This is a genomic window from Pseudomonas sp. AC172, from assembly GCF_979258595.1.
Window position 1 is genome coordinate 906,994 of the sequence record NZ_OZ409868.1, and the last position, 230,686, is coordinate 1,137,679.

General features: G+C 59.9%; 183 protein-coding genes, 10 tRNA genes, 1 other RNA gene and 1 pseudogene (1 of these 195 cut by a window edge). 113 read left to right on the forward strand and 82 right to left on the reverse strand.

From position 1 onward, the window contains the following. The 6 genes from nirD to ACZ0A4_RS04285 all read right to left on the reverse strand — a co-directional run. A protein-coding gene (nirD, locus tag ACZ0A4_RS04260) for a nitrite reductase small subunit NirD (protein WP_016985592.1) crosses the window boundary here: on the reverse strand, window positions 1-120 show its 5' end (the start). The gene continues 198 nt to the left of window position 1, outside the view; 120 of the gene's 318 nt are visible here — the first part of the coding sequence; the start codon lies at window positions 118-120; the stop codon falls past the left edge of the window. Further along, complete coding sequence (nirB, locus tag ACZ0A4_RS04265; protein ID WP_463573193.1) at window positions 117-2,570, reverse strand: nitrite reductase large subunit NirB; 2,454 nt, start codon at window positions 2,568-2,570, stop codon at window positions 117-119. Before nirB ends, nirD begins: the two co-directional genes overlap by 4 nt. 421 nt (window positions 2,571-2,991) lie before the next feature. Beyond that, the gene (locus ACZ0A4_RS04270; protein WP_463573195.1) at window positions 2,992-4,650 is read right to left on the reverse strand and encodes a protein kinase domain-containing protein; all 1,659 of its coding nucleotides are present in this window, start codon (window positions 4,648-4,650) and stop codon (window positions 2,992-2,994) included. Window positions 4,651-4,657: 7 nt separating this feature from the next. Next, window positions 4,658-5,869: a nitrate/nitrite transporter gene (locus ACZ0A4_RS04275; protein WP_463573197.1), complete on the reverse strand. Its 1,212-nt coding sequence runs from the start codon at window positions 5,867-5,869 to the stop codon at window positions 4,658-4,660. A gap of 431 nt (window positions 5,870-6,300) precedes the next feature. Further along, window positions 6,301-6,876 (reverse strand): ANTAR domain-containing response regulator, encoded by a 576-nt coding sequence (locus tag ACZ0A4_RS04280; RefSeq protein ID WP_007916390.1) that lies wholly within the window; start codon window positions 6,874-6,876, stop codon window positions 6,301-6,303. Window positions 6,877-6,891: 15 nt separating this feature from the next. Further along, window positions 6,892-8,103: a CmpA/NrtA family ABC transporter substrate-binding protein gene (locus tag ACZ0A4_RS04285; RefSeq protein ID WP_463573198.1), complete on the reverse strand. Its 1,212-nt coding sequence runs from the start codon at window positions 8,101-8,103 to the stop codon at window positions 6,892-6,894. A 221-nt stretch (window positions 8,104-8,324) separates the two neighbouring features. Here ACZ0A4_RS04285 and ACZ0A4_RS04290 point away from each other — a divergent pair, with 221 nt between their 5' ends. Next, a complete protein-coding gene (locus ACZ0A4_RS04290) occupies window positions 8,325-9,344 on the forward strand; it encodes a quinone-dependent dihydroorotate dehydrogenase (RefSeq protein WP_463573199.1) in 1,020 nt (339 codons plus the stop codon). 254 nt (window positions 9,345-9,598) lie between these two features. On the opposite strand, the gene rmf is transcribed toward ACZ0A4_RS04290, so the two are convergent. After that, window positions 9,599-9,814 carry a ribosome modulation factor gene (gene rmf, locus ACZ0A4_RS04295; protein WP_003223300.1) on the reverse strand — a complete coding sequence of 72 codons (216 nt, stop codon included), beginning with the start codon at window positions 9,812-9,814 and terminating at the stop codon, window positions 9,599-9,601. Between the two features lie 532 nt (window positions 9,815-10,346). Between rmf and rlmKL the strand changes: the two genes are divergently transcribed. After that, complete coding sequence (rlmKL, locus tag ACZ0A4_RS04300; RefSeq protein ID WP_463573201.1) at window positions 10,347-12,617, forward strand: bifunctional 23S rRNA (guanine(2069)-N(7))-methyltransferase RlmK/23S rRNA (guanine(2445)-N(2))-methyltransferase RlmL; 2,271 nt, start codon at window positions 10,347-10,349, stop codon at window positions 12,615-12,617. A 147-nt stretch (window positions 12,618-12,764) separates the two neighbouring features. Next, entirely contained in the window at window positions 12,765-15,146 is a 2,382-nt protein-coding gene (locus ACZ0A4_RS04305; RefSeq protein ID WP_463573203.1) for a sensor domain-containing diguanylate cyclase, read from the forward strand. A 135-nt stretch (window positions 15,147-15,281) separates the two neighbouring features. On the opposite strand, the gene dacB is transcribed toward ACZ0A4_RS04305, so the two are convergent. After that, window positions 15,282-16,742, reverse strand: coding sequence for a D-alanyl-D-alanine carboxypeptidase/D-alanyl-D-alanine endopeptidase (dacB, locus tag ACZ0A4_RS04310; RefSeq protein ID WP_463573204.1), 1,461 nt, complete (start codon window positions 16,740-16,742; stop codon window positions 15,282-15,284). A gap of 234 nt (window positions 16,743-16,976) precedes the next feature. Here dacB and ACZ0A4_RS04315 point away from each other — a divergent pair, with 234 nt between their 5' ends. Beyond that, the gene (locus ACZ0A4_RS04315) at window positions 16,977-17,321 is read left to right on the forward strand and encodes a YggL family protein (protein ID WP_007916365.1); all 345 of its coding nucleotides are present in this window, start codon (window positions 16,977-16,979) and stop codon (window positions 17,319-17,321) included. A 250-nt stretch (window positions 17,322-17,571) separates the two neighbouring features. Here the strand turns inward: ACZ0A4_RS04315 and ACZ0A4_RS04320 are convergent, their stop codons facing one another. Further along, on the reverse strand, window positions 17,572-18,762 hold the full coding sequence (locus ACZ0A4_RS04320) for a benzoate/H(+) symporter BenE family transporter (protein WP_463573205.1): 1,191 nt from the start codon (window positions 18,760-18,762) through the stop codon (window positions 17,572-17,574). Between the two features lie 340 nt (window positions 18,763-19,102). Here ACZ0A4_RS04320 and ACZ0A4_RS04325 point away from each other — a divergent pair, with 340 nt between their 5' ends. Continuing rightward, a complete protein-coding gene (locus ACZ0A4_RS04325; RefSeq protein ID WP_007918375.1) occupies window positions 19,103-19,867 on the forward strand; it encodes a GntR family transcriptional regulator in 765 nt (254 codons plus the stop codon). A 157-nt stretch (window positions 19,868-20,024) separates the two neighbouring features. Here ACZ0A4_RS04325 and guaD read toward each other — a convergent pair whose 3' ends face one another. The 4 genes from guaD to xdhA form a co-directional block, all read right to left on the reverse strand. Continuing rightward, window positions 20,025-21,329, reverse strand: coding sequence for a guanine deaminase (gene guaD, locus ACZ0A4_RS04330; RefSeq protein ID WP_463573206.1), 1,305 nt, complete (start codon window positions 21,327-21,329; stop codon window positions 20,025-20,027). A 13-nt stretch (window positions 21,330-21,342) separates the two neighbouring features. Then, a complete protein-coding gene (xdhC, locus tag ACZ0A4_RS04335) occupies window positions 21,343-22,200 on the reverse strand; it encodes a xanthine dehydrogenase accessory protein XdhC (RefSeq protein ID WP_034152856.1) in 858 nt (285 codons plus the stop codon). 118 nt (window positions 22,201-22,318) lie between these two features. Continuing rightward, a complete protein-coding gene (gene xdhB, locus ACZ0A4_RS04340; RefSeq protein ID WP_463573207.1) occupies window positions 22,319-24,718 on the reverse strand; it encodes a xanthine dehydrogenase molybdopterin binding subunit in 2,400 nt (799 codons plus the stop codon). After that, entirely contained in the window at window positions 24,711-26,165 is a 1,455-nt protein-coding gene (gene xdhA, locus ACZ0A4_RS04345; RefSeq protein ID WP_463573208.1) for a xanthine dehydrogenase small subunit, read from the reverse strand. The genes xdhB and xdhA overlap by 8 nt, the downstream gene beginning before the upstream one ends. Window positions 26,166-26,433: 268 nt before the next feature. Between xdhA and ACZ0A4_RS04350 the strand changes: the two genes are divergently transcribed. The 6 genes from ACZ0A4_RS04350 (at window position 26,434) to ffs (ending at window position 35,776) form a co-directional block, all read left to right on the forward strand. Continuing rightward, window positions 26,434-27,093, forward strand: a complete 660-nt coding sequence (locus ACZ0A4_RS04350; protein WP_064116903.1) for a GntR family transcriptional regulator — start codon at window positions 26,434-26,436, stop codon at window positions 27,091-27,093. Between the two features lie 2 nt (window positions 27,094-27,095). Continuing rightward, the gene (gene smc, locus ACZ0A4_RS04355) at window positions 27,096-30,584 is read left to right on the forward strand and encodes a chromosome segregation protein SMC (RefSeq protein WP_463573209.1); all 3,489 of its coding nucleotides are present in this window, start codon (window positions 27,096-27,098) and stop codon (window positions 30,582-30,584) included. A gap of 260 nt (window positions 30,585-30,844) precedes the next feature. Next, window positions 30,845-31,708, forward strand: a complete 864-nt coding sequence (zipA, locus tag ACZ0A4_RS04360; protein WP_463573210.1) for a cell division protein ZipA — start codon at window positions 30,845-30,847, stop codon at window positions 31,706-31,708. A gap of 160 nt (window positions 31,709-31,868) precedes the next feature. Then, the gene (gene ligA / locus ACZ0A4_RS04365) at window positions 31,869-34,226 is read left to right on the forward strand and encodes an NAD-dependent DNA ligase LigA (RefSeq protein ID WP_463573211.1); all 2,358 of its coding nucleotides are present in this window, start codon (window positions 31,869-31,871) and stop codon (window positions 34,224-34,226) included. Between the two features lie 155 nt (window positions 34,227-34,381). Then, the gene (locus ACZ0A4_RS04370) at window positions 34,382-35,545 is read left to right on the forward strand and encodes a zinc-binding metallopeptidase family protein (RefSeq protein WP_463573213.1); all 1,164 of its coding nucleotides are present in this window, start codon (window positions 34,382-34,384) and stop codon (window positions 35,543-35,545) included. A 134-nt stretch (window positions 35,546-35,679) separates the two neighbouring features. Further along, an RNA gene (gene ffs, locus ACZ0A4_RS04375) (signal recognition particle sRNA small type) lies at window positions 35,680-35,776 on the forward strand. A 195-nt stretch (window positions 35,777-35,971) separates the two neighbouring features. Here the strand turns inward: ffs and ACZ0A4_RS04380 are convergent. Continuing rightward, window positions 35,972-36,721: a substrate-binding periplasmic protein gene (locus ACZ0A4_RS04380; RefSeq protein ID WP_463573215.1), complete on the reverse strand. Its 750-nt coding sequence runs from the start codon at window positions 36,719-36,721 to the stop codon at window positions 35,972-35,974. A gap of 145 nt (window positions 36,722-36,866) precedes the next feature. Here ACZ0A4_RS04380 and dnaX point away from each other — a divergent pair, with 145 nt between their 5' ends. The 5 genes from dnaX (at window position 36,867) to ACZ0A4_RS04405 (ending at window position 42,684) form a co-directional block, all read left to right on the forward strand. Then, on the forward strand, window positions 36,867-38,969 hold the full coding sequence (dnaX, locus tag ACZ0A4_RS04385; RefSeq protein ID WP_463573217.1) for a DNA polymerase III subunit gamma/tau: 2,103 nt from the start codon (window positions 36,867-36,869) through the stop codon (window positions 38,967-38,969). A gap of 66 nt (window positions 38,970-39,035) precedes the next feature. Then, complete coding sequence (locus ACZ0A4_RS04390) at window positions 39,036-39,374, forward strand: YbaB/EbfC family nucleoid-associated protein (protein ID WP_016984747.1); 339 nt, start codon at window positions 39,036-39,038, stop codon at window positions 39,372-39,374. Between the two features lie 264 nt (window positions 39,375-39,638). Further along, window positions 39,639-40,673, forward strand: a complete 1,035-nt coding sequence (locus tag ACZ0A4_RS04395) for an NADP-dependent oxidoreductase (RefSeq protein WP_463573219.1) — start codon at window positions 39,639-39,641, stop codon at window positions 40,671-40,673. Between the two features lie 66 nt (window positions 40,674-40,739). Further along, window positions 40,740-41,342 carry a recombination mediator RecR gene (gene recR, locus ACZ0A4_RS04400; protein WP_064116893.1) on the forward strand — a complete coding sequence of 201 codons (603 nt, stop codon included), beginning with the start codon at window positions 40,740-40,742 and terminating at the stop codon, window positions 41,340-41,342. A 193-nt stretch (window positions 41,343-41,535) separates the two neighbouring features. Further along, complete coding sequence (locus ACZ0A4_RS04405) at window positions 41,536-42,684, forward strand: acyl-CoA dehydrogenase family protein (protein WP_463573222.1); 1,149 nt, start codon at window positions 41,536-41,538, stop codon at window positions 42,682-42,684. A 113-nt stretch (window positions 42,685-42,797) separates the two neighbouring features. On the opposite strand, the gene ACZ0A4_RS04410 is transcribed toward ACZ0A4_RS04405, so the two are convergent. Then, the gene (locus ACZ0A4_RS04410) at window positions 42,798-43,346 is read right to left on the reverse strand and encodes an adenine phosphoribosyltransferase (RefSeq protein ID WP_007918333.1); all 549 of its coding nucleotides are present in this window, start codon (window positions 43,344-43,346) and stop codon (window positions 42,798-42,800) included. 78 nt (window positions 43,347-43,424) lie between these two features. Continuing rightward, on the reverse strand, window positions 43,425-44,159 hold the full coding sequence (gene fnr, locus ACZ0A4_RS04415) for a fumarate/nitrate reduction transcriptional regulator Fnr (protein ID WP_141129035.1): 735 nt from the start codon (window positions 44,157-44,159) through the stop codon (window positions 43,425-43,427). A 154-nt stretch (window positions 44,160-44,313) separates the two neighbouring features. Here fnr and ACZ0A4_RS04420 point away from each other — a divergent pair, with 154 nt between their 5' ends. Next, window positions 44,314-44,796, forward strand: coding sequence for a hypothetical protein (locus ACZ0A4_RS04420; protein ID WP_463573224.1), 483 nt, complete (start codon window positions 44,314-44,316; stop codon window positions 44,794-44,796). Here ACZ0A4_RS04420 and hemN read toward each other — a convergent pair. From hemN to ccoG, 6 genes are all read right to left on the reverse strand, one after another. Beyond that, the gene (gene hemN, locus ACZ0A4_RS04425; protein WP_463573226.1) at window positions 44,793-46,175 is read right to left on the reverse strand and encodes an oxygen-independent coproporphyrinogen III oxidase; all 1,383 of its coding nucleotides are present in this window, start codon (window positions 46,173-46,175) and stop codon (window positions 44,793-44,795) included. The two genes, ACZ0A4_RS04420 and hemN, sit on opposite strands and share 4 nt — an antisense overlap. Window positions 46,176-46,373: 198 nt before the next feature. Further along, window positions 46,374-47,057, reverse strand: coding sequence for a sulfite exporter TauE/SafE family protein (locus ACZ0A4_RS04430; protein ID WP_016984739.1), 684 nt, complete (start codon window positions 47,055-47,057; stop codon window positions 46,374-46,376). Next, entirely contained in the window at window positions 47,050-47,262 is a 213-nt protein-coding gene (ccoS, locus tag ACZ0A4_RS04435) for a cbb3-type cytochrome oxidase assembly protein CcoS (protein WP_016984738.1), read from the reverse strand. The genes ACZ0A4_RS04430 and ccoS overlap by 8 nt, the downstream gene beginning before the upstream one ends. 24 nt (window positions 47,263-47,286) lie before the next feature. Next, complete coding sequence (locus tag ACZ0A4_RS04440; RefSeq protein WP_463573229.1) at window positions 47,287-49,737, reverse strand: heavy metal translocating P-type ATPase; 2,451 nt, start codon at window positions 49,735-49,737, stop codon at window positions 47,287-47,289. A 192-nt stretch (window positions 49,738-49,929) separates the two neighbouring features. Beyond that, window positions 49,930-50,469: a FixH family protein gene (locus ACZ0A4_RS04445; RefSeq protein WP_463573231.1), complete on the reverse strand. Its 540-nt coding sequence runs from the start codon at window positions 50,467-50,469 to the stop codon at window positions 49,930-49,932. 11 nt (window positions 50,470-50,480) lie between these two features. Further along, complete coding sequence (gene ccoG / locus ACZ0A4_RS04450) at window positions 50,481-51,896, reverse strand: cytochrome c oxidase accessory protein CcoG (protein WP_463573233.1); 1,416 nt, start codon at window positions 51,894-51,896, stop codon at window positions 50,481-50,483. A 499-nt stretch (window positions 51,897-52,395) separates the two neighbouring features. Here ccoG and ACZ0A4_RS04455 point away from each other — a divergent pair. Further along, window positions 52,396-53,102 (forward strand): annotated as a pseudogene (locus ACZ0A4_RS04455) (metallophosphoesterase family protein). Window positions 53,103-53,141: 39 nt separating this feature from the next. Here the strand turns inward: ACZ0A4_RS04455 and ACZ0A4_RS04460 are convergent. The 10 genes from ACZ0A4_RS04460 to ccoN (ACZ0A4_RS04505) form a co-directional block, all read right to left on the reverse strand. Then, window positions 53,142-53,561, reverse strand: a complete 420-nt coding sequence (locus ACZ0A4_RS04460; RefSeq protein ID WP_463573235.1) for a PIN domain-containing protein — start codon at window positions 53,559-53,561, stop codon at window positions 53,142-53,144. Next, window positions 53,561-53,815 (reverse strand): type II toxin-antitoxin system Phd/YefM family antitoxin, encoded by a 255-nt coding sequence (locus tag ACZ0A4_RS04465; protein ID WP_191630901.1) that lies wholly within the window; start codon window positions 53,813-53,815, stop codon window positions 53,561-53,563. The genes ACZ0A4_RS04460 and ACZ0A4_RS04465 overlap by 1 nt, the downstream gene beginning before the upstream one ends. Window positions 53,816-54,336: 521 nt before the next feature. Beyond that, window positions 54,337-55,320 (reverse strand): cytochrome-c oxidase, cbb3-type subunit III, encoded by a 984-nt coding sequence (gene ccoP, locus ACZ0A4_RS04470; RefSeq protein WP_093431872.1) that lies wholly within the window; start codon window positions 55,318-55,320, stop codon window positions 54,337-54,339. Further along, a complete protein-coding gene (locus ACZ0A4_RS04475) occupies window positions 55,317-55,502 on the reverse strand; it encodes a CcoQ/FixQ family Cbb3-type cytochrome c oxidase assembly chaperone (protein WP_003175465.1) in 186 nt (61 codons plus the stop codon). Before ACZ0A4_RS04475 ends, ccoP (ACZ0A4_RS04470) begins: the two co-directional genes overlap by 4 nt. 5 nt (window positions 55,503-55,507) lie before the next feature. Beyond that, window positions 55,508-56,116 carry a cytochrome-c oxidase, cbb3-type subunit II gene (ccoO, locus tag ACZ0A4_RS04480; RefSeq protein ID WP_007917161.1) on the reverse strand — a complete coding sequence of 203 codons (609 nt, stop codon included), beginning with the start codon at window positions 56,114-56,116 and terminating at the stop codon, window positions 55,508-55,510. Next, complete coding sequence (gene ccoN / locus ACZ0A4_RS04485; protein ID WP_463573238.1) at window positions 56,116-57,558, reverse strand: cytochrome-c oxidase, cbb3-type subunit I; 1,443 nt, start codon at window positions 57,556-57,558, stop codon at window positions 56,116-56,118. The genes ccoO (ACZ0A4_RS04480) and ccoN (ACZ0A4_RS04485) overlap by 1 nt, the downstream gene beginning before the upstream one ends. 483 nt (window positions 57,559-58,041) lie before the next feature. Further along, window positions 58,042-58,995, reverse strand: coding sequence for a cytochrome-c oxidase, cbb3-type subunit III (gene ccoP / locus ACZ0A4_RS04490; RefSeq protein WP_463573240.1), 954 nt, complete (start codon window positions 58,993-58,995; stop codon window positions 58,042-58,044). Next, a complete protein-coding gene (locus ACZ0A4_RS04495) occupies window positions 58,992-59,189 on the reverse strand; it encodes a cbb3-type cytochrome oxidase subunit 3 (protein WP_008082033.1) in 198 nt (65 codons plus the stop codon). Before ACZ0A4_RS04495 ends, ccoP (ACZ0A4_RS04490) begins: the two co-directional genes overlap by 4 nt. Window positions 59,190-59,192: 3 nt before the next feature. Continuing rightward, window positions 59,193-59,801 (reverse strand): cytochrome-c oxidase, cbb3-type subunit II, encoded by a 609-nt coding sequence (gene ccoO / locus ACZ0A4_RS04500; protein WP_463573242.1) that lies wholly within the window; start codon window positions 59,799-59,801, stop codon window positions 59,193-59,195. Window positions 59,802-59,811: 10 nt separating this feature from the next. Further along, entirely contained in the window at window positions 59,812-61,236 is a 1,425-nt protein-coding gene (ccoN, locus tag ACZ0A4_RS04505) for a cytochrome-c oxidase, cbb3-type subunit I (protein ID WP_008082029.1), read from the reverse strand. Between the two features lie 95 nt (window positions 61,237-61,331). On the opposite strand from ccoN (ACZ0A4_RS04505), the gene ACZ0A4_RS04510 reads away from it, so the two are divergent. Next, window positions 61,332-62,012, forward strand: coding sequence for an alpha/beta family hydrolase (locus ACZ0A4_RS04510; RefSeq protein WP_463573244.1), 681 nt, complete (start codon window positions 61,332-61,334; stop codon window positions 62,010-62,012). An 837-nt stretch (window positions 62,013-62,849) separates the two neighbouring features. On the opposite strand, the gene ACZ0A4_RS04515 is transcribed toward ACZ0A4_RS04510, so the two are convergent. From ACZ0A4_RS04515 to inhA, 4 genes are all read right to left on the reverse strand, one after another. Continuing rightward, window positions 62,850-63,374 carry a hypothetical protein gene (locus ACZ0A4_RS04515; protein WP_463573246.1) on the reverse strand — a complete coding sequence of 175 codons (525 nt, stop codon included), beginning with the start codon at window positions 63,372-63,374 and terminating at the stop codon, window positions 62,850-62,852. A 204-nt stretch (window positions 63,375-63,578) separates the two neighbouring features. Next, window positions 63,579-65,144, reverse strand: a complete 1,566-nt coding sequence (locus ACZ0A4_RS04520) for a methyl-accepting chemotaxis protein (RefSeq protein WP_463573248.1) — start codon at window positions 65,142-65,144, stop codon at window positions 63,579-63,581. Between the two features lie 102 nt (window positions 65,145-65,246). Continuing rightward, complete coding sequence (locus tag ACZ0A4_RS04525; RefSeq protein WP_463573250.1) at window positions 65,247-66,038, reverse strand: lysostaphin resistance A-like protein; 792 nt, start codon at window positions 66,036-66,038, stop codon at window positions 65,247-65,249. A gap of 252 nt (window positions 66,039-66,290) precedes the next feature. Then, window positions 66,291-66,977, reverse strand: coding sequence for an isonitrile hydratase (inhA, locus tag ACZ0A4_RS04530; RefSeq protein ID WP_463573252.1), 687 nt, complete (start codon window positions 66,975-66,977; stop codon window positions 66,291-66,293). Between the two features lie 89 nt (window positions 66,978-67,066). Here inhA and ACZ0A4_RS04535 point away from each other — a divergent pair, with 89 nt between their 5' ends. Next, window positions 67,067-68,050 (forward strand): GlxA family transcriptional regulator, encoded by a 984-nt coding sequence (locus ACZ0A4_RS04535; protein ID WP_463573254.1) that lies wholly within the window; start codon window positions 67,067-67,069, stop codon window positions 68,048-68,050. On the opposite strand, the gene ACZ0A4_RS04540 is transcribed toward ACZ0A4_RS04535, so the two are convergent. The 5 genes from ACZ0A4_RS04540 to ACZ0A4_RS04560 form a co-directional block, all read right to left on the reverse strand. Next, a complete protein-coding gene (locus tag ACZ0A4_RS04540) occupies window positions 68,019-68,918 on the reverse strand; it encodes an alpha/beta fold hydrolase (RefSeq protein WP_463573256.1) in 900 nt (299 codons plus the stop codon). The two genes, ACZ0A4_RS04535 and ACZ0A4_RS04540, sit on opposite strands and share 32 nt — an antisense overlap. Before the next feature lie 12 nt (window positions 68,919-68,930). Beyond that, a complete protein-coding gene (locus tag ACZ0A4_RS04545) occupies window positions 68,931-69,563 on the reverse strand; it encodes a BRCT domain-containing protein (protein ID WP_463573258.1) in 633 nt (210 codons plus the stop codon). 12 nt (window positions 69,564-69,575) lie between these two features. Beyond that, window positions 69,576-69,965 carry a hypothetical protein gene (locus ACZ0A4_RS04550; protein WP_463573260.1) on the reverse strand — a complete coding sequence of 130 codons (390 nt, stop codon included), beginning with the start codon at window positions 69,963-69,965 and terminating at the stop codon, window positions 69,576-69,578. Between the two features lie 311 nt (window positions 69,966-70,276). After that, the gene (locus ACZ0A4_RS04555; RefSeq protein WP_463573262.1) at window positions 70,277-72,103 is read right to left on the reverse strand and encodes a glycoside hydrolase family 15 protein; all 1,827 of its coding nucleotides are present in this window, start codon (window positions 72,101-72,103) and stop codon (window positions 70,277-70,279) included. Continuing rightward, complete coding sequence (locus ACZ0A4_RS04560; RefSeq protein WP_463573264.1) at window positions 72,096-72,896, reverse strand: glucose 1-dehydrogenase; 801 nt, start codon at window positions 72,894-72,896, stop codon at window positions 72,096-72,098. The genes ACZ0A4_RS04555 and ACZ0A4_RS04560 overlap by 8 nt, the downstream gene beginning before the upstream one ends. A 241-nt stretch (window positions 72,897-73,137) precedes the next feature. Here ACZ0A4_RS04560 and ACZ0A4_RS04565 point away from each other — a divergent pair, with 241 nt between their 5' ends. From ACZ0A4_RS04565 to ACZ0A4_RS04595, 7 genes are all read left to right on the forward strand, one after another. Then, window positions 73,138-74,310: an MFS transporter gene (locus tag ACZ0A4_RS04565; RefSeq protein ID WP_463573266.1), complete on the forward strand. Its 1,173-nt coding sequence runs from the start codon at window positions 73,138-73,140 to the stop codon at window positions 74,308-74,310. 73 nt (window positions 74,311-74,383) lie between these two features. Then, a complete protein-coding gene (locus tag ACZ0A4_RS04570; protein ID WP_141129543.1) occupies window positions 74,384-75,124 on the forward strand; it encodes a thioesterase II family protein in 741 nt (246 codons plus the stop codon). 37 nt (window positions 75,125-75,161) lie between these two features. After that, window positions 75,162-76,145 carry a TauD/TfdA family dioxygenase gene (locus ACZ0A4_RS04575; RefSeq protein ID WP_463573268.1) on the forward strand — a complete coding sequence of 328 codons (984 nt, stop codon included), beginning with the start codon at window positions 75,162-75,164 and terminating at the stop codon, window positions 76,143-76,145. 187 nt (window positions 76,146-76,332) lie between these two features. Continuing rightward, window positions 76,333-79,734 carry an amino acid adenylation domain-containing protein gene (locus ACZ0A4_RS04580; RefSeq protein ID WP_463573270.1) on the forward strand — a complete coding sequence of 1,134 codons (3,402 nt, stop codon included), beginning with the start codon at window positions 76,333-76,335 and terminating at the stop codon, window positions 79,732-79,734. Beyond that, the gene (locus ACZ0A4_RS04585; protein ID WP_463573272.1) at window positions 79,731-87,557 is read left to right on the forward strand and encodes an amino acid adenylation domain-containing protein; all 7,827 of its coding nucleotides are present in this window, start codon (window positions 79,731-79,733) and stop codon (window positions 87,555-87,557) included. The genes ACZ0A4_RS04580 and ACZ0A4_RS04585 overlap by 4 nt, the downstream gene beginning before the upstream one ends. 13 nt (window positions 87,558-87,570) lie before the next feature. After that, window positions 87,571-99,891: a non-ribosomal peptide synthase/polyketide synthase gene (locus tag ACZ0A4_RS04590; RefSeq protein WP_463573274.1), complete on the forward strand. Its 12,321-nt coding sequence runs from the start codon at window positions 87,571-87,573 to the stop codon at window positions 99,889-99,891. Between the two features lie 76 nt (window positions 99,892-99,967). Next, window positions 99,968-100,924 (forward strand): alpha/beta hydrolase, encoded by a 957-nt coding sequence (locus ACZ0A4_RS04595; RefSeq protein WP_463573276.1) that lies wholly within the window; start codon window positions 99,968-99,970, stop codon window positions 100,922-100,924. Between the two features lie 1,181 nt (window positions 100,925-102,105). Here the strand turns inward: ACZ0A4_RS04595 and ACZ0A4_RS04600 are convergent. From ACZ0A4_RS04600 to pvdM, 5 genes are all read right to left on the reverse strand, one after another. Further along, the gene (locus tag ACZ0A4_RS04600; RefSeq protein ID WP_463573278.1) at window positions 102,106-104,586 is read right to left on the reverse strand and encodes a TonB-dependent siderophore receptor; all 2,481 of its coding nucleotides are present in this window, start codon (window positions 104,584-104,586) and stop codon (window positions 102,106-102,108) included. A gap of 114 nt (window positions 104,587-104,700) precedes the next feature. Further along, the gene (locus ACZ0A4_RS04605) at window positions 104,701-106,350 is read right to left on the reverse strand and encodes a cyclic peptide export ABC transporter (protein ID WP_095047693.1); all 1,650 of its coding nucleotides are present in this window, start codon (window positions 106,348-106,350) and stop codon (window positions 104,701-104,703) included. Between the two features lie 109 nt (window positions 106,351-106,459). Beyond that, complete coding sequence (pvdO, locus tag ACZ0A4_RS04610; RefSeq protein ID WP_463573281.1) at window positions 106,460-107,347, reverse strand: dihydropyoverdine dehydrogenase; 888 nt, start codon at window positions 107,345-107,347, stop codon at window positions 106,460-106,462. Between the two features lie 36 nt (window positions 107,348-107,383). Next, the gene (pvdN, locus tag ACZ0A4_RS04615; protein WP_463573283.1) at window positions 107,384-108,670 is read right to left on the reverse strand and encodes a pyoverdine-tailoring periplasmic protein PvdN; all 1,287 of its coding nucleotides are present in this window, start codon (window positions 108,668-108,670) and stop codon (window positions 107,384-107,386) included. After that, window positions 108,667-110,037, reverse strand: coding sequence for a pyoverdine-tailoring dipeptidase-like protein PvdM (gene pvdM, locus ACZ0A4_RS04620; RefSeq protein WP_463573285.1), 1,371 nt, complete (start codon window positions 110,035-110,037; stop codon window positions 108,667-108,669). The genes pvdN and pvdM overlap by 4 nt, the downstream gene beginning before the upstream one ends. Window positions 110,038-110,244: 207 nt before the next feature. On the opposite strand from pvdM, the gene pvdP reads away from it, so the two are divergent. Then, on the forward strand, window positions 110,245-111,870 hold the full coding sequence (gene pvdP, locus ACZ0A4_RS04625) for a pyoverdine maturation tyrosinase PvdP (protein WP_463573287.1): 1,626 nt from the start codon (window positions 110,245-110,247) through the stop codon (window positions 111,868-111,870). 163 nt (window positions 111,871-112,033) lie between these two features. On the opposite strand, the gene ACZ0A4_RS04630 is transcribed toward pvdP, so the two are convergent. From ACZ0A4_RS04630 to ACZ0A4_RS04640, 3 genes are read right to left on the reverse strand one after another with little or no spacing between them, the layout of a single operon-like run. Next, window positions 112,034-113,428, reverse strand: coding sequence for an efflux transporter outer membrane subunit (locus ACZ0A4_RS04630; protein ID WP_463573289.1), 1,395 nt, complete (start codon window positions 113,426-113,428; stop codon window positions 112,034-112,036). A 7-nt stretch (window positions 113,429-113,435) separates the two neighbouring features. After that, window positions 113,436-115,409: a MacB family efflux pump subunit gene (locus tag ACZ0A4_RS04635; protein WP_463573291.1), complete on the reverse strand. Its 1,974-nt coding sequence runs from the start codon at window positions 115,407-115,409 to the stop codon at window positions 113,436-113,438. Then, window positions 115,410-116,573 (reverse strand): efflux RND transporter periplasmic adaptor subunit, encoded by a 1,164-nt coding sequence (locus ACZ0A4_RS04640; RefSeq protein ID WP_463573293.1) that lies wholly within the window; start codon window positions 116,571-116,573, stop codon window positions 115,410-115,412. It abuts the gene before it with no gap. A 322-nt stretch (window positions 116,574-116,895) separates the two neighbouring features. On the opposite strand from ACZ0A4_RS04640, the gene ACZ0A4_RS04645 reads away from it, so the two are divergent. The 7 genes from ACZ0A4_RS04645 to ACZ0A4_RS04675 all read left to right on the forward strand — a co-directional run bounded on the left by ACZ0A4_RS04645 (window position 116,896) and on the right by ACZ0A4_RS04675 (window position 127,618). After that, window positions 116,896-117,378 carry a sigma-70 family RNA polymerase sigma factor gene (locus tag ACZ0A4_RS04645; protein ID WP_042704912.1) on the forward strand — a complete coding sequence of 161 codons (483 nt, stop codon included), beginning with the start codon at window positions 116,896-116,898 and terminating at the stop codon, window positions 117,376-117,378. A gap of 131 nt (window positions 117,379-117,509) precedes the next feature. Further along, complete coding sequence (locus ACZ0A4_RS04650; protein ID WP_463573295.1) at window positions 117,510-118,844, forward strand: lysine N(6)-hydroxylase/L-ornithine N(5)-oxygenase family protein; 1,335 nt, start codon at window positions 117,510-117,512, stop codon at window positions 118,842-118,844. Between the two features lie 593 nt (window positions 118,845-119,437). Then, entirely contained in the window at window positions 119,438-122,137 is a 2,700-nt protein-coding gene (mgtA, locus tag ACZ0A4_RS04655) for a magnesium-translocating P-type ATPase (RefSeq protein WP_463573297.1), read from the forward strand. A gap of 143 nt (window positions 122,138-122,280) precedes the next feature. Then, a complete protein-coding gene (locus tag ACZ0A4_RS04660) occupies window positions 122,281-122,997 on the forward strand; it encodes an MgtC/SapB family protein (protein WP_007913384.1) in 717 nt (238 codons plus the stop codon). Between the two features lie 186 nt (window positions 122,998-123,183). Continuing rightward, window positions 123,184-123,627 (forward strand): chemotaxis protein CheY, encoded by a 444-nt coding sequence (locus tag ACZ0A4_RS04665; RefSeq protein ID WP_463573299.1) that lies wholly within the window; start codon window positions 123,184-123,186, stop codon window positions 123,625-123,627. Between the two features lie 135 nt (window positions 123,628-123,762). Further along, window positions 123,763-124,389 (forward strand): response regulator, encoded by a 627-nt coding sequence (locus tag ACZ0A4_RS04670; protein WP_463573301.1) that lies wholly within the window; start codon window positions 123,763-123,765, stop codon window positions 124,387-124,389. A gap of 10 nt (window positions 124,390-124,399) precedes the next feature. Then, window positions 124,400-127,618, forward strand: coding sequence for a transporter substrate-binding domain-containing protein (locus ACZ0A4_RS04675; protein ID WP_463573303.1), 3,219 nt, complete (start codon window positions 124,400-124,402; stop codon window positions 127,616-127,618). Window positions 127,619-127,629: 11 nt separating this feature from the next. Here ACZ0A4_RS04675 and dkgB read toward each other — a convergent pair whose 3' ends face one another. Further along, window positions 127,630-128,433 (reverse strand): 2,5-didehydrogluconate reductase DkgB, encoded by an 804-nt coding sequence (dkgB, locus tag ACZ0A4_RS04680; RefSeq protein ID WP_463573305.1) that lies wholly within the window; start codon window positions 128,431-128,433, stop codon window positions 127,630-127,632. A gap of 218 nt (window positions 128,434-128,651) precedes the next feature. Next, entirely contained in the window at window positions 128,652-129,560 is a 909-nt protein-coding gene (locus tag ACZ0A4_RS04685; protein WP_463573307.1) for a LysR substrate-binding domain-containing protein, read from the reverse strand. Between the two features lie 105 nt (window positions 129,561-129,665). On the opposite strand from ACZ0A4_RS04685, the gene ACZ0A4_RS04690 reads away from it, so the two are divergent. From ACZ0A4_RS04690 to ACZ0A4_RS04705, 4 genes are all read left to right on the forward strand, one after another. Next, window positions 129,666-130,532 (forward strand): pirin family protein, encoded by an 867-nt coding sequence (locus ACZ0A4_RS04690; RefSeq protein WP_463573309.1) that lies wholly within the window; start codon window positions 129,666-129,668, stop codon window positions 130,530-130,532. Between the two features lie 86 nt (window positions 130,533-130,618). Beyond that, window positions 130,619-131,302, forward strand: a complete 684-nt coding sequence (locus tag ACZ0A4_RS04695) for an isochorismatase family protein (protein WP_463573311.1) — start codon at window positions 130,619-130,621, stop codon at window positions 131,300-131,302. Between the two features lie 57 nt (window positions 131,303-131,359). Continuing rightward, window positions 131,360-131,986: an isochorismate family cysteine hydrolase YcaC gene (gene ycaC / locus ACZ0A4_RS04700; protein ID WP_122661604.1), complete on the forward strand. Its 627-nt coding sequence runs from the start codon at window positions 131,360-131,362 to the stop codon at window positions 131,984-131,986. Window positions 131,987-132,208: 222 nt separating this feature from the next. After that, window positions 132,209-133,651, forward strand: a complete 1,443-nt coding sequence (locus ACZ0A4_RS04705; RefSeq protein ID WP_463573314.1) for a mechanosensitive ion channel domain-containing protein — start codon at window positions 132,209-132,211, stop codon at window positions 133,649-133,651. A gap of 2 nt (window positions 133,652-133,653) precedes the next feature. Here the strand turns inward: ACZ0A4_RS04705 and ACZ0A4_RS04710 are convergent, their stop codons facing one another. Further along, window positions 133,654-134,235, reverse strand: coding sequence for a GNAT family N-acetyltransferase (locus ACZ0A4_RS04710; RefSeq protein ID WP_463573316.1), 582 nt, complete (start codon window positions 134,233-134,235; stop codon window positions 133,654-133,656). A gap of 129 nt (window positions 134,236-134,364) precedes the next feature. On the opposite strand from ACZ0A4_RS04710, the gene xth reads away from it, so the two are divergent. Both xth and ACZ0A4_RS04720 read left to right on the forward strand, forming a co-directional pair. Then, the gene (gene xth, locus ACZ0A4_RS04715; protein WP_463573318.1) at window positions 134,365-135,159 is read left to right on the forward strand and encodes an exodeoxyribonuclease III; all 795 of its coding nucleotides are present in this window, start codon (window positions 134,365-134,367) and stop codon (window positions 135,157-135,159) included. Between the two features lie 101 nt (window positions 135,160-135,260). Further along, window positions 135,261-136,094: an arylamine N-acetyltransferase family protein gene (locus ACZ0A4_RS04720; RefSeq protein WP_463573320.1), complete on the forward strand. Its 834-nt coding sequence runs from the start codon at window positions 135,261-135,263 to the stop codon at window positions 136,092-136,094. On the opposite strand, the gene ACZ0A4_RS04725 is transcribed toward ACZ0A4_RS04720, so the two are convergent. Both ACZ0A4_RS04725 and ACZ0A4_RS04730 read right to left on the reverse strand, forming a co-directional pair. Further along, entirely contained in the window at window positions 136,091-136,417 is a 327-nt protein-coding gene (locus tag ACZ0A4_RS04725; protein WP_463573322.1) for a BrnA antitoxin family protein, read from the reverse strand. The genes ACZ0A4_RS04720 and ACZ0A4_RS04725 overlap by 4 nt on opposite strands. A 3-nt stretch (window positions 136,418-136,420) precedes the next feature. Next, on the reverse strand, window positions 136,421-136,705 hold the full coding sequence (locus ACZ0A4_RS04730; protein ID WP_463573324.1) for a BrnT family toxin: 285 nt from the start codon (window positions 136,703-136,705) through the stop codon (window positions 136,421-136,423). 254 nt (window positions 136,706-136,959) lie between these two features. On the opposite strand from ACZ0A4_RS04730, the gene ACZ0A4_RS04735 reads away from it, so the two are divergent. Next, complete coding sequence (locus tag ACZ0A4_RS04735) at window positions 136,960-138,483, forward strand: nucleobase:cation symporter-2 family protein (RefSeq protein ID WP_103304845.1); 1,524 nt, start codon at window positions 136,960-136,962, stop codon at window positions 138,481-138,483. A gap of 131 nt (window positions 138,484-138,614) precedes the next feature. Here ACZ0A4_RS04735 and ACZ0A4_RS04740 read toward each other — a convergent pair. Next, window positions 138,615-138,690, reverse strand: a tRNA-Asn gene (locus ACZ0A4_RS04740). Window positions 138,691-138,909: 219 nt separating this feature from the next. Here ACZ0A4_RS04740 and ACZ0A4_RS04745 point away from each other — a divergent pair. Continuing rightward, window positions 138,910-139,140, forward strand: coding sequence for a hypothetical protein (locus ACZ0A4_RS04745; RefSeq protein ID WP_463573326.1), 231 nt, complete (start codon window positions 138,910-138,912; stop codon window positions 139,138-139,140). Here the strand turns inward: ACZ0A4_RS04745 and ACZ0A4_RS04750 are convergent. Beyond that, window positions 139,137-139,337, reverse strand: a complete 201-nt coding sequence (locus tag ACZ0A4_RS04750) for a hypothetical protein (protein WP_463557505.1) — start codon at window positions 139,335-139,337, stop codon at window positions 139,137-139,139. The two genes, ACZ0A4_RS04745 and ACZ0A4_RS04750, sit on opposite strands and share 4 nt — an antisense overlap. Before the next feature lie 224 nt (window positions 139,338-139,561). Further along, a complete protein-coding gene (locus ACZ0A4_RS04755) occupies window positions 139,562-140,758 on the reverse strand; it encodes an amino acid aminotransferase (protein WP_463573328.1) in 1,197 nt (398 codons plus the stop codon). Between the two features lie 337 nt (window positions 140,759-141,095). Here ACZ0A4_RS04755 and uvrB point away from each other — a divergent pair, with 337 nt between their 5' ends. After that, entirely contained in the window at window positions 141,096-143,111 is a 2,016-nt protein-coding gene (gene uvrB / locus ACZ0A4_RS04760; protein ID WP_463573330.1) for an excinuclease ABC subunit UvrB, read from the forward strand. A gap of 138 nt (window positions 143,112-143,249) precedes the next feature. On the opposite strand, the gene ACZ0A4_RS04765 is transcribed toward uvrB, so the two are convergent. Both ACZ0A4_RS04765 and ACZ0A4_RS04770 read right to left on the reverse strand, forming a co-directional pair. Further along, on the reverse strand, window positions 143,250-144,800 hold the full coding sequence (locus ACZ0A4_RS04765) for an MDR family MFS transporter (RefSeq protein ID WP_016983543.1): 1,551 nt from the start codon (window positions 144,798-144,800) through the stop codon (window positions 143,250-143,252). Further along, the gene (locus ACZ0A4_RS04770) at window positions 144,790-145,839 is read right to left on the reverse strand and encodes an HlyD family secretion protein (RefSeq protein ID WP_141129440.1); all 1,050 of its coding nucleotides are present in this window, start codon (window positions 145,837-145,839) and stop codon (window positions 144,790-144,792) included. The genes ACZ0A4_RS04765 and ACZ0A4_RS04770 overlap by 11 nt, the downstream gene beginning before the upstream one ends. Before the next feature lie 228 nt (window positions 145,840-146,067). Between ACZ0A4_RS04770 and gltX the strand changes: the two genes are divergently transcribed. From gltX to ACZ0A4_RS04830, 12 genes are all read left to right on the forward strand, one after another. After that, entirely contained in the window at window positions 146,068-147,549 is a 1,482-nt protein-coding gene (gene gltX / locus ACZ0A4_RS04775) for a glutamate--tRNA ligase (protein ID WP_463573333.1), read from the forward strand. A 202-nt stretch (window positions 147,550-147,751) separates the two neighbouring features. Beyond that, window positions 147,752-147,827: transfer RNA gene (locus ACZ0A4_RS04780), tRNA-Ala, on the forward strand. Window positions 147,828-147,906: 79 nt separating this feature from the next. Then, window positions 147,907-147,982: transfer RNA gene (locus tag ACZ0A4_RS04785), tRNA-Glu, on the forward strand. Between the two features lie 53 nt (window positions 147,983-148,035). Then, window positions 148,036-148,111, forward strand: a tRNA-Ala gene (locus ACZ0A4_RS04790). 79 nt (window positions 148,112-148,190) lie between these two features. Beyond that, window positions 148,191-148,266 (forward strand) — tRNA-Glu (locus ACZ0A4_RS04795). 182 nt (window positions 148,267-148,448) lie between these two features. Continuing rightward, entirely contained in the window at window positions 148,449-148,988 is a 540-nt protein-coding gene (locus ACZ0A4_RS04800; protein WP_201227177.1) for a TetR/AcrR family transcriptional regulator, read from the forward strand. 30 nt (window positions 148,989-149,018) lie between these two features. Next, window positions 149,019-149,852: an alpha/beta fold hydrolase gene (locus tag ACZ0A4_RS04805; RefSeq protein ID WP_007913423.1), complete on the forward strand. Its 834-nt coding sequence runs from the start codon at window positions 149,019-149,021 to the stop codon at window positions 149,850-149,852. Between the two features lie 46 nt (window positions 149,853-149,898). After that, the gene (locus tag ACZ0A4_RS04810; protein WP_463573335.1) at window positions 149,899-150,348 is read left to right on the forward strand and encodes an acyl-CoA thioesterase; all 450 of its coding nucleotides are present in this window, start codon (window positions 149,899-149,901) and stop codon (window positions 150,346-150,348) included. Window positions 150,349-150,505: 157 nt separating this feature from the next. After that, window positions 150,506-151,465 (forward strand): tRNA dihydrouridine synthase, encoded by a 960-nt coding sequence (locus ACZ0A4_RS04815; RefSeq protein ID WP_007913426.1) that lies wholly within the window; start codon window positions 150,506-150,508, stop codon window positions 151,463-151,465. Window positions 151,466-151,586: 121 nt separating this feature from the next. Beyond that, complete coding sequence (locus ACZ0A4_RS04820) at window positions 151,587-152,033, forward strand: Hsp20 family protein (RefSeq protein ID WP_141129444.1); 447 nt, start codon at window positions 151,587-151,589, stop codon at window positions 152,031-152,033. Between the two features lie 188 nt (window positions 152,034-152,221). Next, the gene (locus tag ACZ0A4_RS04825) at window positions 152,222-152,917 is read left to right on the forward strand and encodes a DUF1266 domain-containing protein (protein ID WP_463573338.1); all 696 of its coding nucleotides are present in this window, start codon (window positions 152,222-152,224) and stop codon (window positions 152,915-152,917) included. Then, entirely contained in the window at window positions 152,914-155,616 is a 2,703-nt protein-coding gene (locus ACZ0A4_RS04830; protein ID WP_463573339.1) for a DUF805 domain-containing protein, read from the forward strand. The genes ACZ0A4_RS04825 and ACZ0A4_RS04830 overlap by 4 nt, the downstream gene beginning before the upstream one ends. On the opposite strand, the gene ACZ0A4_RS04835 is transcribed toward ACZ0A4_RS04830, so the two are convergent. The 3 genes from ACZ0A4_RS04835 to ACZ0A4_RS04845 form a co-directional block, all read right to left on the reverse strand. Then, the gene (locus tag ACZ0A4_RS04835; RefSeq protein WP_463573340.1) at window positions 155,613-157,304 is read right to left on the reverse strand and encodes an Hsp70 family protein; all 1,692 of its coding nucleotides are present in this window, start codon (window positions 157,302-157,304) and stop codon (window positions 155,613-155,615) included. The genes ACZ0A4_RS04830 and ACZ0A4_RS04835 overlap by 4 nt on opposite strands. Window positions 157,305-157,388: 84 nt before the next feature. Further along, window positions 157,389-160,667, reverse strand: coding sequence for a PAS domain S-box protein (locus ACZ0A4_RS04840; RefSeq protein ID WP_463573342.1), 3,279 nt, complete (start codon window positions 160,665-160,667; stop codon window positions 157,389-157,391). Between the two features lie 74 nt (window positions 160,668-160,741). Continuing rightward, on the reverse strand, window positions 160,742-161,626 hold the full coding sequence (locus tag ACZ0A4_RS04845; protein ID WP_463573343.1) for a LysR family transcriptional regulator: 885 nt from the start codon (window positions 161,624-161,626) through the stop codon (window positions 160,742-160,744). Between the two features lie 140 nt (window positions 161,627-161,766). On the opposite strand from ACZ0A4_RS04845, the gene leuC reads away from it, so the two are divergent. From leuC to ACZ0A4_RS04960, 23 genes are all read left to right on the forward strand, one after another. After that, window positions 161,767-163,185: a 3-isopropylmalate dehydratase large subunit gene (gene leuC / locus ACZ0A4_RS04850; protein WP_463573344.1), complete on the forward strand. Its 1,419-nt coding sequence runs from the start codon at window positions 161,767-161,769 to the stop codon at window positions 163,183-163,185. An 11-nt stretch (window positions 163,186-163,196) separates the two neighbouring features. Continuing rightward, window positions 163,197-163,841, forward strand: a complete 645-nt coding sequence (gene leuD / locus ACZ0A4_RS04855) for a 3-isopropylmalate dehydratase small subunit (RefSeq protein WP_007913445.1) — start codon at window positions 163,197-163,199, stop codon at window positions 163,839-163,841. Window positions 163,842-163,988: 147 nt separating this feature from the next. Further along, window positions 163,989-164,756 (forward strand): class I SAM-dependent methyltransferase, encoded by a 768-nt coding sequence (locus ACZ0A4_RS04860; RefSeq protein WP_463573346.1) that lies wholly within the window; start codon window positions 163,989-163,991, stop codon window positions 164,754-164,756. Window positions 164,757-164,810: 54 nt separating this feature from the next. After that, window positions 164,811-165,893 carry a 3-isopropylmalate dehydrogenase gene (leuB, locus tag ACZ0A4_RS04865; protein WP_463573348.1) on the forward strand — a complete coding sequence of 361 codons (1,083 nt, stop codon included), beginning with the start codon at window positions 164,811-164,813 and terminating at the stop codon, window positions 165,891-165,893. 66 nt (window positions 165,894-165,959) lie between these two features. Beyond that, window positions 165,960-167,072, forward strand: a complete 1,113-nt coding sequence (gene asd / locus ACZ0A4_RS04870; RefSeq protein ID WP_007913448.1) for an aspartate-semialdehyde dehydrogenase — start codon at window positions 165,960-165,962, stop codon at window positions 167,070-167,072. 248 nt (window positions 167,073-167,320) lie between these two features. Then, entirely contained in the window at window positions 167,321-168,331 is a 1,011-nt protein-coding gene (locus ACZ0A4_RS04875) for an aspartate-semialdehyde dehydrogenase (protein WP_463573350.1), read from the forward strand. Between the two features lie 208 nt (window positions 168,332-168,539). Further along, entirely contained in the window at window positions 168,540-171,185 is a 2,646-nt protein-coding gene (locus ACZ0A4_RS04880; protein ID WP_463573351.1) for a motility hub landmark protein FimV, read from the forward strand. Between the two features lie 270 nt (window positions 171,186-171,455). Further along, complete coding sequence (truA, locus tag ACZ0A4_RS04885; RefSeq protein ID WP_171057367.1) at window positions 171,456-172,280, forward strand: tRNA pseudouridine(38-40) synthase TruA; 825 nt, start codon at window positions 171,456-171,458, stop codon at window positions 172,278-172,280. 65 nt (window positions 172,281-172,345) lie between these two features. After that, a complete protein-coding gene (locus ACZ0A4_RS04890) occupies window positions 172,346-172,972 on the forward strand; it encodes a phosphoribosylanthranilate isomerase (protein WP_463573352.1) in 627 nt (208 codons plus the stop codon). A 204-nt stretch (window positions 172,973-173,176) separates the two neighbouring features. Further along, window positions 173,177-174,097, forward strand: a complete 921-nt coding sequence (gene accD, locus ACZ0A4_RS04895) for an acetyl-CoA carboxylase, carboxyltransferase subunit beta (protein ID WP_007913458.1) — start codon at window positions 173,177-173,179, stop codon at window positions 174,095-174,097. Then, the gene (gene folC / locus ACZ0A4_RS04900; protein ID WP_463573354.1) at window positions 174,094-175,401 is read left to right on the forward strand and encodes a bifunctional tetrahydrofolate synthase/dihydrofolate synthase; all 1,308 of its coding nucleotides are present in this window, start codon (window positions 174,094-174,096) and stop codon (window positions 175,399-175,401) included. The genes accD and folC overlap by 4 nt, the downstream gene beginning before the upstream one ends. Beyond that, window positions 175,385-176,035 (forward strand): SPOR domain-containing protein, encoded by a 651-nt coding sequence (locus ACZ0A4_RS04905; RefSeq protein ID WP_463573355.1) that lies wholly within the window; start codon window positions 175,385-175,387, stop codon window positions 176,033-176,035. The genes folC and ACZ0A4_RS04905 overlap by 17 nt, the downstream gene beginning before the upstream one ends. A gap of 98 nt (window positions 176,036-176,133) precedes the next feature. Further along, window positions 176,134-176,694, forward strand: a complete 561-nt coding sequence (locus ACZ0A4_RS04910; protein ID WP_007913461.1) for a CvpA family protein — start codon at window positions 176,134-176,136, stop codon at window positions 176,692-176,694. Between the two features lie 41 nt (window positions 176,695-176,735). After that, window positions 176,736-178,241 (forward strand): amidophosphoribosyltransferase, encoded by a 1,506-nt coding sequence (purF, locus tag ACZ0A4_RS04915; protein WP_007913462.1) that lies wholly within the window; start codon window positions 176,736-176,738, stop codon window positions 178,239-178,241. A 73-nt stretch (window positions 178,242-178,314) separates the two neighbouring features. Continuing rightward, window positions 178,315-179,526 carry an O-succinylhomoserine sulfhydrylase gene (locus tag ACZ0A4_RS04920; protein WP_064116804.1) on the forward strand — a complete coding sequence of 404 codons (1,212 nt, stop codon included), beginning with the start codon at window positions 178,315-178,317 and terminating at the stop codon, window positions 179,524-179,526. Then, window positions 179,523-180,299: an SDR family oxidoreductase gene (locus ACZ0A4_RS04925; RefSeq protein ID WP_463573356.1), complete on the forward strand. Its 777-nt coding sequence runs from the start codon at window positions 179,523-179,525 to the stop codon at window positions 180,297-180,299. The genes ACZ0A4_RS04920 and ACZ0A4_RS04925 overlap by 4 nt, the downstream gene beginning before the upstream one ends. Before the next feature lie 216 nt (window positions 180,300-180,515). Next, window positions 180,516-180,591, forward strand: a tRNA-Val gene (locus ACZ0A4_RS04930). Between the two features lie 55 nt (window positions 180,592-180,646). Continuing rightward, a tRNA-Asp gene (locus ACZ0A4_RS04935) sits at window positions 180,647-180,723 on the forward strand. A gap of 93 nt (window positions 180,724-180,816) precedes the next feature. Beyond that, window positions 180,817-180,893 (forward strand) — tRNA-Asp (locus ACZ0A4_RS04940). 503 nt (window positions 180,894-181,396) lie between these two features. Continuing rightward, window positions 181,397-184,228 (forward strand): xanthine dehydrogenase family protein molybdopterin-binding subunit, encoded by a 2,832-nt coding sequence (locus tag ACZ0A4_RS04945; protein ID WP_463573357.1) that lies wholly within the window; start codon window positions 181,397-181,399, stop codon window positions 184,226-184,228. After that, window positions 184,221-184,760, forward strand: a complete 540-nt coding sequence (locus ACZ0A4_RS04950) for a (2Fe-2S)-binding protein (protein WP_122609025.1) — start codon at window positions 184,221-184,223, stop codon at window positions 184,758-184,760. The genes ACZ0A4_RS04945 and ACZ0A4_RS04950 overlap by 8 nt, the downstream gene beginning before the upstream one ends. A 2-nt stretch (window positions 184,761-184,762) precedes the next feature. After that, complete coding sequence (locus ACZ0A4_RS04955) at window positions 184,763-185,998, forward strand: c-type cytochrome (RefSeq protein ID WP_463573358.1); 1,236 nt, start codon at window positions 184,763-184,765, stop codon at window positions 185,996-185,998. Between the two features lies 1 nt (window position 185,999). Further along, window positions 186,000-186,971 carry an XdhC family protein gene (locus ACZ0A4_RS04960; RefSeq protein ID WP_463573359.1) on the forward strand — a complete coding sequence of 324 codons (972 nt, stop codon included), beginning with the start codon at window positions 186,000-186,002 and terminating at the stop codon, window positions 186,969-186,971. Between the two features lie 44 nt (window positions 186,972-187,015). Here ACZ0A4_RS04960 and ACZ0A4_RS04965 read toward each other — a convergent pair whose 3' ends face one another. Beyond that, a complete protein-coding gene (locus ACZ0A4_RS04965; protein WP_463573360.1) occupies window positions 187,016-188,299 on the reverse strand; it encodes an NAD(P)/FAD-dependent oxidoreductase in 1,284 nt (427 codons plus the stop codon). Between the two features lie 183 nt (window positions 188,300-188,482). On the opposite strand from ACZ0A4_RS04965, the gene ACZ0A4_RS04970 reads away from it, so the two are divergent. Then, window positions 188,483-188,559 (forward strand) — tRNA-Val (locus ACZ0A4_RS04970). A 137-nt stretch (window positions 188,560-188,696) separates the two neighbouring features. Here the strand turns inward: ACZ0A4_RS04970 and ACZ0A4_RS04975 are convergent. The 4 genes from ACZ0A4_RS04975 to ACZ0A4_RS04990 are packed head-to-tail and all read right to left on the reverse strand — an operon-like array spanning window position 188,697 to window position 190,540. Continuing rightward, window positions 188,697-189,008 (reverse strand): hypothetical protein, encoded by a 312-nt coding sequence (locus tag ACZ0A4_RS04975; RefSeq protein ID WP_463573361.1) that lies wholly within the window; start codon window positions 189,006-189,008, stop codon window positions 188,697-188,699. A gap of 36 nt (window positions 189,009-189,044) precedes the next feature. Continuing rightward, window positions 189,045-189,389: a hypothetical protein gene (locus ACZ0A4_RS04980; protein WP_235372473.1), complete on the reverse strand. Its 345-nt coding sequence runs from the start codon at window positions 189,387-189,389 to the stop codon at window positions 189,045-189,047. Then, window positions 189,386-189,997 (reverse strand): lysozyme family protein, encoded by a 612-nt coding sequence (locus ACZ0A4_RS04985; RefSeq protein WP_463573362.1) that lies wholly within the window; start codon window positions 189,995-189,997, stop codon window positions 189,386-189,388. The genes ACZ0A4_RS04980 and ACZ0A4_RS04985 overlap by 4 nt, the downstream gene beginning before the upstream one ends. Window positions 189,998-190,042: 45 nt before the next feature. Continuing rightward, entirely contained in the window at window positions 190,043-190,540 is a 498-nt protein-coding gene (locus ACZ0A4_RS04990) for a PAAR domain-containing protein (protein ID WP_463573363.1), read from the reverse strand. 720 nt (window positions 190,541-191,260) lie between these two features. Here ACZ0A4_RS04990 and ACZ0A4_RS04995 point away from each other — a divergent pair. Continuing rightward, entirely contained in the window at window positions 191,261-191,716 is a 456-nt protein-coding gene (locus ACZ0A4_RS04995) for a DUF2214 family protein (protein ID WP_463573364.1), read from the forward strand. A gap of 214 nt (window positions 191,717-191,930) precedes the next feature. On the opposite strand, the gene csrA is transcribed toward ACZ0A4_RS04995, so the two are convergent. Beyond that, the gene (csrA, locus tag ACZ0A4_RS05000) at window positions 191,931-192,125 is read right to left on the reverse strand and encodes a carbon storage regulator CsrA (protein ID WP_003179932.1); all 195 of its coding nucleotides are present in this window, start codon (window positions 192,123-192,125) and stop codon (window positions 191,931-191,933) included. Window positions 192,126-192,375: 250 nt separating this feature from the next. Between csrA and ACZ0A4_RS05005 the strand changes: the two genes are divergently transcribed. Both ACZ0A4_RS05005 and ACZ0A4_RS05010 read left to right on the forward strand, forming a co-directional pair. Beyond that, on the forward strand, window positions 192,376-192,744 hold the full coding sequence (locus ACZ0A4_RS05005) for an SPOR domain-containing protein (RefSeq protein WP_463573365.1): 369 nt from the start codon (window positions 192,376-192,378) through the stop codon (window positions 192,742-192,744). An 86-nt stretch (window positions 192,745-192,830) separates the two neighbouring features. Beyond that, complete coding sequence (locus ACZ0A4_RS05010) at window positions 192,831-193,742, forward strand: siderophore-interacting protein (protein ID WP_463573366.1); 912 nt, start codon at window positions 192,831-192,833, stop codon at window positions 193,740-193,742. 55 nt (window positions 193,743-193,797) lie between these two features. On the opposite strand, the gene ACZ0A4_RS05015 is transcribed toward ACZ0A4_RS05010, so the two are convergent. The 3 genes from ACZ0A4_RS05015 to ACZ0A4_RS05025 form a co-directional block, all read right to left on the reverse strand. Continuing rightward, on the reverse strand, window positions 193,798-194,487 hold the full coding sequence (locus ACZ0A4_RS05015) for an endonuclease (protein ID WP_034152754.1): 690 nt from the start codon (window positions 194,485-194,487) through the stop codon (window positions 193,798-193,800). Between the two features lie 4 nt (window positions 194,488-194,491). Next, the gene (locus ACZ0A4_RS05020) at window positions 194,492-194,761 is read right to left on the reverse strand and encodes a DUF1654 domain-containing protein (protein ID WP_166219800.1); all 270 of its coding nucleotides are present in this window, start codon (window positions 194,759-194,761) and stop codon (window positions 194,492-194,494) included. Between the two features lie 198 nt (window positions 194,762-194,959). After that, on the reverse strand, window positions 194,960-196,048 hold the full coding sequence (locus ACZ0A4_RS05025) for an asparaginase (protein WP_007913474.1): 1,089 nt from the start codon (window positions 196,046-196,048) through the stop codon (window positions 194,960-194,962). Here ACZ0A4_RS05025 and ACZ0A4_RS05030 point away from each other — a divergent pair. The 9 genes from ACZ0A4_RS05030 (at window position 196,032) to ACZ0A4_RS05070 (ending at window position 204,037) form a co-directional block, all read left to right on the forward strand. Continuing rightward, window positions 196,032-196,211, forward strand: coding sequence for a hypothetical protein (locus ACZ0A4_RS05030; RefSeq protein WP_463573368.1), 180 nt, complete (start codon window positions 196,032-196,034; stop codon window positions 196,209-196,211). The two genes, ACZ0A4_RS05025 and ACZ0A4_RS05030, sit on opposite strands and share 17 nt — an antisense overlap. A 185-nt stretch (window positions 196,212-196,396) precedes the next feature. Then, window positions 196,397-196,846, forward strand: coding sequence for a hypothetical protein (locus tag ACZ0A4_RS05035; protein WP_463573370.1), 450 nt, complete (start codon window positions 196,397-196,399; stop codon window positions 196,844-196,846). 224 nt (window positions 196,847-197,070) lie between these two features. Continuing rightward, window positions 197,071-198,027 carry a sugar ABC transporter substrate-binding protein gene (locus tag ACZ0A4_RS05040; protein ID WP_007913476.1) on the forward strand — a complete coding sequence of 319 codons (957 nt, stop codon included), beginning with the start codon at window positions 197,071-197,073 and terminating at the stop codon, window positions 198,025-198,027. A 56-nt stretch (window positions 198,028-198,083) separates the two neighbouring features. Next, window positions 198,084-199,637, forward strand: coding sequence for a sugar ABC transporter ATP-binding protein (locus ACZ0A4_RS05045; RefSeq protein WP_463573372.1), 1,554 nt, complete (start codon window positions 198,084-198,086; stop codon window positions 199,635-199,637). Then, window positions 199,634-200,611, forward strand: a complete 978-nt coding sequence (locus tag ACZ0A4_RS05050; RefSeq protein ID WP_463573374.1) for an ABC transporter permease — start codon at window positions 199,634-199,636, stop codon at window positions 200,609-200,611. The genes ACZ0A4_RS05045 and ACZ0A4_RS05050 overlap by 4 nt, the downstream gene beginning before the upstream one ends. Before the next feature lie 3 nt (window positions 200,612-200,614). Beyond that, window positions 200,615-201,634, forward strand: coding sequence for a LacI family DNA-binding transcriptional regulator (locus ACZ0A4_RS05055; RefSeq protein WP_141129950.1), 1,020 nt, complete (start codon window positions 200,615-200,617; stop codon window positions 201,632-201,634). Window positions 201,635-201,658: 24 nt separating this feature from the next. Next, a complete protein-coding gene (gene rbsK, locus ACZ0A4_RS05060) occupies window positions 201,659-202,576 on the forward strand; it encodes a ribokinase (protein ID WP_463573376.1) in 918 nt (305 codons plus the stop codon). Beyond that, window positions 202,573-202,977: a D-ribose pyranase gene (gene rbsD, locus ACZ0A4_RS05065; protein ID WP_463573379.1), complete on the forward strand. Its 405-nt coding sequence runs from the start codon at window positions 202,573-202,575 to the stop codon at window positions 202,975-202,977. The genes rbsK and rbsD overlap by 4 nt, the downstream gene beginning before the upstream one ends. Window positions 202,978-203,008: 31 nt before the next feature. Continuing rightward, entirely contained in the window at window positions 203,009-204,037 is a 1,029-nt protein-coding gene (locus ACZ0A4_RS05070) for a nucleoside hydrolase (protein ID WP_463573381.1), read from the forward strand. Between the two features lie 33 nt (window positions 204,038-204,070). Here the strand turns inward: ACZ0A4_RS05070 and ACZ0A4_RS05075 are convergent, their stop codons facing one another. After that, the gene (locus ACZ0A4_RS05075; protein ID WP_141129944.1) at window positions 204,071-204,277 is read right to left on the reverse strand and encodes a hypothetical protein; all 207 of its coding nucleotides are present in this window, start codon (window positions 204,275-204,277) and stop codon (window positions 204,071-204,073) included. A 131-nt stretch (window positions 204,278-204,408) separates the two neighbouring features. On the opposite strand from ACZ0A4_RS05075, the gene ACZ0A4_RS05080 reads away from it, so the two are divergent. Continuing rightward, a complete protein-coding gene (locus ACZ0A4_RS05080; protein ID WP_463573383.1) occupies window positions 204,409-204,714 on the forward strand; it encodes a hypothetical protein in 306 nt (101 codons plus the stop codon). Between the two features lie 169 nt (window positions 204,715-204,883). Beyond that, window positions 204,884-205,201: an I78 family peptidase inhibitor gene (locus ACZ0A4_RS05085; RefSeq protein ID WP_463573384.1), complete on the forward strand. Its 318-nt coding sequence runs from the start codon at window positions 204,884-204,886 to the stop codon at window positions 205,199-205,201. A gap of 72 nt (window positions 205,202-205,273) precedes the next feature. On the opposite strand, the gene ACZ0A4_RS05090 is transcribed toward ACZ0A4_RS05085, so the two are convergent. Further along, entirely contained in the window at window positions 205,274-205,486 is a 213-nt protein-coding gene (locus ACZ0A4_RS05090; protein WP_003179963.1) for a cold-shock protein, read from the reverse strand. A 290-nt stretch (window positions 205,487-205,776) separates the two neighbouring features. Continuing rightward, a complete protein-coding gene (locus ACZ0A4_RS05095) occupies window positions 205,777-206,079 on the reverse strand; it encodes a hypothetical protein (protein ID WP_077571952.1) in 303 nt (100 codons plus the stop codon). Window positions 206,080-206,450: 371 nt separating this feature from the next. On the opposite strand from ACZ0A4_RS05095, the gene thrS reads away from it, so the two are divergent. The 10 genes from thrS (at window position 206,451) to ACZ0A4_RS05145 (ending at window position 214,643) form a co-directional block, all read left to right on the forward strand. Next, a complete protein-coding gene (thrS, locus tag ACZ0A4_RS05100; protein WP_007913488.1) occupies window positions 206,451-208,373 on the forward strand; it encodes a threonine--tRNA ligase in 1,923 nt (640 codons plus the stop codon). Beyond that, window positions 208,373-208,924, forward strand: a complete 552-nt coding sequence (gene infC, locus ACZ0A4_RS05105; RefSeq protein ID WP_170947229.1) for a translation initiation factor IF-3 — start codon at window positions 208,373-208,375, stop codon at window positions 208,922-208,924. Before thrS ends, infC begins: the two co-directional genes overlap by 1 nt. A 60-nt stretch (window positions 208,925-208,984) precedes the next feature. After that, on the forward strand, window positions 208,985-209,179 hold the full coding sequence (gene rpmI / locus ACZ0A4_RS05110) for a 50S ribosomal protein L35 (protein WP_002553160.1): 195 nt from the start codon (window positions 208,985-208,987) through the stop codon (window positions 209,177-209,179). 28 nt (window positions 209,180-209,207) lie between these two features. After that, window positions 209,208-209,564 carry a 50S ribosomal protein L20 gene (gene rplT, locus ACZ0A4_RS05115; protein WP_007913489.1) on the forward strand — a complete coding sequence of 119 codons (357 nt, stop codon included), beginning with the start codon at window positions 209,208-209,210 and terminating at the stop codon, window positions 209,562-209,564. A 109-nt stretch (window positions 209,565-209,673) separates the two neighbouring features. Next, complete coding sequence (gene pheS, locus ACZ0A4_RS05120; protein WP_003226365.1) at window positions 209,674-210,690, forward strand: phenylalanine--tRNA ligase subunit alpha; 1,017 nt, start codon at window positions 209,674-209,676, stop codon at window positions 210,688-210,690. A gap of 26 nt (window positions 210,691-210,716) precedes the next feature. Next, window positions 210,717-213,095 carry a phenylalanine--tRNA ligase subunit beta gene (pheT, locus tag ACZ0A4_RS05125; RefSeq protein ID WP_463573386.1) on the forward strand — a complete coding sequence of 793 codons (2,379 nt, stop codon included), beginning with the start codon at window positions 210,717-210,719 and terminating at the stop codon, window positions 213,093-213,095. Between the two features lie 3 nt (window positions 213,096-213,098). After that, complete coding sequence (gene ihfA, locus ACZ0A4_RS05130; RefSeq protein ID WP_002553164.1) at window positions 213,099-213,401, forward strand: integration host factor subunit alpha; 303 nt, start codon at window positions 213,099-213,101, stop codon at window positions 213,399-213,401. Beyond that, on the forward strand, window positions 213,382-213,738 hold the full coding sequence (locus tag ACZ0A4_RS05135; RefSeq protein ID WP_003179985.1) for a MerR family transcriptional regulator: 357 nt from the start codon (window positions 213,382-213,384) through the stop codon (window positions 213,736-213,738). Before ihfA ends, ACZ0A4_RS05135 begins: the two co-directional genes overlap by 20 nt. Before the next feature lie 89 nt (window positions 213,739-213,827). Beyond that, a tRNA-Pro gene (locus ACZ0A4_RS05140) sits at window positions 213,828-213,904 on the forward strand. 499 nt (window positions 213,905-214,403) lie between these two features. After that, on the forward strand, window positions 214,404-214,643 hold the full coding sequence (locus ACZ0A4_RS05145) for a YceK/YidQ family lipoprotein (RefSeq protein ID WP_463387526.1): 240 nt from the start codon (window positions 214,404-214,406) through the stop codon (window positions 214,641-214,643). A 97-nt stretch (window positions 214,644-214,740) separates the two neighbouring features. Here ACZ0A4_RS05145 and ACZ0A4_RS05150 read toward each other — a convergent pair whose 3' ends face one another. The 3 genes from ACZ0A4_RS05150 to ACZ0A4_RS05160 form a co-directional block, all read right to left on the reverse strand. Continuing rightward, the gene (locus ACZ0A4_RS05150; RefSeq protein ID WP_463573389.1) at window positions 214,741-215,298 is read right to left on the reverse strand and encodes an NADAR family protein; all 558 of its coding nucleotides are present in this window, start codon (window positions 215,296-215,298) and stop codon (window positions 214,741-214,743) included. Between the two features lie 77 nt (window positions 215,299-215,375). After that, window positions 215,376-215,987, reverse strand: coding sequence for a PulJ/GspJ family protein (locus ACZ0A4_RS05155; RefSeq protein WP_463573391.1), 612 nt, complete (start codon window positions 215,985-215,987; stop codon window positions 215,376-215,378). Beyond that, the gene (locus tag ACZ0A4_RS05160) at window positions 215,984-216,445 is read right to left on the reverse strand and encodes a GspH/FimT family pseudopilin (protein WP_463573392.1); all 462 of its coding nucleotides are present in this window, start codon (window positions 216,443-216,445) and stop codon (window positions 215,984-215,986) included. The genes ACZ0A4_RS05155 and ACZ0A4_RS05160 overlap by 4 nt, the downstream gene beginning before the upstream one ends. Window positions 216,446-216,559: 114 nt before the next feature. Between ACZ0A4_RS05160 and ACZ0A4_RS05165 the strand changes: the two genes are divergently transcribed. Next, complete coding sequence (locus tag ACZ0A4_RS05165) at window positions 216,560-216,991, forward strand: type II secretion system protein N (protein ID WP_463573393.1); 432 nt, start codon at window positions 216,560-216,562, stop codon at window positions 216,989-216,991. Window positions 216,992-216,997: 6 nt separating this feature from the next. On the opposite strand, the gene gspI is transcribed toward ACZ0A4_RS05165, so the two are convergent. After that, a complete protein-coding gene (gene gspI, locus ACZ0A4_RS05170; RefSeq protein WP_463573394.1) occupies window positions 216,998-217,381 on the reverse strand; it encodes a type II secretion system minor pseudopilin GspI in 384 nt (127 codons plus the stop codon). 146 nt (window positions 217,382-217,527) lie between these two features. Between gspI and gspG the strand changes: the two genes are divergently transcribed. The 7 genes from gspG to gspF are packed head-to-tail and all read left to right on the forward strand — an operon-like array spanning window position 217,528 to window position 225,659. Further along, window positions 217,528-217,977 (forward strand): type II secretion system major pseudopilin GspG, encoded by a 450-nt coding sequence (gspG, locus tag ACZ0A4_RS05175; RefSeq protein ID WP_016984958.1) that lies wholly within the window; start codon window positions 217,528-217,530, stop codon window positions 217,975-217,977. 8 nt (window positions 217,978-217,985) lie between these two features. Continuing rightward, window positions 217,986-218,972: a type II secretion system minor pseudopilin GspK gene (gene gspK / locus ACZ0A4_RS05180; protein WP_463573395.1), complete on the forward strand. Its 987-nt coding sequence runs from the start codon at window positions 217,986-217,988 to the stop codon at window positions 218,970-218,972. Continuing rightward, window positions 218,969-220,147, forward strand: coding sequence for a type II secretion system protein GspL (gene gspL / locus ACZ0A4_RS05185; protein WP_463573396.1), 1,179 nt, complete (start codon window positions 218,969-218,971; stop codon window positions 220,145-220,147). Before gspK ends, gspL begins: the two co-directional genes overlap by 4 nt. Continuing rightward, window positions 220,140-220,682 carry a type II secretion system protein GspM gene (gene gspM, locus ACZ0A4_RS05190; protein ID WP_463573397.1) on the forward strand — a complete coding sequence of 181 codons (543 nt, stop codon included), beginning with the start codon at window positions 220,140-220,142 and terminating at the stop codon, window positions 220,680-220,682. The genes gspL and gspM overlap by 8 nt, the downstream gene beginning before the upstream one ends. Further along, window positions 220,679-223,045, forward strand: a complete 2,367-nt coding sequence (gspD, locus tag ACZ0A4_RS05195; protein WP_463573398.1) for a type II secretion system secretin GspD — start codon at window positions 220,679-220,681, stop codon at window positions 223,043-223,045. The genes gspM and gspD overlap by 4 nt, the downstream gene beginning before the upstream one ends. Next, window positions 223,042-224,448 carry a type II secretion system ATPase GspE gene (gene gspE, locus ACZ0A4_RS05200; protein WP_463573400.1) on the forward strand — a complete coding sequence of 469 codons (1,407 nt, stop codon included), beginning with the start codon at window positions 223,042-223,044 and terminating at the stop codon, window positions 224,446-224,448. The genes gspD and gspE overlap by 4 nt, the downstream gene beginning before the upstream one ends. Further along, the gene (gene gspF, locus ACZ0A4_RS05205; RefSeq protein WP_463573402.1) at window positions 224,448-225,659 is read left to right on the forward strand and encodes a type II secretion system inner membrane protein GspF; all 1,212 of its coding nucleotides are present in this window, start codon (window positions 224,448-224,450) and stop codon (window positions 225,657-225,659) included. Before gspE ends, gspF begins: the two co-directional genes overlap by 1 nt. A 246-nt stretch (window positions 225,660-225,905) precedes the next feature. Here the strand turns inward: gspF and ACZ0A4_RS05210 are convergent, their stop codons facing one another. Continuing rightward, window positions 225,906-227,048 carry a pectate lyase family protein gene (locus ACZ0A4_RS05210; RefSeq protein ID WP_463573403.1) on the reverse strand — a complete coding sequence of 381 codons (1,143 nt, stop codon included), beginning with the start codon at window positions 227,046-227,048 and terminating at the stop codon, window positions 225,906-225,908. A gap of 199 nt (window positions 227,049-227,247) precedes the next feature. On the opposite strand from ACZ0A4_RS05210, the gene ACZ0A4_RS05215 reads away from it, so the two are divergent. Next, window positions 227,248-228,003 (forward strand): FadR/GntR family transcriptional regulator, encoded by a 756-nt coding sequence (locus ACZ0A4_RS05215; RefSeq protein WP_463573404.1) that lies wholly within the window; start codon window positions 227,248-227,250, stop codon window positions 228,001-228,003. 4 nt (window positions 228,004-228,007) lie between these two features. Here the strand turns inward: ACZ0A4_RS05215 and ACZ0A4_RS05220 are convergent, their stop codons facing one another. The 3 genes from ACZ0A4_RS05220 to ACZ0A4_RS05230 form a co-directional block, all read right to left on the reverse strand. After that, on the reverse strand, window positions 228,008-228,901 hold the full coding sequence (locus tag ACZ0A4_RS05220) for an SMP-30/gluconolactonase/LRE family protein (protein WP_463573405.1): 894 nt from the start codon (window positions 228,899-228,901) through the stop codon (window positions 228,008-228,010). Continuing rightward, the gene (locus ACZ0A4_RS05225) at window positions 228,898-229,740 is read right to left on the reverse strand and encodes an NAD-dependent epimerase/dehydratase family protein (RefSeq protein ID WP_463573406.1); all 843 of its coding nucleotides are present in this window, start codon (window positions 229,738-229,740) and stop codon (window positions 228,898-228,900) included. Before ACZ0A4_RS05225 ends, ACZ0A4_RS05220 begins: the two co-directional genes overlap by 4 nt. 96 nt (window positions 229,741-229,836) lie before the next feature. After that, the gene (locus ACZ0A4_RS05230; RefSeq protein WP_038364761.1) at window positions 229,837-230,562 is read right to left on the reverse strand and encodes an oligogalacturonate-specific porin KdgM family protein; all 726 of its coding nucleotides are present in this window, start codon (window positions 230,560-230,562) and stop codon (window positions 229,837-229,839) included. Window positions 230,563-230,686 lie beyond the last annotated feature (124 nt).

Consider the following 230,686-nt stretch of genomic DNA (forward strand, 5'->3'; position numbering starts at 1 on the left):
GAGGGCGAAAACCTCATCGTCGCTTGTACGAAAAATCGCAATGTCACCTTTCGGCCCGGCAATGATTCGCGAACCGAGGGCATTGATCTCGTCGAGAGCGCAGATATCCAGCCAGTTCATGCCGGCACCTCCAGATTTTTCACGGGAATCACGTCGAATTCTTTCTTCAGTTGCGGCTGCGCCAAGCGTTCTTTCCACGGATCCTGTTCGAACGACAGGGAGAATTGCAGGCGTTCGTTCAGCGCTTTGCGGCGCTCGGGGTCTTCCAGCACGGCTTTCTTGATGTGCTCCATGCCGACCCGTTGCAGGTAGTGCACGGTGCGTTCGAGGTAGAAGGCTTCTTCGCGATACAACTGCAGGAAGGCACCGTTGTATTCGCGCACTTCTTCGGCGGTTTTCAGCTTGACGAAGAATTCGGCAACTTCGGTTTTGATCCCGCCGTTGCCACCGATGTACATCTCCCAACCGGAATCGACGCCGATGATTCCTACATCTTTGATCCCCGCTTCCGAGCAGTTGCGTGGGCATCCGGAGACCGCCAGTTTCACTTTGTGCGGCGACCACATGTTGAACAGGTCGTGCTCAAGCTCGATGCCCAGTTGCGTCGAGTTCTGCGTGCCGAAGCGGCAAAACTCGCTGCCGACGCAGGTCTTCACGGTACGAATGGATTTGCCGTAGGCGTGGCCGGACGGCATGTCGAGATCTTTCCACACGCCGGGCAGATCCTGCTTTTTGATGCCAAGCAAGTCGATGCGCTGCCCGCCCGTGACCTTGACCATCGGCACCTGATACTTGTCAGCCACGTCGGCAATTCGCCGCAGTTCCGACGGATTGGTCACGCCGCCCCACATGCGTGGCACCACGGAATAGGTGCCGTCCTTCTGGATGTTGGCGTGAGCGCGTTCGTTGATCAGGCGCGATTGCGGATCGTCCTTGGCTTCGCCGGGCCAGGTGGAAATCAGGTAATAGTTGAGGGCCGGGCGGCACGTTGCGCAGCCGTTCGGCGTGCGCCAATTGAGGTAACTCAGGGTGCCGGCGATGGTCAGCAGATGTTGTTCGCGAATGGCTTGGCGGATCTGCCCGTGGTTTAGATCGCTGCAGCCGCAGATGGCTTTTTCGCTCTTCGGTTTGACGTCCGCCGCGCCGCCGACGGTGTTGATCAGGATCTGTTCGACCAACCCGGCGCACGAGCCGCAGGAGCTGGCAGCCTTGGTGTGTTTCTTCACCTCATCGACGCTGAACAGGCCGTGTTCCTGAATCGCTTTGACGATAGTGCCTTTGCACACACCGTTGCAGCCGCAGACTTCAGCGGTGTCGGCCATGACCATGGCTTTGTCCTGGCCCTGATGTCCTACATCGCCCAAGGCGTTTTCGCCGAACATCAGGTGATCGCGGATCTCGCCGATGGCGTGATTCTCACGAATCTGTCGGAAATACCAACCGCCATCTGCCGTATCGCCGTACAGACAGGCGCCGACCAGCACGTCATCCTTGATCACCAGTTTTTTGTAAACACCGCCGATGGGGTCGGAGAGGGTGATGGTTTCCGTACCTTCGCCTCCCATGAAGTCGCCAGCAGAAAACAGATCGATGCCGGTTACTTTCAGTTTGGTCGAGGTCACCGAACCCTGATAGCGGGCGAAACCCAACTGCGCGAGGTGGTTGGCGCAGACCTTGGCTTGTTCGAACAGCGGCGCGACCAGACCATAAGCAATGCCGCGATGGCTGGCGCACTCGCCGATGGCGTAGATGCGCGGATCGTAGGTTTGCAGGGTGTCGTTGACCAGGATGCCGCGATTGCACGGGATGCCGGCCTTTTCCGCGAGTTCGGTGTTGGGGCGAATGCCGGCGGCCATCACCACCAGATCGGCAGGGATGATGTCGCCGTTCTTGAATTGCACCGAGCCGACCCGGCCATTGCCGGCGTCGTGCAGGGCCTGGGTCTGTTCGCACAGACGGAAGTGAAGGCCGCGGGATTCGAGCGCGCTTTGCAACAGTTGGCCGCTGGTTTTGTCCAGTTGCCGTTCCAGCAGCCATTCGCCGATGTGCACCACGGTGACGTGCATGCCGCGCAGCATCAGGCCGTTGGCCGCTTCGAGACCGAGCAGGCCTCCACCGATGACCACCGCGTGCTTGTGGGTTTTCGCGGTGTCGATCATCGCCTGGGTGTCGGCGATGTCGCGGTAACCGATCACCCCGTGCAAGGTGTTGCCGGGGATTGGCAGGATGAACGGCGTCGAGCCAGTGGCGATCAGCAAGCGATCGTACTCGGCTTCGGTGCCGTCCTCGGCGATCACCCGGCGTTTGACCCGATCGATCTCCACGACTTTGCGGTTGAGCAACAACTTGATGTTGTTTTGCAGGTACCAGTCGAGGTCGTTGAGCACGATCTCTTCAAAGGTCTGCTCACCGGCCAGCACCGGTGATAGCAGAATGCGGTTGTAGTTGGTGTGCGGTTCGGCGCCGAAGACGGTGATGTCGTACAGTTCGTTGCTCAGCTTGAGCAGTTCTTCGAGGGTGCGGACCCCGGCCATGCCATTGCCGATCATCACCAGTTTGAGTTTTTTCATCAGGTTCTCCGGGGAGCTGCGGCTGGCCTCTTGTGGGCAGTCAGGCCTTGCTCGAGAAATTTTGCGCAAACAAAAAAAGGCGTCCCGCTAGTTGCCTAGCGAGGACGCCTTTGTCCTGGTCCCGTTCTCTCGGGAAGCGCAGCCTTCGTCGTTGAAGGTTGGGCTTTATGTGTGTGTTGGGAGAGGTAATGCAGTGGTTGTGCCAACTAAGGGAAGCGCGGTTTTATTGGGCTTTGTCAGCGCGCAAAAAATTTTTTTTGCACCGAATCGAAGCGGACTGCCCATTCGTGGAGCGTTCAAGCAGGAAGACTTGTGGTGATCAGGCGGGCGCCTTCGCGAGCAGGCTCGCTCCCACAGGGGATCTGTGTCGTTCACAAAATCCCTGTGGGAGCGAGCTTGCTCGCGAATGGCGCGATGCGGTTCAACTGTGAAACAACACAACCAGCAGCACCAGATTTCCCAGCAACGCCAACAACGCCATCGTCCTCCAAACCTTCAATGGCTCACGCTCCAGTAATGGCCGAGGCCGCACGCTCAAACTCCGCCGCTCGCCCTGTTCCAACACCAGCAACCACTCCTCAGCCGTTTCAAAGCGCAACTGCGGATCAGCCGCCACGCCACGCTCCAGACTCTGCGCCAGCCACTCCGGCAGATCCGGCCGATAACGACTGGCACTTACCGGCAGACCAAAGCGCGGCCGTTGAAACGCTTCGATCTCGCCATAAGGGAAATACCCGGTGAGCAGGAAATACAGGGTCACACCGACCGCGTACAAATCCTGCTGCACACTCGGTGGATCACCGCGAAACGCTTCCGGGGCGATGTAGCTCGGAGTCCCCGGTAAGGTCGAGGGCGCGTCTTCGGACAATCCCGGACAATACGCCAGGCCAAAATCCAGCAGACGCAGTTCACCGTCATCACTCCAATGCAGGTTTTCCGGTTTGATGTCGCGGTGCAGAATCTGCCGCCGATGCAAAAGCCCCACCGCGCGCAGCAGGCGCTCGGCGAAGTCCTGCCATTGCGTCAAAGATAGAGGCCCGAGTTGTGCCAGCGTCTTCCCCGAATATTCCCGCATCACGTAGTACAAATGCTGACGCTGCTGGCAGACATGGACCTCAGGAAAATGCCGGCCGGCTACGCGTTTGAGGAACCATTCCTCGGACAGCAGCGCCTGCCCTGCGTGAGGATCATCGGCGCTGCGCGACGGCAGGGTTTTCAGCAACCACGTCTGACCTTGCCCATCGACAACCCGATACAGCAGCGATTGCTGGCTCTGAGCGACAATGTCCAGCACCTGCCAGCCTTCGAACGACTGACCGGGTTTCAGCGGCGGCGGCAGTGGCCATTGCTGCAGATGAATCAGCGCATCGCCGATACTCGCCTCACCCAAAGCATCCACCCGCACCAGCAAAGCGCTGGCATTGTCCTGACTTCCCGCCAGATGCGCCGCGTTGACCAGCGTCTGTGCGGCACTGTGCAGATCCGGTTGATCACGCAGAATCGCGGCAATGGCGGTATCGCCCAGCGTCGACCAGACACCGTCGCTGAGCAGCACAAAGCTTTCGCCTTCACGCAGTTCGCCGTCGAGAAAATCCAGCACCAGATGCTGATCCAGTCCCAGCGCGCGTTTGAGCACATGCTGCATGCCCGGCTGATCCCAGACATGATCTTCAGAAATTCGCTGCAAATTATCGCCGTGCCAGCGATAAACCCGGCAATCGCCGACGTGGGCGAGGGTGAAGCGCCGACCGCGCATGACTAAAGTGCTGACCGTGGTGAGCAATGGTTGCCCACCGCCATTGGCCTGCAACCAGCGGTTTTGCGCGAGCAGCAATCGGTCCAACGCCTGCGCCACGCTCCAGGTTTCCGGCGTGGCGTAGTAGTCGAGCGCCAGGGCCTGCAAGGTCGAACGCGCGGCGAGCCCGCCATCGGCGCACTGGCTAACGCCGTCGGCGATGGCGAACAGATAACCCTTGCTCGCCGCCAACGCCGAAGCGGGCGTCACCAGACGCAAAGCGTCCTGATTCTCCGCACGCGGCCCGGTGGCGCTGGCTTCGGCAAAACTCAGTTGCAGGGCCATCGACGCTTCAGACCCGCGCCGCCGTCACTGCCGCCGAACCCCAAGTGGTTCTCCAGCGACGTTTGACGCCGTGCAGGCCAAACCATGCCAGCACGCCAAGGCTGGCAAACAACCACAACGCCAATTGATAGCTGCCGGTGCTTTGTTTGATCGCGCCCATGCCGGCCGCCAAGGCAAAACCGCCGATGCCGCCGGCCATGCCGATCAGCCCGGTCATCACGCCGATCTCCAGACGAAAACGTTGCGGCACCAGTTGGAACACCGCGCCGTTGCCGGCGCCCAGACCAAGCATGGTGCAGACGAAAAGTGCCAGTGCCGCGTAGGAACTTGGCAGGTTGAAACCGACCGCGGCGATGCAGACGGCCGCGACGGTGTACATCGCCAGCAGCGTGCGGATACCGCCAAAGCGATCAGCCAGGGCGCCGCCCAACGGCCGCATCAAACTGCCGCCGAACACGCAGGCGGCGGTGTAGTAACCGGCGGTTACCGGGCTCAAACCGTACTGATCGTTGAAATAGCCGGGCAGGGCGCTGGCCAGACCGATGAAGCCGCCGAAGGTGACGCTGTAGAAGAACATGAACCACCAGCTGTCACGGTCGCCCAGGGCTTTGAAGTAGTCGGCCATGGCTTTGGCTTTTGGCCGCTCAGGCGCGTTTTTCGCCAGCCAGGCAAACAATATCAACGTCAGGATCAATGGAATCAGAGCGAAACCGAATACATTGCTCCAGCCAAACGCAGCGGCCAGTACCGGCGCGAGCAGCGCGGCGAAAACAGTACCGGAGTTGCCCGCACCGGCGATGCCCATGGCTTTGCCCTGATGCTGCGGCGGATACCATTGCGACGCCAGTGGCAGGGCCACAGCGAAAGACGCGCCGGCCATGCCGAGGAACAGGCCGAGTATCAGCGCTTGTTCATAACTGTGGATGCCGAGTTTCCAGGCGCCGAACAAGGCGCAGATCACAATGACCTGACCGATCAGCCCGGCGGTTTTCGGCGACAGTCGATCAGCGAGCATGCCCATCCCGAAGCGCAGCACCGCACCGGCGAGGATCGGCGTGGCGACGACGAGGCCGCGTTGTTGCGTGGTCAGGTGCAGGTCGGCGGCAATCTGCACCGCCAGCGGGCCGAGCAGATACCAGACCATGAAGCTCAGGTCGAAATAGAGGAAGGCCGCGAACAATGTCGGGGTGTGGCCGGATTTCCAGAAGCTTGAATTCATCGCGCACCTCAGCTGAAAAGAGTCTCGAAAGGAGTCATGCAACAGCAGGTGGGGCGCCGCCACGGCCGCACCACCGGCCCCGGTCTGTGGGGCCAAAACGCAAAAACGCCGCTACCTGATTCGCCGGTTGGGCGAACGGGTGAGCGACGTCTTTGTCGTGGGTGGGGCAACCGCCGTTGGTTACCTGTGCGTTTACATAGCGAGATCTGTGCCAACAGCCGGAAAATCAAAAGCCCCTCACCCTAGCCCTCTCCCAGAGGGAGAGGGCTAGGGTGAGGTGTCTTGCGCCAAACATCGACCTGAAGGGCCGAGTCGATTATGGATTCACCGAAGATCGTTCAGGTCGGCGTATTACTGCGCCATCCCCCGATCAGTCCCCTCTCCCTCTGGGAGAGGGTTAGGGTGAGGGGCTCTTCAGCGGTGAGAACGCCTCAGCCAAGCAACTCACTCATGGCAATAATCTGCTCCGCCACCTGAATCAATTTCTGCTGCCGGCTCATCGCCTGGCGTCGCATCAAGGTGTAAGCCTCTTCCTCATTGCAATCCTTCATCTTCATCAATAACCCCTTGGCCAGCTCAATGCGCTTGCGCTCAGCCAATTGCTGATCACGCGCCTGTAACTGCGCACGCAACGCCTGATCACTCTCGAACCGGGCCATCGCCACATCGAGAATTGGCTGCAGACGCTGTGCGTGAATGCCTTCGACGATGTAGGCACTGACCCCGGACTTGATCGCCTGCCGCATCACGCCAGGGTCATGCTCATCGGTAAACATCACAATTGGCCGTGGCTGGTCGCGGCTGACCAGCACCACTTGTTCCATGACATCGCGGCTCGGTGACTCGGTATCGATCAGAATCACGTCCGGGCGCACCGTTTCGACGCGCGCGGGCAGGTCGATGGTCAGACCGGACTCGTCGATGACTTCGAAACCGGCTTCAGTCAGCGCGGCTTTCAGGCGACCGACTTTTTTCGCCGTGTCGTTGATCAGCAGAATGCGCAACATGTTCGCGGTCCCCTGTCAGCGGCGGGCGAGTAGGGGAGCGTCGTCGCTCATCGCGTGCAGCTTGAAACTGCGCGCGTAAGCGGCCGGGTCGCTGCCGTCCCAGATTTTGCCGTCGAGCAACTGGCTGCTGCGCATGTCGGTGCCCCACGCCGCCACGCCGACAGCGGTCGCGGCGTCGCGGTAGATATCCAACTGCTGAACCTGGCGGGCGACGGCGAGGTAATCCGGGTCTTCGCGCAGCAAACCCCAGCGGCGGAACTGGGTCATGAACCACATACCGTCCGACAGATAGGGCAGATTCACCTCGCCGTTGCCGTGGAAGCGCAGCGCATGAGGATCCTGCCAACGATTGCCCAGCCCATCGGCATAGTCACCGAGAAAACGCGGTTCGATGCACGAAAGCGGCGCGTCCAGATATTCCGGCGCACTGAGCAACTGCGCGGTGCTGCGCCGATTTTCCGGGCTCTCTTCGATAAAGCGGCTGGCTTCAAGGATCGCCATTACCAGCGCCCTCGCGGTGTTCGGGTATTGCTCGACAAATTCACGGGTGCAACCAAGGACTTTTTCCGGGTGATCGGGCCAGATGGTCTGGCTGGTAGCCAGGGTGAAACCCAGATCCTGCTGCACCGCGCTAGCAGCCCAAGGCTCGCCGACACAAAAACCGTCGATGCGCCCGGCTTGCAGGTGCGCGACCATTTGCGGCGGCGGCACGACCACGCTGTCGACATCCTGCAATGGATGAATGCCCTGACTCGCCAGCCAGTAATAAAGCCACATCGCATGCGTGCCGGTGGGGAAGGTCTGCGCGAAGGTCAGTTTTGCGCGGCTTTGGTGCACGTGGCGGTCCAGCGCTTCAGGACTGGTCACGCCGAGGCTTTGCAGGTCGTGGGAGAGGTTGAGACTCTGGCCGTTCTGGTTCAGGCCCATCAACACGGCCATGTCGGTCGGGGCGACACCGCCGATACCCAAGTGCACAGCGTAGATCAGGCCATACAGACTGTGCGCGGCATCCAGTTCGCCGCTGACCAGTTTGTCGCGCAAACTGGCCCAGGAACTCTGGCGCTTGAGGTTCAGGGTCAGCCCGTAAGGCTGGGCAAAGCCCTGTGTCGCCGCGACGACGACCGAGGCGCAATCGCTCAGGGCCATGAAGCCGAGGTTGATTGCACTTTTTTCCGGGGCATCGCTGCCGTTGACCCAAGCCAGCGGCCCTGCTGAAGATTCATTCATCCAACGCTACCTCGAAAAAAAACGTCGCCGCGGACTTTGCGCAGGCAAAACCCGGGACGACGCCATTGTCCTTACCCACACGCCGCCATTGGCCTGCAGGCTGATAGCGATGAAAGTGCAAGGCATATGCCAGCCACCTCGATTTGCGCATGTGCCTCGCGCGGCAGGTCGATGCCCGGCTATAATCGCCGCTCTTTTCGCCGCCCGAGTCATCGCCGCCCATGTACACCCTGGCCCGTCAGCTGTTGTTCAAACTTTCCCCGGAAACTTCCCACGATCTGTCGCTGGATCTGATCGGCGCGGGTGGGCGTTTGGGCCTCAACGGCTTGCTGTGCAAGGCGCCGGCAAAAGTCCCGGTGACCGTCATGGGCCTGGAATTCCCCAACCCGGTGGGTTTGGCGGCCGGTCTGGACAAGAACGGCGCAGCCATCGATGGCTTCGCGCAGTTGGGTTTCGGTTTTGTCGAAATCGGCACCGTGACCCCGCGTCCACAGCCAGGCAACCCGAAACCACGGATCTTTCGTCTGCCGGAAGCCGAGGCGATCATCAACCGCATGGGGTTCAACAACCTCGGTGTCGATAACCTGCTGGCGCGCGTGGCCGCAGCGAAATACAAAGGCGTGCTGGGCATCAACATCGGCAAGAACTTCGATACGCCGGTCGAGCGCGCGGTCGACGATTACCTGATCTGCCTGGACAAGGTCTACGCCCACGCCAGCTACGTGACGGTCAACGTCAGCTCGCCGAACACCCCGGGCCTGCGCAGCCTGCAGTTTGGTGATTCGCTCAAACAATTGCTCGCCGATCTGGCCACGCGCCGTGCCGAACTGGCGTTGCGTCATGGCAAACATGTGCCGCTGGCGATCAAGATCGCCCCGGACATGACCGATGAAGAAACCGCCCAGGTGGCTCAGGCGTTGATCGAAACCGGCATGGACGCGGTGATCGCGACCAACACCACGCTGAGCCGTGTCGGCGTTGAAGGCATGGAGCATGGCGACGAGGCGGGCGGTCTGTCGGGCGCGCCGGTGCGGGAGAAAAGCACCAATACCGTGAAGGTGCTGGCCGGCGAGTTGGCCGGGCGGTTGCCGATCATTGCTGCGGGTGGCATTACCGAAGGCAAGCATGCGGCGGAGAAAATTCTCGCCGGTGCGAGCCTGGTGCAGATCTATTCGGGCTTCATCTATAAAGGCCCGGCGCTGATTCGTGAGTCGGTAGACGCGATCGCCGCCCTGCGCTAATCCAATTGTGGGAGCGAGCTTGCTCGCGAAAGCGGTGTGCCAGTCTCTGTAGATATTGACTGAATCGACGCTTTCGTCGGAACGCCGCCCGGAGCAAGCTCGCTCCCACAGGTATGTGCGCAGCACAAATAATGTGACAGGCATAAAAAAGGGCTCCTCGAAGGAGCCCCTGGGCCGCAGCCCGCCGTCCGGGAAGGACGTGCATGGTAAGTCGTTACAAATTCAGATTGTCGTGTCGGAATTAATGCCCTGTGTCAGCCGACGGCGTGAAGTTCGTTGAGTCTGTGGATTCCCGCAGTGCCGGTCATACCGTCCCAGTTGTCGCCGCGTCCTTCTCGCCAGCCGTTAATCCAGGCTTGACGTACCGACGGTAGAGTAAATGGGCAAAGCTCACGGGATTTGCCACCAACGCCATATTGATATCCGCGCAAAAATGCTCTTTCCAACGGATCACGCTTAAGTCTTCTCATAGGGTGTTTCCCTCACTTGTTGACTGTTTTGTGTCGCGTTGACCTCAACTGAGGTCTGGCAGAAGAAACCTGCCATGGTGCGGCTCGCTGCCGGCGTGGCGAGCCAAGGTGTTGACGCCGTTGCGACGTCAACCTGTGTTCAGTTCTAACCAATGAGTCACACCGAGGGAATGATCGTTTTGTCATAAGGACGTAACGAAATTAGTGCTACAGCCATAAGTAACGACGGGTTTCATGCACGGTTTTTCAGCAAACCCCGGTATGATCGGCCCCGCGCTGCATGATGGGGTTAATTCTTTAGTGAGAATGACCCACGTTTGCGCTTGGGTATAAAGCGACGAAGGGTCGCTTCAAGACTTTTTGTTTCATCAACTTTTTTATCTGTCCCGGCATCTAAGCTCTTTTAACCCGAGCAGCGGGGATGGAACGGCACACCCTCGTGCCACGCGGGCGTTCTTTTAGAAAAGCGCCTGATTGAAAACCGGATCGGCAATGCGTTGCCGATTCACTAGCCAAAGGCTCTGGAAATACCATGTCCGACCGTTTCGAACTCTTCCTCACTTGCCCTAAAGGCCTTGAAGGCCTGCTCATCGAGGAAGCCGTCGGGCTTGGCCTTGAAGAAGCGCGCGAGCACACTTCCGCCGTGCGTGGCATGGCAACCATGGAAACCGCTTATCGCCTGTGCCTCTGGTCGCGTCTGGCCAACCGGGTGCTGTTGGTGCTCAAGCGTTTCCCGATGAAAGACGCTGAAGACCTCTATCACGGCGTGCTCGACATCGAGTGGCAGGATCACATGCTCAGCGACGGCACTCTGGCCGTCGAATTCAGCGGCCACGGTTCCGGCATCGACAACACCCACTTCGGCGCATTGAAAGTCAAAGACGCCATCGTCGACAAACTGCGCACCCCGCAGGGCGACCGTCCGTCGATCGACAAGCTCAACCCGGACCTGCGCATTCACCTGCGTCTGGATCGCGGCGAAGCGATTCTCTCCCTCGACCTCTCCGGCCACAGCCTGCACCAGCGTGGCTATCGTCTGCAGCAGGGCGCGGCACCGCTGAAGGAAAACCTCGCGGCAGCGATCCTGATCCGTTCCGGCTGGCCGCGCATTGCTGCCGAAGGCGGCGCGCTGGCTGACCCGATGTGCGGTGTCGGTACGTTCCTCGTCGAAGCTGCGATGATCGCTGCTGATATGGCGCCGAACCTGCGTCGTGAGCAGTGGGGCTTTACCGCGTGGCTCGGTCACGTTCCGGCGTTGTGGAAAAAACTTCACGAAGAAGCCGTTGAACGTGCCGCTGCCGGTCTGGCCAAGCCACCGCTGTGGATTCGCGGTTATGAAGCTGACCCTCGTCTGATTCAACCGGGCCGCAACAACGTTGAACGTGCCGGTCTGAGCGAGTGGATCAAGATCTACCAGGGCGAAGTCGCGACCTTCGAGCCGCGTCCGGATCAGAACCAGAAAGGTCTGGTGATCTGCAACCCGCCGTACGGTGAGCGTCTCGGTGACGAAGCCAGCCTGCTGTATCTCTACCAGAACCTTGGCGAGCGTCTGCGTCAGGCCTGCCTGAACTGGGAAGCGGCGGTGTTTACCGGCGCGCCGGATCTGGGCAAGCGCATGGGCATTCGCAGCCATAAACAGTATTCGTTCTGGAACGGCGCGTTGCCGTGCAAGCTGCTGTTGATCAAAGTGCTGCCGGATCAGTTCGTCACCGGCGAGCGTCGCACCCCGGAGCAGCGTCAGGCCGAGCGCGAGCAAGCGGCTTACGATCAGACCCCGGACGAGCCGCAAGAGCGCAAGTTCAACAAGAACGGCAACCCGATCAAGCCGACGCCGGCCCCGGCGCCAGTGATCGAGCAGCCGCGCTTGAGCGAAGGCGGGCAGATGTTTGCCAACCGTTTGCAGAAAAACCTCAAGGCGATGGGCAAGTGGGTCAAGCGCGAAGGCATCGATTGCTACCGCGTCTACGATGCCGACATGCCTGAGTATGCGATGGCCATCGACCTGTACCACGATTGGGTGCACGTTCAGGAATACGCCGCGCCAAAATCCATTGACCCGGAAAAAGCCTCGGCGCGCATGTTCGATGCCCTGGCGGCCATTCCGCAGGCGCTGAACGTCGACAAGAGCCGCGTGGTGGTCAAACGCCGCGAGCGCCAGAGCGGCACCAAGCAGTACGAGCGTCAGGCTGCGCAGGGCAAGTTCAATGAAGTCAGCGAGGGCGGCGTGAAGTTGCTGGTCAACCTCACCGACTACCTCGACACCGGCCTGTTCCTCGATCACCGGCCAATGCGCATGCGCATCCAGAAAGAGGCCGCCGGCAAGCGCTTCCTCAATCTGTTCTGCTACACCGCGACCGCCAGCGTGCACGCGGCCAAGGGCGGTGCGCGCAGCACCACCAGCGTCGACCTGTCGAAAACCTACCTCGACTGGGCACGCCGCAACCTGTCGCTGAACGGCTACTCGGACAAGAACCGTCTGGAGCAGGGCGATGTCATGGCGTGGCTGGAAAGCAGCCGTGACGAGTACGACCTGATCTTCATCGATCCGCCGACGTTCTCCAACTCCAAGCGCATGGAAGGCATCTTCGACGTGCAACGTGATCAGGTGCAGTTGATTGACCTGGCCATGGCGCGTCTGGCGCCGGGCGGTGTGCTGTATTTCTCCAACAACTTCCGCAAGTTCCAGCTGGAAGAAAACCTCGCCGAGCGTTATGCGGTCGAGGAAATCAGCGCGCAGACCATCGATCCGGATTTCGCCCGTAACACCAAGATTCACCGCGCCTGGAAAATCACGGCTCGTTGACGCTTTGCGATATTGGATCCACAGAGCCTTGATTTTTAAAGGCTCCGTGGATCTGTCCGCGCTAGCTAAATTAGTGGCTAATAGCTATAACTCACACACGGTCAATGGGGTTTTCCCGTAAATGCTGGCGTAGTGTGAGTTGTCTTTATGTCGTTGCACCCCGTGCGCCCAAAGATTCTGGGTTTCATCAGCGAAGACGTCTCGGCCTGGCTGGTCGCGCTGCTGGTATTGCTCGCCGGCGGGATTCTCACGGGGCTGCTCGCCTGGGCAACCCTTAATCAGTTTCAGCAACAAACCCGTCAGCGTTTTCAACTGCTGGCCAACGAACGTTACAGCCGCATCGAAGAACGCTTCCAGGATCAGGAGCAACGCCTCGACGGCCTGCGCCGCTTCTTCGCCAACTCTGAATCGGTGTCCCGCGCCGAATTCGACGGTTACACCCAACCCTTATTGATGCGTACTCAGGCCTATTCGTTTGCCCTCAAGGTCAGCGGTGCCGAGCGCGCTGCGTTCGAGCAGCGGGTTCGTGACGAAGGCCTGAGCAACTTTACCCTCCGAGAATTGAACGCACAGGGCGAGCTGCAACTGGCTGGCGTGCGCGATGAATACGTGCCGGTGCTCTATAGCCAGACGCAAAGCCGGCTCGGCTCACCGTTGGGTTATGACTTGCTCGCGCAACCGCTGCGGCGCGACACCCTGCAACGCGCCGACAAGCTCGGCGGGCTGGCGGTGTCGCAACCGATGCACTTGGTCAGCATTGAGCCGTCCTACGCGCGCGGCGTGTTGCTGGTGGCGCCGGTCAGCCGCAACGGCGAGCGCCAATCGTTCGGCTATGTGATGGCGGTGATCAGCATGCGGCAGTTGCTGGCCGACGGTTTGCCGGATGCCTTCCATGACTATCTTTCAGTGCGCATTCTCGACATGTCGACCAATGATCAGCATGAAGTGTTGTTCGAGTCGACCAACGAGGCAGCGCCGAGCGACCTGACCGCCACGCGCCTGGTGCGCATGGCCGATCACGATTATCAGGTCGATATCCTGCCGAGCGAGGCGTTCGTTCAGGCCAATCATTCGTCGGTCGGCAGTGTGATTATTCTGGGCAGCTTGCTCAGTTTGCTGCTCAGCGCCTTGCTCTACGTGTTGGTCAGTCAACGTCAGCGCGCCTTGCGCATGGTCGAACTGCGCACGCAGGAACTGCACGCCAGCGAACAGGAGTTGCGCGGCACCCACGGTCAGTTGCGCGGTGTGCTCAACGCGGCGACGCAGGTGGCAATCATCGCCACCGACCTGCGCGGGGTGATCAACACCTTCAACCCCGGTGCCGAACAAATGCTCGGTTACAGCAGCGCCGATGTCGTCGGCCACATGACTCTGGAAAACCTGCACTTGCCCCGAGAGCTGACGGCCCGTGCTGCCGAATTGAGTGCGCGCTACGGCAAAAGCATTCCGACCTGCCACGCGATGCTGGTCGAGGGCGGCGAAGTCGGCGGCCACGAGGCCCGCGAGTGGACGCTGGTGCGCAGCGATGGCAGTCATCTGCCGGTGAACATGCTCGCCACACCGGTACTGGATGAGCAGGGGCTGTGGGTCGGGCATCTGGCGATCTGTATCGACATTACCGAGCGTAAGCGTGTGCACGAGGTGCTGGCGGCGCGGGATGTCTTGCTGAAGAAGCTCAGCGCGCACGTACCCGGCGGCATCTATCAATTCAAGATGGAATTCGACGGACGCTTCAGTGTGATCTATGCCAGCGACGGCATCCGCGAGATCTACGAGCTGGAGCCGGACGTGCTGCTGTTCAACGCGGAAGCGATATTCACGCGCATTCATCCACAGGACGTTACTCGTGTGCGCTCTTCCATTCGCGCCTCAGCAGATAGCCTCAGCCCGTGGCGCGAGGAGTATCGCGTGCAACTGCCTGAGCGTGGCCTGCGCTGGGTGCGCGGCGAGGCGACACCGGAAGAACTGCCGGGCGGTGGTGTGCTGTGGCATGGCTATATCTCGGACATTTCCGACCTCAAACGCGTGGAAGAAGAACTGCGTGCGCTGTCGGTGACCGATTCGCTGACCGGCATCCATAATCGCCGCTATTTCCAGGAACGTCTGACCACGGAAATGGCCCGGGTCGAGCGAGGTGGCGGCGAGTTGTCGGTGATCATGCTCGATATCGACCACTTCAAGCGCATCAACGACCAGTACGGCCATGCTGTCGGTGACCGTGTGCTGCAAGCGGTGTGCGAGCGGATCGGCCATCGTTTGCGGCGCACCGATGTGTTCTGTCGCTTGGGTGGCGAGGAATTCATGGTGCTGTGCCCGGACATCGACGGTGAGCATGCGCACACGCTGGCGGTTGAGTTGTGGCAGGGTTTGCGCAGTGCGCCGGTGGATGTGGTCGGCGTGGTCACGGCGAGTTTCGGTATCGCCAGTTGGCGTCTTGGGGAGGGCGCGGATGCGCTGTTGTTGCGGGCGGATTCGGGTGTGTATATGGCAAAGCAGCGCGGGCGCGATCGCGTCGAGCAGATGAGCTAGGCCCTGCCACCCGACCACTGTGGGAGCGAGCCTGCTCGCGAAGGCGGTGTATCAGTCAGCACATTTATTGACTGACCTGACGCCTTCGCGAGTAGGCTCGCTCCCACAGGTTTTTGTGGTGTTGCTTGAACGGCGTTACAGGACCGAAGCGGTCTGCGCCAGTTTCGGCTGCTTGTACAGATCCAGCAGCACCTGATCGAGCACCGACGATGCCCCAAACGGTGCCTTGTCATTAAGGATCGCCACCACCGCCCAGGTATTGCCATTCACATCACGGCTGAAACCGGCAATCGCCCGCACAGTGTTCAAGGTACCGGTCTTGACGTGCGCCTCACCGCGCATCGCCGTGGTTTTCAGGCGCTTGCGCATGGTGCCGTCGGTGCCGGCGATCGGCAGCGAGCTGATGTACTCGGCGGCATACGGGCTGTGCCAGGCGGCTTGCAGCATGCTTGCCATCTCGCGGGCGCTGACCCGTTCAGCACGGGACAGGCCGGAGCCGTTCTCCATCACCAGGTGCGGCGCGGTGATACCTTTCTTCGCCATCCACTGACGCACCACACGCTGCGCTGCCTTGGCGTCGTCGCCGTCGGCGTCATTGCGGAATTTCTGCCCAAGACTCAGGAACAACTGCTGAGCCATGGTGTTGTTACTGTATTTGTTGATGTCGCGGATGATCTCTGCCAGATCCGGCGAGTAAGCACGGGCCAGCAGCTTGGCGTTGCCCGGCGTCGAGGCCAGACGATCCTTGCCCTGAATGCTGCCACCCAGTTCTTTCCAGATCGCACGCACGGCGCCAGCGGTGTAGGTCGCGTGGTCGAGCAGTGACAGGTAGGTCTGCGAGCTGCAACCTTCGCCCAACTGGCCGGCCACGGTCACGGTCACGCTGCCGTCAGCCTCTGGCACCGGGTTGTAGCGCACGCCGCCGGTGCATTGCTTGGAGGGCAGGGCTTTAACGGTGTTGGCGATGTGGATGCTGGCAATCGGCGGCTCAACCGAAATCAGCACCCGGCCATTGTCGTTGCGGGCAACAAAGCGCAGGGCTTTGAGGTTGACCAGCAGCGAATCCGGTTTGACCAGGAACGGCTTGTTCTCGTCATTGCCGTCATCGTTGAACTCCGGCAGCACCGGCTGCACAAAGAAGTTGCGGTCGAGGATCAGATCTCCGGTGATCTGCGTCACGCCGTTGGCCCACAGGTCGCGCATCAGCAGCCAGAGTTTTTCCATGTTCAGCTTCGGATCGCCGCCACCCTTGAGGTAGAGGTTGCCGTTGAGGATGCCGCCGTTGAGGTCGCCATCGGTGTAGAACTCGGTTTTCCACTGATGATTGGGGCCGAGCATTTCCAGCGCCGCGTAAGTGGTCACCAGTTTCATCGTCGAGGCCGGGTTGACCGACACGTCGGCGTTGAACACGGTCGGCGTGCCCGGGCCGTCGAGCGGCACCATCACCAGAGACAGGGCGCTAGGCTGCAATTTGCTCGCCTTGAGGGCTTTTTCGACGTTAGGAGTCAGGGAAGTATTGATGGCGGCAGCGGAAACAGGCAGGGCCAAAGGCAGAAGAAGGCCGGCTAGAAACAGTGGACGCAACGATTTGATCATATGAAATAAAACCCTACAGCCGAGGGGAAAAAAGACGAGGACATGGATGAAAAGGTCCTCAGTGGTCACGAAAGTGTCGGCATTATGCCCCAAGGTGTAACCGATTGTGGCTTCCTCGGGGTGGCGATTCGTTGATTTTTTTACAGGCGGTCGGCCTCTGTGTCCAGAGAGGCGGGCAATCGATTGCTTAAACTGGTAAAGTGCCCGCCGTATTTACTTAAGAGGATTGTTCCAATGGCGACTAACCGTTCCCAGCGTCTGCGCAAAAAACTGTGCGTTGATGAATTTCAAGAGCTGGGTTTCGAACTGAACCTGGACTTCAAAGAAGACTTGTCCGAAGAAGCCATTGACGCTTTCCTCGAAGCATTCATCAAAGAAGCCATGGAAGCCAACGGTCTGGGTTATGTTGGCGGCGACGACTTCGGTCTGGTTTGCCTGCAGAAGCGTGGCTCGGTTAACGAAGAGCAGCGCGCTGCCGTTGAAGCCTGGCTGAAAACCCGCTCCGAGCTGACCAAGTACGAAGTCAGCCCGTTGCTGGACGTTTGGTATCCGGAAAAGCCGATCAACGCGGCTAAGTGATACTGAAAAAAACGGCGACCTGAGGGTCGCCGTTTTTTTTCGTCTGGTGTTTGGGTGTTTGGGTGTTCGGTTTGGGATTTGTGGTGAGTCTGCCCCTCACCCCAGCCCTCTCCCCCTGGAGAGAGAGCCGATTTATGGGCTTTTCAAAATTTGAGTTCGACTCGGGATCTCGTCTTGGTATAGCTCGCGCGTCCAACGCGGTCAGTCCCCTCTCCCTCCGGGAGAAGGTTAGGGTGAGGGGCTTTTGACCTTAAGCTTTACGCCAGTTCAAAATCACCAGCGTCAAAACCCCCGCCACAATCCCCCAAAAAGCCGAACCAATGGAAAACAGCGTCAACCCCGACGCCGTGACCATAAAGGTAATCAACGCCGCCTCCCGTTCCTTCACCTCGGTCATGGCAATGCTCAAACCATTGATGATCGAGCCGAACAGCGCCAGCGCCGCAATCGACAGCACCAGTTCCTTCGGCAACGCCGCAAACAACGCTGCCAATGTCGCGCCGAACACCCCGGCAATCCCGTAGAAAATCCCGCACCAGACCGCTGCGGTGTAGCGCTTGTTGCGATCTTCATGGGCGTGCGGCCCGGTGCAGATGGCCGCGCTGATAGCCGCCAGGTTGATGCCGTGCGAGCCGAACGGCGCCAGCAATAGTGAAGCGATGCCGGTTGTGGTGATCAGCGGCGAGGCCGGGACGTTGTAACCGTCGGCGCGCAGTACGGCGATGCCGGGCATGTTCTGCGAGGTCATCGCCACCACAAACAATGGAATGCCGATGCTGATCGTCGCCGCCAGCGAAAAGTGCGGCGTGGTCCACACCGGCGTTGCCAGTTCCAGATGAAATCCGCTGAAATCCAGCAGCCCCATAAAGCCCGATAGCGCGGTACCGATCAGCAGCGCCGCGAGCACGGCATAACGTGGCGACAGGCGTTTGACCAGCAAATAGGTGAAAAACATCCCCAGCACCAGCCCGGTGCGATGTTGCGCAGCAACGAAGATTTCACTGCCGATTTTGAACAGAATCCCCGCCAGCAACGCCGCCGCCAGTGACGCCGGGATCTTTATCACCAGCCGTTCGAAGCTGCCGGTCAACCCGCACACCGTTACTAGCACTGCGCAAGTGATGTAGGCGCCGATGGCTTCGCCGTAGCTGACACCGCCAAGACTGGTGATCAGCAACGCCGCGCCGGGCGTCGACCAGGCGATGGTGATCGGCGTGCGATAGCGCAACGACAGGCCAATCGAACATACGGCCATGCCGATCGAGATCGCCCAGATCCACGAAGAAATCTGCCCGCTGGTCAGGCCCGCCGCTTGCCCGGCCTGGAACATCAGCACCAGCGAGCTGGTGTAGCCGGTCATCATCGCGATGAACCCGGCGACGATGGCCGACGGCGAAGTGTCGGCCAGAGGGCGCAGTTGAGTATGGGTGGCGTCGTTCATGACGGCGGTGTTCCTTATACCAATGAAGATCCCTTGTGGGAGCGAGCTTGCTCGCGAAAGCGGTGTGTCAGTCGACATCTGTATTGACTGTCACGCCGCCTTCGCGAGCAAGCTCGCTCCCACAGGGAATTGAGGGCGAGCAGCGGATTCTGCGATCAAGCCTAAACTCAAACGTAACGGATCGTTGCAATACAGCCGAAGTCACAAACAGCCGTACAGTCGTGTTGCCACCTTCCATTGTGTACAATCGCGCTGTTTTTTACGCGATACTTGCCAGCGACCTACTGTGCCGTATTACAGTCACGGTCTATTCGCCGCAGTTCTCCCGACTCGAGTGCCCATGAACGAACAGTTGCAACCCCTCAAGAAACAACCGCGAGCAGGCAAAGCCGGCCGCAGCGGAACCCAGGACGATATTGTCTACGCGCATATCTTCGAGGCCATCCTCGAACAGCGTCTGGCGCCCGGCACAAAATTGAGCGAAGAAGCGCTGGGGGAAATCTTCGGGGTCAGCCGCACCATCATTCGCCGCGCGCTCTCGCGTCTGGCCCATGAAGGCGTCGTGCTGTTGCGGCCGAACCGTGGCGCCGTGGTCGCCAGCCCGAGTGTTGAAGAAGCGCGTCAGGTGTTTCTCGCTCGCCGTCTGGTCGAACGCGCGATCACAGAGCTGGCGGTGCAACACGCCACCGCCGAGCAGATCGCCGAGCTGCGGCAGATGGTCAACGACGAGCGCGACAGCTTCTCTCGTGGCGATCGCGGCGCCGGTATTCGTCTGTCGGGCGAATTCCACCTGAAACTGGCGGAAGCGGCGATGAACGCACCGTTGATCAGCTTCCAGCGCAGTCTGGTTTCGCAGACGTCGCTGATCATTGCCCAGTACGAAAGCGGCAACCGTTCGCACTGCTCGTATGACGAACACACCCAGTTGATCGACGCGATCGAGAAACGCGACGGTGAGCTGGCGGTGAATCTGATGATGCATCACATGGATCACATCGACAGCAAGCTCAACCTCGACGAGGAAGGCGCGTCGGATGATCTGCATGCGGTGTTCTCGCATTTGTTGCAGACCAAGAAGCCGGGGCGTCCAGCGGCCAAGCTCTGAGCTGACACCGAGTCGACCCCTTCGCGAGCAAGCTCGCTCCCACATTTGAAATGCATTCCCCCTGTGGGAGCGAGCTTGCTCGCGAAGGCGATCTGACAGGCAATAAAAATCCCCCGGACTGAAAAGTACCGGGGGATTTTTTTGCTTTGGGAAAAGCTTAGCGCTGATGCACCAAAGCCCCCGCCGCATACGTCTGCTGCACCGTGCGGTCATCACCCAGCGTCATCAACACAAACAACGTCTCGGCAATGTTGTTGGCCTGCTTCAAGCGATAGCTCAGCAGCGGCGTGGCGTTGTAATCCAGCACCAGGAAGTCAGCGTCGCTACCCGGTTGCAGGTTGCCGATCTTGTCTTCCAGACGCAGCGCCCGCGCGCCACCGAGGGTCGCCAGGTACAGCGACTTGAACGGACTCAGCCGCGCACCTTGCAGCTGCATCACTTTGTACGCTTCGTTCAGCGTCTGCAGCAGCGAGAAACTGGTGCCGCCACCGACGTCAGTGCCCAGGCCGACGTTCAGCTTGTGCTTCTCGGCCATCGGCAGGTTGAACAAGCCACTGCCGAGGAAGAAGTTCGAAGTCGGGCAGAACGAGATCGCCGAGCCGGTTTCTGCCAGACGCGCGCATTCGTCGTCGCACAGATGCACGCCGTGAGCGAATACCGAGCGCTCGCCGAGCAATTTGTAGTGGTCGTAAACGTCGAGGTAGCCCTTGCGCTCCGGGAACAGCTCCTTGACCCACTCGATTTCCTTGAGGTTTTCGCTGATGTGGGTCTGCATGTACAGATCCGGGTATTCGGTCAGCAGTTGGCCGGCGAGGGTCAGTTGTTCCGGAGTGCTGGTCGGCGCGAAGCGCGGGGTGACTGCGTAGTGCAGACGACCCTTGCCGTGCCAGCGCTCGATCAGCGCCTTGCTCTCGACGTAGCTCGATTCAGCAGTGTCGGTCAGGTAGTCCGGGGCGTTGCGGTCCATCATCACCTTGCCGGCGATCATGCGCAGGTCGAGCTTCTCGGCCTTTTCGAAAAACGAGTTCACCGACTGCGGGTGGACGCTGCCGAACACCAGCGCGGTGGTGGTGCCGTTGCGCAGCAGTTCCTTGATGAAGATGTCGGCGACGTCATCGGCGTGGGCCTTGTCGCCGAACTGGCTTTCGCACGGGAAGGTGTAGGTGTTCAGCCAGTCGAGCAGTTGCTCGCCGTAGGCACCGACCATGCCGGTTTGCGGCAGGTGAATATGGGTGTCGATGAAGCCCGGAGTAATCAGCGCGTCTTTGTAGTGCTCGATTTCGATGTCCGCCGGCAGCGTCGGCAGCAAATCACTGGCGTGGCCAAGGGCGCTGATCTTGCCGCCATCGACCACCAGCAGGCCATCCTCGAAATATTCGTAGGAGGCGTCGATCCCGACTTCGGCGGGGTCGGCGATGCTGTGCAGGATGGCGGCGCGGTAGGCTTTGCGAGTCAGAGGCATGAGGGTTCTCTAATCAGTTTGAGGCTTTGAGTTTGGTCGCCTGACTGCGCCGCGAAACCGGCAGCAGTTTGGCAATCGGTTCGGCGCTGGCAGTCTGCTGGCCGAAGTTGGCGTTATAGGTGGCGATGATTTCGCCGGCGATGGAAATGGCGATTTCCACAGGCAATTTGCCTTTGACTTCGCCGATGCCCATCGGGCAGCGCATGCGTTGCACGACGCCGCTGTCGAAACCGCGATCACGCAAACGGTGTTCGAACTTGGCGCGTTTGGTCTTCGAACCGATCAGGCCGAAGTAGGCGAAGTCGTTGCGCTTGAGGATCGCAGCAGTGAGTTCAAGGTCGAGCTGATGGTTGTGGGTCATGACGATGCAGTAGCTGCCAGCGGGCAGCTCATCGATTTCATCCACAGGCTCTTCGGCGACGATTTTACGCACGCCGTGGGGGATGTGTTCGGGGAATTCGGCCTCGCGCGAATCGATCCAGCGCACCCGGCAGGGCAGGCTGGCGAGCAATGGCACGAGGGCGCGGCCAACGTGGCCGGCACCGAACACAGCGATCTGCGCCTGCACCTGGCCCATCGGTTCGAACAGCAACACGGTGGCGCCGCCGCAGCACTGGCCAAGGCTCGCGCCGAGGCTGAAGCGCTCCAGATGGGTGTCCTGCTTACCGCTGGCGAGCATCTCGCGGGCGATCTGCATGGCTTTGTATTCCAGATGCCCGCCACCGATGGTGTCGAAACTCTGGTTAGCGCTGATGACCATTTTCGAACCGGCGTTGCGTGGCGTCGAGCCGAGTTCTTCGATGATCGTCACCAGAACGCAGGGTTCGCCCTGGTTCTGCAGGTCGGCGAGGGCGTCGATCCAGTTGTACATAGTTCACCCCTACAACATCGTTGTCTGTTCGGGCCTCTTCGCGAGCAGGCTCGCTCCCACAGGGAAATGCATTCCAAATGTGGGAGCGAGCCTGCTCGCGAATGGCCGCGCCTCGGTCCTAGAGCGGAGCCAACTCGGTTTCAGTTTCAACGGCTTTCACCGCTTTCAACTGACGCATCTGCTCACAGCCCCACAACACCCGCTCCGGCGTCGCTGGCGCATCGATCTGCGGCTGATGCTTGTAATCACCGAGGCTCGCCACCGCATCCTTGATCGCACACCACGAAGCAATCCCGAGCATGAACGGCGGCTCGCCGACAGCCTTCGAATGGAACACCGTGTCTTCCGGGTTCTTGCGGTTTTCCACCAGCTTCACCCGCAGGTCGAGCGGCATGTCCGCCACGGCCGGGATCTTGTAGCTGGCCGGGCCGTTGGTCATCAGCTTGCCTTTGTTGTTCCAGACCAGCTCTTCCATGGTCAGCCAGCCCATGCCCTGGATGAAGCCACCCTCGACCTGACCGATGTCGATGGACGGGTTCAGCGAGGCGCCGACGTCGTGAAGAATGTCAGTGCGCAGCATCTTGTACTCGCCGGTCAGGGTGTCGACGATCACTTCGCAGCACGCCGCGCCGAAGGCGAAGTAGTAGAACGGACGGCCACGCGCCTGACTGCGGTCGTAATAGATTTTCGGGGTCTTGTAGAACCCGGTGCTCGACAGCGAGACCTGATTGAAATACGCCTGCTGGATCAGCGCTTCAAAGGTCAGGATGTGGTCGCGAACGCGCACATGGCCGTTGTGGAATTCAACGTCTTCTTCAGTGACTTTGAAGTGACGCGCAGCGAATTCGACCAGACGTTTCTTGATGATTTCTGCCGCGTTCTGCGCCGCTTTACCGTTCAGGTCAGCGCCGCTGGAGGCGGCGGTCGGCGAGGTGTTCGGCACTTTGTCGGTGTTGGTCGCGGTGATCTGCACACGGTCGATTTCCACCTGGAACACTTCGGCCACGACCTGCGCGACTTTAGTGTTCAGGCCCTGGCCCATTTCCGTGCCGCCGTGGTTCAGGTGAATGCTGCCGTCGGTGTAGATGTGGATCAGCGCACCGGCCTGGTTCAAGAAACTCGCGGTGAAGGAAATGCCGAATTTCACCGGGGTCAGCGCCAGACCTTTTTTCAGGATCGGGCTGTTGGCGTTGTAGCGACGGATCGCTTCGCGGCGCTCGTGGTACTGGCTGCTTTCTTCCAGTTCGGCGGTCATTTCCTCGAGCATGTTGTGCTCGACGGTCTGGTAGTAGTGAGTGACGTTGCGCTCGGTCTTGCCGTAGTAATTGGCTTTGCGCACCGCAAGTGGGTCGAGTTGCAGGTGACGGGCAATCGCGTCCATCACTTCTTCGATCGCGACCATGCCTTGCGGGCCACCGAAACCACGGTAAGCGGTGTTCGACGCGGTGTTGGTCTTGCAGCGATGACCGTTGATGGTCGCATCACCGAGGTAGTACGAGTTGTCCGAGTGGAACATCGCGCGGTCAACGATCGAGGCGGACAGGTCCGGCGAGCAGCCGCAGTTGCCGGCCAGATCCATGTTGATCCCGTGCAGGCGCCCGGTGCTGTCGAAGCCGACGTCGTATTCGACGTAGAACGGGTGACGCTTGCCGGTCATCAGCATGTCTTCGACGCGCGGCAGGCGCATCTTCGTCGGTTGGCCGGTGAGGTGCGCAACCACCGCGCACAGGCACGCCGGGCTCGCAGCTTGTGTTTCCTTGCCGCCGAAACCACCACCCATGCGGCGCATGTCGACGACGATTTTGTTCATCGACACGTCGAGCACTTCGGCGACCAGTTTTTGCACTTCGGTAGGGTTCTGCGTCGAGCAGTAAACGATCATGCCGCCGTCTTCGGTGGGCATTACCGAGGAGATTTGCGTCTCCAGATAGAAGTGTTCCTGACCGCCGATGTGCAGCGTGCCTTGAATGCGGTGTTCAGCGGTCGCCAGCGCAGAAACCGAATCGCCGCGCTGGTGGGTGTGGCTGTCGAGGACGAAGTGGCGTTTGCGCAGGGCTTCAACCACGTCGAGCACGGGCTCGAGATCTTCGTATTCGATGATCGCGGCCATCGCGGCTTTGCGCGCGGTTTCCAGATCTTTCGCCGCAACGGCGAGCACCGGTTGACCAACGAACTGCACGTCATCGATGGCCAGCAGCGGATCGCCCGGCATCAGCGGGCCGATGTCTTTCAGGCCCGGCACGTCTTCGTGGGTGATGGCGATGCGCACGCCTTCGAAGGCGTAGCACGGTGAAGTGTCGATGCTGATGATTTTCGCGTGGGCGCGATCCGACATGCGTGCATACAGGTGCAGCTGGTTGGGAAATTCCAGGCGGTCATCGATGTACTGCGCTTCACCGGACACGTGCTTGGCGGCGCTGTCGTGCTTGACGCTGCGGCCGACACCGGAGGTCAGATCCTTGGCGAACAGTTCAGCCAGTTCGGCTTGGGTTTTTTCTACGCCGTGATGGTTAGACATAAGCGGTCACCCGAGTCTCGATGTGCGGTGTTTGCAGTTCGATGAAGTATTTACGCAGCAGGTTCTGCGCGCTGAGCAGGCGATATTCCTTGCTGGCGCGGAAGTCCGAGAGCGGGGTGAAATCTTCGGCGAGTGCGGCGCAGGCACGTTCGACCACCGCGTTGTTGAACGGCGCACCGATCAGCGCGGCCTCGCAGTGGGCGGCGCGTTTCGGGATCGCGGCCATGCCGCCGAACGCCATGCGCGCATCGGTGATCACGCCGTTTTCGACGCGCAGGTTGAACGCGGCGCAGACGGCGGAGATGTCATCGTCCAGACGCTTGGAGACTTTGTAGGCGCGGAACAACTGCTCAGCAGTGGCGCGCGGCACGATGATCTTCTCGATGAACTCACTTTCCTGACGGGCCGTGACTTTGTAATCGATGAAGTAATCGTCAAGGTTCAGGGTGCGGCGGGTTTCGCCTTTGCACAGCACAACCTGCGCGCCGAGGGCGATCAGCAGCGGTGGCGAGTCACCGATGGGCGAGGCGTTGCCGATGTTGCCGCCGAGGGTGCCCTGGTTGCGGATTTGCAACGAGGCGAAGCGGTGCAGCAGTTCGCCGAAGTCCGGGTACTCGGCGTTCAACGCTTCGTAGCAGTCGGAGAGGGCGGTGGCGGCGCCGATTTCGATGCGGTCTTCGAAGGTTTCGATGCGCTTCATTTCTGCGACGTTGCCAACGTAGATCATCACCGGCAGGGTGCGGTGGAATTGAGTGACTTCCAGCGCCAGATCGGTGCCGCCGGCAAGTAGGCGCGCTTGTGGGTACGCGTCGTAAAGATCGGCCAGGTCAGCGACGGTCAGTGGCACCAGGCAGCGCTTGTCGCCACTGTTGAGTTCGCCGATATCGGTCGGGGCAATGGCTTTGAGGCGAGCGATGGTGTCCGCTTCGCGGGCATCGAATTGATCCGGTTGTTTGCCGCAGCAGGATTGCTCGGCAGCGGCCAGAATAGGGCGGTAGCCGGTGCAGCGGCAGAGGTTGCCGGCCAGCGCTTCGTGGGCCTTGGCGTGATCCGGTGCATCGCTGTTCTTTTGCAGGGCGAACAGCGACATGACGAAACCCGGGGTGCAGAAACCGCACTGTGAGCCGTGGCACTCGACCATGGCTTTCTGCACGCTGTGCAGTTCGCCTTTGTGCTTGAGGTCTTCGACGCTGATCAGTTGTTTGCCGTGCAGCGACGACACAAAGGTCAGGCACGAATTGAGGCTGCGATAGCGAATGTGTTCGCGACCCTCGTCATCCATTTGCAACTCGCCGACCACCACGGTGCAGGCGCCGCAGTCACCGCTGGCGCAACCTTCTTTGGTGCCGGACTTGCCTACGTGTTCACGCAGGTAATTGAGCACAGTCAGATTCGGGTCCAGGGCGTGCTCGCTACGGAGTTCCTGGTTAAGTAAAAACTGGATCACGGAAGGCCTCGCAGACTCATTATTGTTGTTAACCGACTTGAGCCGAATTTAGCAGGTCTGACTTTTCGGTCAATGGTTTTCTGACTTAAAGGTCAGGAAAATGCATTTCGTCGATCAACAACGTGTCTATTCAGTATTGACCCTCATCGGTCACCCCGCTTTTTTGCGGGAATCGTGCCAAAAACCGCTGAGTGGGCACTCCGCCATGACCGTGCATTTGCGCTACACTGCGCCGCTTGTGCAGATCGATAGAGTTTGAAGGACAACCATGACGTTCAAGGCGCCGGACAGCCTCGCCGAGCAAATCGCTCACCACCTCGCCGAACGCATCATTCGTGGCGAAATGAAGCCGGGAGAGCGCATCCAGGAACAGAAGGTCACGCTGGCACTGAATGTCAGCCGCGGTTCGGTCCGCGAAGCCTTGCTGATCCTCGAACGCCGTCACCTGATCGCGATCCTGCCGCGCCGTGGCGCGCACGTCACCGAGCTGACGCCGCACAAGGTGCAGAGCCTGTGCACGCTGATGAGCGAGCTGTACATCCTGCTCGGCAACTCGGTGGCCAATGGCTGGCAAGTCCAGTCGGACATGGCGCCGTTCGTGCAGATCCAGCAGCGCCTGACTACCAGCTACGAGCGTCAGGACATCCGCAGCTTCGTCGACGACAGCTTCAGCGTGATGCGCGCCGCCTATCCGTTCGCCAATAACCCTTACCTGCAAGAGACGGTCGAGAACCTGCAACCGGCGATGAGCCGTGCCTACTTCCTCGCCCTCGAACAGCGCAAGGCCTCCATGAGCGAATTCCTCGAACTGTTTGAACGCCTGCTGGCCGCCGTGCTCGCCCGTGATTTGCCGCAGATCCGCATCGTGCTGACGGCTTACGCCCAGCGCAGTTGCGATCTGGTGGTTTCCGCCCTGACGGTTGCCTAAGCGTGCGGCTCAAGTGCATCAAGCTGGCGGGATTCAAATCCTTCGTCGACCCGACCACGGTGAACTTCCCCAGTAACATGGCGGCGGTCGTCGGGCCGAATGGTTGCGGCAAGTCGAACATCATCGACGCCGTACGCTGGGTGATGGGCGAGAGTTCGGCGAAGAACCTTCGTGGCGAGTCGATGACCGACGTCATCTTCAACGGTTCGACCAGCCGCAAACCGGTGAGCCAAGCGAGTATCGAGCTGGTTTTCGACAACTCCGACGGCACCTTGCTCGGTGAATACGCGGCCTACGCGGAAATCTCGATTCGCCGTAAAGTCACCCGCGACAGCCAGACCACCTATTACCTCAACGGCACCAAATGCCGTCGTCGCGACATCACCGATATTTTCCTCGGCACCGGTCTCGGTCCGCGCAGCTATTCGATCATCGAACAGGGGATGATCTCCAAGCTGATCGAATCCAAGCCGGAAGACCTGCGCAACTTCATCGAAGAAGCAGCGGGCATCTCGAAATATAAAGAGCGCCGTCGCGAGACCGAAAACCGTATCCGCCGCACCCACGAAAACCTCGCGCGTCTGACTGACCTGCGCGACGAACTCGAGCGTCAACTCGAACGTCTGCACCGCCAGGCCGAAGCGGCGAAGAAGTATCAGGAATTCAAAGCCGAAGAGCGTCAGCTCAAGGCGCAACTGTCGGCCCTGCGCTGGCAGGATCTGAATGATCAGGTTGGCCAGCGCGAGTCGATCATCGGCACCCAGGAAATCAGTTTCGAAGCGCTGGTTGCCGAGCAACGAAACGCTGACGCGGCCATCGAGCGCCTGCGCGACGGTCACCATGACCTGTCCGAACGCTTCAATCTGGTGCAGGGGCGCTTCTATTCGGTCGGCGGCGATATCGCCCGGGTCGAGCAGAGCATCCAGCACGGCCAGCAACGTTTGCGGCAGTTGCAGGACGATCTGAAAGAAGCCGAGCGCGCCCGCCTGGAAACCGAATCGCACCTGGGCCACGACCGCACGTTGCTGCTGACCCTCGGTGAAGAACTGGACATGCTCACCCCCGAGCAGGAAGTCACCAGCGCTGCCGCCGAAGAAGCCGCCGCTGCGCTGGAAGATTCCGAATCGGTCATGCACGGCTGGCAGGAGCAGTGGGACGCCTTCAACCTGACCGCCGCCGAACCGCGCCGTCAGGCCGAAGTGCAGCAGTCGCGCATCCAGCAGCTGGAAACCAGCATGGAGCGTCTGGCTGACCGGCAAAAGCGTCTTGGCGAAGAGCGCGCGTTGCTCTCGGCCGACCCGGAAGACGCGGCGATCATGGAACTCAACGAGCAGCTCGCCGAGTCGGAAGCGACGCTTGAAGATTTGCAGACCAGCGAAGAAGCGCAGGTCGAAAAGCTCGAACAATTGCGTCAGGAATTGCAGCAAGCGCTGACCGCGCAGCAACAGGCGCAGGGCGATTTGCAGCGTCTCAACGGTCGCTTGGCGTCCCTCGAAGCGTTGCAGCAAGCCGCGCTCGATCCGGGCACCGGCACCGCCGAGTGGCTGAAGGAGCACAACCTCGCCGAGCGTCCGCGTCTGGCTGAAGGTTTGAAGGTCGAGGCCGGTTGGGAACTGGCGGTGGAAACCGTGCTCGGCGCTGATCTGCAAGCGGTGCTGGTCGACGATTTCAGCGGCTTTGATTTGTCCGGTTTTACTCAGGGCGATTTGCGCCTGCTCAGCCCGGCCAGCGATGGCGTGCGGGTGGCGGGCAGCTTGCTCGATAAAGTCGAGGCGCAGATCGATCTGTCGCCGTGGCTCGGTCAGGTCAAACCGGTCGACAGCCTTGAGCAGGCCTTGGCCTTGCGCGGGCAGTTGAGCGCCGGTGAGAGTCTGATCAGTCGCGACGGTTACTGGGTCGGTCGGCACTTTTTACGTGTGCGCCGGGCCAGTGAAGCGGAAAGCGGCATGCTCGCCCGTGGTCAGGAAATCGAAGCGCTGCACCTTGAGCGCGAAGAGAAAGAAGCCACGGTCGAGGCCATGGAAACCCGTTTGCAAACCTTGCGCGCGCAACAGCGCCAACAGGAAAACGGTCGCGAACATTTGCGCCGTTTGCTGCAAGACGAAGCACGTCAGCAGGGCGAATTGAAGGCACAGCTGTCCGCCGGCAAAGCCAAGGCTGAACAGCTTACCCTGCGCCGTACGCGTCTCGATGAGGAACTGGTCGAACTCGGCGAGCAGCGCGAGCTTGAGCACGAACAGATCGGCGAAGCGCGCATGCAATTGCAGGACGCGCTGGATGCCATGGCGCTGGACACCGAGCAGCGCGAGTTACTGCTGGCCCAGCGCGACAGCCTGCGCGAACGCCTCGACCGTGTGCGTCAGGAAGCGCGGCAGCACAAGGATCACGCCCATCAATTGGCCGTGCGTCTTGGCTCGTTACGCGCGCAGCACGACTCCACGCGTCAGGCGCTGGAGCGTCTGGAAATGCAGGCCGAGCGCCTCACCGAAAAACGCGAACAGTTGAGTCTGAATCTGGAGGAGGGCGAGGCGCCGCTGGAAGAGCTGCGCTTGAAACTGGAAGAGTTGCTCGACAAGCGCATGACCGTCGACGAAGAACTCAAGACCGCGCAGATCGCCCTCGAAGACGCCGACCGCGAATTGCGCGATGCAGAAAAACGCCGCACTCAGGCCGAGCAGCAATCGCAGCTGATTCGCGGTCAGCTCGAGCAGCAACGCATGGAATGGCAAGCCCTGACCGTGCGCCGCAAGGCCTTGCAGGATCAATTGCTCGAAGACGGCTACGATCTCAACGGCGTGCTCGCGACATTAACCGCGCAAGCCAGTGAACGCGAAGCCGAAGAAGAACTCGAACGCATCAGCGCGCGGATTCAGCGCCTGGGTGCGATCAACCTCGCGGCCATCGACGAATACACGCAACAATCCGAGCGTAAACGTTATCTGGATGCGCAGGACGCCGATCTGGTCGAAGCGCTGGAGACCCTTGAGAACGTCATTCGCAAGATCGACAAGGAAACCCGCAACCGCTTCAAAGATACCTTTGATCAGATCAATGGCGGTTTACAGGCGCTTTTCCCAAAAGTTTTCGGTGGCGGGCGCGCGTATTTGGAACTGACGGGCGAAGATCTACTCGATACAGGGGTAACGATCATGGCGCAGCCGCCCGGGAAGAAGAACAGCACCATCCATTTGCTCTCCGGCGGGGAAAAAGCCCTGACCGCGCTGGCACTGGTTTTTGCCATCTTCAAATTGAACCCGGCGCCGTTCTGCATGCTCGATGAGGTTGACGCGCCACTGGATGACGCTAACGTTGGACGCTACGCACGCTTGGTCAAAGAGATGTCGCAGACCGTGCAGTTCATCTATATCACCCACAACAAGATCGCCATGGAAATGGCCGAGCAGTTGATGGGCGTAACGATGCACGAACCGGGTTGTTCGCGACTGGTGGCCGTGGATGTCGAGGAGGCGATGGCGATGGTGGACGCCTGAGTCAGCGTGGTGTCGGAAAGGTAATTAAGAGCTGTAGGACTTTTTTACCGCGTTCGACTTGCTGGCCAATCGACATATTCGCGCAAGCCAAATGAGACAGACGGTGTAAAGTTGTCTTTGGTCGTGCTAGTTTAATGTCAATTTTTCGTATACGTGGGCAAAACGCCTGTCAGAACATAGAGTTGGCGCCACGTTTTAAAGCGGTTTGCACAATGTAAACCCCTTATTTTTCAGCATTTTTTATAGAGGCACGGGATTACATGGAAATCGGTCTGCGCGAGTGGCTGATCGTCATCGGCATCATTGTGATAGCCGGTATTCTTTTCGATGGCTGGCGCCGTATGCGCGGCGGCAAGGGAAAACTGAAATTCCGTCTTGACCGAAGTCTGTCCAACCTGCCGGACGAGGACACCAGCGCTGAGCTGTTGGGCCCGGCCCGTGTTCTGGACAACCATAAAGAGCCGCAACTGGACGAACACGATCTACCGTCGGTGAGCATGCCGGCCCGCGAAGCACGCGAGCCTCGCGAATCCGGCTCGAAACGTGGCAAGCGTGGCAGCAATGGCCCGGCTCAGGGCGACCTGAACCTCGACCTGGATCTGGACGGCGGCCCGAGCTTCAGCAGCCGTGACGACGATTTCGCCGAAGGCAGCAAGCCTTCGCCGGCGGTGGTCGACAAAGACCAGCCGCAAGCTGAAGAAGTGCTGGTGATCAGCGTGATCTGCCGCGACGCTGCCGGCTTCAAAGGCCCGGCGCTGTTGCAGAACATCCTGGAAAGCGGTCTGCGTTTCGGCGAGATGGATATTTTCCATCGTCACGAAAGCATGGCCGGCAACGGTGAAGTGCTGTTCTCCATGGCCAATGCGGTCAAGCCGGGCATCTTCGATCTGGACGACATCGACCATTTCAGCACCCCGGCGGTGAGCTTCTTTCTCGGCCTGCCAGGCCCGCGTCATCCGAAGCAAGCCTTCGACGTGATGGTGGCGGCAGCCCGCAAACTGTCGCAGGAACTGAACGGCGAACTGAAAGATGACCAGCGCAGCGTTCTGACCGCACAAACGATTGAGCACTACCGTCAGCGCATCGTCGAATTCGAACGTCGCGCCCTGACCCAGAAGCGCTAAGGCCAAGATCAAAAGATCGCAGCCGCGTTTCACTCGACAGCTCCTACAGGAATGCGATTTCTGTAGGAGCTGCCGAAGGCTGCGATCTTTTGCTTCTGCTGCCACAGATAGATGAATTAGAGCAGCCTCGGCTGCTCTTTTGCTTTATGAGAGAACACCCATGACCGCCGCCAAAAACCGCATTCTCGAGCTACGCGCTGAACTCGATCAACACAACTACCGTTATCACGTTCTCGACGAGCCGAGCATTCCGGACGCCGAGTACGACCGGTTGTTCCACGAGCTCAAGGCGCTGGAAGCGGCCAATCCGGAACTGATCACCAGCGATTCGCCGACACAGCGCGTCGGCAGCGTGGCGCTGACCGCGTTCACTCAGGTGCGTCACGAAGTGCCGATGCTCAGTCTCGGCAACGCCTTCGAAGAAACCGACATGCGCGAGTTTGATCGCCGCGTCACCGAAGGTCTGGATCTGCCGGCGGGCGATCTGTTCGGCGGCAGTGCGGCGGTGGAATACAGCTGCGAGCCGAAACTCGATGGCCTGGCGGTCAGCCTGCTTTATCAGGACGGCGTGCTGGTGCGCGGCGCCACGCGCGGCGACGGCACCACTGGCGAAGACATCAGCGTCAACGTACGTACCGTGCGCAACATCCCGCTGAAGCTGCACGGCGAAGGCTGGCCGGCGACCCTCGAAGTGCGCGGTGAAGTGTTCATGTCCAAGGCCGGTTTCGAGCGTCTCAACGCCTCGCAACTGGAAGTCGGCGGCAAGACCTTCGCCAACCCGCGCAACGCCGCCGCCGGCAGCTTGCGTCAGCTCGATTCGAAGATCACCGCTAACCGTCCGCTGGAATTCTGCTGCTACGGCATCGGCCAGGTCTCCCACGATATTGCCGACACGCACATCGGCAACCTCAAGCAATTGCAGACATGGGGCATGCCGATCAGTCACGAACTGAAACTGGCCAAGGGCATCGACGAATGCCTCGATTACTACCGCGACATCGGCGCGCGCCGTAACTCGCTGACCTATGAAATCGACGGCGTGGTGTTCAAGGTCAACAGCATTGCCGACCAGCGCGAGCTGGGCTTCCGCGCCCGCGAACCGCGTTGGGCGATCGCGCATAAATTCCCGGCGATGGAAGAACTCACCGAGCTGCTCGACGTCGAGTTTCAAGTCGGTCGTACCGGCGCTGTCACCCCGGTCGCTCGTTTGAAACCGGTCAAGGTCGCCGGTGTCACCGTGGCCAACGCCACGCTGCACAATATGGATGAAGTCGCGCGTCTGGGCCTGATGATCGGCGACACCGTGATCATTCGCCGCGCCGGTGATGTGATTCCGCAAGTGGTCCAGGTGGTTCTGGAACGTCGTCCGGAAAACGCACGGCCGGTGGCGATTCCCGAGAGCTGCCCGGTCTGCGGTTCCCACGTCGAACGCACGCAACTGATCAAACGCAGCAAAGGCAAGGAAACCGTCAGCGAAGGCGCGGTGTATCGCTGCGTCGGGCGTCTTGCCTGTGGCGCGCAACTGAAGCAGGCGATTATTCACTTCGTCTCGCGTCGCGCGATGGACATTGAAGGCCTGGGCGACAAGAGCGTCGAGCAATTGGTCGACGAAGGTCTGGTCAGTTCGCCGGCCGATCTGTATGCCCTGAAGTTCGATGACATTGTCGATCTGGAAGGCTTTGCCGAAGTCTCCAGCAACAAGCTGCTGGCGGCGATTGAAGACAGCAAGAAGCCGGGGCTGGCGCGCTTCATCTATGCGCTGGGCATTCCCGATGTCGGCGAGGAGACGGCCAAGGTGCTGGCGCGCTCGCTGGGTTCGCTGGAGCGTGTGCAGCAGGCGCTGCCGCAAGTGCTGACTTACCTGCCGGACGTCGGGCTGGAAGTGGCGCACGAGATTCACAGCTTCTTTGAAGATGCGCATAACCAGCAGGTGATTGCCGAGTTGCTGGGGCATGGTTTGCAGATTCAGGATCAGGGTGAGCTGGGCGCCGAGTTTGCCGCCAGCACGACGCTGGGTGGCTTCCTCGACAAACTGCACATTCCTTCGGTCGGCCCCGGTGGCGCGCAGAAACTGGCGGACAAATTCGGTTCGCTGGAAGCGGTGATGAATGCTGACTGGCTGGACATGCGTCAGGCGTTGCCGGAGAAACAGGCGAATTCGGTGCGCGAGTTTTTTGCACTGCCTGAGAACCGGCAACTGGCTGAGGCCTCCGAGAAGCAACTGCGTGATTTCGGCATGCATTGGCAGAGCGAGAAGAAAGTCGTCGAAGGTTTGCCGCTGTCCGGCGAGACCTGGGTGCTGACCGGCAAGGTCGAGTTGATGAGCCGTGATGTCGCCAAGGAGCATCTGGAAAGCCTGGGGGCGAAAGTCGCAGGTTCGGTGTCGGCGAAGACCCATTGTGTGGTCGCAGGGCCCGGCGCTGGCTCCAAACTGACCAAGGCCAATGAGCTGGGTGTGAAGGTGATGGACGAAGAAACCTTCATCGCCTTCCTGAAAACCCACGGTATCTCCGCCTGAGTGATCGTTCCCACGCTCCTGCGTGGGAATGCCGCCCCGGACGCTCCGCGTCCGTTGTGACGCAGAGCGTCACTGGATGCATTTCCGCGCAGAGCGTGGGAACGATCATCGCGCGAGAATGATCTAGTCTTGGCAAGCCCCAGGGAGAGATCGCCATGCACCGTTTTTTCGAGCAGCTCAGTTCCCGCATCATCGCGCCGTTCATGGGCGAATCTTCACGCAACAGCAAAGTCTGGCCTTGCCGCTGCGGCCAGTCGCTGTTCTTTCGCAACAGCCAGTGCTTGGCCTGTAACGCATTGCTCGGTTATCAACCCGAAGAAAGCCGCGTCACTTCGCTGCAGCCGGGGCCGTACGAAGGCACCTGGACGCTCGACGCCGATCCCGACTCGGGATTGTTCCGCCGCTGCGCCAACCTCGACACAGCCGCCGCGTGCAACTGGCTGCTGCCGGCCAACGACCACGACAGCCTGTGTGTCGCTTGCAGCCTCAACCGCACCATCCCCGACCTCTCTGACCCGGATAACCCCGAACGCTGGCGCAAAGTCGAAATTGCCAAGCGCCGCCTCGTTGCGCAACTGATCACCCTCGGCTTGCAGGTCATCCCGAAAACCGTGGATGAAGACACCGGTCTGGCATTCGATTTCATCGGCGTCGACCTCGAAGGCAATGCCCCCATGACCGGCCACGCCAACGGCCTGATCACCCTCGACATCAAAGAGGCTGACGACGCGCACCGCGAGCAGGTGAGGGCGGCGATGCACGAACCGTATCGCACGCTGCTCGGGCATTTTCGTCATGAGGTTGGCCACTATTACTGGGATCGCCTGATCGCCGATGGTCCATGGCTCGGCTCATTCCGCAGTCTGTTCGGCGACGAGCGCGCCAGTTACGCCGAGGCGCTGGATCGCCATTATCAACAAGGCGCACCGCTGGACTGGCCGCAGCACTACGTCAGCGCCTACGCAACCATGCATCCGTGGGAAGACTGGGCGGAAACCTGGGCGCATTACCTGCACATGATGGACGCTGTAGACACCGCACTGGGCTTCGGCATGAGCGCGCGGGAAATGGATTTCGACTATCAGCCGTTTCCGACCAGCACGCTGTATGACCCGGAGCATCCCGGCGGCGAGGCGTTTCTGTCGTTCGTCAACGCGTGGATCGAACTGGCCGGCATGCTCAATGAGTTGTCACGCAGCATGGGCCAGCCGGATTTCTACCCGTTCGTGCTGCCGGCGGCGGCGATTGCCAAGCTGCACTTCATTCATCTGGTGATCCAGCAGGCGGGCGGCCGGGCGGATGAGGTTCTGGCTTTGTAAGAGCTGTCGCAGGCTGCGATCTTTATGTCCTTGAACCCGTTCATATTTTTAATCTGCAACCAACGGTTGTAACTTCGTCTCAGATAGGTACAATGGCGCGGCTCGCCGACAGGCAAGCGTCGTTATGGTGACCCCATCGGTCCCCCCGCAACGATTACCCGTGAACCTGGTCAGAGCCGGAAGGCAGCAGCCACAGCGGGAACATTGTGTGCCGGGGTGTGGCTGGTGGGGTTACCACCTTAACGAACAATCGAACGCTTCAACCAGAACTGCATGGGTTTCGCCCACTGCGGTTTTTTTGTGCCTGCGATTTGGTCAGCACCCTGAGTTAACTGTGGGAGCGAGCCTGCTCGCGAAGGCGTCAGACTTGCCAGAGATGAGTTGACTGAGACACCGCTTTCGCGAGCAGGCTCGCTCCCACAGGGGTTATGGGGTGTTTTCAGAACTGCCGGTATAGAGGCGGATAATCTCATCAATCTCCCCCGACATTTTCATCCGCAACAACGTGCGCAAGATCCGCTGCACCGGCACTTTCGGATCATTCCTCACATAGCAGCCGACTTTCTGCTCCTGCAACACAGCGACACCTTGCAGTTGCTGCGCGGGCATCAATCGCTGATTGAACCAGTCCAGCGTCCACTGATTGCTCACCGCATATCGATAACGCCCGGCCAGCAGTTTCTCCAGCACCTGCTCCTGATTGCGCGCATCTTCGCGTTGCAGTCGATCAGCGTCGAACAGTGGTTGCAGAGTGGGGTAGGTGTAGCCCAGAACGGTGCCGATGGACTGGCGGGGCAGGTGCGCGGGATCTGCGTTGGCTGACTGATCCTTGCGGCTGATCAACAGATCGCGCTGGAAGAACAACGGCAGACTCCAGATGTAGTCCCCCGACTGATTCGGCAGCCACGACTGCGCGGCATAGCAGCGCACGTCGATCTCGCCATGCTCCATCGCGGACTGCACGCGGGCGCGGGGCAGGACGTGAAACTCGGCCGGTACGCCGACCTGCGTGGCCAGGCTGAGCATCAGATCGTAAAGGATGCCCTGGGTCGGGCGGCCGCGTTCATATTGCACCATCGGCATCGCCCAGCTGTCGGGCATGGCTAAGCGCAACGGGGGTTCCGCTGCCGTCACATTCAAGCTGATTCCCAGCAACGCCCCCACGGCCCACCGCATAAACGCTCCGGTAATTCCCGATCCCGAGCCGATAAAAGCCTCTGCTGATGCAGCTTAGCCATATTAGACGAGGACACCGGATGCAATTTTGCCCTTGCTCCGCTAGCATTAGCCGCTTCTGCTTCCTTCGCTGCGACGGTTTTCGATGAGTTATCAGGTTCTTGCACGTAAATGGCGTCCGCGCTCGTTCCGCGAAATGGTCGGCCAGACCCATGTGCTCAAGGCTCTGATCAATGCCTTGGACAGCCAGCGGCTGCACCACGCGTACCTGTTTACCGGTACGCGTGGGGTGGGTAAAACCACGATTGCGCGGATCATTGCCAAATGCCTGAACTGTGAGACAGGTATCACTTCCAGCCCCTGCGGCGAGTGCTCGGTGTGCCGTGAAATCGATGAAGGTCGCTTCGTCGACCTGATCGAGATCGACGCCGCGAGCCGCACCAAGGTCGAAGACACCCGTGAACTGCTCGACAACGTGCAGTACGCGCCGAGCCGTGGGCGCTTCAAGGTCTACCTGATCGACGAAGTGCACATGCTTTCCAGCCATTCCTTCAATGCGCTGCTGAAAACCCTCGAAGAGCCGCCGCCGTACGTCAAGTTCATCCTCGCGACCACTGACCCGCAGAAACTTCCGGCAACGATTTTGTCGCGCTGCCTGCAGTTCTCGCTGAAGAACATGACGCCGGAGCGTGTGGTCGAGCATTTGACCCACGTCCTGACCGCCGAAAACGTGCCGTTCGAAGACGATGCACTGTGGCTGCTGGGTCGCGCCGCTGACGGTTCGATGCGTGACGCCATGAGCCTGACCGATCAGGCCATCGCCTTCGGTGAAGGCAAGGTGCTCGCTACCGACGTGCGGGCGATGCTCGGGACGCTCGATCACGGTCAGGTCTATGACGTCCTGCATTCGTTGATCGAAGGCGACGCCAAGGCGTTGCTCGAAGCTGTGCGGCACTTGGCTGAGCAAGGCCCGGACTGGAACGGCGTGCTCTCGGAAATTCTCAACGTATTGCACCGGGTGGCCATCGCTCAGGCGTTGCCGGAAGGCGTCGACAACGGGCATGGCGACCGCGATCGCGTGCTGGCATTGGCGCAGGCCTTGCCGGCCGAAGATGTGCAGTTCTATTACCAGATGGGCCTGATCGGTCGGCGAGATTTACCGCTGGCGCCGGATCCGCGCGGTGGTTTCGAAATGGTCCTGCTGCGGATGCTCGCCTTCCGGCCCGCCGATACCGCGGATGCCCCGAGGCAACCGCTAAAGCCAGTGGGGATCAGCCAGGCCACAGTTGATTCCGCAAACTCCGTGGCTGCCGCGCCTAAGCCTGCGCCGGTAGTTGCTGCGGCTGCTGCGCCGGCTCCCGTTTCAGCGCCGGCGCCCGTCGCTGCACCCGCGCAGGCTCCCGCGCCTGCGCCGGTTGCGCCCGTTGCCGCGCCAGAACCTGAACCTGCGCCTGTCGTCGCCGAAGCCGTCGTCGATCTGCCGTGGAATGACCCGGTAGAGCCCGAGGCGGAGCCTGAGCCCGAACCCGCGCAGCAACCAGCCGTCGAGCCCGTGCTGGAAACCACCGCCGAGCAACCCGAGTTGCCGCCGATGCCGTTGCCGACCCCGGACAGCGTCGTTCCAGAGGCGCCTGAGTGGGCCGCCGCACCGATCCCCGAGCCGTCGGTCGCCGACGTCGATGCCGCCACACCGGGCATCGACATGGACGACGAGCCACCGCTGGACGAGGACTACATCGAACCGGACATGGATTCGGCGTACAGCTACCTCGACGAACTGGCCATCGAACACGCCGCTGAACCGGCCCCGGAACCCGAGCCAGAACCGGCTGCGGCGCCGGCAACAGGTCTGGCGTTGCAATGGCTGGAACTGTTCCCGAAACTGCCGATCTCCGGCATGACCGGCAGCATCGCCGCCAACTGCACATTGATCGCGGTAGATGGCGATCATTGGCTGATGCACCTCGACCCGGCGCACAGTGCACTGTTCAACGCCACGCAGCAGCGGCGTCTGAACGACGCGTTGAACCAGTTCCACGGTCGCACGCTGAGCCTGACCATCGAACTGATCAAGCCCGAGCAGGAGACCCCGGCCCAGGCCGCATCCCGTCGCCGCGCCAACCGTCAGCGCGAGGCGGAGGAATCGATCCACGGTGATCCGTTCATCCAGCAGATGGTTCAGCAGTTCGGCGCGGTCGTGCGGCACGATACTATTGAACCTGTCGATGCCTTGGTCGCCCAAGGCTAATAACTGAAGGTGCCCGGCCACGCTGGCCGGGCGCTGTTTTGATCCAAGTACTTTGAGGTGATTCCCATGATGAAAGGTGGCATGGCCGGCCTGATGAAGCAGGCGCAGCAGATGCAGGAAAAAATGGCCAAGATGCAGGAAGAACTGGCCAACGCCGAAGTCACCGGTAAGGCCGGCGGCGATATGGTCACCGTGGTGATGACCGGTCGTCACGACGTCAAAAGCGTGAGCATCGACCCGAGCCTGGTTGAAGGCATGAGCGAAGATGACAAAGAAATGCTGGAAGCGGTCATCGCCTCCGCCGTCAACGACGCTGTGCGCAAGATCGAAAAAAACAGCCAGGACAAAATGGGCAACATGACCGCCGGCATGAACCTGCCAGCCGGTATGAAACTGCCATTCTGATTCGCCAATCGGCGACAGTTGAGCTACACAAAATGCCAGGCATTGCGCCTGGCATTTTTGTTTCTGGCCCTTGGAGGTGTGGTGTCTTTGAGGCCGTCTTCGCGAGCAGGCTCGCTCCCACCTTTGGAATGCATTCCCCAGTGGGAGCGAGCCTGCTCGCGAATGAATTCACCTCGGTACAACTGAATAAACATCGAACGCGCAAAAGCCACAACGGTCTGCTCCCTATACCCGCTGAATTCACTATTCACAGGAGACGCTGACATGTCCGACCCTCTCACCCTCAATCAACGTTTCGTCCTCGCCTCACGCCCGGTCGGTGCGCCGACCCCGGAAAACTTCCGCCTCGAACGCGAAGCGCTGCCGGATCTTGCGGACGGCGAGGTGCTGCTGAAAACCCTGTACCTGTCCCTCGACCCCTACATGCGCGGGCGCATGAGTGACGCGCCGTCCTACGCCGCGCCGGTGCAAATCGGCGAAGTGATGACCGGTGGCGCTGTCAGCCGTGTCGAGGACTCACGTCATCCGAAGTTTCATAAAGGCGATCTGGTGGTCGGCGCCACCGGTTGGCAGAGCCACAGCATCAGCGACGGCCGCAACATCATTCCGATCCCGTCCGGGCTGCCGAGCCCTTCGATGGCCCTGGGTGTGTTGGGCATGCCGGGCATGACCGCGTACATGGGCCTGATGGACATCGGTCAGCCGAAAGAAGGTGAAACCCTCGTTGTCGCTGCGGCTTCCGGCGCGGTGGGCTCGGTGGTCGGCCAGGTGGCGAAGATCAAAGGCCTGCGCGCCGTCGGTGTGGCCGGCGGTGCCGACAAATGCAAGTACGTGGTCGAAGAGCTGGGTTTCGATGCCTGCATCGATCACAAGGCGCCCGATTTTGCTGAGCAATTGGCCAAGGCCTGCCCCGATGGCATCGACATCTATTACGAGAACGTCGGTGGTCATGTATTCGATGCGGTGGTGCCGCTGCTCAATCCCAAGGCGCGTATCCCGCTGTGCGGTCTGATCGCCGGTTATAACGCCTCCGAAGCGCCGCAAGGCCCGGATCGTCTGCCAATGCTGCAACGCACACTGCTGACCAAACGCGTGCGGATTCAGGGCTTCATCGTGTTCGACGACTACGGCGATCGCCAGCCGGAATTCATCAGCCACATGGTGCCGTGGGTACGCGAAGGCAAGGTCAAGTTCCGCGAGGACGTGGTCGATGGCCTGGAGCAGGCGCCCGAGGCGTTTATCGGGTTACTGGAGGGGCGCAACTTCGGCAAACTGGTGGTGAAGGTCGCCCAGGATTGAGTATTTGACGCTGGCCAGAGGCGCGGGTATAAACCGCGTCTCGTTGTTTTGTCGGACTTTTTACCCATGAGCTTCAGCCCTTTGATTCGCCAACTGATCGACGCGCTGCGCACCTTGCCAGGCGTGGGTCAGAAAACCGCCCAGCGCATGGCGTTGCAGTTGCTCGAGCGTGACCGCAGTGGCGGTTTGCGTCTGGCCCAGGCCCTGAGCCAGGCCATGGAAGGGGTCGGCCACTGCCGTCAGTGCCGCACGCTGACCGAAGACGACCTGTGCCCGCAATGCGCCGATACCCGCCGTGACGACACGTTACTCTGCGTGGTGGAAGGGCCGATGGATGTGTATGCGGTCGAGCAGACCGGTTTCCGTGGTCGCTACTTTGTGCTCAAGGGGCATTTGTCGCCGCTCGATGGTCTCGGGCCTGAGGCGATCGGTATCCCGCAGTTGATGACGCGGATCGAAGAGGCGGGCACGTTTACCGAAGTCATTCTCGCAACCAACCCGACCGTGGAAGGTGAAGCGACGGCGCATTACATCGCGCAACTGCTGAGCAACAAAGGCTTGATCGCTTCGCGGATCGCCCACGGCGTGCCGTTGGGTGGCGAGCTGGAGCTGGTCGATGGCGGCACGCTGGCGCATTCGTTTGCCGGGCGTAAACCGATCTCCCTCTAAGTTATGCGGCGTCTGAACTGACGCCTTCGCGAGCAAGCTCGCTCCCACATTGGTTTTGTGTCGTTCACAAATCCCCTGTGGGAGCGAGCTTGCTCGCGAATGGCGCGACTCGGTTTTGCTGATTCACACAATCCTGTTGAAAACCAAGCAAGCGCTCGGTTAAGTTCGGCGAACCCTTCCGTGGAGCTCGCCCATGCCTGTCTTTCAGGAATACTTCGACCCCAGCCATCAATTGGTCCGCGACAGCGTCAGACGTTTCGTCGAACGCGAGATCCTGCCGGACATCGACCAGTGGGAAGAAGCCGAAAGCTTCCCCCGCGAGCTGTACCTGAAGGCTGGCGCGGCGGGCATCCTCGGTATCGGTTACCCGGAAGCGCTGGGTGGCAGTCATGAAGGCGATCTGTTCGCCAAGGTCGCCGCCAGTGAAGAGCTGATGCGCTGCGGCTCTGGCGGGCTTGTGGCCGGGCTGGGCTCGCTGGATATCGGCCTGCCGCCGATCGTCAAATGGGCGCGCCCTGACGTGCGTGACCGCGTCGTGCCGCAAGTGCTCAGCGGCGAGAAAATCAGCGCCCTGGCCGTTACCGAGCCCGGTGGCGGTTCCGACGTCGCCAACCTGCAAACCCGCGCCGTGCGTGACGGTGACTTCTACCGGGTAAGCGGCAGCAAAACCTTTATCACCAGCGGCGTGCGCGCCGATTTCTACACCGTCGCGGTGCGCACCGGTGCGCCGGGGTTTGGCGGCATCAGCCTGTTGCTGATCGAAAAGGGCACCCCGGGCTTCACCGCTGGCCGCCCGTTGAAAAAAATGGGCTGGTGGGCGTCGGACACCGCCGAGTTGTTCTTCGACGACTGCCGCGTGCCTGTCGGTAACTTGATCGGCGCCGAGAACATGGGCTTCGCCTGCATCATGGGCAACTTCCAGAGTGAACGGCTGGCGTTGGCGTTGATGGCGAACATGACGGCGCAACTGGCGTTGGAGCAGAGCCTGAAATGGGCGCGTGAGCGTGAGGCGTTTGGCAAGCCGATCGGCAAGTTTCAGGTGATCAAACATCGCCTCGCGGAGATGGCCACGGCGCTGGAGGTCTCGCGGGAATTCACTTACCGGCAAGCGGCGAAAATGGCGGCGGGGCAGAGTGTGATCAAGGAGATTTCGATGGCGAAGAACTTTGCCACGGACACCTCGGACCGGATCACCACTGAGGCGGTGCAGATTCTTGGCGGGCTAGGCTATATGCGCGAGAGTCTGGTGGAACGGCTGTATCGGGATAACCGCATTCTGTCGATTGGCGGCGGGACGCGGGAGGTGATGAACGAGATCATCAGCAAGCAGATGGGGCTTTAGGTTTTGCAGTGAGGCTGCCGGCCACTTCGCGAGCAAGCTCGCTCCCACAGGGGAACGCATTCCAACTAATGTGGGAGCGAGCTTGCTCGCGAAAGCGTCCGGAAGGGCGCTACTTACTTATCGGTCAACGCAAACTGCGTCAGGCAGAAAGTCGGGATGCCCATGTCCTCAAGGCGCTGCGAACCTTGCAGCTCCGGCAGATCAATGATCGCTGCCGCTTCATGCACCCGCGCGCCCATGCGGCGAATCAGGTTGGCCGCGGCAATCAGCGTGCCGCCCGTGGCGATCAAATCATCGAACATCACCACCGAATCGCCTTCGCACAGGCTGTCGGCGTGCACTTCCAGGAACGCTTCGCCGTATTCGGTCGCGTAACCTTCGGCCAGCACGTCCGCCGGCAGTTTGCCTTGTTTGCGGAACAGCACCAGCGGCTTGTTCAACTGGTAAGCCAGCACCGACCCGATCAGGAAGCCACGGGCATCCATCGCGCCGATGTGGGTGAAGTCTGCTTCAACATAGCGGTGGGCGAAGCTGTCCATCACCAGGCGCAGGGCCGTTGGCGACTGGAACAGCGGGGTGATGTCGCGAAAGATCACGCCCGGTTTCGGGAAATCGATCACGGGGCGGATCAGGGATTTGATGTCGAAGGAGTCGAAGACCATCGTCGAGGTGTCCTGGCAGGGCTGCAAACGGCGCAGTATACCCGCGGCTGAAACGGTTCGCTCAACCGCGGATCGGCATTAACCTTCGAGTGAGCCACCGGCCAGCGCGCACAGCTGGATCGGGTCGAGGATGTGAATCTCCTTGCCCTCGGCGGCGATCAGCTCGTTTTGCTGGAAGCGCGTGAATACGCGCGACACAGTTTCCACGGCCAGACCGAGGTAGTTACCGATTTCGTTACGGGACATTGCCAGGCGGAACTGGTTGGCCGAAAAACCGCGAGCGCGGAAGCGGGCGGACAGGTTGACCAGGAACGTGGCGATGCGCTCGTCAGCGGTTTTCTTCGACAGCAGCAACATCATCTGTTGGTCGTCGCGGATTTCGCGGCTCATCACGCGCATCAACTGGCGACGCAGCTGCGGCAGTTGCAGGGCCAGTTCATCGAGGCGTTCAAAGGGTATTTCGCAGACCGAGGTGGTTTCCAGCGCCTGGGCCGACACCGGGTGTTTCTCGGTGTCCATGCCGGACAGGCCGACCAGTTCGCTCGGCAGGTGGAAACCGGTGAGCTGTTCTTCGCCGCTGTCGCTCAGGCTGAAGGTCTTCAGGGCGCCGGAGCGTACTGCATAGACGGAATCGAACGTGTCGCCCTGGCGGAACAGGAACTCGCCCTTTTTCAGCGGGCGGCCGCGTTTAACGATTTCGTCCAGCGCATCCATGTCTTCCAGATTCAGAGAAAGTGGCAGGCAGAGAGGGGCCAGGCTGCAATCCTTGCAATGGGCCTGGTTGTGAGCGCGCAGTTTAACTGGCTCGGACATTTCTTAGATCCTTGTGGGAAAACACACATAAGCCGTAAGGGTAACCCACGGGAGGACATTCAGGCCAGTCTGGGGCGACTTTGCCCTATAGCCATAAAGCCACAGGGCCAGCAGCCGATAAACAGGTATCAAAGTGCGTACAAGGAACGATTCGATGGCCGCCATTGGCACGCTGGGCCCCGGTAGCAGCGACGTTGCGGCAGTGCCGGAAACGTTTAAGACAGTGTCTGGCAATGCACGCGATCCAGGCTCGACCGAAGAGGCAACCCCGACCTTGGTCGAGGGCGTCAAAGTGTCGCTGTCCGGTGCGTCGATCGAAAAATCCGCCGGTGTCGGTGGTGAAAACAGCGACATCGACGACAGTGGGCTGCCAGAGAACATCCAGCAATTGCTGAAGATGATCCGCAAGTTGCAAAAACAGATTGCCGAAAAAAAAGCGCTCATCGAAGCGGTCATGGCCGACAAGCGCCTTTCCAACGAAGAAAAGATCAACAAGGTCGCGGCTCTGCGCGGCGCCATCGCCGCGTTGAATACGGGTCTGATCACCGCCAACCTGGCCTTGTCCAAAGTGGTGGGGCAGTCGGGCCTGACGGCGGATCAGAATATGAAAGTCGGTTCGCTGCTGATGAAAAACTAAATCACCCGCGAGAAACGCTGACGGTTCTGCTGTTCCAGATACGCATCGAACACCATGCACACCGAACGCACCAGCAGCCGTCCCGCCGGCAACACTTCAATCCGCTCGCGATCCAGTTCGATCAAACCATCGCTGGCCATGCCTTGCAGTTGCGGCCACAGCGCGCCGAAGTAACCCTGAAAGTCGATGTTGAACTGTTGCTCGATTTCGGCGAATTCCAGGCTGAAGTTGCAGATCAGTTGCTGGATCACCGCTCGGCGCAAGCGATCATCGGCGTTGCACACCAGGCCCCGGCTGGTCGCCAGTTGTGCGGCGGCGAGGGTGTTCTGGTACTCGTTGAGATCGCTGCTGTTCTGACAGTACAGGTCGCCGATCTGGCTGATCGCGGAAACCCCCAGACCAATCAGATCGCAATGACCGTGTGTGGTGTAACCCTGGAAGTTGCGTTGCAGGGTTTCCTCTTCCTGGGCAATCGCCAGTTCATCGTCGGGCAGGGCGAAGTGATCCATGCCGATGTAGCGGTAGCCGGCGGCGGTCAGTTGTTCGATGGTGCGCTCAAGCATTTCCAGCTTCTGCGCCGGGCTCGGCAAGTCGTTGGCATTGATCCGCCGTTGCGGCATGAAGCGCTCCGGCAGGTGCGCGTAATTGAACACCGAGAGCCGGTCCGGTTGCAGACTGATGACTTCATCGACAGTGCGGGCGAAGTTGTCCGGGGTCTGCTTGGGCAAACCATAGATCAGATCGATGTTGATCGAGCGAAATTGCAAAGTACGTGCAGCGTCGATCACCGCGCGAGTTTCTTCCAGGCTCTGCAGGCGATTGACCGCCCGCTGCACCGCCGGATCGAGGTCTTGCAGGCCGATGCTGACCCGGTTGAAGCCGAGTTCGCGCAGCAGGCCCATGGTCGACCAGTCGGCTTCGCGCGGGTCGATCTCGATACCGTAGTCGCCGGAGTCGTCGTCCAGCAGATTGAAATGCTTGCGCAGGTGCGCCATTAGCTGACGCAGTTCGTCGTGGCTGAGAAAGGTCGGTGTCCCGCCGCCAAAGTGCAGTTGCTCGACTTTCTGCGCGGGGTCGAGGTGGCAGGCGATCAACTGGATCTCCTGCTCCAGCCGCTGCAGATAGGGCTGCGCGCGACCGCGATCCTTGGTGATGACTTTGTTGCAGGCGCAGTAGTAGCAAATGTTTGCGCAGAACGGCACATGCAGGTACAGCGACAACGGGCGCAGGGCCTTACGGCTGTCGCGCAGGGCATGGAACAGGTCGAAGGTGCCGACCTGACTGTGAAATTGCACGGCCGTCGGATAGGAGGTGTAGCGCGGCCCCGCCAAGTCGTAGCGGCGGATCAGATCAGAGTCCCAACGAATGGCGTCGAGCATGCGGGCATTCCCCCGGATAGGCTGGCAGTGTGGCGAGTCTATCGGGGGGCGGCGATGGGGCTGTTGATTTGCATCAACGGGGGAGGAGGTGTGTTGATCATGCAGGCCTCTTCGCGAGCAAGCTCGCTCCCACAGATTTTGTGTACGCCTCAAATCCCCTGTGGGAGCGAGCTTGCTCGCGAAGGCCGCGCCGCCGATCTAATGGCCCATCAACCAATGTTGATGCGGCCCCGGCAATGTCCAGATGCCAAACAGAATTACCAGCAACCCACCAGCCATGCGCACGCTGCGTTTGCGCAAAATGGCGGTGACGCGTTCTGCCGCGAGGCCCGTGGCGAGTAGCACCGGCCAGGTCCCGAGCCCAAAGGCGAGCATCAACAACGCGCTGTCCAGCGCATTGCCCTGACTCGCCGACCACAACAACGTGCTGTAAACCAGTCCGCACGGCAGCCAGCCCCACAATGCGCCAAGCAATAGCGCGCGAGGCAGACTCGACACCGGCAGCAAGCGATTGGCGACGGGTTGAATGTAGCGCCACAGCCCGCGCCCCAAACTTTCAATGCGCGTCAACCCGCTCCACCAGCCGGCCAGATACAAACCCATGGCAATCAGCAACAACCCGGCCAACACACGCATGAACAGCGCCGCCGGACTGTTCGCCACCGCCCACCCCGCGAGCCCGATCAGCAAGCCCGCCGTGGCATAACTGAGAATTCGCCCAAGGTTATACGCCAGCAGCAAACGAAAGCGGCGGCTGCGCTGTTCCTTGGGAATCGCCAGGGTCAGCGCGCCCATCAAACCGCCGCACATGCCCAGACAATGACCGCCACCGAGCAAGCCGAGGATCAATGCCGATACCAGCAAGGGCGCCAGTTCAAGCATGGGGTGGGGCCTTGTCGTCCGGTTTGTTGGGGTTGGCTTCGTCCACCGCCGCCGTGTGGTTCGGATCCTGATCGTCGAAGAGGATGCTGTGCGCCGGGCCGTCGAGGTCGTCGTACTGACCGCTGTCCACCGCCCAGAAAAAGATGTACACGGCGATGGCCACGATCAGCAGGGCGGCCGGAATCATCACGTAGAGAGCTGGCATCGGTACTCCAGGCGCCCGCGCGGCTCAGGCCGGCAGCGGGCGGGTTTGCGAGCGGGTGCTGGCGGGCGGCGGACTCGGCAGGCGAGTCAGGCGCAGGGCATTAAGCACCACGGTCAACGAACTGATCGACATGCCGACGGCGGCCCACACCGGAGTGATCCAGCCGAGGGCGGCGAACGGCAACATGAGGCCATTGTACAGCGCGGCCCACAGCAGGTTCTCGATGATTACCCGCCGGGTGCGGCGCGCCAGGGTGAAGGCTTGGACCAAGGCGTCGAGGCGGTTGGACAGCAGCACAGCGTCGGCGCTGGTTTTCGCCAGATCGGTGGCCGAACCCATAGCCACGCTGATGTCCGCCGCGGCGAGCACCGGCACATCGTTGACGCCGTCACCGAGCATCAGCACTTTGCGACCTTCCTTGTGCAGCTGTTGCAGCACTTGCAGTTTGTCGTCCGGGCGCAGGCCACCGCGCGCCTCATCAATGCCCAGTTCGGCCGCCACACTGGCGACCATCGGCGAGCTGTCGCCGGACAACAGCAATGTGCGCCAGCCGCGTGCCTTGCAAGCGGCGAGCAGCGCGGGCGCGTCGTCACGCAAGCGATCGTCGAGGACGAACCACGCCAGTGGCCTTTGAGTGTCGCCGAGCAGCAACCATTGGCCGGCCTCGTCCGGCATCGACGGTGTTGCAGTGCCGCTGAGGGCGCCGACAAATTCCGCCTGGCCGATGCGCAAGCGCTGTCCGCCGACCAACCCCTCGAGGCCAAGCCCCGGCGTGCTGTGGACTTCGTCAGCGGCCAGCGGCGCACGGCCGAAGGCGCGGGCAATCGGGTGTTCCGAACGGTTTTCCAAGGCGGCGGCAAGGCTCAGACATTGATCACTGTCGAGCGCCGCGAGTGGACGAATCGAGCGCAGCACCAGCCGGCCTTCGGTGAGGGTGCCGGTCTTGTCGAAAATCACCGTGTCGATCTGATTCAGGCCTTCCAGCACATGGCCACGGGTCAGCAGCAAGCCGAGTTTGTGCAGGGTGCCGGTGGCGGCAGTGAGCGCGGTCGGTGTCGCCAGCGACAGTGCGCACGGACAGGTGGCGACCAGCATGGCGAGGACGATCCAGAATGCGCGCGACGAATCCAGCTCCCACCACAGCAGGCCGATGGCCGCTGCGGCGATCAGCGATAGCAGCAAAAACCATTGCGCGGCGCGGTCGGCGATTTCTGCCAGTCGCGGTTTTTCCGCCTGGGCGCGGTCGAGCAGGCGAACGATGGCTGACAGGCGCGTGTCCTGTCCCAGTGCCTGAACTTCCACGGTCAGCGCGCCTTCAACGTTGAGCGTGCCGGCGGTCACCGCATCGCCCGGCATGCGGGGTTGCGGCAGGTATTCACCGGTGAGCAGCGATTCGTCGATGCTCGACTGGCCGTCGATGATTCTGCCATCTGCCGGCAGAATCGAGCCTGCCTGTACCAGAATCCGCTCACCGAGGCGTAGCTCGCTGAGCAGGATGCGTTCGCTCTGGCCGGCGGAATCAAGGCGCAGGCAAGAGGCAGGCAACAGATTGACCAATTGCGCGGTGGCGGCGGCTGTGCGCTCGCGGGCACGACGTTCCAGATAGCGACCGGCGAGCAGAAACAAAGCGAACATGCCGACTGCGTCGAAGTACAACTCGCCGACCCCGGTGATCGAGGTCCAGATCCCGGCAATGTAGGCACTGCCGATCGCCAGCGACACCGAAACATCCATGGTCAGGTGGCGCGTGCGCAGATCGCGCATTGCACCTTTGAAGAACGGCGCGCAACTGTAGAACACAATCGGCGTGGTCAGGAACAGCGCGACCCAGCGCAGGATCGTGTGCAGCTCGGGGCTGAGGTCGATGTTGAATTCCGGCCAGGTGGCCATGGTCGCCATCATCGCCTGGAACCACAGCAGTCCAGCCACGCCGAGTTGACGCAGGGCCAGGCGGTTTTCGCTGGCCAGTTGTTCGCTGGCGCGGTCGGCCTGATACGGATGTGCGGCGTAACCGATGTGGCGCAGTTCGGCGAGGATCTGGCTCAGCGGTAACCGCGCGTCGGCCCAGCGCACGTGCAAACGATGGTTGGACAAATTCAAGCGTGCTTCGGCCACGGCGGGCAGCGTGCGCAGGTGTTTCTCGATCAGCCAGCCACACGCGGCGCAACTGATGCCTTCCATCAGCAGGGTGGTTTCGGCCAGTTCGCCTTCGTGGCGGACAAAGGGTTGCTGCACATCGGGGCGGTCGTACAGCGCCAGTTCGTCGGTCAGTTGCACCGGCAATGCTTCGGGGTTGGCGGAAGCTTCGCTGCGGTGTTGGTAATAGCTTTCCAGACCGCCGGCGACGATGGCTTCGGCCACGGCCTGACAGCCCGGGCAGCAGAATTCGCGGGATTGCCCGAGCACGACGGCGGTGAAGCGGCTGCCGGCAGGGACGGGCAGGGCGCAGTGGTAGCAGGGGAGTGGGGTGGTCATGGCATCGTTGAGGGGGTAAACCCTTGCATTGGAGTTGTCCGCTTGCCCTCACCCCAGCCCTCTCTCGGGGGGAGAGGGAGCCGATCGGTGTGAGACTGGATTTTCACTGTCATACACAAAACGTGCAAACGCTCGAGATCAGTCCCCTCACCCTCTGGGAGAGGGCTAGGGTGAGGGGCTTCTGATCTTGGCTTATTTGTTCAGGTCTTCCGCACCTTGCAGCGGCTCATCACCGAGCAGCAGATCCTTGTCATGGCTCACCAGCTCTTCTTCGAACATGCGCCAGACGTGATCATCCTGACTGCCGAGCAATTCGACAAACCGGCGACCTTCGACCTTGTCACCCAATTGACCAATATAACGCCCGGTTTCGGTCTCGCTGCGTGTCAGAACGATCTTGCGATCCTTCTCCGGCTGCGTCGGTGAAATCAGGTTCAATTCCAGCGTCTTCGGCTGGCTGTCACCGCTCAGGCGCAGATCGACTTCACCGGTCACGTCATCCAGATGCACAGCCGCGCGCATCTTCAGATTCTGCGCCAACAATTCACGGTCGAGCGAACGGTTGATACCTTTGCCAGCCTCGTAATAGTTGTCGTTGACGAGGTTGTCCGGGTTGTTCACCGCAATGGTCACCATCGACAGCGTCAGGGTCACCGAACAGGCCAGAATCCCGATGATGATCCATGGCCAAAGGTGCTTGTACCAGGGACTTGCGGCGTTTGCTGCGGGCATGTTCAGTTCTCTCAACGGATTTGTGGGCCGATGAATCGGCTCTTGGCTTCAACGTGGACGCTGTCGTCATCGGCGTCCTTGAGGAGGAATTTCACCTCGTTGGTGCTCGATGGCAGTTGTTCCGGTGCGCTCGACAACTCGACCGGCATGCTGACGATGTCGCCGGCCGCGACCTTGATCTCACGTTTGCCTTGCAGGCGCAGATCCGGCAAACCGGCGGCTTCCAGCACGTAAGTGTGATCGCGCTGGTCCTTGTTCATGATCTTCAGGCTGTAGACGTTTTCGATCCGGCCTTCAGCGTTTTCGCGGTACAGCACACGGTCCTTGCTGACGTCGAAACCGACCAGCGAGCGCATGAAGAACGCGGTAACCAACAGGCTGATCATCGCCAGCAACACCACGGCATAGCCGATCAGGCGTGGCCGCAGTTTATGGGTTTTCTGCCCGGACAGGTTGTGTTCGGTGGTGTAGCTGATCAGCCCGCGCGGGTAATCCATTTTGTCCATGATGCTGTCGCAGGCATCGATGCACGCCGCGCAGCCGATACACTCGATTTGCAGCCCGTCACGGATGTCGATGCCGGTCGGGCAGACCTGCACGCACATAGTGCAGTCGATGCAATCACCCAGGCCCTGGGCTTTGTAATCAATACCTTTCTTGCGCGGGCCACGGCTTTCGCCGCGACGCGGGTCGTAAGAGACGATCAGCGTGTCCTTGTCGAACATTACGCTCTGGAAGCGCGCATACGGACACATGTAAATGCACACTTGCTCGCGCAGCCAACCGGCGTTGCCGTAGGTGGCGAGGGTGAAGAAACCGACCCAGAAGTAAGACCAGCCATCCGCCTGGCCGGTGAAGAACTCGAAGACCAGTTCGCGGATCGGCGAGAAGTAGCCGACGAAGGTCATGCCGGTCACAAAGCCGATCAACAGCCACATCGAATGTTTGGCGGCTTTGCGCAGGAATTTGTTGGCACTCATCGGCGCCTTGTCGAGCTTGATGCGCTGGTTGCGGTCGCCTTCAGTGACCTTCTCGCACCACATGAAAATCCACGTCCACACACTTTGCGGGCAGGTGTAACCGCACCAGACGCGCCCGGCATACACGGTGATAAAGAACAGGCCGAACGCGGCAATGATCAACAGGCCCGACAGCAGGATGAAATCCTGCGGCCAGAAGGTCGCGCCAAAGATGAAGAACTTGCGCTCGGGCAGGTTCCACCACACGGCCTGATGACCGCCCCAGTTCAGCCACACCGTGCCGAAATACAGCAGGAACAAGGCGGCGCCGCCCATTATTCGCAGATTGCGGAACAGGCCGGTGAAAGCGCGGGTGTAGATTTTTTCTCGAGAGGCGTAAAGGTCAACGCTGTTGTTCGCGTTTTTGCTTGGTGGTGTGACGTCGTGTACCGGAATCTGGTTGCTCATCATTGCATCCCACGGCAGTGGAAAAATGCCTCGGTCGATACGTGCCGACCGGGGTCAAAAAGGGGTGTTGCAGTGGCGCAATGATACGCCGGTCGCTCTGGGTCAAGGGTGCGACCTTTGGTCGCGTTGGGTAAAAAACCTGAATGGTGTAGCGAATGCAGCAAAACCTGATGCAGGTCAATTGACTTGTTGAGTATGGACGGTTTTGCCGTGCCGGCTAATCCATTGCGTCAGGGGATGGTCGTTTCGAAGCCATTGCCTTCGCACGCTCAAAAAATGGGGAGGGCACGCACGGTGCGGTCTTCAGGCTTCAACGGCAACCGTTGCTGATGAATGTTTAAAAAATTAATTTCACACATGTAGCAGGTTTACTGCGACTGAAATATATCTAATTGATTGTTCTTCGTTTGCGCTTTGAAGTTTTCTGTTTTTTTGAATGGGTTTTGTTTTCGTGAAATGTATTCGCGTGCAACTGATTAATTTAAATGGAATTTAAAGTATGGCTTTTAACAAGTTTACAAACGTTTTGCTGAGTGTTTGTTTATTGGCTTCGGTCGCCTCCGCTCAGGCTGTAACGGGAATTCCGAAACACATGGTTTTTGCGTCAGATACTCAATACCCATGGACAGACAAGACAGATAACCGGGAAGCCGAATCCACCGTGGAGTTCGATGCTCGCTCCAAGTGGCTGGTTGATACTCAGCTTGCGAGTATTGCCGATTTCAGAAAGCAGCATGGTGCGCAAGCCCAAGTGCCGCTGATGATCAACGGCGATATACTTATACGACTCGCATTGCTCATCCACTGAATCCGACGACGTTTGAAATCAATGATGCACTGGACTGGCTCGAAACGGACCTCAGACTGGCCCGTGCTTCGGGTTATGCCATCATCATCAATATGCATAAGCCGTTGGAACACAAGGGTACCCAGGCACAACAGAAGCGCTTTCGCGACATGATCAACAAATATCAAGTGACGGCGATCTTCGCCGGCCATTTGCATAAGGATGGAGGCGATTCCTATTGGGAGGGCCGCGTGCCCATGTACCTGAGTGGCAGTACGTCTCAACAAACCTATCTGGTTGCCAGTTTTACCGAGGATCGCACGCAGTTGCAGATCTATCTGGTGAAAAACAACCAGTGGCGCAATCGAACATTGATTGATACCACGCCGGTGCATTCAATCTTTGCCCGACACCCATGAAAAAAAGCCCCGCCAGTGCTCTGGCGGGGCTTTTTACGATCAGTGATTGGCGGCGATCCATGGGTTGATCAAATGAACGCCGCTGAGTTGAAAATCCGCAACGTTACGGGTGACCAGGGTCAGCCCATGTACAAGTGCGGTGGCAGCGATCAAGGCGTCGCACTCATTGCTGCGATCAGGCACATGCAGCTGTGCGCATCGAGTAGCGACGACGGTATCGACCGAGAGGATTCTTCCCGAGAATGCGGGTTTGACGTGACGCTCAAGCCAGTTGCGCAGCATTCCTCCTTGTGGCGGGTCGCGGCGTTCGATGCGCAGAATGCCGGTTTCCAGCTCCAGCAGGGTGATAGCCGATAAATACAGGCTGGCCGGGGCGATACTGTTTGCCCAACTCACCACTTGCTTGTCAGCCTGGGGTTTTCGCAACTCGGAAACGACATTGGTATCGAGTAGAAACATCAAGACAGGTCCACGCTGCGAGGGGTGATGACGGCGCGCTCGGGTTCGAATTCGATGTCAGGCGCATTCGGCATAACCAGCAGATCGACGATGCTGGTCTGGCTACCGGTCAGTTTCTGGTACTCCTCAATGCTCAGTAGTACATGGGCAGGCTTGCCACGATCGGTAATGATGACCGGACCCTGATGTGCCGCTTTTTTGGCAGCACTGGTGTCCTGATTGAATTCGCGGCTGGAAATAGTCGTGATGGCCATCATTTTCGGCCTCCAGTGATTCGGGTGTAGAAACGTTACTACCTTGGGGTTTGCGCGGCAATCGAAAAGGTGGATTGCGGACGATCGGTTTATCACTGTCATAACGGCACCGGCGAAAGCGTCCATGCCATGGAGCAGGGGCGCAGGATATCGGGTAAATGTTCGCTGTGTTTTGCTGCCCTGTCTGTCATGGCAATCGGCCGCCGCCGAGGCCGTCAAGGCCGCTACCGTTACCGGTTTGTGTTGACGTAGAACGTTTGGGTTGTACAGGCGTTTGTGCGGGTTTGGCTCCATCGTCGTGATGGGGCTGAGGCTGATTGGGCTGTGTGGCTTCGTCATTTTTTGACATGTGGGCTTCATCCTTGAAGGTTGGCCCGATGCTGCTCATCGGGGGTGAGAAAAACCTACAGGGCACTGCGATTCAGGTCTATTGAGCAAACGTTTCAAGGCATGAATGCCAGCATGAAAAAGGCCCCGCCAATCAACGTTGGCGGGGCCTTTTTTTGTTTCAAGCGCTGGCCTTATTCGGCGTTCGCTTCCGGTGCTTTTTCACCGTGGGACAGGCTGTAAACATACGCCGCCAGCAAGTGAACCTTGTCGTTGCCTTGCAGTTGTTCCTGCGCAGGCATCTGGCCCTGACGGCCGTAACGGATGGTCTGCTGCAGTTGCGCAAAGCTCGAACCGTAGATGAAAGCGCCCGGATGGGTCAGGTCAGGCGCGCCCATGGCGGGGGTGCCTTTGCCGGCCGGACCGTGGCAGGCCACGCAGTTGGCGGCGAACAGTTTGCCGCCGTTGGCCGGGTCAGCCTTGGTGCCTTCCGGCAGTTTGCGGCCATCCAGGTTGGTCACGACGAATGCCGCGACGTCGGCAACGCCTTGCTCGCCAATCACTTCAGCCCAGGCCGGCATCACCGCGTGACGACCGCCCATGATGGTGGTCTTGATGGTTTCCGGCTCGCCGCCCCAGCGCCAGTCGGCGTCGGTCAGGTTCGGGAAACCGTAAGCACCCTTGGCGTCGGAACCGTGGCACACCGAGCAGTTGGAGGCGAACAGACGGCCACCCATCTTCAGTGCTTGCGGATCCTTGGCAACTTCTTCGATCGGCATCGCCGCGAACTTGGCGAAGATCGGACCGAACTTGGCGTCCGAGCGGGCCATTTCCTTTTCCCACTCATGCACGCCGGTCCAGCCGGTCTGGCCGTTGGCGAACGCGGTCTGCTTGTCGTTATCGAGGTAGTTGTACCCCGGCAGCAGGCCTTTCCAGTTGCCCAGACCCGGGTACAGCACCAGGTAGCCCAAGGCAAAAATGATGGTGCCGACAAACAGCATGAACCACCATTTTGGCAGTGGGTTGTCGTACTCCTCGATCCCGTCGAAGGAGTGCCCGACGGTCTCGTCCGTCTGTTCGCTGCGCTGGCCCTTGCGGGTCGACAGCAGCAGCCAGGTCAGGGAAAAGATCGTACCGAGACTGAGGACTGTGACGTACAGACTCCAGAATGTAGTCATTCTTTGTTACTCCTAGAAGCTTGCTCGACGTGCTTGATGGCTTCGGGATCATCCGCAAAAGGCAACAAGGTCGCGTCTTCAAACTCCGACTTGCGCTTGGGGCTGAACACCCACAACGCCAGACCGATGAAGGCCACCATCACGACAACGGTGCCCAGGCCACGAATCATCCCGATATCCATCTAATTCACCGTTTGCTTTTGATGATGGTGCCCAGGCCTTGCAGATAGGCCACCAGCGCGTCCATTTCGGTCTTGCCCTTCACGGCATCCTGAGCACCGGCGATGTCTTCGTCGGTGTAAGGGACGCCGAGGGTGCGCAGGACCTCCATTTTCTTGGCGGTTTCCTTGCCGTCGAGCTTGTTTTCCACGAGGAACGGGTAAGCCGGCATTTTCGACTCAGGCACCACGTTGCGCGGGTTGTACAAGTGCGCACGTTGCCAGTCATCAGAGTAACGACCGCCGACGCGAGCCAGATCCGGACCGGTACGTTTGGAACCCCACAGGAACGGGTGATCCCAGACGCTTTCACCAGCAACCGAGTAGTGGCCGTAGCGTTCGGTTTCGGCGCGGAACGGACGGATCATCTGCGAGTGGCAGCCGACACAACCGTTGGCGATGTAAACGTCGCGGCCTTCCAGCTCCAGCGCCGAACGCGGCTTCATGCCTTCGACCGGCTTGTTGGTGACGTCCTGGAAAAACAGCGGAACGATTTGGGTCAGGCCGCCAACGCTGACGGCGATGACCATGAAGAAGGCCAGCAGGCCAATATTCTTCTCGACAGCTTCATGCTTCATCAGTGAGCTCCAACGACAGCGATCTGGGCGGCGGCTTCAGCTTCAACAGCGTTCGAGGCGCGCACGGTGCGCCATACGTTGTAAGCCATCAGGAACATGCCGCTGGCGAAGAAAGCTCCGCCCAAGGCACGCACGATGTAACCCGGGTGGCTGGCTTGCAGCGCTTCAACGAACGAGTAGGTGAGGGTGCCGTCATCGTTGATTGCACGCCACATCAGGCCCTGAGTGATGCCGTTGACCCACATCGACGCGATGTACAGCACGGTACCGATGGTCGCGAGCCAGAAGTGCGCGTTGATCAGGCCGACGCTGTGCATCTGCGCACGACCGAACAGGCGCGGGATCATGTGGTAGATCGCGCCGATCGAGATCATCGCCACCCAGCCGAGAGCGCCAGCGTGTACGTGGCCGATGGTCCAGTCGGTGTAGTGCGAGAGCGAGTTGACGGTCTTGATCGCCATCATCGGCCCTTCGAAGGTCGACATGCCGTAGAACGCCAGCGACACCACGAGGAAACGCAGGATCGGGTCGGTGCGCAGCTTATGCCAGGCGCCCGACAGGGTCATCATGCCGTTGATCATGCCGCCCCAGCTTGGCGCCAGGAGAATGATCGACATCGCCATGCCCAACGATTGTGCCCAATCCGGCAGTGCGGTGTAGTGCAAGTGGTGCGGGCCGGCCCAGATGTACAGGGTGATCAATGCCCAGAAGTGCACGATCGACAGGCGATAGGAGTAGATCGGACGTTCGGCCTGTTTCGGCACGAAGTAATACATCATCCCGAGGAAACCGGTGGTCAGGAAGAAACCCACCGCGTTGTGGCCGTACCACCACTGGATCATCGCATCCGTCGCGCCGGAGTAGGCGGAGTAGGACTTGAACAGGTTCACCGGCAGCGACATGTGGTTGACGATGTGCAACATCGCCGTGACGACGATGAACGCGCCGTAGAACCAGTTACCCACATAGATGTGCTTGGTTTTGCGCTTGGTGATGGTGCCGAAGAACACCAAACCGTAGGTGACCCAGACAATGGCCAGCAAAATGGCGATCGGCCATTCCAGCTCTGCATATTCCTTGGTGGTGGTGTAACCCAGTGGCAAGGTGATGATTGCGCCGACGATCACCGCTTGCCAGCCCCAGAAGGTGAAGGCGGCGAGGCTGTCGGAGATCAGTCGCGTCTGGCAGGTTCGCTGTACGACATAGTAGGAAGTGGCAAACAGTGCACAACCACCGAAGGCGAAAATCACCAGGTTTGTGTGCAACGGGCGCAAGCGTCCAAAGCTCGTCCACGGCAGACCGAAGTTCAATTCCGGCCAGACCAGTTGCGAGGCGATGAAGACACCGAGCCCCATGCCAAGGATCCCCCAGACCACCGTCATGATGGCGAACTGGCGGACTACCTTATAGTTATAAGCAGTCGGACTGATTGCTGTGCTCATTCTAAGGTTCCACGGTTTGGGTGTTTTATTAGGATTAAAATCGGCCGCAAGTATGCAGAGAGCAGGGGGTCATTGCAACGCGCCATGACCTGGGTCAATGCTTTCCAACGCTGATTCTGCGGCCTTTCCATGCGCCGCGTAAGGACAAAATCGGCCTCGGACAAAATGTCGCAGCGGACGAAAAAAGCGAGGGGTTCAGGTCGCTTGTAACGGGGGTGTGTTCAAACGCTCGGTTCGGGTAACGGACGGTAAATGGCACGACAGCCGGTATCTACCGGCGTTTGCGGCCACATCAGTCAGCCGGTTCGCGGAACACATCAGTCAGCGTTGACCTGGAACCGGCACAAGCCAGTCCGCATCGAGCAAGCGTAGACCCGAATCAGAGGAACCGAAAGGAGAGGGTGTGAAGGGGTGCGACAATGCGTCGCAAAGGGGCGGGATGCTGCCGCACCGAGAAAGGTGCGGCAGAGATGTACGCAATGATTACTTCTTGTTGTCTTCAGTAATAAGTTTTTCTGTATTCAATCCTTGCGACAGGCTGTACACATAAGCGGCGAGCAATTGCACTTTATCGTTACCCAACAGCTCATTCTGCGCCGGCATATGACCCTGACGACCATGGCGAATGGTCTGCTCGAGTTGGGTCAGGCTGGTGCCATAGATAAACCCGGCCGGGTGCGTCAGATTCGGCGCGCCCATGGCTTCAGTGCCGTGGCCGGTTGCCCCATGACAGGCGACGCACGTAGTGCTGAACGCCTGCTGTCCGGCTTGCAGATCAGCCTTGCTGTCGGCGGGCAATGGCAGACCGGCCAGTTCGTGACGCACATAGGCGGCCACGTTTTTCACCCCGGCCTCGCCCAACACTTCGCCCCAGGCCGGCATCGCCGCCATCCGGCCACCCATGATGGTGGTCTTGATGGTGTCGGCGTCGCCGCCCCAGCGCCAGTCGCTGTCGGCGAGGTTAGGGAAACCGAACGCGCCCTTGGCGTCGGAGCCGTGGCACACCGAGCAGTTGGAGGCGAACAGACGGCCACCCATTTTCAGCGCCTGAGGGTCCTTCGCCACTTCCTCTACCGGCATGGCGGCAAATTTGGCGAAGATCGGGCCGAACTTGGCATCAGCCTTGTTCATTTCCTTTTCCCACTCGTGGACCCCGGTCCAGCCATCCTCGTAACCCGGCAGGATGCCTTTCCAGTTGCCCAGGCCCGGATAGAGGATCAGATAGCCCACGGAAAACACCAGCGTGCCAGCGAACAGCATGAACCACCACTGCGGCAGCGGGTTGTCGTATTCCTCGATGCCGTCGAAGCTGTGGCCCATGGTCTGGTCGACGCTGCCCTTGGTTTCGCCCCGACGGGTGCCGATCAGCAGCCATGTCAGGCCGATCAGGCTGCCGATGGTCAGTACGCAGATCCACGTACTCCAGAAGGTGGTCATGGCCGGGTACTCCTTGTCTCATTTGCTTGGGTTGTTTCGGCTTGCGGTTCGTCGGCGAACGGCAGCAGTCGTGCTTCGGCAAACTCCGGGGTGCGCTTGCGGTTGAACACCCAAAGCGTCAAACCAACGAAGGCGACGAACACCACGACCGTGCCGAGGCCGCGAATCAGGCCTGCACTCATTTCAATGACCATGGCTCACCTCTTGCTCTTGATCGCAGTGCCGAGCACTTGCAGGTAAGAGACGAGCGCGTCCATTTCGGTCTTGCCCTTGAGGCTGGCCACTGCGCCGGCGATGTCGTCGTCGGTGTACGGCACGCCGAGGGTGCGCATGACTTTGAGCTTGGTTTCGGTGTGGCTGCTGTCGACCGCCTGCGTGACCAGCCATGGGTAGGCCGGCATTTTCGATTCCGGTACGACGTTGCGCGGGTTGTACAAGTGCGCGCGGTGCCAGTCATCCGAGTAGCGCGCGCCGACCCGGGCCAGGTCCGGGCCGGTACGCTTCGAGCCCCAGAGGAACGGGTGATCCCACACGCTTTCGCCCGCTACCGAGTAGTGCCCGTAGCGCTCGGTTTCGGCGCGGAACGGCCGGATCATCTGCGAGTGACAACCGACGCAGCCTTCGCGGATATAGATGTCGCGGCCTTCCAGTTGCAGCGCGGTGTAGGGCTTCATGCCTTCCACCGGTTTGTTGGTGACGTCCTGGAAGAACAGCGGGACGATCTGGGTCAGGCCACCGATGCTCACGGCGAAGACCATGAGCAACATCAACAGGCCGACGTTCTTTTCAATCGTTTCGTGTTTCATGGCGGACTCCTCAGGCCATCTGCGCGGCAGCAACGACGTCAGCAGGCTGCGAGGCCCGCACGGTGCGCCAGGTGTTGTAAGCCATCAGGAACATGCCGCTGAGGAAGATCGCCCCACCAATCAGCCGCACGACGAAGCCTGGGTGGCTGGCCACCAGGGTTTCGACGAAGGAGTAGGTCAGCGTGCCGTCCTCGTTCACTGCGCGCCACATCAGGCCTTGGGCGATGCCGTTGACCCACATCGAAGCGATGTACAGCACGGTGCCGATGGTCGCGAGCCAGAAGTGCGCGTTGATCAAACCGACGCTGTGCATCTGCGCCTTGCCGAAGATTTTCGGGATCATGTGGTACAGCGCGCCGATCGAGATCATCGCCACCCAACCGAGGGCGCCAGCGTGTACGTGGCCGATGGTCCAGTCGGTGTAGTGGGAGAGGGCGTTCACCGTCTTGATCGCCATCATCGGACCTTCGAAGGTCGACATGCCGTAGAACGCCAATGAGACCACGAGGAAGCGCAGGATCGGGTCGCTGCGCAACTTATGCCAGGCGCCCGACAGGGTCATCATGCCGTTGATCATGCCGCCCCAGCTCGGTGCCAGCAGAATCAGCGACATCACCATGCCCAGCGACTGGGCCCAGTCCGGCAGCGCGGTGTAATGCAAGTGGTGTGGGCCGGCCCAGATGTACAGGGTGATCAACGCCCAGAAGTGCACGATCGACAGGCGATACGAGTACACCGGACGTTCTGCCTGTTTCGGCACGAAGTAATACATCATCCCGAGGAAACCGGCGGTGAGGAAAAAGCCTACGGCGTTGTGGCCGTACCACCATTGCACCATCGCGTCGGTTGCACCGGCGTATACCGAGTACGACTTGGTGAAACTCACCGGCAACTCAAGGTTGTTGACGATGTGCAGAATCGCCACGGTGATGATGAACGCGCCGAAGAACCAGTTGCCCACATAGATGTGCTTGGTCTTGCGCTGCATGATCGTGCCGAAGAACACGATGGCGTAGGCGACCCAGACAATGGTGATCAGGATGTCGATCGGCCATTCCAGCTCGGCGTATTCCTTGGAGCTGGTGTAACCCAGTGGCAGGCTGATGGCTGCCAATAGAATTACAAGCTGCCAGCCCCAAAAGCAGAACGCGGCGATTTTCGGCGCAAACAGCTGAGTCTGGCAGGTGCGTTGCACCGAGTAGAACGAACTGGCGAACAGCGCACAGCCACCGAACGCGAAGATCACCGCGTTGGTGTGCAGCGGGCGCAGACGGCCGAAACTGGTCCAGGGCAAATTGAAGTTGAGTTCGGGCCAGACCAATTGGGCCGCGAGAAAAACCCCGAGCCCCATGCCGACGATGCCCCACACCACCGTCATAATGGCGAATTGGCGGACCACCTTGTAGTTGTAGGCGGTACTGATAGAAGTGTTCATGGTTCCCCATCCACGGTTCAGCCGAAGTGAGCGCGCGCAAAACACGCGGCGAATCCTTCGTCTGGAGTTATAGGCAGACTAAAAGCGAGGCAAGCATGGACAAACAGCACAAGGCCAGTATTGACGGGGATCAATGGGCGCAGTGCGTGCGTGATCGTGGGTGGCTTTGGGATGCCGCGCCGGGTGAGGTTTCGGCGACGTTGATCCTGGCCCACGGTGCCGGGGCGCCGATGGACAGTGACTGGATGAACGATATGGCTGGGCGCCTTGCCGGGCTTGGTATCAACGTGTTGCGCTTTGAGTTTCCTTATATGGCGCAGCGGCGCGTTGATGGGGTGAAGCGGCCGCCGAATCCTGCGGGGAAATTGCAGGAATGTTGGCGTGAGGTGTATGCCGGGGTGCGACGTCATGTCACTGGGGTTTTGGCCATTGGCGGGAAGTCTATGGGCGGGCGGATGGCGAGTCTTTTGGCTGACGAGTTGAGTGCCGATGCGTTGGTGTGTCTGGGATATCCGTTTTATGCAGTGGGTAAACCGGAGAAGCCTCGGGTTGAGCATTTGGCTGGTTTGCAGACTCGGACGTTGATTGTGCAGGGGGAGCGGGATGCGCTGGGCAATCGGGAGGCGGTTGAGGCTTACACCTTGTCACCGAGTATTGAGGTGGCGTGGTTAGCTGCCGGCGATCATGACCTCAAGCCATTAAAGGTTTCCGGGTTTACCCATGAACAGCATTTGGCCAGCGCCGCGCAGAAAGTAGCCGGGTTTCTCAGCAGCTGACCGAGCTGGTCTGAGATTTTGAACTGCATGAAGATCTGCTCCCTTTCCCCTCGCCCCCATGGGGGAGAGGGCTGGGGTGAGGGGGATCGATTTCAGCTACGACATATTTTTTGGGTACATATCCATTGCTTCGGTAACGGCCACTTAGGGTTCCGCCCTTACGGCGGGTCACTTTTTACAAACGCCTAAAAAGTAACCAAAAACGCTTGCTCCTACGTCCGGCCCGCTCGCTAAGGCTCGGGGTTCCTTCGCTCCGGGATCGATCCGTGCGCAGCGTCTCCGGTTTGCTTCGCTGCACCTACTCCCGCTGTGTTTGGCTTCGCCAAACGGTCGCTGCGCTCCCACGCCCGGATCAATCCCTCCACTCAGCCTTCCGACGTCGCCCGTGGATCAAGATCAAGAGCAGGCGAGCTGACACTCGGCCTATTGAGTGGTGAAGAGCGGGTGGTCGGCTTTGGTTTTGTGGTGGATTTGCCCCTCACCCCAGCCCTCTACCGAGGGAGAGGGAGCCGATGGTGGGCCTTTCAGAATCTGAGTTCGACTCGGTATCGCACGTCGGCGTATCTCTTCCATTCCACGCGGTCAGTCCCCTCTCCCTCTGGGAGAGGGTTAGGGTGAGGGGCTATTTCGCTGACACGATAAAGAACGGGAAGCGCTCACTGTCCAGCATTTCCTGTGCGTAAATTCGCGAGCAGGCTCGCTCCCACAGGGGATTGTTGTCGGGCACATATCTGTGATCACCGCAGATCCAATGTAGGAGTGAGCCTGCTCGCGAAAGCGGCATCACAGATAACACCAAAATCACAGGTCAACTTCCCGTTATTTCTTTGCGGTACATCAGACAATATCCGACAGTGCCTCAAAATATTGTTTGGCTTTCAGGTCATCTCTTTTTAAATTGAAAGTACCTTTGGGACTTATTTGTTCGGGAGTTTCGTCGGGTTTTGTTTTTGCAAATATTGCGTCGAACTTACCTTCAACAGTCCCTTTTACAGGGTCCAGCTTAATGCTCAGTGTCGCAGCCTCCGCTTGGATAACTCGCCAGCCTTTCAGCCCGCCCTTCTTTATTGAATGCCTGTGATCACAGTGCAAGCCCGTTGCAAGTGTATAAGTGCCTTCCAGTATGTCTTCGTTGATATACGGCACTGCGAGCATAAAACCAAAAAGATTCTCTGAATCGACGGAGCCTACGGAGCCGTAAAATCTCCATGAGTTGTTAGTTGTCGTGCTTGATTTATAGAATAATGTTCTTTGGGCTTCGGTGGATAAAGAATCGATCTGCCACTGAAATTCGTTGTCCTCTGTTTCGAGGTTGTTTATCTGAGGGGTGTTTTCTTCGTTATAAAAATCTCTGAAGTTCACGATGAAATCCTTCTGTCTCGTAGGAGGGGTCCCGTCGATTGATCGAGCGGTATTTCATAGATATTCAGTTGTTAGAATGTTGTCTACTGTCAGAGTTGTCAGCTAGACAAAGTTCGCGGAATGTGCATTTTCGCCTTTTTGTTTTTTCAGATAATAAAAAACCGGAAGCTTTCGCTGTCCGGTTTTTTTATCCTGCTAGAGCAATCAGCGGTTAAACCGCTCCACCAGCGAGTACTGCGTATTCGCCGTCTTCGTCAGCTCTTCACTCAGCAACGCCGAGTTATGCGCCTGCTCCGACGTTTGATCCGCCAGCTCCGAAATATTGCTGATATTACGGCTGATCTCCTCAGCCACCGCACTTTGCTCTTCGGTCGCCGCAGCAATCTGCGTGGTCATGTCGGTAATGTTGGCCACCGCTTCACTGATCCCGACCAACGCCTGATCCGCTTCCAGCACCCGCGCCACACCTTCTTCCGCCTGACGATGCCCGGCTTCCATGGTTTGCACGGCGCTCGAAGCCGTCTGCTGCAACTTGGCGATCAGGGCATGAATCTGCCCGGTCGATTCGCTGGTGCGTTGCGCCAGTTGACGCACTTCGTCAGCCACCACGGCAAAACCACGACCCATCTCGCCGGCACGCGCTGCTTCGATCGCAGCGTTAAGGGCGAGCAGGTTAGTCTGGTCAGCGATGCCTTTGATCACATCAACCACGCCGCCGATTTCGTCGCTGTCCTTGGCCAGTTGGGTGACGGTCAAACCGGTTTCCCCAACAACCACGGACAGACGCTGAATGGCTTCGCGAGTTTCCCCGGCGATGTCACGGCCGCGACCGGTCAGGCGATTGGCTTCCTGAGTCGCGTCGGCAGTGCGCTGGACGTGGCTCGCCACTTCCTGAGTCGTGGCGGCCATCTGGTTGACGGCGGTGGCGACCTGTTCGGTTTCCACGCGCTGACGTTCCAGGCCGCTGGAGCTGTTGTGCGCCAAGACGTCGGACTGCTTGGCCTGATCGGTCAGGTGTTCGGCGGTGTCCTGCAGACGGGTCAGGCAGGTTTTCAGACGGGCTTCCTGGCTGAGGATCGACATTTCCAGACGCGCCTGGGCGCCACGGCTGTCGGTGTACATCTGCGCGATCAACGGGTCGGAAGTGGTCTGCTCGGCCAGGCGCAGCAGGCGTTTGAGCCCGCGTTGCTGCCATTGCAGGCCCATCAGGCCCAGCGGCACCGATAGACCGGCAGCGAGGGCGAAGCCCCACTGCGAATTCAGGGTCGCGCCGATCACGAAGCTCAGTTGGCTGACCAGAATGAACGGCAGCCAGTCTTGCAGCACCGGCAGCCATTTATCGCTGGAAGGGATCGCCGACTTGCCTTGGTTGATGCGTTGGTAGAGCGCTTCGGCGCGGCGGATCTGTTCGGCGGTGGGTTTGATCCGCACCGACTCGTAACCGACCACCTGATTGCCGTCGAACACCGGTGTGACATAGGCGTTAACCCAGTAATGGTCACCGGTCTTGCAGCGATTCTTGACAATGCCCATCCATGGCAAGCCTTGTTTCAGTGTGCCCCACATGTGCGAAAACACCGCAGCCGGTACGTCTGGGTGACGGACCAGGTTGTGCGGCGCACGGATCAGTTCCTCACGCGAAAACCCGCTGATTTCGACGAAAGCGTCGTTGCAGTAGGTGATCACGCCCTTGGCGTCGGTTGTGGAAATCAACCGCTGCTGAGCCGGGAAAGTCCGTTCGCGTTGTGTAATGGGCTGGTTATTACGCATGGTTTTTCAATCCGCAAGGCTTTGAAAGGTTGTCGGCGGTGACAGGTTTTTATTGAAATTTTTTTTCAATAATCAGCACGGCGTCGCAAAACGACGCTTGCTTCAGCTGGCGAGCATCGGATAGGTGAACAGGCCAAAATGCAGCAGGTTCAGGCCGAAATGCGTGGCGATCGCCGCGCCGAGCCCGCCAAAACGGTAGGCCAGACCATAGCCGACGCCCGCCAGGCCTGCCAGCAACACCCAGGTCCAGCCAGCGCCGGCATGCACCAGACCAAACAGCAACGAGGCCAGCAGCAGGGCGAGGTGGTCGCCGTACGGCAGGTGTTTGAAGCGCTGGCTGAGGCCGCCTTGTATATAGCCGCGAAACAGCGCTTCCTCGACCAACGTCACCAGCAGCAGGTTGTTCAGTACCCACAGCCACGCTTGATCCGGCCATTTCGGTGCCCAGGCGATCACACCTAGCAACAGCGCGCCGCCAAGGGCCAGAATCGCACTGAGCGTCAAGGCGAGGGCGGTGGCGTACACGCTCAGACGTAACGAACGCCGCGAGACAATCCACGGGCAGACCAGCAACAGCCAGAAGCCAACCAGCGGTTTATCAAGATTCAGGTACATCGAGAACGGCGCGGCGTTGTCGGTGAAGCGCTGCGGATCGATGGCTCGACCGTTGGCGAAACCCGGTAACCAGTGCAGAGCCAGCGCCAAAGCCAGCACGATAAACAGACCATGGCCGAGAAACCGTGCGACCGGCACCTGTTGTTGGCGCACGGCAAAGCCTGCGAACACCAGCAATCCAACGGAAATCAAAGCGAGCCAGCCGAGGTGGCCGTAGCTCAGTGCCCATCCGTAACCGAGGCTGAGAAGTGCCAGATAGAGCCATGGCAAAGCCTTCATCGAAAGTCCCTGTGCAAATTTGTGGAAGGGCTTTCTACACGGGTGGGGGCGTGGGGACAAGTGAAGGTGTGGCGGCAAAGCGGGACAACTCCGATACCGTTGGCCAAACATAAATCCCAATGTGGGAGCGAGCTTGCTCGCGAAAGCGGTGTGACAGGCAATAGTTGTTTCGACTGATACACCGCTTTTGCGAGCAAGCTCGCTCCCACAGGGGATTAGTATTCCAGCGAGGGTTTTGTGTAGGGCTTGGGATCAGTGCAGGCTGAGTTTGGCGGCGGCGCGCTCGGTAATTTCCGTACGCAGCTTCAGCGATGGCGCCGCCCGCAAACGTGCCTCATCGACAATCGCACCCGGTGCAGTCTCCGGGCTACCCGAATTGAACGGCGGTGCCGGGGCATATTCCAATTGCAACTGGATCAGTTGCGCCGCGTCGGCACCCACCAACTCTTCAGCCAGCACCAAGGCAAAATCAATCCCCGCCGTGATCCCGCCGCCGGTAAACAGATTGCCGTCACGCACCACTCGATCTTTCACCGCAATCGCCCCCAGTGTCGGCAGCAGATCGTGATACGCCCAATGCGTGGTCGCGCGTTTGCCTTGCAGCAGACCCGCCGCGCCGAGCACCAGCGAGCCGGTGCACACCGATGTCACATACTTCGCCTGAAGGGCCTGGCGTTTGATGAAATCCAGCGTCTGCGCGTCTTCCATCAATGGCCCGACACCGCCGCCACCGGGCACACAGATCACATCCAGATCCGGGCAATCCTCGAACGTGGTGGTCGGTTTCAGCAGCAGACCGGTGCTGGCGGTGACCGGCATCAGATCTTTCCAGATCAGATGCACCTGTACGTCCGGCAACGAGGCGAGCACGTCATAAGGCCCGGTCAGGTCGAGTTGCTGAACCTGTGGAAACAACAGAAAACCGATCTGCAGCGTCATCTTTCTTGCTCCATGAAAAGAGGTGGACGGCTTCACTGTAGGCGCGTAGGTTCTGGCGCATACGCCAATAACCCCACGAATTACGCCAAATGCCCAAAGCCATTCACGTACTCGCGTTTGCCAACATGCAGATCCTCGACGTCACCGGCCCCTTGCAGGTGTTCGCTTCGGCCAACGACATTGCCCGTCAGCGCGGCTTGCCGATACCTTATGCGCCGAGTGTGATTGCCAGCAGCGGCGGGGCGGTGATGTCGTCGGCAGGGCTGGCGGTATTGGCCGAGCCGTTGCCTGAAGCGCCCAGCGATACGCTGATCATCGCTGGCGGCTGGGGAATTTATCCTGCCGCTGAAGATGAGCTTTTGGTGGCTTGGGTACGCGAACACGCGGCTAAATGTCGGCGCGTGGCCTCGGTGTGTACGGGGGCATTTCTGCTGGCGGCGAGCGGCTGGCTTGATGGCCGTCGCGTGGTCACCCACTGGACGCGATGCGAACAACTGGCGCAGCAACATCCGAATTTGCACGTCGAGGCCAATCCGATTTTCATCAATGACGGCCCGGTCTGGACGTCGGCGGGGGTCACGGCCGGCATCGATCTGGCGCTGGCAATGGTTGAAGAAGATCTGGGCAGCGACATCGCCTTGGACGTCGCCCGCCATCTGGTGGTGTTCCTCAAGCGCCCGGGCGGGCAATCGCAATTCAGCGTGACCTTGTCGTTGCAGAATCAGGGCAATCGTTTTGATGAGTTGCACGCCTGGATCGCGGAAAACCTGACCTGCGACCTCGGCGTCCCGACGCTGGCCGAACAGGCGGGCATGAGCGAACGCAGCTTCGTCCGCCACTACCGCGCCGACACCGGCCAGACCCCGGCGCGGGCGATCGAATTGATCCGTGTCGAGACGGCGCGCCGATTGCTCAGCGACACTGGTTTGCCGGTAAAACGAATCGCCGCCAATTGCGGGTTTGGCAGTGAAGAGACATTGCGCCGAAGTTTCCTGCGGGCTATCGGCGTGACGCCTCAGGCCTATCGCGAGCGGTTTTCGGTTAGCGCTGCAACAGATCCAGTAATGCCTTGAGGGTTTGTTCGGGGGCTTCTTCGGGAATGTTATGCCCTACACTGGACAACACACGCCGCTCATAAAAACCAGTGAAATGCTCCGCATCTTCATCCTCTTGTGGTGCAGGGCCGACACCGTCGTCGGCACCGCACAAAGAAATGGTCGGCACGCTAATGGTCGGTTGCCGAGTCAGCAAATCTTCCATCAACTCAAACGCCGGATCTCCCGCGACGTACATGAAGCGGTGGCGATAGGAGTGGATCACCACGTCAACGAAATCAGGGTTGTCGAAGGCAGGTGCCGTCAGGGGAAAACGCTTGGCAGCGTGCGACCAGGTCGGAGACCAAAGCCTCCAGAGCAGCTCACAAAACTCCCGACGATTGTGCTTCAGGCCCTCAACGCCACGTGGCGTGTGGAAGTAATACTGATACCAGAGCCGATGTTCGGTCTCGGGATCGAGCGGTCGCGTCGAGTTCGGGATGTCCTGCAGGTTGTAGCCATCGCCGGTCACCAAGCCGCGCACTCGTTCCGGAAATAACGCCGCGACGATGCAGGCCGCGCGACCACCCCAGTCATACCCGCAGAGCGTGGCTTGTTCGACGGAGAGTGCATCCATCAAATTCAGCAAATCCTGAGCGAGTGCGGCTTGCTGGCCTGAGCGCAGTGTTTGTGCATCGTTGAAGCGAGTCGGCCCGTAACCGCGCAGGTACGGAACGACGACTCGGTAACCCTGAGCGGCGAGGAGCGGCACGATTTCGTCGTAAGCGCGAGGGGAATAGGGGAAGCCATGAAGGAGGATCACCGGAACACCGGTTTCCGGGCCATGCGCCTCATAGGCAATGGTCAGGCTAGTGGTTTTGCAGAACAGAATCGCTTTTCCACTCATACCGGGCTCCTGTTATCCGAACAGCACCTTCTGCCAATGATCTTCACTGATGATGGCGATCGGCACGCCGCTGTCTCTCAGCTCAACGGCTTTTTTGATCTTCGTACCATAGCTGCTGTGCAACCACTGTTCATTGCCGATGCTGCCGATCACTAGATAATGGATTTTCTTGCTGACACCTGCACCAATCATTCCGCCGCGTTCTACGATCAACGATTCACACGCTTTGCGCGGCCCGTAAGCCATAACACCGGTAAACAGAAAAACACGATTGGCACAGTCCAGGGATGGGGCTGGGCTATCGAGCGGTAGGCTGTTGGGCACGCTGAAGGTTTGTGCTGCGCCCACTGGCAGGCCGGCAAACTGATGAAGAGTCTCCAGCAATTCCACCGATTCATCGGCATCCAATACACCGTCGCTAAGCATGCCCTCAAGACGCTTGTAGAGAATATTTACCACTGGATCCCCCAAGTGAACCAAGTGGGTTTCGATCCAGGTCTTGAGAAACTCGGCTTCCTGCTGATTGATCTTGCCATCAGCGGCTAGCCCTGCAGCGACCCCTGCCAGAGCGTCGGCCGAACGCCTGTCAATCCGCGCTTCGTGAAAGAAACGGCTGTTTTGAAATTCCTGATGCAAATCGACCATCGATGCTTCTCCTTAAGCCTCAGCTTCCGCCACCTGATTGAAATACTTCGTCCGATCCGGGGTAAACGTCACCCGCATCTTCGTCCGCGAGCACATCAGCGAGCGCTCGTGATTCAAATCGATATCCAGATCCTCCCCACGCAAGCCTTGCCATTGGGCGAGGTATTTCAGCGAACCATATTTTTCGTTTTTTTTCAGGCTGCGGCTCACGCCACCTTTCCAGCCGAGCACGGGCAGTTCGCCGGCGAGACATTTTTGCGCGAGGTCGGGGAAGCGGGTGGCGCGTTGGCGGCCGATTTCCCAGCATTTGATCAGACCCAGGTCGGCGGCTTCCCAGAGTTGGGTGCGGGTCAGGCCGCTGCGAAGGGGCGTGTCGATGGTGCGCTGGACGTGCTGAGACATTCTGGTTCCTTGAATTCGGGTTTTATTGGACAGCTCCGCTGTGCCCGTTGCGGTGGATGGTAGGGGCGGATGTAACGGCTGGCAACAAGGTATTTCGGGGTGTAAGTGCAAGTTACGAGGGTGGCTTTGCGTGGCGTTTGTGAGTTTTTTGCAGGCATTGATTTACACAAAGTGTCGCCGCAGGTAACCGGTGCAGGGGGCAGCGCCGAAATTCGGCGCTGGGTGATGTGTGTGGTGTGTAGTCCGGCTTCCTACAAATGACGTTTAAAATACGATTTATCTGACAGACGCTGACGAAGAACCGCACGACCTCAAGGCTGCCATTCACTCTTTTCCCCGCTCAAACGTCGATCCAGAAAGCTCGCCGCGCTGATCAACGCCAGATGCGTCAGCGCTTGCGGCGTATTACCCAAATGCCGGCCATGGCTGTCGAATTCTTCGGCATACAACCCGAGCGGATTGGCATAACGCAGCAGTTGTTCAAACTCCAAATGGGCTTTTTCAACCTGACCGGCGCGGGCCAGGCATTCGACATACCAGAACGAGCAGGCCGCGAAAGCGCCCTCGGTGCCGGCCAGACCATCGATATTGCTGTCGTCATTGCGATAGCGGTAAACCATGCCATCGCGCACCAGATGTTTTTCGATGGCTTCAAGGGTTGAGAGCCAGCGCGGATCCTTGGCGCTGACGAAGCGCACCAACGGCATCAACAACATCGAGCCATCCAGCGCCGTGCCGCCCTTGTACTGGACGAAATGCCCGCGCTCCTCGCTCCAGAAGTTGTCCCAGATGTCGGCGTAGATCGCCTGCCGGGTCTGGTCCCACTGCGCGAATGGCGCCGGCAGCGAGCGTTTCGAGGCCAAACGAATGGCCCGGTCCAGCGCGACCCAGCACATCAATCGAGAGTGTAGAAAATGATGTTGCTCACCGCGCATTTCCCAAATGCCTACGTCCGTGGTCTGCCAGGTCTCACAGACTTGATCGACCACTTCTCGCACGTGTTGCCAGCCCTCGTGGGAAATCGCGTCGCCATATTTGTTGACCAGATACACCGCGTCCATCAGCTCGCCGAAGATGTCGAGCTGGATCTGATCGTACGCGCCATTGCCGATGCGTACCGGTTTCGCGCCACCGTGCCCCGACAGGTGATCAAGTTCGGTTTCCGGCAATTCCTGTTGCCCGTCGATGGCGTACAAAATATTCAGTTTCATCGGTTGCCCGTGGCAATCGCTGACTCGCCCGCGCAGCCAGCCCATATAGGCATTGGCTTCGCCGACAAAGCCCAGACGCATGAACGCGTACACCGTGAACGAGGCGTCGCGGATCCACGTGTAGCGGTAATCCCAGTTGCGCTCGCCGCCGGGTGTTTCCGGGAGACCGAAGGTGGCGGCGGCGAGAATCGCGCCGTGTTTGCGCGAGGTCAGCAGTTTCAACGCAAGGGCCGAGCGGTTGACCATTTCCCGCCAGCGTCCGCGGTAAATCGACTGACCGATCCAGTCGCGCCAGAACTTGAGGGTGCGTTCCATGCACAAGTGCCCGGCGCCTTCGGCGAATCGTGGATCATCGGTCGCCCCGAGCATGAACGCCGCCGTTTCATCTTGCTTGAGCGTGAATTGCGCCACCGCCGCTTGCCCGTCGATCTGCAGCGGCTGGTCCGAAGCCAGGCGCAGTGACGGTTGGCCAGAAGCGCTGAACGTCACGTCTTGCTGATCCATCTCTGCTCGGGTGTCGGCTCGGGCGTAATCGTGGCGCACGGCGCAGCGCATCGTGAAAGTCGCCGAGCCGCTCACTACGCGGACCCGCCGCATCAGCAGCGGCAGTGCGTCATCACTGTCGCCGATAGGCAGCAGGTCGGTGACTTCGACCACTGCGCGCTCACTCAGCCAGCGGGTTTGCAGAACGTTGGTGTCGGGCAGATAAATCTGTTCGCGGCGTGCATCGGGCAAGTCCGGCGCCAACTGGAAAATTCCCGCGTCGGGGGTGTCCAGCAACGAACAGAAAATCGATGGGCTGTCGAACTCCGGCCAGCAGAAAAAATCCACACTGCCACGGTCGTTGACCAGTGCTGCACTGCGCATGTCGCCGATGATGCCGTGGGCGTCGATCGGGCTTTGTCGTTCCAGGTGATGCTCAGCCATTGCCGCGAAACTCCGGATAGAGGCTCATGCCGCCGTCGATAAACAGGGTGGTGCCGACAATGTAGTCGGAGGCATCCGAGGCGAGAAAGACCACGGCGTTGGCGACGTCTTGCGCGTCGCCGATGCGCCCGTAGGGAATCAGATCAAGCAGCTTTTCTCCGGCAGCGCCTTCGGTGGCGTCTTTATTGATCGCTGTGCGAATCGCCCCCGGCGCGATGCCGTTGATGCGAATGCGTTGGTGGCTGACTTCCTGTGCAAGGGTCTGCATCAGCTGATCGACACCACCCTTGGACGCGGCGTAATTGACGTGCCCGGCCCAGGGAATGCGCTGGTGCACCGAACTCATGTGGATGATCTTGCCGGCTGCGCGTGACACGCCTTCACGAACGCCCTGGCGATTGAAAATCCGCAAGGCAGCGCGGGCGCAGAGAAACTGCCCGGTGAGGTTGACGCCGATCACCGCGTTCCAGTCGTCCAGCGACATATCCACAGCGGGCGCGTCTTTTTGCATGCCCGAGTTGGCCACCAGAATGTCCAGCGAACCGAAGGCATCGATGGCCGCCGAGAACAGCCGCTGAACCTCGTCTTCCTTTGAGACATCAGCACGAATGGCGATGGCTTGGCCGCCATCGGCAATGATCTGTCGGGCCAGTGCCTCGGCGGGTTCTGCCTGCCGGTTGTAGTTGATGACTACTGCGGCGCCCGCTGTGGCCAGGGCTTTGGCACACGCGTGGCCGATGCCGGAACTGGCGCCGGTGATCAGGGCTACTTGTCGGGCGAGGGAGATTTGCATGCAGGGTCGCGCCTTGAGTGAGGGCTTATTTAGCTGACTGGTGGCGAGCGGTGAGAGTTCAGCTCGAAGATCAAAAGATCGCAGCGTGCCGCAGCTCCTGCATGGAATGCGATCTCCGGTAGGAGCTGCGGCACGCTGCGATCTTTTGATCTGCAAGGCCTTCACATTCCACCAACAATTCCCCGCTTCCCCGCTACCCGACCCTATGGCAACTTGGCGGCCCTTGATGAGGCTGCAACCCATGGCAAACCCCTACCGCGAATTATTCAACGCCCCCGGTGCACGCAATTTTGTGCTGGCCGGAATGATCGCGCGCATGCCGATCTCCATGACCGGTATCGGTGTGATCACCATGCTCTCGCAGTTGAAGGGCGGCTATGCGCTGGCCGGTGCGGTGGCGGCGACGTTCGCACTGGCAACGGCGTTTTGCGCGCCACAGGTTTCGCGGCTGGTTGATCGCTTTGGTCAGCGTCGGATTCTGCCGGTATCGGCATTGATCGGCGGCGGCGCGTTATTGATGTTGCTGCTGTGCACGCGGTTGCAGGCGCCGAACTGGACGCTGTTTATCTTCGCCGCGCTGGCCGGGTGCATGCCGAGCATGTCGGCAATGGTGCGGGCGCGCTGGACGGAAATCTATCGCGGTCAGCCGCAATTGCAGACGGCCTATGCGCTGGAGTCAGTGCTCGACGAAGTCTGCTTTATCGTCGGTCCGCCGCTGTCGGTGGGCTTGTGCGTAGCCGTGTTCCCCGAGGCCGGACCGCTGGCGGCGCTGTTGGCGCTGGCGATCGGCGTGACGGCGTTTGTCGCTCAGCGCAGCACCGAGCCGCCGGTGCATCCGCACGCCTCCGAGCACCACGGCTCGATCATTGGTTCGACGGACATTCAGTGGTTGCTGGCCTTGATGATCGCCATGGGCGTGATCGTCGGTGTCGTCGATGTCGTCAGCGTCGCGTTCGCCCGGCAACAGGGGCAACCGGCGGCGGCGAGCATTGTGCTGTCGGTATATGCCATCGGTTCGTGTCTGGCCGGGATCGCGTTCGGGGCGATGCGCTCGAAACTGCCGTTGCCACAATTGTTTCTGTATGGCGGGGTAGCGACGGCAGTGACGACGCTGCCACTGCTGCTGGCGAGCAATATTATCGGTCTCGCGCTGGCAGTATTCATTGCCGGTCTGTTCTTCGCGCCGACCTTGATTGTCGCGATGGCACTGGTCGAACGCATTGTGCCGCCGGCCAAACTCACCGAAGGCCTGACCTGGCTGGTAACCGGTTTGAGTATCGGCGTTGCCATTGGCGCCGCGGGTTCGGGCGCGCTGGTCGACGCCTTCGGCGCACGCAGCGGCTTTTGGCTGGCGATTGCTGCCGGGGCGGTGGTCCTCGCATCGGCCGTGCAGAGTTTCCGTCACCTGAAGTGATCGGCCAACCGGACTAATTCCCGCGTCACCTCATCCGTTCTCTTTTACAGATAACCCTATTGAGGTAAACGCGGTGACAAAGCTGACACTGCTGTGCCTGCCCTATTCGGGCGCCAGCGCCATGGTCTACAGCCGCTGGCGGCGCCAACTGCCGTCGTGGCTGCACCTGCAACCGGTGGAATTGCCCGGGCGCGGTGCCCGTTTCGACGAACCCCTGCAAATCGACATGCGTGCGCTGGCCCGCCAATTGGCCCGCGAGCACCAGCCCGGCTTGCAAACGCCTTATGCGCTGTTCGGGCATAGCCTTGGTGCGCTGCTGGCGTGCGAGCTGGCACATGCCTTTCGTGAACTCGGTGCTCCGGAGCCGGTGGCATTGTTCGCCTCCGGCACGGCCGCGCCGACGATGCGCAGTGACTACGATCGCGGCTTTGCCGAAGCGCGCAGCGATGAGGAATTGATCGATCAACTGCGCACTTTTCAGGGCACCAGTGAAGAAGTACTAGCCAACAAAGAACTGATGAGCCTGACCCTGCCGGTGCTGCGCGCCGACTTCATGATGTGCGGGCGTTTCACGCCGGCGCAGCGGCCCCTGCTCAATTGCCCGGTGCACGTGCTGGGCGGCAAGGAAGACCGCGCGACCACCGAGCAACTGATCGGCTGGAGCAAGGAAACCCTGGGCAGTTTTTCCGTGGACATGATGACCGGTGGGCATTTCTTCATTCATGAACACGAAGCCCGGGTCATTCGCACGATCAAGACCCATCTGGAAGTTCATCAACGCCGTCATGCACAGGCAGCGGCGCCGGCCTTTTAGCGCGGTTCACCTATCGAGTGATTACAGGAGGCCAGACATGGCTGTTGCTGTGGGATTTTCCGTTCGGCCACTGCTGCCGCAACGGGGGCGCTTGCCGTTGTTGGTAGAGGCGACCGATGCGGACACCGACTTGCTGGCGGTGTTCGATGAATTGAAAGAGCTGGTGGACGAACATTTACTGCGCGACGGCGGGGTGCTGTTCCGTGGCTTCCGTCTGAACGGCGCCGAACAGTTCCGTCAGTTTGCAGCCAGTTTCGGCCATCCGTTATTGAACTATGAGTTCGGCTCGACGCCGCGCACCAACGTGACGCAAGGCGTGTACACCTCCACCGAATACCCGGCGCACCAGAGCATTCCGCTGCACAACGAGCAGGCCTACTCCCGCGACTGGCCGATGAAAATCTGGTTCTACAGCATGATCGCCGCCAAGTCCGGTGGCGAGACGCCGATCGCCGACAGTCGCGACGTGTATCGGCGGATTCCGGCGGCGATTCGCGAGCGCTTCGTCAGCAAAGGGCTGATGTATGTGCGCAACTTTGGCAATGGTCTGGATGTGGCTTGGGAAGACGTCTTCAACACTGAAGATCGCGAAGTCGTCGAGGCCTACTGCAAGGCCCACGGCATTGTCTGCGAATGGAAGGACGACGGTGAGTTGCGCACCCGTCAGACCTGTCAGGCGGTGGCGGTCCATCCGGTGACCGGTGACAACGTCTGGTTCAATCAGGCGCACCTGTTCCACATTTCCAACCTGCAAGCGGAAGTGCGTGAAAGCCTGCTCGATATCGTCGACGAAGAAGATTTGCCGCGTAACGTCTATTACGGCGATGGCTCGGCGATTGAAGACGAGGTGCTGGCGCAGATCCGCGCGGTGCTCGATGAGTGCGCGATCAGCTTCCCTTGGCAGGAGGGCGATGTGCTGATGCTCGACAACATGCTCTCGGCGCATGCGCGTTCGCCGTTCGAAGGTCCGCGTAAAGTGATTGTCGCCATGGCTGAAGGGCATTCACAGGGTCCGCTCTGAACAATCCTCACGCGCAATGGTAAAACTGCCGAAGCCGGTCTTGTACCGGCTTCGGCATTTGTGCGCCTGCTGGGGTGACCGTCGAGCCGCTGTTGCGCCAGTGCGCTAAATCATCGCGTTTGTCATTCGTTCTTGTTGATACGACCGGGTCTCCTGGTCACGCCGCCGATCAGCAAGGACCCCATGCATGAATGCCGCAGACGCCCAGAAACTAGCCCGTCGCTTTATCGAACTGCCACAGGACAAACGCCGTTTGTTCCTCGCCGGCATGGCCCGTGAGGGCATCGATTTTGCGCAACTGCCCATGACTGCCTGTGTCGGCGTCGCCGAGCGGGACGGGCTTTCGTATGCCCAGCAGCGGATGTGGTTTCTCTGGCAACTGGACCCGCACAGCGCTGCCTACAACCTGCCGATGGCGGTGCGCCTGACGGGCGATCTGCAAGCGCAGGCGCTGGAGCAGGCGTTCAGTCTGCTGGCGGCACGACACGAATGCTTGCGCACCACCTTCGGTCAGGAAGGTGAGCGCGCATTTCAGCGTGTCGCCGAACCGCAGCCGTTGAAACTGGCGATCACCGATCTCAGTGCAGTGCCCGAAGCCCAACGCTGGCCGCTGGCGCAGCAGCACATGATGGCGGAAGCCGGTCAGGCCTTCGATCTTGAGAGCGGCCCGCTGCTCAGTCTGCGCCTGTTGCGCCTGGCCGAGCAGGAACACGTATTGCTGCTCACGCTGCACCACATCATCGCCGATGGCTGGTCGATGAACATTCTCATCGATGAGTTCATGCGCACCTACGACGCACTGGTAGCGGGGCGCGAGCCGTCGTTGCCGGCACTCACCGTGCATTACCGCGATTACGCGCTGTGGCAACGCAGTTGGCTGGAGGCCGGTGAGCGCGAACGTCAGCTGGATTACTGGCGTGCGCAATTGGGTGCCGAGCATCCGGTGCTTGAGCTGCCGACCGATCGTGCCTATCCGGCGCAATCCAGTCATCAGGGCGCCCGTCTGGAAACGGTCATCGACGCAGCGCTGCGCCAGGACCTTAAAAATCTTGCGCAACGTCAGGGCGTGACCCTGTTCGTGGTGCTGTTGGCGGCGTTCAAAACGTTGTTGCATCGCTACAGCGGCCAGACCGATATTCGCGTTGGCGGGCTGATCGCCAACCGCACTCGCAGCGAAACCGAAGGGCTGATCGGCTTCTTCGTCAACACGCAGATCCTGCGCAGCGAAGTCACCGCGCAAACGCGCTTTGCCGATCTGTTGCAGAACTTGCGTCAGGCGGCACTCGGCGCGCAGGTTCATCAGGATCTGCCGTTCGACGCCTTGATCGAAGCCTTGCAACCGGCGCGCAGCCAAAGCCACAACCCGTTGTTCCAGGTGATGTTCAACCACCAGCCGCTGGTGACCGACTTGCAGCACGTGCAACTTGAGTCCGGTTTGCAGGTGGGCTATTTGACGCAAGCACAACTGGCCGGCAGCGGTCGTCAACATGCCGCCACCAGCGACCTGATGCTCGACACCCGCGAGGAGGGCGAGCAGTTGTTCGCGGCGTTCACGTATGCCACCGATATTTTTGATGCCGCGACCATTGCAGCGATGGCAGAGCATTGGCGCAACATCCTCGCGTCCGTGTGCCGTGATTCGCAGCAAATCGTCGGCGAAATCGAACTGCTGGCGGAGGCCGAACGCGCACAACTGATTCAAGACACCGAGGCAGAACCGGTTTTCGCCAGTGTGCAGACCCTGTTCGAAGCGCAGGTGGCGCGCACGCCGCAGGCAGCGGCGGTGATGCTGGCGACCGAACCGTCGCCGTCACTTACCTACACCGAGTTGAACACCCGCAGCAATCGCCTGGCCCATCAGTTGCGCACTCGCGGTGTCGGCCCTGACGTGCTGGTCGGCGTGGCGCTGGGGCGCTCGCTGGAGCTGGCAGTGGCGTTGCTGGCGGTGCTCAAGGCCGGTGGCGCTTACGTGCCGCTGGATCCGCAAACACCGGCCGAACGTTTGCGCCACGTGCTCGATGACAGTGGCCTGAAACTGCTACTCACCGATCGCGAAAGCCTCGCCAGCCTGCCGGACCTTGGTGGCGTTGATTGCCTGTGCCTGGAACAACTGACCGAGAGTGATCGCGCCGACAATCTGTCGGTGACGGTCGAAGCGCAAAACCTCGCCTACGTGATCTACACCTCAGGCTCGACCGGCCGCCCGAAAGGCGTCGCGGTCAGTCACGGCGCGTTGAGCGAGTTCATCGCCCGCGCCATCGATTACAGCGACCTGCGCGAAGGCGACCGCGTTTTGCAATTCGCCACCAGCAGCTTCGACGGCTTCGTCGAGCAGTTTTTCCCGCCGCTGTGCCATGGCGCCGCAGTCGTCCTGCGCGATGCGCGGTTGTGGGACAGCGCGGCGTTGCATCAAGTGATTGTCGAGCACGGCATCACTCTGGCCGATTTGCCGGCCGCTTATTGGTATTGGCTGGTGCAGGAATATGCTGCTAATCCACCGAGCGGTTTCGGTGCGCTGCGGCAGATTCACGTCGGCGGCGAAGCGATGGCGGTGGACGGTTTGCGCCTGTGGCAACAGGCCGGTCTGGGCCATGTGCGATTGCTCAACACCTACGGGCCGACCGAAGCCACGGTGGTTTCGACCATTCACGACTGCACCGCGCTGACGGCGGACGCCGTGTCGTGGCGCGGTATCCCGATCGGCCACGGTCTCGACGCGCGGCGCCTGTACGTGCTGGACGATGATTTGAACCTGCTGCCGCAAGGCGCGGTGGGCGAGTTGTACATCGGCGGGCCGGGCCTGGCGCGTGGATATCACCGTCAGCCGATCCTCAGCGCCGAGCGCTTTATCGCTGACCCGTTCGCCGACGGCCAGCGCCTGTATCGCACCGGCGACCGCGCGCGACTGCGACCTGACGGAGCCGTGGAGTACATCGGCCGGGTCGATCATCAAGTGAAGATTCGCGGTTTCCGCATCGAGTTGGGCGAAATCGAGTCGCGCCTGCAGCAATGCCCCGGCATCCGCGAAGCGGTGGTGCTGGCAGTTCCGCTAAGCGGTGGCTTGCAACTGGTGGCCTACGTGGTCAGCGATCCGGCCGTGCTGCAAAGCGCGGCGACGCAAGCGGCGTTCCGTCAGCAAATCCGCGCGGCGCTGCAGGCCAATCTGCCGGACTACATGGTGCCGGGCCATCTGCTGTTGCTAGCGAACCTGCCGCTGACACCGAGCGGCAAGCTCGATCGCAAGGCCTTGCCAGCGCCGGACCCGGCGCAGTTGCAGGGCGATTATCGCGCCCCGCAATCGGACGCCGAGCGGTGTCTGGCGCAGATCTGGGCGGATGTCCTGCAAGTTTCGCGGGTGGGTCTGGACGATCACTTTTTTGAACTGGGTGGCCACTCGCTGTTGGCCGCGCAAGTGATTGCCCGGGTGAAAAGTCAGCAGGGCGTGGTGCTGCCGCTGCGCAGCCTGTTCGAGAAACCGCTGCTGGGTGAATTGGCGGCGGTGCTGGCGCAACTGGCTGACGGTGCAACGAACGACGACTGGTCCGATATGGATCAGTTCATGAATGCTTTGGAAGGAGAAGAAGTATGAGCGGCACCATGGCGGAACGTATCGCGAAGAGATTCGTCGGCTTGCCGCTGGAGCAGCGTCGGCTGTTTCTGGCCAAGCTGCGCGAAGACGGCAAGGACTTCAGCCTGTTGCCGCTGCCGGTCAGTCGTCACGATGTCGCGCCGATCCCGTTGTCGTTCGCTCAGCAGCGTCTGCTGTTTCTCTGGCAACTCGAACCGCAAAGCGCCGCCTACAACATGGCCGCCGGCCTGCGCCTGAACGGGCGTCTGGACGAAGCGGCGCTGCAGCGCTCCTTCGATCATCTGGTGGCGCGCCATGAAGTCCTGCGCACGGTGTTCCAGACTGACGGTGATCAGCCACATCAGCTGATCCTTGATCAGCAACCTCTGGCCGTGGAACGCATTGACCTGACCGGGCTGCCGCTGTCAGAGCGCGAGCAAGCATTGGCGCAACAGGTGCAGACCGTCACCGCACGACCTTTCGATTTGCGCCACGGGCCGCTGCTGCGCGCCAGTCTGTTTGCATTGGCCGACGAAGAGTTTGTATTGGTGGTGAGCATGCACCACATCGTCTCTGACGGCTGGTCGATGGACGTGATGGTCAAGGAGTTCGTCCAGTGTTATCAGGCGTTCAGCCTCGAACGCGAACCGCAATTGCCAGCGCTGACGCTGCAATACGCCGACTATGCGATCTGGCAGCGCCGCTGGCTGGAGGCTGGCGAGGGCGAGCGTCAACTCGAGTACTGGCGCCAGCAACTGGGTGAAGAGCACCCGCTGCTGGAAGTCGCCCCGGACTTTGCCCGACCGCTAACGCAAAGCTTCGAGGGCCAGACCCTGAGTTTTGATTTCGGTGCGCCGTTGTCCCTGCAACTCAACGCCTTTGCCCGTAGCCAGGGCATCAGTCTGTTCATGCTGGTGCTGGCCGGGTTCTCGCTGTTCCTGTCGCGGCAGGCGGGGCAGCGCGACATTCGCGTCGGCGTGCCGAATGCCAACCGTGGCCGTGCTGAAGTCGAAGGGCTGATCGGCTTTTTCGTCAACACCCAAGTGTTGCGATGCGAGGTGGATGAGCGCGGCAGTTTCGAGGATTTGCTGGCGCGGGTGCGTGAAGCCTCGTTCGGTGCGCAGGCGCATCAAGAGCTGCCGTTCGAACAACTGGTGGACGAGCTGGTGGCCGAACGGACCCTGGGCCACAACCCGTTGTTCCAGGCCAAGTTCAACCAGAACGTCGGCATGCAGAAGCAGCGTTCGATGGCCCTGCCGGGGCTGACCGTTGCCGAGTATCCGCTGGACAAGGACGGCACCCACTTCGATCTGGCGCTGGACATCACCGATGACGGCACGCTGATTCACGGCCAGATGAGCTATGCCAGCGATCTCTATCGGGCGGAAACGGTCGAGGCTTTCGTGCCGGCCTTGCTTGGTCTGTTCAGCGCGTTGCTGGAAGCACCGCAAGCACCACTTCACAGCATCGCCACGCTCGCGCCGGCCGCGCTGAACGCACCTGCAACACCGGCATTGCTGGTGTTGCAGCACTGGGATCGTGAAGTCGCCCGCCAGCCTCAAGCACTGGCCGCGCGCGACTTGAATCAGGCCTTGAGTTATCAGGCGCTGGATCAGACGGCCAATCGGCTGGCCCATCATTTGCGCGCCCAGGGCGTGCGCGCCGGCCAACCGGTGGCGGTGCTGATGGAGCGTTCGCTGGACTGGCTGACTTCGGTGCTGGCGATCTTCAAGGCTGGCGCGGTGTACATGCCGCTGGACGTAAAAGCGCCGGACGCACGCTTGCAGCAGATGCTTGGCGCTGCGAAAGCACGGCTGCTGCTGTGCGCCGAAGGCGATGCGCGTGTGTCCGGGCTGGCGGTCGACGGCTGCCAGGGCATCGCCTTTGCAGCGCAGCAGTGGCAGTCAATGCCGGACACTTGTCCAGCCGTGACGCCGTGCGCGCAATCACCGGCGTATGTGATTCACACCTCCGGTTCCACCGGGCAACCGAAAGGCGTGCTGGTCAGCCACGGCGCGCTGGGCAGTTATGTGCGCGGTGTGCTGGAGCGACTGGCGCCGACAGCGGACGCCAGCATGGCACTGGTCTCGACCATCGCTGCGGATCTGGGTTTTACCGTGCTGTTCGGCGCGCTGTGTTCGGGACGCCTGTTGCATGTCTTGCCGGAAGAATTGGGCTTCGATCCGGACCGGTTTGCCGAGTACATGGCCACGCATCAAGTGGGCGTGCTGAAGATCGTCCCGGGCCATCTGGCCGCGTTGCTGCAGGCCTCGCGGGCTGCCGACGTGCTGCCGGAACACGCGTTGATCGTCGGCGGTGAGGCGTGCTTGCCAGCACTGGTGGAACGCGTGCGCGAGCTCAAACCGGGCTGTCGCATCATCAACCACTATGGGCCGAGCGAAACCACGGTGGGGGTGTTGGCCCATGAAGTCGGTGATCTGACCCTGACGCGCAGCGTACCGGTCGGTAGCGCACTGGCCGGCGCTCACGTTTACGTGCTCGACGATGTGCTGAACAACGTCGCCGATCAGGTGGCTGGCGAGTTGTACATCGGTGGTGACAGCGTGGCGCTGGGCTATCTGAACCAGCCGGGGCTGACCGCCGAGCGCTTCCTCCCGGACCCGTTCGGCGCGCCGGGTGCGCGGGTGTATCGCAGCGGTGACCGGGTACGCCGCAATCGCCAGCAAACGGTGGAGTTCATCGGCCGCGCCGACGATCAGGTCAAGGTGCGCGGTTATCGCGTGGAACCGGCGGAAGTCGCGCGGGTGCTGCTCGGTCTCGACGGTGTCAGTGAAGCGGCGGTGCTGGCGCTGTCATTGGATGATGACCCGACCCGGCTGCAACTGGTTGCGTGGTGTGTGCCGGTGGCGGGTCTGACCTTGCAGGCGCAGGCGTTGCGCGAGCAGTTGCAGGCGTGCCTGCCGGACTACATGGTGCCGGCGCAGATTGTCCTGCTCGAGCAACTGCCACTGACCGCCAACGGCAAACTCGACAAACGTGCGTTGCCGGTGCCGGGGGTGGTCACTCAACACTTCGTCGCGCCAATGGGTGAAGTCGAAGAAAAACTGGCGGCGATCTGGGCCGACGTGCTCAAGCTTGAGCGTGTGGGCAGCACGGATAACTTCTTTGAACTGGGCGGCGACTCGATCCTCAGCCTGCAAATCATCGCCCGAGCCAAACGCCAGGGCATCAAGCTGAGCCCCAAGCAACTGTTCGAAAAACAGACCATCGGCCAACTGGCCGCGGTGGCCAAGCTGATCGAAGCCAAACCCGTCGCCGCTGCGGTGTCGGCGGCTCGCGGACCGTTGCCATTGTTGCCGATTCAGGCACGATTCTTCGAAACCGCGATTGCCCAGCGTCAGCACTGGAACCAGTCGGTGATGTTGCAGCCGACCACGCCGCTCGACGCCGCGCATCTGCGCACAGCGCTGGCGGCGCTGATCGAACAGCACGACGCATTGACGCTGAATTTCCAGGCGTCCGGCGACGTGTGGCAGGCAATGCCGCAGACCCAGCGTGATCCAGAGCTGTTGTGGGTGCGTGAGCTGGACAGTCTGGACGCTTTGCCGGCGCTCGCCGATGCAGCCCAGCGCAGTCTCGATCTGCAACAAGGGCGCCTGGTGCGGGCGCTGCTGGTGAGCCTGCCGAACGCTGAGCAACGTCTGTTGCTGGTCATTCATCACTTGGTGGTCGACGGGGTGTCGTGGCGCATTCTGCTGGAAGATCTGCAGCACGCTTACACCGCGCTGGCGGCGGGCACGTCGCTGGTCTTGCCGGGCAAAAGCAGCTCGCTGCACAGCTGGGCCGAGCATTTGCACCGTTACGGGCAAAGCGCAGCGCTGGCCGCTGAGAGCGCCTACTGGCGGCAAACCCTGGAGGCGGGCGACGCACAACTGCCACGGGATTTCCCGCAGGACACCCAGACCCGCGAGCAGACGGCCCGGGCCAGCTCGCGCTTGAGTCAGGCGCTGACGCACAAGCTACTTAAAGTGGCGCCGGCGGCGTATCGCACGCAGATCAACGACCTGCTGCTGACGGCTCTGGCGCGGGTGTTGTGTGACTGGAGCGAACAGCCTTCGGTACTGATTCAGCTCGAAGGTCATGGTCGTGAAGACTTGTTCGACGACATCGACCTGAGCCGCACCGTGGGTTGGTTCAGCAGCTTGTTCCCGGTGCGCCTGACCCCCGAATCGACGCCGGGTGCGTCGCTGTGCGCGATCAAGGAACAACTGCGTGCGGTGCCGGGCAAAGGCATCGGATTTGGTGTGCTGCGTTACCTGATCCGATCCGTCGAGTTGCAGGCATTGCCGCAGCCGCGCGTGACCTTCAACTATCTCGGCCAGTTCGACGGTGCGTTCAACGCCGACGCCGGCGCGTTGTTTGTGCCGAGCGGTGACAGCACCGGCGCTAACCAGGACGCGGCCGCGCCGTTGGGTAACTGGTTGAGTGTTGACGGTCAGGTCTACGGTGGTGAGCTGGAATTGACCTGGACCTTCGGCACCGGCATGTATCGCACAGAGACCGTCGCGGCGCTGGCTGAAGCCTACCGGCGCGAACTGGAGCGACTGATCGAGCATTGCTGCGACAGTGGCGAGGCGGCCGTGACGCCGTCGGACTTCAGTCTGGCAACGCTGACCCAGGCGCAACTCTCGGCACTGCCGATCCCGGCCCGCGACATCGTTGACCTCTATCCGCTGTCGCCGATGCAGCAGGGCATTCTGTTCCACAGCGTCAACGATCCGGACAGCCCGGCGTACACCAACCAACTGCGCGTCGATGTGCAACAACTCGACACCGAGCGCTTCCGTCAGGCCTGGCAGCGAACCGTTGATGCCCACGAGATCCTGCGCACGGCTTTTGTCTGGCCACAGGATGCCGCCGCCGCAGTGCAAGTGGTGCGTCAGAATGCGCAGATGCCATGGAGCGTGCAGGACTGGCGTGGTCGCCATGACCTCGGCACCGCCCTGGATCAACTGGCCGGCGAAGACCTCGCCAGCGGTTTCGACCTGACCGGCGCGCCGCTGTTGCGGGTGACGCTGGTGCGCACGGACGAGGCCACGCATCACCTGATTTATACCTGCCACCACATCCTCATGGACGGCTGGAGCACGTCGCAGTTGTTCGGCGAAGTGCTGCAGCGTTATGCCGGCATGACTCCGGCGGTCGGGCAGGGGCGTTATCGCGATTACATCGAATGGCTGGGTCAGCGTGATCAGCAGGCCAGTCGGGATTTCTGGACGACAGCCCTCGCTGATCTTGATGAACCGACGCGTCTGGCCAGTGCCTTGTCGGGCGCGAAGTCAGAGGCCAGCGGTTACGCGGATCACGAGCACGTATTCAGCGAGACGTTGACGACGGATCTGAACCGTTTTGCCCGTGAGCAGAAAGTCACCCTCAATACCTTGGTGCAAGCGGCGTGGCTGGTGCTGTTGCAGCGTTACACCGGGCAGGACCACGTCGCGTTCGGCGCCACGGTTGCCGGGCGTCCGACGGATTTGCCGGGTGTCGAGCAGCAGATCGGCCTGTTCATCAATACCTTGCCGGTGGTCGCGGCGCCGTCCGCCGAGATCGTCGTCAGCCAGTGGCTGCAACAGGTGCAAGGCGTCAATCTGGCCCTGCGCGAGCACGAACACACGCCGCTCTACGACATTCAGCGTTGGGCCGGTGCGGGCAACGGCGCGTTGTTCGACAGCATTCTGGTGTTCGAAAACTACCCGATGGCCGAAGCGCTGCAACAGGGCCCGGCCACCGGTCTGACGTTCTCGGCGATTCGTCGTCAGGAACAGACCAACTACCCGCTGACGCTGGTGGCGGTCACCGGGCGTGAGCTGAGTCTGGGGATCAGTTACGACCAGGCCAGTTTCGATGCAACGGCAATCAACGGTTTGAGCGCGCAACTGCAAAGCCTGCTGACGCAGTTCCTCGCCGATGCGACGCAGCCGCTGGGTGCGTTGCAATTGCTCGCAGAGCCACAGCGTCAACAGGCCATCGCTTGGGGCAAGGCCGACGTTACGGCCACGGACGCGCGCACGGTGCTGGAGCACATTGGCACGCAGGTGCAGCGTCAGCCGCAGGCATACGCGGTGCTGTTTGCCGAACAACAGATCGATTACCAAAGCCTCGATGCTCGGGCCAATCGCCTGGCGCACAAACTGCAAACGCTGGGCGTCGGGCCAGAGGTACGGGTCGGGGTGTGCATGCGGCGCACGCCGGACATGCTCGTGGCGCTGTTGGCGATCCTCAAGGCTGGTGGTGCCTATGTACCGCTGGATCCGGACTACCCGCAGGAACGCTTGCTGCACATGCTCGATGACAGCCGCGCCGCCGTGCTGATCACCGAGCCGGCCGCACTGGCGTTGTTGCCTGAAACCTTGAGCGCGCAGGTGCTGCTGGTGGAAGCGGGCGCGTTGAGTGCGTTCCCGGCAACGGCACCGGTGGTGAGCGTCACTGCGCCGAATCTGGCGTACGTCATCTACACCTCGGGCTCGACCGGCAAACCGAAAGGCGTGGCGATCACCCATGGCAACCTGTCGGCGCTGATTCAGTGGTCGGCCGGGGTCTATCGCGCAGAACAGCTGCACGGCGTGCTGGCCTCGACGTCGATCTGCTTCGACCTGTCGGTCTGGGAGATCTTCGTCACCCTGGCTTGCGGTGGGTGCCTGGTGCTGGCGGACAATGCGCTGGCGCTGGCCGATTTGCCGGCCCGCGAACAGGTCACGCTGATCAACACGGTGCCGTCGGCGATTGCCGCGCTGCAACGTGCCGGGCAGATTCCGCGTTCAGTCGCGACCATCAATCTGGCCGGCGAACCGCTCAAGCAAGGCCTGGTCGACACGTTATACGCGAGCACGTCGGTGCAACAGGTCTACGACCTTTACGGGCCGTCGGAGGACACCACCTATTCGACCTTCACTCTGCGCACCCCGCAGGGGCAGGCGAACATCGGCCGGCCGTTGCCGAACACCGTGGCCTATCTGCTCGACAGCCAGTTGCAAGTGCTGCCGAGCGGCGTACCCGCCGAGCTGTATCTGGGCGGTGCCGGTGTCACGCGGGGTTATCTGATGCGCGCGGCACTGACCGCCGAACGCTTTGTGCCGAACCCGTACGCCAGCAACGGCGAACGCCTGTACCGCACCGGCGATCTGGTGCGCCAGGGCAGTGACGGCAACATCGAGTACATCGGCCGGGCTGACCATCAGGTGAAGATTCGCGGGTTCCGTATCGAACTCAGCGAAATCGAAGCGCGACTGCTGGAGCAGGACGAGATCCGTGAAGCCGTGGTGCTCGCTCAGGACGGTGCCGCCGGCAAACACCTGCACGCTTACGTGGTGGCAGTGCAGGCGGTGACCGATCCGGCGTCGTTGGCGGAACGCTTGCGCAATGCGCTGGCCAGTCGCTTGCCGGCGCACATGGTGCCGGGTCACTTGCACCTGATCGAAGCCATCCCGCTGACCCCCAACGGCAAGCTCGATCGCAAGGCGCTGATGGCCTTGGGCGACGGCCCGACGCAGCAACACTATCAGCCGCCGCAAAGCGATTTGCAGTGGGAGGTGGCGACGATCTGGCAGGAGGTGCTGGAAGTCGAGCAGGTGGGCCTCGCGGACAACTTCTTCCAGCTCGGCGGGCACTCGTTGCTGGCCACGCTGGTGGTAACGCGGATCAAGGAGCGTCTGGGCGACAAGGTGCCGCTCAAGGAGCTGTTCGAAACCGACACCCTCAAGGCGTTCTGCGCGCGAATCGAAGCCTTGCGCGTCGAAATGTCGCCCGTTCAGGATGAATTGGCTAAATCCCTGGAGGCCCTCAAACGTCTATCCCTCGATGATCTGGAAAAACTGATTTCTTGAGAGGGAAAAACGCGTGCAAGAGTTAATCGAGTCGGTAGGACAACTTTCGGCTAAGCAAAGAAAGGCTCTGGCGGTTCTGCTCAAGCAGAAAGGCGTCAACCTCTTTGACATTGCCCCGGTTTTCAAGCGCACGGCTGAAGAGCCGTTGCTGCTGTCCTACGCTCAGCAGCGCCAGTGGTTTCTCTGGCAGTGGGCGCCGCACAGCGCGGCCTACAACATTCCGACGGCCCTGCGTTTGCAGGGCCCGCTGGATGTCAGCGCGCTGGAGCGCAGCGTTCAGGCGCTGATCGAACGACACGAAACCTTGCGCACGGTGTTCTCTCAGGAAACCGCGCAACCCTTGCAAGTGGTCCTGCCCGCAGGACCCTTTGCACTGGAGACTCATCAACTGAGCGCTGAGCTGGCCAACGACGCGGATGCCTCGATCCAGGCGTTCGTGCAGACCCAGAGCCAGAAAACTTTCGACCTGCAGCACGGCCCGCTATTGCGCGCAGCGCTGCTGCAAGTCACCCCGAATGACCATGTGCTGGTGCTGACCCTGCACCACATCGTCTCCGATGGCTGGTCGCTGCAAGTGATGATCGAGGAACTGGTGCAGCTTTACGCCGGTTTCAATCTCGGTCACGACGCCGGTCTGCCGGCGCTGCCGATTCAATACGCCGACTACGCCCTGTGGCAACGGCAGTGGATGGAGGCCGGTGAACAAGAGCGGCAACTGGCTTACTGGCAAGAGAAACTCGGCGGTGAGCAACCGGTGCTGGAACTGCCGATGGATCGCCCGCGTTCCATCGAGCAAAGTTTTGCCGGCGCCAGCCATAACCTGATTCTCGACCCGGCGCTGAGCAACGCGCTCAAGGCCTTCGCCCGGCAAGAAAACGTCACCCTGTTCGTGGTCTTGCTGGCCTCGTTCCAGGCCTTGTTGCACCGCTACAGCGGTCAGGCCGACATCCGCGTCGGCGTGCCGAATGCCAACCGTGGCCGGGTGGAGATCGAGCGGCTGATCGGCTTCTTCGTCAACACTCAGGTACTCAAGGCTGATATCGACGGGCAGATGTCCTTTGTCGATCTGCTGCGTCAGGTCAAACAGACCGCGCAGCAAGCGCAGGCCCATCAGGACTTGCCGTTCGAGCAACTGGTTGAAGCACTGGAGCCGGGCCGCAGCCTCAGCCACAGTCCGCTGTTCCAGGTGATGTTCAACCATCAGGCCGAACGCCGCGCGAGTGTCGAAACCCGTTTGAATGGCCTGAATATCGAACCGCTGGAGTGGCAGAGCCAGACCGCACAGTTCGACCTGACCCTCAATACCACCGAACAGGCGCACGGCATCGAAGCTGTGCTCAAGTACGCCACGGATCTGTTCGACGCGGTGACCATCGAACGACTGGCACAACACTGGAACGCGTTGTTGCGGGCCATCGTCGCCGAGCCGACGCAGCGCATCGGCCAGCTATCGATGCTCGACGCCGGTCAGCAGCAACGATTGCTCGCGCAGTGGAATCCTGAGCGCGTCCAGCAACCATTGGAACAGTGCATTCATCAAGCCATCGAAGCGCAAGCCGAGCGTTATCCCGAAGCAGTCGCCGTGACGTACGACGGACAACGCCTGACGTACGCCGAACTCAATCGCCGCGCCAACCAGTGGGCGCATGCGCTGATCGCGCGTGGCGTTGGCCCGGATGTGCGTGTTGGTGTGGCGGTCGAGCGTTCGCTGGACATGATTGTCGCCATCCTTGCCGTGCTCAAGGCCGGTGGCGCTTATGTGCCGCTGGATCCGGGTTATCCGGACGATCGCTTGAGCTACATGATCGAGGACAGCGGCATCGACCTGCTGCTGACCCAGGGTCATCTGCTCGCGCAACTGCCGGTGCCAACGGGGCTGGCGTGCCTCGATCTGCATCAGGCGCCAGAACACAGTATTGAAACCAACCCGCTGTGCCTGACCACGCCGGACAGTCTGGCGTACGTCATCTACACCTCCGGTTCCACCGGTAAACCGAAGGGCGCATTGCTGCCGCACGGCAACGTCATGCGGCTGTTCAGCGCCACCGAGCACTGGTTCGATTTCGGCCCGCAGGACAGCTGGACGCTGTTCCATTCCTACGCCTTCGACTTCTCGGTCTGGGAGATTTTCGGCGCGCTGCTGTATGGCGGCAAACTGGTGGTGGTGCCGCATGACATCACCCGTTCTCCGGAAGATTTCTACACGCTGCTGTGCGATGAAAACGTTACCGTGCTGAACCAGACGCCGTCGGCGTTCAAGCCATTGATGCAGGTCGCCAGCGAGTCGACGCGCACCAACTCTCTACGTTACGTGGTGTTTGGCGGCGAAGCGCTGGAAGTGCAGAGCCTGCGTCCATGGTTCGAGCGTTTCGGCGACCGCGCGCCGACGCTGATCAACATGTACGGCATCACCGAAACCACGGTGCACGTCACTTATCGGCCGTTGTCGATGGCCGATCTGCAACAAAGCCACAGCAGCCCGATCGGCGAGCCGATTGTCGACCTGTCGTGGTACTTGCTCGACAGCGCGCTGAACCTGGTGCCGCAAGGCTGCATCGGTGAGTTGTACATCGCCGGTGCCGGTCTGGCCCGCGGTTACCTGAATCAGGCTGGCATGACCGCCACGCGATTCGTTCCCGACCCCTTCAATCCGCAGGCCGGCGAGCGCCTGTATCGCACCGGTGACCTTGCGCGGCTGCGCGGCGATGGCGTGATCGAATACATCGGGCGGATCGACCATCAGGTGAAGATCCGTGGTTTCCGCATCGAGCTGGGTGAAATCGAAGCGCAACTGCTCAAGCACCCCGACGTGCGTGAAGCTGTGGTGCTGGCGGTCGACGGTATCAGCGGCCAGCAACTGGCGACGTGGATTGTCGCGAACGAAGTGCTGGACGCCGAAGGGCAGGGTGCACTGCGCGATTCGATCAAGGCGCATTTGCGCGAGACCCTGCCGGATTACATGGTTCCGCTCAGTTGGGCGTTCCTTGAACGCCTGCCACTGACAGCCAACGGCAAACTCGATCGCAAGCAACTGCCGCAACCGGAAGTCGCGCAGGTGCAGGAAGTCTATGCCGCGCCGCGCAACCAACTTGAACAGCGTCTGGCCGAGATCTGGCAGGACGTGTTGAAGGTTGAGCGCGTCGGCCTCAACGACAACTTCTTCGAGCTGGGCGGCGACTCGATCATTTCGATTCAGGTGGTCAGCCGCGCGCGTCAGGCGGGCATTCGCTTCACCCCCAAAGACATCTTCCAGCACCAGACCGTGCAACGTCTGGCGACCGTCGCGCAACAGAGCGACGCGGTGCAAATGCAGCAGGGCGAAGTGCTCGGCGACGCGCTGCTGACACCGATCCAGCATTATTTTTTCAACAGTGACATCCCGGCGCGGCATCACTGGAACCAATCGATCCTGCTGACCCCGGCCACCGCGCTGCAAGCGGCGCCGCTGGAGCAGGCGCTGTTGCAGCTGCAACGCCACCACGACGCCTTGCGCCTGCGTTACCAGCAAACCAACGACGGCTGGCAACAGCGCCATGCACCTGCGGATCAGGCGCAGGCCTTGCTGCGCACGGTCACGCTGGACGACAGCGCCGCATTGCCAGCGCTTTGCCAGGAGTTACAACGCAGCCTTGATCTGCTCGATGGCCCGCTGATTCGCGCGGTGTTGGTCGACTTGCCGGACGCCAGCCAGCGTCTGTTGCTGGTCATTCATCACCTGGTGGTCGATGGCGTGTCGTGGCGGATCCTCCTCGAAGATTTGCAAAGCGCTTATCAACAACTGAGCGGCGGTCAGGCTGTGCGTCTGCCGGCCAAGACCAGCGCGTTCAAGGATTGGGGCAAGCGTCTGCAGGAGCATGCCCGCAACGCTGAGCTGGAAAGCGAACTGGATTACTGGCGCGGGCAGCTGCGCGATGTGTCGGTCGACCTGCCGCTGGACAACCCGCAAGGCCAGTTGAGCAACCGTTTCGAGCGCAGTGTCGATACGCGTCTCGACGCCGAACGCACCCGCCAGTTGCTGCAACAGGCACCGGCGGTTTATCGCACCCAGGTCAACGACCTGCTGCTGACCGCGCTGGCCCGTGTGCTCTGTCAGTGGACCCACACCGACAGCGCACTGGTGCAGCTTGAAGGCCATGGTCGCGAAGACTTGTTCGAGGACGTCGACCTCAGCCGCACGGTAGGTTGGTTCACCAGCATGTTCCCGGTGCGCCTGACCCCGGACGCCAGTCTGGAAACCTCGATCAAAGGCATCAAGGAGCAACTGCGCGCGATCCCGAACAAAGGTATCGGCTATGGTTTGCTGCGTCATCTGGGCAGCGCCGAATCGCAAGCGGCGCTGAACGGTCTGGCGCAACCGAAAGTGACGTTCAACTACCTCGGTCAGTTCGACAACAACTTCGACGAAGACGCCCTGTGGGTGCCAGCCACCGAAGACAAGGGTGCCGGCCAGGACGAAAACGCGCCGATGGCCAACTGGCTGACCATCGATGGCCGGGTTTATCAGGGCCAGTTGAGCCTGACCTGGACCTACAGCGGCGATGTCTTCGAAGAGAGCACCATCAACGCACTGGCCCGCGCTTATGAAGTGGCGTTGGGTGAGTTGATCGACCATTGCCTGAGCCACCCGAGTGGCGGTTTGACGCCGTCGGATGTGCCGTTGGCCGGGTTGTCCCAGGCGCATCTGGACAGCTTGCCGATGGCCGCCCAGCGCATCGAGGACATCTATCCGCTGGCGCCGATGCAGCAAGGCATTCTGTTCCACAGCCTGTACGACGCCGATGCCAGCGCCTATGTCTATCAGATGCTGCTGGATATTGACGGCCTCGACGTGGCACGTTTCCAGCAAGCCTGGCAACGCGTGGTGGATCGTCATGAAGTGCTGCGCGCCGGTTTCATCTGGGGCCGGGATGGTCTCGATGCGCCGCTGCAAGTGATCAATCGCCAGTTAACCCTGGAAATGCCGGAAGTCGACGTGCGTGGTGTGGCGGACTTGCCGGCCGTGCTTGAAGCGCGGGCGCAGGCGGATCGCGAGCGCGGTTTCGATCTGCAGAACCCGCCGCTGTTGCGCTTGTGCCTGTTGCGCACCGCCGATGATCGCCATCGGCTGATTTTCACCTGTCACCACATCCTCATGGATGGCTGGAGCAACTCGCGGATGTTCGGCGAGGTATTGCAGGATTACGCCGGTCAGCCGGTGCCAAGCGCGCAGGGTCGTTACCGTGATTTCCTGGTCTGGCTGCAAGGTCAGGACAAAGCCGCCTCGCAGGATTTCTGGCGCGGACAACTGGCCGCACTGGACGAACCGACCCGACTGGCCTCGGCCTGCCACGGGCAAACGGTGCCGGGCCCGGGCAAACAGATGCATCGCCTGCATTTCGACCAAGCCTTGACTCAGCGCCTGAACGGTTTCTCCCGTCAGCAGCAAGTGACCCTCAACAGCCTGGTACAAGCCGCCTGGCTGTTGGTATTGCAGCGCTACACCGGCCAGGCCACGGTGGCCTTTGGTGCGACGGTGTCCGGGCGTCCGGTGGATCTGCCGGGTATCGAGCAGCAATTGGGCCTGTTCATCAACACCTTGCCGGTGATCGCCAGCCCGCAAGCCACGCTCAGCGTCGGCGACTGGGTGCGCAGCGTGCAGGACAAAAACCTGTTGCTGCGCGACTACGAGCAGACCCCATTGCAGGACATCCAGCGTCTGGCCCAATTGAGCGGCGAAGCGTTGTTCGACACCTTGCTGGTGTTTGAAAACTATCCGGTGTCCGAAGCGCTGGAAGCCAATCCGGGCGGTTTGCGTTTTGGCGGCCTGGAGCACCGCGAGCAAACCAACTACGGCCTGACCCTGATCGCCGGGGCCAGCGACGTCCTGAACCTGGACTTCAACTACCTCACCGAGCACTTTGCCGAACGTAGCGTGCTGAATCTGGCAGGGCATCTGGAAGAAGTGCTGCGCCAGTTCATTGAGGCGCCACAGCGTCTGCTTGGTGAAATTGGCCTGCTGCCGCTCGCCGAACGCCAGACCCTGGCGCAATGGAACGCCAATCAGGCTGCGTATCCGGCTGAGCGACTGATCTCGCAGAGTTTTGAACTTCGCGTGGCGGCGCATCCGCAGGCACTGGCACTGAGTCATGCCGGCGTCACCCTGAGCTATGCCGAACTCAATCAACGCGCCAACCAGTTGGCTCATCATCTTGTGGCGCTGGGTGTCGGCGCGGAAGTCCGCGTGGGCGTGGCGATGCCGCGTTCGGCGGAACTGGTGATCGCCCTGATGGCGGTGCTCAAGGCCGGTGGCACCTATGTGCCGCTGGACCCGGATTACCCGGCAGATCGCGTGGCCTACATGCTCGACGACAGTCAGGCGAAAGTCTTGCTGACGCAGCAATCGCTGTTGGCGCAGCTTCCGCAGACCGATGCGCACGTGGTGCTGGTCGAGGCGGGCGGTGCGGCATTTGCCGAGCAGCCTGTGGACAATCCTGCTGCGCGGGGTGATTCGGCCAATCTGGCGTACGTGATCTACACCTCCGGCTCCACCGGCAAGCCGAAAGGCGTGGCCATTGCCCATTGCAACGTGCAGGCGCTGATCCACTGGTCTGCCGAGGTCTACAGCGAAGACGATCTGCAAGGCGTATTGGCGTCAACGTCGGTGTGCTTCGACCTGTCGGTGTGGGAGATTTTCGTCACCCTCGCACGCGGCGGTTCGATCGTCATGGCGCGCAATGCCCTGGAACTGCCGGACTTGCCAGAGCGCGATCAGGTGCGCCTGATCAACACCGTGCCGTCGGCGATTGCCGCGCTGCAACGCAGCGGGCAAATTCCGTCGGGCGTGCGCATCATCAACCTCGCCGGTGAGCCGTTGAAGCAGAGCCTGGTCGACACGCTCTACCGCGAGACGGCGGTGGCACATGTCTACGACCTGTACGGGCCGTCGGAAGACACCACCTATTCGACCTGCACCCGCCGCGAACCCGGTGGTCTGGCGAACATCGGCCGGCCGCTGGTCAACACCATGGCGTATATGCTCGACGGACAATTGCAGCAAGCGCCGCTGGGCGTTGCCGCCGAACTGTACCTGGCTGGCGACGGCATCACCCGTGGCTACTTGTTCCGCCCGGGGCTGACCGCCGAGCGTTTCGTGCCCAATCCATTGTCGACCAGCGGTGAGCGCATGTACCGCACCGGCGACCTGGCTCGCTTCACTGAGGACGGCCGAATCGAATATGTCGGCCGTATCGATCATCAGGTCAAGGTGCGCGGATTTCGTATCGAACTGGGTGAAATCGAAGCGCGTCTGCTCGCTCAGGACAGCGTGCGCGAAGGCGTGGTGCTGGCGGTGGATGGCCACAGTGGTCAGCAACTGGTCGCATACGTGGTGCCAAGTGACAGCAGTCTCAGCCTCGAACAACTCGACGACTTGCGTGAAACGTTACAGGCCGCGCTGAAGGCGCATCTGCCGGAATACATGGTGCCGGCGCAGTGGCAGTTCCTCGAGCAGTTGCCGCTGACACCGAACGGCAAACTCGACCGCAAGGCCTTGCCGGCACCGGACGTCAGCCAGTCGCAACGTGAATACGTCGCGCCGTCGACGCCGCTGGAGCAGCAACTGGCCGAGGTCTGGCAGGACATTCTGAAGATCGAGCGGGTCGGCGTGACCGACAACTACTTTGCGTTGGGCGGCGACTCGATCATCTCGATTCAACTGGTCAGCCGCGCGCGTCAGCAGGGGATTGGCTTCACCCCCAAAGACCTGTTCCAGCAGCAGACCGTGCAGAAACTCGCCGCTGTGGTTTCGCTCGAGTCGTCGACCGACGAGACTCCGGTGGATTATCCGTTGGCCCAACTCGATCAGGCGCAACTCGATGCGTTGCCGGTGCCGGCGGACATGATCGAGGATGTCTACCCGCTGTCGCCGATGCAGGAAGGCATGCTCTTCCACACGCTGTCGGATAACGGCAGCAGCCTTTACGTGCAACAGGTCAGCCTGCCAATCAAGGGCCTGGACGTGGAGCGCTTCCGCCAGGCGTGGGAGTTCGTGATCGCACGTCAGGCGATTCTGCGCACCAGTTTCCATTGGCAGGATGGCCTGGCCAAACCGTTGCAAGTGGTGCATCGCCATGCGCCGTTGCAAATGCAGGTGCTTGATTGGCGTGACCAGGAGACCAGCGAAGAGCGGATTGCCGCGTTCTCCAGCGATGATCGCGCGCTCGGTTTCAATCTGGCCGATGCACGTTTGTTGCGGGTGACCCTGCTGCGTCTGAGCGACGATCAGTACCAGATGATCTGGACCAGCCACCACATCCTCATGGACGGCTGGAGCAGTTCGCGGCTGTTCGGCGAGGTGCTGCAGTATTACTCCAAGGGCGAAATCATCGGCGAGAACGGTCGCTACCGCGACTTCATCGCCTGGCTGCAGGCGCAGGATCAGGACGCCCAGGAACTGTTCTGGAAGGCGCGCCTGGCGGTGGTCAACGAACCGACAGCACTGAGCCAGGCGATGCACCCGCGCCACAGCGCCGATGTCGCCGGTCACGATGCGATCTATTCGAACTGGGATAAAGCGCAGACCGCGCGGCTGTTGCGGTTCTGTCGCGACCTGCGCATCACCCCCAACACCTTGATTCAGGGCGCGTGGCTGTTGCTGTTGCAACGCTACACCGGGCAGCAGACGGTGACTTTCGGCGCCACGGTGTCGGGGCGTCCGGAAAGTCTGGCGAATGTCGGCAACATGCTCGGTCTGTTCATCAACACCTTGCCGATCATTCAGACCCCGCAAGCCGATCAGCGTCTGGCTGATTGGCTGGGCGACGTACAGGCCTACAACCTCGATATTCGCGATTACTCCCAGGCGCCGCTGGCCGATGTACAGCGCTGGTCCAGCCTCGGTGGTCAGGCGCTGTTCGACAGCATTGTGGTGTTCGAAAACTTCCCGATCGACGATCGCTTGCAGGAAGAAAACGACACTGACCTGACCTTCGGCAAGTCCATCGGCCACGGCGTGACCAACGTGCCGATGGACCTGGCGGTGATGCTCGGTGACGAATTGTCGATCGAATACCTGTACCTGCGCAGCCACTTCAGCGCCGAGGCCGTTGTCGGTATTCGCCAGACCATGGAAAACACCCTCGCCGCAATGATGGCGGCGCCGTACGAACGCCTCGGCAATTTGCAGCGCCTGAGCCACGAACAATGGCAAGCGGCGCAGGTCTGGAGTGCTGAACCGGCGCACACGCATCAAGCGGCGCTGCTGCCGGAACTGATCAGTCGTCACGCGCAACAGCAGCCGCAAGCCATCGCCCTGCAATGCGCCGGGATGAACCTGACCTATGCCGAACTCGAGCAACGCGCCAACCGTCTGGCGCACTGCCTGATCGAACACGGTGCCGGGCCGGAAGTGGTGATCGGCGTGGCCTTGCCGCGTTCGCTGGAAATGGTCGTGAGCTTCCTCGCCGTGCTCAAGAGCGGTGCGGCTTACGTGCCGCTGGACATCGAGTACCCGCCGGAGCGTCTGGCGTACATGATTGAAGATTCGGGCATGGCGCTATTGCTGACCCAGAGCAGCCTGCGCAGCACGTTGCCGGCGCCGCAAGGCCTGCTGCGCCTGGAAATCGATGACCTCGACGAAAGCCGCTACGCCGACCACGCCCCGGAATATCGGGTGCACGAGCAAGGCCTGGCGTATCTGGTCTACACCTCGGGTTCTACCGGGCGGCCGAAAGGCGTCGCCGTGACCCAAGGCCCGCTGAGCATGCACTGTCAGGCCATCGCCGAGCTGTACGAAATGGACGCCAGCAGCTGCGAGCTGCACTTCATGTCGTTCGCGTTCGACGGGGCCCATGAGCGCTGGTTGAGCACCTTGTACAGCGGCGGACGTCTGGTGATTCGCGATGGTTGCCTGTGGACGCCGGAGCAGACCTATCAGGCGCTGCATGATTACGGCATCACCATTGCCTGCTTCCCGCCGGCCTATCTCAAGCAACTGGCCGAGTACGCGGCGGCCAGCGGTATCGCGCCGCCGCCAGTGCGCATCTATTGCTTCGGCGGCGATGCGGTGCCGGATCAGACCTTCGAGCAGGTCAAGGCTGCGCTGCGTCCGCAGTACTTCACCAACGGCTACGGCCCGACCGAAACCGTGGTCACGCCGATGCTCTGGAAAGTCCCGGTCAGCCAGCATTGCGAAGCGGCCTACGCGCCGATCGGCCGTGCTGTGGGCGCACGCTCGCTGTACGTGCTGGACGAGGATCTGAACCCGCTGCCGCCAGGCTTTGCCGGTGAGCTGTACATCGGCGGCTATGGCGTCGCCCGGGGTTATCACGGGCGTCCGGACCTGACCTGCGAGCGCTTCGTACCCAACCCGTTCGCGGCGGGCGAGCGCCTGTACCGCAGCGGCGACCTGGTGCGTTTGCGTGTCGACGGTGTGGTTGATTACGTTGGCCGTATCGACCATCAGGTCAAGGTGCGCGGCTTCCGCATCGAACTGGGCGAAGTCGAGGCCAGTCTGCGTCAATTGGCGTCGGTCACCGATGCTCTGGTGATCGCCCGCGACAATGCCTCTGGCAAGCAACTGATCGGTTATGTGGTCACCGCGACCGGTGAAGACATCGGCGATGAACTCAAGGCGGGCCTGCGCACTTCGTTGCCGGAATACATGGTGCCGGCGCAGATCGTTTGCCTCAGTGCTTTCCCGGTGACACCGAACGGCAAGCTCGATCGCAAGGCGCTGCCGGAACCTGAGTTCAAAACCGAGCAATACCTGGCTCCGCGCAACGAGCAGGAAGCCTTGCTCGCGGACATCTGGGCGCAGGTGCTGCAGGTCGAACAAGTGGGCATCAGCGACAACTTTTTCGAACTGGGCGGCGACTCGATTCTGAGTTTGCAGGTGATCTCCCGCGTTAGAAACCACCCGACGTTGCAGATGGACCTCAAGCTGCGCGACCTGATGCGTTATCAGACCATCGCCGGCATCGTCGAGCAGGAAGCGGCGAAGGAGGGCACGGCACAACCACAGACGGACGTCACGCACGTGGCCGCGGAGGGCTTGTTCAATCTCTTGCCGATTCAGGAGTGGTTCTTTGCCGAAGGCATGGCCGAGGCGCACCACTACAACCAGTCATTGCTGTTGAGTGCACGCCAGCCGCTGGACCTTGATGCACTGGAGCAGGCACTGGGCTGGATCGAGCAACATCACGACTCGCTGCGCCTGCGTTTCTCCCACGAAGGCGGGCGTTGGTTGCAGCGTTACTGCGACCTCAGTGAACAGGGCGAAGCGTTGCTCTGGCGCCGCGAGGCGGACAACAGCGAGCAGGTCGAAGCCTTGGCCAACCTCGCCCAGCGCAGCTTGAAACTCGACGACGGGCCGGTCTGGCGGGTGATGCATGTCGCCTTGCCGGATGGCCAGGCGCGCCTGCTGGTGGTGATTCACCACTTGGTGGTCGACACCGTGTCGTGGCGAATTCTGCTCGACGATTTGAAAGTGGCGTACGAGGCCTGCGTGCAGGGACTGGAACCGAAACTGCCGATTCGCACCAGCAGTTACCGATCGTTCGCCGAGGCCCTGCAGGCTCAGGCGCCGGTGATTGCCGACCAGGAACTGGCGTACTGGCTGGAGCAACTGGATCAGCCGGGCGTCGACTTGCCTTGCGACAACCTGCGCGGCAAAAACCTCGTGCGTCAGCAGGCGCAGGCACGGCTCAAACTGTCTCGCGAGCACACTGAACAACTGCTCAAACAGGCTCCGGCGGTGTACGGCACGCAGATCAACGACCTGCTGTTGTCGGCGCTCAGCCGTGCCCTGTGCCGCTGGAGTCAACAACCGTCAGCGTTGATTCTGCTTGAAGGCCATGGTCGTGAAGACCTGTTCGAGTCGATCGACCTGAGCCGCAGCCTCGGCTGGTTCACCAGCATGTTCCCGGTGCGCTTGCGCCCGGACAGCGACGACATCGGCCAGTCGATCGTCAATGTGCAGGCACAGTTGGTGGCGGTTCCGCAGAAAGGCATCGGCTATGGCGTGCTGCGTCATCTGGCCGGGGCTGAGGTGTCGCGTCAATTGGCCGAGCTGCCGCAAGCGCGGGTCACGTTCAACTACCTGGGGCAATTCGACCAGAGCTTCGACGAGCAGGCTTTGCTGGTGCCGGCGCTGGAAGAGACCGGTGACAACTACAGCCTCAAAGCCAACCTGGGTAACTGGCTGGAAATTGTCGGCCAGGTCTATGACGGTCAGCTGGCCATGCGTTGCATCTACAGCAGCCAGCGTTATCGCGCCGGCACCATGGATGCCTTGATGGACGATTTCCAGCGTGAGCTGGAGGCGTTGGTTGAGCATTGCATGGCACGCGCGGGCTGATCACCACACGTTCAGTCATCTCCGGGGGGCGTTGCCGCGACGCGCCCCTTTTTTTGCCGATACAAGGATTTTAGCGATGTCGTTACACCCTGATCTGGAAGCCTTCCTCGACCTGGCCCAAGACAGCCAGGACGCCGGCCTGCCGGCCATGCACCAAATGACCCCGAGCGAGGCCCGCGCGACTTTCGAGCAGACCACGGCGCAACTGCGCTGGCCGGCGCCTGAAGACCTGTTGGTCAGCGAAATCGATACGTCGGCGCGTGATGGTGCGCGGTTGGCATTGCGTCTGTATCGACCAAGCGCTGCGGTCTTGCCGATGCCGGTGTTGGTGTATTTCCACGGCGGTGGTTTTGTCGTCGGCAGCCTCGATTCTCACGACGGTGTGTGCCGCGAGTTTTGCCAGCGCACGCCGTGTGCGGTGTTGTCGGTCGGGTATCGACTGGCCCCGGAGCATCGTTTTCCAACGGCGCTGGAGGATGGCGAAGACGCTTTGTCGTGGTTGGCGGAAAACGCCGTGAGCCTTGGTCTTGATACCTCGCGCGTGGCGTTTGGTGGCGATAGTGCCGGTGCGACGTTGGCCACGGTGCTGGCGATTCAGGCGGTGGTGCAACCGCATACCGTGGCCCTCGCACCCAAGGCACAGTTGTTGTGCTATCCGGTGACTGACGCTTCGCGCGTGCACGATTCGCGGTTGTTGTTCAGCGAGGGTTATCTGTTGGAGAACGATACGCTTGACTGGTTTTATCAGCATTACGCCCGCAGTCCGGAAGATTATCTGGACTGGCGCTTTTCGCCGTTATTGGCGGAGGATCTGCGGGGTGTGGCGCCGGCGATTGTGTTGTTGGCGGGCTTTGATCCGTTGTTTGATGAGGGGCAGGCTTATGCCGATAAATTGCGGGGGCAGGGGGTGAGTGTTGAGGTTGAGCATTGTCCAGGGCTGACGCATGATTTGCTGCGGATGGCTTCGGTGATGCCTGATGTTTTGCGGGTGCATGAAACTTTGAGTCGGGCGTTGGCGCGGGTGTTGGGGTAATCATTTTCTTGGTTGGTTTTGGGGGCATATCCGTTGCTGCGGTAACGGCGGCTTAGGGTTCCGCCCTTACGGCGGGTCACTTTTTCCAGACGCCGAAAAAGTAACCAAAAAGGCTTGCTCCTACGTGCGGCCCGCTCGCTGGGGCTCGGGGTTCCTTCGCTGCGGGATCGATCCGGGCGCAGCGTCTCCGGTTTGCTTCGCTGCACCTACTCCCGCTGTGTTTGGCTTCGCCAAACGGTCGCTACGCTCCCACACCCGGATCAATCCCTCCACTCAGCCTTCCGACGTCGCCTTACAGATCAAGATCAAGAGCAGGCGAGCTGACACTCGGCCTATTGAGTGGTGAAGAGCGGGACGTGGTCGGCTTTGGATTTGTGTTGGAGCTGCCCCTCATCGGAACGCCGCCCGCCCAGCCCTCTCCCGGAGGGAGAGGGGGTCGATTTTTGGGCTTTTCAAAATCTGAGTTCGACGCGGTATCGCATGTCGGCGAAGCTTTCCCGAATATCTCAGTCAGTCACCTCTTTCTTGGGGGGGGAGGGGCTGATTTGTTTGCTTTTTAGAGCCTGAGTTCAGCGCGGTATCGCATGTCGGCGTAGCTCGCCCAAACACCTCGATCAGTCCTCTCTTTTTCTTGGAGGGTGAGGGGCTGATTTGTTTGCTTTTCAGAGCCTCAGTTCAACGCGGTATCGCACGTCGGCGTAGCTCTCCCAAACACCTCAATCAGTCCCCTCTCCCTCTGGGAGAGGGCTAGGGTGAGGGGCTTTTGATCTGGCTTTTGATCTTGCTCTGGCTTCGGCTTTTGATTTTTTGCCCCTTCGGCAGGCCGAGCGGAGGTGTTCATCCGGGGTTAGGCGCGCAGCGCCGTGCGGCGAAGCCGCATACATCGAGAGGAGGTGCAGCGAAGCAAACCGTAGGCGATGCCCCCGGATGGACACCGTAGCGAGGGAACACTGAGCCTCAGCGAAGTGCCGTACGCCGGGGCAAAGCCTTTTGGATTACTTTTTCGGCGTTTGGAAAAGGTGACTCGCTGTAAGAGCGAAACCGCCATCGGCAGCACCCGAAGCAACGGATATGCCCCCAAAACCCAGGGAGCATGGTCGGCCCCAAGGCCGCCAAGGCCGCCAAGACCAACAGGCCAAAAAAAGCCCCGCCAAAGCGGGGCTCTCTCACATCACACCCAATCAGAAATCAGCCTTGACCGACATCACGAAGTTACGCGGATCACCATAGAAGTTACCGAACCCTTCGGTACCAATCGTCGAGTAGTAACGCTTGTCAAACAGGTTATTCCCGTTAAGCGCCACCGACCAGGTGTCATCGATACGGTAGCCAATGCGACCGTTCCAGACCGCATAACCGGCACCATCAATGTTGTCACCGCCCAGAGGCGAAGTCCGATAGTTGCCAGTCTGCGCGTTGACACCCGCACCGATCGTCACGCGATCCAGCGGCCCGCTCAGGCTGTAGTCACCCCAGACACGCAGCAAGTGACGCGGCACGTAGGAGTTGTAAACCACGCCATCCTGAGTCGCGTCGGCATCTTCCAGCACCTTGGTCTGGGTGTAGGTGTAACCGGCCAGCAATTGCAGGCGATCGATCACTTCACCGCTGACTTCAGCTTCGAAGCCCTGCGCGCGAACCTTGCCGGAGTTGATCGAGCAGGAACTGTCTTCGCAACGCGGGTCATCTTGGGCGGCATCTTTCTGAAGGGTGCGGAACAGGTTGAAGGAACTGTTCAGACGACCGTCGAACCACTCGCCCTTGATCCCCAGCTCGTAGCTCTGGCCGACCAATGGTTTGAGGGTGCTGCCGTCGATGGTCTTGTAGGCGCCCTGCGGGGTGAAGATGTCGGTGTAGCTGGCGTAGGCCGTCAGGTTGTCGTTGAGGTCGAACAGCACACCGGCGAACGGCGTGACCTGGCCGGTTTCGGTGGACTTGGTGTCGACCTGGGTGCCTTCGCCACGGAAGTACTGCACCGAGTCGGTGTCGGACTTGTACCAGCTGACACGGCTGCCCAGTACCAGGGTCAGCGGATCAGCCAGTTTCAGACGGGCGATGGAGTAGGCGCCGTATTGCTTGATGTGCATGTCCACCGGGCCGCCACGGGAGGCGTTGGCCAGGTAGTAACTTTCGTCCGGTTGCGGGATGTGGTGGTTGGGGTCCAGCACGTTCTGCCGTTGTGGCAGCGCGGCGACGGCGTAGAAGTCATCCTTGTGCGAACGGCTGGCGTTGGCGCCGATGGTCAGTTCGTGTTGCTGGCCGAAGGCGTCGAATTTGCCGTCGACATAGGCATCGAAGCCGTAGTCGCGCTGATCGTAGTCGTAAATGCTGCCCAGCATCAGCGTATTCGACGCGGTGGCACCGACCGGTACCGCGCCGCTCGGGAAGGCGTACTCCATGTCTTGGGTGTTACGCGAGTACACCCCGGCGACTTTCAGCGACCAGTCGTCGTTGAACTGGTGTTTCAGGTCGGCGAAGTAGGTGGCGCGTTTGCTGCGCTGGTTGTTCCACGCGGTGTTCAGGCACGTGGAGCGCTTGAGGTGCAGGTCGGAGCCGTCGGCGTAACGCGGCAGGCCGCCCCAGCACGGCGTGGCGTCGACGTCTTCCCAGGCGAAGCCCAGACCCAGGGTGGTGTCGGGGCTGAGGTCGAAGTCCAGAGCGCCGTAGTAGATCTGGTCCTTGCGGCTGGCCACGTCATAGAAATATTGACGGGTCTGTTCGGTGACCACGGCGCGACCACGGATGGTGCCGGAGTCGTTCAACGGGCCGCCGGTGTCGACCTGGCCGCGATAGTTGTCCCACGTCCCAGCCGACAGCGACAGTTGCGTGTGCGCAGTGTCCTGGCCGCGCTTGCGCACGAAGTTGACGCCACCGGCGGTGCCGCCCGCGCCTTTCATCATGCCGGCTGCGCCACGCAGTACTTCCACGCGGTCATAAATGGCCATGTCGCTGTTGAAGCTGTCGGCCTGCACGTAGCTGCTGCCGATATCCAGCGGCACGCCGTCGTACTGGTACTGGCCGGACATGCGAAAGCCACGGGAGTAGAAATACTTGCCGCCCATGGGCGAGTCATACACGGTGATGCCCGGGGTCTTTTCCATCACCTGTTCGATGGTGTTGAGGTTCTGGTCATCGAGCATCTTGCGGGTCATTACGGTGACCGACTGCGGGGTGTCCTTCAGCGAGTGCACGCCCTTGCCAATGGTCACGCCACCGGTGGTGTAGGAGTTGCTGCCTTCGGTGGTGGCGCTCAGGCGGTTGGCGTTGACGTTGGTCGGTGCCAGTTCCATCGCGCTGCCGGTGGCAGGGCCGAGGACGGTCACGGTGTTGCCGTCGCGCTGGTAGCGGATGCCGGTGCCGTTAAGCATCGCCTTGAGCGACTCATCATCCTGGTAGCGGCCGTTGATTGCGCTGGAGCGCAAACCTTGCAGGCTTTCCGGGCTGTAGATGATCTGCAGGCTGGTCTGCTGGCCGAGGGTTTGCAGCGCCTGGGCCAATGGCTGCGACGGGATGTTCAGGGTCCATTCCTGGGCCTGGACATACGGTGCTGCCGTGAGTGTCAGTGCCAGACCAAGGCCAGTGCCGGCCAGTCGAGTGCGTGTCGCGCCGTGCATCAGCAGGGCTCGAGTCAGAGGGCGAAGCATGAAACGGGATGCGGACATGAGGTTAAGACCTTGGCAGGTATAGTTGTTAATGGTTCTTATTCATCTCATTAAGACGAGGAAGCCGCGGCAAACCGGAAAATTATTTTTCCGGCCTGGCCGCGGCCTCGTCGATCAAGCGGTTTGCAGTTCGCTCTTGACCTTGCCGGCCTCCATGCGCACCAGTTGATCGGCGACGTCGAAGTAACGGTCATCGTGGGAGATCACGATGATGGTCTTGCCCAGACGTTTGAGGTCAGGCAACAACTCTGTGTAGAAAATACGCCGGAAGGTCGGATCCTGATCGGCGGCCCATTCATCGAACACCAGCACCGGACGCTCTTCGAGCCAGGCATTGACCAGTGCCAGACGCTTGCGCTGGCCGGTGGACAGGTCGGTTGTGCTGAACGCGCCGTCACGCACGCTGACCTTGTGCGCGATTTCCAGACGTTCGAGGTAGCGGGTCGCATCCTGTGGGACTTCGCGGTCGCCCTGAATCAGATCGTCGAACAGGTAGTAGTCGGCAAAAATCGTCGTGAAGTTCTGCCGGTAGTCATCGCGGTTCAGCGCGGTGATCGGCTGATCGTTGACGCGGATCTCCCCTTCGGTCGGCGCATACAAACCCAACAACAATTTGATCAAAGTGGTTTTGCCGCAACCGTTTTCACCAACGATAAAGACGATGTCGCCCTGTTCGATGCGCAGGTTGACCGGCCCCAGACGGAACGGTTCGCTGCCTTCCACGGGCGGGAAGGCGTAACGCACGTTGTGCAGTTCCAGGCTGTTGACCGCACCGGGTTTCTTGCCCTGATCCTCCAGCAGCAGGTGCGGTTCGGGCGAGGAGAATTGCTCGCTCAGTTCGGCGATGCGGCGGAAGGCAATCTGCGCACGGCTGATGATCGGCAAGGTGCTGACCAGGTGCTCCAGCGGCCCCTTCATGTACAGCAGCACCAGGACGAATCCGCTCATCACCGCTTTGTCGCCGCTGGGCCAGAAGGATTGCAGGGCCAGGGCCATGCCGATGACCACGAAGAACAGCATCGAACCGAAGGACTTGGCGATGACAAAGGTGTTGATGGATTTGATCTGGGTGTCGCAGATCTTCTCGGCGGTTTTTTGAATCCCGGCGACAAACATACGCTGACGGCGCGGGCGATGAATACGCAGTTCCTTGGCACCCTCGGCAATCGCGTTGTAATGCTTTTGCAGTTCGTCTTCGGAGTCGCGTGCAGCGTAGAAACCGCGCATGCCCTTGGCCCGGGCAATCGCCTGAATGGTCGTGCCGATTGCAATCGCCACCAGCATCATCAGAAACATCGGCCAGGACAGCAGCGCCAGATAGCCGAGGCAGCCGAGAGTGACGGTCATGGAAATCGCCAGCGGGGCAAACGCGAAGGCGAAGTCGCTGATGGTGTCGACGTCATGGGTCAGCACCGGGATCAAGCGGTGGCTGCGATAGCGTTCGATCTGGTCGATCGGCGCCGACAGGACTTTCTCCCCCAGCTCTTTGCGCAATTTGGCGATGATGTGTTGGCCGACGTAGTTGGTGCCGATGTCGGACAGGATCGTCGTCAGCAACGCCAGTGCGCACAGACCGGCGAAAATCATTACCACGGTGCGGGTCAGGCCGTCGTCGGAGTGCAGGGCGTTGTTGATGGTCGCCAGCAGCACGGTGACGCTCAGGCCGCCGATCATGCCGAGCACGATGGACACAGAGACGATCAGGCGGAAGGGCTTGAGCAAGGCGAACAATTCGTTGATCGCCCCACGCGTAGGCTTGGTCATGGAGGATTCCTGCTTCGGTGCGGAGGGAGTGCCGGTACTTAAGGAAAACGAATGGTCACGGACTTTCTTTAAACGACCGCAGGCGGGGCTGCGGTCGTGGAGGGCAGGATCAGAGGTCGCGCACTACGCGAAACCCGAGCCAGTCGCCCTTGCTGGTCGGCCAGCTGCTGTTGCGGTTACCGGAACGCGAGAACACCGGTGCCTCGCCCCAGTCGTTGCCACGCATGACCTGGCGCTCGCAGTTTTCCTGGGTCCATGGGCGACCGTCGTTGGGCACGCCGGAATAATCCTTGTGATAGCAGTCGGCGGTCCATTCATAGACGTTGCCGTGAGCGTCGTAAACGCCGAAGGCATTCGCCGGGAAGGTGCCAGCAGGGGACGTGAAGTTGTAACCGTCGGCGGCGCCGTAGGTGTTGGCGTGTCTGGAAATCTGGTAGTTGTTGCCTTCATCGAACGGGAAAGGGAAGGGCCCGGTGCTGCCGCCGCGTGCGGCGTATTCGCGGATCGATTCGCTTTGCAGGCGATAGGCATGGCCGGTTTTTTTCGACAACCAATCGATGTAGCCCTGGGCTTCGGCGACGTTCATGCACACCGCCGGGTCGCGGGCAGTCTGTTTGAATTCCGGCTTGCCGGCAGTGCAGCGGCGGCCCGGACGATCATCGAAGTCGTAAGGCTTGTTGCCGGTTTCGCGCACGTACGCGTCCCACTCGCCGGCCAGCACCTGGAAGCGGCTGATGGCGAACGGTTTGCTGAAGGTCACGTCGTGGCGCGGGCCTTCGTCCGGTTCGCGACCGACTTCGTCATCCGGGGTGCCCATGGTGAAGGTGCCGGTCGGCAAAACGACCATTTCCGGGCAGTCCTTGCAGTCCTTGAACACTTTGCCCGGCGCGGGTGGCGTGGCCGCTTGAGCGGCGCTGGACAACAGACCGGCGCACAGCACGGTCAGGGCCAGCGTGGGTAGCGCCTTGAAGGTGAAAGAGGCGTGAGGCTTTTTCATGAGTCGTCTCTGTGAAAGGAAAACTGGAGTCGAGGATCAGGCGCGGCGTTTTTGACCGAGGATGGCCATGAACCGGTCCACTTCGGCTTCGTTGTTGAGCAGGCCGGGCGCCGTGCGAATCACCGGACCGACGTCGCGGCTGACTGCATCGCAGATCACCCGGTTTTGCATCAGATAGGCGGCCACTTCATCGCCGTCCTGACCCTTGACCCGGAAAAAAGTGAAGCCGGCAGAAAATTTCGGATCGAGCGGGGTCACCAGCTCGATGTTCGACTGTTCCTGCAAACGATGTTTGAGGTAGCTGTTGAGCTGGTGGATGCGCGCCTGAACGTCGGCCTTGCCCAGTTGCAGGTGCAATTTGAACGCTTCGTCCACCGCCCAGCGATGCTCGAAGGCGTGATAACCGCCCGGGGTCATGATGGTGGCGAAGGAGGTGGCTTCGGAGAATGTCGGCACACTCGGGCTGACGTATTTCAGCTCTTCGCTGCGGCTGCAAACAATGCCGGTGCCGCGCGGGCCGAACATCCACTTGTGGGTACCGGCGATGAAGAAGTCGCAGTTCATCTGCGGGAAACTCAGGTCGTCGACACCGAAACCGTGCACGCCGTCGACCACGTAAATCAGGCGATCCTTGTCGTCGCGTTGACGGTTGTGTTCATCGACCAGCCGCGAAATATCGCTGATCGGCAATTTCACACCGCTGCCCGAATGCACCCAGGTCATGCCGAGTACGCGGGTCTCAGGGCGAATGTTGCGGTTGATCGTGTCGAGCACCTGATCCATGGAAATGCTTTGCGGGTTGTCGAACAGCCTGAGTTTGCGCACCCGCGTGCCATCACGGCGGCTGCGGAAATCGAGAATGTTGCGAGTGGAATAGTGCTCGTGCTCGGTGGTAAGGATTTCCTGATCAGGGCGCACCTGCACGCTGCCATAAATCATCGCCAGGCCTTCGGTGGTGCTGCCGGTTAGGGCAATCTGGCCGGGTTTGGCCTGCAGGTACTTGCCGGCCCAGACCCGCACGTTCTGCTGCAATTGTTCGTTGCTCCCAAGATCCCAATCCATCGCCAGTCCCGGATTACGGTCGAGCATGGCGCGATGGCGTTCGATGGCTTCGCGCACGGGTTTGGGATGGGAGGTGATCAGGAAGTTGGCGAAGTGAATCGCCTGCGGGTCCTGATCGAACAGCTGGCGCAATTGCGTCCATTTATTCGCAGAAGCCACGGGCGCGTTCGCCGCCATTGCCGGCGCTGTCAGGCTGGCGCCGAACGGCAGGGCGGCCGCGACCACGCCGGCCTGTTTCAGAAAGGTCCGGCGGTCTGTCATGGCCTGGCAGTATCCTGACGGGAAATCAGCGCCGGTTTCGCGGCTTTCTGTACCTGATCCCAGACGCGCATGAAGTTGCCGCCCCACAGTTTGGCGATGTCCGCTTCGGAGTAGCCGCGCTGGATCAGCTCGGCGGTGACGTTGCGGATTTCGCCAACGTTTTCCCAACCCTTGATGCCGCCACCGTCGTTGAAGTCGGACGAGATGCCGACATGGTCGATACCGATTTTGCGCACGGTGTAATCGATGGCATCGCCGAGATCCTTGAGGGTCGCTTTCGGTTCTTCTTCAAGGATGCCGTAGAGGCCGCTGGCGTACTGGCCGAGTTTCTGTTCCGACCACGCAGTAATGATCGGGTCACCCGGCATCAGCGCCATGGCCAGGTTTGGCAATGGCGGCAGATCGAAGCGTGCGCGCAAGGCATTGAGTTTGTCTTGCGTGCCCTGAGTCAGCGGTTTGAGGTACTGCGAGAAGCCGACCACCTGAACCACGCCGCCGCTGTTCTTGATCAGCTGCAATTCCTTGTCGCTGAGGTTGCGCGGAATATCCACCGCCGCACGCGGCGCCGAGTGCGAGGCCACCAACGGTGTGCGGCTTAATTGCGCGACCTGTTCCAGGCCTTTGGTCGACATCTGCGAAACGTCGATGATCACGCCCAGATCGTTCAAACGCTGCACCGCTTGCCTGCCGATATCGGAGAGGCCGTCGAGGGCGTCCGGCGAGTCATTGAAGAACGGCAGCGGGCGCGACGAGTCCGCCCAGCTGTTGTTGCCGATGTAGCTGAAGCCGAACATGCGCATGCCGCGCCCGGCCCACAGGTCCAGTTTGCTCAGGTCGTTGCCCAGCGGATAGGCGTTGAGCATGCTGATGAAAATCGCAAATTTGCCTTCGCCATGCAGGCGGCGGAAATCATCCGGGGTGTAGGCGATGCCGACCTGATTGGGGAAGTCGCGAACCATGCCGGTGATGATCTTGTAGCGCACTTCCTGCTGGTTGCGGGCTTCTTCGACGAAACCTTCGGTGGGGCGGTGCGGGGCATTCGGGCCGTTCCACATTTCCGGCCAGCCGAACACCGTCAGCGCAGCGCCCGACAAGCGCCCGCGATTGGCCTTGATCAGGTCGAACTGGCCGGAGCCGTCCTTGTCGGCTTCGTTGCCGTGGGCGCCGAAACTCAGGGGTACGGTGATGTGGCTGTCGAAGGAGAGAATGCGATCCTGCAATTCGGTCGCCTGTTTCATCACTTTTACCGGATAACCGGGGTTGTCCCGAAACCAGTAATCCCAGGCCAGAAATCCTGCGCCGGCGCTGATCGCCAAGGCCAGCGGCAGGCCGATAAATAGAGCCTTTTTCGAACGCGGTTTTGTCATTGCCATCTCATTCAGGTTCGCCGTCGAGGTGCAGGCGCAGGGGCCTTTGCTATCTGGGAGGAACGAGTGGGCATGCAGGTAATTTAGTCGCGCGCAGGAAAAGCGCTGACGACGCGTAGCGATCTTTTGCCGGGGCCGTAAATTTCCCCGGCGAGCAAACGTTCTAGCTTGGATAAAGCCTGCTTCATGGCTGACACAGGTAGGGCAATGACGATCTCTCGACGCTGGTTCATGGCAGGCATGGCACTCACGGGCGCCGCGCTGCCTGCCGCTTTTTATGCACATCGTGAGCTGACCCGCGAGGAGTTTCCGATCACCCCGGGCGAGGCCACGGTCGATCTGGCCGATACCGCCGGTCAACAGTTGGCGGACAACCTGCGCGGCATCTGGGATATCCGTTTCAACGGCGCTGCGGCGGGGCTCGATGGCTTGCCACGCGAAGGCCTGGAGCTGTTTCTCGACATTGCCCACCGGGGTCGCGGCTTGCGCGGGTTTCTCGATACCGGTGCCAATCTGCGTTCAGCAGAACCTGCGCGTTATCAAGTGATTGGCGATCTGGCGCCGGGCAACGGCGCCGAATTGTACTGGCGGCTGATGCGCACCGATGCGCCGCACGCGCCGCCGGTCTACGAATTCAAAGTCAAACTCGACGAAGTCTGGGCGGCGTTCGGCAATGCCGGCAGCGGCACGTTCACCGGGCAGGTGCTGCGCCTGGATCGACCGTTGGCGCTGCCTGAGCTGGACAACCATTTCATCGCCATCAAGCGGCGTTTCCCCGAAGCCCGCGAGCGCACCGGGTTGAACCCGACATTGTTGGCGTGGCTGGTGGCGCCGGAACATCGCCTGTTCCACCAGCTCTGGCACGCCAGCCGCGACAAGTGGCACAAGCTCTCGGAAAAAAAACGCGACGCCCTGCGCGGTATTGGCTGGCAACCCGGCCCTCGTGACAAGGAGCGCGATGCCCGTGGGCCGAGCAAGGATCGCAATGGTTCGGGCATCGACTTCTTCTTCATGCACCGGCACATGCTCGGCAAGGCCCGTTCGATGCAGGATCTGCCGTCGTGGCAGGCCTTCCCGATGCCGCAGCCGGAGCTGGAGCGTGACCGCCAGGGCTTCGCCCGCTACTTCGACAACCACGACGGCGATGCACTGCCACCCACCTGGCTGACCGAAGGTGACGACGAGTACACCAAGTGGGTCAGCGACATCAAAGCGGCCGAGACCTACCACAGCAATTTCCAGGTGTGGGAATCGCAGTACCGCGACCCGCGCTACTTGTCGAAACTCTCCCTTGGCCAGTTTGGCTCGGAAGTCGAACTGGGCCTGCACGACTGGCTGCACATGCGCTGGGCGTCGGTCGCGCGGGATCCGTCCAACAACATTCCGGTGCCGATGGCGCGGGATCAGGCGGACTTTTCGGCGCGCTGGTATGCGCCGGAAAACGACTTCCTCGGCGACCCGTTTTCCTCCCATGTGAACCCGGTATTCTGGCGTTTCCACGGCTGGATCGATGACCGCATCGAAGACTGGTTCCGCGCCCACGAGCGCTTTCACCCGGGCGAAGTCAGCCGGCTGGAGGTCAACGGCGTGCCGTGGTTCGCACCGGGGCGCTGGGTTGAGGTCGACGACCCTTGGCTGGGGCCGGACACCCATGGCTGCAGCACCGTGCCGGGGTTGCAAATCGGGCGCTCGGTGGAGATGGACCCGGAAACCATGAAACTGGCGTTGCGCATCACCTTTGGCGATGAAGACAACATGGCTGACCTGTTTCGCAAAGTGCCGCAGCGGCCTTGGTACGCCCGGCATTTGAAAGTGAAAGGGCGGCAACTTTAAGCGCAAAAAAAATCGCAGCCCGGAGCTGCGATTTTTTTTGCCTGGGGATATTGGTTGCCTGATCTGGCGCTTTCGCGAGCAGGCTCGCTCCCACAGGGGCGCCACAGATTCCTGTGGGAGCGAGCTTGCTCGCGAAGGCGTCAGCCCAGTCGATCATTCGCTGTCAGATGACTTGCCAACCCCCGCCCAACGCCTTGTACAGGGCAATGCTGGCCTGCAAGCGCGACAGCCGCAGTTGCACATTCATGTCTTGCGCCGCATACAGCGTGCGCTGGGTTTGCAGCACCGTCAGCAAGTCTTCAGCGCCGGCCTGATAACGACTTTGTGCAATGTCGAACGCGGTCTGCGCCTGACTCAACTCTTCGCTTTGCCACTGACGTTGTTCGTCGAGGCCGCGAATGCTGCTCAGGGCTTTTTCCACGTCGGCAAAACCATTGATGATCGCCCCGCGATAGGACTCCAGCAGTTCGTCCTGACGCGCCTTGGCCTTGTCGCGCTCGGCGCTCAGGCGACCGTTGTTGAAGATCGGCGCGGTCAATCCGGAGGACAGGTTGTAGAACGTGGTGCGCATCAGGTCCGCCGCCAGATCGGCGCCGGTGCCGAGGCTGGCGGTCAGGGTGATTTTCGGCAGCATGGCCGCGCGAGCCACGCTGACGTCAGCCTGAGCCGCTGCCAGCCTGGCTTCGGCGCTGGCGATGTCCGGACGCCGGCTCAGTAGATCGCTCGGCACGCCACTGGCGATATTCGGCCACTGCAATTGTTCGAACGACTGTTGCGGTGAAGGCAAGGCCTGCACCGGTTGGCCGAGCAGGGCGGCGAGGGTGATCAAGGCTTCGCGGGCCTGTTGCTGCACCAGCGGCAATTTGCGCTGCTGTTCGGCCACCAGGCTTTTTTGCTGGGCCAGTTCCAGCGCGGTGGCGCTGCCGGCGTCGAAGCGGGTTTGCACCAGATGCAGGACGTTTTGCGCGTTAGCCAGATTGAGTTCGGCAATCCGCGCCTGTTCGCGCAACGCCAAGGCTTGGGTGTAGCTGCTGGCCACGCCGCTTTGCAGGGTCAGTTCGACGGTGGCACGGTCGAATTCGCTGGCCTGCACCCCGAATACGGCGCTGTCGCGGGCCGCGCGTTTACCGCCCCAGAAGTCGATTTCGTAACTGGCGCTCAACTCGGCATCGTAATAATCCAGCGAGCGATTATCCGGGCTGACGTCGAGTTGGCTGTAGCCTTTGCCGTGCAACAGTTTCTGCCGATTGGCATTGAGCCCAGCCTTGATTTCCGGCAGCAGCGGGGCGCCGGCAATCGTCGCACTGGCCTGAGCCTGTCTGACCCGAGCGACAGCGGCACCGAGGTCATGGCTGCCCAGTCGGGCCTGTTCCACCAGACGATCAAGCTCGGGGCTGCCGAACTGCGTCCACCATTGGCGGTTGCTTTGCACGGCGCCGGGCCAGTCAGGCGATTGCCACGCGGCCGGTGGCTGCACGCCGCTGTCGGGGCGCGGCGCAGGGCTGTTGCAGGCCGCCAGCAACAGGCTGGCAGCAAGGATTGTCAGTGGCGCTTTCATAGATCGATCATTCACTGGTAAGGGCCGTGACCGGGTCGAGCCGGGCAGCCTTGCGGGCAGGCATGAAGCCGAAGAGGACGCCGGTGACCAGCGCGCAGCCAAAGGCGCCGATCACGGCCAGCCATTGAAACGCGATCGCCACGCCGCTGAACCACAGAACGCCGCCGACCAGCATCGCCAGGCTGATGCCGGCAATGCCGCCGACCACCGAGAGCATCACCGCTTCGGTGAGAAACTGGCGCAGGATGTCGCGCTGGCGCGCCCCCGTGGCCATGCGGATACCGATTTCCCGAGTGCGTTCGCGCACCGTCATGAGCATGATGTTCATCACACCGATGCCGCCGACCAGCAAGGAGATGGCGGCAATGGCGCCGAGCATCAGTGACAGCGTGCCTTGCGTGCGCGCTTCGGCCTGAATCATCGCGGCATTGTTGGTCAGTTCGAAATCCTTCTTGCCATTGTGCCGGCGCAGCATTGCCTGTTCGATCGCCTGCTCGGCGTCTTTGACTTTGCGTGCATCCTTGGCGGCGATCACCACGTACTCAGGATTACGGCTGCCGAACAGGCGCGTGCTGGCTGCCGAGTAGGGCACGGCAATGCGATTGTCGCTGTCGGAATCGCCGGAGCTTGAGCCCTTTTCCGCCAGAACACCGAGCACCTGAAACGGTACGTTTTCGATCAGGATGTATTGGCCAATCGGGTCGGCGACATCCTTGAGCAGCTTGTCGCGCACCTTGGTGCCGATCACGGCGACGGCGGCGGCGCTGTCTTCATCGGCTTGGCTGAAGTAGCTGCCCTGGACCACCGGCCAATTGAAAATGATTGGAAAATTGGTGTCGTTGCCACCGACGTAACTGCTGTGGTCGGCATTGCCGAAACGCACGCCGGCGGTCGAGCCGTTGACCGGCATGATGCGTTCCACCTGGGGCAGGGCGGCCAGCTCAGCGACGTCGTCGAGGGTGATGATGCCCGGTGGCGTGCGCGGGTTGGGAGCGGCGCCGCTGAGGTAAATGATGTTGGAGCCGAACGCGCCCATTTGTGCCATGACCTGGCGCTTGCTGCCTTCGCCCACCGCGAGCATCACCACCACTGAGGCCACGCCGATGACGATCCCCAGCAGTGTCAGCGCGGTGCGAAAGCGGTTGATCCACATGACTCGCCACGCCGCTTGCACGGCGTCGACCAGCTCACCTTTCCACGCGCCGGTCTGGGTGCTGCCGGTGCTCAGGCGCTGGCGCAGATCCACTGCTTGCAAGGCGCCGGGGTTGGCGCTGCGGGGCGGGGCTGACGGGTGTTCGGCGGTGTCGCTGATGATCAGCCCGTCACGAATCTCGATGATGCGTTTGGCCCGTTGCGCGACTTCGCGATCGTGGGTGATGAGAATCACCACATGACCCTGACCGGCGAGTTCGTCGAGCAGGGTCATGACCTCGGCGCCGCTGTGGCTGTCGAGGGCGCCGGTGGGTTCGTCGGCGAGAATGATGTGGCCGCCGTTCATCAAGGCCCGGGCAATCGACACCCGTTGTTGTTGACCGCCGGAAAGCTGATGCGGGCGGTTGCCGGTACGGCTGCCCAGGCCGAGCCGCTCCAGCAAGGCGCTGGCCCGGGCGTGCCGTTCGGCGGCCGGAGTGCCGGCGTAGATGGCTGGCATCTCGACGTTTTCCTGGGCGGAACCGGACGGAATCAGGTGATAACCCTGGAACACAAAACCGAACGCTTCGCGGCGCAGCCAGGCCAGTTCATCGGTGTCGAGTCGGGCGACGTCTTCACCGGCGAAACGGTATTCACCGCTGGTAGGGCGGTCGAGGCAGCCGAGGATATTCATCAATGTCGACTTGCCGGAGCCGGATGCGCCGACGATGGCGACGAACTCGCCAGCATGAATCGACAGATCGATGCCGCGCAATACTTCCACCAGCGGGCTGTCATCGCCGCCGTAGGATTTGCGAATCTGCCGCAGGTCAATCAGTGGGGTTTGCATTCAGCCTCCGCTGCCGGTGGCTGGTGCGCTGAGGATGTGATCGCCTTCGACCAGGCCTTCAAGGACTTGTGTGCGCAAGCGGTCGCTGATGCCGGTGCGCACTTCACGCGCCTGGACTTCGCCGTTGGCGGCGACGATCTGCGCCCGTTGCCACTGCGGGCGTGAGCCGGGTTGCAGGGCGGCGGTGGGCACGGTGAGGGTGTCCTGCGCTTGTTGCGCAACAAAAAACACCTGCGCGGTCATGTCGGTCATCAGGCTGTTGTCGGCGTTGTCGACGTCGAGCAACACGGTGTAGAGCACCACGCGTTCGCTGCCGCTGCGACCGCTGGTGGGGCTGCCACCCTGATTCTGTTCGAGGGGGCGCGGCGGCACCGGCAGAATCTGCCGGACGGTGCTACTCCAGCGCCGGCTGCCGCCGCTGAGGGTGGTGAAGTAGGCGGTCATGCCGGGTTTGACGTGGCCGATATCCGCTTCGGAAACCTCGGCCCATACGGTCATTGGCGAGAGCCGGGCGATGCGCAGGATCAGCGGGGTTTGCTGTTGCGCATTGAGCGTCTGGCCTTCGCGGGCGCCGACGGCGACGACCGTGCCGCTCATCGGTGCATAAATGCGCGTGTAGCCAAGCTCCGCTTCGTCACTGCGCAGGCTGGCCTGGGCCTGACGGATCTGCGCCTGGAACATGTCGATGCGTGCCTGTGTCGCGCGGACTTCGGCGCGGGCCGTCTGCACGTCTTCCTCACGGGTGGCGCCACCGGCGGCGAGCTTCTGCTGGCGCTGGTATTTCTGTTGCGCGAGGTCGTGCTGGGCGCGTTGCTCCTGCAACTGCGCCTTGAGGTTTTCGATGGAAAACCGTCCGGCATCCAGTTTGGCTTTTTGCGTGGACGGATCGATCTCTACCAGTAACTGGCCTTCCTTGACCGTGTCGCCAGCCTCGACATGAATCTTCTGAATCTGCCCGGATGCCTGCGCACCGACGTCCACGTAACGACGTGGCTGCAACGTGCCCAGTGCGGTCACGCTGTTTTCGATACTGCTGCGGGTCACTTGCACGGTGGCGAGGGTATCTCGCCCGGGCGGCAGGACTTGCCACGCGGCAACGGCGATCACGGGAATCAGACAAAGGGCGGCGAACAGGGCGCGTCGGGCGGGGCGGGGACGTTTCATGCAGGGATCCGGCCAGTGGGTTCGGCCCGTCATTCGGCTATTGCACAGGCGTGCAGGGGGCGCTGAACGCTGTCGCATGGCACGACAGATACGGGGAGCTGTCCTGTAAACGATGAATGCACAAGGGAATTTAAGCGCTCACACATCATGTAACAGGTGTCCGGACAGGACTATTTGGTCGGGATGTGGAATCAGCTCTTTAAATCTATATGAGAATTACTATAAATTACGCACCTCAAGTTGCCACTATCTTGCTACTGCGGGTTCCGTGGTCGAATCAGTGTGCTCAAGGACAGGAACTGCATCGATGCGGTCGGGAGTCATGTTGGAAAACTACTATCGCGAGCTGGTGTGTTTCCTGAACGCCAAGCTGGGCAACCGTCAGGTTGCCGAAGATGTGGTGCATGACGCTTATGTGCGGGTGCTGGAGCGTTCCAGCGACACGCCGATCGAACAACCGCGAGCGTTCCTTTATCGCACGGCATTGAATCTGGTCATCGACGATCATCGGCGCAACGCCCTGCGTCAGGTCGAATCGCTTGATGTGCTGGACAGCGAAGAACGCTATTTCACCCCGTCGCCCCATGGCACTCTCGATCATGGTCAACGCCTGGAAATGCTCCAGCGCGCACTGGCCGAGTTACCGCCGCGCTGCCGGGAAAGTTTTCTGCTGCGCAAGATCGAAGGTCTGTCCCACCCGGAAATTGCCGAGCACCTCGGAATTTCCAAGGCGTTGGTAGAAAAACACATCGTCAACGCCATGAAACATTGCCGCTTGCGGATCAAACAATGGGACGCCCATTGATCCTTGCTGGTTAAATTTCCGTTCATCGTCCTCGTTCCTACTCAACAGACGACCTGCTGACCTGATTCAGGCCGGTCAGGCCACCCAGGCTTTATCCCCGCGTTGAGGGGTTCATCCAGAGGACACTGGAAATGACACAGGCAATTGCATCGCCCATCGTTCACGACCTGATCGGCGTCGGTTTCGGCCCTTCGAACCTGGCGCTGGCCATCGCTCTGCAAGAGCGCGGCCCGACCCAGGGCGAGCTGGATGTGCTGTTCCTCGACAAGCAGGCCAACTACAGCTGGCACGGCAACACCCTGTCGACGCAGAGCGAGTTGCAGATTTCCTTCCTCAAGGATCTGGTCACCCTGCGCAATCCGACCAGCCCATACTCGTTCGTCAATTACCTCAAGTACCACGGTCGTCTGGTCGACTTTATCAACCTCGGCACCTTCTATCCGTGCCGCATGGAGTACAACGACTACCTGCGCTGGGTCGCCGGGCAGTTCACCGAGCAGAGCCGTTACGGCGAAGAAGTGCTGACCATCGAGCCGGTGCTGCACAACCATCAGGTTGAAGCGCTGCGCGTGATTTCCCGTGGCAGCGATGGCCAGCAGCATGTGCGCACCACCCGTTCGGTGGTGGTCAGCGCCGGCGGCACGCCGCGCATTCCGGAGGCGTTCAAGGCGCTGAAGGGCGACAGCCGTGTGTTCCACCATTCCCAATACCTCTCGCAAATGGCCAAGCAGCCGTGCGTGAACAATCAGCCAATGAGCATCGCGATCATCGGTGGCGGGCAGAGCGCGGCGGAAGCGTTCATTGACCTGAATGATTCGTTCCCGTCGGTGCAGGTCGACATGATCCTGCGCGGTTCGGCCCTGAAACCTGCGGACGACAGCCCGTTCGTCAACGAAGTGTTCTCGCCGGAGTTCACCGACCTGGTGTTCCAGCAGAACAGCGCCGAGCGTGAGCGTCTGGTCAACGAGTACCACAACACCAACTATTCGGTAGTCGACATCGACCTGATCGAGCGCATCTACGGCATCTTCTATCGTCAGAAGGTGTCCGGGGTTGCCCGTCATGCGTTCCGCACATTGACCACTGTCGAGAGCGCTACCGCGACCGAAAACGGTATTGAACTGGCCGTGCGCAACAACGCCACCGGCGAAGTCACCGTGCGCAATTATGACGCTGTTGTTTTGGCCACCGGTTACGAACGGCAGATGCACCGCAAACTGCTGGCACCGCTGGAAGAGTACCTGGGTGACTTCGAGGTTGATCGCAACTACAAACTGATCACCGACGAACGCTGCAAGGCCGGCATCTACATGCAGGGCTTCTGCCAGGCCAGCCATGGTCTGAGCGACACGTTGCTGTCGGTGCTGCCGATTCGTGCGGATGAGATTGCCGGCTCGCTGTACGAGCATGGCAAGAACCGTGGGCATCGTTCGATGGCGGATCTGCTGTTGGCGACTGCCAGCTGATTTTTTAGCGCCTCACATACCGCTTTCGCGAGCAAGCTCGCTCCCACAGGGGATTTTCAGTGAACACAGATTCTGTGTCAGATGAAGATCCAATGTGGGAGCGAGCTTGCTCGCGAAGGGGCCGTCAAAAGCACCCTGAAATCCGAATCCTGAACCCTTCCTGAACATCCCCAACATTCCCCGACGCACTGCCTTTTGCGGGTTTACTCTCCAGGCATCGGGGCGTAAGCTTCGCGCGTTTTCATCAATAGCGGAGACCCACAGTGGGTACTTGTTCGAGTGACAGTTGTCGGCCGGTCTCGGTAACCGGCAGATTCTCGGCAAGATAACGCGCAGACTTTCTCTGTCGTTGTCTCGCCGTAAAAGCGAGCAGCGGCATCCCGTGCATGACCCGTCCGTGGTCATGTCTAGACGTCCTTCTCATCGACGCTGAACAGAGCGTGATTTCGACTGCACAGTCGTGATCGCAGCCCTATCGACACGCCCGTCTTTTCTGACCGGCGCGCCAGGCCTTGCCGTGCCGGTTTTTCCGGCGGACGAGGCGCGGCCGTACCTGCTTGACGGTTTCCCGGCTGACCATAGGGGCAACAGCCATGAAACTTACGCTCAAGGAATTCTTCGCAGGTTTTCTGCGGACCCGCCACATCGCCCGGCACTTCCGTCGCCTGGCACTGCTGGAATCGATCAACGACACCACGGTCAGCCGTGAAGTCCCACCCACGCTGGCCAACACCCTGGTCGATGCCGCGCATTGCGACAGCGGCGTATTGCTGTCTTCACTCGGCACGCACTCCGATGGCCTGACCGATTTCGAAGTCGATGCGCTGCGTGCGCAATACGGCCTCAACGAAGTCGAACACGAGCAGCCGCTGCCCTGGTGGATTCACCTGTGGCACTGCTACAAAAACCCGTTCAACCTGCTGCTGACCCTGTTGGCGGTGATCTCGTGGTTGACCGAAGACCTCAAGGCCGCTGTGGTGATTTTCTCCATGGTGGTGTTGTCGACGTTGCTGCGTTTCTGGCAGGAGAGCAAATCCAACCAGGCCGCCGATGCGCTCAAAGCCATGGTCAGCAACACCGCCACCGTCATGCGCCGAGACGCGCCACGCGCCGAATTGCCGATCAAACAATTGGTGCCGGGCGACCTGATCGTGCTCTCGGCCGGTGACATGATTCCCGCCGATTGTCGCGTGCTCAGCGCCAAGGATCTGTTTGTCAGTCAGGCGGCGATGACCGGTGAATCGATGCCGGTGGAGAAGTTTCCGTGTCAGACTGATCGCGACACGCGCAATCCGCTGGAGCTGGACAACATCCTGTTCATGGGCACCAACGTCGTGTCCGGTACCGCTGTGGCAGTCATCCTGACCACCGGCAACAGCACTTATTTCGGTGCGTTGGCCCAACGGGTTGGCGCTACCGATCGCGCAGTGACTTCGTTCCAGCAAGGCGTCAACAAAGTCAGCTGGCTGTTGATCCGTTTCATGTTCGTGATGGCGCCGCTGGTGCTGTTCATCAACGGTTTCACCAAGGGCGACTGGACTGAAGCACTGCTGTTCGCGCTGTCGATTGCCGTCGGCCTGACGCCGGAAATGCTGCCGATGATCGTCACCTCGACGCTGGCCAAAGGCGCGGTGTTTCTGTCGCGCAAAAAAGTCATCGTCAAACGCCTCGACGCCATCCAGAACTTCGGCGCCATGGACGTGCTGTGCACCGACAAGACCGGCACGCTGACCCAGGACAAGATCTTCCTCGCGCGCAATGTCGATGTCTGGGGCGCAGATTCCGACGACGTGCTGGAAATGGCTTACCTCAACAGCTACTACCAGACCGGCCTGAAAAACCTGCTGGATGTCGCGGTACTGGAACACGTGGAAATCCACCGTGAACTGAAAGTCGGTACCGCGTTTCGCAAGGTCGATGAGATCCCGTTCGACTTCAATCGTCGGCGCATGTCGGTGGTGGTTGAAGGGCGAGGCCAGCCGCATCAACTGATCTGCAAAGGGGCCGTGGAAGAAGTGTTGGCGGTGTGCAGCCGCGTGCGTCATGGCGATATCGATGAAGCCTTGAGCGATGAATTGCTGACCAGGATTCGTCAGGTCACCGCAGCATTCAACGCTGAAGGCTTGCGCGTGGTGGCCGTGGCCGCTCGCTCGATGCCCGAAGGTCGCGAAGTTTATAGCCTGGCCGATGAACAGGAACTGACGCTGATCGGTTACGTGGCGTTCCTCGATCCACCGAAAGAAAGCACTGCGCCCGCGCTGAAAGCCTTGGCCGAACATGGCGTGGCGGTGAAGGTGCTGACCGGTGACAACGAACTGGTCACCGCGAAAATCTGCCGCGAAGTCGGGTTGGCGCAACAAGGCCTGCTGCTGGGCAACGACGTCGAACGCATGAGTGATGCCGAGCTCGCGGTCGCCGTAGAGACCACCAATGTCTTCGCCAAACTGACGCCGTCGCACAAGGAGCGCATCGTACGCATCCTCAAAGGCAACGGTCACGTGGTCGGTTTCATGGGTGACGGCATCAACGACGCACCCGCGCTGCGCACCGCCGACATCGGTATTTCCGTGGACAGTGCGGTGGACATCGCCAAGGAAGCGGCCGACATCATCCTCCTGGAAAAGAGCCTGATGGTGCTGGAGGAGGGCGTGCTCGAAGGGCGGCGCACCTTCGCCAACATGCTCAAGTACATCAAGATGACCGCCAGTTCCAACTTCGGCAACGTGTTCTCGGTGCTGGTGGCAAGTGCGTTTATTCCGTTCCTGCCGATGCTGCCGATGCACCTGTTGGTGCAGAACCTGCTCTACGACATTTCGCAGATCGCCATTCCGTTCGATAACGTCGATGAGGAAATGCTGAAAAAACCACAACGCTGGCAGCCGGGCGACGTCGGCCGCTTCATGCTGTTCTTCGGCCCGATCAGTTCGATCTTTGACATCACCACGTTCGCCTTGATGTGGTACGTATTCGATGCCAACACCCCGGATCACCAGACCCTGTTTCAGTCCGGCTGGTTCGTGGTCGGGTTGCTGACCCAGACGCTGATCGTGCACATGATCCGCACGCCAAAGATTCCGTTCCTGCAAAGCCGTGCAGCCACGCCGCTGCTGGTCATGACCGGGATCATCATGGCGGTCGGCATCTTCCTGCCGATGGGGCCCCTGGCGCACTACTTCAAACTGCAGGCGCTGCCTTCGCTGTATTTCGTGTTCCTGCCGGTGATTTTGTTGGCGTACATGGCGCTGACCCAGGCGGTAAAAGGCTTCTACATCCGCCGGTTCGGCTGGCAATAACAGCACTGCAAAACTATTTCCCCCCTGTGGGAGCGAGCCTGCTCGCGAAAGCGGAGTGTCAGCCACTACAGCTGTGACTGAAAAAACGCCTTCGCGAGCAGGCTCGCTCCCACAGGGGGCTCTGTGTTCGCAAGGATTTCATCATGCAAGCCATCAACAACCTCAACCTCGATTCGCTGCTCGATACCCTCGTCAGCCTCAGCGCCGCGTTCATCCTCGGCGGCCTGATCGGTTTCGAGCGCCAATACCGGCAACGCACCGCCGGCCTGCGCACCAACGTACTGGTCGCCGTCGGCGCGGCGATTTTCGTCGACATGGCCAACCGTCTCGCCGGTGCCGAAGGCGCGGTGCGCGTGGTTGCCTACGTGGTCTCCGGCATCGGCTTTCTCGGCGCCGGGGTGATCATGCGCGAAGAGGGCAACGTGCGCGGCCTCAACACCGCCGCGACCCTATGGACTTCGGCGGCGGTCGGCGCCTGTGCCGGTGCCGATCTGCTTGCCGAAGCGGTACTCGGCACGCTGTTCATCCTCGCCGCCAATACCTTGCTGCGGCCGATCGTCAACAACATCAACCGCCAGCCACTGGACGTGGTCTCGGCGGAAGTCACCAACATCGTCTACGTCATCGCCCGGCGCTCACAGCAAACCGCCGTGTTCGCCTTGCTCGAGGCCGAGCTTGAGCGCAGCAACTACCCGGCCAGTGATGTCGATGTGCATGCGTTTGGCGCCGATGAAATCGAGATTGAAGCGACACTGGCGACAACGTCGGTTGATGGCGATGAACTCGACGCACTGGTAGCGCGGATTTCCACATCGGCGCTGGTAGTGCAGGCGTTCTGGAGTCCTAGCACTACTGAATAAAAGGACTACTGAATAAACCGCGCTTCATCTTCCAGGGGTTCAGACGGTCATTAAAGCGTCGAGTGATGGTCAGGCTCGGTGAGCCTGCGATCAATAACAGTGTTTTTCGGAATATTCCTACAGAACCCACCACGGAGCTTGCGTAGTCTTGCCGCACCCAGAAACCGTGACCCCGGGAGACTGACAATGATCAATAAAGCCCTGCGCATCCTGATCGCCGACACGCAGCATTTCCACCGAATGAAAATCGAGCGCGTGTTCAACAGCCTCGATTACTACCGCGTGGCTCCGGCACAGAGCCTCACTGAATTGCTGACGCTGGTGGACTACGGTTGCGAGCCGTTCGATGCGGTGGTCATCAATGCCGAACTGGCCGCAGGCTCGCTGGATCTGCTGGGTTTTTTCCTGGATAACCCGCAGGTTCGTCAGGCGTTGGTCTACAACGAATCCACAGCGCCGTTACAACAGGCCTCGGGTTTCGCCCAGGAAAATGTGCAAGTCAGCCATTTGACACTGCCCTCAAAACAATCGATCAGTCAGTTGATGGCGTTGGTCGATACACCCGCGAGGCGGCAACTCTTGTCAGCCTGCCAGCCACACTCAACGGTAAAAATCGCTGCTCATGCATAAAAAAACACTGGCTGCAACTGTCAGGTCTGACAGGTGATGTGCCCGCCGTTCCATGTAACAGTCCCTGCGCAGCCACTGAGTCTGGATCAGCCCCCATCGGTGGCCTGTTCGTCAGACTTTGCACCGGGAGTGGCCATGAAGTCAGCGCTGATCGTCGACGATCATCCAGTGGTGCGCGCCGCCATCCGGATCGTGTTGCAAGCCTTGGGATTCAAGCAGATCCACGAGGCGTCCCAAGGCAACGAGGTGGTTTCGCTCATTCGGGAACACCAGCCTCGATTGGTGATACTCGATCTCAATTTGCCGGTACTCGGCGGGCTGGAGGTTCTTGCCCGGATCAAGGCCAATGATTTTGCTTGCCGCGTGCTGGTGTTCAGCACGCACGAACCGATGTTCTATCAGGATCGCTGCGTGCGGGCCGGGGCCATGGCTTACGTAACCAAAACCAATCAACTGGAGCAACTGCGCAACGCCATTCGGGCGGTGATGTCGGGCCATACCTATTTCTCCTCGCTCCCGGAAAGTTTCAGCACGTTGAATGCCGTGCAAACCACCGAAAAACAGATGATCGATCAGCTTTCCGACCGTGAGTTGAGCATTTTCCAGCAATTGGGGCAGGGCAATACCAACAAGGCGATTGCAGCGGACATGCACTTGAGCCACAAAACCGTCAGCACCTATAAAACCCGGCTGATGAAAAAACTCGGGGTCGGCTCAGCGGTGCACTTGCGCGATTTCGCCAAGCGCAATCATGTGATCTGAGCGATCGCAAATGAAGCAGGGATGGCAGGTTTTCTGGCTGTGGCTGAGTCTGATCGCCACCTGCTGGGCGAGTGACACACCGCAGGTGCTGCAGGTGCTGACCCGCAGCGGGCCGGAAAACGCCCGGTTGCGCCTGGACGAACAGGACCGGCAATGGCTGCGTCAGCACCCAGTGTTGCGCATGGGCGTTTCCGGTCCGGATTACCCACCGTTCGAGATCACTCGCAATCAGCATGAACTTGAAGGGCTCACCGCGGATTACGCCGATCTGCTGGCGCAGTTGCTCGGCGTGCGCATCGAAGTGCAGCGTTTTGCCAACCGCGATGCGGTGATGGCGGCACTCAAGCACGGCGATCTCGATCTGCTGGGGACCTCCAACAGTTTTGAAGCCGCCGATCCGGACTTTATCCTGTCCCGTGCCTACGCCGAAGACCAACCGATGCTGGTGACTCGACTCGAAGAGCCGTTGCCGACCGATCTGGCGGGCAAGCGCCTGGCCATGGTCGAGGACTATCTGCCACTGGCGAGCGTACAAGCGTTCTATCCCCAGGCCAGCGTGCGGCGTTATCCCTCGGCAATGGATGCGCTCGGGGCAGTGGCGTTCGGCGCGGATGATGTGTATCTGGGCGACTTCATCAGTGCCAACTACTTGATCAACACCAATTATCGTAACGATCTGCAACTGTCCGGCCCGGCGGGGCTGGATGCCAACGCGTTCGCGTTCGCCCTGCTGCGCAGCGATGTGCGCCTCAAACGCATCGTCGACCAGGCGTTGGCGGCCATTCCCATGGAGCGTCGCCAACGGATCGAACAGCGCTGGAGCGCTGGCCTTGCCGAGATGGCTGAGCAGTCGCGGGTGCAGCTCAGTGCCAGTGAGCAGGCGTGGCTGGATCAGCATCCACTGATTCGGGTCGGTGCCATCGAAGATTTCGCACCGCTGACGTTTTTCGATGCCGATGGCCGTTTCAGTGGGTTGACGGCGCAATTGCTGAGTTTGATCAGCCAGCGCAGCGGGTTGAACTTCGAGATTGTGCGCGGGGCGTCGCTGGATCGTCAGATCGAACAGCTCAAGGCCGGGGAACTGGATGTGTTGCCAGTGGTGACGCCGAGTAGCGAGCGTGAAATCGAACTGCAATTTACCCGCGCCTATCTGAACAATCCATTTGTGCTGGTCAGTGCCATCACCACGCAGGGGCCGCTCAACCTTGATGACCTGGCCGGTAAACGGCTGGCGATTTATCGCGGCCACCCGTTGCGCGGATATCTATTGGAACGGGTACCGGGCATCCGTCTGATCGAAGTCAAAAGCCCGGCCGAAGGGATGGCGTTGATTACCAAAGGCCAAGTCGACGCCACGGTGAGCTCGTTGCTGGTGGCGCGCTTTCTGATCGCACGTCACTACCGCGAGCGCCTGCGCGTTACTGGCACTATCGGCGATCAACCGGCGCGCATTGCGTTGGCGACGGCCCCGCAGATGCCGGCCCTGCACTCGATCCTGAACAAGGCGCTGTTGAGCATTGCCCCGCAACAGATGGACGAACTGGTTGAGCGCTGGAGCCACGATGTAGTGGTAGAAGGCAGTTATTGGTTACAGCATCGTCGCGAGATTCTCCTCGGTTTTGCCGGTGCAGCGGTGTTGCTGGCGCTTGCACTGGCCTGGATCGTTTTTCAGCGCCAACAGATTCGCCGGCGCCAGCAATGGTTGCGACAATTGCAGGAAGCCAAGGACGCAGCAGACGATGCCAATAGGGCGAAAACCACGTTTCTGGCGACCATGAGCCACGAAATCCGCACGCCGATGAATGCCTTGATCGGCATGCTCGAACTGGCCCTCAAGCGCGCAGAAGAGGGTGTGACCGATCGTTTGGCGATTCAGGTAGCGTCCAATGCCGGGCAACAATTGCTGGCGTTGATCGGCGACATTCTCGACATTGCTCGAATCGAGACCGGGCATTTGTCCCTCGCGCCCGAACGCGCCAACCTGGGCGAACTGGTGGTGTCAGTGTGTCGGGTGTTTGAAGGGCTGGCGCGGCAGAAGCGCTTGCTGTGGCACATCGAACTGGATCCCCGCAGCAACGTTGATGTGCTGATTGATCCGACGCGGTTCAAACAAGTGCTGTCGAATCTGCTGAGCAATGCGATCAAGTTCACTGAAGAGGGTGAGGTCAGTCTGCGGCTGGTGGTGAGCGCAGCGGTGACAGAAACACTGGCCGTGAAAGTGCGGATCGAGGACAGCGGGGTGGGGATCAGCCACGACGATCGGCGGCGCTTGTTCAGCCCGTTCGTGCAGGCGAGCAATCACTCGCAGTCGGCACGCAGCGGTTCCGGGCTGGGCCTGGTCATCAGTCGCAGCCTCTGCGAAATGATGGGCGGCACGCTGCGGCTCGACAGTGCGCCGGGCGAGGGAACACAAGTCGAAGTCAGTCTCGAACTGCCGCTGTTGGCCGCCCTCGCTCAGACCCCGACACCCCCGCAAGCAGTCGTTGCTGCTGCGTGTTCACTGAGTGTGCTGGTGGTGGACGATCACCCGGTGAACCGTCTCTTGCTGTGCTGGCAATTGAGCGAACTCGGCCATCGTACGGTCGACACCGAGAACGGAGATGAAGGTCTGGAGCGCTGGCGCACGCAAGCGTTCGATGTGGTGATCACCGATTGCAATATGCCGAGGCGCAACGGTTATCAGCTGGCGCAGGCCATTCGTGAAGAAGAAGCGATTGCCGGGCGCAAGCCTTGCCTGATTCTTGGCTTTACCGCCAACGCGCAGGCCGAGGAAAGGACGCGGTGCCTGAAGGCCGGCATGGACGAGTGCCTGTTCAAACCGATCCGCTTGCACGATCTGGCGCAGGCATTGACGGCGGCCAGTCATTGCGACATCGCGGCGGCCTCCAGCGCGATGCCAGCATTGGCGGAGATCGATCTGAGCGCCCTGGAGCAAATGGCCGGGAATGATCGTGGCTTGATCGAGCATTTACGCAAGGAGGTGCTGAACAGCTTGCACCTCGATCTGCAACGTCTGGATATGTTGCAGCAAGAGCAGGATCGCGCGGGGCTTCGCGAACTGGCTCATCACATCAAGGGTGGGGCGCAGATGGTCGGGGCCGCGCGGGTGGTGGCGGCGTGTATCGAGCTTGAACAGGCATGTCGCGAAGCGCACGCGGCGCCGTTGGGCATGGCAAGCGATACGTTGCGCGAGGCCATGGCCGGCCTCGCGCAACGTCTGCAAAGCTGACGCGTGTCAGGTCAGTCCCAGTCAGGCGCGATGCCTTTCGGGCTGGTCAGGCGATGGTCGCGATCGAGTGTGGCAATCAGCGCCATGTCGGCATCGCTCAAGGTCAGCGCCTTGGCGGCAAGGTTGCTTTGCAGGTTGGCGCGTTGGGTCGACGACGGGATCACCGCGCAGCCCGACTGCATCGCCCAGGCGAGGGTGACTTGCGCCGGGGTGGCTTGCAGGCGTTCGGCGATCTGCTGGATCAGCGGATCTTTCAGCACTTCACCGTAGGCGAGGGTCATGTAGGAGGTGATGTGGATGCCTTGGCGGCGGGCGAACTCGACCACCTTGCGGTTTTGCAGAAACGGATGCAGTTCGATCTGGTTGGTGGCGATGTTTTCTGCACCGACTGCAGCAATCGCCTGCTTCATCAAATCGATGGTGAAGTTGGACACACCGATCTGCCGGGTCAGGCCCAGGCGCTTCGCCTCCAGCAGGGCGCCCATGAACTCTTCGACCGGGACCTGGTTTTCCGGCGATGGCCAGTGAATCAAGGTCAGGTCGAGGTAGTCGGTCTGCAGTTTTTCCAGGCTGTCCTTGAGGCTGTCGATCAGGCGATCCTTGGCGAAGTTGGCGACCCAGATCTTGCTGGTGATGAACAGCGCTTCACGCGGGATGCCGCTGGCTGCGATGGCTTGGCCGACATCAGCTTCGTTTTCGTAGATTTGCGCGGTGTCGATGACCCGGTAGCCGAGTTCGAGGGCAGTGCTCACTGAGTCAATGACGACCTGGCCTTGCAGGCGAAACGTGCCAAGGCCGAAAGCGGGAACAGACATGAAAGACTCCAGGGGTTGCAGTGGGAATGGGCAGGAGTATCCGTGTCTGCATCGTTGAGAAAAACCGCTGGTGGGGCAAAGCACTGTTGATCAGAAGTCATGAATCAAATGTGGGATATGTGTTGACCGGACTGGCCCCTTCGCGAGCAAGGCCGCTCCCACATTGGAATGCGTGCTCTTGTGGGAGCGAGCTCGCTCGCGAAGGGCGCACCGCCGATTCAGGCAATGTCGCTGTGGGCAAACTCTTCGCCGAGAAAATCAATCAACGTACGTACCGACGGCAACAACCCGCGCCGCGACGGAAAGATCGCATGCACCACTCCGCACTTCGGCGCCCAGCCCGGAATCAATTCCACGACGCGTCCGGCGGCAATGTCCTCACGCACCACCACACTCGGCAAATGCGCCACGCCAACGCCGGCAATCACCGCCTGACGCAAGGCAATCAAGTCATCGGTGACCATCCGCGGCGTATGCCGAATCAGCGCCGTGTTGTCATTCGGCCCGAGCAGTTCCCACTGATATTCGCGCTGTGCCGCCCCCCAATGCAGGCTCGGCAAGCCATTGAGGTCAGCAGGCGAGGGCGGTGATGACAGGCGTTCGACAAATACCGGGCTGCCGACCACCGATTGCATGCTATTGCCGAGCACTTTCATGACCATGTCGGTGTTTTCCAGCGGCGGAAAACGCACTCGCAGCGCAATGTCGAATCCTTCGTGAATCAAATCGACCCGGCGGTTGGTGCTCTCGATGAACAACTCCACTAGCGGGTACTTGAGCATGTAGCGCGTGAGCATCGGCCCGACCCACGAATTGAGCAGCGCCGTCGGGCAACTCAGGCGCACCAGACCTTGCGGTTCGGAGCGGTTGCGTTCGATCAGTTCGGCGGCGCTTTCGGCTTCAATGCGCATGGCCAGGCAGCGCTGGTAATAGGCTTGGCCGATTTCGGTCAATGAACAATGACGGCTGGTGCGGTGCAGCAGACGTACGCCGAGACGCTCCTCAAGCTCGGCAATGCGCCGGCTGAGTTTTGATTTGGGCATGTCCAGCGCCCGCCCGGCGGCAGCGAATCCGTGGTGCTCGACCACTTGAGTGAAGTAGTAGAGGGTGTTGAGGTCTTCCACCATCGTTCTCCAGATAGAACGCTAAGGCTGATTTTTGCAGTCTAGTGCATTAATGGTCATGGATTTAAGCTTAATCCATCGCATCACTCACCCCAATTGGAGACAACCATGAAAAACATCATCGGTATCTACACCAGCCCGCGCGGCCATTGGGTCGGCGATGGTTTCCCGGTTCGCACGCTGTTTTCCTACGACAACCTCGGCAAACACATCAGCCCGTTCCTGCTGCTCGATCACGCCGGCCCGGCCGATTTCACCCCGACTACCGAACGGCGTGGCGTTGGTCAGCATCCGCACCGTGGTTTCGAAACTGTGACTATCGTTTATGAAGGCGAAGTGCAGCACCGTGATTCTACCGGCAGCGGCGGCGTGATCGGCCCTGGCGATGTGCAGTGGATGACGGCTGCTTCCGGGATCCTCCATGAGGAGTTCCACTCGGAAAACTTCGCTAAAACCGGCGGCAAACTGGAAATGGTGCAGCTGTGGGTCAACCTGCCGGCCAAGGACAAAATGGCCGCGCCGGGCTACCAGACCATTCTCGACAGCGACATCCCGAGCATCGCGCTCAAGGACAACGCGGGCAGCCTGCGCCTGATCGCCGGTGAGTTCGATGGCCATACCGGCCCATCGCGCACTTTCACAGCGATCGACGTGTGGGACTTGCGCCTCAACGCCGGCAAGTTGCTGACGCTGGATCTGCATGAAGGCCGCAACACCGCGCTGGTGGTGTTGAAAGGTTCGGTGCAGGTCAACGGTCTGGAATCGGTGCGCGAAGGGCAGTTGGCGCTGTTCGAACGTGACGGCCATCAGATGACGCTCGAAGCCAGCCAGGACGCGGTGGTGTTGCTGCTCAGCGGCGAGCCGATCGACGAACCGATCGTCGGCCACGGCCCGTTCGTGATGAACACCGAGCAGGAAATCCACCAGGCGTTCGCCGACTTCCAGTCCGGCCGCTTCGGCCAGATGCACGCTTAACGCACCACCACTCCGCTCTACACAGGACGCGTAGGCCGGTTCGCAGGCCAGGGATGGCTGTCGCCTATAGAAAAGAGGAAACGCACATGAACACTGTCAATGCAGCGAACTTCGACGGCCAGAAACCGACCATCGATGCCAGCGACGCAGCGATGCTGCTGATCGACCACCAGAGCGGTCTGTTCCAGATCGTCAAGGACATGGACGTGCCACAACTGCGCGCCAATGCCATCGCACTGGCCGAAGCCGCGACGCTGCTGAAAATGCCGGTGATCACCACCGCCTCCGTGCCGCAAGGGCCGAACGGGCCGTTGATCCCGGAGATTCACGAAGCGGCGCCGCACGCGCAATACGTGGCGCGCAAAGGCGAAATCAATGCCTGGGACAATCCGGAATTTCACGCAGCGGTCAAAGCTACCGGCAAGAAGACGTTGGTGATCGCCGGGACCCTGACCAGCGTCTGCCTGGCATTCCCGTCCATCGCCGCCGTGCATGAAGGTTACAGGGTGTTCGCCGTGGTCGACGCGTCCGGCAATCACTCGAAACTCGCCACTGATCTGACCGTTGCCCGTTTGGCCCAGGCCGGGGTGGTGCCGATCGACATCATGGCTACGCTTTCCGAGCTGCAAGGCTCGTGGAACCGTCCCGATGCCGAGCAGTGGGCGGCTGTCTACGCCCAGGCCATGCCGCATTATCAATTGCTGATCGAGAGCTACCTCAAGGCTCAGCAAGTCGCGAACGAACACGAAGTGCTGGATTCCCAGCGCTGATCGAGTCTCCTGAGGCCGACCTCCCGTCGGCCTCTACACCCCGCGAGGATTACTGCAATGACCACTCAATACAAACGTCTGGACAAGAACAACGCCGCAGTGCTGCTGGTCGACCACCAGGCCGGGCTGTTGTCGCTGGTGCGCGACATTGATCCGGACAAATTCAAGAACAACGTGTTGGCGCTGGCCGATCTGGCCAAGTACTTCAAACTGCCGACGATCCTTACCACCAGTTTCGAAACCGGCCCAAATGGCCCGCTGGTGCCTGAGCTGAAAGCACTGTTTCCGGATGCGCCGTACATCGCCCGCCCTGGCCAGATCAACGCCTGGGACAACGAAGATTTCGTCAAGGCGATCAAGGCGACTGGCAAGAAGCAGTTGATCATTGCTGGTGTGGTGACGGAAGTTTGCGTGGCGTTCCCGGCACTGTCGGCGCTGGAAGAGGGCTTCGATGTGTTCGTGGTGACCGATGCCTCAGGCACGTTCAACGAGCTGACTCGCGAATCGGCGTGGAACCGCATGTCCACTGCCGGCGCGCAATTGATGACCTGGTTCGGTCTGGCCTGCGAGCTGCATCGCGACTGGCGCAACGACATTGAAGGGCTGGGCACGCTGTTTTCCAACCACATCCCGGACTACCGCAACCTGTTCACCAGCTACAACAGCCTGAGCAACGATAAATAATCCCAGCCAAACCACAGTCCCCCTGTGGGAGCGAGCCTGCTCGCGAAGGCGTCGTATCAGTTAATGCACCTTCGACTGATCCACCGCATTCGCGAGCAGGCTCGCTCCCACATTTAGTTTTGGGGTGTTTTTGCGGGCGTGTTCATCCTCTGAAATCAATTGCTCCTACACTTGCTCAATCTGTGCGATCTTCTCGCGATTGGCCTTCGTCGGAGTTGTTTGATGCTGTCTCTGCTCACCGAACATCCGTTGTTTTGCGCGCTGATCCTGATCCTCCTCGATCTCGGTCTGTGGCGTCTGATCAGCTCCCGTGGCAGCGAGTGGAAACTGCTGGTGCGGGTGCTGATTTTCACCTTGTTCAGCGTGCTGCTGTTCAACGAAGGCCTCAACCCGATGGAGCCGGCGCCGTGGGCCGACAACGTGCCGCTGCACCTGGCGGCGACCGGGTTGCAGATTGGCTGGTGGCTGTTCGGCGCGCGCACCCTGACGGTATTGATCGGCGCAGTGATGATGCAGCGGGTCGGCCACACCGGGCGGCTGTTGCAGGATCTGCTCGGCGCGGTGATTTTCCTTATTGCGATCATTGCCGCGCTGGCTTACGTGCTCGATCTGCCGGTCAAAGGCGTGCTGGCGACGTCTGGCGCGTTGGCGATCATCGTCGGTCTGGCCTTGCAGAGCACGCTCAGCGACGTGTTCTCCGGGATCGTCCTCAACACCACCAAGCCGTATCAACTGGATGACTGGATTTCCATCGACGGCACGGAAGGGCGGGTCACCGACATCGACTGGCGCGCCACGCGCCTGCAGACCAGTCAGGGCAGCATGGCGGTGATTCCCAACTCGCTGGCGGCCAAGGCCAAGATCATCAACTTCAGTCGACCGAGCAATATGTTCGGCGTCGCGGTCAGCGTGCAGGTCAGCCCGCACGCGCGGCCCAACTCAGTGATCGATGCGCTGGAGCGGGCGATGCAGGGCTGTCGTCAGTTGCTCGATACACCAGCGCCAAGTGTGGCGCTGAAAAGCTCCGGCAGCAGCGGCGCGGAATACGAGATCAGCGGTTTCGTCGCCTCGATGGGCGAGAAGCGCGTGGTGCGCAATCAATTGTTCGACCTGGCCTATCGGCACTTGCAGGCGTCCGGGGTCAATCTGCTGTCGAGCGATGAAAGTGCTGCGCCGACCAACCTGTCGCGGCCACGGGCGTTGCTCGACAGTTCGCCAATATTTTCGACCCTGCGTCAGGAAGAGAAAGACACCTTCAGCCAGAACATGACCCTGCAAACCTTCCGTGCCGGCGAGACGATCCTTGAAGCGGGGGAGGTCAGCGATCACTTGTTCATTATCGAGTCGGGCGTGGTTACCGTAACCCTGACTCGCCATGGCTCGCCGTTCGAGTCCGGGCGCATGGGCCCCGGCGAAGTGATCGGCGAGGCCGGCATACTTTCCGATTCTTCTGTGCCGGCCAGGTTTGCCGCGAAAACCTTCTGCGCCCTGTACCGCATCGAGAAGACTTACCTGAAGCCGTGTCTGGACGCTCGCCACGATATCAGCGATGCCATGAAAACCTTGCTCGATTACCGCTTGCACAAGGCGCAATCGCTGACCGAGGAAGCGCCGGTGGTGGTGGCGAAAAAAGGCTTCCTGCAATGGCTGCGCAGTCGCGCTTGAAGTTATGCGTAGGCGGCGAGTTTCTGTTCCAGGTGCAAGCGCACCTGCGGCCACTCGTCGTCGATGATGCTGAAACGCACCGAGTTGCGCTTGCGCCCGTCCGGCATGATCCGCTCATGGCGGACGATGCCTTCCTGTTGCGCGCCAAGGCGCAGAATCGCGTTGCGCGACTTCTGGTTATTCTCGTCGGTGGTGAACTGCACGCGCACGCAATCGAGCACGTCGAAGGCGTGGCGCAGCATTAGGTACTTGGCTTCGGTATTGACGAAGGATTTCTGCCAGCTCGCCGAGATCCAGCTGCTGCCGATTTCCAGCTTGCGATTGAGCGGGTCGATCTTCCAGAAGCGGGTTGAACCGATCACTTCCCCAGTGTCTTTCAAGACAATGACAAACGGTAGCACCGTGCCGGCGTCACGGCCATCGAGGGCCTTTTTCAGATAGCTGTCGACTGTGCTTGCTGAGGGCACAACGGTGACGGTGAGGTTCCACAATTCGCCGTCAGCGGCAGCGTGGAGCAGGGCAGCGGCATCTGAATACTGGAGCGGGCGCAGGAGGATGCGCGGACCTTGCAGTGTGGTTTGCATGGGATTGCGGTCTCGGCAGTACAGGCGAAGGGCGAGCGCCTATTACGCCGTACCGGGCGGATCCGATGCAACCGTGGCGATGATCACGGGGTCACAATTTTTACAGCCCACGGGCAGGAGCCTCAGCCAATGAAAAACCTGCGGATCGCCACCTACAACGTCAACGGTTTACGCGCACGTTTGCCCAACTTGCTGGACTGGCTCAAGCGCGAGCAACCGGACATCGCCTGCCTGCAAGAACTCAAGTCTGTCGACACGGCATTCCCCGCCGCCGAACTGGAAGCCGTCGGTTACGGCGCGATCTGGCAGGGCCAGGCCTCGTGGAACGGCGTGGCGATTCTCGCCCGCGATGCGCAACCGCTGGAAAGTCGCCGCGGTCTGCCGGGCGATCCGGATGACAAACACAGTCGTTATCTGGAAGCGGCGGTGCACGGCGTGCTGGTCGGTTGCCTGTACCTGCCCAATGGCAACCCGCAGCCGGGGCCGAAGTTCGATTACAAACTGGCCTGGTTCGAACGGCTGATCAGCTACGCCAAAGACCTGCAAAGCAGCGATCACCCGGTCGTGCTGGCCGGTGACTATAACGTTGTGCCTACCGACAGGGACATCTACAACACCCGTTCGTGGCTCAAGGACGCGTTGCTGCAGCCGGAGAGCCGCGAGTGTTATCAGCGTTTGCTTGATCAGGGCTGGACCGATTCGCTGCGGCATCTGTATCCCGAGGATCGTCTCTACACCTTCTGGGATTACTTCCGCCAGCACTGGCAAACCAACTCCGGTTTGCGCATCGATCATCTCCTGCTCAATCCGGCGCTGAGTCCGTATTTGCATGAGGCCGGCGTAGACGCCTGGGTGCGCAACGAACCGCATGCCAGCGACCATGCGCCGACGTGGATTCGTATCGGTTCACGCAAGAAACGCTAGCGGGCGATTGGCGAAATCAATTGTCGAAAACAGTGCCCGATCCCGTATACATGGCGACCATCAACGCAGTGAACTGCGGCCCCATGCATAAGGATCGAGCAATGAGTGAGCCACGCCTGACGAATCTGAAGCTGTACCTGCAACGTCTCGGGTTTGATGCCCCGCCGGCGCCCACGCTGGAGAGCTTGCGATGGTTGCAACTGCGCCACACCGGGGTGTTTGCGTTCGAGAACCTGGCGACGATCACCGGGGCGCCGGTACTGATCGACTTGCCGTCCATTGAAGAGAAGGTTCTGCTCGGTGGTCGCGGTGGCTACTGCTATGAGCTGAACAATCTGTTTTTTGCCTTGTTGCTTGAACTGGGCTTCGACGCACGTGCTATCAGCGGGCGGGTGGTGATGAATCAGCCAGAAGGCAGCTGGACGGCGCGCACGCACCGCTTGAGTCTGGTGACTATCGACGATGTGCGTTATATCAGCGATGTCGGCTTCGGTGGCATGGTGCCGACCGCGCCGCTGCTCCTCGATACCGAGACTGAGCAAGCAACCCCTCACGAACCTTATTGCATCGAAAAACAGGCCGACGGCTACATGCTACGAGCCAAGGTGGCGGGTGAATGGCGGCCGATGTACCTGTTTGACCTGCAACGCCAGGAAGACATCGATTACACCATTGGCAACTGGTACGTCTCGACCCATCCTGAGTCACCGTTCAGTCAGCGCCTGATGGTCGCGCGCACCGGGGAGGGCTGGCGCAAGACGCTGAACAACGGCAGTTTCGCCATCCATCGCATGGGTGCCAGCAGTGAGCGGCGCGAGGTGGCGGAAGTCGGTGAGTTGATTGAATTGCTGGCGCGCGAGTTTGCTCTGCATCTGCCGGATCTGCCCCACAATCGCCAGTCTTTGGCGCGGATGATCGAGCCCGTGTCTGGTTAGGGCTTGGCGTCTGGCTCCAGCACTCGGCGGATTTCCCCGATCGCGGCTGACAGTTTTTTCTCGAGACTCTTGAGGTCGGCGGCGGTGATGCCTTTCTTGAATTGCCCGCTCGATTCGGCTTTTTCCGGTTTGGCAACGGCATCGAGCAGGGCATGACGCAGGGTGTTATTGATTACCGTCTGATAACCGAACCCTTCGTTTTCCGCGACCGTTCGCGCCGCTTCGATGACGGCGTCATCCAGCATGATGGTGATCCGGGTTTTGCCCTTGTTTGACGCCAATGCACCGCGTTTACCCTGAGAAAAGTCATATTCGTCTTTCATCGATCAAGCCTCCAGAAAATAAGCGCTACGTTCGCTGGGTGTGGCGACACGTGCAGAAATGATTCGAACGACATTCGCATCCCGGTAACTGTAAGCAACGACCAACAAGCGCCCTTTGCCGTTGAGGCCAATAGTGATCCAGCGCTGTTCGTCATGGTCGTTGTCCTCGATCGTCAGTGCTCGTTCGTCGTCAAAGACCGGCCCGGTCTCGGCGAGGCTGACGCCTTTGTGCTTGAGTTTGTTGGCTGCGTTCTTGCTTTTGTCGTACTGAATTTCAATGAACTTCATTATGCATACTTTATATGTATAAAAAAGAGCGCGACCGCACCGTCGGTCGCCGTGAACACTTCAGCGTAGTGGCGGCAGGCGAGGGTACTGGGGAGGAAGTGTTGCCGGATTTGTGGGGGATGCAAGCCGCAGGCTAGAAGGTTGGGTGGCTACCTATCCATTTTGTGACTGATAAGTTGTATACAACTCTATGGACATTTGTCACGAGTATTGAATACAGTGTGCGCATAACAAAAACCAGGGAACCCCCCACCATGAAAACGCCCCATGTTTCACACCAACGGCCCGAGGATGAAAATCTCGGGGTCGGCGCGAATATGGCTTACGGCCTGCAACATGTTCTGACCATGTACGGCGGTATCGTTGCGGTGCCACTGATCATCGGCCAGGCGGCCGGCCTGTCGCCGGCGGACATTGGTTTGCTGATTGCTGCTTCATTGTTTGCGGGGGGGCTGGCGACGCTGCTGCAAACCCTGGGTCTGCCGTTTTTTGGCTGTCAGTTGCCGCTGGTTCAGGGCGTGTCGTTCTCCGGCGTGGCGACCATGGTCGCTATCGTCAGCAGTGGCGGGGAGGGCGGCTTTCAATCCGTGCTCGGCGCGGTAATTGCGGCGTCGTTGATTGGCTTACTGATCACGCCGGTGTTCTCGCGCATCACCAAGTTCTTCCCGCCGCTGGTCACCGGTATCGTGATCACCACCATCGGCCTGACGCTGATGCCGGTGGCCGCACGCTGGGCGATGGGCGGTAACAGCCATGCGCCGGACTTCGGCAGCATGCAGAACATTGGTCTGGCGGCGGTCACGCTGGTGTTGGTGTTGCTGCTGAGCAAAGTCGGCAGTTCGACCATCTCGCGTCTGTCGATTCTGTTGGCCATGGTGATCGGCACGGTGCTGGCGGTGTTCCTTGGCATGGCGGATTTCTCCAGCGTCACTACGGGGCCGATGTTCGGCTTCCCGACGCCGTTCCACTTCGGCATGCCAACCTTCCACTTCGCCGCGATCCTGTCGATGTGCATCGTGGTCATGGTGACGCTGGTAGAGACTTCGGCAGACATTCTGGCAGTCGGTGAAATCATCGGCACCAAAGTCGATTCCAAACGTCTTGGCAATGGCCTGCGCGCGGACATGCTGTCGAGCATGTTTGCGCCGATTTTCGGTTCGTTTACCCAGAGCGCTTTCGCCCAGAACGTCGGGCTGGTGGCGGTCACCGGGATCAAGAGCCGTTACGTGGTGGCTACTGGCGGTATCTTCCTGGTGATCCTTGGCCTGCTGCCGTTCATGGGGCGGGTCATTGCTGCAGTGCCGACTTCGGTACTCGGCGGCGCCGGTATTGTGCTGTTCGGTACGGTGGCGGCGAGTGGTATCCGCACGCTGTCGAAGGTTGATTACCGCAACAACGTCAACCTGATCATTGTTGCCACCTCGATCGGTTTCGGCATGATCCCGATTGCCGCGCCGAACTTCTACGATCACTTCCCAAGCTGGTTCGCGACCATTTTCCACTCGGGCATCAGCTCGTCGGCGATCATGGCGATTCTGCTCAACCTTGCGTTCAACCACTTCACCGCCGGTAACTCGGATCAGCAATCGGTGTTTGCGGCGGCGGAAGAGCGGACCCTGCGCTATCGCGATCTGGCGGCGCTGCGTGAAGGCGATTACTTCAGCGACGGCAAATTGCACGACTGCGATGGCAAGGAAGTGCCAGTGATCGAGCCGGATGATCACGACCACGGACATGGCGCGCCGAAAGCGCAGGTGAAAAGCAGCGAGCATGTCTGACCGCTGTAGCTGAATAGAAAAGGGCCGTTCTGTTAAACGCAGATCGGCCCTTTTTGTTTGAGAATCAAAATGATCTTTTCGAGCGCCCACAAAAAAGCCCCTGAATCTTTCGATTCAGGGGCTTTGCTATTTGGCTCCACAACCTGGACTCGAACCAGGGACCCAATGATTAACAGTCATTTGCTCTACCAACTGAGCTATTGCGGAATTGGTGCGTATGTTACTGATTCAAAAAGAGAAGTCAAGCGTCAGCTGCAAAAAACTGCGATTCGACAGGACAGACGGTGATTTGTCAGCGATTGGCGATTACCAGAATCGCCCGAGAGGTCTACCATGGCCGCCCGGAAGTGGTCACACGCGCTGCCGGCCATTCGCCGAAAAGGTACGCGCCATGAAACTTTCTGCCCGTAACAACGAGGTGTTCGCATGAGCACCACGCAAATCAGCCTGCCCAAAGGGGTAGGGCCGCACGCCGAGAAACTCTTCGAGGCAATCACCCAAGCCAGCACTGCCGAGGAATTGAACCGCGCAGGTGGCAAGGCCGAAGGGTTCGTCCTTGGGCTGGAAAGCACCAAGGCGATCAAAAGCCAGGTCGCCGAATCGCTGTACGTCATTTATGACGATGCTGCCGCTCAGCGCGCGACTGAACTGATTTAACTGCCGAAGGTGATGGTGCCCAATATCAGTTTGGCGTAGGCCGCAGTGGCTGCCAGTTGCACCAGCCACAGCACCAGGCCACCCAGGAACACACCGGCGGCGACTTGCAGCACCAGGCTTTTTTCGCGTTTGGCCGAGGCGCGCGGGATGAAATCATCCAGATCGTCACGGTCAGCGCGCAGGTTGTCGTTTTTCATATAGATCTCACAAAATTCTCGGATAAACACAAAACCTGTGGGAGCTAGCCTGCTCGCGAATGCGGTGGGTCAGTCGCCATCATTGTTGGCAGGCAAACCGCATTCGCGAGCAGACTCGCTCCCACAATTTGGATGTGTGTGCAGTCTAGAGGGTGTGGGGCGTCCTTCGGACAAATAAAAAACGGGAAGCCCCAAGGCTTCCCGTTTTTCATCACGTGGCGAAATCAGATGACCTGAACAATCGCATCCGTCACTGCCTTGATGTTGCTCTGGTTCAGCGCCGCCACGCAGATGCGGCCGGTGTCCAAAGCGTAGATGCCGAACTCGTTACGCAGGCGATGCACTTGCTCGGTGGTCAGGCCGGAGTAGGAGAACATGCCGCGCTGACGACCGACGAAGCTGAAGTCGCGGCCCGGGGCTTTCTCTGCCAGCAGATCAACCATCTGGGTACGCATGCCGCGAATGCGCAGACGCATTTCGGCCAGCTCGGCTTCCCACTGCGCACGCAGTTCCGGGCTGTTCAACACAGCGGCGACGATGCTCGCACCGTGGGTCGGCGGGTTGGAGTAGTTGGTGCGAATCACGCGTTTGACTTGCGACAGCACGCGCGCGCTTTCTTCTTTCGATTCGCTGATGATCGACAGCGCACCAACGCGTTCGCCGTACAGCGAGAACGACTTGGAGAAAGAACTCGATACAAAGAAAGTCAGACCGGATTCAGCGAACAGGCGCACGGCAGCGGCGTCTTCGTCGATACCGTCGCCGAAACCCTGGTAAGCCATGTCGAGGAACGGCACGTGACCTTTGGCCTTGACCACTTCCAGCACGTTGTTCCAGTCCGTTGGGGTCAGGTCGACGCCGGTCGGGTTGTGGCAGCAAGCATGGAGGATAACGATCGAGCCGTTTGGCAGGGCGTTGAGGTCTTCGAGCATGCCGGCACGGTTAACATCGTGGGTGGCTGCGTCGTAGTAGCGGTAGTTCTGCACCGGGAAACCGGCGGTTTCGAACAGCGCACGGTGGTTTTCCCAGCTCGGGTCGCTGATCGCGACGACGGCGTTCGGCAGCAGTTGCTTGAGGAAGTCGGCACCGATTTTCAGTGCGCCGGTTCCGCCGACGGCCTGAGTGGTGATGACGCGACCGGCGCTGATCAGCGGCGAGTCGTTGCCGAACAGCAGCTTTTGCACGGCCTGGTCGTAGGCAGCGATGCCATCGATCGGCAGGTAACCGCGCGAAGCGTGTTGAGCGACGCGAATCGTCTCGGCTTCGATCACGGCGCGCAGAAGTGGAATTCGCCCCTCTTCGTTGCAATACACGCCAACGCCCAGGTTGACCTTGGTGGTCCGGGTATCGGCGTTGAATGCTTCGTTGAGGCCCAGGATTGGATCGCGGGGTGCCATTTCGACAGCGGAGAACAGGCTCATTATTGCGGCGGCTCTGAATGGAGAGTGGAGGGACGTGTCGCGCTCCAGCCGGATGCACTAGAGCGGTGCACAAACGGGGAGCTAGTATAGAGGCCATTACTGAGCAATGGCGACAGGCGATTCGGCTTTTCGGGTAAGTTTTTCCGATTATTTCTTGACCGTTAGTCGACTGCCCGTGTCAGAGTCTTTAGCGGATGTAGGACGTTTGCCTTGAAAGAGCGGGCAATCGCCACCACATTGAGCACAATCCAGGTTTTTTCTTGCACGACACCGGTCTTTTGCGGTCGTCCCCGTGGTGTTCCGCTTTGCTCGGAATGCCGCGATCCCAGAGGTGTATATGTCCGAATTCCAGCTCGTCACCCGCTTCGAGCCCGCCGGCGATCAACCGGAGGCCATCCGTCAATTGGTGGAGGGCATCGAAGCCGGGCTGGCGCACCAGACGCTGCTCGGTGTGACCGGCTCGGGCAAGACCTTCAGCATCGCCAATGTCATCTCGCAGATCCAGCGTCCGACCCTGGTGCTGGCGCCGAACAAGACCCTCGCCGCGCAGTTGTACGGCGAGTTCAAGGCGTTTTTCCCGAACAACGCCGTCGAATACTTCGTTTCCTACTACGACTACTACCAGCCCGAAGCCTATGTGCCGTCGTCCGACACCTTCATCGAGAAGGATGCGTCGATCAACGACCACATCGAGCAGATGCGTTTGTCCGCGACCAAAGCGCTGCTCGAGCGCAAGGACGCGATCATCGTCACCACGGTGTCGTGCATCTACGGTCTCGGTAGTCCGGAAACCTATTTGAAGATGGTCTTGCACGTCGATCGCGGCGACAAGCTCGATCAGCGTGCGCTGCTGCGGCGTCTGGCCGATCTGCAATACACCCGCAACGACATGGATTTTGCCCGTGCAACGTTCCGTGTGCGTGGCGATGTGATCGACATCTACCCGGCGGAATCCGATCTGGAAGCGATCCGCATCGAGCTGTTCGACGACGAAGTCGAAAGCATTTCCGCCTTCGACCCGCTGACCGGCGAAGTCATCCGCAAGATGCCGCGCTTCACGTTCTACCCGAAGAGCCACTATGTGACGCCACGGGAAACCCTGCTCGACGCCATCGAACACATCAAGGTCGAATTGCAGGAGCGTCTGGAATACCTGCGCAGCAACAACAAACTGGTCGAAGCCCAGCGGCTGGAGCAGCGCACCCGTTTCGACCTGGAAATGATCCTCGAGCTGGGTTACTGCAACGGCATCGAAAACTACTCGCGTTATCTGTCTGGCCGTCCGGCTGGTGCCGCGCCGCCAACGCTTTACGATTACCTGCCGGCTGACGCCTTGCTGGTGATCGACGAATCCCACGTCAGCGTGCCCCAAGTCGGCGCGATGTATAAGGGCGACCGCTCGCGGAAAGAAACCCTGGTTGAATATGGCTTCCGTCTGCCGTCAGCGCTGGACAATCGACCAATGCGTTTTGACGAGTGGGAGGGGGTCAGCCCGCAGACCATTTTCGTCTCGGCAACGCCAGGCAACTACGAAGCCGAACACGCCGGTCGTGTGGTCGAGCAAGTGGTGCGGCCGACTGGTCTGGTCGACCCGCAGGTTGAAGTGCGTCCGGCGCTGACGCAGGTCGACGATTTGCTGTCGGAAATCGGCAAGCGTGTGGCGGTCGAGGAGCGGGTGCTCGTCACCACGCTGACCAAGCGCATGGCCGAAGATCTCACCGATTACCTCGCCGATCACGGCGTGCGTGTGCGTTATTTGCACTCGGACATCGACACGGTTGAGCGCGTCGAAATCATCCGCGACCTGCGCCTCGGCACGTTCGATGTGCTGGTCGGCATCAACCTTCTGCGTGAAGGTCTGGACATGCCGGAAGTGTCGCTGGTGGCGATTCTCGATGCGGACAAGGAAGGTTTCCTGCGTTCCGAGCGTTCATTGATCCAGACCATCGGCCGCGCGGCGCGAAACCTCAATGGCCGGGCGATTCTCTATGCCGACCGCATGACCGGTTCGATGGAGCGGGCTATTGGCGAGACCGAGCGTCGTCGTGACAAGCAGATAGCCTTCAACCTGGAAAACGGCATCACCCCGCGCGGTGTGATCAAGGACGTCGCCGACATCATGGAAGGCGCCACTGTGCCGGGCTCGCGCAGCAAGAAGCGCAAAGGCATGGCCAAAGCCGCCGAAGAGAACGCCAGGTACGAAGCCGAACTGCGCTCGCCGAGCGAGATCACCAAACGCATTCGTGCCCTGGAAGAGAAGATGTACCAGCTGGCGCGGGATCTGGAGTTTGAAGCGGCGGCGCAGATGCGCGATGAGATTGCCAAACTGCGCGAGCGGCTTTTGGCTGTTTGATTGATGTTGCCTGGTCGGGCCTCATCGCTGGCAAGCCAGCTCCCACAGGTTTCTTTGGTGTTCACAAAATTTGTGTTCACCATCAATCCCTGTGGGAGCTGGCTTGCCAGCGATGGGGCCAGACCAGACACAGCAAAATCAGTGAGACTCCCCAGCCTTCAGCCCTTGTGGCAATTTCTTGGTCAACAAAATCGCCAGCATGCTGATCCCCAGCGCAATCCCGACAAAGTGAAACGCATCGTTGTAAGCCATGATCGCTGCCTGCTGATGGACGATCTCACTTAACTTGCCCAGCGCTGCTGTATCACTGCCAAACCGATCGGTCATCGACGCCAATCGCTCCGCCACCTGCGGGTTGGTCGGCACCACCGCCTCACGCAGATAATCGAAGTAAGTCTTGGTGCGCGCATCCAGCAGCGTCGCCAGCAAAGCAATCCCGATCGCACCGCCGAGGTTACGCAGAATGTTGAACAGACTCGACGCGGACCCCGCGTCCTGCGGCAGGATGTATGCCGTGGCGATGAGCGAAATGGTCACCATGATCAACGGCTGCCCTAGTGCCCGAATAATCTGGATCTGGTTGAACTGCGGCCCGGCAAAATCCGGGTTGAGCACTCCTGACGAAAAACTCGCCAGCCCGAACAGTCCAAAGCCAATCGTGCACAGCCATTTCGGCGAGACAAACTTCATCAACTTCGGCACCAGCGGAATCAGAAACAGCTGCGGCACACCCATCCACATGATCACTTCGCCGATCTGCAGGGCGTTGTAGTTCTGGATCTGCGCCAGGTACAGCGGCAACAGATAGATCGAGCCGTACAACCCGACCCCCATGCCCAGGCTGGAAATACTCGATAAACCGAAGTTGCGATTACGCAGAATGCCGAGGTTGATCAGCGGATTGGGTTTGGAGATCTGCACGATCACAAAGGTGATCAGGCTCACCAGCGCAATGCTGCCCAGTGTCACGATCAGGCTTGATTCCAGCCAGTCCTTGCGATGGCCTTCTTCGAGAAAAACCTGCAAGCAGCCGAGACCGATACCCAGCGTGAGGATGCCGGTGTAGTCGGTGCTTTTCAGCAACTCCCAATGCGCCTCTTTCTTCTCCAGCCCGTACATCAGGCCGGCGATCATGATCAGCCCAGGCGGAATGTTGATATAGAAGATGTACTCCCACCCCCAGTTTTCCGTAAGCCAGCCGCCTAGCGTCGGGCCGATAGACGGGGCGAAGGTCGCTGTCATGGCGAACATCGCCATCCCTTTGGCGCGGTGGTGTTCGGGGAGTTTGATCAGGGTCAGGGTGAACGCCAACGGGATCAGCGCGCCGCCGGTAAAGCCCTGCATGGCACGAAAGACGATCATGCTCTCCAGGCTCCAGGCCATCGAGCACAGCAGCGAGGAAACCAGAAAGCCCAGCGACACCCACACCGCCAGACGTCGCGCCGACAGCAGCTGCACCAGCCACGCGGTCAGCGGGATCATGATGATTTCCGCGACCAGATACGACGTGGAAATCCACGAGCCTTCCTCCAGCGTCGCCGACAAGGCGCCCTGAATGTCTTTCAACGATGAGTTGGTGATCTGGATGTCGAGCACGGCCATAAAGGCGCCGAGCATCACGCTCATCACCGCAATCCAATCGCGCCGGGTCGGTTCACCGACCGGGCGGATCAGCGAATCACCGGCCATTGTCCGGGGCGTCTTTGATGTTCACGGTGGCGGTGACGGACATGCCCGGGCGGATTTTGCCGTGCAGCGGGTTGTCGGCCTTGAAGGTCAATTTCACCGGAATCCGCTGCACGACTTTGGTGAAGTTGCCAGTGGCGTTATCCGGTGGCAGCAGACTGAACTGCGCGCCCGACGCGGCGAACAGGCTGTCGACCCGCGCTTCGATCGGCGTGTCGCCATAGGCATCGAAGGTCAGCTCGGCTTTTTGGCCGGGCTGCATACGGCCGATCTGGGTTTCCTTGAAGTTGGCCTGCACCCAGATGTCTTCGTCGGGGACGATCGACAGCAAGTAAGCGCCGGCTTGCACCACTTGGCCGCTCCGGGCAGCGCGCTGGCCGACCAGGCCGCTGATCGGCGCGTGGATTTCGCTGCGGGTCAGGTTGAGTTCGGCTTGCGCGAGATCGGCGCGGGCGTTGGCGATCTGTGCGTCGAGGCGTTTGATTTCCGCGTTCAGGGCGTTGACCTGCTGGCGCTGGCCTTGCGCGTCGGCCTGTGCCTTGGCCACTTGTGAACGAGCAATGTGGGCGTCGGCGGAGAGGGTGGTCACACGTTCTTCGGAAACGTAACCGGGTTTGCGCAGGGTTTCTGCCCGCGACAAATCCATTTGCGAACGGCCGAGCGTCGCTTGGGTGGTCGCCACCTGCGCGTCGCTGGCGGCGATCAAGCTCGATTGCTGAGTCAGTTTGCTTTGTGCCTGCAGGCGTTCGGCTTCACGGGTGGCGAGGGCGGCATTGGCGCGGTCGATGGCCAAGCGGAAATCATTCGGTTCCAGGCGCACGAGCAATTGGCCTTTTTCCACGTGTTGATTGTCCTGCACCAGCACTTCATCGATGCGCGCGCTCAGTTGGCTCGACACGCGGGTGATTTCGCCCTGGACATAGGCGTTGTCGGTGCTTTCATAAAAGCGTCCCTTGAAAAACCAATGGGCGAAAAAGCCCCCGGCGATCAGCAGGACGAGCAACAGGAAAATCAACAGGCGACGCTTGAGTTGGGCAGGCATGGGCAAACTGTAGTCGAGGAATTGTAAGGAAAGTTATCAGCAGGCGAATCTGGCATACAGCCGATAAACGGTAAATGCCATCCGCTGATATTTGCCCATTCACCACGGCTTACGGGCGTTCCAGAGGCAAACTTGGCTTAAATGCCCTGCCCGCTGGAGCGGGGCGGGTGTCGCCTGTTACCATTCGCCGCTTGATTGTTTTGCTTTTCATTATTTTCGAGACATGCCATGACCACCGTCCGCACTCGCATCGCGCCATCGCCTACCGGGGATCCCCACGTAGGTACCGCTTACATCGCATTGTTCAACTACTGCTTTGCCAAGCAGCATGGCGGTGAGTTCATCCTGCGGATCGAAGACACCGACCAGTTGCGTTCGACCCGCGAGTCCGAACAGCAGATCTTCGATGCCCTGCGCTGGCTGGGTATCGACTGGAGCGAAGGCCCGGACGTTGGCGGCCCGCACGGTCCGTATCGGCAGAGCGAGCGCGGCGACATCTATCAGAAGTACTGCCAGCAACTGGTCGACATGGGCCATGCGTTCCCATGCTTCTGCACCGCTGAAGAACTCGATCAGATGCGCGCCGAGCAAATGGCTCGCGGCGAAACCCCACGCTACGACGGCCGCGCGCTGCTGTTGTCGAAAGAAGAAGTCGCCGCCCGTCTGGCTGCCGGCGAACCGCACGTAATCCGCATGAAAGTGCCGAGCGAAGGCGTTTGCGTGGTGCCGGACATGCTCCGTGGTGATGTCGAGATCCCGTGGGATCGCATGGACATGCAAGTGCTGATGAAGACCGACGGTCTGCCGACGTACTTCCTCGCCAACGTTGTCGACGACCATTTGATGGGCATCACCCACGTCCTGCGTGGCGAAGAGTGGCTGCCATCGGCGCCAAAACTGATTCTGCTGTACGAATACTTCGGATGGGAACAACCGGAGCTGTGCTACATGCCGCTGCTGCGTAACCCGGACAAGAGCAAGCTGTCCAAGCGCAAGAACCCTACCTCCGTGACGTTCTACGAGCGCATGGGTTTCATGCCGGAAGCGATGCTCAACTACCTCGGTCGCATGGGCTGGTCGATGCCTGACGAGCGCGAGAAGTTCTCGCTGCAGGAAATGGTCGACAACTTCGACCTCAAGCGTGTCTCGCTGGGCGGGCCGATTTTCGACATCGAGAAACTGTCGTGGCTCAACGGCCAGTGGTTGCGTGATCTGCCGGTGGAAGAGTTCGCCAGCCGCTTGCAGACCTGGGCGCTGAACCCGGAATACATGATGAAGATCGCGCCGCTGGTGCAGGGCCGCGTTGAAACCTTTAGCCAGGTGGCACCGCTGGGCGGGTTCTTCTTCGCCGGCGGCGTTAACCCGGATGCCAAGCTGTTCGAATCGAAAAAGCTCTCGGGCGATCAGGTTCGGCAGTTGATGCAGTTGATCCTGTGGAAGCTGGAAAGCCTGCGTCAGTGGGAGAAGGACAACATCACCGCGACGATTCAGGCTGTGGTCGAATCGCTGGAGTTGAAACTGCGCGATGCGATGCCATTGATGTTTGCCGCGATCACCGGTCAGTCGAGTTCGGTGTCGGTGCTCGATGCCATGGAAATCATTGGCCCGGACCTGACCCGTTATCGTCTGCGTCAGGCGATCGACCTGCTGGGCGGCGTGTCGAAGAAAGAAAACAAAGAGTGGGAAAAGCTGCTGGGCGCGATCGTCTGATTGCTTTTGTTTCTCTGTAGGAGCTGCCGAAGGCTGCGATCTTTTGATCCTGCCTTCGGCGCTTCTCCCGAATTTACGGGGGGAGGGCGGTAAGTGATTGTTATGCCGACGAAAAACTTTGAAAAATTTCAAAAATAAGTTTGACAGGCTTTTCATACACCCTTAAGATTCGCCCCGTCCTCAGCGATGACATCAACGATGAGGGGCTATAGCTCAGCTGGGAGAGCGCCTGCATGGCATGCAGGAGGTCAACGGTTCGATCCCGTTTAGCTCCACCAATTTACACTTCGAAGCCTGGCCACACCGGCTCCGAAGCGATCAACACTCAGCGTTGATCAGTTGTATAGAAGGGTTTGCGTCCCCTTCGTCTAGTGGCCTAGGACACCGCCCTTTCACGGCGGTAACAGGGGTTCGAGTCCCCTAGGGGACGCCAGTTTTACAGAAGTGATGTTGCAAGATGTCACTCCGCCGCGAGGCGAAAAATCCGGGGCTTTAGCTCAGCTGGGAGAGCGCCTGCATGGCATGCAGGAGGTCAGCGGTTCGATCCCGCTAAGCTCCACCAATTTACACGTTCAAGGTCTGGCCACACCGGCCTTGAATCGATCAGATCTCAGCACTGATCAGTTGTATAGAAGGTTTGTGTCCCCTTCGTCTAGTGGCCTAGGACACCGCCCTTTCACGGCGGTAACAGGGGTTCGAGTCCCCTAGGGGACGCCACGATTACCCGCTCTGCGGGATTTTATAAGGGTCATTCAATTATTGAATGGCCCTTTTGTTTGTCTGGCATTTGGCCAATTCTCCTTTTTCCTTACACTGTGCTTCAGACCAGCGGTCATATCCTTGACTTGCAGAATATTATTATGCGAATAATATTCTAGTCGTAATATTCGGAGGCAACGATGAACGATAAAAAAGCTCAAACCCGCGAACGCATCCTCAAGGCTGCCAGCGCCGCACTGATCCAGCGTGGTCCGGCTGACCCGAGCGTGGGCGAAGTGATGGGCGCAGCCGGCCTGACGGTTGGCGGCTTCTATGCACACTTCGAAAGCAAGGACGCGATGATGCTCGAAGCGTTCAAGCAGTTGCTTGGCCGTCGTCGCGACCTGATTGCCGACATGGACACCGAACTGACCGGCGAAGAGCGCCGCGCTCTGGTCGCTGCGTTCTACCTGTCGCGCAAACACCGTGACTCCAGTGAGGCGGCATGCCCGATTCCGGCTTCTATCGGCGAATTGGGTCGTTTGCCTGAATCCTTCCGCATCGCGCTGAACGAACACCTGGAGTTGATGATTGCGCAGTTGGCGTCCAGCCCCGAGGACACCGACAAAGCCCTGGCCGACGTGGCCTTGATGGTGGGTGGTCTGGCCCTCGCAAGAGCGCTCGGCCCGGGAGATTTATCTGATCGATTGCTGCGCGCTGCCAAGTCGGCGGTGCGTTGACCTGAAGGCAACACGCCTGAGGAGAGAGCGATGAACACGTTGAAGTGGGTTCGTGGCGTTAATGGCACCTTGGGCTGGATTGCACCGCAACGGGTGGCGAGCAAAATGCGTCTGGCGTTCATGACGCCACGGTCGCTGCCGCTAAGGGATTGGGAGTTGCCGCTGCTGGCCAGCTCCGAACGCATCACTTTGCGCTTTGGCCTTTCGGCGCTGCGCTGGGGCCAAGGCCCGACCGTGCTGCTGATGCACGGCTGGGAAGGGCGGCCAACCCAGTTCGCCGCGCTGATCACCGCGCTGGTCGACGCCGGTTATACCGTCGTCGCGCTCGATGGTCCGGCCCACGGGCGTTCGCCCGGGCGTGAAGCCAATGTCGTATTGTTCGCTCGGGCGATGCTCGAAGCGGCAGCCGAGCTGCCGCCGCTGCAAGCGGTTATCGGTCATTCCATGGGCGGCGCCAGCGCGATGCTCGCCGTACAACTGGGACTGCGCACCGAAACCCTCGTCAGCATTGCCGCGCCTGCGCGAATTCTCGGTGTACTGCGCGGTTTTGCCCGCTACGTCGGCATGCCGCCCCGAGCCCGTTCCGCTTTCATCCGTCAGGTCGAGCAAGACGTCGGTATGCGCGCCGCCACGCTCGACGTTGCCCATTATCAACTGGATATGCCCGGCCTGATCGTGCATGCCGAGGACGACAACTTCGTCTCGGTCAAGGAATCGCAACTGATCCACGAATCCTGGTTCGACAGCCGCCTGTTGCGCCTTGAGGGCGGCGGTCATCAACGCGTGCTGGCTGACCCGCGTGTGGTTGATGGCGTGTTATCACTGCTGGCCGGCCGCAGTCTTCAGGCGCGCCAATCGGCCTGAGCTCCGTTACACTGCCCCGGTTGAATACATTGACCGGGAGTGGGGCATGGGCTGGGATCGGGCAACGCCGTTTACCATTGATCTGCAAGTAGGCGCCGAAGACATCGACGGGCTGGGCCACGCGAATAACGCGGTCTACGTGACCTGGCTCGAACGTTGCGCCTGGCGCCACTCGCAGCGTCTGGGCCTGGATCTGGTCGAATATCGGCGACTGGATCGGGCGATGGCGGTAGTGCGTCATGAGATCGATTATCTCGCCGCCGCCTATGAAGGCGACGAACTGCAATTGGCGACGTGGATCGTCGATTGGGATCAGCGCCTGAAAATGACCCGGCATTTTCAGCTCAAGCGCCCGAGTGACAACACCACGCTGTTGCGCGCGCAGACCACTTTCGTCTGTATTGAGCTGTCCACGGGCAAGCCCAAGCGCATGCCGGCTGAGTTTATCGAAGGCTATGGCCCGGCGATCCAGCTCTCAGAGCCTGCGCAAATCTGAAATGTGGGAGCGAGCCTGCTCGCGAATACAGACTGTCAGTTGAAAAATACAGACCTGACACACCGCTTTCGCGAGCAGGCTCGCTCCCACAGGGATCTGCGGTTTTTCTCGATATCCAGTAAACTGCCGCACGTTTTTCTTCAAGTAGTGTTTTCCCATGCAAATTGCTCTGGCGCCCATGGAGGGGTTGGTCGACGACATCCTCCGCGACGTGCTGACCCGCGTTGGCGGCATCGACTGGTGCGTGACCGAATTCATTCGGGTCAACGACCAGTTGCTCACGCCGGCCTATTTCCACAAGTTCGGCCCGGAACTGCTCAACGGCGCCCGCACCGCCTCCGGTGTGCCATTGCGCGTGCAATTGCTCGGTTCCGACCCGGTGTGCCTGGCGGAAAACGCTGCGTTGGCCTGCGAACTCGGCTCCGAAGTGATCGACCTCAACTTCGGCTGCCCGGCCAAGACGGTGAATAAATCCCGTGGCGGCGCCGTGCTGCTCAAAGAGCCGGAACTGCTCAACCAGATCGTCGAGCACGTGCGCCGTGCCGTACCTGCGCACATTCCTGTCACCGCAAAAATGCGCCTCGGTTTCGACAGTCCGGACGGTTCGCTGGTCTGCGCCACGGCGTTGGCCGAAGGCGGCGCCGAGCACATCGTGGTTCACGCCCGAACCAAGATGGACGGCTACAAACCGCCAGCACACTGGGAGTGGATCCCGCGCGTGCAGGACGTGGTCAAGGTCCCTGTGTTCGCCAACGGCGATATCTGGAGTGTTGAAGACTGGCGGCGTTGCCGCGAAATCAGTGGCGTCGAAGACATCATGCTCGGTCGCGGTCTGGTGTCGCGCCCGGATCTGGCCAGGCAGATCGCCGCCGCTCGTGCCGGTGAGGAAGTCGTCGAGATGACCTGGGCCGAGCTGATGCCGCTGATTCAGGACTTCTGGCTGCAAGCCAAAGCGCAGATGACTGCGCGCCAATCGCCGGGCCGTTTGAAGCAATGGCTGGCCATGCTGACGCGCAATTATCCCGAGGCCACCGAGCTGTTCACCGTCCTGCGCCGTGAGACCGAACCGGATCATGTCTCGCGTTTGCTCGGTCTGCCGGTCGCCGAAGCGGCCTGAAAAAAATCTGCAAATAGTCTCTTGAAATCATTTCAGCGGTCCCTATCTAAGGGGTACGCGATGCCGAATTCGGGTCGCGGAGTCAAAAAACCTTGCTGATTGTTTTCAGGAGATTTGAACCATGAGTACTGCATTTTCCCTCGCGCCACTGTTCCGTTCCTCGGTAGGTTTCGACCGTTTCAACGACCTGTTCGAAACTGCCCTGCGCAACGAGCCAGGCAGCAGCTACCCACCTTACAACGTCGAAAAGCACGGTGATGACCAGTACCGTATCGTCGTTGCCGCCGCCGGTTTCCAGGAAGATGACCTGGAGCTGCAAGTCGAAAAAGGTGTACTGACCATCAGTGGCGGCAAGCGTGATGCCAACGAAGGCGTGACCTTCCTGCACCAGGGTATCGCCCAGCGTGCGTTCAAGCTGTCCTTCCGTCTGGCCGATCACATCGAGATCAAGGCCGCAGATCTGAAAAACGGTCTGCTGAGCATCGACCTGTTGCGTGTGATCCCGGAAGAAGCGAAAGCCAAACGCATCCCGATCAATGGGGTGCAGAAGCCGGCGTTGCAGCACTGAGTCATGTGCCGCAACACAATCGTCTGAACAGACGATGAGCCGCTGAATGAAGGCCCCGATACGTCGGGGCCTTTTTTGTGCGCGCAATAAAACCGTTGTTCGGCTTTGCCGCTGGCGGCGGTTTCTCTACAATCCGCGGCAGTTTTGCCGACCCCCATTCCTCACCGGTCGGCCTGGAGCCTTTTTTCATGGACGAGATTCAACAGCGCTGGCTGTGCGCCCTGTCTGCGCCAATGGCGGCGATCAATACCGGCGCCAGCTACGACGACCCGGCCTTCTGCAACGATCGCTACATCGATCTGCAGGACAGTTGGGGTATCGATGATCGTGGGCAACTGTTCGACATGCTCGAACGGATGACCGACGACGGCCATGCCAAACACCTCAGCGCGGCCTATCTGGCGTGGCAGCGTTGTCTGCCGACTGAATGGCAGGCCTTGCTTGAAGATCTCTCCCCCCGTGAACGGGTCCTGCATGAGTTTGCCAGCCGCACGTTCGGCAGTTGCGGGCCGGGCGGGATATTGTCCTGGGACTATGGCCGCATGGGCTTTCTCTTGCGTTGCGCGGTGCGCAATCAGTGGATCGACCTGGACGAAAGCAATTGGCTGCACAGCCGTTTGGCCCTCAGAGCGCAATTTCACTACGGTAGCTGGATGGCTTACTTCGATGGCTTTGTGGTGGGTCGGACCTTTTGGTCGTGCCTGAGCGCCAGCGACGATGAGCTTACGCGCGAACTCGATCGACAAGGCGCCAGCGCCCTTAACGTGCGGATTGCCCGTGGGCTTGCGGAGAACATTCCTCAGTTTCTGGCTGATTTGCCATGGCACATGGAGATTGATCTACCGCCGCGCCCGGCATCGCTCAAGGAGTTCGACTGGTCATGAGTTGCTGGATCCGCCTAGGCATCGAGCCTACTAACGACGAAACCCTGATTCGCAATGCTTACCGCGCACGTTTGCCAGCGCATCACCCGGAGACCGACCCGCAAGGCTTCCAGGCGCTGCGCGCGGCCTACGAAAACGCCCTGCGTCTGGCGCGTGAGGAAGAGGAAGAAGAGTCCGAGGACGAGTACGAATTTCAAGCCTCAGAACAGACTGTCGTCGAGGTCCCTCCAGTGTTCGGCGATTTTTGCGAGCTGCTGGATGATCCCGCGCGCCGGTTCAATTTCGCCGCGTGGCAGGCCTTTGTTCGAGGGCTGGATGAGCTGTCGCTGGACGTGCTCGATGAACTCAGCTGGCCGCTGTACCACCGGATGGCCGACGCCGGTCCGTTGTCGTACCGCTGCGCGAATCTGTTGGCCAAGCGTATGGCCTGGGATCAACAGTTGCTGGATCTGGGCTTCGACGACGCGCATCAGGTGGGCTTCTTTCTCCAGCGAATCGAAACGCCGGATCCGTTCGATACGGATCTGATGAGCGCATGGTCAGAGGCCGCCCAGACTGAATCGCTGTGGTACGCCCGTAGCCTCGACTTCATCTTCAACCAGCGTCCACTCCATGAGTTCGCCGACTTCGCCAGTCAGCACACGTGCCTGCCATTGCCGAATGATGCCGCGTTCCTCAAGCGGCTGCTGGTGCAGTTCACTCAGGCAGGCATCGGCGTGCCGACATTTTTGCAGGACTGCGTCGAGCAGCAGCTTGCAGCACCGGATGATGTCGACTGGCTTTACCTGTTGGCCTGTCAGAGCAGTCTGCTCGGGCGGGACGATCAGGCATTGCCGTGCTGGATCCGGCTGTGGAACGAGCATCGCCATCCGATGGCTGAAAGTCGTTTGCTGGAAATGTGCGCCAAGCGCCAGCCGACTTTTCTGCCGCTATTGATTCAGGCATTCGATCGCCTGCAGGGTGTTTTTGACTGGCCAGAGGATCTTGGCGATGACGCCCAAGTGTATGGCTGTCCGTCACAACATCCCGAGACGCTGAACCGCTGGCTGGGTGTCGGGCGGTTAAAGCTTGAGAGCCTTGCGCAAAGCTTTGTCGACTGGCGCATGAGCGGTGATGAGCTGCCATTGCTCGCGCAATTGCTGGGCGAAAATGCCGACAGCCGATTACTGCATCTGTATCGCCACGCCTGGGCGCTGCATCGCGGTGATACAGCGTTGTTGCAGCAGATTGTGGATGCACCGCAGCCGATCGATGCCCTCGAAAGCCTGGTGATGAGCGGGTTCAAATATCAGGCTGAGCAACACCTGCGCTGGCTGGGCGAGGCACCGATTGCGCTGGCCATGAGTGCTTTCAGCGAAGCGGATTCAGGTGCACGGCCATTGGCGCAGGTGCTGACCGACGGCGAGCCGCACAAGGTCTGTCGGCTGTGGCTGCGTCGCTTGCGGCCTTACGACGACGCTGCGCTGGAACGACTGGCAGACGCGTTCAAGCTGGCTGCGGTCAAGGACGACTGCGACTTGTCCGAACTCGATTTGATTCTGCAGTTGAGCCGGCGCGGGATTCAGTTGCCACCGGTCGGGCTGGGTGAGGCCACCTGGGAGTGGCACGCTCAGACCCTGTTTTTGCTGGCGTTACTGGAGCAACCCGAGCGCTGGTTGCAATTGATTGACACGCAGTGCCTTGAGCGCCTGCCATTCAATCCGGCTCATCCTTTGAGTCGACTGCAGCCACTGCTGCGGCGCTTGCTGCGCGAGCAAGGCAATTGCAACGGTTTGCTCGGATGGCTGCAAGGCAATGATCCGGTGCACGGTTTGTTGGTGCAGCAATTGTTCAGCGTACAGCAGGCACTCGACAGCGTGCGGTTGCCTGCCAATACCCTGCTTTACACCTGCCTCGAAAGTGATCGAGCGGCATGTGGCGACGATTTGCTGGGGTTGATGATGTTCTGGGGCGTGCTCTATCACGACCCGAGCCTGAGTGCCGAACAGCATCGCGCATTGCTGCAGTCGATCGCTGCGATCAGCTGTGAGGACGATTGGTTCGAAGGCTTTCGCGACGGTTTGATCAAAGGCGAACCGGTGTGGCCGCCGCGCAAAGTGCTGACGGATTTTGGTGTCGACAAACTGCTGGCGTACGAGGCGCTGGACGCGCTCAAGGGCCTGATTCGTTATGGCACTGCTGGCGTGCCGAAAACCCGGGTTCTGCGGCAGTTGCAACAGGGTAAGGACGATGTGCACAACGGCGTCGGACTGCGCCTGGCCTTGTGCGCGTTGCTGTCCTGGTCGGAGCGTTTGCTGCTGGCGAAAAGCAATGTGCAGCCGGTACCGGCGACAGCGATCTGGCGTCTCGGTTCGCGGTTGGGGCGCAAGGCTTTTATCGCTCAGGTCTTGGGGTGTTTGGTGATTGCGCCAGTGGCAGGGTTGATCAGTGGCACCACGGGCGCAGGCATTCTTATCCTGCTATTGGGCGTGCTGCTGGTGTTCGGCGCCATTCTGCGTCGATTGCACGACATGGGCAGAGGCATTCCGACGTTGCTGATCTTCATGGCGCTGACGCCGTTTTTGCCATTCCTGCCGTTGGTGTTGTTCGGGCTTGCCGGTGACAAGTTGCCCAACCGCTATGGTGTTCCGCCGGACAGCGGCGATACCGAGATGCTGTCCGGCGGCCTGCAGGCTGCATTGCGGCGACTCAACGGCTAGAGGTGCAGTTGATCCAGCGCCTTGTTCAGCTCTGAGCGATGGCTGGCAATCTCCGAGGGTTGCTGGCCGCCGAGCACGGTAGTGAAGTTGTGCAGCCATTCGGCAATGTGCTCACGCTGCGTGCCGAGGCTCTGCATCCATGCCCGCTCCAGACGAGCCAGCAACGTGCGGTTGGGCAGTGCATCGCGTGGATGGACCTTCAGCGTCGACAGCCGGTTATGACTGTCTCGGCGCGCTTGCTCATCCAGACCCGTGGGGCTGCGGTCGATGCTGTGACTGTGGCGCTCGCCGGTTTCGAGCAGGGTAACGTCCACCTCGAGCAAACCGTTGATGTCATAACTGAAGCGTACATCCAGCGCCTGGATGTGCGCGGTGGGCGTCAAGGTGACATCGAAAGCATCAATAAGAATGTTGTCGCACACCCACGGCCGCTCACCCTGATAGACCGCAATGCGCAGCAGCGCCTGCTGAGGATGGGTGGTGTAATAGCGTTCCACCCGTGACGTCGGGATGATGGTGTTGCGTTCGATGATCGGAGAAAACGCTCCGTCGATGTCTTTGCCACGGATGGTCTCGATGCCCAGCGTGTACGGGCAGACATCCGTCAGAATCAACTCTTCAACTGCCCCGTCGCGCGCCTTGCACGCCGCTTGCGTCGCCGCCCCCAACGCAACAATGGTATCCGGATCAAGATGCCGGTAAGGCAGGCGCCCGAACAGCGTCGCGACCATTTGCTGCACCGCCGGCATGCGCGTGGCGCCGCCGACCAGCACCAGGCTGTCGAGGTCGCGGGGCTTGAGTCGGGCATCGCGCAGGGCTTGCTCGATCGGCGCACGCAGACGGGTGAGCAATGGCTCCCAGATTTTCACCGCAGCCGCTTCGTCCAGCGACCATTCGAACGTCGTGTCAGCGTGGCGCCAGCTCAGTGGTTGAAGCCCTTCACCGAGTTTGCATTTGAGCTGTTCCAGCGCATCACCGAGGCTGGCCATGCCTTGCGCATCGACCATGGCCGGGGTCAGCTGCCAGTGTTTCAGGCAGGCCTGCAACAGCGCTGCCGTGAAGTCTTCACCGCCGAGAAAGTTGTCGCCGGTGGAGGCGTGCACTTCGATCAGCGGCAGAGCGTATTCCAGCACCGTGACGTCGAACGTACCGCCGCCGAGATCGAAGATCAGCGTGCGTTCGAACTTCTGTTCATGCAGCCCGTAAGCCATGGCGGCGGCCGTCGGTTCGTTGATCAGGCGCGTCACCGAGAGCCCGGCCAGTTCGGCGGCAAACAGCGTGCGTTTGCGTTGCTCGTCACTGAAATACGCCGGGACAGATATCACCGCTTCCGAAACGGTGTGGCCGAGAAAGGCTTCGGCGTCCTGCTTGAGCGAGCCGAGGACCAGCGCCGACAACTCTTCCGGGCTGAACTGACGTGTGCCGAGCTGGACTTGTTTATCGCTGCCCATGAAACGCTTGAACGCCGCAGCGGTTCGCTCCGGGTGCGTGGTCAGGCGGGCGCGGGCGGCTTTGCCGACAAGAATCGTGTCGTCTTCATCGAGGCTGACTACCGATGGCGTCAGCACATCGCCCAGAGCGTTGGGAATCAGTCGGGCCTGACCGTCCTGCCAGACGGCGATAAGACTGTTGGTGGTGCCAAGGTCGATGCCCAGCAGAGCCGGGCGGGGGAGGGATGCATCCTGCATGACAGATCTCGAAACGGCGCAAAAAACGCGACCCTACAGGTTGCCGCAGAGCGTGGCAATTGCGCTTCTGTTGCAACGTGCCGGTTATGGCAGAAGCTTTTTCAGATCCTCCAGCGCAACCGGACGACTGTGCAGATAGCCCTGATACAAATGGCAGCCCAAACCTTGCAGGAACGCCAGTTGTTCCGGGGTTTCGACGCCCTCGGCAATCACCTCCAGCTCGAGGCTGCGCGCCATGGCAACAATCGCGCGGATGATCTCGGCATCGTTCGGATCGGTCGTCGCATCGCGGATAAACGATTGATCGATTTTCAGCGTGTCCACCGGCAGACGCTTGAGGTAAGTCAGCGACGAATAACCGGTGCCGAAGTCATCCATGGCGAAGCTCACGCCGAGTTTTTTCAGGCGGCGCATTTTGCTGATGGTATCTTCCAGATTCTGGATCACGATGCCTTCGGTGATTTCCAGTTTCAGCAACGAACAGGGCAGGCCATGGCTGCTCATGCTGTGTTCGATGCGCTCGACGAAGTCGTTCTGGCGGAACTGCCGTGGGCTGATATTCACGCACAGGCTGAAATTCAGCGGGTCGACCCGTTTCAGTGCGATCAGTTGTTTGAAGGCATTGCAGGCTTCGTCGAGGATCCAGGTGCCGACTTCGAGAATCAGGCCGCTGTCCTCCAGTACTTTGATGAACTCGGTAGGCGACTGCGCGCCCAGTTCCGGGTGATTCCAGCGCACCAGCGCTTCGGCGCCGATGATGCGATTGTCGCGGGCATCGACCTGCGGCTGAAAATGCACGTTGAACTCACCGCGCGACAGCGCCAGGCGCAGGTCGGTCTCCATGCGCAACCGTTCGCTGGCCGCTTTCTGCATGGTGTTGTGGTACATCTGCGTGGTGTTGCGCCCGGAATCCTTGGCCCGGTACAGGGCGATGTCGGCGCGTTTGAGCAGATCGGTCGGCGTCGAGCCGTGATCGGGGATCAGCGCCACGCCGATACTCGGCGTCACTTGCAGGCGCTGGCCGTCGAGGAACATCGGTTCCGAGAGCAATTCGCGCAGAGTGTCGGCCAGATTGCGCACTTGTGCGCTGACTTCGTTGCGCGAGCCTTCAAGGCCGCTGAGCAGCACGACAAACTCATCACCACCCAGACGTGCGACGGTATCTTCCATGCGCACACTCGCTTCGAGCCGCGCGGTGATGATCTTCAGCACCGTGTCGCCGACCGGATGGCCGAGGGAGTCATTGATGTGCTTGAAGTGATCGAGATCGAGAAACAGCAACGCGCCGCGCAGGTTGTGGCGCTTGAGCAGGGCGATCTGCTGGCTCAGGCGATCCATCAGCAAGGCGCGGTTGGGCAGGTTGGTCAATGGGTCGTGGTAGGCCAGATGGCGAATCTGCGCTTCGGCGTTTTTCAACAGGCTGACGTCCCGCGCCGTCAGCAGCAGGCACGCGGTTTCATTGAGAGTGATCGGCTCGACCGAGACTTCCACTGTCAGCATCTCTCCGCGCTTGTTGCGCCCGAGCATTTCCTGATGGTGCACGCGGCCCTTGATCTGCAGCTCGGCCAGTAGCGCCGAACGTTGTTTTTCCTCGGCCCAGATACCGACCTGATACACGGTTTTACCCACCACTTCGTCGGCGCGATAGCCAGTCAGGCGGCAGAAACCGTCGTTAACCTCCAGGTAGCGCCCAGTGTCGCGCTCGGTGATGGTGATTGCGTCGGGGCTGGAGTGGAATGCTTTGGCGAATTTCTCCTCGCTGGCCTTGAGCGCCGCTTCCGAACGCTGCTGCTGGGTAATGTCGCGCAGGGTGGTAACGATGCACGGCTGGTCGCCGACGCTGATCTGCCGGCTGGAAATCACACAGGTCAGCGACTGGCCGTCATTGTGCTGGACGATGATCGCGACGTTGCTCAAACCTTGTTCGCGAATCACCCGTTCAATGCGTTGCAGGCTTTTCGCCGAGGCGTCCCACAGGCCGATTTCTTCGGCGGTGTGGCCGATGACGTCGGCGGCGCTCCAGCCGAAAGTCTGGGTAAAGCTGTTATTGATTTCGATGAACTCGCCACTGTCCTGGCGAGTCACGCAGATCGGGTCGGGGCTGACCTGGAACAGCGTGGCGAATTTCTCTTCCGAGGCCACCAGCCGCTGTTCACGTTCGACCTGATCGGTGATGTCGAGCAAGGTGCCCGCCATACGCAGCGGCGCGCCATTGTCGTCCCGGTAAAGGCGGGCGCGGCTTTCCAGATAACGCGAGCTACCGTCCGGCAATTGCACGCGATAGGTCAGTTGATAGTTGCCCGCCGGGCCTTCGCGCAGGCTGCGGTAGGCATCGCGCATGCTGTCGCGCTCTTCGCCGGGCACGCCCTCGAAAAACTCATCGAATGATTCATGAAATGGTTTGGGTTCCAGGCCGTGCAATTGCGCCGCCCGGGCGGAGCCGTAGAGCATGCCGCTGGGGATGTGCCAGTCCCAGGTGCCGAGTTGCGCCGAGTCCAGCGCCAGATCGAGGCGTTCCTGGCTATCCTTCAAGGCGTGTTCGGCAGCTTTGCGTTCAGTGGTGTCGAGGAAGGTGCTGAGCAGATACGGCTGACCTTCAAGTTCGACTTTCTGCGCACTGAGAATGCCGTCGTGAATCTGCCCGTTACTGGCGCGAAACTGCACCTCCATGCTGATCAATTCGCCCTTGGTGTTGGTTTTCTTGACCAGTTCGGCGCGTTGCTCCGGATGCACCCACAAACCCAGCTCCAGGGTAGTGCGGCCGATGGCGCTCTGCACTGGCCAGCCGAACAGGCTTTCGAAATACTGGTTGGCCTCACTGATCAGGCCGTCTTCCTGGCGGGTCAGCAGAACCATGTTCGGGCATAGGTGAAAAAGTGTCGCGAAACGTTTCTCCGAACTGCTCAGGGCCTGTTCGCGTTGGCGCTGGTGGGTGATTTCACGAATCACCCCGATCATTCGGGGGCGGCCGTTTTTATCCGGCAGCAGGCTGCCGCTGATCTCCAGCCAGTGCAGGCTGCCGTCAGGCCAGCGGATGCGGTGGTGCATCGCTTGTTCCAGCGGCGCCCCGGCAATCACCGCGTGGAAAGCGCGGACGGTTTTCGCCCGGTCTTCGGGCGGCAGCAGGTCGAGGTATTCCAGATCTTCGGGCAGCGGTTGCCGAGGATCGAAGCCGAACAAGGCCTGGGTGCCGCGTGACCAACTGATCTGCCCGCGCTCGATGTCCCAATACCAGGCGCCGAGCCGTGCACCGTTGAGTGCAGCCAATAATTGCGGCGCACTCTCCCAGCTCTGCTCGGAATGACGCGGGTCAATCGCCTGGATACGCGGCATCGGCGGAATTCGGTCAACAGATTTCGGCATTGTGGACAGGCCTTGAGCTGATGGTGGCGATAGGCACAGGGGCAGCGGCTCTATAGGAGTAGCACAAGTTGGCCTTAAGTCCCTGGCAGATCGATTTGTGCATCCAGCAAGGCCATAAAGGCTCTTGCCGCGTTCGATAGCGTCCGTTCAGTGTGCAGGATATAGCCTAGCTGGCGAGTGAGCTGTATGCCCGGTAAAGCGATGCTCGCCACCTGATCATCGAGCATGGTCCGTGGCAAAACGCTCCAGGCCAGGCCGATCGAGACCATCATCTTGATGGTTTCCAGATAGTTGGTGCTCATGGCGATGTTCGGCGTCAGTCCCTGGGCCTCGAACAAGCGTTGGACAATATGGTGGGTAAAGGTGTTGCCGCCGGGGAAAACCGCCGGATGACCGGCAATGTCGGCCAGACTGACGGCGCCGTTATTGATCAGCGAGTGCTCCGGAGCGACCACGAAATCCAGTGGGTCATCCCAGACGGGCGTGGCTTTGACCAGCGCGTGGGGCTCTGGCGCGAGGGTGATGACCGCCAGTTCAGCGCGGCCATGGAGGATTTCCTCGTAGGCCACTTCCGAATCGAGGAACTGAATATCCAGCGCCACCTGTGGGTAACGGCGGGTGAATTCCCTTAGGAGTGGCGGCAAACGGTGTAAACCGATGTGGTGACTGGTGGCCAGGGTCAGGCGCCCGCTGACTTCACCGGTGAGGTTGGTCAGGGCGCGGCGGGTGTCATCGAGCACGTTGAGAATCTGATAAGCCCGGGGCAGCAGGGCGCGGCCGGCCTCGGTCAGACCGACTTCACGGCCGAGCCTGTCGAACAGCCTTACCTTCAATTGTTGCTCCAGCCCGGCGATACGCTTGCTGATTGCCGGCTGTGTCAGGTGCAAGCGTTCGCCGGCATTGGAGAAGCTGCCGGTCTCGGCAATCGCGATAAAAGCGTTGAGGTTGGCCAGATCCATGTTCGTATTCCAGTTGGTTATCCAAAGCATAAAAAATATGAATTTGAGTTATTTAATCTAACCCCATAGGATCGGCCTCACAAGCCAAAGGGTTATTGATAAGCCCAGGGCATAGAAACAAGCTGATGAGGAACCGTCTGATGGCCGGCAAAACGCTCTACGACAAGCTCTGGGATTCGCATTTGGTCAAGCAGCGCGACGATGGCTCGGCGCTGATCTACATCGATCGTCACATCATCCACGAAGTGACCTCGCCGCAAGCCTTCGAAGGCCTGCGTCTAGCCGGGCGCAAGCCTTGGCGCATCGATGCCAATATCGCGACCCCGGACCACAACGTACCGACCACGCCAGAGCGCAAGGGCGGCATCGAAGCCATTGCCGATCAGGTCTCGCGTTTGCAGGTTCAGACCCTCGATGACAACTGCGATGAATACGGCATCGTCGAGTTCAAGATGAACGACGTGCGCCAAGGCATCGTCCACGTGATCAGCCCGGAGCAGGGCGCGACATTGCCGGGCATGACCGTGGTCTGCGGCGATTCGCACACCTCGACCCACGGCGCGTTTGGCGCCTTGGCTCACGGTATCGGCACCTCCGAGGTCGAGCACGTGCTCGCCACCCAGTGCCTGGTCGCCAAGAAAATGAAAAACATGCTGGTGCGCGTTGAAGGGCAATTGCCGTTCGGCGTGACGGCCAAGGACATCGTCCTCGCTGTAATCGGCAAGATCGGCACCGCTGGCGGTAACGGCCATGCCATCGAATTCGCTGGCAGTGCGATCCGCGACTTGTCCGTTGAAGGCCGCATGACCATCTGCAACATGTCCATCGAAGCCGGCGCCCGCGTTGGTTTGGTGGCTGCGGATCAGAAGACCGTCGATTACGTGAAAGGCCGCCCGTTTGCACCGAAAGGCGCGGAATGGGACTTGGCCGTCGAAGCCTGGAAAGACCTGGTGACCGATGACGACGCCAGGTTCGACACTGTGGTTGAACTCGACGCTGCGCAGATCAAGCCGCAAGTCAGTTGGGGTACTTCCCCGGAAATGGTTTTGGCGGTTGATCAGAACGTGCCGGACCCGGCCAAAGAGATGGATCTGGTCAAACGCGACTCGATCGTCCGTGCCCTGAAATACATGGGTTTGACCGCCAATCAGGCGATCACCGACATTCAACTGGATCGCGTGTTCATCGGTTCCTGCACCAACTCGCGGATCGAAGATTTGCGCGCTGCGGCGGTGATCGCCAAGGGCCGTAAAGTCGCTTCGACCATCAAGCAAGCGATCGTGGTGCCGGGTTCGGGTCTGGTCAAGGCGCAGGCTGAAGCTGAAGGTCTCGACAAGATTTTCCTCGAAGCCGGTTTCGAATGGCGTGAGCCGGGTTGCTCGATGTGCCTGGCGATGAACCCGGACCGTTTGGAGTCCGGTGAACATTGCGCCTCGACCTCCAACCGTAACTTCGAAGGCCGTCAGGGCGCCGGTGGCCGTACCCACCTCGTCAGCCCGGCCATGGCGGCTGCGGCAGCGGTGAACGGTCGTTTCATCGACGTTCGTGAATTGATTTAAAGGAGCGCAGCATGAAAGCTTTTACCCAGCACACTGGTCTTGTCGCGCCTTTGGATCGTGCCAACGTCGACACCGACCAAATCATTCCGAAGCAGTTCTTGAAGTCGATCAAACGCACCGGTTTCGGCCCGAACCTGTTCGATGAATGGCGTTACCTCGATGTCGGGCAACCGTATCAGGACAACTCCAAGCGTCCGCTGAACAAGGACTTCGTCCTTAACGCCGAGCGTTACCAGGGCGCCAGCGTCTTGCTGGCCCGCGAGAACTTCGGTTGCGGCTCCAGCCGTGAACACGCGCCGTGGGCGCTGGAAGAATACGGTTTCCGCAGCATCATCGCGCCGAGCTATGCCGACATCTTCTTCAACAACAGCTTCAAGAACGGCTTGCTGCCGATCATCTTGAGCGACGCCGAAGTCGATGAACTGTTTAAGCAAGTTGAGGCTGAGCCGGGCTATCAATTGCAGGTCGATCTGCAAGCACAGACCGTGACCCGTCCGGATGGCAAGGTGTACAGCTTCGAGATCGATGCGTTCCGCAAGCACTGCCTGCTGAACGGTCTGGACGATATCGGCCTGACTTTGCAGGACGGCGATGCGATTGCGACATTTGAGGCCAAGCACCGTGTGAGCCAGCCGTGGTTGTTCCGCGACGCATAAGCAAGTTTTGAATTGATGCAGTTCAGGCTGGCCTCTTCGCGAGCAAGCTCGCTCCCACAGGGCAATGCATTTCAAATGTGGGAGCGAGCTTGCTCGCGAAGGCGGTAGTCCAGGCAATACAAGGCTAAAACCCAGAAGGATGTGACCATGACCAGCACCGCCCAACACACTCAGGTCGTACAAAAGCAATTCGGTGAACAGGCCGCCGCCTACCTGAGCAGCGCCGTTCACGCTCAGGGCACCGAATTCGCACTGCTACAAGCTGAGCTGGCTGGGCAGGGCGACGCCCGGGTGCTGGATCTGGGTTGCGGCGCCGGTCATGTCAGTTTCCATGTCGCACCGCTGGTCAGGGAAGTGGTCGCCTACGACCTGTCACAGCAGATGCTCGACGTGGTCGCCGCCGCTGCCGTTGACCGCGGGATGAGCAACATTGCCACGGTGAACGGCGCCGCCGAGCGCTTGCCGTTTGCCGATGGCGAGTTCGACTTCGTGTTCAGCCGTTATTCGGCGCATCACTGGAGCGATCTCGGCGTGGCCCTGCGCGAAGTGCGTCGGGTGCTGAAACCGGGCGGTGTGGCGGCGTTCGTTGACGTGTTGTCACCGGGCAGTCCGTTGTTCGACACTTACCTGCAAAGCGTCGAAGTGCTGCGCGACACCAGCCATGTGCGCGATTATTCCGCCGCTGAGTGGCTACGGCAGGTCAGCGAGGCCGGTTTGCATGTGCGCAGCACCACGCGTCAGCGCCTGCGTCTGGAGTACAGCAGTTGGGTTGAGCGCATGCGCACGCCTGAGGTGATGCGCGCGGCGATCCGCCAGTTGCAGCAGTCGATGGGCAACGAAGTGCGCGAATATTTTGAGATTGATGCCGACGGCTCGTTCAGTACAGATGTAATCGTATTGATGGCTGAGCGATAAGAATTTTTCCGGGCGTGCCTCAGATGGCGCACCGACTCAAGACACGAGGAAAGCATGAGCAAGCAGATTCTGATTCTCCCAGGTGATGGCATTGGTCCGGAAATCATGGCCGAAGCGGTCAAGGTGCTGGAACTGGCTAACGACAAATACAGCCTGGGCTTCGAGCTGAGCCATGACGTGATCGGTGGCGCCGCCATCGACAAGCACGGCGTGCCGCTGGCCGACGAAACCCTCGACCGCGCACGTGCTGCCGATGCCGTGCTGCTGGGCGCCGTCGGTGGCCCGAAATGGGACGCCATCGAACGCGACATCCGCCCTGAGCGCGGCCTGCTGAAAATCCGTGCGCAACTGGGCCTGTTCGGCAACCTGCGTCCGGCGATCCTGTACCCGCAGCTGGCTGACGCTTCTAGCCTGAAGCCGGAAATCGTCGCTGGTCTGGACATCCTGATCGTCCGTGAGCTGACCGGTGGTATCTACTTCGGCGCGCCACGCGGCACCCGCACACTGGAAAACGGCGAGCGTCAGTCCTACGACACGCTGCCGTACAGCGAAAGCGAAATCCGCCGCATCGCCCGCGTCGGTTTCGACATGGCCATGGTGCGTGGCAAAAAGCTCTGCTCGGTGGACAAGGCCAACGTGCTGGCCTCCAGCCAATTGTGGCGTGAAGTGGTCGAACAAGTGGCCAAGGATTACCCGCAAGTCGAACTGAGCCACATGTACGTCGACAACGCCGCCATGCAACTGGTGCGCGCGCCGAAGCAGTTCGACGTGATCGTCACCGACAATATGTTTGGCGACATTCTGTCCGACGAAGCGTCGATGCTCACCGGTTCCATCGGCATGCTGCCGTCGGCCTCGCTGGATTCCAACAACAAGGGCATGTACGAGCCTTGCCACGGTTCCGCTCCGGACATCGCTGGCAAAGGCATCGCCAACCCGCTGGCAACCATTCTGTCGGTGTCGATGATGCTGCGTTACAGCTTCAATCTGCACGACGCGGCCGATGCCATCGAGAAAGCCGTGAGCGTGGTGCTGGATCAAGGCTTGCGCACCGGTGACATCTATTCGGCCGGTTGCAGCAAAGTCGGTACGCAGGAAATGGGCGACGCAGTAGTCGCCGCGCTGCGGAATCTGTAATCTCTCGGGCCCGCTGCGAAATTCAATACAAAGCAGCGGCCCACTTTTCAAGAAGGTGTAGTTGCGATGAAACGTGTAGGTCTGATCGGTTGGCGCGGGATGGTCGGTTCCGTGCTCATGCAGCGGATGCTGGAAGAGCAGGATTTCGATCTAATCGAGCCGGTGTTTTTCACCACTTCCAACGTCGGTGGCCAAGGCCCGTCCGTGGGCAAGGACATTGCTCCGCTCAAGGATGCTTACAGCATTGATGAGCTGAAGACCCTCGACGTGATTCTGACCTGCCAGGGCGGCGACTACACCAGCGAAGTGTTCCCGAAGCTGCGCGAAGCCGGCTGGCAGGGTTACTGGATCGACGCGGCCTCGAGCCTGCGCATGAACGATGACGCAGTGATCATTCTCGATCCGGTCAACCGCAAGGTCATCGACCAGCAACTCGACGCGGGCACCAAGAACTACATCGGCGGCAACTGCACCGTCAGCCTGATGCTGATGGGCCTGGGCGGTCTGTTCGAAGCCGGTCTGGTTGAGTGGATGAGCGCCATGACCTATCAGGCGGCCTCGGGTGCCGGCGCGCAGAACATGCGTGAACTGATCAAGCAAATGGGCGCGACCCACGCCGCTGTCGCCGATCAACTGGCCGATCCTGCCAGTGCGATCCTCGACATCGATCGTCGCGTGGCCGATGCCATGCGCAGCGAAGCGTACCCGACCGAAAACTTCGGCGTACCGCTGGCCGGCAGCCTGATCCCGTGGATCGACAAGGAACTGCCGAACGGCCAGAGCCGCGAAGAGTGGAAAGCCCAGGCCGAGACCAACAAGATCCTCGGTCGCTTCAAGAGCCCGATCCCGGTCGACGGCATCTGCGTGCGCATCGGTGCGATGCGTTGCCACAGCCAGGCGCTGACCATCAAGCTGAACAAAGACGTACCGATCGCCGATATCGAAGGGCTGATCAGCCAGCACAACCCTTGGGTCAAACTGGTGCCGAACCAGCGCGAGATCAGCATGCAGGAGCTGAGCCCGACCAAGGTCACCGGCACGCTGAATGTTCCGGTGGGGCGTCTGCGCAAGCTGAACATGGGGTCGCAATTCGTCGGTGCCTTCACCGTCGGCGACCAACTGCTGTGGGGCGCGGCCGAACCGCTGCGTCGCATGCTGCGGATTTTGCTTGAGCGTTGATTGCTTGAAGTGATGAAAGAGCCCGTGCCTTGTGAGAGGTGCGGGTTTTTTTATGCCTGGAGTTTCTAGGGTGTCTGTTCTGTTGCCTTCGCGAGCAAGCTCGCTCCCACATTTGAAGTGCATTTCCCTGTGGGAGCGAGCTTGCTCGCGAAGGGGCCGGCGCAGTCGCCGCAAATCCCGCAGAAATTGCCTGTGCGCCAGTCACCCGGTAAAGTGCCGCTCCCCCCGTTTCGCCAGAGGCTCGCACCATGACCCAGACCTTAGATATTGCCGTGATCGGCGCCACCGGTACTGTCGGCGAAACCCTCGTACAGATTCTCGAAGAACGCGACTTCCCCGTCGGCAACCTGCACCTGCTGGCGAGCAGCGAGTCTGCTGGCAGCTCGGTGCTGTTCCGCAACAAGAACGTGCGCGTGCGTGAAGTCGACGAGTTCGATTTCAGCAAGGTCAAACTGGTATTTTTCGCCGCCGGCCCGGCCATCACCCTGAGCTATGCCGCGCGTGCCCATGCCGCTGGTTGCTCGCTGATCGATCTGTCCGGCGCCTTGCCGGCCGATCAGGCGCCACAAATCGTCCCGGAGGCCAATGCCGAAGTGCTCGCCGGTTTGAAGGCGCCGTTTCAAGTCAGCAGCCCAAGCCCATCGGCCACTTCGCTCGCTGTGGTACTGGCGCCGCTGCTCGAGCTGATCGACCTGCAATATGTCAACGTCACGGCCAATCTGGCGGTTTCCGCCCAAGGCCGCGAAGCCGTGACCGAGCTGGCGCGGCAGACCGCCGAGCTGCTGAACATGCGCCCATTGGAGCCGACTTTCTTCGATCGGCAGATGGCGTTCAACTTGCTGGCTCAGGTCGGCACGCCCGACGCGCAGGGTCATACGCTGCTGGAAAAACGTCTGGTCCGCGAGTTGCGTCAGGTGCTGGCCAAGCCTTTATTAAAGATTTCCGCAACTTGCGTTCAAGCCCCGGTGTTTTTTGGCGATAGCCTTAGCGTGACCTTGCAGTCAACGTCGGCTGTCGACCTGACAAAAGTCAACGCGGCACTCGAAGCAGCGCCGGGCATTGAGCTGGTTGAGGCCGGTGATTACCCGACAGCAGTCGGTGACGCGGTAGGGCAGGATGTTGTCTATGTCGGTCGCGTGCGCAGCGGTGTCGACGACCCGGCGGAACTAAATCTGTGGCTGGCGTCAGATAACGTACGCAAAGGCGCGGCCCTTAACGCTGTGCAGGTGGCTGAATTGTTGATAAAAGACCTGCTGTAAAAGATACTTGGCAACAATTTGTCGACTGATTCTAGGTGAGCGCTATGCTTGCCCGGATTGCTTGATAACGTGTCACCCTCCGGGACTTTCCGGGGCATCAAAGAAATGATCGCGCGCGACATCTGTCGTCGTCGCGCGCAATGCCTTACGGCAGCGGTATTCAACATCTTCTCGCTGGCCGAGGAACGTTCAAACAAAGGATGAGGCTATGGTTCAAGTTCGCAAACTGGTGTTAGCAATAGCGGCCGCCTCGGCGCTGTCCTCCGGTATGGCGCATGCCCTCGGGCTCGGGGAGCTGACCCTGAAGTCGACCCTGAACCAGCCGCTGGTGGCTGAAATCGAGCTGCTCGACGTCAAGGATCTCACCGCTGCCGAAGTGGTGCCGAGCCTGGCTTCACCTGAAGACTTTGCCAAGGCCGGCGTCGACCGCCAGTCCTTCCTCAATGATCTGACATTTACCCCGGTACTCAACGCCAGTGGCAAAAGCGTGCTGCGCGTGACCTCGAGCAAGCCGCTGTCGGAACCGATGGTCAAATTCCTCGTGCAGGTGATGTGGCCGAACGGCCGTTTGCTGCGCGATTACAGCGTGCTGCTCGATCCGTCGAAATTCTCGCCGCAGACCGCTGATGCCGCCGCACAACCGGCGCCGTCGCAGACCATCGCCGCACCGACCACTGGCGCCACGCACCCGACGCAATACACCACCACGCCGCGCGATACCCTGTGGGAAATCGCCGCGAAGGCGCGTACCGGCGGCTCGGTGCAGCAGACCATGCTGGCCATTCAAGCGCTGAACCCGGATGCGTTCATCGGCGGCAACATCAATCGCCTGAAAACCGGTCAGGTGCTGCGCCTGCCGGATTCCGTGCAAAGCACTGCGCTGCCACAGTCGAAGGCGATTGCCGAAGTCGCGGCGCAGAACGAAGCCTGGCGCTCGGGCCGTCGTTATGTGGCCAAGCCAGGCACCGGTCAGCAGCAACTCGATGCGACCAACCGTGGTCGCGGCAATACCGGTGCAGCACAGAACGCCCAGGACAATCTGAGCCTGGTTTCCGCAGAAAGCGCCAAGGCCCGCGGCAAAGGCCCGGCGGGTGACGCCAAGGCGCTGAGCAACAAGCTTGCGGTGACTCAGGAAAGCCTCGACACGACCCGTCGTGATAACGAGGAACTGAAAAGCCGTATGTCCGATCTGCAAAGCCAGATGGACAAGCTGCAAAAACTGATCGAGCTGAAAAACAATCAGCTGGCAAAACTGCAGGCTGAAGGGGCGGGCGCTGCGCCAGCCGCCAACGCTGCTGCACCGGCGGTGCCTGCGATCACGGCTGAACTGGCTGCCACACCGCCAGCCACGCCGGCAGAAGCGGCGCCGACGCCAGAGTCTGCCATTGCGCCGCCGGCTGAAACGCCAGTTGAGCCAGTGGTCGCGCCGAAGCCGCCGGTCGATGAAGAGAAAACCTTCAATGAGCTGCTGACCAACCCGATCCTGCTGGGGCTGATCGGTGGCGGCGCTGTGGTTCTTCTGCTCCTGCTGTTGTTGCTGGCGCGTCGCCGCAAAGCTCAGCAGGAAGCCGAGAAACATCTGCGCATGGCCCGTGCCCTGTCGGAGGAGCAAGAGTTCTCCGCCGAGCAGGATCTGCCGGAAAGCAGCTTCGAAGGTCTGGAAACCCCGGCGGCGAGCGTCAAGCTCAACACCCCGGCACCAGCACCTGCTCCGGCCCCCGTAGTGGCTCCGGTAGTCGCCCCGATCGTGATGGCCGAGCCGATTGCTGCGCCGCTGGTGGCGCCGGCCGCCGAGCGTTCCGATGACGTGCTCGACAAGGCACAATCGCACATCAACGCCGGTCGCCTGAATCAGGCAGCCGCACTGCTGGAAGAGGGCGTGAGCCTGGAGCCGCAGCGCAGTGATCTGCGTCTGAAACTGATGGAAGTTTACGGTCAGCAGGGCGACCGCGATGCGTTCGTCGCTCAGGAACGTCAACTGGTGGCCAATGGCGACAACTTCGCCAAGGTCGAAGAGCTGAAAAGCCGCTTCCCGGCTATGGCCGTCGTCGCTGCGGCGGGTCTGGCCGCTGCTGCCGTGGCTGCCGAGCTGGACGCGCAATACGTCAAGGATCTGCTGCTGGATGAGCCTGAAGTGCCTGAGCCGGCGCCAGTGGAAGACGATCTGGACAGCGCGTTTGATCTGAGCCTGGACGATCTCGACAACATCACCCCGGTAGAGCCTGCGCCTGTGGTTGAGCCTGAAGCGCCGGTCGAGCTGGACGAGTTCCCGTCCGACGATGACCTGAGCTTCGAATCGGTGCTGCAACAGCAGACTGATATCAAAGAGAACCTGGATGATCTGTCGGACTTCGACCTGGATCTGGATCTCGGCGCCGAACCGTCGCCAGCCCCCTTGGCTGAAGACGACTTCCTGCTGGATCTGGACGATGGCGTGAAGGATCTGTCGCCGGTCGAGCCGCCAGTCGTGGCTGACGTGCCGCAAGACGATCTGGAACTGCCGGCCGATTTCGATCTGTCGCTGGCGGACGAGATGGATTCCAACCCACCGGCCGAGCCTGATGCATTTGCCGCCGAGCTGGACGACGTCAATGCCGAGCTGGATCGTCTGTCGCAAACCATTGCCGAACCGACCTTCACCGAAGCCGATGCGGCAATCGGTGGTGATCTGGGCGAAGACGATTTCGACTTCCTCGCCGGCACTGACGAAGCTGCGACCAAACTCGATCTGGCTCAGGCTTACATCGATATGGGCGATAGCGACGGCGCACGCGACATCCTCAACGAGGTGTTGACCGAAGGTGACGAGAAGCAGCGTGGCGAGGCCAAGGAAATGCTCTCGAACCTGGCGTAAGTCCAGCGGTAAACAAACAACGGCAGCCCAGTGAGGCTGCCGTTTTTGTTTGTGCCGGATCCAGTGGTGTCTGATCCAGCGCTTTCGCGAGCAAGCTCGCTCCCACATTTGGAATGCATTTCCCTTGTGGGAGCGAGCTTGCTCGCGAAAGCAGTGTTTCAGGCGACGGAGAACCCTCTGGCATCCCTGAACCACAGCCTTATAATGCCCGCCTTTGCACAAACAGCAGGCTGTCCCACCTTGGCAAACATAGATAACCCGGTCGCCGAAATGGCCCCCGACGGCTTTTACCGCGTCGCGCTGGGCGTTGAGTACAAAGGCTCGCGCTACAGCGGCTGGCAGCGTCAGCTGACCGGTGTGAAAACGGTGCAGGAAGAGCTCGAAAAAGCCTTGTCGAAAGTCGCCAACGCGCCGGTTTCCTTGCAGTGCGCCGGGCGCACCGATGCTGGCGTGCACGCCTGCGGACAAGTGGTGCACTTCGACACCACGGTCGATCGGTCGCTGAAGGCTTGGGTCATGGGCGCCAACATCAATCTGCCTCACGACATCAGTGTCAGTTGGGCGCGGGTGATGCCGGCGCATTTTCATGCGCGCTTCAAAGCCATCGCCCGGCGTTATCGCTATGTGATCTATAACGATCAGATCCGCCCGGCGCATCTCAACGAAGAAATCACCTGGAACCATCGTCCGCTGGACGTCGAGCGTATGGCCGAGGCCGCGCAATACCTGATTGGTACCCACGATTTCAGTGCGTTCCGCGCCGGCCAGTGCCAGGCCAAGTCGCCGATCAAGAAGATGCATCACCTGCGCGTGACCCGTCACGGCAAGATGATCGTGCTCGACATCCGCGCCAATGCCTTCCTACATCACATGGTGCGCAACATCGCCGGTGTGCTGATGACCATCGGTGCTGGCGAGCGCCCGGTGGAGTGGATGAAGGAAGTGCTGGAAAGTCGCGAGCGCCGTTCCGGTGGCGTTACGGCGCATCCTTACGGTCTGTATCTGGTGCAGGTCGAGTATCACGATGAATTCCCGTTGCCCGAGCGTTTTATCGGGCCGCATTTCCTTACGGGATTCTCCGAACTTGACGGCTGACGCCCTTGAGCGCTTTTGTTACCATCCGGGACTTTCCCGGTTTTTGCCTCGGAGTTTTTCTCGATATGTCAGCCGTTCGCAGCAAGATCTGCGGGATTACCCGCATAGAAGATGCGCTGGCCGCCGTTGAGGCCGGGGCAGATGCGATCGGGTTCGTGTTCTACGCCAAGAGTCCACGAGCGGTAACCGTACAGCAGGCGCGGGCGATTATTCAGGCATTGCCGCCGTTCGTGACCACCGTGGGTCTGTTCGTCAACGCCAGCCGCTGCGAGTTGGGGGAAATCCTCGATGCCGTGCCGCTGGATTTGTTGCAGTTCCATGGCGATGAAACTGCTGAAGATTGTGAAGGCTGGCATCGTCCCTACATCAAGGCGTTGCGGGTCAAGGCCGGTGATGACATAGCGGCTGCCGTTGACGCTTATCCCAGCGCCAGCGGAGTTCTGCTCGATACCTACGTTGAAGGCGTGCCGGGCGGAACCGGTGAGGCGTTCGACTGGTCATTGATTCCGCAAGGTTTGAGCAAACCGTTGATTCTGGCCGGTGGTTTGACCCCGGAGAACGTTGCAGACGCCGTGGTTCGGGTGAAACCGTACGCGGTAGACGTCAGCGGTGGGGTTGAGGCGAGCAAGGGCATCAAGGATCACGCAAAGATTCACGCGTTCATCAACGCGGTACGCAAAGCGCCATATTGATGTGACGGCTGGCAGTCTGCCGCCGTCCATCAATGCACTTGCACAAAGCAGGCGCGGCTGAGGGTTTCTGGATCGCACGCAGGTCATGTTTAGCGCTGATCGTGGCAGTCCGGCAACCATCGCCACACACATGAATTTAGCTGAAGGGCATACGCGGGGCTGCGAACCAGAGCGTTCGGGCCGCCGGTACTGGAGAAAGAAAGCATGAGCAACTGGTTAGTAGACAAACTGATCCCTTCGATCATGCGTTCCGAGGTCAAAAAGAGCTCGGTCCCTGAAGGTCTGTGGCACAAATGCCCGTCTTGCGAGGCGGTGTTGTATCGTCCAGAGCTGGAAAAGACCCTGGACGTTTGCCCTAAATGCAACCACCACATGCGCATCGGCGCACGTGCGCGCATCGACATCTTCCTCGATGCCGAAGGTCGCAACGAGCTGGGCGCCGATCTGGAGCCGGTTGACCGTCTGAAATTCCGCGACGGCAAGAAGTACAAGGATCGCCTGACCGCTGCACAGAAGCAGACCGGCGAAAAAGACGCGCTGATCTCCGTCAGCGGCACCTTGCTGGGCATGCCAGTGGTGGTCTCCGCTTTTGAATTCGCCTTCATGGGCGGTTCCATGGGCGCCATCGTCGGTGAGCGCTTCGTGCGCGCCGCCAACTACGCGCTGGAAAACCGCTGCCCGATGATCTGCTTCGCCGCCTCCGGTGGTGCGCGCATGCAGGAAGCGTTGATCTCGCTGATGCAAATGGCCAAGACTTCGGCTGTGCTGGCGCGTCTGCGTGAAGAGGGCATTCCGTTCATCTCCGTACTGACCGACCCGGTGTACGGCGGTGTTTCCGCAAGTCTGGCGATGCTCGGTGACGTGATCGTCGGTGAGCCGAAAGCCCTGATCGGCTTCGCTGGCCCGCGCGTTATCGAACAAACCGTGCGTGAGAAGCTCCCGGAAGGCTTCCAGCGCAGCGAATTCCTGCTGGAGCACGGCGCGATCGACATGATCATCCACCGTCAGGAACTGCGCCCGCGTCTGGGTAATCTGCTGGCACAGATGACTGGCAAGCCGACGCCGAAATTCGTCGCCGCGCCAATCGAGCCGATCGTGGTTCCACCGGTACCTGCTGGCCTATGACCGAGCGCACCCTTGGCGAATGGCTCGCCTACCTTGAGCAGTTGCATCCGTCGGCCATCGACATGGGTCTGGAGCGTTCGCAACAGGTAGCGTCCCGCATGGGGCTGGGCCAGCCGGCGCCTCGGGTGATCACGGTCACCGGCACCAACGGCAAGGGTTCCACCTGCGCTTTTGTGGCTTCATTGCTGCGCGCGCAGGGCCTGAGCGTTGGTGTCTACAATTCCCCGCACCTGCTGCGTTATAACGAGCGGGTGCAGATCAATGGCGTCGAAGCGACTGACGCACAGCTGTGTGAGGCCTTCGCGGCGGTCGAGGCCGGGCGCGGCGACACTTCCCTGACTTACTTCGAAATGGGCACCCTCGCGGCGTTCTGGCTGTTTCAACAGGCCGGGCTTGATGCGGTGGTGCTGGAGGTCGGTCTGGGTGGGCGTCTGGACACGGTCAACGTGGTCGATGCCGATATCGCGCTGGTTACCAGCATTGGCGTCGATCATGCCGATTATCTGGGCGACACCCGCGAATCTGTGGCTTTCGAGAAGGCCGGGATTTTCCGTCACGGCAAACCTGCCTTGTGCGGCGATCTGAATCCTCCGCAACCGCTGCTCGACAAGGCGCGTGAACTGGCTTGCCCGTTCTTTTTGCGTGGGCGTGATTTCGACCTCGGCATTACTGATCAGCACTGGCAATGGCGTGGCACCGATGCGCGCGGTCAGGCTGTTGAGTTGCGTGACCTGCCGCTGCTCGATCTGCCGATGGAAAACGCCGCGCTGGCGTTGCAGGCGTATCTGCTGCTCGGTTTGCCGTGGGATTCGCAACAGATTGTGGCGGCGTTGCAGGCGACTCGCGTGGTTGGTCGACTTGATCGCCGCACGTTCGAGTGGAGCGGCAAGCGCCTGAATTTGTTGCTGGATGTTGGGCACAATCCGCATGCCGCCGAGTATCTGGCCCGTCGTTTGGCCTCGCGGCCGCCTGTCGGTAAGCGTCTGGCAGTGTTCGGTCTACTGGCGGACAAGGATCTGGATGGTGTTGTCGGCGAATTGAATGCTAGTGTCGAGCATTGGGCCGTTGCGCCGCTGGATTCGCCGCGCACACGTCCAGTGGCTGAATTAAACGCTGCATTGCAGAACCTTGGCGCTGCGGTCACGTCTTACGACAGTGTTGCGGCCGCCCTGGAAGGGCAGTGCGCCGTGGCTGGCAGCGACGACGAGATTCTGTTGTTCGGATCATTTTATTGTGTCGCCGAGGCCCTTGAATGGCTGGCCCGGCGCTCCACGGAGGAAGCGGCAAATGGCTTTGCTGGATAAAGCGTACAAGCAACGCATGGTTGGCGCTTTGGTGCTGGTTGCGCTGGCGGTGATCTTCCTGCCGATGCTGTTTTCCCGTCAGGACGAGCAGCGTCAGGTGACCGTTGAGGCGCCGGCAGCTCCGCAAGCGCCTGCCATGCCGCAAGTGCAAATGGAAACGGTGGCCGTGCCTGAGCCGCAAGCCTTGCCGCAGGAGCCAGTGCCAACGGATGAAGAAGTCGCCGAAGACACGGCGCCTGCTGCGCCTGTCGCACCGGCGCCGACGGCTCCTATTATGATCACCAAGCCTGTTGCGCCGCCTGCAGTGGCCAAGCCGATTCCTGCACCTGCCCAGCCGATTACTGCGGCGTCGAGCAAGCCTGACACCACGCAAAGTCGGGTCGATGCCAACGGCCTGTCGGTGAGCTGGTCGGTGCAACTGGCCAGTCTGTCGAGTCGTGCCAGCGCTGAGAGTCTGCAGAAAACCCTGCGCACCCAAGGCTATAACGCTTACATTCGCTCCGCCGATGGCAAGAATCGGGTGTTTGTCGGCCCGTTGATCGAGCGTGCCGAGGCTGATCGTCTGCGTGATCTGTTGGGCCGTCAGCAGAACCTCAAGGGTTTTGTTGTGCGCTTCCAGCCCGAGCGCGGCTAAAAACTATCACCTCGATTGAAATGCACTGACAATCGCAGCTTACCGAGAGGCATGCGCTCTGCTAAAATGCGCCGCCTTATCCGTCTGTAGGCTGCACTGTGCCATTTACCTGGGTTGACTGGGCGATCGTTGCAATCATCGCCATCTCCGCTTTGATCAGTTTGAGCCGCGGCTTCGTCAAGGAAGCATTATCGCTGGTGACCTGGATCATCGCAGGAGTCGTCGCCTGGATGTTCGGTGGCTCATTGTCCGAGTACCTCGCCGGATACATCGAAACCCCATCGGCTCGCGTGATCGCGGGCTGTGCCATCATGTTTGTCGCCACACTGATCGTGGGCGCAATGATCAATTATCTTATCGGCGAGTTGGTTCGCGTCACCGGATTGTCCGGGACCGATCGATTCCTCGGCATGGCCTTCGGTGCTGCGCGTGGCGTGTTGCTGGTGGTCGTGGCGGTCGGGCTGTTGAGCCTGGGGCCGGTACAGCAGGACGGGTGGTGGAAAGAATCACAGCTCGTTCCAAAATTTCTATTGGTCGCTGATTGGTCCAAAAACCTGATTCTCGGGTGGAGCAGTCAGTGGCTTGCCAGCGGAATCAGCGTACCCGCTGATATTCCGTTCAAGGAGCAACTCTTGCCGTCGGCGAAAACGCCTCAGTGAGTGTTGTTCAGTTCAGATCCATTAAGTAGGGGTTGCGTCGCATGTGTGGCATCGTCGGTATCGTCGGTAAGTCGAACGTCAATCAGGCGCTGTATGACGCGCTAACCGTGCTCCAGCACCGCGGCCAGGACGCTGCCGGTATCGTTACCAGCCATGATGGCCGGTTGTTCCTGCGCAAGGACAATGGCCTGGTGCGTGACGTGTTTCAGCAGCGTCACATGCAGCGTCTGGTCGGCCACATGGGGATCGGTCACGTCCGTTACCCGACTGCGGGCAGCTCGACTTCGGCCGAAGCCCAGCCGTTTTACGTCAACTCGCCTTACGGTATTACTCTGGCGCACAACGGTAATCTGACCAACGTTGAGCAGTTGGCCAAAGAGATCTACGAATCCGATCTGCGTCACGTCAACACCAGTTCCGACTCGGAAGTGCTGCTCAACGTGTTCGCTCACGAGCTGGCCCAGCGCGGCAAGCTGCAGCCGACCGAAGAAGACGTGTTTGCCGCCGTGACCGACGTGCACAACCGTTGTGTCGGTGGTTACGCCGTTGTGGCGATGGTGACCGGTTACGGCATCGTCGGTTTCCGTGACCCGCATGGCATCCGTCCGATCGTGTTCGGCCAGCGTCACACCGACGAAGGCGTCGAGTACATGATCGCCTCGGAAAGCGTTTCGCTGGACGTGCTCGGTTTTACCCTGATTCGCGACCTGGCCCCGGGTGAAGCGGTCTACATCACTGAAGACGGCAAGCTGCATACCCGTCAGTGCGCGACCAATCCGTCCCTGACTCCGTGCATCTTCGAACACGTCTACCTGGCGCGTCCGGATTCGATCATCGATGGCGTGTCGGTCTACAAGGCCCGTCTGCGCATGGGTGAGAAGCTCGCCGAGAAGATCCTGCGCGAGCGTCCAGAGCACGACATCGACGTGGTTATCCCGATTCCGGACACCAGTCGTACGGCGGCACTGGAACTGGCCAACCACCTGGGCGTGAAATTTCGCGAAGGTTTCGTCAAGAACCGTTACATCGGTCGTACCTTCATCATGCCGGGCCAGGCGGCGCGCAAGAAATCGGTACGTCAGAAGCTCAACGCCATCGAACTGGAATTCCGCGGCAAGAACGTGATGCTGGTCGATGACTCGATCGTGCGCGGCACCACCTGCAAGCAGATCATCCAGATGGCCCGCGAAGCCGGCGCGAAAAACGTCTACTTCTGCTCGGCCGCTCCGGCGGTTCGCTTCCCGAACGTCTACGGCATCGACATGCCGAGCGCGCACGAACTGATCGCACACAACCGTTCGACTCAGGACGTGGCGGATCTGATCGGTGCTGACTGGCTGATCTATCAGGACCTGCCTGACTTGATCGAAGCGGTCGGCGGCGGCAAGATCAAGATCGAGAACTTCGATTGCGCAGTGTTCGACGGCAAGTACGTCACCGGTGACGTCGATGAGGCATACCTGAACAAGATCGAACAGGCGCGTAACGACTCCTCGAAGATCAAGACCCAGGCGGTCAGTGCGATCATCGATCTGTACAACAACTGAGTTTCTACCGGCCCTGAGGGGCCGGTTTTGTATCTGAATTTCAATTTTTGCGAACAGGGCAAGGAGTGACAGCATGAGTCAGGAATGGGATGCCGGTCGGCTGGACAGCGACCTCGAAGGCGTAGCGTTCGATACCCTGGCCGTACGTGCCGGTCAGCACCGTACGCCGGAAGGCGAGCACGGTGATCCGATGTTCTTCACCTCCAGCTACGTGTTCCGCACGGCTGCCGATGCGGCCGCGCGGTTTGCCGGCGAAGTGCCGGGCAACGTTTACTCGCGTTACACCAATCCGACCGTGCGCGCGTTCGAAGAGCGCATTGCCGCGCTGGAAAGCGCCGAGCAGGCCGTTGCGACCGCAACCGGCATGGCCGCGATCATGGCGGTAGTGATGAGCCTGTGCAGCGCGGGTGATCACGTGCTGGTCTCGCGCAGTGTGTTCGGTTCGACCATCAGCCTGTTCGAAAAATACTTCAAGCGTTTTGGCGTGGAAGTTGATTACGTGCCTCTGGCTGACCTTTCGGGTTGGGATGCGGCGATCAAGTCGAACACCAGACTGCTCTTCGTCGAATCGCCGTCGAACCCTCTGGCTGAGCTGGTCGACATCACCGCGCTGGCGGAAATCGCGCACGCCAAAGGCGCGATGCTGGTGGTCGATAACTGCTTCTGTACGCCTGCCTTGCAGCAGCCGCTGAAAATGGGTGCTGACATTGTTGTGCACTCGGCAACCAAGTTCATCGACGGCCAAGGCCGTTGCATGGGCGGCGTGGTCGCCGGTCGTAGTGAGCAGATGAAAGAAATCGTCGGTTTCCTGCGTACTGCCGGGCCGACCCTTAGCCCGTTCAATGCGTGGATCTTCCTCAAAGGACTGGAAACTTTGAACCTGCGGATGAAGGCGCACTGCGCCAACGCCCAGGAGCTGGCCGAATGGCTGGAGCAGCAGGATGGCATCGAGAAGGTGCATTACGCCGGTCTCAAGAGTCACCCACAGCACGAACTGGCTCAGCGTCAGCAGAAGGGCTTTGGTGCGGTCGTGAGTTTCGAGGTCAAGGGTGGCAAAGAGGGTGCATGGCGCTTTATCGATGCGACTCGCCTGATTTCGATCACCGCCAACCTCGGCGACAGCAAAACCACGATCACCCATCCGAGCACCACTTCCCATGGCCGTCTGGCGCCGCAGGAGCGTGAAGCAGCGGGCATCCGTGACAGCCTGATCCGCATTGCGGTCGGTCTGGAAGACGTGGCCGACCTGCAAGCCGACCTGGCGCGCGGTCTGGCAGCGCTGTGATCGAGTTGTCGACCCCTAAAGCCGGTACCCATGGCCGCGTTGCGCTGGTCACGGGTGCCGCGCGCGGTATCGGTCTGGGGATTGCGGCATGGCTGATCAGCGAAGGCTGGCAAGTCGTGCTGACGGATCTGGATCGTGCGCGCGGTTCGAAAGTGGCGAAGGTACTGGGCGAAAACGCCTGGTTCATCGCGATGGATGTTGCCGATGAGGGCCAGGTAGCGCTCGGCGTTGCCGAAGTGCTGGGGCAGTTTGGTCGTCTCGATGCGCTGGTCTGCAACGCGGCGGTCGCCGATCCGCACAACATCACTCTGGAAAGCCTCGATCTGGCTTACTGGAATCGCGTGCTGGCGGTAAACCTAAGTGGGCCGATGCTGTTGGCCAAACACTGTGCGCCGTACCTGCGCGCGCACAACGGTGCGATCGTCAATCTGGCCTCGACACGTGCGCGGCAGTCGGAGGCGGACTCTGAGGCGTATGCGGCGAGCAAGGGTGGATTGTTGGCGCTGACGCATGCGCTGGCGATCAGTCTGGGTCCGGAGATTCGCGTCAACGCCGTCAGTCCGGGCTGGATCGATGCGCGTGATCCCTCTGCGCGTCGGGCCGAGCCTTTGGCCGATGCCGATCATGCTCAACATCCAGCGGGCAGGGTAGGGACGGTTGAAGACGTAGCGGCGATGGTCGCCTGGTTGCTGTCGAGGAATGCCGGGTTTGTCACCGGGCAGGAATTCGTCGTAGATGGCGGCATGACCAAGAAGATGATCTACAGCGAATAAATCGTGTTCTTTTTCTGAATTTGCGTCGAATGGACTGCCGTCGTCGCGAGCAAGCTCGCTCCCACATTTGGAATGCAATCCCCTGTGGGAGCGAGCTTGCTCGCGATGGCGGTCTTGCAGGATGGAAACAATTTCGTCTTTTTTAGAAAAACTTCAATCCTGCTATTGACTTAGGTTCGCTACCTGCGTAAATTTCGCGGCCTCGGAGATGCAAACGGGTGATTAGCTCAGCTGGGAGAGCGTCTGCCTTACAAGCAGAATGTCGGCGGTTCGATCCCGTCATCACCCACCACTCCCGAGAGACTTGCGTAAGCAAGAGCGTAGGCTGAAAGTGCCTGCACCGACGCGCAGCGGTAGTTCAGTCGGTTAGAATACCGGCCTGTCACGCCGGGGGTCGCGGGTTCGAGTCCCGTCCGCTGCGCCATATTTTACGGATCAGGCTTGTCTGGTCCGCGATTGCAAAGCACCGAAGCTTTCAGTCAAAACGAGTTACTTGAGCGTAAGCTCAAAGCGATACGCAGCGGTAGTTCAGTCGGTTAGAATACCGGCCTGTCACGCCGGGGGTCGCGGGTTCGAGTCCCGTCCGCTGCGCCATATCTGCTCCAAGGACCACTGAACGCCTTGAAGCACCGAAAACAGCCATTGGCTGGTTCGGAATCGATAGCAAAGACCCTGGTCGAAAGACCGGGGTTTTTTGTGTCTGAAATTTGGCTTTTCCGCTTTTTTCTTCTATCCCCTCCATCCTGTGCCCTGCACAAATCCCTGTGGGAGCGAGCTTGCTCGCGAAGGCGTCGGCATATTCAAAATTTGCATTGGCTGGCACAACGCTTTCGCCAGCAAGCTCGCTCCCACATGGGCGTGCCCAGTTATCTCTGCGGTCTAGATGCGGTGCCACGTCGCATTGATTTTTTGATTCTTTAGTCAAATTTTTGTAACTGGTTGTTTGCTGCGAGCGCAGAAACCTTTAAAGTTAACCTTTCGGTCAGCTTTGCACTGTCAACACGCCCTTTGTTTAGCCAAGAAGGGCTTCTGCAAGACTCGAGATTCCCCAGTAGATAACCAGAAGGGCGGACACATAACCGCCCAGAGGATGATCCATGTCCAACCGTGAAATATCCCGGCGCTCGTTCCTACAGGGCGGGCTGGTGGCGGGGGTGAGCGTCACGCTCACGCCGCTCAGCAGTCAGGCGCTGGCTGCCTTGATGGAAAACACTGTCACCGTGCCGTCCGAGAAGTGGCTCGGCAACAACGGCAAGGCGCGTCAGCGTAACGACGCACTCTCCAAGGTCTGCGGCAGCAAGGTTTTTGCCCGCGACATCCGCTCCAGGGACATGCCGGGCTGGCCTGAACAGCAAGGCCACGCCATGTTGCTGAAAACCATCAAGGCTGACCGCATCTACGCCGGTTACGACCTGTCGTGGCTCGGCGCCGATTTGCAGCCGGACCGTATCGTCACCGCCGCTGATCTGGACAAGGACGGCATCGTCTTTCCGGAAGAGCACGCCCCTGATCCGCTGTTGCCGGAAGGTAAAGTACCGATGTTCATCGGCCACCCGGTGGCGATCCTGATCTGGAACGATTTCGAGCGTTTCCGTCAGGCGAAGAACAAACTCAAATTCAATGACAAAGCAATCCGTTACGGTGCACAAGTGCCGTACTACGAAGGCGATCCCTACGGCAGCTTCCGCTACGTGCGCGTGGGTGGTCCGACCTCGGCCGACGAAGACGAATTCGCCAGCCTCAAGGACTCGATCCTGTTCCCGATGCTGAAGAACCGTCGTCCGGTATGGAATTCCCAGCCGAACTTGCACGGCAACCTCACCGAGCGTGGCCTGTTCTACGCTGACCGCATGAAGAAAGAGATCGATACTCCGCCGGACAACTGGCTGGTGTTCGACGAGCGCTACAAAACCCCGTCGATCGAACCGGCCGCCATGGAACCGGATAACGGCAACGGCTGGTACGACCCGAAAACCAAAACCCTGCACTTCGTGGTGGCTACCCAGTGCCCATTGGAAGCGGCGACCGAAACCGCGAAAATGATCGCGCCGTCGCGCTTCGGCCTGGCCAACCTCAACATGCACCCGGGTTACACCGTGGGTTACGGTTCCAAAGACCACAACATCTTCGTCTACTACGCAGCCCTCGCCGCGTTGTACGGCGCCGGTGTGCCAGTGCGTTTGGCGAACGACCGCTATGAACAATTCCAGAGTGGCATCAAGCGTCACCCGTTCGACATTCGCTATCAGTTGGCCGTGGACAAGAACGACTACAGCTTCAAGATTTTCCGCGCCGAAATGAGCGTCGACGGTGGCGGCCGCATCAACTACAGCCCGTCCGTAGCGGCAGTTGGCGCCACGGCGGCGCAGTCGATCTACTACATGCCGCAGAACGACCTGCAAGTCACCGCTTACCACTCGCGTGGTGTTGAGGCGGGTTCGATGCGCGGTTACGGCACCCTGCAAAGCATGGCGGCGACCGAGATGATGGTCGACGAAATCGCCAATCGCCTCGGTGTCGATGCCATCGACCTGCGTCGCAAGAACGCCCTGCGTTCGGGCATGAAAAACACTCAGGGCGCGATCCCGGCCGGTGCTTTGCGCCTGCACGAGATTCTCGACAAGGCCTCGGTGCACGAAGTCTGGAAAAACCGCGACGCGATCAAGAAACAGCGCGAAGCCGCCGACCCGGACAACTGGTACGGCGTCGGTTTCGCCATTTGCCAGAAAGACTTCGGCACCGGTTCCGAAGCGCCGATGGCCAGCATCGAATTCACTGCCGACGGTCGCATTACCCTGCGTCATATCGGTATCGAAATCGGCACCGGCATGTCCACCTCGCAAGCCCTGGTGGTGGCCGATTTCCTCGGCAGCCCGGCGCACGAAGTGAAGACCGGCGAAACCGAATGGAAGGAAATGCAACTGATCACCAGCGGCAACCCTTACATCATGAGCCAGGCCGAGCAGGACAACCTGCTGCGCAACCCACGTTGGGTCGGCAAACTGGCTTCGGCCTCGTCGGCGACTAACTCTGCCTACTATTTCAGCCACGCCACCCGTGAAGCGGCACGCGTGCTGTTCAACAACGGTTTGTGGCCGGCGGCCATGGAAATCTGGCGTCAGGGCCCTTACGGCGGTCAAGCCAACCCTTACGTGGTGCGTCGCGAAGATGCGCACTGGGTTGACGGCAAGCTCACCGCCAACGGCATGCAGCCGTTGACCTTCGAAGAGCTGGCCAAACACGCTCACGAGCGTGGTCTGGTCACCGGCGCCACCGTTCACGCGTTCAACCGCTGGAGCTGGGCTGAGGCCGAATACAGCATCGATGGCGTGCGCGAGCGTCTGCCGCTGGATGGTCTGGCAGTGAAATATGGCGATGGTGCGCCAAAGGCGAAGAAAGCGCTGATGAACACCGCTGGTTTCCACTTGCTGGATCGCCAGAACATCAATTACCCGGTTGTCCAACTGAACAACGCCGCGGTGACTTACTACAGCCCGGTCGCCACGCTGGTCGAGCTGAAGGTCAACAAGGGGTCTGCCGAAGTCGAAGTGCTCAACCACCATTCGTGGGTGGAGTGCGGTCGTGTGCTGGTCGAAGAATTGGTCAAGGGCCAGCTCGAGGGCGGTATCGCCATGGGCATCGGCCACGCCTTGATGGAAGAGATGCCGCTGTACGAAGGTGGACCGGGGGAGGGTGACTGGAACTTCAACCGTTATCGCCTGCCGATGGCCCGTCACGTTGCCGTGTGGAAACAGACGTCGGAGATTCTCCCGGCACTGTCGCCAAGTGATCCGTCCAAAGGCATCGCCGAAGTGGTGATGATCCCGATTGTCGGTGCCATCGGTAACGCCGTGGCGCACGCCATCGGTAAACGTGTTCGCGACCTGCCAATCACTGCTGCGCGCATCAAGGAGGCCCTCAATGGCTAACCGTCCGCTTCAACTGACCCTCAATGGTCAATCCGTCGGCCCGGTGGACATCCCTGATGACCTGCCGATGATCGACTACCTGCACGAATACAAAAACCTCACCGGTTCGCGCCTGGGCTGCGGCCAGGGCATCTGCCACGCCTGCGTGGTGATCGTCGATAACCCGGACGGCACCAGCGAAGAAGTGCGCACCTGCATCACTGGCGCGCATTACTTCGAGGGCAAGAAAGTCCGCACCATCGAATCTCACGCCAAGCGTGACGAGGCGGGTCAAGTTACCGAGCTGAACCCGATCCAGCAGCGCTTCGTTGATGAGTTCGCCTTTCAGTGCAGCTACTGCGCACCGGGCTTCGTCAACGCCGCGACCGTACTGGTTGAAAAGCTGCAACGTCAGCCGACCGTGCAAAGCAAACTCGAGCAAGTCATCGAGGACAGTCTCGGCCATCACGTCTGCCGTTGCACCGGGTACGTGCGTTATTACAACGCCACCCGCAACGTGCTGACCGATCTCGGCCTGGTCAAGGAGGGTTAAGCATGAAGCTTTTTCTGACCCGCCTGGCCTTGGCAGTCGGCCTGGCTGCGCCGGTGTTGTTTGCCCACGCCGATGATCAGGTCAAGCGCGGCGAGTATCTCGCCCGCGCCGCTGACTGCATGGCCTGCCACACGGCACCGGGCGGCGCGCCGTTTGCCGGCGGGCTGCCGATCGTCTCGCCGTTCGGCACGATCTACGGCACCAACATTACGCCGAGCAAGGAGCACGGCATCGGTCTGTACAACGATGACGAGTTCTTCGCTGCGTTGACCGAGGGCAAACGTCGTGATGGCGCGAACCTCTATCCGGCGATGCCGTACACCTCGTATCACCTGATGCCGCGTGAAGATTCGGATGCGATTCATGCGTACCTGAAAACCATCGAGCCGATCGAGCGCGCAGCACCGGTCACCAGCCTGAGCTTCCCGTTCAACGTGCGTCCTGGGCTGATCGGCTGGAACATGATGTACGGCAAAGCGCTGAAACTGGAGCCGGCCGAAGGCAAAAGTGAAGCCTGGAAGCGCGGCCAGTACATGGTCGAAGTGCTCGGTCATTGCGGCGAATGCCACACGCCGCGCGGCCTGCCAGGTGCGATGCAGTTGGATAAACGCCTCACCGGCGGCATCCTCAATGGTTATCTGGCGCCGAGCCTGCTAGCCACTGATCTCGCCGCTCGCGGCTGGAACGAGCAGGATCTGAGCACGTTTCTCAAGCACGGCATGAGCGCGCAAGGGACGATGTTCAACGAGATGTTCCCGGTGTTTCACAACAGCACCCAAGGCCTGAACGATACCGATCTGGCAGCGATGGCGACGTTCCTGCTCGGCGACAAACCGCCAGCCGCCAAAGCCCTCGTCGAAGTGCCAGTAGAGAAACTCAGCGCCAGCGCCCAGCGCGGTCAGCAGGAATACCTGAACGTCTGCGCCGGTTGCCATGCGGTCGGTGGCGAGGGCAAGCCGCACATTGCGGTGGCCATGCGCGGCAACACTACGTTGCGTCTGGAAGACCCACGCAATCTGTTGCGGGTGATCGAGGATGGTATTGGCGAACAGAAGTTCTCCGGGTTCGAGCACATGCAACCAATGCCGGGTTTCGCTGACAAGCTCAGTCCTGAACAGCTGACCGATCTGCTCAACTACTTGCGTCAAGGTTGGGGCGGTCAGTCGGCTGAACTGGCGGTGAGCGACGTGCAGAAACTGCAAGCCGACGCACCGTCCATCGAGCACAAGGCGCACTGACATGCAGCATCTCGATCTACAAGTGGTGCGCCGCGCGCTGGAGTGGTCGGTGGCGGGGCAGCGCATCTGGCTCTGCACCGTGCTGACGACTTACGGCTCGGCACCGCGTGCGCCGGGTTCGCTGCTGGCGGTGAACGATGGCGGACAGTGGATCGGCTCGCTGTCCGGCGGCTGCGTCGAGGAAGATTTCCTTGAACGCGTCGCCGAAGGTGCGTTTCTCGATGCGGTCAACGTCGTGCGTTACGGCGAAGGCGACGATCCGCGCTCGCGGGTCAGTCTGCCCTGTGGCGGCATTCTCGATGTGCTGGTTGAGAAATTTGACGCTGACTGCGAGGTGCAGGCGCATCTGCGTGAATTGGAGTCGGCGCTGCTCGGTCAGCGTCGCTTGATTCGCGAGGTCGATCTGGCCAGCGGTGCGCGCAGTCTGTTCGCTGATCGCGAGCAGGGTGCGCGGATCGAGCGCGAGATTGATCGGGTGCGGATTCGCGTTGGCGCGGCGCAGCGCTTGTTGCTCGCCGGTTATTCCAGCGTGGCACAGGCGTGTGCCGAATTTGCCGTCGGCCTCGGGTTTGAAGTGATTCTCTGCGATCCGCGTGATGAGGTGCTTGAAGGCATAGTGCTGGATGGCGTGGAAATTCGTCGGCAATTGCCGTCGGTGTTTATTGCCGACGGTGGCTGTCATCGTGATACGGCGGTCGTGGCGTTAACGCATGATCCGCGCATCGATGATCTGGCAATGATGGAAGCGGTGCGCACCGAGGCGTTCTACATCGGCGTGATGGGCTCGTTGCAGACTTCGCAGAAGCGTTTCGAACGCCTGCGGCGGATTGGTGGGCTGGGGGAGAGTGAGCTGGTGCGGATTCATGCGCCGATTGGTCTGAACCTGGGCAGCAAGACGCCGGCAGAAATTGCCTTGGCGGTGCTGGCGGATATTGTACGGATCCGTAGCGGCATTGCTCGCGACCAGCTCTGAGTTCTGTCCTTCAATGAAGAGGGCCGCTAACAGCGGCCCTTTTTTTACATCCCGAATTTATCGCGCAGTCCGTAATACCACGCGCCCAGCGCCGCAAACGGCGTACGCAACATCTGTCCGCCGGGGAACGGGTAGTGTGGCAAATCCGCAAACGCATCAAAGCGCTCAGCCTGACCGCGTAAAGCCTCAGCCAAGACTTTGCCCGCCAAGTGCGTGTACGTCACGCCATGGCCGCTGCAACCCTGCGAATAATAGATGTTGTCGCCCAGGCGTCCAACCTGCGGCAAACGCGACAGGGTCAGCAGGAAATTTCCGGTCCATGCGTAATCAATCTTCACGTCTTTGAGCTGCGGAAACGCCTTGAGCATTTTCGGACGGATGATCGCCTCGATGTTCGCTGGATCCCGTGCGCCATACACCACGCCGCCGCCGAAGATCAGGCGTTTGTCGCCCGTGAGGCGGTAGTAGTCGAGCAGGTAATTGCAGTCTTCGACGCAGTAGTCCTGCGGCAGCAGCGCTTTCGCCAGCTCGTCACCCAGTGGCTCGGTGGTGATCACCTGCGTGCCGCACGGCATCGATTTGGCCGCCAGTTCCGGTACCAGATTGCCGAGATAGGCATTGCCCGCGACGATGATGAACTTGGCCCTGACCTTGCCTTGCGGCGTATGCACCACCGGGTTGGCGCCGCGCTCGATGCGCACGGCGGGCGATTGCTCATAAATGGTCCCGCCGAGGGACTCAACCGCTGCCGCTTCGCCGAGTGCGAGATTCAGCGGATGAATGTGGCCGCCGCTCATGTCGAGCATGCCGCCGACGTACTGATCGCACGCAACCACTTCACGGATGCGGCGTTGATCGAGCAATTCGAGTTGCGTATGGCCGAAGCGCTCCCAGAGGCGCTTCTGCGATTCCAGGTGGCCCATCTGCTTGGTGGTAAGGGCTGCGAACACGCCGCCGTCCTTCAGGTCGCACTGGATGTTGTACTTGGCCACGCGCTCGCGAATGATCCGACCACCCTCGAATGCCATCTGCCCGAGCAATTGCGCCTGCTTGGGGCCAACGCTGCGTTCGATCACATCAATGTCACGGCTATAACTGTTGACGATCTGCCCGCCATTACGCCCAGAGGCGCCGAAACCGACCTTGGCCGCTTCCAGCACGGTGACGCGAAAACCGTTTTCCAGCAGAAACAGGGCAGAGGACAATCCGGTATACCCGGCGCCGATCACACAGACGTCCGTCTCCACATCATCCTGCAAGACAGGGCGGGTCGGTACGGCATTGGCCGACGCAGCGTAATAAGACTCTGGGTAAGGGGTGTTCGCCATCCTGCAGCCTCTGTTTAATATATTTTACGAGTGCGTCGATCCTACCCGAGTTGAAAAACCTCCGCCAGCCACCGGAAAATCTTCGCCAACGACCCGAAATTAAATATTTTGCATATTCATAGGGTTAGGTGAAAAAAAGGTGTTGACACCCCTCCGGAATTCCGTAGAATGCCGCCTCACAGCAGGCACGTAGCTCAGTTGGTTAGAGCACCACCTTGACATGGTGGGGGTCGTTGGTTCGAGTCCAATCGCGCCTACCAAACAAAATCCGCTCTGCTGGGCGGTCTAGAAGGGCTCACCGAAAGGTGGGCCCTTTTTTGTTGTCTGCGATTTGTGCGGAGTGCTCAAAAGGTATCGGGTGTGTTCTGTACGGTGTGGGCGATTGTGTCTGGAAGGATTATTGGCATTCAAAATCCCAGGCATCAATGATCAGCTCTTCTACCTCTTCTCCTGTCGTCGTGATGCCCAGGCATTCGTTGTCTTTTTTGTAATGGAATTCGCAGTACTGCACTCCTTGGGTGCATCGCTCGATTTCTACAATTCCAATGTTTTCAAGTTCCAGTGCCGTGCCAACCGGCTGCATCTCTTTCGCCGCACTTGGCTTCCAGTCGTGCTGGAGCAATACGCTCCGTGCCGCTAAGAATGGCATGCCTTGCTTGATTGGAAGATCTGATGCGCAGGCAATGGCGCTGGAGAAATAAAACAACATGCAAGCACAAGGGGCGAATCTCACTGTGAGTCGCCCTTAATCGGTGTCAGGGCATTTGAAGCCCCAATTGTTGATTCTCATGTCTTTGACCTTTTCGCCTGTTGTGCTGACGACGAGGCATTCGTTGTTTCTTTTATAGTTGAACTCGCAGTATTGAACGCCTTCCGTGCATCGCTGCACTTCGCTGACCCCCATATTTCTAAGTGTTTTCATTAGGCCGTCGGGGTCCATTTCATCCGTCAAGTTTGGTTGCCAGCCTTGCTTGAGCAGCGCTTTTCGTGCGCTCAGAAATGGCATTCCCTTGTTAATGGGCAGCTCAGTTGCGTTGGCGAATAAACTTATGCAAGCGAGAAGAAAACAGGTGACAGCGCAGGGTTTCATTTTGTGGTACCGCCAAAACTCTTGTAGTTGGTTACAACTTCTTCATAGGGCGTATAGGGTTGGCCGGAAGGATGTCCACCCAATTGGCGATTCGCCTGGCGGGGACCTAATGGTAAGGCTTCCCATCGTCCCGATGCCTTGTGAATGGCATCTTGAATATCGCCATTTACGATCGGATCAATAGCGCGCACTTTGCGTAGAATTTCGATTGCCGTTAAATCCTGCGTTTTTGGAGAGAAGTCGGATAACCCCATTGCCGTAATGCAGTTGTCTCTCCAGGACGCTATCGTAATTTGATACCTGCCAGACGCCGTGGTCTTGCCGCCGAAGCCGGCGCCAGGGTGCGTCGATTCATCAGTAAAAGCCCAGTTCCCACGGGCCCACCCGAAGCCATATTTTGCGTGGTAATCGCCACCCTCGGCTTTCGCAAGGGTATCCAGAAAAGCCTTCACGTTCTTGTTCTTCAAATACTCTTCATTTTCCGCCCGTCGTTTCTCTTGCTTGACTGATAGCAACATCGTTTTTGCGGTGGTGTCTTTTATCGGGGTCACCGCTCTTGTGAGTCTGGGCGACATTTTTTTGCCATTGGGGCTGATCACGTCTGTCACGTTGATGCTCGCTCAAAAATGTTGATTTGCGGGTTCGGCGATAACTCAGTCTTCTAAAAAGAGCGTGATGGTTTCCGCAAGGTGCGAGCTGACAACGTGTGTGTAGCCATTCTTGTCGCTGACGCCGTGTTCGATGCTGCCATCGGCGCGCTGGAAGGCGTAGATGTGATCCGGCAGGGGTTCGCCAGAATCTTCATCGATCAGTTGAAACTTGTCGCTGAAGTGCACAGGCATTGGCATCAACCCACTAAACGGTGCTGTGACCACGGTGTCGCCAATAATCACTGTGCCGGATCCGCCAATCACCACATTACCGTGGGCTCCAGTGCTGTCTTTAGTTGCAGCATTCAGCCCGTTGATGAACACCGTCGTACTTACTCCGCCGGTAATGGGGCTGCCACACGCAGATTTGTCGGTCATTCGAGCAGCAGCCAGGCCATCGAAGTTTACATTGGGTGAGCCACTGGCAATTGGATTCGTACCATGTCCCGGCAGGGGGCAGTTGGTGGGATCTGTTACGCGGGCAGCGGGTTTGCCACTCATGGGAAAATCCTTTTCAAGGGTTCAGGCGGGTGCTGGCAGGCTGTCGCTGATTTCGACGATGCGAGCTATCCGTGGCGTCTTTATGAAATGTCTGGGCGCTGCGGGCGGCGGCGTGGAGTTGAGCGGACGCCGGCGGGGAGGAACCCGTCCATAGGTTTGGAGCGCATCAAATTGAACCGTCCATGTAAGTTCGTACGCAGATGATCCTACTATTTCGAAGGATGGTTAACAATTGTTACATCTTTTTAGTTGACTGATTTTTGGCGAGTTTTCACGGGTTTTTCCACGCTTTGATTGGTTTGCGATCCTTGCTGATTGGCGCGCGAATTATCAGGCGGGGTGGAAGGGGCCGACGCTCCTCCCGGGATTGTGCTTTGTCGCGGTCAATGAGTAACCGTTTGTCGCCATCGTCCTTTGAAATAGTGTGGATATTTAATGACTTACGATGATTTTTAACCGGCCGGTTATCAAAAATAAGTTGTTACGCGCAGGATGATTCAGTAAGATCCGCCCCGCGTTCACCACCACGGTTTATGCATTTTTAAATCCCAAGCTTCCATCAGCTGCTTGGGATTTTTTTTGCCCGCGATTTGCCTCAGCTGGCGAAATTTCTCCTTTCGATCTCTCCTGAAAGCCTGGCAACACCCCGCAGGCAAATCCTTGTTTTTTCAACTACTACTGACTGGCCGATTTTCAACTCTTTGCGATGAGGGTGTATCGATGCTGGTTCATTGGTTTCTTGCAGCTGTTCATCTGCTGGCATTTGCCTTGGGTTTTTGGGCGGTACTGACGCGTGGGACGGCGTTCAGTCGCCTGGCGGCCGGGACGGGGGAGGCCGGGCGGGTTCTGCTGGCTGACAATTTCTGGGGAATTTGCGCGCTGATCTTGTTGATCACAGGCGGGATGCGTGCCTTTGGCGGTTACGAAAAAGGCAGTGACTATTATCTTCATCAGCCGCTGTTTCACCTGAAGATGACGCTGTTCGTTCTGATTCTGTTGATGGAGCTTGCGCCGATGATCACGCTGATCAAGTGGCGGATCGCCAAGGCGCGGGGGGCGGTACTCGATCCCGGGAGAGCAAAGTTGTTTGCACGCATCAGTCACGTCGAAGCGCTGCTACTGGTGCTGATGATGGTTGCAGCCACAGGCATGGCACGTGGTGTGACGTTCGGGTAGGAAGGCGAATTCCCTTCGCTCTATCGGAAATGTCCGACAGCCAGCCTTGAGAATGCTCGGTAGTATCGATCAGGAGAAAGGGCGGGAGGGTAACGCGCAAGGATCATGTGTCAGGCGCCGTGCCCGTAAGATGGGGAGCGGATGCAATACGGCGCGTGAATCTCTAGCCAGTCATTCCACAAGGTAAACGGACTGGCTACTGACTGCGATTGGTTCAGGGAGTTTGTGGCTTGTCCGGGGCGGTCAGGCCAGCCTGAATGCGCTGGTAAATCTCTTCACGGTGCACGGCAACGTTTTTCGGAGCGTTGATGCCAATGCGAACCTGTTGGCCGCTTACGCCCAGAATGGTGATAGTGATGTCATCACCGATGTTTATGCTTTCACCGACTTTGCGGGTGAGTATCAGCATGGTCTTCTCCTTGATTGCTTTGTAGGGCACCTGATTCAGACAGTGCAGAGGTCGGTGGTACGTATAGATTAGTGCGAAGTCTCACGGTTTGGGTGCCTCTTTCTGACGCGCAGATGCGGCATTAATTCCCAGGGCGTAACTATACAGAGGCTGCAGGCATCAATCTCGTTGTTTTGTGCCCATTTTGCGGGGCTCGCGAAGTATTTATGAATGATAAGATCGCGGCTTTGAGAATTTCGAGGAAAGCGTTGTGCGCAAATTGGTTTGGGTAGTCGCGGCACTGGTATTGGCAGGGTGTGGTGAAGGCAAGAAGGCAGACGCACCAAAACCACAGTCGGCAGCAGTGACGGCGCCGGCGACGGCTGCTGCACCACAATGGGATCTCGAAGTGCGCGGTGAAACGCCACAGGCTGTCAGCGACCTGAGTGGCTGGCTGATCGAGCACGCCTTCGTGCCTACGGTGATCAAGGACAGCAGCGGCAAAACGCGAATTCTGATTGGCCCGTTCAACTCCCAGGCTGAAGCGGAAGCTCGCAAGGTTCAAGTGGATGCCGCGCTGGTGAAGGCCAAGAAACAAAACGTTGAATCGGTGTTGGTCGAGCATCCGCTCACGCCGTAAACGTTCCGGTCGGCGGAATCTCCTAAAGGCTCTCTAGCGCGATTCGTTCCTACTGAAGTCGCTGATGATTTCCTCAAGGAGTTTCCATGGCCTCCGCCAATCCTTACAAATTGTTCGATGTGACCTTGCATCGAAAAACTCAGTTGAGCCCGCACATGATGCGGATCACGCTGGTCGGTCCTCCAGTCCGGGAAATGGCGACCTGGGCGCCGGATCAGCGGGTGAAGCTGTTTTTTCCTGCGGCCAATGGCTCGCACGCGAAGCTCTCTCAAGAGGAGGGTTGGTACGCCCGATTTCGCGCGATGCTGGCAGACCGACGTCCCGCCATGCGCACCTACACCATCCGGCATTTACGCGCGGAGCAAGGCGAAGTCGATATTGATTTTGTTCTGCATGGTGAGGCCGGGCCGGCGTCGCGCTGGGCGCTGCATGCGCAGCCAGGTGATTCGATGCAGATCCTCGCGCCCGATCGCCATTTCTCGGCGCAGGAGGCCGGCGGTTTCGAATGGAAGCCGCCACAGGCACTCAAGCAACTTTTGCTCGTTGCAGATGCGACAGCACTGCCAGCGGCCATGGGCATTCTTGATGAATTGGCGATGCTCGCCGAGCCACCACAAGTTCAGGCATTTTTTGAAGTGGACAGTATTCAGGACATGCTCGACGTCCCGGATTGGCCAGGGTTGTCGGTAAGTTGGTTGATCCGGGATCCTGCGAGCGAAATAGTCGCGGGAGCGCTGATGGTGGAGGCGGTGAGGGCGGCGACTCTACCAATCCATGCATCTTCAGCGGGGCAAGCGATTGAATTGGCTGACGTCGACATAGAAAAGGACATTCTCTGGGAAATCGCCGATACCGCCACTGAAGGCTTTTACGGCTGGATTGCCGGAGAGTCGGCGGCGGTGATGAGTTTGCGCAGATACCTGATCAAAGAGTGTGGGATGCCTCGTGAGTCTCTCAATTTGATGGGCTACTGGCGCCACAACAAGGCAGCCAACTAGGCACAAATGAAAAGGCCTCGAACATAACGTTCGAGGCCTTTTTTCTGCGCTGCAATCAACCGCAGGCTTTCATGTTCACCGGGCCGACGAATTCATTACCGCGCCCCATCACACACGCCACGCTCTGATTGCGCTGACGCTCCCAGTCCTGCACCGGGTAAGTCTTGTCCCACGCCTCATACAGTTGCCGATCCTGTTTCGACAGGCGCAAGCCGTACTGCTTGCTCATGTAGAAATAGGTGCGGGCGATCATGCCGCGAATTGACGGGCGAGGCATGACCTTCTTCGCCTTGAAGTCGACCTGAGTCAGGCACGAGCCATACTGCCCGGATTGCACCGGCAGCCAGCCGTAGCTGAAGTTGCTGCGGTCTCCGTTGACCTCGCCAATACTCGGCACCAGGTTATGCAGATCGGCTTCAGCCTTTTGATAGCTTGGGTCGTATCGGGTGCAGTTCTTGCGGCCGCCTTCCTGCCAGCACTGACGCTGATGGCCGAACTGCCAGGCCGGCACGATGTGTTCCCATTCAATGCGTGACGCACGCTTGGCATTCTTGCGCGGTACGTAGCCGCAAGCCTTCAGGTCAACCTTGTTGCCGGTGTACTTGCACCCGCAATAAAACTCTGTGGACTGCGGCGCATAAAGCTTCCAGGCGACCTTCTTGGCTTCGGTAAAGGTGCGGGGTGCGCCAGCCTGGGCACCCATGGCGATGAACAAAAGCAGCAAAGCAAAACAGCGGACACTCATTGAATCAATCTTCCTTCGGCACAACCCAAAAAATCTGCACACCACCGTCGTCGCGATAGGCGAGGGTAACGTTGTCGTTCTCGTCGATTTCTTCAAGCAAGCGTTCCCACTCGTCCATCGGCTCGTCCGGCAGACGGAAGATCAGTGCGGCTTTGGCTTTTTGGGCAGTAGGGGAATTGATGATTTTCTGAACGCGCATGCCCATGCGTTCGTAAGCGTCAGGAGCATCAGGGGAGGTGGCCACGAGGTTATCCTTATTAAGCTGTACGTGCATACAGTATTTAACTGTAAGCATTTTCGCAACTGCTTAAAATTCAAGAAAAACCTCTGACAGCGGTTTTCCGATTTTGGTGTAGGCCGTGTCGAATTTTTTGTGTGAAAAGTACGAGAGCGTTGTAAGCGATGCACCACCCGCCCGTTGGGCGAGTAGTGCGCAGGGTGCCCGATCGAGAATTGATCGGGCGAAGGCGAATCAGTATTCCCAGAACATCCGTTGCAGCTCTTTGCTGTCGTTGGTTTTGGTCAGGGCGACCATTGCCAGGATGCGGGCTTTCTGCGGGTTCAGGTCGTGAGCGACAACCCAATCGTACTTGTCGTCTGGCTGTTCGGCGTTACGCAGAACGAAGCCGCCAGCGTTGACGTGGGACGAACGAATGATTTGCACGCCATCCTTGCGCAGCGCTTGCAGGGTCGGAACCACGCGGGAGGAGACCGAGCCATTACCGGTACCGGCATGGATAATTGCCTTGGCACCGGATTGGGCAAGAGCCTTGTAGGCAGTATCGCTGACGTTGCCGTAGGAATAAGCGATTTCTACGTCAGGAAGGCTCTTGATGTTTTTGATGTCGAATTCCGAATCCATGGTGTGACGCTTGGCTGGCAAGCGGAACCAGTAGGATTTGCCTTCAACCACCATACCCAAGGGGCCCCAGGCACTTTTGAACGCCTCGGTCTTGATGTTGATCATCTTGCTGACGTCGCGACCGGACTGGATTTCGTCATTCATGGTCACCAGTACGCCTTTGCCATGCGCTTCTTTGCTGCTGGCCACGGCCACGGCGTTGTACAGGTTAAGCATGCCATCGGCGGACATGGCAGTGCCCGGACGCATCGAACCGACGACGATGATCGGTTTGTCGGTTTTTTCCACCAGGTTGAGGAAGTAGGCGGTTTCTTCCAGGGTGTCGGTGCCGTGGGTAATGACGATGCCGTCGACGTCTTTGCTGTCAGCCAGTTCGGCTACACGACGACCCAGTTGCAGCAGGTTTTCGTTGGTGATGCTTTCCGAAGCAATCTGCATGACTTGTTCGCCACGCACATTCGCCAGTTTGCTCAGTTCGGGAATGCCGGCGATCAATTGTTCGACGCCAACCTTTGCCGCCTGGTAGGTGGCGCTGTTGGCGGCGCTCGCGCCAGCACCGGCGATGGTGCCGCCGGTGGCAAGTACTACGACGTTAGCGAGCTTGGTCTGGGTTTCGACTTCTTTTGCCTGAAGGGCGCTGGGCAGGAGCAGGAGGAGGGCCAAAGCGCCCGGAACCAAAGTGTTGAAAGCAGATTTCATTATTTTTCTCTCTAGTAGTGAGACGGTGCTGATGCAGGTTCATCTAGATGCAACCCAAGCCGATCTGGATGCCCGGGGTGCGGTGAAGGGAGCAGGATCTGTACCAGCCGTACTTTGCGTCAGAGAAATGTTTAACCTGATGATTTACATCAAGATTTTATGAGTTGGCCAATCGCGGGGAGAATTGTTTATCCGGGTTTCCGAACACTGGGCACTTTCGCGTTCGGCTCTCCGAAAAGGACTACTGCTTTTGTCGAGTGATTCGAGTGGCCGGTTTCGGCTTTTGTGCTAAAGAAACCTTCGCGGGGGCCGATGGTTGTTCAAGGAAACAGAATCTAGGGAGTTCACATGTCACTGACGGTCGGTTTATCTAATCCTGCTGCAGTCACCATTGGCGGCAAAACCGCAGCGACCATCAATGCATTGAGCGAGGCGGGAGCGGACGCTTCCACCGAGGCGCTGGGCACTGAGAAAGAATCGAACAATCAGGTCAGGACCGGTGGTGCTGCCGCGCCAGAAGACAGCAAGGCAGAAAGCGGCGACAACCTGAGTGTCACCGTCAAGATGTTGCTCAAGCGAATGCAGGAACTGCAAAAGCAACTCCAGGAGCAGCAACAACAACTGGCGGCCGCACAAGCCAAGACCTATCCGACGCCTGAGGCGAAATCGCAAGCGGTGATGTCCATTCAAGGGCAGATCGCGCAAACCAGCGCCGCGATGGCAGAAGTGGCCGGTGCATTGGTCAAGGAAATGACGAAGAATTCCACCAGCGGTAATCTGGTCAGCACCACGGTATAACCAGCGAAGGGCGAGTCGGACGATTCGCCCTACAACAAATGACGATTTCTGATTGTTGACAAATGACGATTTCTGATTGTTGACAAATGTCGGCGGGATTCGCATAGTTCGGTCTACGCAAACGTTTGCGTGGCTCTCCCGGTGCTTCATGGCCCGGCAGAAAGCGAAGTAGCTTACGCCGGCGCAAGCGTTGCTCACAATAATCATAAGATCGGAGTGAACCCATGAAGCTGCCATTCGCTGGACGTCTTCTTGCTGTCGCTATGCTGGCTGCCACAGCCGCCGCACTACCTGTCTCCTCGGCATTCGCCGAATCCGCCGAAAAACCTAAAGTCGCGCTGGTCATGAAGTCTCTGGCCAACGAATTCTTCCTGACCATGGAAGATGGCGCCAAGGCCTACCAGAAAGAACACTCCGCCGATTTCGACCTGATCTCCAATGGCATCAAGGATGAAACCGACACTGCTGGCCAGACCCGCATCGTCGAGCAAATGATCCTGGCCAAGGTCAATGCACTGGTGATCGCGCCTTCCGATTCCAAGGCCATGGTGCCGGTGATCAAGAAAGCCGTCGACGCCGGCATCACCGTGATCAACATCGACAACCAGCTCGATCCGGCCATCGTCAAAAGCAAAAACATCAGCGTGCCATTCGTAGGACCGGACAACCGCAAAGGTGCGCGTCTGGTCGGTGAGTATCTGGCCAAGCAGCTCAAGGCCGGTGACGAAGTCGGCATCATTGAGGGCGTGTCCACCACGACCAACGCTCAGCAGCGTACCGCTGGCTTCAAGGATGCGATGGACGCTGCACAGATCAAGATCGTTTCCCTGCAATCCGGTGACTGGGAAATCGACAAGGGCAACAAGGTTGCCGCCTCGATCCTCAGCGAATACCCGGACGTCAAGGCATTGCTGGCCGGCAACGACAGCATGGCTGTAGGTGCTGTCTCCGCCGTGCGCGCCGCCGGCAAGGCTGGTCAGGTGAAGGTCGTCGGTTACGACAACATCAATGCGATCAAGCCAATGTTGAAGGACGGTCGCGTGTTGGCCACCGCTGACCAGTTCGCTGCGAAGCAAGCTGTGTTCGGCATCGAAACCGCGCTGAAAATCATCAAGGGCGAGAAAGTCGACAGCGGCGCCAATGGCGTGATCGAAACACCGGTCGAGCTGGTCACCCAGTAAGTCTTCTGGCGACACAACGGCGCTCGTCCGTCCGGGCGAGCGCATGGAGAGTTTTTATGTCAGTTTCCGCTCCGAACGCTGTCCTCTCGGTCAGCGGTATCGGTAAGACCTATGCGCAGCCGGTGCTCAGCGGCATCGATCTGACGCTGATGCGCGGTGAAGTGCTGGCGCTGACCGGCGAGAATGGCGCCGGCAAAAGCACCCTGTCGAAAATCATCGGCGGACTGGTCACCCCGACCACCGGCGAGATGCAATTCCACGGTAAGGACTATCGTCCGGGCAGTCGTACCCAGGCCGAAGAGCTCGGCGTGCGCATGGTCATGCAAGAACTCAATCTGTTGCCGACGCTGTCGGTCGCGGAAAACCTGTTTCTCGACAATCTGCCAAGCAACGGCGGCTGGATCAGCCGCAAGCAGTTGCGCAAGGCCGCGATCGAAGCCATGGCGCAAGTCGGCCTCGACGCAATTGATCCGGATACGCTGGTCGGCGAGTTGGGCATCGGCCACCAACAAATGGTTGAAATCGCCCGCAACCTGATTGGCGACTGCCATGTGCTGATCCTCGACGAGCCGACTGCGATGCTCACCGCGCGTGAAGTAGAAATGCTCTTTGAGCAGATCACCCGCTTGCAGGCGCGCGGCGTTTCGATCATCTACATTTCCCACCGTCTCGAAGAGCTGGCCCGCGTAGCGCAGCGCATCGCTGTCCTGCGTGACGGTAATCTGGTCTGTGTCGAGCCGATGGCCAATTACAACAGCGAGCAACTGGTTACGCTGATGGTCGGTCGTGAACTGGGCGAGCATATCGACATGGGCCCGCGCAAGATCGGTGCCCCGGCGCTGACGATCAAAGGCCTGACCCGTTCCGACAAAGTTCGCGATGTCTCCTTCGAAGTGCGTGCCGGCGAGATCTTCGGTGTTTCTGGATTGATCGGGGCAGGGCGCACGGAATTACTGCGCCTGATCTTTGGTGCAGACGCCGCCGACAGCGGCACCATCGCCCTCGGCTCGCCAGCCAAAGTGGTCAGCGTACGCTCGCCGGTCGATGCGGTGCGTAATGGCATCGCGTTGATTACTGAAGATCGCAAAGGTGAAGGCCTGCTGCTCAGTCAGTCGATCAGCGCCAACATCGCCCTCGGCAACATGCCGGAAATTTCCAGCGGCGGGGTCGTCAACAACGGCGACGAAATCGCTCTGGCGCAGCGTCAGATCGACGCCATGCGTATCCGCAGTTCAAGCCCGACGCAGCTGGTTTCAGAGTTGTCCGGTGGCAACCAGCAGAAGGTCGTGATCGGCCGCTGGCTGGAGCGTGACTGTTCGGTGCTGCTGTTCGATGAGCCGACCCGTGGCATCGACGTCGGCGCCAAATTTGACATTTACGCCTTGCTCGGCGAACTGACGCGCCAGGGCAAAGCGCTGGTGGTGGTGTCCAGTGACCTGCGTGAACTGATGCTGATCTGCGACCGCATCGGCGTGTTGTCAGCGGGGCGCTTGATCGACACCTTCGAGCGCGACAGCTGGACCCAGGACGACTTGCTTGCCGCCGCGTTCGCCGGCTACCAAAAACGTGATGCGTTGCTCAATGAAGCGGCGCCTAGGGATCTTCCATGAAATCTGCATCTCCTGCCGGCAAACGTGGTGGCAACTTCTATGGCTTGGGCACTTATCTGGGCCTGGCCGGTGCCTTGCTGGCGATGATTGCGCTGTTCTCGGTCTTGAGCAGCCACTTTCTGTCCTATAACACCTTCAGTACGCTGGCCAACCAGATTCCAGATCTGATGGTGCTGGCAGTCGGCATGACCTTTGTATTGATCATCGGCGGCATCGACCTCTCGGTGGGCTCGGTGCTCGCATTGGCCGCTTCGACGGTCAGCGTCGCCATTCTCGGTTGGGGCTGGGGTGTGTTGCCGTCAGCGTTGCTCGGCATGGCTGTGGCGGCACTGGCTGGTACAGTCACTGGTTCGATTACAGTGGCCTGGCGGATTCCATCGTTCATCGTCTCCCTGGGTGTGCTGGAGATGGCTCGGGGTCTGGCGTATCAGATGACCGGATCGCGCACCGCGTATATCGGTGACTCGTTCGCCTGGCTGTCGAACCCGGTTGCATTCGGTATCTCGCCGTCGTTCATCATTGCCTTGCTGGTGATCATCATTGCCCAGGCCGTTTTGACTCGCACCGTGTTCGGTCGCTACCTGATCGGCATCGGCACCAACGAAGAAGCCGTACGCCTGGCCGGGATCAACCCGAAGCCTTACAAGATTCTGGTGTTCAGCCTGATGGGCCTGCTGGCCGGTGTCGCCGCGCTGTTTCAGATTTCCCGTCTGGAAGCCGCTGACCCGAACGCCGGTTCCGGTCTGGAGCTGCAAGTGATCGCCGCGGTGGTGATTGGCGGTACCAGCCTGATGGGCGGACGTGGCTCGGTGATCAGCACATTCTTTGGCGTATTGATCATCTCGGTACTGGCGGCAGGTCTGGCGCAGATCGGCGCGACCGAGCCGACCAAACGCATCATCACCGGTGCGGTAATTGTGATCGCGGTGGTGCTTGATACTTATCGCAGTCAACGCGCCAGTCGCCGGGGCTAAGACATGGCAACGATCAAGGACGTGGCAGCCCTCGCGGGGATTTCCTACACGACGGTGTCACATGTGGTGAACAACACCCGGCCGGTCAGTCAGGAAGTGCGGTTGAAAGTCGAGGCGGCGATCAAGAGCCTCGACTATGTGCCGAGTGCGGTAGCGCGCTCGCTGAAGGCCAAGACCACTGCAACCATCGGCCTGCTGGTGCCGAACAGTCTCAACCCGTACTTCGCGGAACTGGCACGGGGCATCGAGGATTATTGCGAGCGTAATGGCTACTGCGTAATCCTCTGCAACTCCGACGATAACCCCGACAAGCAGCGCAGCTATTTGCGCGTATTGCTGGAGAAACGCATCGACGGCTTGATCGTCGCCTCCGCTGGCGGTGACAGCGGCCTGGCGCAGGGACTGGCGGGGGTAAAGACGCCGATGGTCATCGTCGACCGGGGTCTTGACGGTGTTGATGCCGATCTTGTGCGCATCGACCATGAATACGGCGCTTACCTCGCAACCCGGCACTTGCTGGAATTGGGTCACCGCGACATTGCCACCATTGGCGGTCCGGCGAGTACCAGTGTGGCGCAGATGCGTCAGGCCGGATATTGCCGGGCGCTGAAAGAAGCGGGCATTGAAGTGCGACAAGCGCGCATGCTGGAAAGTGATTTCACCAGTACCGGCGGCTACAACGCGGCAGCGATTTTGCTGGAGAGCAATCCGCCAAGCGCGATCTTCGCCGGAAACGACATGATCGGTATCGGTGTTCTGCGCGCGGCGGCGGAGCGAAATGTTCGCGTGCCGAGCGAGCTGTCGGTGATTGGCTTTGACGATATCCAGATGAGTCGTTACGTGTATCCGGCGCTCACCACGGTGGGGCAATCGATCCTGCAACTGGGCGAGATGGCGGCCGAAGTGCTGTTGCGAAGGATTGCTACGCCGACTCTGGGTACCGATCAGCGGATCGTGACCCCGAGTATTGTCTTGCGCGAATCGACCGCACCGTTGTCCGGCGTGTTCACCGAATACCGCTGAAACCGAATTGACGAGTAATGATGTATGCCAGCAAATGTAGTGGTAATAGGCAGCCTGAACATGGATCTGGTGACCCGGGCGCCACGGCTGCCCGTAGGTGGTGAAACGCTGATCGGCCATTCGTTTGCCACGGTTTCCGGTGGCAAGGGCGCCAATCAGGCGGTGGCCGCAGCGCGTTTGGGCGCACAGGTGGCAATGGTCGGCTGCGTTGGCGATGACGACTATGGCGTGCAATTGCGTAACGCTTTGTTGGCCGAGCAAATCGATTGTCAGGCAGTGAGTACAGTCAATGATTCCAGCGGCGTGGCGCTGATCGTGGTCGATGACAACAGTCAGAACGCCATTGTCATCGTCGCCGGCGCCAACGGCGCAATGACCCCTGCAGTGATCGACCGTTTCGATGCGGTTCTGCAAGCCGCAGACGTGATCATCTGCCAGCTCGAAATTCCCGATGCCACGGTCGGGCATGCGCTCAAGCGTGCGCGAGCACTGGGTAAAACCGTCATCCTCAACCCGGCGCCTGCCAGTCGCCCACTGCCGGCAGACTGGTTTGCCGCGATCGATTACCTGATTCCCAACGAGAGCGAAGCCACCGCGTTGAGCGGATTGCCTGTGGACTCGCTGGAAACCGCAGAGCGTGCGGCCAGCCAACTGATTGCCATGGGAGCAGGCAAAGTCATCATCACCCTGGGCGCTCAAGGTTCGCTGTTCGCCAATGGCCAGAACTTTGAGCATTTTCCGGCACCGAAAGTGAAGGCTGTCGACACCACCGCCGCCGGAGACACTTTTGTCGGTGGCTTTGCGGCGGCGCTGGCCAATGGCAAGTCCGAGGCTGAAGCGATTCGCTACGGGCAGATCGCCGCCGCGCTGTCGGTAACTCGTGCCGGCGCGCAGCCTTCCATTCCAACCCAATCCGACGTACAGGCCTTTAAACCCGCATGAAAAAGACTCCTCTGCTCAACGTCGCCTTGTCGCGGCTGATCGCGTCCCTGGGCCATGGCGACATGGTGGTTATTGGTGATGCCGGGCTGCCAGTGCCGCCGGGCGTCGAGCTCATTGATCTGGCGCTGACCCACGGCGTCCCGGATTTCGTCGGCACCTTGAAAGTCGTGCTCAGCGAGATGCAGGTGGAAAGCCATGCGCTGGCCAAAGAAATCTTCGACAAACAACCGACCGCGCTGATTACGCTGGATGAGTTGAATGAAGAGGGCGCTCTGGGGCGTCGCGATCTGCTCAGTCATGAGCAATTCAAGGTTCTCAGTCGACAGGCTCGCGCGATTGTTCGTACAGGCGAATGCCAGCCGTACTGCAATATCGTCCTCGTCGCCGGGGTTACGTTCTGATTTTCGATTCCACATGCACAAGGAATGCGCCATGCAACGCTATGCTCAGAAACTGCATCAATTCATCCGGAGCCTGCTGCTTTTGTCCGTGATAACTGCCACCGGCGCTCAGGCGGCGGAGAAAATCGACCTGATCATTGACACCGACCCGGGTGCTGACGATGTAGTCGCCTTGCTGTTCGCTCTGGCCTCGCCGGACGAACTGAACATTCGCGCGCTGACCACCGTCGCCGGCAACGTGCGCCTCGACAAGACTTCGCGCAATGCACGGCTGGCTCGCGAGTGGGCAGGGCGCGAAGACGTGCCGGTTTACGCCGGTGCGCCGAAGCCGCTGATGCGTACGCCGATCTACGCCGAGAACATCCATGGCAAGGAAGGCCTGTCGGGTGTCACCGTGCACGAACCGAAAAAGGGGCTGGCTGAAGGCAATGCCGTCAACTACTTGATCGAAACGCTGAAAAAAGCCAAGCCGCACAGCATCACGATCGCCATGCTCGGTCCACAGACCAACCTGGCATTGGCGCTGATCCAGGAGCCTGAAATTGTTCAGGGCATCAAGGAAGTGGTGATCATGGGTGGTGCGCACTTCAACGGTGGCAATATCACTCCGGTGGCCGAATTCAACCTGTTTGCTGACCCGCAAGCGGCCGAAGTGGTCCTGAAAAGCGGCGTGAAACTGACCTACCTGCCACTGGACGTGACCCACAAGATTCTCACCAGTGATGCGCGACTGAAGCAGATCGCGGCGCTGAACAATAACGCGAGCAAGATTGTCGGCGACATCCTCAATGAGTACATCAAAGGCGACATGGAGCACTACGGTATTCCGGGTGGCCCGGTGCATGACGCAACCGTTGTGGCCTATCTGCTCAAGCCGGAACTGTTCACCGGTCGTTCGGTGAATGTCGTGGTGGATAGCCGCGAAGGGCCGACTTTCGGTCAGACCATCGTCGACTGGTACGATGGCCTGAAAGCGCCGAAGAACGCCTTCTGGGTGGAAAATGGCGACGCGCAAGGCTTCTTTGACTTGCTGACCGAGCGTCTGAAACGCTTGAAGTAAATCATTCGCCCGCAGGTGCCAGCCTGCGGGTTTTTACACCCTCTCAGTGTGTTCGTCCTGTTCGGTCGGGTAGCGCTCGAAAATCTGCTTGATGAATTGCTGAGCCGCCTCCGTGCCCAGCTCCTTGACCAATAGATCGATACCAATCAGCGCCAGCTCTTCGGTGGTTCCCGGGCTGTAGGAGCTGTGTCCGTCTGCCCATTTGGCATTAATGGCGGCGTCGATGCTGATGGTGGTCATGAGAACGCTCGAAAAGTCGGAAAGTCTGAGTTTCGAGTTAACCATTTTGTCGGGCGTTTGGCACTGCGACTTAGGCATGAACGGAGCGCTATGCGACACTTGGTCTTTTAAGGCTTTTCAAGGATCGTGTTGTGCAGATCGATTTGAACACTCCTGACGGACTCACGCTCGACGCAGTGCGCCAGTTGCTCGCTTCGGCCAGCGATGACGAACACAGGCAGTTGCGCGTGACCAAGGGCGGTATCGCCTACATCTCTTCGGGTATCACCGGCGGGCAGGATATCGATGGCCTGTTGTTTCGCCTTGAAACCTGGGCCAAGGGTTCCGGCTACGTGGGTAATGTCGCGGCCAGTGACGAGGTATGGGTGATGCAGATTTTCAACGCGCTGAAGGACAACTGGCCGAACCCACCGTATGACTACATCGACGTTTACTGAGTGTCATTAATATTCAGTCACGATTGATTGCTGAAGTGACACATGCCGCTCAGGCACACTCGGCGTTTTTCCGATCGTGGGGCAGGGTGATGGCGTTGGCCGTGAAACCAATCGCTGGAATGGCGGTCGCACGATCTCAGCTTAACCATTTTGAAAACAAGGAGGCTTCATGCCTTTGAAGTTCGCGACACTGGGTGCACTTTTGGCCGCTGCCATGTTGGCCGGTTGCAGCACGACCTCCAGCGAGTCGGCAAAGGAATCTGCGGCGACCGAAGCCGGTCACAGCCGCTGTGAAGCAACGGCGGCGGAGTTCGCCATCGGCAAGAAAGCTTCGCCGGAACTGCTGGAGCAGGCACGCAACAAGGCAGGGGCGCAGAATGCCCGTTTCCTCAAGCCGAACGACATGATCACGCTCGAGTACCGCTCCGACCGCTTGAATCTGAACACCGACAACAACCTGGTGGTCACTCGCGTCAACTGCGGCTGATTGCACAGCGCTTTTTTTGCAGGCATAAAAAACCCCGTCACATGGACGGGGTTTTTTTAGTGCGCGCAGAAATTACTCTGGGCGAACCTGTGCAGCTTGCATACCCTTTTGGCCTTTCTCAGCCACGAAGGAGACGGTCTGGCCTTCTTTCAGGCTTTTGAAACCGTCGGATTCGATAGCTTTGAAGTGTACGAACAGGTCGTCACCGCCACCTTGAGGAGTGATGAAGCCGAAGCCTTTTTCATCGTTGAACCATTTAACGGTGCCGGTTTGGCGATTAGACATGGTGTATCTCCAAGAAACATATATTTTCAGTAGTACTGTGCTGCTCAGGCCAACTGGGCACACCCGGGTATCATAGTCGAAATGTTCGCTTTGGTAGCCCCCCGGACGTGCTGTTTGCCAATCAGTCGTGTTTTCTTTACTGCTGATTTCGGCTGAAAGCCCCGGTTTACAAGGCTTTGCGCGGAACGTAAAGACAATAAAAAAACCTGTAAAACCTGCATAAATCGTCCGAAAAGGCCCAAATTCAGCCCTTTTTAGAGGCGCTGAGCCGACTCAAAAGACCTTTTTGATCACTTTTTAGCCGGGGTATTTGCCTTGCATTTGGCAATTTGACCCAAGGCTTTCTGCTGCAATTCAGGGGTAGCCTTATTGTCCATCAGCGCCTGAATGTCGCTGGCCGGATAGGACTTGATGGCATCAGCGCCACAAGCGCAGTGCGATTTGGCGGCAGCAGCGCCAATTTGCGGAGTCGCCGCCTGGGTGCACTGGGCCATGTACTTCTCACGCTCGCCCTTCGGCCAGTCGGCGTGGGCACTCAGCGGCAGCAACATAACGATAGGGGCGACGACGGCGAACAGGGTATTCAGACGCATGCGAGGATGCTCCTTGTGGGTCAATGTCTTGTTATCTGAGGGCTGAAGAGGCCATCAAGTTCAGCACTCTGGCATAAAAACAGACGATTTGCCTTGTGATCAAACAGAGGCATAACTGACCGCTCATCTGTGCTAGCATGCCGGGCTCAAGCGTTCTCAGGCTCCGGATGACCTACAGTCCCGGCAGCGGTCGACGTGCGAATAATTCGATTTGAATCCCAGTCACTCTGGTTCGGTTTTCCGGTTGGCCGCAAGGCTCCTGCCGCTGTAAGGCAGGCGTTCGTCATTGAATGGCCTGGATCGGATCTTGTACTGGCTCATCCCAACCCACGTGACCTTTGGTAGGGGTCACCACTAGGAGAGGAGGCGCCATGCCAACTATTACTCTTCCCGACGGCAGTCAACGTTCATTCGATCACCCGGTTTCCGTAGCCGAGGTCGCCGCATCCATTGGTGCCGGTCTGGCCAAAGCCACCCTGGCCGGCAAGGTCAATGGGCAACTGGTCGACGCCAGCGACATCATCAGTAGCGACGCGACCCTGCAAATCATCACGCCAAAGGATGAAGAGGGGCTGGAGATCATTCGCCACTCTTGCGCTCACCTGGTGGGTCATGCGGTCAAGCAGCTGTACCCGACTGCGAAAATGGTCATCGGGCCGGTCATCGACGAAGGCTTCTATTACGACATCGCCTTCGAGCGTCCTTTTACTCCGGACGACATGGCTGCCATCGAACAGCGCATGCAGCAGCTGATCGAAAAAGATTACGACGTGATCAAGAAAGTCACACCGCGCGCCGAAGTGATCGAGGTGTTCAAGGCTCGTGGCGAAGACTACAAACTGCGCCTGGTCGAGGACATGCCGAACGAGCAGGCCATGGGCCTGTACTATCACGAAGAATACGTCGACATGTGCCGTGGCCCGCACGTGCCGAACACACGCTTCCTGAAATCCTTCAAGCTGACCAAGCTGTCCGGTGCCTACTGGCGCGGCGACGCCAAGAACGAGCAATTGCAGCGCGTTTACGGCACCGCTTGGGCAGACAAAAAGCAGCTGGCGGCTTACATCCAGCGCATCGAAGAAGCTGAAAAACGCGATCACCGCAAGATCGGCAAGCGTCTGGGCCTGTTCCACACCCAGGAAGAATCCCCGGGCATGGTGTTCTGGCACCCGAACGGCTGGACTCTGTACCAGGTGCTCGAGCAGTACATGCGCAAGATTCAGCGCGACAACGGCTACCTTGAGATCAAAACCCCTCAAGTCGTTGACCGTAGCCTGTGGGAGAAATCCGGGCACTGGGCCAACTACGCCGACAACATGTTCACCACTCAGTCGGAAAACCGCGACTACGCGATCAAGCCGATGAACTGCCCGTGCCACGTGCAGGTGTTCAACCAGGGCCTGAAGAGCTACCGCGAGCTGCCGATGCGTCTGGCCGAATTCGGTGCCTGCCACCGTAACGAGCCGTCGGGTGCGCTGCACGGCATCATGCGCGTACGTGCGTTCACTCAGGACGACGCCCACATCTTCTGCACAGAAGAGCAGATGCAGGCCGAATCCGCCGCATTCATCAAACTGACCATGGACGTTTACCGCGACTTCGGCTTTACCGATGTCGAGATGAAACTGTCCACTCGTCCGGAAAAACGCGTCGGTTCCGACGAACTGTGGGATCGCGCTGAGGCCGCATTGGCTGCAGCCCTTGATTCTGCGGGCCTGCCGTACGATCTGCAGCCGGGTGAGGGTGCGTTCTACGGTCCGAAGATCGAGTTCTCGCTGAAAGACTGTCTCGGTCGCGTCTGGCAATGTGGTACTCTGCAGCTCGATTTTAACCTGCCTGTCCGTTTGGGCGCTGAATACGTCTCTGAAGACAACAGCCGCAAACACCCGGTGATGCTGCACCGTGCGATCCTCGGTTCCTTTGAGCGTTTCGTCGGGATTCTGATCGAGCACTATGAAGGTGCATTCCCTGCGTGGCTCGCGCCGACCCAGGCGGTGATCATGAATATCACTGATAAACAGGCTGATTTTGTTGCAGAAGTTGAAAAAACTCTCAACGAAAGCGGATTTCGTGCCAAGTCCGACTTGAGAAATGAAAAGATCGGCTTTAAAATCCGCGAGCATACTTTGCTCAAGGTTCCCTATCTCTTGGTAATCGGAGATAAGGAAGTCGAGATGCAGACTGTCGCTGTGCGTACTCGTGAAGGTGCTGACCTGGGCTCGATGCCCGTCGCCCAGTTCGCTGAGTTTCTCGCGCAAGCGGTTTCCCGGCGTGGTCGCCCAGATTCGGAGTAATTATTATTAAGCGTGAAATGAGACAAGATAAACGAGCTGCACCGAAAGCCCCGATCAACGAGAATATCTCGGCACGCGAGGTTCGGTTAATTGGGGCTGAAGGTGAACAGCTTGGGATTGTGTCAATTGAAGACGCGCTTCTTAAGGCTGAAGAGGCCAAACTGGATTTGGTGGAAATTTCCGCCGATGCAGTACCCCCTGTTTGCAAACTGATGGACTACGGCAAATCGATCTTCGAGAAGAAGAAGCAGGTTGCCGCGGCCAAGAAAAACCAGAAGCAGATTCAGGTTAAAGAAATCAAGTTTCGTCCAGGGACGGAGGAAGGGGATTACCAGGTAAAACTGCGCAACCTGGTACGTTTCCTGAGTGATGGGGACAGGGCCAAGGTATCCTTGCGATTCCGCGGCCGTGAGATGGCCCACCAGGAGCTGGGGATGGAACTCCTCAAGCGGGTTGAAGCTGACCTGCTCGAGTACGGTTCGGTCGAACAGCATCCTAAGATGGAAGGACGCCAACTGATCATGGTCATCGCCCCGAAAAAGAAGAAGTAATCAACAGGGCACGGCAGGCCTTCTGATTATGTTTATCAACTGAATGCGGAGTATCCGAACATGCCAAAAATGAAAACCAAAAGTGGTGCTGCTAAGCGGTTTCTGAAAACTGCTAACGGTATCAAGCACAAGCACGCTTTCAAGAGCCACATCCTGACTAAAATGTCGACCAAGCGTAAGCGTCAACTGCGCGGTAGCAGCTTGCTGCATCCGTCTGACGTGGCAAAAGTCGAGCGCATGCTGCGCCTTCGTTAATTTTAGTCAAGAATAGAGGAAGTAACTCATGGCTCGTGTAAAGCGTGGCGTCATTGCCCGTAAGCGTCACAAAAAAATTCTGAAACTTGCTAAAGGCTACTACGGCGCACGCTCCCGCGTATTCCGTGTTGCCAAGCAAGCGGTAATCAAGGCAGGCCAATACGCCTACCGTGACCGTCGTCAGAAAAAACGTCAGTTCCGCGCACTGTGGATCGCTCGTATCAACGCTGGTGCTCGTGTTAACGGTCTGTCCTACAGCCGTTTCATCGCTGGCCTGAAAAAAGCGTCCATCGAGATCGACCGTAAGGTTCTGGCTGATCTGGCAGTGAACGAAAAAGCGGTGTTTGCTGCGATTGTCGAGAAAGCTAAAGCCACCTTGGCTTAAGTACCCCCGACAATCACCCGGCCTCGCTTCCGTGGGGCCAGGTGGTAAACGTCTTAAATAGGGGAAGAGCCTTCAAGCTCTTCCCCTATTTTGTATCTGGAGTCTGTACATGGAAAACCTGGATGCGCTGGTCTCTCAAGCACTAGAGGCTGTGCAAAGCGCTGAAGATATCAATGCCCTGGAGCAAATCCGGGTTCAATACCTTGGCAAAAAGGGTGAATTGACTCAGGTGATGAAGACCCTGGGGAATTTGCCGGCAGAAGAGCGTCCGCAAGTCGGCGCCCTGATCAACGTTGCCAAGGAACGTGTCACAGGCGTTCTCAATGCGCGCATGGCTCTGTTTGAAGAAGCCGAACTGGCTGCCAAACTGTCTGCCGAATCCATTGACGTAACGTTGCCGGGCCGTGGTCAGACCTCCGGTGGTCTGCATCCGGTGACCCGGACTCTGGAACGCGTAGAACAGTTCTTCACCCGTATCGGCTACGGCATCGCCGAAGGCCCTGAGGTCGAAGACGACTATCACAACTTTGAAGCGCTCAACATCCCAGGCCACCACCCGGCCCGGTCGATGCATGACACCTTCTATTTCAATGCCAACATGTTGCTGCGCACCCATACCTCGCCGGTACAGGTCCGCACCATGGAGTCGAAACAGCCGCCGATCCGCATCGTCTGCCCAGGCCGTGTGTACCGCAGCGACTCCGATATCACCCATTCGCCGATGTTCCACCAGGTCGAAGGCCTGCTGGTCGATCGCGACATCAATTTTGCCGATCTCAAAGGCACCATCGAAGAATTCCTGCGGGTGTTCTTCGAGAAAGAGCTGGCCGTGCGTTTCCGTCCTTCGTACTTCCCGTTCACCGAGCCATCCGCTGAAGTCGATATGGAATGCGTGATGTGCAGCGGTAAAGGCTGCCGCGTCTGCAAACAGACTGGCTGGCTGGAAGTGATGGGCTGCGGCATGGTTCACCCGAACGTGTTGCGCATGTCCGGTATCGACCCGGAAGAGTTCTCCGGTTTTGCCTTCGGCATGGGCGTCGAGCGTCTGGCCATGCTCCGTTACGGCGTGAACGACTTGCGTCTGTTCTTCGACAACGACTTGCGGTTCCTCGCGCAATTTCGCTAGTCGTAACGAATTCTTAGGAGAGCAGGATGAAATTCAGTGAACAATGGCTGCGTGGCTGGGTTAGCCCGCAGGTAAATCGCGACGAGCTGGTTGCTCGTCTGTCGATGGCTGGCCTGGAGGTCGATAGCGTGACCCCGGCCGCCGGTGTATTCAGCGGCGTGGTAGTGGGCGAGGTGCTGAGCACCGAGCAGCACCCTGATGCTGACAAGTTGCGCGTGTGCCAGGTCAGCAATGGCGCGGAAACTTTCCAGGTCGTGTGCGGTGCGCCAAACGTGCGTCCGGGCCTGAAGATTCCGTTCGCCATGATCGGTGCTGAGCTGCCGGGCGACTTCAAAATCAAGAAAGCCAAGCTGCGCGGCGTTGAGTCCAACGGCATGCTCTGCTCGCAAGCCGAACTGCAGGTCGGTGAAGGCAACGACGGTCTGATGGAACTGCCGGCCGATGCGCCGGTGGGCGAAGACTTCCGTGTGTACCTGGATCTGGAAGACGCCAGCATCGAGGTCGACCTGACCCCGAACCGTGGCGACTGCCTGTCCCTGGCCGGTCTGGCCCGTGAAGTCGGCGCGCTTTACGACGCGCCGGTCACCCGTCCGGTGGTCATGGCCATTCCTGCCGTGCACGACGAAGTGCGTTCGGTAGAAGTGCTGGCGCCTGCCGCGTGCCCACGTTACCTGGGCCGCGTGGTCCGTAACGTCGACCTGTCCAAGCCGACGCCACTGTGGATGGTTGAGCGTCTGCGTCGCGCCGACGTGCGCAGCATCGACGCTGCCGTCGACATCACCAATTACGTGATGCTCGAACTGGGCCAGCCGCTGCACGCCTTCGATCTCGCCGAAATCAACGGCGGCATTCGTGTGCGCATGGCGGAAGAGGGCGAGAAGCTGGTACTGCTCGATGGTCAGGAAGTCAGCCTGCGTAGCGATACGCTGGTGATTGCCGATCACACCCGCGCTCTGGCGATTGCCGGTGTAATGGGCGGCGAGCACAGCGGTGTTTCCGCGAGCACTCGCGATGTATTCCTGGAAAGTGCGTTCTTCGACCAGATCGCAGTGGCGGGCAAGGCTCGTTCCTACGGTCTGCACACCGATGCGTCGCACCGCTACGAGCGTGGCGTTGACTGGCAACTGGCCCGAGAAGCCATGGAGCGCGCCACTGGCCTGCTGCTGGACATCACTGGCGGCGAAGCTGGCCCGATCATCGAGACAGTCAGCGAGCAGCATCTGCCGTCGTTCGCACCGATCACGCTGCGTTCCCAGCGCATCACTCAGATGCTCGGTATGGAAATGGATTCCGCCCAAGTCGAGCGTCTGCTCAGCGGCCTGGGTCTTGGCATTGCTGCCGACGGTGAAGGCCAGTGGCGCGTAGAAGTGCCAAGCCATCGCTTCGACATCAGCCTGGAAGTCGATCTGATCGAAGAACTGGCCCGTCTGTACGGCTACAACCGTCTGCCGGTTCGTTACCCGCAAGCGCGCCTGGCGCCGCAAGCGAAGGCTGAAGCGCGTAGCGATCTGCCGGAGCTGCGCCGTCTGCTGGTGGCGCGTGGTTATCAGGAAGCGATCACTTACAGCTTCATCGATCCGCGTCAGTTCGAACTGTTCAACCCGGGCGTCGAGCCGCTGTTGCTGGCCAATCCGATTTCCAACGACATGGCGGCAATGCGCTCTTCGTTGTGGCCGGGTCTGGTCAAAGCGCTGCAGCACAACCTCAACCGTCAGCAGGATCGCGTGCGTCTGTTCGAAAGCGGTCTGCGCTTCGTTGGTCAGCTCGAAGGTCTGAAGCAAGAGCCAATGCTGTCCGGCGTGGTTTGCGGTAGCCGTCTGCCGGAAGGCTGGGCGCAAGGTCGCGACACGGTCGATTTCTTCGACGTCAAAGCCGACGTGGAGGCCGTGCTGGGCTTTGCTGGTGCGCTGGATTCGTTCACTTTCGCTCCGGGCAAACACCCGGCGCTGCACCCGGGTCAAACCGCGCGCATCGAACGGGAAGGGCGTGAAGTCGGTTTCATCGGCGCCATCCACCCGGAGTTGTCGAAAGCCCTGGGTCTGGATCGTCCAGTCTTCGTTTTCGAGCTGGTTCTGGCTGAAGTGGCACTCGGTAAAATGCCGAAATTCCACGAGTTGTCGCGCTTTCCTGAAGTGCGTCGTGACCTTGCACTGATTGCGCACAAAGACGTCGCGTCCGCAGCCGTACTGGACGTAATCCGTGAAAATGCAGGCGAATGGCTCACAGATCTCAGGCTGTTTGACGTGTATCAGGGTAAAGGTATTGATCCTGATAGAAAAAGCCTTGCAGTTGGCTTGACCTGGCAGCATCCATCGCGCACTCTTAATGACGATGAGGTGAATTCGACGACGCAAAATATCCTCACCTCGCTCGAACAAAGGTTGAACGCCACGTTAAGGAAGTGACGTATGGGGGCTTTGACGAAAGCTGAGATGGCGGAACGTCTGTATGAAGAGCTGGGCCTGAACAAGCGGGAAGCCAAGGAATTGGTCGAACTGTTTTTCGAGGAAATCAGGCACGCTCTTGAAGACAACGAGCAGGTCAAATTGTCCGGTTTCGGCAATTTCGACCTTCGGGACAAACGCCAGCGGCCTGGCCGCAACCCGAAAACGGGGGAAGAAATCCCGATCACGGCTCGCCGTGTGGTCACCTTTCGTCCAGGGCAGAAGTTGAAGGCCCGAGTTGAGGCTTATGCTGGAACCAAGTCATAACGACGAACTACCCGTCATCCCGGGCAAACGCTACTTCACCATTGGTGAAGTCAGCGAGCTGTGTGCTGTAAAGCCACACGTGCTGCGCTACTGGGAGCAGGAGTTTCCTCAACTCAACCCCGTCAAACGCCGCGGAAACCGCCGGTATTATCAGCGCCAGGACGTGCTGATGATCCGGCAGATCCGCGCGCTCCTTTACGATCAGGGTTTCACCATCGGCGGTGCGCGCCTGCGTCTATCCGGCGATGAAGCCAAAGACGACACGACCCAATACAAGCAGATGATTCGGCAGATGATTGCCGAGTTGGAAGACGTGCTGGTAGTGCTCAAGAAATAAAAAGCAGCGTTTGAATACTTCCAGTTTTCAAACGCTTGCGCTATATTCTTGAGCGCTCTTCGAGGTGAAGGGCGAGTTGCAAGATCAGTCGGGGCGTAGCGCAGTCCGGTAGCGCACTAGCATGGGGTGCTAGGGGTCGAGTGTTCGAATCACTCCGTCCCGACCATTATTCCTGAGTAGAATCAGACAGTTAAGCCGATCAGATGGATCGGCTTTTTTGTGCCTGCGCGAAACCACACGTTAATTTCTTTAGTAAGATCTGGATTCGCTCCGGCCTGGCGATCTTTGCTGAATCCTTCAGTTCAATCCCGCCTACGCGTAGTACAGATTCAGCGCAATTAGCTCAAACACAGCCACAAATACGCAGAATGCAACGAATCTCCGGGTAAACACCCTGCGAGGCTTTTCATAGCCTTGATAGTTACTGAATGCGCTGCAAAGGTTTCCCAGAAAATCAATAAAGTCCATCAGATCTGCATCCTCGCCTGCATGCTTCATGCATCTTGCCAATTCCAGTCTGGTTGAGATCTCTCATTGTCCTTACGATCGGCCTCGGTAGTCGGCGTACGGCTCTACTCCACCCACGTGGGTGGCCCGTTGTAGAGGGAAAGTCATCTGCAACCCCGTTTATGCAGCTCAGTATCAATAAGTAATAAGGACGTTAAGTGTTTCGCAAACTGATGTTACTGGTGTTGATCGCCAGCTCAAGCGGCTGTGCAGCAACGGCCATGCGGATGGATTATGACAAGCATCGATGCCCCTACATCGGTGTTCGGTTCGACTGGTGGTTGGTCGGTACATCCAAAGGCAAGTTGATTCCCTTTTTACTGATCGACGCGCCATTTTCATTGGTGGTCGATACAGTATTCTTCCCCTTCGAATATCAATACACCTGCAATTTCTGACTTGCGGGTAGTGCACCCCAAGCAATGTAAAACTCCCTTAGAAAAGCCTTGGCATGTGCCAAGGCTTTTCCGTTTCTGATGCCACCGCCGATAAAACTCAGGACGATCCAACCCTGCCGTCCCGAACCTGCATCAGTGCAAACCCCAAGAGATTCAGGCCTTTCCACAGGTTCGGATCGTTCACATCTGCGTGATCTTGTGCGAGCCCAATTCCCCAAATGGCATCAACCGGGCTCGCTTCGACAATGACCCGAGATCCCGTGCGCATCAGGTATTCGATCAGCTCCGGGTTTTGGGAAAACTTGGCTTGGTTTGCCTGGACGACGATGTCGTATCGGTGTTGCAGCCAGAGTGGGTCGTTGAATCCGCGCACCTTGCGGCCGAGGGCTTTGGCGGCGTTCGGGGTCGGGGCCTGGAGCACTTGTGCACGAATGTCCTGATCGTCGAACAACGCTGCCTTCTCGGCCATCATGAAGTGTTCGGCTGTCGGGTAGCGTTGCCCTTCGACAACGAATTCGGCTTCGTACCACTGGCTGAAGCATGAAGCCGTGACGGCGTCTTTACTTTGCTGGTGTCCCCAGAAAAAGGTGAAATCCAGCGGCTCTCCAGCGTTGAAGCGAGCGCGTAGATCTTCGAGAAGTTTAGAGTCGTGCAATGAGATTTCCTCGGTAACTGACGTTCGACGTTACAGTTGCTGTGCGTGTCAGGGCAATACGCAATATCGCCCTGACACTAATCCAGTGGACCCAATACCTGGCGGTAGTGTTCTTCGCCTTGAGGCGTCTGCCGGGTCAGGCGGATTTCCAGGCCTTGGGGGTTTTCTTTGCGGTTGCCGCTGAGCTGGCGCCACCCCATCTGCGGTTCCCAGACGCGCACTTGCAGATTGATGATTCTGTCGAGCACCGCCACTGCCTGTTTCGGCGCAGGCAGCGGGTAGCGATCACGAGGCGTGGCGGCGGCGCGGTACAGGGTTTGATCTTTCAACCACCAGCGCACGCGCTGCAAGCCGTTTTGCGAGGTGGCTGCACTGCGGATCACGTCAAGACGAAAGCGCTGGTCGTCGGCGCTGCGCACGCTGATTGCTGCTGGCTGCTCGGATCGTTCGTCATCGTTGTCGTTCAACAGTGGTTCGCGCAGTTCGATGCTGGCGCGCAAGGCGATATCTCGTTCCAGTTGATGCAGCGTGCGCAGCAGCACTTCGGTGTGTTCGGTGCTTGCCTGCAGGTGCGTGTCGGCGCGGGTCACGCTGTCCAGACCGCGCCAGGCAATCAGGCTGACGATCGCCATGAGCAGGATCGCGACCATCACTTCGATCAGGGTAAAACCCTCTTGCCGGCTATTCATGGCTGATTGGCCAAGGTCAATTTGCCCGTGGCTGTGCGTTGCACGGTGAGCGTGTGCTGGCCGTCCGAAAGTTGCAGTTGCACGGGCGAATCGAACCACTCGGCGTTCAGTATCAGCGGCTGCCTGGGTGTCACTCGCACCTTCATTGACGGCGCTTCCCAATGACGAGGGCGCAGTTGCGGATCGGCGAGGAAGTGATCGAAGCCTGAGCCTTGCTCATTGCGACGGCTGAAACGAAAGCCGTTTTTGTCCGCCAGCCAAGTGATCGGGCGTCCTTCGGCCAGGGCTTCGGCATGGGCGATTTGCAGCAACTGGATCAAGCGATTGGCGTCCTTGCGCAACAGTTGCGCCGCGTCAGGTTTGATACTCAGGCTGACGGCGGCGCTGGCAATACCGATGATGATCAACACCACCATCAATTCGATGAGGGTGAAGCCTGTTTGTCTGTCCTTGGTCATACCGCAACGTTCCTTCGTTGTGAATCCATCCTGGCGGATTCGAACCATCAATCCCGATAGAAAAGCGAATGTTGTCCTGTAGACTGCGACGCAAGACAACAGGGAGGTTGGGTCTTGGCATTTACTTTTCGCTTATCCGCAACGCAGCTTGTGCAATCGGCGGCGCTGATCGCTGCACTGGCAGGGGGACTGTTCTGGTCTGCGCTGTTGCTGACGCCGGCACAATTCCACGTTCCGGCGATGGACCCCCAAGTGCTGCCGACGCGCGCCGACACAGCGGCTTTGCAGTGGTTTTCCAACCAGCCGGCACCGTTGGATATCAAAGTTTCCGGAGTGCTGGCAGGGGCGCACGCTGCGGTGGCGATTCTAAGTCTCAACGACGGTCCGCCGCGCAGTTTTCTGGTGGGTGATCGCCTGACCCAGGGGGTGCGCGTGATAGCCATTGAACAGGATGCGGTGGTCATTGAGCGTGGCCCAGAACAGAGCCGATTAAAAGTCAGCACGCTGCCAGACTCCCCGTCGCTGCCTCGGTTGACTCGACCCTGAGCAGCGTCATTGGCGCTTTTCCTGCGGCCGGCCGAGTAAGGTTTCGAGTCGCGCCAGGGGTGGCGCCTGACGTTCGCGATCGGAAACCAGCAGCGTCACGCGCATCAGTCCGTCGGTGCTCGGTGTCATGCGTTGATCACAGCGCAGTTGCAGGCGACCTTGATCACACTCGAAGGTTTTCAGTCCCGGGGCAAAATCTCCCTCCAGACGCAGTTCGGCGAGCCGGGTCTGCGCCGCCAGCAAAGCGATCGAGCGATCGCGCAGCAGGCCATTGCTCTGGGTCATCAGGCCTGCAACGCGAACGGCCGCAGACATGGCCACGGCGATGATTGCCAAGGCCACCAGAACCTCGATGAGGGTGAAACCTCGCTCCTTGCGCAACGCTTCCATGCTTGTCTCTGCGGTTGAAACCGGCCCGCAGAATAACACCCGTCCTTTGGCGAATGTGCAGAAAAACAGTGCGTTAATGATTGTTGTACGATGACTGGCTTTTGTTACACTGCGCGCCGAATGTAATCATGCCAAGGAAGGTTGAAATGGATTTCGCGCGCGTCAAATCTCAGTCCGCAGGGCGTCGAGGCCAGCAGGGTTTTACCCTGATCGAGATCATGGTGGTGGTAGTCATCCTCGGCATTCTGGCTGCGATGGTCGTGCCCAAGGTGCTCGACCGACCTGATCAGGCCCGAGCCACTGCGGCGAAACAAGACATCGCCGGCCTGATGCAGGCGCTCAAACTCTACCGCCTCGATCACGGCACTTATCCGACGCTGAATCAGGGACTCAAGGTGTTGGTGGAGCGTCCGGCGGATGCGAAAAACAGCAACTGGCGCTCTTATCTGGAACGCTTGCCCAACGACCCGTGGGGTCGTCCATACAACTATCTGAATCCTGGCGCGAACGGTGAGATCGACATCTTCTCCCTCGGCGCAGACGGCCAACCCGACGGCGACGGCGTCAATGCCGATATTGGTTCCTGGCAGCTCTGAGAGCGGCCATGAAATCATCCTCGCCACAGGCGCAGAAACAGCGCGGCATGGCCATTATCAGCGCCTTGCTGATTGCCGCCGTGGTTGCGGTGATCGCCGCTGGCATGCTCACCCGGCAGAGCGTCTTTACCCGTTCTCTTGAAGCAGAACAGTCCCGAGTGCAGGGCGCGGCCACGCTGTTGGCGGGGCTGGAGCTGAGTCGGCAACTGCTGAGGGACACGCGTCAACAGGACGCGCTGACCCGGCTCGATCAACCTTGGGCGCAGCCTGTCAAAAGCCATTTGTTGAGTTCGCTGGGGGGCGGTTTCGAGGGGCGCATCGAGGATCAGCAGGGCAAGTTCAATCTGCGCAATTTACTCAGCAATGAGCGTGTCGATGGCGGACAGTTGCGCAGCTTCGAACGCCTCTGCGAAATGATCGGAATCGATGCTGCCCTCAGCCAGCGCATCAGCCAGCGAGTCATTGCCTCCTACCCGAGAATGCCCGACCTGCAAGCCGCCGGGCAGAGTATGGCGCAGACGGGTTTCGACGGCGTCCGTGCGACGTCGCCGAGTGCACGTCGAAGGCCCTTGCCGGCCACTCAGCCGATGTTGCGCAGCCTTGATGATTTACGTGGCCTCGAAGGCATGAATGAGCAACTGCTTGGTCGCCTGAATCAGTATGTCAGCCTGATTCCGGCCAAGACCTGGGTCAACGGTAATACGGCCAGCGCCGAGGTATTGGTGGCGGTGGTACCAGGGTTATCGCTCGCGCAGGCCAGGGCCGTGGTGGGAGAGCGCGATCGTGGCCAGTGGTTCATCAATCGCGGGGACTTCGTCAACCGTCTGCACTTGCCGCATCTGACCGTCGACGGACTGAACGTCGGCATCAGCAGCGATTGGTTTCTGCTGCGCGGACACGCGCGTCGTGACCAGCGCCTCGTTAGCCTGGATGCGCTGCTGCATCGCCCCGCCGACGACATGCCGAAAGTGGTCTGGTCGAGGCTTGGCGTATGACTCGCTTGCGAGTCGCCTTGCCGCCGCTGGCGGGTTTGACCTCAGACTCTGAGGTTGAATTTGCGCGCCTGGATCGGCACGACCAGGTCAGTCAGACCGGTGTCAGTACGCTGTTGCTGATTGAACAGGAGTGGCCGTTACAGCCCGTCGAGTTTTTTCTGCATCCGGCAGACAGCGTACTGACCAGTTTGCAGTTGCCACCGCTGACGCCGGTGAAAGTCGATGCGGCGGTGAAGTGTGCCGCGCAGGCGCTCATTCTGGGTGGCACTGAACAGATGTACGTTGCACACAGTGCTCGTGAGGTCTCAGGACAAGTGTCGCTGGCGTGGCTCGCGCAGGCATCTCTGGATCGTTTCGGGCTGTTATTGGCTCAGCACCGATTGAAGCTGCGAGGCCTTTACCCGGCGCCTTATGCGTTGCCGGTGCCCGCGCAGGGGCAGGTCAGCGCCTGCGTGTTGGACGGGCAATTGTTGCTGCGCTTCAGCCGTGCGCAGGCTTCGGTAGAACCCTTGGCGCAGGAACGTCTGGATGAACTCGTCGGCAGTGGTTGCGGCTTGCAGTGGATCGGCGCGGATGCTCCTGCAACAGTCGTCGAACCACGACCTGCGGAGCAGCGCTGGTGTGGCGTTGCGCCGGGATGGGGGTTGCATGCAGGCATCGGCAAGGCTACCGGCCCCGCGCGCGGTTGGGGCAAGGCCATCTTCTGTTGTGCCTTGGCGATTACGATCTGGGTGTCTGGGCTGAACCTTTACGCGGCACGTGAGGTGACCCAGGGAGAGCAGCTCAAAGCGCAAATGAGCCAGCGGGTGAAGCAGGCTTTTCCAGAGTTACCGGTGATCCTCAATCCGTTGCAGCAGGCTCGCCAGCAACTGGCAGCCCGGCACAGCGGTGTGACGGTCGACGCGAATCATGGGTTCGCCTACCAGGTGCAACACGCCGCGAGCGCGCTGCCGTTTATGGCGGGCAGCGTCCAGCGCATGAGCTTTGAGCAGGGACGTTTGCAGTTGGAGTTGGCTGCCGATACTGCGCAGGCACCCGCCGACGGCGCATTGCCGGGAGCGCTGACGCAGGCCGGGCTGGTCGCCAGACGCGAAGACAACGTGTGGATTTTCAGCCCGCAGGTTGAGCCGGCAGCGGTTGAGGACGATGCCGTCATGGACAGCGACGATGAATAATCGACTGGCGATCTATCGGACTCGCTGGCTGCTGCTGCGAGCACAGATTCATCGGCATTGGGCGCCGCTGACCTTGCGCGAAAAACGCCTGGTCGCGGGCACCGCATTGATGTTGGGGGGCGTGCTGATCTGGCTGCTGTTCGTCCAGCCACCGCTGAAAAAGATTGAATATTGGCAAACCGAAACGCCGAAGTTGCGTGGCCAGGCCGAAGCGCTGGATCTGTTGTTGCGCGAGGTGGCGACAGCGCCCATTGGGCAAAACGTCGAGCGGTCATTGCAGCAATCTCTCGATGGCAACGGGCTGCTGGGTCACTACCAGTTGCAGGCAATTGGCACCGCTTGGCAGTTGACGTTCGAGGATGCGCCCGCTGATGCCGTCATCAGTTGGCTGTTAATCCACCCCGTGCAGTTTTCACTTGAAGTGGTCGAGGCTCGTTTGCAGCGTGCAAGTGAGGTCAAGGTCGATGATACGGCAGGCACTCTGTCGGGAACCGTTCGCATGGATCAGGCGCAGGGCGCTAAGGAAGCTTCATGAAGTGGTCAGGTTCCAATTGTGTACGTACGGCCGCGCCGTTTCTGTTGTTGGCACTGAGCGCATGCAGCAACACCACCGCGCCACAGAATCAGCCGCCATTGCTGGTCGACAGTGAGCTGGGCCGGCCGTTGGCCAACACCCAGCGCAGCGGCGACGCGGTGCTCGACCGCGAGCGCGCACAGGCGCAGGCGCGACCGGTGCCGAAGCAATTGCACAACATCACTAAGAGTGCGCGCAGTGGCGCGGCGGCGTCGGGCATTGCCTTGCCGAGTAATCCTTTGGGCGATCAACCGGTGACGCTGAATTTTGTCGACGCCGATATTCAAGCGGTGGTGCGGGCGTTGGCACGTTCGACCGGTCAGCAGTTTTTGGTCGACCCTCGGGTCAAGGGCACGCTGACGCTGGTCTCGGAAGGTCAGGTGCCGGCGCGGCAGGCTTACGACATGCTGTTGGCGGCGTTGCGCATGCAGGGTTTCAGTGTGGTTGACGTGGGCGGTGTGGCGCAGGTGGTGCCGGAGGCGGATGCGAAGCTGCTGGGCGGGCCGATTTACAGCGCCGATAAGCCGGCCGGCAACGGCATGCTCACCCGCACGTTTCGGCTGCAATACGAGAACGCGGTGAACTTGATTCCGGTGCTGCGGCCGATCGTTTCGCCGAACAACCCGATCAACGCCTATCCCGGCAATAACACCATCGTTATCACCGATTATGCCGAGAACCTGACCCGCGTTGCGCAGTTGATCGCGAGCATTGATTCGCCGAGTGCGATCGACACGGATGTGGTGCAGATTCAGAACGGCATCGCTGCCGACATCGCGCCAATGGTGGCTGATCTACTCGATGCGCCGGGCAATGATCCGACGCAGAAAATTGCGGTGATCGGTGATCCGCGTTCCAACACCATCATCATTCGCGCTGGCAGCCCGGAGCGCACGGAGTTGGCGCGTAACCTGATCTACAAACTCGACAACGCGCAGAGCAATCCGAGCAATCTGCATGTGGTTTATCTGCGCAACGCTCAGGCGGCGAAACTGGCGCAGGCGTTGCGCGGTTTGCTCACCGGTGAGAGCGACAGCGGTACCAGCGACAGTGCGCGTTCGGTGCTCAGTGCGATGGGTGCAAGCACTGGTGGCAGCGCTGGGCAGAATGGCCAGAGCGGGACGCAAACCAGCGGCACAACATCGACCAGCAATAGCAGCGGCAGTACCGGTGGCAGTTACGCACAAGGCAGTGGCGGCACCAGTAGCAGCGGTAATCAGGCGAGCGAACAGAACGTCGCCTTCAGCGCCGGCGGCGTGACCATTCAGGCCGACGCCACCACCAACACCTTGCTGATTTCCGCGCCGGAGCCGTTGTACCGCAACCTGCGCGAGGTAATCGATCTGCTCGACCAGCGCCGCGCGCAAGTGGTGATCGAAAGCCTGATTGTCGAAGTCGGCGAGGACGATGCCAGTGAGTTCGGTGTGCAGTGGCAGACCGGCAATCTCGGTGGCAACGGCGTGATCGGCGGGGCGAACCTGGGTGGTTCGGGGCTCAACACCAACGGCAAAACCAGCATCGATGTGTTGCCGCAGGGTTTGAACCTGGGCTACGTCAACGGCACTGTCGACATCCCCGGCATCGGTAAGATTCTTGACCTGAAAGTGCTGGCCCGGGCGTTGAAGAGCAAGGGCGGCACCAACGTGTTGTCGACGCCGAACCTGCTGACCCTCGACAACGAGGCGGCGAGCATTTTTGTCGGCCAGACCATTCCGTTTGTCAGCGGCAGTTACGTCACTGGCGGCGGGGGCACCAGCAATAACCCGTTTCAGACCGTGACCCGTGAAGAGGTCGGTTTGAAGCTTAATGTGCGCCCGCAGATTTCCGAGGGCGGCACGGTGAAGCTCGATATCTATCAGGAAGTCAGCAGCATTGATGAGCGGGCTTCGGCCAGTGCCAATTCTGCGGGGATTGTCACCAACAAACGCGCGATCGACACCAGCATCTTGCTGGATGACGGGCAGATCATGGTGCTCGGCGGTTTGCTGCAGGACGGTTACAGCCAGAGCAATGACTCGGTGCCATGGCTGGGTAGCCTGCCGGGGATCGGCGCGCTGTTTCGCAACGAGCGCCGGGCGATCACCAAGACCAACCTGATGGTCTTTCTGCGCCCGTACATCATCCGCGACAGTGAGGCGGGGCGCAGCATCACCCTCAACCGCTACGACTTCATGCGCCGCGCTCAGGGCGGTTTACAGCCGGAACGCAGCTGGGCGATGCCGGACATGCAGGCGCCGCAGTTGCCGACGGCGGCGCAGGGTGTGCCGGCAGTTTTACCGGTATCGGGTCCGCGCGCCACTATCAAAGCGGTGCCGATCCAATGAGTTCGCTGCCCTACGCCTGGGCCAAGGCGCAGCGCATTCTGTTGTGCGATGGCGTGCTGACGGTGTGCCCGTCGACGCCGGGCTGGTCGATCAGCGAGGCGCGGCGTCAGTTCGGCGCGATCACGATTCAGCGCGTGCGCGATGACGAACTCGATGGCTTGCTCGCCAGCGCTTACGCCGACACCGGCAGCGCAGCGGCAGTGGTCGGTGCTGCAGAAAACGAAGTCGACCTCGATCGGCTGATGCAAGACATGCCGGAAATCACCGACCTGCTCGACACTCAGGACGGTGCGCCGGTAATTCGCATGATCAACGCCTTGCTCACGCAAGCGGCGCGCGATGAGGCCAGTGACATTCACATCGAGCCGTTCGAAACCCATTCGGTGGTGCGCTATCGCGTCGACGGCACCCTGCGTGACGTGGTCTCGCCGCGCAAGGCTTTACATGGCGCACTGGTGTCGCGGATCAAGATCATGGCGCAACTCGACATCGCCGAGAAACGCCTGCCGCAGGACGGTCGCATCGCTTTGCGCGTCGCCGGGCGGCCAATTGATATTCGTGTTTCCACGGTGCCGACCGGTCACGGCGAGCGCGTGGTGATGCGCTTGCTCGACAAGCAGGCCGGACGTCTGCATCTGGAAACCCTCGGCATGGACGCGCAGGTGCTGGCCAAACTTGATCACCTGATCCGCCAGCCCCACGGCATTGTGCTGGTCACCGGGCCGACCGGCAGCGGCAAAACCACCAGCCTCTATGCGGCACTGGCGCGGCTCGATGCGAGCACCAGCAACATCCTTACTGTTGAAGACCCGGTGGAGTACGACCTGCCGGGCATCAGCCAGATTCAGGTCAACGCCAAGATCGACATGACCTTTGCGTTAGCGCTCAGAGCGATTCTGCGCCAGGACCCGGACATCATCATGATCGGCGAAATCCGCGATCTCGAAACCGCGCAAATCGCCGTGCAGGCCTCGCTGACCGGACATTTGGTGTTGGCGACCTTGCACACCAATGACGCGGTGTCGGCGGTCAACCGCTTGATCGACATGGGCGTCGAGCCGTTTCTGCTGGCGTCTTCAATGCTCGGGGTTTTGGCGCAGCGACTGGTGAGGCGGCTGTGCAATCAATGCAAGGAAGAAGACCCCACCGCGCCCGGCACCTGGCGCCCGGTCGGTTGCGCAAACTGCAATCAAACCGGCTACAGCGGCCGCACCGGCATCCATGAATTGTTCTGCATAGACGACGACATCCGCACCCTGATTCACCAAGGGGCAGGGGAGCAGGCCTTGCGCGCATCCGCCGCGAAAGCCGGGATGTTCAGCCTGCGCGAGGACGGTGAGCGCTGGATCCGCAGCGGCGCCACCGCCCCTGAAGAAATCTTGCGTGTAACACGGGACGCCTGATGAATCGCTATCGTTTTGAAGCCGCCGATGCCACCGGCAAGATCGAAAATGGACACCTTGAGGCGGACAGCCAGAGTGCGGCGTTCAGCGCTTTGCGTGGACGCGGTTTGACCGCGCTGTCGGTGCACAAAGAAAGCAACGTTGCCCAGCACGGCGGCGGCGGACTGTTCAGCGCCAAACTCTCGGACAACGATCTGGCCTGGGCCACGCGGCAATTGGCGAGTCTGTTGGGCGCGAGTCTGCCGCTGGAGGCCGCGCTCAGTGCCACGGTCGAGCAGGCCGAGAAAAAACACATCGCCCATACGCTCAGTGCTGTTCGTGCGGATGTGCGCAGTGGCATGCGGTTGGCGGAATCGCTGGCGGCACGGCCACGGGATTTTCCCGAGATCTATCGTGCGTTGATTGCGGCGGGGGAAGAGTCCGGTGACTTGGCCCAGGTCATGGAGCGCCTCGCCGACTACATCGAGGAGCGCAACAACCTGCGCGGCAAGATTCTCACCGCTTTTATCTATCCGGGTGTGGTCGGGCTGGTCTCCATCGGCATCGTGATTTTCTTGCTCAGCTACGTGGTGCCGCAGGTGGTCAGTGCGTTTTCCCAAGCGCGGCAGGATCTGCCGGGGTTGACCCTGGCGATGCTCAACGCCAGTGATTTCATCCGCAGTTGGGGCTGGCTGTGCGCAGCGATCATGGCCGCCAGTTTCTGGAGTTGGCGGTTGTATTTGCGTAACCCGGCGGCGCGTTTGAGTTGGCATCACCGGGTGCTCAAGTTACCGTTATTCGGGCGTTTCATCCTCGGCCTTAATACTGCGCGTTTCGCCTCGACGCTGGCGATTCTCGGCGGCGCCGGCGTGCCGTTGTTGCGTGCGCTGGAGGCAGCGCGGCAGACGCTGTCCAATGATCGCTTGAGTCTGAGCGTCACTGAGGCCACGGCCAAGGTGCGCGAAGGCGTCAACCTCGCGGCGGCGTTGCGGGTGGAAAACGTATTCCCACCGGTGCTGATTCACCTGATCGCCAGCGGCGAAAAAACCGGGTCGTTGCCGCCCATGCTTGAGCGTGCGGCGCAGACGTTGTCGCGTGATATCGAACGGCGGGCGATGGGCATGACCGCGCTGCTTGAACCGCTGATGATTGTGGTGATGGGCGGGGTGGTGTTGGTGATCGTGATGGCGGTGTTGTTGCCGATCATTGAGATTAATCAACTGGTCCAGTAGCAGGTTTTGATGGTGTCTGACTTGGCCTCATCGCTGGCAAGCCAGCTCCCACAGGGGACGGTGTTGTTGATGCGATCTGTGACACAACACAAAAACCTGTGGGAGTTGGCTTGCCAGCGATGAGGCCAGTCAGGGCAATGAATAATCCAAACTTTCCCAGAATTCCACTCCCCGCACGCTCTCCAAGCAGACATGAAAAAGCCCTCGTCACCGAGGGCTTTTCATTCACACGGTTACATCGATCAATCAGATCTTGCCAGCGCCAGCCTTGGCTTTAACATCAGCAGCGACTTTGTCCGCGTTCAGCGGGGTGTAGCTATAAGGTGGGGTCCAGCCGATGCTCGAACTCCACGAACAGCTCAGTGCGCTGCCATTGAGTGTCGAACCTTGGTCGCGGTAAACGCTGCCACCGTAGTCGCCGGCGATTTTGTCGCAGCCGCTGATGCCGGAGATTTCGAACGCGTTTTTCTCGGAGAAAATCTTCGAGTTTTTACCCACACCGTGCGCGTAGCTGAACGGGTAGACCTTATGGCTGGTGCTGCCTACGTGATAGTTGTTGTACAGATGCACCTGGCCGAAACGCACGCGTGGTGCGCGGGCGGAGATGTTTTCGAACAGGGTATTGTGGATCGTGACCTTGAGCTTGCCATCGTCGGTGGTGCGGCTGTCGCTGGAACCGATCAGGTTGTTCTTCTCGTGCGATTTGAACGCCGAGTAGGAAATGGTCACGTAGTTGGCACCGTTTTTCACGTCCAGTGCGCCGTCGTGGTGTTGCTTTGGACGACCGTTGGCGGTGCCGTTCTGGTCATCGGTGCGGCGGCCATCTGTGAAGGTGACATGGTCGACCCACACATTGTTGGCGCCTTCGATGGTCAGCCCGTCGTACTCGGAGTTCCAGTTGCCGGCGCTGCCGTCATTGGCGTCCCAGATCGGCTCCGGATCCCACGGGTTTTCGATGGTGATATTGCGGATAATCACATCGTTTTCCTTGGCATAGAAGAAACCCTCGCGGATCTCCGCCGTGCTGCTCGTACCGACGATGGTCGTCTTGCCAGGGATATCCAGACGACCGCGCTTTTTCATATCGGCAGTCGTCGTATAAGCTTTGCCTTCGCTGATGTCGATGGGCCCGGTAATCTTGATAATGCGACCGTTGGTGCCGACTGAAGCACTGAGTGCAGCTTTCAGTTCGGCGGCGTTCTTCACGGTGTAGATGTTGTTGGCTGCCGCTTTGGAGCCACCCTTGGTGCCACCGTTTTGCGTGGCCCAGCCAGTCGTTGCAACATCCAGCCAGATATCGGCCGCTTGTGCAGGCAGGCTGGAAAACAGCAGGCTGCCGAAGATGGCGCTGGCCAGTTTGCAGGCCGTGAAGGTTGATGGTTTTGTCATGAGTAATCAGATCCTTGATTAACTTGAGTGTTTTACACGCGAAGTCTCGACGTGTTTCTCGAGCGGACGTCCATATCGCCATTGCAGCGAATCGAACGTCCGCTACATGAGAAATCCTATCATGTGAACTGGTGCGTTGTCGTACAACTGAATGGGCTATGATGCGTAATTATTCGAAAATTCGAGATTTTTGTTGCTGATGGACAGATCCAACGCCACCCCCAATGTTCGTCGCCGGCATCGCAGCCTGGCGGAGGACCTGGTCACCGAGCTGTCCCGACGCATTTGCAGCGGCGAACTCGCGCGCGCGACGAAGCTGCCGACTGAATCTCAGGTCATGGCCGAACACGGCGTCAGCCGCACCGTGGTGCGCGAGGCGATATCGCGTTTGCAGGCAGCGGGCCTGGTGGAAACCCGGCACGGTATCGGCACCTTTGTTCAGGACATTCCCAGCCCGAGCGGTTTTCGCATTGATCCGGACAGCATCGTCACGCTTGCGGATGTCCTGGCGGTGCTTGAGTTGCGCATCACCCTTGAGGTCGAGGCCGCTGGCCTGGCGTGTGCACGACGTACCGATGAGCAACTGCAACTGATGCGTGATTCGCTGGACGCCATCAATTCTCGCGCCGTCAGTGTCGACTACGCCGTGTCGGCGGATTTCCAGTTCCACCAGCAAATTGCGCTGGCCACCGGCAACCGCTATTTCACCGACATCATGCTGCACCTGGGCGCCAACATTCTGCCGCGCACACGCCTGCATTCCAAGCGCCTGGAGAATGACCGCAAGGAGCCCTATCTGGAGCGCCTCAGTCGCGAGCATGAAGACATTTACATTGCGATTGTCCGGCGTGATTCCGATGCCGCACGCGCAGCCATGCGTTTGCATCTGTCCAACAGCCGCGAGCGTCTGCGCCGTGCCTACGAAGCCGCAGACGCGGCGGCGTTGAACGTCTGAAGCCTCAGGCGCGTGCCTTGGGTTCGGGCAGGCCTTGAACGCCCGGATTGAGGGCGAACACCCCACCCGCCAATGGCTGGTCAGCGAGATCGATGCCTTGCGGGCGAATCGAGGTGACAAACAGGGTGTCGAGCCGAGGGCCGCCAAAGGCACACATCGTCGGTTTCTTCACCGGCACCGGCAACGCGCGATCCAGTTTCCCCTGCGGGGTGAAGCGCAACACCAGGCCGGCATCAATTGCGCAGATCCAGTAACAGCCGTGTGAATCGACGGCGGCACCGTCCGGTCGACCGGGGTGGTCGTTCATGTCGATGAACACGCGGCGGTTGTGCGGCGTGCCGCTGTCGATGTCGTAATCGTAGGCCCAGATCAGTTGCCGGCTCGGGTGCGAGTCGGACACGTACATGGTGCGTCCGTCGGGGCTGAACGCCATGCCGTTGGGCGCCACGAGTCCCTCCACTTGCGGCGCCAGCACCGATACATCGTTGGGGTTTTGCGCGTCGTAGCGATACAGCGCGCCGACCGCCTCGGCGCCCATGGCGGTTGGCATCGAGCTGGCCCAGAAGCGTCCCTGACGATCGCAACGACCATCATTGAAACGCATGCGCGGGCGGGCATGCTCGACGCCGATGAGCTTTTCCGCAGCCAGACGTCCGTCAGCCTGCGGGCGCAGTTTGAACAGGCCACTTTCCTGCGCGCCAAGCCAATGTCCCGCTTCGCTGCGGGCGATACAGGCGAGCATTTCGTCCGCCTGCCAGCATTCGGTCTGGCCGTCGAGCTGCCAGCGATGCAAGCGGCCGACGGGAATATCCACCCAATACAACGCATTTTCATCTGCTTGCCAGATCGGGCTTTCACCGGTGGCGTTGCGCGCATCGACAATCAGTTCGGCATTCATGAGCGTGTCTGCGCCGGCGTTTCAAACGGACCTGCTGCGGTAAAGGCGCCGCCCTGATACAAGCGGTCCGGGTGGTCGGCGGCGAGTGCCGGTTGTTGTTCGACCTTTGCGCGAAAGGCTTCGGAGCTGTCCTGCGGCGCAAAGCCCAGGTGCGCGGCGTGCCGGTTGTTCCACCACTGATCACGGTTGGCGGACACCCCGTACACCACGCTGTGCCCGACATCGCTGGCCAGCAGTGCGCGGGCGATCAGGTGCTCCAAATCCGTATAGCTCAACCAGGTCGCCAGCATGCGCAGGTTTCGCGGTTCGGGGAATGAGGAACCGATGCGCAGGCTCACTGTTTCGATGCCATAGCGGTGGAAATAGAAGGTTGCCAAGTCCTCGCCATAAGCCTTCGACAAGCCGTAATAACCGTCCGGGCGACGCGGCGAATGGGCGTCGATCTGTTCGTCCTGCGAGTAGAAACCGGTGACGTGGTTGGAGCTGGCGAACACGATGCGCTTGACCCCGTGCAGGCGCGCGGCCTCATAAATATGAAAGGTGCCGCGAATATTCGCTTCGAGGATTTCTTCGAAAGATCGCTCCACCGAGATCCCGCCCAAATGCACGATGGCATCGACGCCCTCGACCAGCGCGGCGACAGCGGCCTTGTCGCTCAGATTGCAGTTGATCACTTCGTCATGCGCGCCGCGGCTCGGCGCCATCGCACTGATGTCCGAGGCGCGGACGATGTCGGCGTGAACCTGCAGGGTTTCTCGCAGAATCTGGCCGAGCCCACCGGCGGCGCCGGTCAGCAAAATACGGTTGAAGGGTTTGGCTTGCGTAGCGTGGGTGGTCATGGTCAGGTCTTCCATTACGCGGTGGTGAAAGGGGATGGGCGGCAGGTGTCTGCCCGACAAGCGATGCGCGCTCGCCAGGCAAAAGCTGCGCGCGGCTTACATGAAGTTGTATTGCACGCCCAGTCGCCAGCGAGCCTGGCGGTCGGGTGAGGTGGAGTCGACTTTGATGTCGCCGATTTCCATGAAGGGCGCCCATTGTTTGGTGAGCTTGTATTTGACGATCAGGTTCTGTTCGTAGTCGCTCTTCTTGTTGTCGTAGCGGATGTAGTCGGTCTTGAAATAGATGAACTGATATTCGTAAGCCCACTTGTTGGCTGGCGTGTAGCCGAGCCAGCCTTCGAAGCGGTGGGTGGTCTGGTCATCTTTGTAGTGATCGGGCATGTCTTTGTTGACCTGATCGCGATCGAGTTTGCGCAGGTCCAGGCGATAGCGCGTCGCTACGTAGAAGGCGTCGTCGATTTTGTAGTTGTACTTGAGGCCGAACTTGTAGGCGGTCGCATCCTTGGAGCTGTCCATCTGAAACGCCGGGGTCAGCGTCGACTGCGCGCTGAGCTTGTAGTTGTAGCTCACGGTGAACTCATGGCCGTTGTTGACCATGTTGTCGTAGGCGACATCTTTGCGGTCACCGGCCGTGCGGTATTTCATCTCCGCCTCAAACCCCAGTCCACTGTCCAGGCGGTAGTTGAGCTTGATTCGGTCGGCGTGGGCGCTGTCCTCCTCGGTGTACTGATGGCGGTAGTTGAGGCTGGCAGAGTCAGCGAGGGCAGAGAAGGGCAGGCCGAGGGCCGCGACAGTGACGAGCGTGCGTAGGGTGGTGTTCATACGGTCTTCTTTTTTGTTTTTGTTAGGGTCGTTTGACGAGTACTACAGGCACCGCGATGTTGCGTATGGCTCTCATTTGAGGCGCAGATATAAGTTATCGTACGACAAGATGACTCGTCTACGT

Coding starts and splice junctions, on each gene's coding strand:
- nirB (WP_463573193.1), bottom strand. CDS start 2,570: ATGAAAAAACTCAAACTGGTGATGATCGGCAATGGCATGGCCGGGGTC.
- ACZ0A4_RS04270 (WP_463573195.1), bottom strand. CDS start 4,650: ATGGCCCTGCAACTGAGTTTTGCCGAAGCCAGCGCCACCGGGCCGCGT.
- ACZ0A4_RS04275 (WP_463573197.1), bottom strand. CDS start 5,869: ATGAATTCAAGCTTCTGGAAATCCGGCCACACCCCGACATTGTTCGCG.
- ACZ0A4_RS04280 (WP_007916390.1), bottom strand. CDS start 6,876: ATGTTGCGCATTCTGCTGATCAACGACACGGCGAAAAAAGTCGGTCGC.
- ACZ0A4_RS04285 (WP_463573198.1), bottom strand. CDS start 8,103: ATGAATGAATCTTCAGCAGGGCCGCTGGCTTGGGTCAACGGCAGCGAT.
- ACZ0A4_RS04290 (WP_463573199.1), top strand. CDS start 8,325: ATGTACACCCTGGCCCGTCAGCTGTTGTTCAAACTTTCCCCGGAAACT.
- rmf (WP_003223300.1), bottom strand. CDS start 9,814: ATGAGAAGACTTAAGCGTGATCCGTTGGAAAGAGCATTTTTGCGCGGA.
- rlmKL (WP_463573201.1), top strand. CDS start 10,347: ATGTCCGACCGTTTCGAACTCTTCCTCACTTGCCCTAAAGGCCTTGAA.
- ACZ0A4_RS04305 (WP_463573203.1), top strand. CDS start 12,765: ATGTCGTTGCACCCCGTGCGCCCAAAGATTCTGGGTTTCATCAGCGAA.
- dacB (WP_463573204.1), bottom strand. CDS start 16,742: ATGATCAAATCGTTGCGTCCACTGTTTCTAGCCGGCCTTCTTCTGCCT.
- ACZ0A4_RS04315 (WP_007916365.1), top strand. CDS start 16,977: ATGGCGACTAACCGTTCCCAGCGTCTGCGCAAAAAACTGTGCGTTGAT.
- ACZ0A4_RS04320 (WP_463573205.1), bottom strand. CDS start 18,762: ATGAACGACGCCACCCATACTCAACTGCGCCCTCTGGCCGACACTTCG.
- ACZ0A4_RS04325 (WP_007918375.1), top strand. CDS start 19,103: ATGAACGAACAGTTGCAACCCCTCAAGAAACAACCGCGAGCAGGCAAA.
- guaD (WP_463573206.1), bottom strand. CDS start 21,329: ATGCCTCTGACTCGCAAAGCCTACCGCGCCGCCATCCTGCACAGCATC.
- xdhC (WP_034152856.1), bottom strand. CDS start 22,200: ATGTACAACTGGATCGACGCCCTCGCCGACCTGCAGAACCAGGGCGAA.
- xdhB (WP_463573207.1), bottom strand. CDS start 24,718: ATGTCTAACCATCACGGCGTAGAAAAAACCCAAGCCGAACTGGCTGAA.
- ACZ0A4_RS04350 (WP_064116903.1), top strand. CDS start 26,434: ATGACGTTCAAGGCGCCGGACAGCCTCGCCGAGCAAATCGCTCACCAC.
- zipA (WP_463573210.1), top strand. CDS start 30,845: ATGGAAATCGGTCTGCGCGAGTGGCTGATCGTCATCGGCATCATTGTG.
- ligA (WP_463573211.1), top strand. CDS start 31,869: ATGACCGCCGCCAAAAACCGCATTCTCGAGCTACGCGCTGAACTCGAT.
- ACZ0A4_RS04370 (WP_463573213.1), top strand. CDS start 34,382: ATGCACCGTTTTTTCGAGCAGCTCAGTTCCCGCATCATCGCGCCGTTC.
- ACZ0A4_RS04380 (WP_463573215.1), bottom strand. CDS start 36,721: ATGCGGTGGGCCGTGGGGGCGTTGCTGGGAATCAGCTTGAATGTGACG.
- dnaX (WP_463573217.1), top strand. CDS start 36,867: ATGAGTTATCAGGTTCTTGCACGTAAATGGCGTCCGCGCTCGTTCCGC.
- ACZ0A4_RS04390 (WP_016984747.1), top strand. CDS start 39,036: ATGATGAAAGGTGGCATGGCCGGCCTGATGAAGCAGGCGCAGCAGATG.
- ACZ0A4_RS04395 (WP_463573219.1), top strand. CDS start 39,639: ATGTCCGACCCTCTCACCCTCAATCAACGTTTCGTCCTCGCCTCACGC.
- recR (WP_064116893.1), top strand. CDS start 40,740: ATGAGCTTCAGCCCTTTGATTCGCCAACTGATCGACGCGCTGCGCACC.
- ACZ0A4_RS04405 (WP_463573222.1), top strand. CDS start 41,536: ATGCCTGTCTTTCAGGAATACTTCGACCCCAGCCATCAATTGGTCCGC.
- ACZ0A4_RS04410 (WP_007918333.1), bottom strand. CDS start 43,346: ATGGTCTTCGACTCCTTCGACATCAAATCCCTGATCCGCCCCGTGATC.
- fnr (WP_141129035.1), bottom strand. CDS start 44,159: ATGTCCGAGCCAGTTAAACTGCGCGCTCACAACCAGGCCCATTGCAAG.
- ACZ0A4_RS04420 (WP_463573224.1), top strand. CDS start 44,314: ATGGCCGCCATTGGCACGCTGGGCCCCGGTAGCAGCGACGTTGCGGCA.
- hemN (WP_463573226.1), bottom strand. CDS start 46,175: ATGCTCGACGCCATTCGTTGGGACTCTGATCTGATCCGCCGCTACGAC.
- ACZ0A4_RS04430 (WP_016984739.1), bottom strand. CDS start 47,057: ATGCTTGAACTGGCGCCCTTGCTGGTATCGGCATTGATCCTCGGCTTG.
- ccoS (WP_016984738.1), bottom strand. CDS start 47,262: ATGCCAGCTCTCTACGTGATGATTCCGGCCGCCCTGCTGATCGTGGCC.
- ACZ0A4_RS04440 (WP_463573229.1), bottom strand. CDS start 49,737: ATGACCACCCCACTCCCCTGCTACCACTGCGCCCTGCCCGTCCCTGCC.
- ACZ0A4_RS04445 (WP_463573231.1), bottom strand. CDS start 50,469: ATGCCCGCAGCAAACGCCGCAAGTCCCTGGTACAAGCACCTTTGGCCA.
- ccoG (WP_463573233.1), bottom strand. CDS start 51,896: ATGAGCAACCAGATTCCGGTACACGACGTCACACCACCAAGCAAAAAC.
- ACZ0A4_RS04460 (WP_463573235.1), bottom strand. CDS start 53,561: ATGTTTCTACTCGATACCAATGTCGTTTCCGAGTTGCGAAAACCCCAG.
- ACZ0A4_RS04465 (WP_191630901.1), bottom strand. CDS start 53,815: ATGGCCATCACGACTATTTCCAGCCGCGAATTCAATCAGGACACCAGT.
- ccoP (WP_093431872.1), bottom strand. CDS start 55,320: ATGACTACATTCTGGAGTCTGTACGTCACAGTCCTCAGTCTCGGTACG.
- ACZ0A4_RS04475 (WP_003175465.1), bottom strand. CDS start 55,502: ATGGATATCGGGATGATTCGTGGCCTGGGCACCGTTGTCGTGATGGTG.
- ccoO (WP_007917161.1), bottom strand. CDS start 56,116: ATGAAGCATGAAGCTGTCGAGAAGAATATTGGCCTGCTGGCCTTCTTC.
- ccoN (WP_463573238.1), bottom strand. CDS start 57,558: ATGAGCACAGCAATCAGTCCGACTGCTTATAACTATAAGGTAGTCCGC.
- ccoP (WP_463573240.1), bottom strand. CDS start 58,995: ATGACCACCTTCTGGAGTACGTGGATCTGCGTACTGACCATCGGCAGC.
- ACZ0A4_RS04495 (WP_008082033.1), bottom strand. CDS start 59,189: ATGGTCATTGAAATGAGTGCAGGCCTGATTCGCGGCCTCGGCACGGTC.
- ccoO (WP_463573242.1), bottom strand. CDS start 59,801: ATGAAACACGAAACGATTGAAAAGAACGTCGGCCTGTTGATGTTGCTC.
- ccoN (WP_008082029.1), bottom strand. CDS start 61,236: ATGAACACTTCTATCAGTACCGCCTACAACTACAAGGTGGTCCGCCAA.
- ACZ0A4_RS04510 (WP_463573244.1), top strand. CDS start 61,332: ATGGACAAACAGCACAAGGCCAGTATTGACGGGGATCAATGGGCGCAG.
- ACZ0A4_RS04520 (WP_463573248.1), bottom strand. CDS start 65,144: ATGCGTAATAACCAGCCCATTACACAACGCGAACGGACTTTCCCGGCT.
- ACZ0A4_RS04525 (WP_463573250.1), bottom strand. CDS start 66,038: ATGAAGGCTTTGCCATGGCTCTATCTGGCACTTCTCAGCCTCGGTTAC.
- inhA (WP_463573252.1), bottom strand. CDS start 66,977: ATGACGCTGCAGATCGGTTTTCTGTTGTTTCCACAGGTTCAGCAACTC.
- ACZ0A4_RS04535 (WP_463573254.1), top strand. CDS start 67,067: ATGCCCAAAGCCATTCACGTACTCGCGTTTGCCAACATGCAGATCCTC.
- ACZ0A4_RS04540 (WP_463573256.1), bottom strand. CDS start 68,918: ATGAGTGGAAAAGCGATTCTGTTCTGCAAAACCACTAGCCTGACCATT.
- ACZ0A4_RS04545 (WP_463573258.1), bottom strand. CDS start 69,563: ATGGTCGATTTGCATCAGGAATTTCAAAACAGCCGTTTCTTTCACGAA.
- ACZ0A4_RS04550 (WP_463573260.1), bottom strand. CDS start 69,965: ATGTCTCAGCACGTCCAGCGCACCATCGACACGCCCCTTCGCAGCGGC.
- ACZ0A4_RS04555 (WP_463573262.1), bottom strand. CDS start 72,103: ATGGCTGAGCATCACCTGGAACGACAAAGCCCGATCGACGCCCACGGC.
- ACZ0A4_RS04560 (WP_463573264.1), bottom strand. CDS start 72,896: ATGCAAATCTCCCTCGCCCGACAAGTAGCCCTGATCACCGGCGCCAGT.
- ACZ0A4_RS04565 (WP_463573266.1), top strand. CDS start 73,138: ATGGCAAACCCCTACCGCGAATTATTCAACGCCCCCGGTGCACGCAAT.
- ACZ0A4_RS04575 (WP_463573268.1), top strand. CDS start 75,162: ATGGCTGTTGCTGTGGGATTTTCCGTTCGGCCACTGCTGCCGCAACGG.
- ACZ0A4_RS04580 (WP_463573270.1), top strand. CDS start 76,333: ATGAATGCCGCAGACGCCCAGAAACTAGCCCGTCGCTTTATCGAACTG.
- ACZ0A4_RS04585 (WP_463573272.1), top strand. CDS start 79,731: ATGAGCGGCACCATGGCGGAACGTATCGCGAAGAGATTCGTCGGCTTG.
- ACZ0A4_RS04595 (WP_463573276.1), top strand. CDS start 99,968: ATGTCGTTACACCCTGATCTGGAAGCCTTCCTCGACCTGGCCCAAGAC.
- ACZ0A4_RS04600 (WP_463573278.1), bottom strand. CDS start 104,586: ATGTCCGCATCCCGTTTCATGCTTCGCCCTCTGACTCGAGCCCTGCTG.
- ACZ0A4_RS04605 (WP_095047693.1), bottom strand. CDS start 106,350: ATGACCAAGCCTACGCGTGGGGCGATCAACGAATTGTTCGCCTTGCTC.
- pvdO (WP_463573281.1), bottom strand. CDS start 107,347: ATGAAAAAGCCTCACGCCTCTTTCACCTTCAAGGCGCTACCCACGCTG.
- pvdN (WP_463573283.1), bottom strand. CDS start 108,670: ATGACAGACCGCCGGACCTTTCTGAAACAGGCCGGCGTGGTCGCGGCC.
- pvdM (WP_463573285.1), bottom strand. CDS start 110,037: ATGACAAAACCGCGTTCGAAAAAGGCTCTATTTATCGGCCTGCCGCTG.
- pvdP (WP_463573287.1), top strand. CDS start 110,245: ATGACGATCTCTCGACGCTGGTTCATGGCAGGCATGGCACTCACGGGC.
- ACZ0A4_RS04630 (WP_463573289.1), bottom strand. CDS start 113,428: ATGAAAGCGCCACTGACAATCCTTGCTGCCAGCCTGTTGCTGGCGGCC.
- ACZ0A4_RS04635 (WP_463573291.1), bottom strand. CDS start 115,409: ATGCAAACCCCACTGATTGACCTGCGGCAGATTCGCAAATCCTACGGC.
- ACZ0A4_RS04640 (WP_463573293.1), bottom strand. CDS start 116,573: ATGAAACGTCCCCGCCCCGCCCGACGCGCCCTGTTCGCCGCCCTTTGT.
- ACZ0A4_RS04645 (WP_042704912.1), top strand. CDS start 116,896: ATGTTGGAAAACTACTATCGCGAGCTGGTGTGTTTCCTGAACGCCAAG.
- ACZ0A4_RS04650 (WP_463573295.1), top strand. CDS start 117,510: ATGACACAGGCAATTGCATCGCCCATCGTTCACGACCTGATCGGCGTC.
- mgtA (WP_463573297.1), top strand. CDS start 119,438: ATGAAACTTACGCTCAAGGAATTCTTCGCAGGTTTTCTGCGGACCCGC.
- ACZ0A4_RS04660 (WP_007913384.1), top strand. CDS start 122,281: ATGCAAGCCATCAACAACCTCAACCTCGATTCGCTGCTCGATACCCTC.
- ACZ0A4_RS04665 (WP_463573299.1), top strand. CDS start 123,184: ATGATCAATAAAGCCCTGCGCATCCTGATCGCCGACACGCAGCATTTC.
- ACZ0A4_RS04670 (WP_463573301.1), top strand. CDS start 123,763: ATGAAGTCAGCGCTGATCGTCGACGATCATCCAGTGGTGCGCGCCGCC.
- ACZ0A4_RS04675 (WP_463573303.1), top strand. CDS start 124,400: ATGAAGCAGGGATGGCAGGTTTTCTGGCTGTGGCTGAGTCTGATCGCC.
- dkgB (WP_463573305.1), bottom strand. CDS start 128,433: ATGTCTGTTCCCGCTTTCGGCCTTGGCACGTTTCGCCTGCAAGGCCAG.
- ACZ0A4_RS04685 (WP_463573307.1), bottom strand. CDS start 129,560: ATGGTGGAAGACCTCAACACCCTCTACTACTTCACTCAAGTGGTCGAG.
- ACZ0A4_RS04690 (WP_463573309.1), top strand. CDS start 129,666: ATGAAAAACATCATCGGTATCTACACCAGCCCGCGCGGCCATTGGGTC.
- ACZ0A4_RS04695 (WP_463573311.1), top strand. CDS start 130,619: ATGAACACTGTCAATGCAGCGAACTTCGACGGCCAGAAACCGACCATC.
- ycaC (WP_122661604.1), top strand. CDS start 131,360: ATGACCACTCAATACAAACGTCTGGACAAGAACAACGCCGCAGTGCTG.
- ACZ0A4_RS04705 (WP_463573314.1), top strand. CDS start 132,209: ATGCTGTCTCTGCTCACCGAACATCCGTTGTTTTGCGCGCTGATCCTG.
- ACZ0A4_RS04710 (WP_463573316.1), bottom strand. CDS start 134,235: ATGCAAACCACACTGCAAGGTCCGCGCATCCTCCTGCGCCCGCTCCAG.
- xth (WP_463573318.1), top strand. CDS start 134,365: ATGAAAAACCTGCGGATCGCCACCTACAACGTCAACGGTTTACGCGCA.
- ACZ0A4_RS04720 (WP_463573320.1), top strand. CDS start 135,261: ATGAGTGAGCCACGCCTGACGAATCTGAAGCTGTACCTGCAACGTCTC.
- ACZ0A4_RS04725 (WP_463573322.1), bottom strand. CDS start 136,417: ATGAAAGACGAATATGACTTTTCTCAGGGTAAACGCGGTGCATTGGCG.
- ACZ0A4_RS04730 (WP_463573324.1), bottom strand. CDS start 136,705: ATGAAGTTCATTGAAATTCAGTACGACAAAAGCAAGAACGCAGCCAAC.
- ACZ0A4_RS04735 (WP_103304845.1), top strand. CDS start 136,960: ATGAAAACGCCCCATGTTTCACACCAACGGCCCGAGGATGAAAATCTC.
- ACZ0A4_RS04745 (WP_463573326.1), top strand. CDS start 138,910: ATGAGCACCACGCAAATCAGCCTGCCCAAAGGGGTAGGGCCGCACGCC.
- ACZ0A4_RS04750 (WP_463557505.1), bottom strand. CDS start 139,337: ATGAAAAACGACAACCTGCGCGCTGACCGTGACGATCTGGATGATTTC.
- ACZ0A4_RS04755 (WP_463573328.1), bottom strand. CDS start 140,758: ATGAGCCTGTTCTCCGCTGTCGAAATGGCACCCCGCGATCCAATCCTG.
- uvrB (WP_463573330.1), top strand. CDS start 141,096: ATGTCCGAATTCCAGCTCGTCACCCGCTTCGAGCCCGCCGGCGATCAA.
- ACZ0A4_RS04765 (WP_016983543.1), bottom strand. CDS start 144,800: ATGGCCGGTGATTCGCTGATCCGCCCGGTCGGTGAACCGACCCGGCGC.
- ACZ0A4_RS04770 (WP_141129440.1), bottom strand. CDS start 145,839: ATGCCTGCCCAACTCAAGCGTCGCCTGTTGATTTTCCTGTTGCTCGTC.
- gltX (WP_463573333.1), top strand. CDS start 146,068: ATGACCACCGTCCGCACTCGCATCGCGCCATCGCCTACCGGGGATCCC.
- ACZ0A4_RS04800 (WP_201227177.1), top strand. CDS start 148,449: ATGAACGATAAAAAAGCTCAAACCCGCGAACGCATCCTCAAGGCTGCC.
- ACZ0A4_RS04805 (WP_007913423.1), top strand. CDS start 149,019: ATGAACACGTTGAAGTGGGTTCGTGGCGTTAATGGCACCTTGGGCTGG.
- ACZ0A4_RS04810 (WP_463573335.1), top strand. CDS start 149,899: ATGGGCTGGGATCGGGCAACGCCGTTTACCATTGATCTGCAAGTAGGC.
- ACZ0A4_RS04815 (WP_007913426.1), top strand. CDS start 150,506: ATGCAAATTGCTCTGGCGCCCATGGAGGGGTTGGTCGACGACATCCTC.
- ACZ0A4_RS04820 (WP_141129444.1), top strand. CDS start 151,587: ATGAGTACTGCATTTTCCCTCGCGCCACTGTTCCGTTCCTCGGTAGGT.
- ACZ0A4_RS04825 (WP_463573338.1), top strand. CDS start 152,222: ATGGACGAGATTCAACAGCGCTGGCTGTGCGCCCTGTCTGCGCCAATG.
- ACZ0A4_RS04830 (WP_463573339.1), top strand. CDS start 152,914: ATGAGTTGCTGGATCCGCCTAGGCATCGAGCCTACTAACGACGAAACC.
- ACZ0A4_RS04835 (WP_463573340.1), bottom strand. CDS start 157,304: ATGCAGGATGCATCCCTCCCCCGCCCGGCTCTGCTGGGCATCGACCTT.
- ACZ0A4_RS04840 (WP_463573342.1), bottom strand. CDS start 160,667: ATGCCGAAATCTGTTGACCGAATTCCGCCGATGCCGCGTATCCAGGCG.
- ACZ0A4_RS04845 (WP_463573343.1), bottom strand. CDS start 161,626: ATGGATCTGGCCAACCTCAACGCTTTTATCGCGATTGCCGAGACCGGC.
- leuC (WP_463573344.1), top strand. CDS start 161,767: ATGGCCGGCAAAACGCTCTACGACAAGCTCTGGGATTCGCATTTGGTC.
- leuD (WP_007913445.1), top strand. CDS start 163,197: ATGAAAGCTTTTACCCAGCACACTGGTCTTGTCGCGCCTTTGGATCGT.
- ACZ0A4_RS04860 (WP_463573346.1), top strand. CDS start 163,989: ATGACCAGCACCGCCCAACACACTCAGGTCGTACAAAAGCAATTCGGT.
- leuB (WP_463573348.1), top strand. CDS start 164,811: ATGAGCAAGCAGATTCTGATTCTCCCAGGTGATGGCATTGGTCCGGAA.
- asd (WP_007913448.1), top strand. CDS start 165,960: ATGAAACGTGTAGGTCTGATCGGTTGGCGCGGGATGGTCGGTTCCGTG.
- ACZ0A4_RS04875 (WP_463573350.1), top strand. CDS start 167,321: ATGACCCAGACCTTAGATATTGCCGTGATCGGCGCCACCGGTACTGTC.
- ACZ0A4_RS04880 (WP_463573351.1), top strand. CDS start 168,540: ATGGTTCAAGTTCGCAAACTGGTGTTAGCAATAGCGGCCGCCTCGGCG.
- truA (WP_171057367.1), top strand. CDS start 171,456: ATGGCCCCCGACGGCTTTTACCGCGTCGCGCTGGGCGTTGAGTACAAA.
- ACZ0A4_RS04890 (WP_463573352.1), top strand. CDS start 172,346: ATGTCAGCCGTTCGCAGCAAGATCTGCGGGATTACCCGCATAGAAGAT.
- accD (WP_007913458.1), top strand. CDS start 173,177: ATGAGCAACTGGTTAGTAGACAAACTGATCCCTTCGATCATGCGTTCC.
- folC (WP_463573354.1), top strand. CDS start 174,094: ATGACCGAGCGCACCCTTGGCGAATGGCTCGCCTACCTTGAGCAGTTG.
- ACZ0A4_RS04905 (WP_463573355.1), top strand. CDS start 175,385: ATGGCTTTGCTGGATAAAGCGTACAAGCAACGCATGGTTGGCGCTTTG.
- purF (WP_007913462.1), top strand. CDS start 176,736: ATGTGTGGCATCGTCGGTATCGTCGGTAAGTCGAACGTCAATCAGGCG.
- ACZ0A4_RS04920 (WP_064116804.1), top strand. CDS start 178,315: ATGAGTCAGGAATGGGATGCCGGTCGGCTGGACAGCGACCTCGAAGGC.
- ACZ0A4_RS04945 (WP_463573357.1), top strand. CDS start 181,397: ATGTCCAACCGTGAAATATCCCGGCGCTCGTTCCTACAGGGCGGGCTG.
- ACZ0A4_RS04950 (WP_122609025.1), top strand. CDS start 184,221: ATGGCTAACCGTCCGCTTCAACTGACCCTCAATGGTCAATCCGTCGGC.
- ACZ0A4_RS04955 (WP_463573358.1), top strand. CDS start 184,763: ATGAAGCTTTTTCTGACCCGCCTGGCCTTGGCAGTCGGCCTGGCTGCG.
- ACZ0A4_RS04960 (WP_463573359.1), top strand. CDS start 186,000: ATGCAGCATCTCGATCTACAAGTGGTGCGCCGCGCGCTGGAGTGGTCG.
- ACZ0A4_RS04965 (WP_463573360.1), bottom strand. CDS start 188,299: ATGGCGAACACCCCTTACCCAGAGTCTTATTACGCTGCGTCGGCCAAT.
- ACZ0A4_RS04975 (WP_463573361.1), bottom strand. CDS start 189,008: ATGTTGTTTTATTTCTCCAGCGCCATTGCCTGCGCATCAGATCTTCCA.
- ACZ0A4_RS04980 (WP_235372473.1), bottom strand. CDS start 189,389: ATGAAACCCTGCGCTGTCACCTGTTTTCTTCTCGCTTGCATAAGTTTA.
- ACZ0A4_RS04990 (WP_463573363.1), bottom strand. CDS start 190,540: ATGAGTGGCAAACCCGCTGCCCGCGTAACAGATCCCACCAACTGCCCC.
- ACZ0A4_RS04995 (WP_463573364.1), top strand. CDS start 191,261: ATGCTGGTTCATTGGTTTCTTGCAGCTGTTCATCTGCTGGCATTTGCC.
- csrA (WP_003179932.1), bottom strand. CDS start 192,125: ATGCTGATACTCACCCGCAAAGTCGGTGAAAGCATAAACATCGGTGAT.
- ACZ0A4_RS05010 (WP_463573366.1), top strand. CDS start 192,831: ATGGCCTCCGCCAATCCTTACAAATTGTTCGATGTGACCTTGCATCGA.
- ACZ0A4_RS05015 (WP_034152754.1), bottom strand. CDS start 194,487: ATGAGTGTCCGCTGTTTTGCTTTGCTGCTTTTGTTCATCGCCATGGGT.
- ACZ0A4_RS05020 (WP_166219800.1), bottom strand. CDS start 194,761: ATGCACGTACAGCTTAATAAGGATAACCTCGTGGCCACCTCCCCTGAT.
- ACZ0A4_RS05025 (WP_007913474.1), bottom strand. CDS start 196,048: ATGAAATCTGCTTTCAACACTTTGGTTCCGGGCGCTTTGGCCCTCCTC.
- ACZ0A4_RS05035 (WP_463573370.1), top strand. CDS start 196,397: ATGTCACTGACGGTCGGTTTATCTAATCCTGCTGCAGTCACCATTGGC.
- ACZ0A4_RS05040 (WP_007913476.1), top strand. CDS start 197,071: ATGAAGCTGCCATTCGCTGGACGTCTTCTTGCTGTCGCTATGCTGGCT.
- ACZ0A4_RS05045 (WP_463573372.1), top strand. CDS start 198,084: ATGTCAGTTTCCGCTCCGAACGCTGTCCTCTCGGTCAGCGGTATCGGT.
- ACZ0A4_RS05050 (WP_463573374.1), top strand. CDS start 199,634: ATGAAATCTGCATCTCCTGCCGGCAAACGTGGTGGCAACTTCTATGGC.
- ACZ0A4_RS05055 (WP_141129950.1), top strand. CDS start 200,615: ATGGCAACGATCAAGGACGTGGCAGCCCTCGCGGGGATTTCCTACACG.
- rbsK (WP_463573376.1), top strand. CDS start 201,659: ATGCCAGCAAATGTAGTGGTAATAGGCAGCCTGAACATGGATCTGGTG.
- rbsD (WP_463573379.1), top strand. CDS start 202,573: ATGAAAAAGACTCCTCTGCTCAACGTCGCCTTGTCGCGGCTGATCGCG.
- ACZ0A4_RS05070 (WP_463573381.1), top strand. CDS start 203,009: ATGCAACGCTATGCTCAGAAACTGCATCAATTCATCCGGAGCCTGCTG.
- ACZ0A4_RS05075 (WP_141129944.1), bottom strand. CDS start 204,277: ATGACCACCATCAGCATCGACGCCGCCATTAATGCCAAATGGGCAGAC.
- ACZ0A4_RS05085 (WP_463573384.1), top strand. CDS start 204,884: ATGCCTTTGAAGTTCGCGACACTGGGTGCACTTTTGGCCGCTGCCATG.
- ACZ0A4_RS05090 (WP_003179963.1), bottom strand. CDS start 205,486: ATGTCTAATCGCCAAACCGGCACCGTTAAATGGTTCAACGATGAAAAA.
- ACZ0A4_RS05095 (WP_077571952.1), bottom strand. CDS start 206,079: ATGCGTCTGAATACCCTGTTCGCCGTCGTCGCCCCTATCGTTATGTTG.
- thrS (WP_007913488.1), top strand. CDS start 206,451: ATGCCAACTATTACTCTTCCCGACGGCAGTCAACGTTCATTCGATCAC.
- rpmI (WP_002553160.1), top strand. CDS start 208,985: ATGCCAAAAATGAAAACCAAAAGTGGTGCTGCTAAGCGGTTTCTGAAA.
- rplT (WP_007913489.1), top strand. CDS start 209,208: ATGGCTCGTGTAAAGCGTGGCGTCATTGCCCGTAAGCGTCACAAAAAA.
- pheS (WP_003226365.1), top strand. CDS start 209,674: ATGGAAAACCTGGATGCGCTGGTCTCTCAAGCACTAGAGGCTGTGCAA.
- pheT (WP_463573386.1), top strand. CDS start 210,717: ATGAAATTCAGTGAACAATGGCTGCGTGGCTGGGTTAGCCCGCAGGTA.
- ihfA (WP_002553164.1), top strand. CDS start 213,099: ATGGGGGCTTTGACGAAAGCTGAGATGGCGGAACGTCTGTATGAAGAG.
- ACZ0A4_RS05135 (WP_003179985.1), top strand. CDS start 213,382: ATGCTGGAACCAAGTCATAACGACGAACTACCCGTCATCCCGGGCAAA.
- ACZ0A4_RS05155 (WP_463573391.1), bottom strand. CDS start 215,987: ATGAATAGCCGGCAAGAGGGTTTTACCCTGATCGAAGTGATGGTCGCG.
- ACZ0A4_RS05160 (WP_463573392.1), bottom strand. CDS start 216,445: ATGACCAAGGACAGACAAACAGGCTTCACCCTCATCGAATTGATGGTG.
- gspI (WP_463573394.1), bottom strand. CDS start 217,381: ATGGAAGCGTTGCGCAAGGAGCGAGGTTTCACCCTCATCGAGGTTCTG.
- gspG (WP_016984958.1), top strand. CDS start 217,528: ATGGATTTCGCGCGCGTCAAATCTCAGTCCGCAGGGCGTCGAGGCCAG.
- gspK (WP_463573395.1), top strand. CDS start 217,986: ATGAAATCATCCTCGCCACAGGCGCAGAAACAGCGCGGCATGGCCATT.
- gspL (WP_463573396.1), top strand. CDS start 218,969: ATGACTCGCTTGCGAGTCGCCTTGCCGCCGCTGGCGGGTTTGACCTCA.
- gspM (WP_463573397.1), top strand. CDS start 220,140: ATGAATAATCGACTGGCGATCTATCGGACTCGCTGGCTGCTGCTGCGA.
- gspD (WP_463573398.1), top strand. CDS start 220,679: ATGAAGTGGTCAGGTTCCAATTGTGTACGTACGGCCGCGCCGTTTCTG.
- gspE (WP_463573400.1), top strand. CDS start 223,042: ATGAGTTCGCTGCCCTACGCCTGGGCCAAGGCGCAGCGCATTCTGTTG.
- gspF (WP_463573402.1), top strand. CDS start 224,448: ATGAATCGCTATCGTTTTGAAGCCGCCGATGCCACCGGCAAGATCGAA.
- ACZ0A4_RS05210 (WP_463573403.1), bottom strand. CDS start 227,048: ATGACAAAACCATCAACCTTCACGGCCTGCAAACTGGCCAGCGCCATC.
- ACZ0A4_RS05215 (WP_463573404.1), top strand. CDS start 227,248: ATGGACAGATCCAACGCCACCCCCAATGTTCGTCGCCGGCATCGCAGC.
- ACZ0A4_RS05220 (WP_463573405.1), bottom strand. CDS start 228,901: ATGAATGCCGAACTGATTGTCGATGCGCGCAACGCCACCGGTGAAAGC.
- ACZ0A4_RS05225 (WP_463573406.1), bottom strand. CDS start 229,740: ATGACCACCCACGCTACGCAAGCCAAACCCTTCAACCGTATTTTGCTG.
- ACZ0A4_RS05230 (WP_038364761.1), bottom strand. CDS start 230,562: ATGAACACCACCCTACGCACGCTCGTCACTGTCGCGGCCCTCGGCCTG.